This window comes from Microbaculum marinum (assembly GCF_037855135.1).
GTDB classification, from domain to species: domain Bacteria; phylum Pseudomonadota; class Alphaproteobacteria; order Rhizobiales; family Tepidamorphaceae; genus Microbaculum; species Microbaculum marinum.
Genome location: NZ_JAZHOF010000008.1, coordinates 57,672 through 286,776, shown reverse-complemented (window position 1 = coordinate 286,776; position 229,105 = coordinate 57,672). Strand labels below are relative to the sequence as shown.

Genomic DNA, 229,105 nt, shown 5'->3' with positions numbered 1-229,105 from the left:
GTGCGAACCGGCACGTGCCCCACAATCGCCGTCCCGCCCGTGCATTTGGCTGTAGGAATCCAATATGTCAAAACGGGGACGTCGGCCGTCGACAACCGTGGGACGTGCCAGAGTGCGCGAGCGGATCAAAACGACATCCGGACGCCGGCGATCCGGAAACAGACAAGCGGGTGGGTCATGACCGATATCAGGGAAAACCCCGAACAGGCCTTCGCGGTGCGCGATCCCGAAGCGTTCGCGCAGAACATGGCCCGCCTCGCCGAGGAGGGAGGCAAGGCCATGGCGGCCTTCCTGGGTCCGCGCGAGACGGGAGAGGCCAAGCTCATCTTCGCGGAGGAAATGACCCTTGCCGCAAAGACGCTGTCGCAGATCGCCGAGAAGTGGCTGTCGGATCCCCAGAGGGCCGTCGAGGCCCAGACCAGGCTGTGGACGGGATACCTCGACCTCTGGACCAGGGCGCTTCGTCGCCAGGCCGGCCAGGACGACGAGGAGCCGTCGCAACCGGCCGCCGCCGACAAGCGGTTCGCCGACCCATCGTGGCAGACGCATCCCATGTTCGGCTTCCTCAAGGACGCCTATCTCCTGACGGCGGACTGGGCGGAGTCGATCGTCGACCAGACGGAGGATATCGACGAACACACCCGCCACAAGGCGCAGTTCTATGTCAGGCAGATCGCGAACGCGATCTCGCCGTCGAATTTCGTGCTCACCAATCCCGAATTGCTGCAGGAGACGCTGGAGACCAACGGCGAGAACCTCGTCCGCGGAATGAAGATGCTCGCCGAGGACATCAGGCTCGGCAAGGGCGAACTGAAGATCCGCCAATCCGATCCCACCAAGTTCGAGGTCGGCAAGAACCTGGCCCTGTCACCGGGAAAGGTGATCTTCCAGAACGAGTTGATGCAGCTGATCCAGTACTCGCCGACGACGGAAACGGTGCTGAAGCGGCCGTTCCTGATGGTGCCGCCGTGGATCAACAAGTTCTACATCCTCGACCTGACGCCGGAGAAGTCCTTGTTCCGCTGGCTGATCGATCAGGGCCACACGGTCTTCTGCATCTCCTGGGTCAATCCGGACGGGCATCTGGCGCGCAAGTCCTTCGAGGAATACATGCGCGAGGGCATCCTCACCGCGGTGGACATCGTCGAAGAGATAACCGGCGAGGATCGGATCAATGCAGCCGGATACTGCGTCGGAGGCACCCTTCTGGCCGCCACGCTCGCCCACATGGCCGCCAGGGGCGACGAGCGGATCGCGAGCGTCACCTTGCTGACGGCGCAGGTCGACTTCACCCATGCCGGCGACCTGAAGGTCTTCGTCGACGAGGATCAGATACGCGCGGTGGAAGAGGACATGGCGCAGCGCGGCTACCTGGAGGGCCGGCGCATGGCGATGGCCTTCAACCTGCTCCGGTCGAACGACCTGATCTGGCCCTATATGGTGAACAACTACCTTCGGGGGCGCGCTCCGTTCCCCTTCGACCTGCTCTACTGGAACTCGGATTCGACGCACATGCCGGCGGCGAATCACAGCTTCTATCTTCGCAACTGCTACCTGGAGAACCGCCTCTCGAAGGGGGAAATGGAGATCGGCGGCGAACGGCTCGACCTCTCGAGGATCCGCATCCCCGTCTACAATCTCGCCACCCGGGAGGATCACATAGCCCCGGCAAAATCGGTATTCGTCGGCTCCCGCTTCTTCGGCGGACCGGTCCGCTTCGTGCTCGCCGGCTCCGGCCACATCGCCGGCGTGGTCAATCCCCCCGAGAAGCACAAGTACCAGTACTGGACCGGCCCAAAGCCTGCGGGCGAATACGAGAAGTGGCTTGCCAAGGCCAAGGAGAAGCCCGGTTCGTGGTGGCCCGACTGGCAGGCATGGGTAACGAAACAGAACAAGGAAACGGTGCCCGCCCGCAAGCCCGGGAGCCGAAAGTACAAGCCCATCGAGGACGCCCCCGGCAGCTACGTGCGCAAGCAGAGCTGAACGTCCATCGGCCAACGGATTTTGTGTGACGTCTCGATGACAGTGCGGTAGGTGTCGGCGCCACCTTCCCACAGTCCGCCCGACCCGTGACACTGTCCGTCGCCCTCCTCGTCCTGTTCTCGGCCGTCCTGCACGCCAGCTGGAACGCCATCGTCCGGATCAAGGGGGACCGCCTCGCGGTCGTCACGCTGCTGGCGACCTTCGGCGCGCTGTTCGCCCTGCCCGCCGTCGTCTTCCTGCCGCCGCCGCCCGTCGACGCCTGGCCGTGGCTGGCCGCGTCGATGCTCCTGCATGTCGGCTACAACGTCTTCCTGGCCAATGCGTACGCGCACGGCGAACTCGGCAAGGTCTATCCCCTGGCGCGCGGCGCAGCGCCGCTGATGACCCTGGCCGCAAGCCTCACGCTGCTCGACGAACCGCTCGGCACCACCACGATCCTCGGCATCGTCGTGCTAGGCGGCGGCATCATCGCGCTGACCTTCGATCGCGGTCTGAGGGTCCTGATCGAGGCCCCGAAAGGCGCGATCTACGCCCTGTCCACATCGCTCTTCATCGGCGGCTACACGATATCCGACGGCCTTGGCGCACGGACCTCCGGAGACGCGCTGGCCTACACGGCATGGCTGTTCGTCCTGGATGGCTTGCCGCTGCTCATCTATGCCGCAGTCCGGCGCGGCCGCGGCATCGGTGCGATGTTTTCGGAGAACTGGAAGGCGGGAATGACGGCCGGCGCCTTGTCGATCGGTGCCTACGCCATCGTGATCTGGGCGATGACTGTGGCGCCGATCGCCCTCGTCGCCGCTTTGCGGGAGACGAGCGTCGTCATGGCCGTGCTGATCGGCGTCGTCTTCCTCGGCGAACGGCTGACGACGGCCCGGACCGTGTCCGTGGCCGTCGTTATCGTCGGTCTTGTGATGCTCAGGCTATAGCGCCTCGGCGGCCGGCGTTCACGGGAACAGCGGCAACTGTTCCAGGCCGGTGGTCTCGGGCAGGCCCAGCATCAGGTTCATGTTCTGGATCGCCTGTCCGCTGGCACCCTTGACCAGGTTGTCGAGGACAGAGATCACGATGGTGCGGCCCTGCTGGCGGTCCGCGACGACGCCGATCAGGCAGTGGTTCGAACCGCGCACGTGCCGGGTCGCCGGGGTCTTGCCAAATGGCAGAACGTGGACGAACGGCTCGCCGGCGAACTGCTTCGACAGGTGGGCGTGGACCGCCTCGGCGTCCGCCTTGAGATAGGTGGTCGCCAGGATCCCCCGGTTCTGCGGCAGCAGATGCGGTGTGAAGGTCGCCACGACCGATCTGCCGGCCGCCTTGGACAGTTCCTGATCGATCTCGCCCATATGGCGGTGAGCGGCCACCGAATAGGCGTGGAACCCTTCCGACACCTCGGTGAACAGGTTGGCTTCCTTCGCCGAGCGGCCGGCCCCGGAAACCCCGGACTTGGCATCGATGACGACCCAGTCAGGGTCGGCGAGACCGGCCCTGAACACCGGTATCAGCGGGATCAGCGCGGTGGCGACGTAACACCCGGTGTTGGCGACGATCCGCGCATCCCTGATCCGGTCGCGGTAGAACTCGGGCAGGCCGTAGACGACCTCCTTCTGGAGCTCGATCTCGGAATGCTCGTGGCCGTACCACTTCGCGTAGGCCTCCGGATCCTCCAGCCGGAAGTCGGCCGACAGGTCGACGACCTTGAGCCGTTCGGGAAGTCCCGCGATGACCTTCTGCGTCGTCGCGTGCGGCAACGCGCAGAACACCGCGTCGACACCGGCCCAGTCGACCTCGTCGATCGACGTCAGCGCCGGCAGGTCGAGGATCGCCAGGTGCGGGAAGACGTCAGCCATCTCCTGGCCGGCCTTCCGGTCGGCGGTGATCGCGACGATCTCCATCGACGGATGGCGCGCCAGCAGGCGGACCAGTTCCGCTCCGGTGTATCCGCTTGCGCCCAATATCGCGACCCGTGTCGTGGTCATGACTGTCTCCGTCTCAAACCGTTTCAGACTATTCCGTGAAGCACATACGAGAAGGGCGCCCGGAGGGCGCCCTTTCGATAATCCTGCGCTGCCCTGCCCTGACGGTCAGCGCTTCGAGAACTGGAAGCTGCGGCGTGCCTTGCGCTTGCCGTACTTCTTGCGCTCGACGACGCGGGAGTCGCGGGTAAGGAAGCCGCCCTTCTTGAGGATCGGCCGCAGATCCGGCTCGAAGTTGGTCAGCGCCTTGGAGAGGCCGTGGCGAACCGCGCCGGCCTGGCCGGACAGGCCGCCACCAGTGACCGTGCACACCACGTCGTACTGGTTCTGCCGGTTGGCAGCCACCAGCGGCTGCTGCAGCACCATGCGCAGGACGGGCCGGGCGAAATAGGTCGCGAGTTCCTTGCCGTTCACCGTAATGGCGCCGTTTCCTGGCTTGACCCAGACGCGGGCGACCGCGTCCTTACGCTTGCCGGTGGCATAGGCGCGTCCCTGGGCGTCAAGCTTCTGCTCGTAAACCGGAGCCTCGTTGGCTTCGGCTCCCTGGCCGAGGGCGCTGCCGAGGTCCTCGAGCGACTGGATTTCGGTCTCGCTCATGCTCAAAAGATCCTGACGTTCTTGGGATTGAGGGCGGCCACGTCGAGCTTGACGGGCTGCTGGGCCTCATGGGGATGGTCCGGGCCGGCATAGACCCGAAGGTTCTTGAGCTGCTGGCGACCGAGCGGTCCGCGCGGCAGCATCCGCTCGACGGCCTTCTCGACCACCCGCTCGGGGTGCTTGCCGTCGAGAATCTGGCCAGCCTTGCGTTCCTTGATGCCGCCGGGATACCCGGTGTGCCAGTAATAGGTCTTGTTCTCGCGCTTGCGGCCGGTCAGCACCACCTTGTCCGCATTGACCACGACGACGTTGTCGCCGCAATCGACGTGCGGGGTGAAGATGGCCTTGTGCTTGCCGCGCAGCCGGGTGGCGATCAGCGTGGCTAGCCGGCCGACGACGAGGCCGTCACCGTCGATCACTATCCACTGCTTCTCAACCTCGGCCGGTTTCGCCGAATAGGTCTTCATGTATTCACCTGTCGGATGTCCGATCGCCGGTCAGTACCGGCGCATGCAAAGCGGCGCCCGGCTACGGTTGAACTGCCGGGTGCCTTGTCAGCGCGGGTATGTAGCCTCGCCGCCTCCACCAGTCAAGCAGTTTGTGCCGACACACGGCCAGAATTAGCACGTAAATCCAGCACCTTAGGAAAGCGGTATTATATTACCTCATTTCTCGGGCGGGATGGCGTAGGTGCACACGACATGCGCGACGATTTCGTCCGAACCTTCCGACGTCAGGCGGACCTCGCCGACGGCGAGCCGGCTCCCGAGCTTCATCACCTCGCAATCGGCCAGCATGTCCCTCGGCCCCGGCTTTCGAAGGAAATTGATCGACAGGTTCGTGGTCACGGCCAGCGCCACCGGCCCGAGGCCGGCGAGCAGCGCCACGTACATCGCATAGTCGGCGAGCGCCATCATGGACGGGCCGGAGATGGTCCCGCCCGGTCGAATGTGACGGTCATGGTACTGCATGCGCACGACGGCGCCGCGGGGGCGAACGCTTTCGATCGAGAACGTCTTGCCGCCGTGGTTCATCTGCGGAAATTCGGTATCGAGGAATTCCTGAACCTCCGTAACGTTCATTCGCAGTGGCGTTTCGCCGACGTCCGCCATAGGATTGCCCCGCTTTGCTGCCGATGTCGCGCCTGCTTTGACATGCCGGTCGCGGTCGTCGCAAGAGTTCCAAAGGTGCGGTGGCCCTCGGGATACGCCGTTTTGAGTCCGAGCCGGTACAGCCAAGGATATTGAAGAATGATCAGACTGTTCCGTTCCTTCACCCTCGCCGCCGCGCTGGCTCTCGCCTTCGCCGTGCCCGGCAACGAGAGAGCCGCCCTCGCCCAGGATCAGCAACTGCCCCCGCAGGTCCAGCTCACGCCGGAACTGGTCGAGGGGTTCATCGCGAGCTACCCGGAACTGGAGGCTCTCGGCGCCCGGCTCGAACAGAAGTACGGCAAGGTGAACGCCGACCCGGAAGACCCCTCGAGTTTCGTCACCGGCTTCTCCCAGTATGCGGACGCCCGTGGCCAGATGGAGGGGATCGTGCAGAGCCACGGAATTTCTTCGCTCGAGCAATGGGTCCAGGTCGCCTATTCGGTGATGCTGGCCTACTCGTTCTCGGAGCGTGGCGAGGGCGGCGGCAGCGTCGACAGCGAAATGGCCGAGGCGATCGCCCAGATCAAAGGCGACAAGAGCATTCCCGACAGCCAGAAAGAGCAGCTGATCACGATGCTGGAACAGCAGATGGCGCAGATCAGCCAGCTCCGGCCGCCGGCCGGCAATATCGAGATCGTCTCTCAGTATGCGGACCAGATCAGATCTATCGCCGACGCGGAATAGCGTACCGGAATGATGCCTGAAGCAACACGGAGCGACGACGCCCCGGCGACGTCGGACGGCCCACTGCTGACGGATCGGGACGGCGAGGTCGCGATCCTGACGCTGAACCGGGCCGCAGCCCGCAATTCTCTGTCGGAATCCCTCGTCGACGCACTTGCCGCTGCGTTCGAGACGATCACGCCGGACCGCACCGTCAAGGCTATCGTCCTCACCGGCGCGCCGCCGGCATTCTGTGCCGGTCACGATTTGCGCGAGATGACCGAGGCCCGCTCGGCGGGTGACCGCGGCCGAGCCTACTTCGAGCGCATCTTCGCCAAGTGCAGCACCGTCATGCAGGCAATCGTCGCCTGTCCGAAGCCCGTCATCGCATCCGTGGAAGGAATAGCTACCGCGGCCGGCTGCCAGCTGGTTGCGACATGCGACCTTGCAGTCGCCGGCGAAAGCGCGCGGTTCGCGACGCCGGGCGTGAATATCGGGCTGTTCTGTTCGACGCCGATGGTGGCGCTGACGCGCAACGTATCGCCGAAGCACGCCATGGAAATGCTGCTGACCGGTGACATGGTTTCGGCCGGTCGTGCCGAGCAGATCGGACTGATCAACAAGGTGGTTGCAACCGGCGACGCCATGGACAGCGCCATGGCCCTTGCCCGGCAGATTGCCGCCAAGTCCCCGCTGACGGTCAGGACCGGCAAGAAAACCTTCTACCGCCAGCGCGAAATGCCGCTGGCGGAGGCATATGCCTACACGGCCCGGATCATGACCGAGAACATGCTCGCCCGAGACGCCGAGGAAGGCATCGGCGCCTTCCTGGACAAGCGCACTCCGCAGTGGACGGGCGAGTGACGCCGGCGCGATGAATCACGACCGATACCCCGACGACTACATCCGCGACATTCTCGACGAGGTGAAGGTGATCGCCATGGTCGGGGCGAGCGCAAACAATATCCGGCCGAGCTATTTCGCCATGAAGTACCTCCTGGAAAAGGGCTATCGAGTGATTCCCGTGAATCCCGGCCAGGCCGGCCCGGAGATACTCGGCCAGCTCTGCTACGCGCGCCTGTCCGACATTCCCGAGCCGATCGACATGGTCGATATCTTCCGTGCGTCGGAGGCGGCGGACGCGGTGGTCGACGAGGCTCTGGCGCTCGATCCCGTGCCCAAGGTCATCTGGATGCAGCTCGGGGTGCGAAACGACACCGCGGCGGCAAGGGCCGAGGCCGCAGGCCTACGGGTCGTAATGAACCGCTGTCCGAAGATCGAGTACGGGCGCCTGTCCGGCGAGATCGGCTGGATGGGGGTGAATCGCGGCTCGATATCCAGCCGTCGAGCGACGCTTTCGTCGGGCCGAACGCAGCGTCTTTCGCTGTCGAAAACCAGAACCGTTCCGTCTTCGGAATAAATTGACGCCCTACAAGGCGGCGTACAGTATCACCCGCCGTTAAAGTCACGCATCCAATCGGGAGAAACACCAATGAGCGACGAGCGCGCACCCGGCTTCAATACGATGTCCATTCATGCCGGCGCACAGCCGGATCCCACGACCGGGGCACGGGCCACTCCCATCTACCAGACGACCTCTTTCGTCTTCGAGGACGTCGATCATGCCGCGTCGCTGTTCGGCCTGCAGGCTTTCGGCAATATCTATACCCGAATCGGCAATCCGACTTGCGCAGTGCTCGAGGAACGCGTGGCAGCGCTGGAGGGCGGCACCGCCGCGCTCGCGGTCGCTTCGGGGCATGCCGCGCAGGTGATCGCCATGCACACCCTGCTGGAGCCCGGCGACGAGTTCATCGCCGGCCGGCAGCTTTACGGCGGCTCGATCAACCAGTTCAACCATTCCTTCAAGAAGTTCGACTGGCACGTCGTGTGGGCCGACTCCACCGACGTGTCCAGTTTCGAGAAGGCAGTGACGCCGAAAACCAAGGCGATCTTCATAGAGTCCGTCGCCAACCCCGGCGGCGTGGTCGTCGACATCGAAGGCATCGCCCAGGTCGCCCGCCGCGCCGGCGTTCCGCTGATCGTCGACAACACGCTGGCCACGCCGTACCTGTGCCGTCCCTTCGAGCACGGGGCGGATATCGTCATCCACTCCGCGACCAAGTTCCTCGGCGGACACGGCAATTCGATCGGCGGCGTCATCGTCGACGGCGGCAGCTTCAACTGGATGCGCGAGGGACGCTATCCCACCCTCTCCGAGCCGAACGAGTCCTACCAGGGCATGATACTCGGCGAGACGTTCGGCAACTTCGCCTTCGCGATCGCCTGCCGGGTGCTCGGGCTGCGCGACCTCGGCCCCGCGCTCTCGCCCTTCAACGCGTTCCTGCTTGCCACCGGCATCGAGACACTGCCGCTTCGCATGCAGCGTCATTGCGAGAACGCACTGGCGGTGGCCGAATTCCTGTCCAGCCATCCCAAGGTGTCCTGGGTGTCGTATGCGGGGCTCCCCGGCGACCGGTATCACAAGCTGCAGCAGAAATACTGCCCGAAAGGCGCCGGAGCGGTGTTCACGTTCGGCGTCAAGGGCGGCTACGATGCGGGGATCAAGGTCGTGTCCAACGTCAAGATGTTCTCGCATCTCGCCAATATCGGCGACACCCGCAGCCTGATCATTCACCCTGCCTCGACGACGCATCGGCAGCTCTCCGACGCCCAGAAGACATCGGCGGGAGCCGGGCCTGACGTCGTCAGGCTGTCGATCGGCATAGAGGACAAGGAAGACATCATCGCCGATCTCGACCAGGCGCTGGCGTCGGCCTGATCGTTCGGCCACCGCGGGGCACCTACCCGGGGATATTCTCCAGCGGCCTTGCTTCGGCGAGGGCGCCCGGACGAGGTTCGGGCGCTCCCGTCGGATGATGCAGCGCATAGGCGTGGAGCACCGCCGTCGCCAGCACCACCATGGCGCCGGCCTGATGGGCGAGCGCCAGCCACAGGGGCATGCCGAGCACGAGCGTCGCGATGCCGAGCCCCGCCTGGCCCAGCGTAAGACCGGCAAGATACACAGCACGTGCCGCCGCCGGGCCTTGCCCACCGTTTCGACTGGCATCGACGGCATGCCAGATGGTGGCCAGCACCAGAACGTAGGCCACCATCCTGTGATCGAACTGCACGGTCGTGATGTTCTCGAACGCGTTCAGCCACCAGGGCGTCTGCATCAGCAGCCCTTCCGGGACGAACCTGCCATCCATCAGCGGCCACGTCTGGTAGGTGAGGCCGGCATCGAGGCCCGCGACCAGTCCGCCGAGCACGATCTGCAGGAATATGAGTGCGACGATTGCGACTGCGGTCGTCCGGAGCCGGCGGGGGCTCGCCGCCTCGGGCGAGCGATCGCGAATTCCTTCTGTGATCCAAAGGAGATAGGCGAAGATCGCCGAGGCGAGCACGAGGTGGGCGGCGAGCCGGTACTGGCTGACCGAGACCCGGTCGACGAGGCCGCTGGCCACCATGTACCAGCCGAGCGCGCCCTGCAGGCCGCCGAGCACGAAGGCGCCCCAAAGCCACGGCACCAGACGCCTTTCCACCCGCCGGGTCGCCAGGAACCACACGAACGGCACGAAGAACAGGACGCCGATGAAGCGGCCGAGGAAGCGATGCGCCCATTCCCACCAGTAGATCGACTTGAACTCGTCCAGGCTCATGCCCTTGTTGAGCTGCTGGTACTGCGGAATTTGCCGATATTTTTCAAAGGCTTCGACCCAGTCGGACTGGCTCAGCGGCGGGATCGCGCCGGTCACCGGCGCCCACTCGGTGATGGCCAGGCCGGATTCGGTCAAACGCGTTGCGCCGCCGACGATGACCATCGCGAAGACGCAGAGAGCGACGCTCCAGAGCCAGAACCTGACTATCGGGCGGGCCGCGATCTGGCGCGGCGTCGCCGGCGACGTTGTGTGGTCATCCGTTCGAACCGAACCCATGCGCCGTAGTGCCTCTTCTTCCGGTCTTGGTTTGAGCGTTCAGAGGTCCTAGTTAGTCTGCAGGAGATTCCGGGACAACCGGGGAGACGGGTGCCGGCGGCGTGACACGATGCCGCCAGGAGTGTGCCTTCCCGGTGCCGTCAGTGGATCAGGGCAGTGTCAGGAGCGTGCCAGAGCATGAGGCGATTCGTGGGACTGGGCGGACTGACCGTCTTCGTGTTGATCTATGTCGCAATCGCCATGGTCGTCGGCGCCAACCACATCCTGCAGTTGCCCGGCATCGTCCAGCTCGTCTACTTCGCGGTGGCGGGCTTCGCCTGGACGATACCGGCGATGTGGATCATCAAATGGATGCGGCGAGGGCCGCAAAGCGACACGGCGGCGTGACGCCGGTCAGGCCGCGTCGACCTTCCTGAACCCGTTCCACAGCGCGAACGGCGCGCCGGTGAGAAACAGATCGAGGTAGCGGAGCGACTGGTAGTCGCCGTTCAGCGATACGCGCGGCAGCGCCGTCAGGTATCCCGCGTGCTGCGGATAGAGGACCCCGGGCCGGGTGGTGACTGCTGTCGCGAATCCGAGCCGCGCGGCAATCGCGAACTCTCGCGCTCCCGCCGACTCCGGATCGCCGTAGGGATAGGCGAGATGGCGCGGGCGGACGCCCGTTTTCTCGCCGATGCGGCGGCGGCTCCCCGCGATCTCGTACTCGGCTTCGGCATCCGACAGCCTGGCGAGCGCCGGGTGGCTGATGGTATGGGCGCCGATCGTCACCAGTTCATCGCCGGCCAGCCACTCGATCTCCTCCCAGGTCAGCGACAGGTCGCGGACGATCGCGGGCATGTCGATGCCGGCATCCGCTGCGATGGTGCGCGCCATGGCGCGCTTCTCCGTCTCGCCGAGGCCGCGCAGCCGCCAGTAGACCTTCTCGTAGGCCCGGTACTTTTCCTCAACCGAGCCGCAGGCAAGCGTTTCGGAACCGTCGCCGGCCGGCACCTTGATCGATCCGGACGCGGCGATCGCCTGCTCCAGGGCGAGCCACCACGGCTCCGCGGTGCCGTCGGGCATGCAGGTGGCAACGTAGATCGCGAACGGCGCCTCCTGTCGTTTCAGCACCGGGAAGGCATGGTCGAGATTGTCGCGATAGCCGTCGTCGAAGGTCAGGCAGGCGAAGCGGCGCCCCTGCCCTCCGGACCGCAATCGTTCGCGCGCCTCGTCGAGGCTGACGATGTCCAACCCGGCGGAGCGAATGCGCTTCACCGTCGCCTCCAGGAATTCCGGCGTCACGGTCAGTATGCGGTTCGGCGCGAAGGCCGGCGGCTCGCCGGGCACGACGCTGTGCAGCGTGAAGATGACGCCGGCGCCACTGGTGAACGGCGCCAGCGCCCGATACGCGCCGGTATAGTACAGCGTGTCCAGGCCGGCCCTGAAAATCGACGTTCTTCGGCGGTTCATCTTCTTACGCGCCCAATCCGATTGTCTTATAATGACAAACGATGCCAACCAATCGCTAAACATTGCCTGATAGGCATCCGTCTTCCTATACGCGAACCGGGAACCTAGTCGCAAAACGATGGCTGGCTTAACGCGCACAAGCGGCGAAATCGGTTACGGCGCGATGCAAGCCGACCAGGCCCTGCCGGTATCCGATATCCAGGTCTACACGTCATACCAGGCGGCAGAAGAGCGGTGGCGCGCCTTCGAGCAGGGAGCCCTGGCGACCCCCTACCAGCGCTATGACTGGGTGGAGGCGTGGTACCGCCACGTCGGCGCAAACCGGGGGCTCGAGCCACTCGTCGTCGCCGCAGCCGCCGGAGGCGACGGCACGGTGGCGTTGTGGCCGCTGGTCGTGCGGAGCTTCGGCCCGATACGGGTCGCCAGCTGGCCGGGCGGCAAGTTCGCCAACTACAACCTGGGTCTTTACGATCGCAAGATGGCGCCGGCCCTGGACGAACCGGCACTCAACGCCATCCTCGACCGGCTCCGCGACGCCGGACGCGTCGACGCGCTGTCGCTGCGCAACCAGCCGGAGGTGTGGCAGGGCATCCGCAATCCGCTGCTCAACCTGCCCAACCAGCCCTCCCCCAGCTTCGGCTACTCACTGGCGCTTCGCCCGGACTTCAAGGCGCTCTACGCGGAATTGCGCAGTGGCTCGACGCGCAAGAAGCTTCGGCGCAGCGAAAACCGGATCGAGAGCGAGTACGGAAGCTGCACCCTCCGGCATGTCGAAACCCGCGAGGAGGTCGACCGGATCATCGATGCCTTCATCGAACAGAAGGCCGAACGTATGCGGGAGCGCTCGCTGCCCAACGTCTTCGCAGTCCCCGGTGTCATGGACCTGTTTCGCGAACTTGCGGTTCGCGGACTTGGCACTCGCGAACCGCTGCTCGATCTGTACTGGCTGGACGCTGGCGGCCAAGTCGCGGCCACCTGGGCCGGCACGGCCGCAGGCGGCCGCCTGTGCGGGATCTTCAATTCATTCGATATGGGCGATCTGGCCCAGCATCAGCCCGGGGAAGTGCTTTTGCGCGACCTCCTCGAAAGCTGCTGTGCTCGCGGACTGACCGACTTCGACCTCGGCGTCGGCGAAGCGTCCTACAAGGACTCCTGGTGCCCGCGCACGGACCGACTGTTCGACAGCTTCCTGCCGCTGTCGGCCGCCGGCCGCCTGCACTCGGCCGCGGCGATGTCCACCTACCGACTCAAGCGCGCCGCCAAGCAATCGAAGTTTCTCGGAGACATCGCAAACCGGCTCCGCCTCAACCGGATTTCCCTGGTCGACTGACCGGGAACGCCAGACCGACGGCTTTCGATCAGGCCGCCGTCAGGCGAGGCCCGTCCTGATCGCCATCGACATGCAGCAGCGCCACGTTGACCAGCCCGGCATCCAGCAGCCGGTCCTGCGCACGGCGTGCCGTCGAATCTCCCGAGGACCCTGTCAGCAGCAGCACCGCCTGATCGGCCCGCGGCGCGAGCAGCCGGGCCTCGCCGTGCCGGATTACAGCCGGCGCCAGCAGGATCACCACGTCGTACGTATGCTTCAGTGCCTCGAGCACCGTATCCATCCTGCCCGAGGCGAGCAGGATCAGCGGGTCGCCATCGACCTGCCCCGCCGAAATGACGTGGACGCGCGAGGACTTGTCCCGCTGGATCGCCTCTTCGAAGTCTGTCGCACCACTCAGCAGGTCGCCAAGGCCCGGCACGTCATCCGATTCATCGTCCGCCCGCTGCTCGGCAAATTCCGTGTCGACCACGACGACCCGCCGCCCCTGGGCCGCGATCGACCGCGCCAGACGCATCGCCGTGGCCTGCAGGCCGCCGATCCTGCGTACCGCCGTGAACAGCACCGTATGCCCGACCTCACCGGCGGAGCGGACGACAATCTCGTCGCGTATGTCCTCCAGACCCGACCCCAGCGCCTCCGGATCCGGTGCCAGGGCCGGCCGTGACCTGCTCTCGATGACCCGGTACTCGCCGGGCACGGCCGCAGGCACGTCAGCGTCGTCCGTCCTGATCGGGGTCGGCAGGGGACCTACGCCGGGATAGGCATTGGCGGAGCGCACCAGTTCCAGCGTAATCACGATGCCGCAGCTCAAAATGAGACTGCCGAGGAACGCCGCCAGCAGCGTCGCCAACGTCTTCGGGAAGTACGGGCTCGACGCGGGCGCCGCCCGCGAAATGATGCGCGCATCGGCGGGAAGCGCTTCGAGGTCTTCGCGCGCGGTCGCGTCCCGATACCGGGCGAGCAGGAGTTCCAGCAGGTCGCGTTGCGATTTGGCGTCACGTTCCAGGGCGCGCAGTTCCACCTCCGCCCGATTCGATTCGGCAACGCCGGTTTCCAGCGAATCCACGCTGGCGAGCAGATCCTGCTCGCGTTCGGCGGCGACGGCCGCATCGTTCTCGGCTGCGCGCGAGTACTTGGTCGCCTCTTCCCGGATCTGCTGGCGAAGATCGCCAAGCTGGGCGTTGAGCTCCTGCATGCGCGGATGGCGCGGCCCCAGCGTCATCGACAACTCGGCGATCTGCGCGCGCAGCGTCACCTGCTGGGCCACGAGGTTCTGGATCAGGGGGGAATTCAGAACCTCGGAGGATTCCACCGGCCGGCCCGAGTCGAGCATCTCGCGGATCAGCCGGGCCTTGGCCTGTGCCTCCGCCTTCTGCGCCCGCGCGAGGGCAAGCTGCGTCGTCAGCTCGGTCAACTGCTGCGTCGACAGCGATTGCGGTTCGGCGGTGCCGCGCAGCGTCGAAAACAGGCCGTTCTCCGTCCTGAACTCGTCGACCTTGCGCTCGGCCTCGTTCACCTTGTCCCGCAGCGAATCGACCTGCCGGCGCAGCCAGTCGCTCGCTTCCGTCGTAGCGTCCCGCTTGGCCGTCTTCTGCATCTCGATGTAGCCGTCGGCGATCGCGTTGGCGACGCGTGCGGCAAGCTCCGGATCCTCGGAGGAAAACTCGATCGCGATTACCCGGGAGGTGTCGACCTGATAGACCACGAGGCGCTCGTAGTACCGGTCGAGGACACGTTCGTCGTTCGTCATGCTGGAGGGATCGCGCGTCACTCCGAACACCGACAGGATCCGGGAGGTCAGCGACGGCCCGCCATCGGGATTGAATTCGGGCAGGCTGGCGAGATCGAGCTCGCGGATCACCAGGCGGCTCAGGTCGCCCGATAGAATGAGCTGCACCTGGCTCTTGATCGACTCCTGGTCGAGCAGAACCCTTTCCTCGGTGGTTGCCGACGGCCGCGTGTAGGCGGTTTCCTGGTTCTCCACCAAGATCTTCGAAGTAGAGCGATAGAGCGGCGTCACGCTGGACAGCCACAGGACCGCTGCCGCACTCGCAAGGATCACGGGCACGACGATCCATGCCCGCGCACGCCAGAGCGCCGCCATCATGCCGCCCACAGGCACGCCGGGAGCGGCGCCTGCCTCACCGGCAGGCTGCGTTCCAGCGTAAGTACTGTGCTCGGACATAAGAATCGAACCCCGGCGAAGTGCCTTCGAACTTCATCCTCATAGGGTAACTATTGTGTTAACCGCCTGTTTACCCCGCCGACGGCCGGCCGCGTCAAGTTAGGCTTTCTTAACCCCGATTGCTTACCAATCGGAAACCATAACAAACACCCGAACCTGCGGGGCAAATGTTGCGTGCGTTCCGACTGATCGCGATCATCGCTTTGTTGGTGCTTTCGGGCTGCGCCAGCCAACCGAAAGTCGACGAGCGTTTTGTGGAAGCGTTGAACGCGCCCTACCGGCTGGACGCGGGCGATCGCCTGCGGGTCGTGGTCTTCGAACAGCCGGATCTCACCAATACCTATATAGTCGACGCCGCCGGAAACCTCTCGATGCCGCTGATCGGCGACGTGCGGGCCCGCTACCTGACCACGCCCGAGCTCGAGCAGGCGATCACCGCGCAACTGCGAAACGGCTTTCTGCGCAATCCCTCGGTTTCCGTTCAGGTCGACACCTATCGGCCCTTCTTCATCCTTGGCGAAGTCAACCAGCCCGGACAGTATCCGTATGTCGCGGGCCTGACGGCCCAGACCGCGGTGGCGGTCGGAGGCGGGTTCACCGCACGCGCCACAAGGGACATGGTGCGGATCTCGCGCCAGTACAACGGCACGATCGTCGAGGCGCGGATTCCAATCGACCATCCCATCCGCCCCGGCGACACGATCTATGTGCTGGAACGGTGGTTCTGATTGCCTGCCATTGCGCCGGCGCCGCATAACCGGGACCAGATGACCGGCGGCCCGCTCAGAATCGTTCACTGCCTGCGCGCGCCCGTCGGCGGACTGTTCCGCCACGTCTGCGATCTCGCCCGTGCCCAGGCCGGCCGCGGCCACCTCGTCGGTATCATTGCCGATGCGACCACCGGCGGCTCCCGGGCTGAGCAGCGATTCGCGGAGCTGCGGGCGGTCTGCGAACTCGGCATCGAGCGGTTCGCGATGAGCCGCCTGCCCGGTCCCGGCGACCTGTCGGCTGCCGCGCGGGTGCGAACGGTGGCTGAGCGATGGCAGCCCGACGTACTGCATGGCCACGGCGCCAAGGGCGGCGTCTACGCCAGGATCGCGGGGACGCGCCTGAGACGCGGCCGCAAGCCGGTGCGGGCATATACGCCGCACGGAGGCAGCCTCCACTACAGCCCATCCTCTCCGGCCGGCTTCCTGTACCTCAGGGCCGAGCGATTCCTGTCGGCAAGGACCGACCTGTTCCTGTTCGAGAGCGAGTTCGGCCGACAGGCATTCGAAGCCAAGGTCGGACGGCCCGACGCGGTGGTCCGGGTCGTCCATAACGGCGTCGCGCCGGCGGAGTTCGAACCGATATCGCCTGCGCCAGGCGCGGCCGACTTCGTCTTCGTCGGCGAACTCAGAACGTTGAAAGGCGTCGACACGCTGCTCGAGGCGCTGAACCTCATGGAGGCGGGTGAGCACGGACCGACCGCAGTCGTCGTCGGGGCCGGGCCTGACGAAGAGCTGTTTCGCGACCGCGCCCGGAACCTCGGCCTGGAGAGAAGGGTCACCTTCCCCGGCCAGCTGCCGGCGCGGCAGGCCTTCGCTCTCGGCCGCTGCATCGTCGTCCCCTCCCGCGCGGAGTCCCTGCCCTACATCGTGCTGGAAGCGGCCGCGGCGCGGTTGCCGATCGTTGCGACCAATGTCGGCGGCATTCCGGAGATTTTCGGAGCCCAGTCGGAGCGGCTGGTGCCTCCGGGCGACGCCCCGGCGCTGGCAGCGGCGATGCGCCGCATCCTGTGCGACGGCGATGCCGCCTCCGCCGAGGCAAGCGACCTCGCAGCCGACATTGCCACCCGGTTTTCGCTGGACAGTATGGCGGAACGCATCCTCGATGCCTATTTTGCCTGCGCAGGGGCGAATTAAGTCTTCCGGGAGAATTTCCTTGATCGGAACGGCCCGGGAGCCGAAATGTCACCGGCGCGGTGGCCGGCCGCCGCGCCGGGGGCCGTTTCGTACCCAAGAGTAATCCTCGCATGGCATCACCTTCGAAAGATCTCCTGCCCGGTCGCGGCGACATCTATTCGGCACTCCAGGCAGGTCCCTCCGGCAGTGCGCGCCGTCCGGCGGAAAAGTCCCCGACCGTCCTCAGCGAGGCGGCGCTGAAGTTTGCCGAAGAGAGCGTCGACGTCGACACCGCCATCTCGACGGTCGTCATCTCCGGGTTCGCAAGGGTGATCGAGTTCCTGCTGATCGCGCTCAGCGGCCTGGCGATCCAGCTCGTCTACGTCTATCCGAACGAGGGATTCCCGGCGATCTATCCGATCGCGATCCTGTGCGGCGCGACCCTGTCGGTGATGGGCTTCCAGTCGATCGACATCTACAGTCCGCACGCCCTGCGCACGATCGTGCGGCAGAACAGCAAGCTGCTCGTCGCCTGGGTCGGCGTGTTCGCCCTGATGGCGCTGATCGCCTTCTTCCTGAAGATGGGCGATTCGTTCTCGCGGGTCTGGCTGGCGCTGTGGTTCTCGATCGGGCTGGCGATCCTGCTCGCCTTCCGGGTCGGCCTCGCGATGCTGGTGCGGCACTGGACGCGGACCGGCCGGCTGGAGCGCCGCGCCGTCGTCGTCGGCGGCGGCGAGCCGGCCGCACAGCTGATCCGCGCGCTCGAGGCCTCCAACGACACCGATATCCGCATCTGCGGCGTCTTCGACGACCGCAGCGACGACCGTTCGCCGGCGGTGATCGCCGGGTACCCGAAGCTCGGCAACATCGACCAGCTGGTCGAGTTCGCCCGACGCACGCGGATCGACCTCCTGATCGTGTCGCTGCCGATCAGCGCCGAACAGCGCGTGCTGAGCCTGATGGAAAAGCTCTGGGTGCTTCCGGTCGACATCCGGATGAGCGCCCACACCAACAAGCTCAGGTTCCGGCCCCGCTCCTACTCCTACATCGGCGACGTGCCCTTCATCGACGTCTTCGACCGGCCGATCACCGACTGGGACTACGTGGTGAAGTGGGTCTTCGACCGCTTCCTCGGCCTGCTGCTGCTGATCGCCGCGTTGCCGGTGATGGCGCTGGTGGCGATCGCCATCAAGCTCGACAGCCGCGGGCCGGTGCTGTTTCGCCAGAAGCGCTACGGCTTCAACAACGAGCTGATCGAGGTCTTCAAGTTCCGCTCCATGTATGTCGACCAGTGCGACGCCACGGCGGCCAAGCTGGTGACCCGGGGCGATCCCAGGGTGACGCGGGTCGGCCGGTTCATCCGCAAGACGAGCCTCGACGAGCTGCCGCAGCTGTTCAACGTCATGCGCGGGGAGCTGTCGCTGGTCGGGCCGCGGCCGCACGCGCTGCAGGCCAAGGCGGCCGACCAGCTCTACGATTCGGTTGTGGTGAGCTACTTCGCCCGCCACCGCGTCAAGCCGGGGATCACCGGCTGGGCCCAGATCAACGGCTGGCGCGGCGAGACCGACACGCCCGAGAAGATCCAGCGGCGCGTCGAGTGCGATCTCTACTACATCGAGAACTGGTCGGTGCTGTTCGACCTCTACATCCTCGCCATGACGCCGATCGCGCTCCTGAGGAAGAAGGAACACGCGTATTGACCGACGCCCCGGCGAGGATCTCGCCGGCGGACGACCGGCGGCGCGAGCACTGGACCCGGCTCGACCGCCGCCTGGTGCGGCCGGTCCTGTGGCTGACGATCGCGCTCAGCTTCCTGGTGATCGTCGAGCCGTCGCCCTACGAGTTCATGTTCCTGGTGCTGTGCTGGGCGGTGCTGGTGCGCGGCATCACCATCCCGCGCTTCATCGCACCGGTGGTGTTCCTGCTGCCGGTGATGTTCACGATCGGCGGGATCACCGCGGTGCTGCAGGTCGTCTACGAGTTCGATTCCGTCCGCTACGTGGCGATCTCGATGTACCTGACCATCACCACCGTGGTGTTCGCCGCGCTGGTGGCCGAGGACCCGGTCGGACGGCTGCGGATCATCCGCAGCGCCTACATCGTCGCCGCCGTGATCGCGGCGCTGGCGGCGATCGTCGGGTATTTCGGCCTCGTCCCGGGCGCAAAAGAGATGTTCACGCTGTACAACCGCGCCAGCGGCACCTTCAAGGATCCCAACGTCTACGGACCGTTCCTGGTGTTCCCGGCGCTGCTGCTGATCCAGGACCTGCTGACGCGGCAGGGCGGCCGGATCCTCACGCTGGCGATACCGCTCGGCATCATCGCCGTCGGCGTCCTCCTGAGCTTCTCGCGGGCGGCATGGGCGATCTTCATGGTGTCGACGCTGCTGATGGGGGCGATGATGTTCGCCTTCACCGCCAGTCCGAGGCTGCGGCTGCGCATGGGGATCGGCGCGATCGCCGGCGCGATGGCGCTCGGCGGGCTGATCGTCGGCCTGCTGGCGGTGCCTGAGGTGTCGGTCGTGTTCCAGGAACGCGCCGACCTCAGCCAGAGCTACGACGTCGGCACCACCGGCCGCTTCGCCATCCAGAAGCGGTCGATCTGGGACCTCATCGACCAGCCGCTGGGCATGGGCCCGCTGCAGTACTCGAAGGTCTACGGCCAGGACCCGCACAACGTCTTCATCAATTCGTTCGCGTCCTACGGCTGGATCGGCGGGTTCAGCTTCATCACCTTCGTGGTGCTGACCTGGATCGTCGGCATCAGGTACGCGCTGGTGCGAACGCCGTGGCAGAACTTCCATTTCGCCGCCCTGGCGACGTTCCTGCCGCTGTCGCTGGAAGGCTTCATCGTCGACATCGACCACTGGCGGCACTTCTACCTGATGGCCGGACTGCTGTGGGGGATGAGCGCCGCAGCGGCGGCATACCGGCCGCAACCGCCGGCGCGGCAGGACCGGGCCTACTTGCGCGCAGCTATGTAGGCGTAGCTGGTAAGGAAGCGCCAGTCCCGCGCGGCCGCCACGCGGTTGGCCAGGTTGTCGATCTGCCGCAGCACCGGGATGCGCTCGAAATAGTCGTGGTAGTAGAACGGCACCACGACCGCCTCGCTGAACCCGACCGACCTGAGCATCGGCACCAGCTTGCGCTCGCTTCCGTAGGTCCAGGAATAGTGCGCGGGGAACTTCGGGTCCTCGTCGTCGGTGCGGTGTTTGTAGAGCATCTTGACGATGCGCTGCGACACCGCTTCCGGGATGACGATGTTGGCGACATAGGGCAGCGCGTAGAGCGTCGGCACGAAGGCGATGGCGACGCCGCCCGGCGCCAGAACCTCGCAGAGGTTCCCCCAGGCCCGCCTGCCGTCGGCGACATGCTCGAACACCATCCGCGAAAACGCCAGATCGTACTGCCCCGCGTAGAGCCCGGCAGCGCCCAGGTCGCCGGCAACGTCGAAGCGGGCCCTGGAAAAGGCGGCCGGGGCGTGGCGCAGTTCTTCCTCGGAGATATCGTTGATCGTCAGTTCGATGCCGAGACCGGCGGCTTCGTCCGGGGTGAACAGCGGGTCGCGGCCGCCGCCGATCTCGATCAGGCGCCGCAGGCCGAACGTCCGCGACAGCGCCTCGATCGTCGGCTTGTAGTTGTCCCACGCCCATTGCGAGCGAAGATCGGGGGCGAGGCCGGCGAAGAACGCCTCGAGCGTCGGCTCTTCCGATCCTGCCGGAAGACTGGCCTGCTGCGGGCTCACCTGCTCGACCTGGGGCATTTCACCGGCTGCCTTCAAACATTCAGCGCACGACCACGACATGCCGATCCCGGCGCATACCGACCATCGCTGCACCATTCTGGCGGAATCGAAAAGCTGATGATCGGCCTGCCCTCGGCGAAGGTGATTGGTCGGAGCGGGGAGATTTGAACTCCCGACCCCTAGTCCCCCAGACTAGTGCGCTAACCGGGCTGCGCTACGCTCCGACGCCGTTAGGCTGACGTCCTTCTATCCGGTCCGGCCGATCCCCTCAAGCCCGGATGACGTTTCGACCGCATGACGGCAGCGCCGGCTTCTGGCACTGTGAGGCGACACGCGAAACCGGGAGAAGCGCATGGCAGAGCATCATCACGAGACCTACAGCGCCTGGGACGCGGCGATGGCGGACCTGAACGACGCCGCCGACAAGCTGCGGGCGGCCGTCAAGAAGGCCGACCAGCCGAACGCGGATCCGGCGATCGCCGACCTGGTCGACCAACTGTCCGAACGCAAGCGGCGCGCCATGGATACCTGGGTGGCCTACACCAACGCCTCGGGATTCGGCCGCATCTGACACCGAAGCGCCCGGAGATCGGGGGCCTGATACCGCAGACGCCTACTGACACGGCCGACATTTGCCGCCAGATCGGGTCAGATAGCCCGCAGCCGGGCCTCGGCTTCCACGAAGCCGAGGGACAGGCCTCCTGCGAGCGAAGCCGATACCGCACGTCCTTCGCAGACCTTCCGGATCCCGGCACACGACACTCGCCTTGACGTTCGAAAGTGCCGCAAGGTAAACTTAACAAGTCAACTTCTCCGCTGCACTGCGTATCGGAAGGTTGTCAGCCGGCTTCTTCATGCGGAAGTCGAGGGCCAGCGGGATGCCTGGAGGAAAGCATGCCAATATATCAATATAAAGTTAAACTCGAATCCGACAACATTGTTTCCGGTTCGAGCAGTGAGGCCACATATATACACGATAGTTCTGATGGACCAGACGACAATTTGACCATCTTCGGCGATATTGTTGGCGATAAATTGGAGTATATTGATGGTACTGGTTTATACGATGCATTCTATCTTGGCTATACACCAGATGGAGTGGTCGCTCTCACGACCGGCGGCAAGTACCTTTTCACGAACTCCTCTTACAGCGACGGAAGCGAAGTCACCTACACGGCCGAGCCGTTGGTCTGCTTCGCCGCCGGCACGCTGATCCGGACGCCGGGCGGGGACGTTCAGGTCGAGGCGCTGGCCGAGGGTGACGTCGTGGTCACCGCGACCGGCGAGAAACGCGCCATACGCTGGACCGGGGCGCGCAGCGTCGACTGCGGCGCCACCACCAATCCGCGCCAGGCCTGGCCGATAAGGGTCGCGGCCGACGCCTTCGGCCCAGGCCTGCCGGAGCGCGAGCTGTGGCTGTCGCCAGCGCACGCGGTGATGGTGACGGTCGGCGATCACGTGCTCGTCCCGATCGGATCGCTCGTCAACGGGGCGACGATCCAGCAGGTGCCCGTAGACACGATGGCCTATCACCACATCGAACTCGACAGCCACGACGTCGTCGTCGCCAACGGATTGCCCGCCGAAACCTATCTTGACTGCGGCAACCGGGCCTTCTTTGAAGGGGCCGACGTCGCGCCGGAAGCCGAGCGCGAGGAAATCGACCCTGCCGACCTGCCCTTCTGCCTGCCTTTCATTACCCATGGCAGGATCGTCGAGGCTGTGCGGGCACGGCTCGAGGCCCAGGCCCGCCGGCTGGGCTGGACGGCCGAGGACGCCGATGCCGATCTATCGGTCGAGACCGGCGGCGCAGTGCTGCGGCCGGAAGAACATGACGAAAAGCTGCGGGTGACGCTGCCCGTCGACGCCCGCGAGGCGTGGCTGGTGTCGTCCTCCTGGGTGCCGCAGCACCACCGCGCCAGCGCCGACAGGCGCAACATCGGCGTCGCCTTCCGGCACCTGACGCTGACCGACGTGACCGGCGAGGCCCGGCGCATCCGGGCGGACGATCCGCGCCTGAGCTTCGGATTCCATGCCCCGGAGGGCGCCCGCCGAGACTCAATCCGCTGGACCACCGGCCGGGCGCTGCTGCCGGGATCGCTGTGGGCCGACATGACCGGCGAGGTGACGCTGACGCTCGACGTCGATGCAGGCGAAACGCGCAGGTGGATCCCACCGCAGGGCGCGGCCGACGAGCGGCACGCCCGCAATTTGTCCCTGGTCGCCTGACGGCAGGGTCGCGGCGCGCAGACTCCTGCGTCCGATGGTTCGCGCAGCACGGCCCTGGTCAGACCCGGGACCGTCGGCGCCAGGGGTTCCTGCACCTCGACGCTACCGAACCGCCGCGTCCCGTCGTGCGATTCCTCCACCGTGGAGGTGCGGGCCGGCGCCACGATGGCGCGGCCGAGCACGTGCGCTGCGACGATCATCGCGCCTGCCGATCGCACCTCTACGGAACGTAGCAGCCGGCGCGGCACGGCCGCGGCGCGCACATGACGCACGGTGAGTTTTTGCTGGTCAAACCCGGTCCGTATGTTACGCTTTTTGCGGGAAATCGGATCGACAGGCACGCCGGACGCAGTTCGGTCTCGTTGATTGGGGGAACAGCATGGCCGAGAAGAATTTCACTTATATTCACGTCATCAATGGCGATAATACCGTAGTAAGCGTCTACACCAATCCGCCTAACGGTTTTATCGCTTTCGATATATATGACGGAGCGGAGGATGACCTGACCATATTTGGCGACATCAGCGATGATCACGTGGGCATCGCAAGTCAGGAGTATAACTACCTGGGCCATACGGGGGAAAATATCGTCATTCAGCATATCAACAATGGCAACAAATACTTTCTAAGCGATTCGTTTTATTCGAATGGGTCGGAGATCACCTACACCGCAGAACCCATGACCGTCTGCTTCGCCGCCGGCACGATGATCCGGACGCCGAACGGGGACGTGCCGGTCGAGACGCTGGCCGAGGGCGACACCGTGGTGACGGCCTCGGGCGAGGAACGAGCCATTCAGTGGACCGGCGCGCGCAGCGTCGACTGCCGCGCCACCACCAATCCGCGCCAGGCCTGGCCGGTACGGGTCGCATCCGACGCCTTCGGTCCCGGCCTGCCGGAGCGAGAGCTGTGGCTGTCGCCGGCGCACGCGGTCATGGTGACGGAAACGGATGCCGTGCTGGTCCCGATCGGATCGCTCGTCAACGGCGCGACGATCCAGCAGGTGCCGGTCGACACGATCGACTACCACCACATCGAACTCGAGGGCGGCCACGACGTCGTCGTCGCCAACGGATTGCCCGCGGAAACCTACCTCGACTGCGGCAACCGGGCCTTCTTCGATGGGGCCGACGTCGCGCCGGAATCCGAGCGCCGGGACGCGGAGCCGGCCGACCTGCCCTTCTGCCTGCCTTTCGTTACCCACGGCAGGATCGTCGAGGCTGTGCGAGCACGACTCGAGGCACGGGCCCGTCGGCTGGGCTGGGCACACGCAGACGTCGAAGCCGATCTATCGGTCGAGGCCGGCGGCGCGGTGCTGCGGCCGGAAGAGCAAGGCGGAAAGCTGCGCGTGACGCTTCCGGCAGGCGCCTGGGAGGCATGGCTCGTGTCCTCGTCCTGGGTGCCGCACCATCATCAGGCAAGCCCCGACCGGCGCAACCTGGGCGTGGCAGTCCGGCACCTGACGCTGACCGACGTGACCGGCGAGGCCCGGCGGATCCGGGCGGACGATCCGCGCCTGAGCTTCGGATTCCATGCCCCGGAAGGCGCCGGCCGCGACGCAGTCCGCTGGACCACCGGCCGGGCGCTGCTGCCGGGATCGCTGTGGGCCGGCATGACTGGCGAGGTGACGGTGACGCTTTCGGTGAGCGGGGGCGACCAGCGCCAGTGGATCGCACCGGCAGGCGCGGCCGGCGAGCGGGATGCCGGCGAGCGGGATGCCGGCGACCTGGCCCTGGTCGCCTGACCTGACGGTCACACCGCGTCGAGAATGCGCTTGCACTCGATGAGTTCGAACAGGGCCGCCTTGAGCTGCCGGACGTCTTCGGACGACATCGTCTGGCTGGCAACGGGGGCCTGACGGGCAGCGGGGGACTGGCCGGCAACCGGACCCTGACCTTGCGACGGGGGATGGGAAGCGTGCGGCGGCGTTTGAGCCGCCGGACGGCGCGGCGCCTCGGGAGCGCTTCGGACGACCGGCTCCGCCGGCTCATCGAAGCTCTCGGTGGGCCCGGCGGGGGAGGCATGCGGAGGCGGATCGGCGTGTCGCGACGGTTCGGCAGGAGCCGGACGCTGCTGCTCCGGCGCGGGCTCCGCCGACGCGGCTACGAATCGGACGCCCTGCTCCTTCAGGATCTTCTGAACACCCTTGATCGTGTAGCCTTCGCCATAAAGAAGATGGCGTATTCCCTTGAGAAGACTGACATCCTCGGGACGGTAGTAGCGTCGGCCGCCGCCGCGCTTGAGCGGCTTGATCTGCGCGAACCGGGTTTCCCAGAACCGCAACACGTGCTGCGGGAGGTCGAGTTCGTCGGCGACCTCGCTGATCGTCCGGAACGCTTCGGGTGATTTTTCAGTCATAGCGGAATCCGACGTCGATCAGGCGTTGCCGGTCCAGCGGGCGGATCAGTCGGTTTCGTCATCCACGCCATTGTTGATGCGCTGTTTCAGCACCGCGCTCGGCTTGAACACCAGGACCCTGCGCGGGGCGATCGGCACCTCCTCGCCGGTCTTCGGGTTGCGGCCGATGCGTTCCCCCTTCTCGCGGACCACGAACGATCCGAAGGAGGACAGTTTAACCGTCTCGCCCGACTCGAGGCAGTCGGCGATCTGGGAGAGCACCAGCTCGACCAGATCGGCGGACTCCGTCCGCGAAAGCCCCACCTTCTGGTAGACCGCCTCGCAGAGATCCGCCCGGGTGACCGTATTTTCCCCCATCCGTCCTCGCTCCATAACCGCCGCCGCGCCGGCTACGCCCCTGAGGCGAAAACGCTATTCGGTAGTGGGCCCGCGGTCAACCGACACGATGGGCCGCAGCCCAAAGATCGGCTACCAGCGCACGAGCGCGGCGCCCCAGGTCAGTCCACCGCCCATGGCCTCGAGCATCACCAGCTGGCCGGGCCGGATCCGTCCGTCCCGCCAGGCGACGTCGAGCGCAAGCGGGATCGACGCCGCCGACGTATTGCCGTGCTTATCGACGGTGACCACGACCTTCTCTTCGGGCCAGCCGAACTTGCGGGCGGTCGCATCGATGATGCGCTTGTTGGCCTGGTGCGGGACGAACCAGTCGATGTCCGCGGCCTCGACGCCGGCATCCTCCAGGGCGCCGTCGATGACGTCGGAGACCAGGCCCACGGCGTGGCGGAACACTTCCCTGCCCTGCATGCGCAGATGCCCGGCCGTTCCCGTCGTCGAGGGGCCGCCATCCACGTAGAGCTTGTCGAGATGCCTGCCGTCGGAGCGCAACCGGGCCGACAGGATGCCGCGGTCGGCCTTGTCGCCGGACTGCCCGACGGCCTCAAGCACGACCGCGCCGGCGCCGTCGCCGAACAGGACGCAGGTCGCCCGGTCGGTCCAGTCGAGGATCCGCGAGAAGGTCTCCGCACCGATCACCAGCGCCTTGCGCGCATGGCCGGCCCGCAGCATCGCGTCGGCGGTCGACAGGCCGTAGACGAAGCCGGAGCAGACCGCCTGGACGTCGAACGCCGCCCCGCCCTCGATGCCGAGCTGTTCCTGCACGGTGACGGCGGTGGCCGGGAAGGTGTGGTCCGGCGTTGCGGTCGCCAGCACGATCAGATCGATCTCGCCCGCCTCGACGCCGGCATTCTCGAGCGCGGCGCGCGCCGCACTGGTCGCCAGATCGGACGTGTACTCGCCGTCGGCGGCGATATGCCGTTCGCGGATGCCGCTGCGCTGGACGATCCATTCGTCGGAGGTATCGACCATTTCCGACAGTTCATCATTCGTCAGCACGCGCGCAGGCAAATAGGAGCCCGTGCCGCGCACGACGCTACGCACAACTTTCACGAGTTGACCACCTCGGTTGTTTCCTGGCCGGCGTCCGCCCCGTCCCTGTTGTAGTGACCGAGGCCTTCCGCGATCTTTTCCATGAGATTGTTGCGGGACAGGTGATAGCCCAGCGAGACGGCGGCCGCATAGCCCTCGGCATCGGTTCCGCCGTGGCTCTTGATGACCATTCCGCCCAGACCGAGGAAGACGCCGCCGTTGGACTTCCTCGGGTCCATCTTCTCGCGCAGCGTGTCGAAGGCCGCCTTGGCGAACAGGAAGCCGAGCCGACTGAGCAGGCTGCGCCGCATTCCCTCCCGCAGGTACTGGGCGATCTGCTTTGCGGTGCCTTCCGCCGTCTTCAGGGCGATGTTGCCCGTGAAGCCTTCGCAGACGACCACGTCCACCGTCCCCTTGCCGATGTCGTCGCCCTCGATGAAGCCGTAGTAGTCGATGGGAATGGAGCCGTCGCGCAGGATCTGGCCGGCGGCGCGGATGTATTCAAGCCCCTTGACCTCCTCGACGCCGATATTGAGGAGCCCGACGGTCGGCCGCTCTATTCCCAGCAGCGCCCGCGCCATGGCCTCGCCCATGACCGCAAAGCCGATCAGCTGTTCGGCGTCGGAGCCGATCGTGGCGCCGACGTCCAGCACGATGCCCTCGCCGCGCAGCGTCGGCCAGATTGCCGCCAGCGCCGGCCGCTCGACGCCCGGCATCATCCTGAGGCAGAGCTTCGACATCGCCATCAGGGCGCCGGTATTGCCCGCCGAAACGGTCAGGTCGGCACGGCCGGACTTCACCGCGTCGAGCGCCATCCACATGCTGGACCGGCGCCGGCCGTGGCGCAGCGCCTGGCTCGGCTTGTCGTCCATGCGCACGGCGACGTCGGTGTGCTGGACCTCGGAAACGGCGGCGAGTTCGGGGTGCTGTTCGAGCAGCGGCCGGATCAGCGCCTCGTCGCCGAAGAACAGATAGCTGCTGTCGGGATATCGCTCGCGCGCAATGGCGCATCCCGGGACCACGACCGAGGGGCCGAAGTCGCCGCCCATGGCGTCTATCGATATGCGTATTGGAGAGACCATCAGGCTGTGCGCGGCGAAGACCAGACTGCCGGCCACTGCCGGAGCGGCAGCCCTCGGCGCAGAAGGCCCCGGGACAATAGCGATCCTGCGGTACGAAACAACCGCTTTGTTGTCAGCGTCCTGGCTTTGTGAACAATCGGCAGCACCGGCATCACTCTCCCTCACGGGCCCCCTTCAGGGCCGACAGGGCCGCGAACGGCCCCTTCTCTTCTTCTTCGCCATCATCAAATTCGCCCGGGGCGAACTCAACCCCCGGCTTGCGGGGATAGGGATCGAGTCCGAGGGCCACATGCTCGGCGGCAAGCGCGCCGATATCGATCTGGTCGCCGACCAGTTCCTCGATGTCGCGTTCGGCTTCGACGGCGGCATCGGCCTGAGGGGCGCGGGCAGCGGCACCTTCGGCCGCGAAATAGACCTCGACGTCCTCGCTGACCGTGTTCTCGACCGGATCGAGCGTCACCACGCAGGTCTGCTCGACCCTCGCCTCGACGTGCCCCTGCACCTTCAGGCCACGGCTCCGCCACGGGGCGACGTGGAACGTCCCTTCCAGACTTTGCACGGCCGGGATATCGAACAGGCGGGCGAGGGTCTCTCGCTCCTGCGGATCGGCTTCGATCACCAACTCGAGGCCGTCAGCAGGCACGTTGTCCCGCCTGACGATCCGGCTCAGCGGATGCGCGGTCATCACCCTTCTCCAGTCGCGGTTTCCATACGCGACGGCACGGCCGGCCAGGTCAGGATCGCGGCCATCACGTCGCTCCCCGCAGTTGCCGCCAGCGCTTCGCCGCACAGCAGTACGTAGGATGCCATCGCGTCGATGTCAGCCTGATCGGCAACCCGCTCACCCGAACGGCCGGCGAACAGGTTGCGTTCCAATGCGGCCTGAAGGCCCTCGGCGCTGTTTGCGTCGATGGCGGAATCGTACACGCCGGCGCGTCCGTAGAACGCCTCGGCCATCCCCCTGACCCGCCGGGGCACGGACAGATCGCCGGTGCCCATTTCACGCAGGTTGCGGTCCATGTCGGCCATGAACGCGTCGAACAGGGCCTGTGCCAGCGCCCGGCCGCGGGCATCCTCGCCGCGCAGGCGGCGCATCACCAGAACGACATGCAGCACGATCATGTCGAAACGACCTTCGGGAGTATCCGGAACGCCCAGTTCGGCATAGAAGGCCGGCTGCCTAGCCTGCGCCACGATTTGCCCGTAGAGGACATTCGCGCGGTCGTCCGACTGGAAGCGTTTGAAAAATCTGCGTAGCATTTCAGGCTGTTTCCGGCGTCGCCGCCCAGGTACCAATGTTCTGCCGCTATGTTGCATTCCACGAAGCAGCCAGCTAGGTCAAACCCCCGCCGTTGGAATTTGTACGGACGCGGCCCTCGGAACAAGAAGACGATGCGACACACCCTCCCCATCCGACCCAAGACCACCAAGCGCTTCCCCGCCGGTTCCCGCGGGGCCCGCAGCGTCGCCATTGCGCTGGGGCTCGGTGTCGCCCTTGCCGCCGCCGGCTGCAGCAGCATCACGCAGGTCCAGCGCCACGGTTACATCGTGTCGCAGGACCAGCTCGACCAGGTTCCCGTCGGCTCGAGCAAGGAACAGGTCGACTATGTGCTCGGGACGCCGTCGACCACGGCGACCTTCGGCAACGAGGTCTACTACTACATCTCGCAGACGACCGAAACGACGGCCTTCCTGGCGCCGAAGGTGACCGACCAGCGCATCCTCGCCATCTATTTCGACGACGACAGGCGCGTGTCTCGACTGGCCGACTACGGGCTGCAGGACGGCAGGGTCTTCGACTACATCAGCCGCACGACGCCAACCACCGGTGCCGAAGTGACGCTGCTGCGCCAGATCTTCTCCTCCGCGGTCGGCGAGAACGTCTGATAGCCCGCGGGGCTTCCGGGTTGCCGGCCCGTGCCGCCTGAGGCGGCGCGGTCCCGCGCGGCCCGATCGATATCCGACGCCGGGAATGAAAAAGGCCCCGCGGAGTCGCCTCCGCGGGGCCTCGTGCGTGACGACGCGGTGCGTCAGTGCGCCAGGACGGCGAGCAGCAGCAGCGCGACGATGTTGGTGATCTTGATCATCGGATTGACGGCCGGACCGGCGGTGTCCTTGTAGGGATCGCCGACCGTGTCGCCGGTCACCGCGGCCTTGTGGGCCTCGGAGCCCTTGCCGCCGTGGTGGCCGTCCTCGATGTACTTCTTGGCGTTGTCCCAGGCACCGCCGCCCGCCGTCATCGAGATGGCGACGAACAGGCCGGTGACGATCACGCCGAGCAGCATCGCACCGAGCGCCGAGAAGGCCGCCGACCTGCCGCCGATCCAGTCGACGACGAAGTAGACCACGATCGGCGACAGCACCGGCAGCAGCGAGGGAACGATCATTTCCTTGATCGCCGCCTTGGTCAGAAGGTCGACCGCCGCCTTGTAGTCCGGCCGGTCCTTGCCTTCCATGATGCCCGGCTTCTCGCGGAACTGCCGGCGCACTTCCTCGACGATGGCGCCACCGGCGCGACCGACCGCCATCATGCCCATCGAGCCGAACAGGTACGGCAGCAGGCCGCCGAAGAACAGGCCGACGACCACGTACGGGTTGGACAGCGAGAAGTCGAGCGAGACCCCGTCGAAGTACGGGAACTCGGTCGGGTTGGCGATGAAGTAGTTCAGGTCCTCGGTGTAGGCCGCAAACAGCACCAGTGCGCCGAGGCCGGCCGAACCGATGGCATAGCCCTTGGTCACCGCCTTGGTGGTGTTGCCGACCGCGTCGAGCGCGTCGGTGGTCTTGCGGACGTCGGCGGGCAGGTCCGCCATCTCGGCGATGCCGCCGGCGTTGTCCGTGACCGGGCCGAAGGCATCGAGGGCGACGACCACGCCGGCCAGCGCCAGCATGGTGGTGACCGCGATCGCAATGCCGAACAGTCCGGCGAGCGAGTAGGTCACGATGATGCCGGCGATGATCACCAGCGCCGGCAGGGCGGTGGCTTCCATCGACACGGCCAGGCCCTGGATGACGTTGGTGCCGTGGCCGGTGACCGAGGCGTTGGCGATCGACTTCACCGGGCGGTAGTTGATGCCCGTGTAGTACTCGGTGATGAAGATGATCAGCGCGGTGACGACCAGGCCGGCGATGCCGCACAGGAACAGGTCCATTCCGGTGAACGACAGGCCGCGGCTGGTGGTCAGCACCGTGTCCATGCCGAAGAAGTACATGGTGATCGGGTAGAGCACGATGGCCGACAGGATGCCGGTGCCGATGAAGCCCTTGTAGAGGGCGCCCATGATCGACTGGTTGGAGCCGAGCCGCACGAAGAACGTGCCGATGATCGACGTCACCACGCAGGCCGCGCCGATCGCCAGCGGATAGAGCATGGCGGCGCCGAGGTAGTCCTGGGTGGCGAAGAAGATCGAGGCGAGCACCATGGTGGCGACGACCGTCACCGCGTAGGTCTCGAACAGGTCTGCGGCCATGCCCGCGCAGTCGCCGACATTGTCGCCGACGTTGTCGGCGATGGTTGCCGGGTTGCGCGGATCGTCTTCGGGGATGCCGGCCTCGACCTTGCCGACGAGATCGCCTCCGACGTCCGCACCCTTGGTGAAGATGCCGCCGCCGAGACGGGCGAAGATCGAGATCAGGGACGCCCCGAAGCCGAGCGCGACGAGCGCGTTGATGACCACGCGGTCCTCCGGCGCAAGGCCCATGAAGCTGGTCAGCACCAGGTAGTAGACAGCGACGCCGAGCAGCGCCAGGCCGGCCACCAGCAGCCCGGTGACGGCACCGGAGCGGAAGGCGATGGCGAGGCCGGCGGCGAGGCTCTGGCTGGAGGCCTGCGTCGTGCGCACATTGGCGCGCACGGAGACGAGCATGCCGATGAAGCCCGCCAGGCCGGAGAGAATCGCACCGATCGCGAAGCCGATCGCCACGGGGATCGACAGAAGCCAGGCGACGACGACGAAGATCACGATGCCGACGATGCCGATCGTCGTGTACTGGCGCGTGAGGTAGGCTTGAGCGCCCTCCTGGATCGCTCCGGCGATTTCCTGCATGCGCTGGTTGCCCGCATCCGCCGCCATGACCGACTGGATAGCCCAGACGCCATAGACAATGGACAGGGCCCCGCAGGCGATAATCACCCAAATAGCCATAGACATGGGGTTCAATCCTGTTTGTCTGATTTTCTACGATTTCGGACGGACGGGGATGACCGGCCCAACAGCTTACCCATTCCGGCTGGCGCCCCCGCCGCAGCTGACCGAAGGTCGGGCGGACCTTTGCCAGAAAAGCGGGCAATAAGCAACCAAGCCGAAGGGCGATGGCGAGTCCGCCGGGGCGGCCGGGTCAGGAGGCCGTTTCGCGCCCGCCGAACAGCCAGAGCCAGATCAACAGGGCAAAGCACATCACCACGACCGGAAATATGACGATGTTCACGGCTTCCCAGCCGAACGCGTTCAGCATCGCCCCCGACATCAGCGTGGCCAGTGCCTGAAAACCGAACACCAGGAAGTCGTTGAGGCCCTGCACGCGCGAACGCTCCTCGGGCCGATAGGTCTCCGTCAGCATCGTCGTGGCGCCGATGAATCCGAAGTTCCAGCCGATGCCGAGCAGAATCAGGGCGCCCCAGAAATGCGCCAGCGACAGGCCGGCTATCGCGACGACACCGCAACCGGCCAACAGCATGAGGCCGAGCGCGATGATCCGCTCGCAGCCAAACCGGGCGATGAGCGAGCCGGTGAAGAAACTCGGGGCGAACATCGCGATGACGTGCCACTGGATGCCGAGCGTGGCGTCGGTCTGACTGTGGTCGCAGGCGACCATGGCGAGCGGCGTGGCGGTCATCACCAGGCTCATCAGGCCATAGCTGGCGATGGCGCAGATCACCGCCACGACGAAGCGGGTCTGCGTCGCGATTTCCTTCAGCGGGCGCCCCCCGTGCCCCGCGCGGACCACCGCGGGCCTCGGAATCCGAAGGAAGGACAGGACGAAGATCAGCGCGGCCGCCAGCACGATCTGCGCGAGGAATGCCCCCGCGAAGGGAATCGGATCCAGCGAATCCTTGGTGAAGATGACGATCTGCGGGCCGATGACACCCGTGATCACGCCGCCGATCAGCACCCACGAAATCGCCTTGGGCCGGAAGTCGGCACTGGCCGTGTCGGCCGCGGCGAACCGGTATTGCTGGACGAAGGAATTGCCGAGCCCGGTGAAGGCCGTGCCGAGGCAGAGCAGCCAGAAGCTTCCGATAACGATCGCATAGGCCGCGAGCGCGCCGCCTATCATCGGAGCCAGTGCGCCGAGCTGGAAGCCGGCGCGCCGGCCGATCCGCTGCATGAGCAACGCCGCGGGAAACGACCCTGCCGCAACTCCCAGAACGAAGGTGGTGATCGGCAGGGTGGCCAGCAGCTTGTTGTCGCCGAGCAGATAGAACCCGGCAAGGCCGCCCATCGAGATGACGATCGGCGCCGACGACGCCCCGACGGCCTGGGCGGCCGCGAGCACGAGCGCGTTCCGGCGCGCTGCGCGATCGTCATAACCTTCGGCAATGGTCGCGCCGGTCATCGGTTCACACGACTCGGGTCCACGGATCGGGCGTGCACAACCGCATGCCAAAGGCGGATCGTCAACGGGCTATTCAGTCTGGCGAATATGTGCTCCGGACATGGCTGAACGACCGTTCGCCGAAATGGACGGGACGACCCCGGGCATCCAGGAAGGTTGCCTCGGAGCCGCCGTCCTCGATCACGCCGATCTCGGCAACGGGCGTCCCGGCCGAACCTGCGGAAACCCGGAAGTCGCGAGCCCTGTCCGGCGGAACCGTGCAGACGATCTCATAGTCGTCACCGCCGCACAGGCACAACATCGCCAGGCCCGGATCGGCGTCGACGGCCTGGCGGGCCGCCGGGGACAGCGGCACGTCTTCGACGGCGATGCGGGCAGACACGCCGGAGGCCGCACACAGCTTGTCGAGATCGCCCGCCAGCCCGTCGGACACGTCGAGCGCGGCCGTCGCGTACTGCGACAGCACGGGCGCCAGCTCAACGCGGGGGCGCGGAAGTCTGTACCTGTCGAGGAGATGCGCGCGCGCCTCGTCCGACAGCCCCCTCACCCGCTCGTCATCCCTCGCCGCAAGCAAACCAAGCGCGCCGTCGCCGATGGTTCCGGTGACGAAGACGCGGTCGCCGGGCCGGGCACGGCTGCGGCGCACCATCGTGCCGGTGGCGACGATGCCGAACGCGGTTATCGAGACGAGAAGACCGTTTGAGCGGATCGTGTCGCCGCCGTAGAGCGTGGCGCCGTATTCGGCCTGGTCGGCCGCCAGCCCGGCGGCGAAGCCGGCGATCCATTCTTCCGTCCAGTCCTCGCCAAGCCCGAGGAGCACCAGATATCCGACCGGACGGGCGCCCTTGGCGGCAAGGTCGGACAGATTGACCCGCAACGCCTTGCGCGCGATGGTTTCCGCAGCTTCGCCGGGCAGGAAATGAATTGCCTCGGCGATCCCGTCCTTGGTCAGAACCAGGTCGCTTCCCGCCGGCGGCGTGTAGGCTGCAGCGTCGTCGGTGAGCCGAAAGGCGCCCGGCGCCACAGCGAGCGGCCTGAAATAGGTCTCTATCAGGCCGTGCTCGTCGCGGATCGAGGCACCGTCCGCACTCATCCCTCTCGGCTTCCGGACAGTTCCGTCTGCCGCATCCTGCGCGCGAGGTTGTCGAGGATGGCGTTGGCGATCCCGGGCTCCTCGCCGTCCTCGAAGAAGGCCCGGGCGATGTCGACATACTCGGTGATCACCACTCTCGGCGGGACGTCGCGGCGCTCGATCATCTCGTAGACGCCTGCCCGCAGCAGCGCCCGCAAGGTGAGATCGATCCGCTTCAGCGGCCAGGTGCGCTCCAGCGTCTCGTCGATCTCGCGGTCGACGCGCGCCTGGATGGTCACGACGCCGGTCACGAGTTCGCGGAAGAAGCGGACGTCGGCGCCAATCAGCGTGTCGCCTTCCAGATCCTTGCCGAGGCGATGGCTCTCGAACTCGCCGAGCGTGGTGTCGAGGTCGCTGCCGGCCACGTCCATCTGGTACAGGGCCTGCACCGCGGCCAGACGCGCCGCGCCGCGCTTGTTGGCCTTCGCCGGCTTCCGGGCGCGATCGTCGGTCATCGTTTCTCGCCGCGCAGACTGCGCCTGACGCCGATCATGGCGAGGGCCGCACGCGCGGCGAAGCCACCCTTGTCGCGGCCGTCCCGGGAGGCGCGCACGTTGGCCTGCTGGGCGTTCTCGACGGTCAGGATGCCGTTGCCCAGCGCCAGTTCGTGCTCCACGGCGAGATCCATCACGGCGCGCGCGGATTCACCGGCGACGATATCGTAGTGGCTGGTTTCGCCGCGGATGACGCAGCCGAGCAGCACGTAGCCGTCGAACGCGGCCGGCGCGTAGCGATTGCCGGCGCCCACCGCCATCGCCAGGGCGGCCGGGATCTCCAGCACGCCAGGCACCCAGATGCGCTCGACATGGGCGTCCGCCTCCTCCAGCGCGGCCATCGCGCCGCTGCGCAGCGCCTCGGCAATGTCGGGATAGAAAACCGCCTCGATGATCAGGATGCGCGGGCCGTCGTGGGTCATGTGTGTTCCGTTTCCTTCAACCGGGCGACATAGCGCGCCATCAGGTCGACTTCGATATTGACCGGATCACCGGCCTGCCGGTCGCCCCAGGTGGTGACCTGCAGGGTATGGGGAATGAGCGTCACCCAGAAGCGGTTTTCCGCAACGCCGTTGACGGTCAGCGACGTTCCGTCGAGGCAGACGGAGCCCTTCTCGGCGATGAACCGATGAAGCGGCGCCGGCACGTCGAAGGTGAAGCGGACGGCCTCCCCCTCCTCGTCGCGCGCCACGATCGTTGCGACGCCGTCGATGTGGCCGGTGACGACGTGGCCGCCGAGTTCGTCGCCCTGCCTCAGCGACCGCTCCAGATTGATGCGCGTGCCCGGCTTCCAGGCGCCCGCGGTGGTGCGATCCAGCGTTTCGCCGGACACATCGACGGTGAAAACCGTCCGGTTGCCGTCGGTACGGATGGAGGTCGCGGTCAGACAGGGGCCGCAGCAGGCGATCGAGGCACCGAGCGCGATCGAGTCGGCGGGATAGGCACAGGCGATGGCGAAGCGGCTGACGCCGTCGCCGTCCTCGCGCGAGACCACCTCGCCAATATCGGTGACTATGCCGGTAAACATCAGAAACCCGATGCAGGCCTATCGCGTCCGCAAGTAGGTGGACATGGTGTCGCTTCCAGGTTCGGCGCCAAACACGGCACCGTCGACGCGCCTGTATGCCCCGCCCGAGACGACTGCGGCAAGTCCCGATCCCGCAGGGATGCCATGCGGCCCGATCTCCACGGCGCCGTTGAAGATCACCGCCTCGTCGACGAGGTCGTCCGCGACAAGGCTTGCCGCGACCTCCGCCCCGCCCTCGACGAGCACGCGGGTGATGCCCTGCCCCACCAGCGTCTCGAGCGCGGAGCGCATGCCGATGCGGCCGTCAGCGCCCGCCGGGACCGCCAGGATCGCGGCGCCCTTGTCGAGGAGTGGCTGGCGGCCTTGCGCGGTCGCCCCGCAAATCAGCCAGACCGGCGTCCGGTCGGTGCCCGCGAGCATGCGGGCCTGCGGCGGCATCCGCAGTCGCCCGTCGAGCACCACCCGGACCGGCGACCGGTCCGCCATTCCGGGCAGCCGGCAGGTCAGTTGAGGATCGTCCGCCAGCACCGTGCCGATCCCGACCAGGATCGCATCGTTCACGGCGCGCAGCATGTGAGCGGCGGCGCGGGCGCGGGGGCCGGTGATGGCGACGGGGGCGCCGCCTGGTCCGGCGATCATGCCGTCACGGCTGACGGCCAGCTTCAGCGTCACCCAGGGCCGGTTGTCGCGGACACGGGTCATGTGGCCCGCATTGACGGCGAAGGCGAGATCGGCGCAGCAGCCGACATCGACCTCGATGCCGGCCGAGCGCAGCCGCGCATGGCCGCGCCCGCCGACCAGCGGATTGGGATCCTCGAGCGCGGACACGACGCGGGCGACGCCGGCCGCCACCAGGGCGTCGGCGCAGGGCGGCGTCCTGCCGTGATGCGAGCAGGGCTCGAGCGACACGTAGCAGGTGGCGCCGCGCGCCCGCGCTGCGGCTTCGGCCAGCGCCATCGTCTCCGCGTGCGGGCGGCCGCCGACATCGGTCCAGCCGCGTCCGACGACCAGCGGACCGGCTCCGTCGTCGCGCACGATCAGGGCACCGACCGCCGGGTTCGGCCACGTGCGGCCAAGCTCCCTGGTGCCGAGCCGGATCGCCGCGGCCATGAACCGGGCATCGGTTTCGGCGGAAACCGGGCCGGACATCAGCCTCGCCGGCGCGGCTCAGGCCGCCGAATCGTCCTCGATGATCTCGTCATGGGCATGTCCGGACAGAGAATCAAGAAACTCCTCGAAGTCCTTGGCTTCCCTGAAGTTTCGATAGACCGAGGCGAAGCGGACATAGGCCACGTCGTCGAGCGTCCGCAGGCCCTCCATGACCAGCCGGCCGACGGTATCGGAGGGCACCTCGCTCTCGCCCATGCTCTCCAGCCGGCGCACGATGCCGCTGATCAGGCGCTCTATCCGGTCGGCCTCGACGGGGCGCTTGCGCAATGCGACCTGGATCGAGCGGGCAAGCTTGTCGCGGTCGAAGGGAACCCGCCTGCCGGACTTCTTGATGACCGTGAGTTCGCGCAGCTGGATCCTTTCGAAGGTGGTGAAGCGGCCGCCGCAATCGGGACAGACGCGCCGCCGCCGGATGGCGGCGCTGTCCTCGGTCGGCCGCGAGTCCTTCACCTGGGTCGCCAGGCTGCCGCAATAGGGACAGCGCATACCTTCTCTCCGGCCTCCGCCTCGTATCGGCTAGTTATCGTAGATCGGGAAGCGCCGGCACAGCTCCTGCGCCCGGGCCCGCACGGCGGCTTCCACCGCAGCGTTGCCGTCTTCGCTGTTGGCGGCGCGCAGCCCTTCCAGAACCTCGACGATCATTGCACCGATTTCCCGGAATTCGGAAACACCGAATCCGCGCGTGGTGCCGGCGGGACTGCCGAGACGGACGCCGGAGGTGATCATCGGCTTCTCCGGATCGAACGGGATGCCGTTCTTGTTGCAGGTGATGTGGGCGCGGCCGAGCGACTCTTCGGCGGCCTTGCCGGTCAGGTTCATCGGCCTGAGGTCGACCAGCATCAGATGCGTGTCGGTGCCGCCGGATACGATGTCGAGGCCGGCACCGTCGAGGTGTTCGGCGAGCGCCTTGGCGTTGTCTACGATCTGCCGGGCATAGAGCTTGAACTCCGGCCGCAGCGCCTCGCCGAAGGCGACCGCCTTGGCGGCGATCACATGCATCAGCGGGCCGCCCTGGAGTCCCGGAAACACGGCGGAATTCACCTTCTTGGCAATCTCCGGGTCATTGGTCAGCACCATGCCGCCGCGCGGGCCGCGCAGCGTCTTGTGGGTCGTCGTGGTGACGACATGGGCGTGCGGAAACGGGCTGGGATGGACGCCGGCCGCGACCAGGCCGGCGAAATGGGCCATGTCGACCATCAGGTGCGCGCCGACGGAGTCGGCGATCTCGCGGAACTTCGCGAAATCGAGGATGCGCGGATAGGCGGAGCCGCCGGCGATGATGATCTTCGGCCTGTGCTCCTCGGCGAGCCTCGCCACCTCGGCCATGTCGATCTGGTGGGTCTGCCTGTCGACCGAATAATGCTGTGCGTCGAACCACTTGCCGGACATGTTGACCGGCGAGCCGTGGGTCAGGTGGCCGCCCGCCGACAGGCTCAGTCCGAGGATGGTGTCGCCCGGCCTGGCGAGCGCCATGAAGACCGCCTGGTTGGCCTGCGAGCCGGAATGGGGCTGGACGTTGGCGAAGTCGCAGCCGAACAGGCGCTTGGCCCGATCGCGGGCGAGATCCTCGGCGACGTCGACGTACTGGCAGCCACCGTAGTAGCGCCGGCCGGGATAGCCTTCGGCGTACTTGTTGGTCAGAACCGAGCCCTGCGCCTCCAGAACGGCGCGCGAAACGATGTTCTCCGACGCGATCAGCTCGATCTCGTCACGCTGCCGACCGAGTTCGCCGCGAATCGCCTCGTTGAGCTCGGGATCCGTCTCGGCGACGCCGGCGCCGAAGAAGCCCCGGTCCGCGGTGTGATACTGCGACGGCATTGTCACCGACATGGCATGCTTTTCCCGGTTCTAGAGGATGGGCCCGTGCGGTGCCGACCGTGCCACGATCTTGTTCCGTGCCATTTTCCGGCGGCCCCGTTCGCGACAGCGCATAGCATAGCAGCCGGCCATGTCCAACCGGACCAGCGACATGAGCGTTGCCGCGGCGCGACCTCAAGAAAGCTCGCATCCAGGGAACCGGGTCCGCGACCGGAACAGCAGCCCGATGTCCGAGAACGGTGCCGACGGTGGTTTATCCCACTCGGTCGTTGCAGTAGCGTCTGCGCATGATCTCACTGGAACGCGCGCGGGACGAACTGGACAGGCATCTCGCCGACAGCGGCAAGGCGACGCATTGCCGGGTCGTTGCGCATGTCATGCGCGGTCTCGCGACAGTCCGGCGGCAGGACGCCGACTTGTGGGAGATCGTCGGAGTGTGCCACGACTTCGATGATGTCGTGACCAGGCGCAATCGCGAGCTCCACGGCATCAAGACCGCGGAGTGGCTGGAGAACGACCTCCCCCGAGAGGCGCTCGACGCGATAAGGGCCCACGACCATCGTACGGGCGTCCGGGCCGATACCGAGATCGCGGATGCACTGAAACTGGCAGACGGGCTGGCGATCGCAGACGCCGATGCAGGACGGGAGGCACTTGCCGGGGCCGGCACGGACGAGGAGTTGCAGTTGCTCTCGGCCAGGCTGTCGCGCAGACCCTACCTGCTGCCGATCCTGACGGAGCTATCGGGAAAAATGAACCTGGGCTGGGGAGAACTGGTGGGCCTGCTAGACGGAGCCCCCCGGCAGCACACAGGCTGAGCCACCGGTATCCGCAGGCAAGCCTGCGAGGTACGGGGATGCCCGTGCACCGCGGCGACGGCCTGCCGCCGCGGTGGGGACTGAAATCAGCTGTTGGTGGAGGCCAGCGGTGTCGCCAGGCCGTCACGATTGTAGATGTCCGGACGGAAGTGGACGATGCCGTCCGAGGTCGCCCAGGCCGTGATGTAGGTGAAGTAGATCGGCGTCGATTTCTTCAGGTTGACGTCGAGGCGCTCGCCGGAACGAACCACCGCGTCGATCTTGGCGCGCGACCAATCGCTGTTGGGCTCGAGCAGCCAGTCGACGAGCTGGCGGACGTTCTGGACGCGCACGCAGCCAGACGAGTGGAACCGCGCGTTCTGGCCGAACAGGGTCTGCTGCGGCGTGTCGTGCAGGTAGACGGCGTGCTCGTTGGGGAAGTTGATGCGGATCGAGCCAAGCGAGTTCAGGTCGCCCGGATCCTGCTTGAGCATGTACTCGACCGCCTCGTCGGAATTCCAGTCGACGGTGGCCGGGTCGATTTCCTCGCCCTTCCAGGTGAAGATCCGGATGTTGTAGCGCTCCAGATAGGTCGGATCCTCACGCATCTTCGGAATGATGTCCTTCTGGATGATGCTCTTGGGCACCGTCCAGTAGGGATTGAAGCTGACGTACTGGATCTTCTTGCTGAGCAGCGGCGACTGGCGATCCTCGCGGCCGACCACCGCGGTGTGCCGGGACGCCACCGCGCCGCTCTCGACCGCCTCGACCTCGGCGGCGGGAATGTTGACCATCACGTAGCGGTCGCCGAGATCACCCGACATGGAACGCACCCGCACCAGATTGGTGCGGAGCTGCTCGACGCGGACCTGGACCGGAACGTTCAGTTCGGCGAGCGTCTCGTTCTGTACCATGCCGTCCGGCACCAGGCCGTGACGGGCCTGGAATCGCCGCACCGCCGCTTCGACATAGGTATCGAAGGTGTTCGACACGCCGGCGCTGGCGTTCAGGTCGCCGGTCGCGATCAGCCGCTCGCGCAGCGGCGCGACGTTGGCGTGGGACAACCCGACGCGAAGCACCTGGCCGCCGGGAACCTGTACCCAGCCGCCGCGCGCGGCGATGCCCATGTAGACGTCGATGGCGCGCTGGATGTTGTCGGCCGTCTGCGCGCTCAGCGTCGGCTGCCGGGAGTCGAAGGTGAACGACAGGGTATCGGACGACGGGTCGAACCGGTCGCTCCAGGCCGCCCTGGTCCCCGAAAAATTCAGCAATGCCGCATCGTCGGACCGTCCGGCGACACGCTGCACGCCCGGCTGACCGGCACCCGAGGACGTCAGCGACGACCACCACGTCCCACTTGCTCCGTTTTCCGCATGGGCGGAAACCGAGCCTGCTGCCACCGCTCCGGCGAATGCCAGGAGCATCAATCTGTTCTTCGATATCATCGCCATCCGTACCCGCGCTCGCGAAATCCGCCGGGTCCATCGCTTGCCGCACTGAAGGCGCGCTGCCGCGCCAGACAAGACATTACGTTGTGGTCTGTACCATCTCGACAGTTAACGAACAACAACCCTTCATGGCGGCAACATGGCGGTCACGCAGGTTTGTTGACGTAAAACGGCGTCGACTGCCGGTCGGCACTCGAATAATACACCCGGCCGTCCGGTCGTCAGGGCGCGAGGCGTGTTCAAGACGGTTCGGCCAGCTCCGGCGCGATCCGCTCGTCATCGTCATGCTCATCGCGCTGGGACGCCCAGGCGAGCAGCGCGTCCAGCGCCGGACACAGGGCCTGCCCCCAGTCGGTCAGGCAGTATTCGACCTTCGGTGGCACCTGATGATGAATGATGCGCCGGACGATCCCGTCCTGCTCCATCTGGCGAAGCTGCTGGATCAGCATCTTCTGGGAGATCGCCGGGATTGCCCGCTCGAGCTCCGAGAAACGCAGGACCTGCCCGCCAAACAGGTGGAACAGGATCACCAGCTTCCACCGTCCCTCCAGCAGCTTGAGGGCGTTCTCGACACCTTCTGCTGCGGTCTGCCGCGTATAATCCTGAGACATACTTTTTCGTAAGTACCTTACTTTTTCGTGCGTTCTTGCGGTTTTGGCTGGTTAGGCCATTTTCTGCTGGCCGACAAGCTCAAAGCAGGGAGAACACGGATGTCCCTTTCACTGCCCACACCCATTGCCAGCTACTTCGCGGCTGACGGGACGGACGGCGCGACGGTCGCCGAATGCTTCGCCTCCGATGGCGTGGTGATCGACGAAAAGGAAACGTACCGGGGACGCGCGGCGATCGCCCGCTGGAAGACCCAGGCGTCGGCAAAGTACGACTACAAGAGCGAGCCCGTCGCCGTCGACGAGCGGGGCGAGACGGTCCTCGTCACGGCGCGCGTAACCGGAAACTTTCCGGGGAGTCCGGTCGACCTGCGCTATGCCTTCACCCTTGCCGGCACCGAAATCGCCCGGCTGGAGATCGTCCAGTGAGCTTCGACCTCGGCCTCCAGGACCGGCGGGCCCTGGTCACCGGCGGCACGAAGGGCCTGGGAGCGGCGGTCGTCGAGGCCCTGGCTGCCTCCGGCGCACGCGTGGCGGCAACCGCCAGAACGGTGAACGGGGATGCGAACGGGCGGGTCTATTACATCGCCGCCGACCTGATGACGCCGGACGGTTGCGCAAAGGTCGCAGGCGAAGTGCTGGAGAGGTTCGGTGGCATCGACATCCTCGTCAACGTCCTCGGCGGATCAAGCGCGCCGGCGGGCGGCTTCGCAGCATTGACCGATGACGAATGGCGGAAGGAATTCGACCAAAACCTCATGCCGGCCGTCCGGCTCGACCGGGCGCTCCTGCCCTCCATGATCGCGCAGGGATCGGGCGTCATCATCCACGTGACGTCGATCCAGCACGAACTGCCGCTGCCCGACTCGACCACCGCATACGCAGCGGCAAAGGCGGCGCTCTCGACCTACAGCAAGAGCCTGTCGAAGGAAGTGACGCCCAAGGGGATCAGGGTGGTCCGGGTGTCGCCGGGCTGGATCGAGACGGACGCCGCGGTGGCGCTCGCGGAGCGGCTCGCGAAGGAGGCGGGCACCGACTACGAGGGCGGCAGGAACATCATCATGAATTCGCTGGGCGGGATTCCGCTTGGCCGGCCGGCACGACCCGGCGAGGTCGCCGACCTGGTCGCCTTCCTGGCATCCCAGCGGGCGTCCGCCATCACCGGCACCGAACATGTGATAGACGGCGGCACCGTTCCGACCGCCTGATGCGGCCGGGGCGCGGCTGGACCGTTTCGCCGGCAGCTACTCCATCCGCCCGCGCCTCCGGGTGGTGCGTTCAGAGCCTGTAGAGGATCTGGTCGGTCCAGAAGCGCTCCAGCTTCTGCAGCGAGCGGTTCAGGCTGTCGAAATCGGTTTCGCCCAGCCCGCCGACCTTCTCGATCGACCGGAGGTGTCGTTCGTACAGATCCGAGATGATCCGGTGCACGGCGCGGCCCTTGTCGGTCAGGCTGATGCGGACCGAGCGGCGGTCGACGGTCGAGCGCTGGTGATGGACATAGCCGCCCTCGACCAGCTTCTTGAGGTTGTAGGAGACGTTGGAGCCGAGGTAATAGCCGCGGCTGCGCAACTCGCCCGCCGTCAGTTCCGAGCCGCCGATGTTGTAGAGAAGCATCGCCTGGATGCTGTTCACGTCGGTGCGGCCCTCCCGGTCGAACTCGTCCTTGACCACGTCGAGAAGGCGCCGGTGCAGACGCTCGACCAGCGTCAGAGCCTCAAGGTATTTCGGCTTGAGGGCTTCCTCGCCGACGTAGTTGCGGTCGGTGCTCCGGGCGATGTCCTGTGTGGCGACTGCTGCGTTCATCCTGACTGCCTCGTATTCGTCTGTGGTGTTCCCCACTTGGCGCACAGGCTAGTCGGAGCGACCTAAGAGCAACTTAAGAGTCAGTCTTAATTTTCCAGAAAAGCGAAGTTTCCGATTGGTTTACCCTGTCCCCCTCAAGAAACGGATGATCCCGGAGAAGTCGACCTCGCCATTCCCGGCGCCGTCGAACAGGGAATAGATCTGGGCAGCTTCCGCGCCGAGCGGCGTTGCGGCCCCGGATGCGTTGGCAGCGTCCTGCGCGAGCTTGAGGTCCTTCAGCATCATCGCGGCGGTGAAGCCGGCCTGATAGTCGCGGTTTGCCGGCGAGGTCGGCACCGGGCCGGGCACCGGGCAATAGGTGGTCAGCGACCAGCATTGGCCCGACGCCGTAGACGAGATGTCGAACAGCTTCTGGTGGTCGAGCCCGAGCTTTTCGGCGAGCACGAAAGCTTCCGACACCCCGATCATCGAGATGCCCAGGATCATGTTGTTGCAGATCTTGGCGGCCTGGCCGTTGCCGGGTCCGCCGGCGTGGACGATCGTCTTGCCCATGACGTCCAGATACGGCTTCGCCTCCTCGAAGGCGGCCTCGCTGCCGCCGACCATGAAGGTGAGCGTGCCGGCCTGGGCGCCGCCGACGCCGCCGGAGACAGGGGCGTCGACCATGGCCATGCCGGCCTCGTCGGCCGCAGCGGCGACCCTGCGGGCCGTGGCGACGTCGATGGTGGAGGAATCGATGAACAGGGTTCCGGTCGCGGCGGCGGCGATCAGGCCGCCCTCCCCCGTGTAGACCGCCTCGACATGTCGCCCGGCCGGCAGCATGGTGACGACGACGTCGGCCCCGGCGACGGTCTCGGCGGCGGACGCGCACACCGTGCCGCCCGCTTCCGTCAGCCTGGCCTTAGCGGCATCCGACAGGTCGAAGCCGCGCACCTCGTGACCCGCCTTGACGAGATTGGCGGCCATCGGCCCGCCCATATTGCCCAGTCCGACGAAACCGATCCGTGCCATCACATCCTCCCTCGAATGACGCGCCCGCCCAGAAATTGCTGCGGACGCTACTCCTCCGGCAGCCGCAGTATCTCGCCGGTATTCTCCGGCGTTCCCGTCCACCAGGCCAGTCCGACATAGACGAAGATCGTCACGAAGTGGAACAGCACCGTCAGCCAGGCGGAGCCGAACAGGTCGGAAAAGCCGAGGTGCATGACCAGTTCCGCCACCGCGCAGAACAGCCACGCGGCGACCCCCCAGGCCGCCCCGCACCACAGCCCGACCGAGGCGACGACCTGCAGCAGCGCGAAGTAGACGGTCGCGATCTGCATGTGCACGGGCATCGTTTCGAAGCCCGGGCCGAGGACGCCGATGATCCGCGACCAGTGCAGCAGGCCGGCGGCGAAGTAGAACACCGCCAGCGAGCGCAGGTACCAGAGCAGGATCGTCGGGGCGAGCGGGGCGCTCTTGGCGAACTGGAGGGGCATCTAGACGCGGCCCGTATCGTCGAGATCGAGTTCGCCGGGGCCGAGCGGGGCGAAGAACGCATCGACGTCGGCATCGGAGACCTCGTCGAGCCTGCCGGGGCGCCAGGCCGGCGCGTTGTCCTTGTCGACGATCACCGCACGGACGCCCTCGAAAAAGTCGTGCCCCCGCAGCACCCGGTCGACGATCCGGAACTCGATCCTCATGCACTCCTCGAAATCGGCCGCGGCGCCCTCGCGCATCTGCCGCAGCGCGATCTTCAGGCTCGTCGGCGACTTGCCACGGATGACCGAAGCCTGCCTGGCCGCCCATTCGGCGTGCGCGCCGGTCTCTGCGTCCAGCGCCGCCAGCACCTCTTCCACCGTGTTTGCGGCGAAACAGCGGTCGATCACCTCGCGCAGGCCCGGGACGGTCGCCCCGGCCGCCGGCTGCGAAAATGATTCAAGGGTTGAGTCCAAGTCACTGGTTTCGCACAGGGCTTCGGCGAGGGCGGCGAAGCGATCCGACGCAACCGCGTGGGTCGCGACACCGGTATCGACCGCATCCGCCTGGCCGAGCCGCGCGCCGGTCAGCGCCAGCCAGGTGCCGGTCCTGCCCGGCAGGCGCGGCAGCAAATACGTGCCGCCGACGTCGGGGAACAGGCCGATGCCGGTCTCCGGCATGGCGAACATGGTCCGGCCGCCGGCGACCCGGCGACTGCCGTGCACCGAGACGCCGACCCCGCCGCCCATGACGATGCCGTCGATCAGCGCCACGTACGGCTTGGGATAGCGCTTGATGAAGGTGTTGAGGCGGTATTCCTCGCGATAGAAGGTCAGGGCCATGGGATCGCCCGCCTTGCCCCAGTCGTAGAGCTGGCGGATGTCGCCGCCGGCGCAGAAGGCCTTCTCGCCTGCCCCGGCGATGACCACGTGGCCGACGTCCGGGTCGTCTGCCCATTCGATCAGTTTCGGGTGCAGCGCCCGCACCATGCCGAGCGTCAGGGCGTTCAGCGCCTTCGGCCGGTTCAGCGTGACGAAGCCGGCCCGGCCGCGCTTGTCGAACAGGATTTCGGGTGCGTCGGTCATGCTGCCGACGCCAAGCGAGAGACCGTCTTCTCATACGTCATCCCGGACGGCGCGCAGCGACGATGCGGGATCGCCGGAAACGCAGGCGCTGCGGTCCGTGGCGATCCCGGCTTGCGCTGCGCCTGGCCGGGATGACGTTGGATGGACTGGTCTGTCCTCGTCGCCCTCACCGCCCGAAGATCTCCCGGGCCACGATCAGGCGCATGATCTCGTTTGTGCCCTCCAGGATCTGGTGGACGCGCAGGTCGCGGACGATCTTCTCGATCCCGTATTCCGCCAGGTAGCCGTAGCCGCCGTGCAGCTGCAGGGCCTGGTTGGCGACCTCGAAGCCGATATCGGTACCGAACCGCTTGGCCATGGCGCAGAGCCTTGTGGCGTCGGGATCCTTTGCATCCAGCGCCGCGGCGGCGCGCCACAGGAAGGTGCGGGCGGCCTCGAGCTCGGTCGCCATGTCGGCGACGCGGAACTGCAGCGCCTGAAAGCGGCTGAGCGGCGCGCCGAACGCCTGCCGGTCCTGCATGTAGGCAACCGTCTGGTCGAGCGCGAACTGGGCGCCGCCGAGCGAGCAGGCGCAGATGTTGAGCCGGCCGCCGTCGAGGCCGGCCATGGCGATCCTGAAGCCGTCGCCCTCCTCGCCGAGGCGGTTGGCCACCGGCACGCGCGCGCCCTCGAAAATCACCGCGCGGGTCGGCTGGGCGTTCCAGCCCATCTTCACCTCGTTGGCGCCGAGCCTGAGGCCGGGCGTGTCGCCGGGCACGACCAGGGTGGAAATGCCCTTCGGCCCGTCGCCGCCGGTGCGCACCATGACCACGTAGACGTCGCCCGAGCCGGCGCCGGAGATGAACTGCTTCTGGCCGTCGAGGACATAGTCGTCGCCGTCGCGCACAGCCTTCGTCCGGAGCGCGGCGGCATCCGAGCCGGAGCCCGGCTCGGTCAGGCAGTAGCTGGCAAGCTGGTCCATCGCGCAGAGCCCGGGCAGATACCTGCCGCGCTGCTCGTCGTTGCCGAACGCGTCGATCATCCAGGCCGACATGTTGTGGATCGAGATGTAGGCGGAGATCGACGGGCAGCCGGTCGCCAGCGCCTCGAAGATCAGTGCGGCATCGAGACGCGTCAGACCGGAGCCGCCGACGTCCTCGCGCACATAGACGCCGCCCATGCCCAGCGCGGCGGCGGCGCGCAGCGTGTCGACGGGGAAGTGCTTCTCCCGGTCCCACTCGACGGCGTGGGGCGCCAGTTCCGCAGCGGCGAAATCCCGGGCCATCTGCCGGATAGCGCCCTGCTCTTCGCTCAAGGAGAAGTCCATCGCGGTTCCCCGATGCCCCCGGTGATGCGTCGCGGAACGTCGACACGGACGCCGCCCGGATCGAATAAACAGGCACCCCGGAGCCGTCAACTGCACGGGCATGTGCGCGGGTGTGCCATGCGGCAGGGCATTTTGAGCGACCGCCGCGCGCGTGCTAGCCTGAGGGGCCAGAACAGTCCCCGGACATGCCGCAATGGAGTGGTTTGACATGGCCAAGCGCGAAGAGCAGGCGAGCAGCATCGGAGCCGGTCCGCCGCAGGGCAGCCGCCCCGCCGCCGTGCACCGCGCGGTGCGCCCGCGGCGCAACCGGCGCGCCGACTGGGCCCGGCGGCTGGTGCGCGAGAACCTGCTTGGCGTCGACGACCTGATCTGGCCGCTTTTCGTCGTCAGCGGCACCGGAGTCCGCGAGCCGGTCGCATCGATGCCGGGCGTGGTGCGCCACTCGGTCGACGAGGCGGTGAAGGCGGTCCAGGAGGCAGCGTCGCTGGGCATCCCGGCGGTGGCGCTGTTTCCCTACACGGACCCCTCGCTGCGCGACGAGACCGGCTCGGAGGCGCTCAACGCCGACAACCTGGTGTGCAGGGCCTGCCGGGCGGTGAAGGACCGGGTGCCGGAGATCGGCATCGTCACCGACGTGGCGCTCGATCCCTATACCAGCCACGGCCATGACGGGCTGATGGAGAACGGCCGCATCCTCAACGACGAGACGGTGGAGGTGCTGGTCCGCCAGGCGCTGGTGCAGGCGAACGCCGGCTGCGACGTCATCGCACCCTCCGACATGATGGACGGCCGCGTCGGCGCGATCCGCGAGGCGCTCGAGGCCGAGGGCCTGATCGACACGCAGATCATGGCCTACACGGCGAAATACGCCTCCGGCTTCTACGGACCGTTCCGCGACGCGGTCGGCTCGTCGGCGACGCTGTCGGGCGACAAGCGCACCTACCAGATGGACTACGGCAATTCCGACGAGGCGATCCGCGAGGCCGAGGCCGACATCGCCGAGGGCGCCGACATGATCATGGTCAAGCCGGGCATGCCCTATCTCGACATCCTGCACCGCCTGAAGCAGACGTTCGGGATGCCGACCTACGCCTACCAGGTGTCGGGCGAGTACGCGATGCTGTGCGCAGCCTTCGAGCGCGGCTGGCTCGACCGGGAGCGGTGCGTGCCGGAGGCCCTCACCGCGTTCAAGCGCGCCGGGGCCGACGGGGTGCTCACGTATTTCGCCGTCGAGGTGGCGCGGGCGCTGAACGACGCCTGAGGCGGGCGGCGCCCGGCGCGCAGCCGGTGACCGGGCGCGCCGGCGTCCACCACGAAGCTTCTGCCTCCGGTGCCGCAGCCGCCGCGCTGGGCCCCGGATCGGGGTCCGGGGCGTAGGCTGCGGAGTTGGGGACAGGCGGTGCCAGTTCCTCTGCGTATATCCCGGGCTCGCCCCGGGATCCAGCGCAGTGGCCCGGCGCAGCCGCCGTCTCGGGCGCGCCGGCGTCCGGCGCGACGCTTCAGCCTCAGGTGCGTCTGCCGACGCTGCTGGGTCCCGGCTCGGGGGCCGGGACGTAAGTTGCGTTTGAGGCGCGGCATCTGCCAATGCCTCAGCCTATGCCCCGGGCTTGACCCGGGGCCCAGCGCAATGGCCCGACGGAGCGGAAGTCGGCGCTCCGCTACCGCGGCCTCTCCGCCCGCCGGTAGGCGCCGGGGCCGATGCCGTAGGCGGCCTTGTAGCGGCGGGTGAAGGAGGGAAGCGAGGCGTAGCCGCAGCGCAGGGCGATCTCGTCGATGGCGAGATCCGTCTCGCGCAGCAGGCGGCGCGCCTTGAGGAGCCGCCAGGTGGTCAGGTAGCCGAGCGGCGGCAGTCCGACGGTGCGCGTGAAGCGATCGGAGAAGCCGGCCCGCGACATGCCGGCGACGCGGGCGAGGTCCAGGATGGTCCACGGACGGGCCGGATCGGCGTGCATCGCGGAGAGCGCGCGCGACAGTTTCGGGTCGGCCAGGGCGGCCATGTAGCCGGCGCCCTCGCCCGGCGGCGGCACGCGGCGCAGCGTCTGGATGAGCAGGATCTCAAGCAACCGGCTCAGGGTGCCGTTCATGCCCTGGGCGGCGAGGCCGGATTCGAGCGCCAGCAGCCGCAGGCTCGCCAGGATCCATGGCTCGTGGCCGAGATCGCGGGTCCTCAGCACGATCGACGGCGGCAGGCCGGCCACGACCGGGTGGTCGACCGCCTCGTCGACGCCGCAGTACCCGCAGAGCAATTGCAGCCGTCCTTCGCCGCTGCCGTAGGTCAGCACGCCGTCTTCGCCCATCGCGCCGCCACCCAGTACATCCGGCAGCGGCACCGGCGCGCGATCCGGGCAGTCGGCGATCACATGGCCCGCGCCGTTCGGCACGATGACGAGATCGCCCTCCTCCATCTCCACCCAGTCGCCGCCGAGCCGAACGCCACCAACGCCGTTCAGGACGAAGTGGAAACGGATCAGCCGTCGCTCGGCGGGCACCAGGATGGAGAACCCGCCGGACAGGTCGGCGCGAAAGTACACGTCGCTGCGCAGACGCAGGGTCGCGAATACATCGCTCAGCTGATCCTGGTTCGCCATTCGACCGCTCCTGCTGGACGATCTGATAAATAATGAATACGAGACATCAAATACTTCGAACGTGAGTCCGGTCAATGTGCGCCTTTCCAACAGGAGGCGGACATGACCTACGACCTGCTGGTGGCCCTGGCGGGCTTCGCCTTCGTGATGTCGATCTCGCCGGGGCCATCGAACTTCATCCTGCTGGCGACAGGTGCAACGCACGGCTTCGCGCGCTCGCTGCCGATCGTGTTCGGCGTCAGCTTCGGATTCCTGTCGATGGTGCTGGCGGTCGGCCTCGGCATCGGGCCGGTACTGCAGGCGTGGCCGCTTGCCGGCATCGCGCTCAAGGTCGCCTGCGCCGTCTACGTGGTGCGGCTGGCGATCAGGATCGCGCGCAGCCGGCCGGCGGCAGCGCGGTCGGCGGCGGGGTCGCCGGAGCCGCCGATCTCGTTCACGCAGGCGGCGATGCTGCAACTGGTGAACCCCAAGGCATGGACCGTGGCGCTGATCGTCACGGTCTCCTACACGGTGCCGGACGACTACCTTGCGAGCCTGGCGGCGATGATCGCGGTGTTCGCGCTGGTCAACCTGCCGTCGATCAGCCTGTGGGCCGCCTTCGGCGTCGCGGTCGGCCGGCTGTTGCAGGATCCAGGCCGCCTACGGCTGTTCAACATCGCGATGGCGGTGCTGCTGGTGGCGTCGATGGCCCCCGTGCTGCTCGATATTTCGCCGCCTGCCTGACGTTCCGCCGGTTTTGCCGCTGGACGCCGCCGGGAACTGGCTCTACGACGGCTGCATGCATTCCGACCTGCCGATCACGCTCGCCGACGTCGAGGCGGCCGCCGAGACGATCCGCGGCCATGTCCTGCGTACGCCGCTGGTGGCGGCGCCGCGGCTGTCGGCAGTCGCCGGCTGCGAGGTCCACGTCAAGTTCGAGAACCTGCAGGTCACCAACGCCTTCAAGGAGCGTGGCGCGCTGAACCGGCTGGCGGCGCTCGACGACGACCAGCGGGCGCGGGGCGTGATCGCCCTGTCGGCGGGAAACCATGCCCAGGCGGTTGCCTGCCACGCGCGCAGGCTGGGGATACCGGCGACCATCGTGATGCCGCGCACGACGCCGTTCACCAAGGTCGCGAGCACCGAGGCGTTCGGCGCGACGGTGGTGCTGGAGGGCGAGACGGTCGCCGAATGCCGATCCGTCGTCGACGACCTGGCGCAGGCGCAGGGCCTCACCCTCGTCCACCCCTACGACCACCCTCTCGTGATGGCCGGCCAGGGGACGATCGCGCTGGAAATGCTTCGGGACGTCCCGGGACTGGACTGCCTGATCGTGCCGGTCGGGGGCGGCGGGCTGATCTCCGGCATCGCGGTCGCGGCACGCGCGCTGCGGCCGGACATCGAGGTCGTCGGGGTGCAGACGTCGCAGTATGCCTCGATGGCGGCGGCCCTGCGCGGCGAACCGGCCGAATGCGGCGGCGACACGCTGGCCGAAGGCATCGCGGTCAAGAACGTGTCGGAGTCGGCGGTCGGCGTCCTGACTGCGCTCGGCATCGACGTGATGGTCGTCGACGAGGCGGCGATCGAGCGGGCGATCTATGCCTATCTGGTCCGTCTGAAGACGCTCGCCGAGGGCGCGGGCGCGGCCGGGCTGGCGGCGCTGATGACCGATCCGGAGCGCTTTGCCGGCCGCAAGGTCGGGCTGGTGCTGACCGGCGGCAACATCGATCCGCGACTGCTGGCAGCCCTGACGGTGCGGGCGCTGGAGCGGGAGGACCGGGTCGTCACCTTCCGCGTCACGGTCCGGGACCGGCCGGGCGAACTGGGCCGGGTTGCCACGCTGATCGGGCACGAAGGCGCCAATATCCTCGAAGTCTCGCACCAGCGCCTGCTGCTGGACGTGCCTGCGATGCGGGCGACGACAGACGTCACAATCGAGACGCGCGACGCGCCCCATGCGGACCGCATACAGAGGGCGCTGGAAGCCGAGGGCATGATGGTGACCCGTCTCGACCCGTTGCAACGGCGGGACGAAGCGCGATAGGCAACAGGGCCATTGCCCTGGACGGATGTCGGGACGGACGTTCGGCGTTGGGGGGATGGCGGGCAATTTCCTTCCATTTCCGGCTTGGTTTATGGAATCGCCTGGGCTTGGATTGCGGCGCCGCCATCGTCAGTATGCGCGGCTCCGGGGACTGCGGGGAGCAGAGCGCGTATGGAAGATTTCCATATGTGGGCGACGTTTGCGATCATTGCGGTCGCGATCGTCGCCTACGTGACCGAAAAGACACCGATCGAGATTACCGGGGTCGGCGTCGTGGTCGCCTTCCTGCTGTTGTTCCAGCTCTTCCCGTATCCGAATCCGGACGGCAGCGGCCTGTTCGGCGCCGAGGAACTGCTGGCGGGTTTCGCCAACCCGGCGCTGTTCACCATCCTCGCCCTGCTGGTGATCGGACAGGGTCTGTTCCAGACCGGCGCGCTCGACGGGCTGGCCCAGCGAATCGGCCACTGGGGCGGCGGTCGCAACAACGCGACGCTGGCGGCGGTGCTGATCGTCACCGGCATCCTCAGCGCCTTCATGAACAACACGCCGGTGGTGGTGCTGATGCTGCCCGTGCTCGGCGCCGTCGCGATGCGGGCGCGCCAGTCGCCGAGCAAGGTGATGATCCCGCTCAGCTTCGTCTCGATCCTCGGCGGCATGACCACCCTGATCGGCTCGTCGACCAACCTTCTGGTTGCCGGACAGGCGAGCGACATGGGGCAGCCGGCCATAACCTTCTTCGACTTTACCGGGATCGGCGTCATCCTGGCGGTCATCGGGGGGATCTATGCGGTGTTCGTGCTGCCGCGCCTGCTGCCCGCCCGCGCGACCATGCTGCAGGAGGTCGGCGGCGGCCAGGGCAAGCAGTTCATCGCCCAGATCCCGATCGGCTACGACAATCCCCTCGTCGGCAGCAAGGCGGTGGCGGGGATGTTTCCGGCGCTGAAGGGCATGACCGTGGTGATGGTCCAGCGCGGCGACCATCCCTACCTGCCTCCCTTCGAGGACGTCGAGTTGCAGGCCGGCGACATCATCGTCGTGGCCGCGACCCGCTCGGTGCTGACCGATGCCCTGAAGGGAACCAAGGCCCTGTTCAGCGCCGACCCGGTCGGCAGCATCGACGAGGGCGAGGACGACGCGGCGCCGCCGGCAGACGGGCCGATCATGCTCGCGGAGGCAGTCGTGGCGCCCGGATCGCGACTGATCGGCCGGACGATCGAGATGTCGGCGCTGCGGTCGATGACGGGCTGCATCGTGCTGGGCATCCAGCGCCAGAGCCGGATGATCCGGATGCGGATGAGCGACATCCGCCTGGAGGCCGGCGACGTGCTGCTGGTCTCCGGATCGCGCTCGCAGGTCGAGGGCCTGCGCCTGTCGCGCGACGTGATCCTGCTCGAATGGTCGGCTGCCGAAGTGCCGCTGACGGAGCGGGCCGGACGGGCGCTGGCGATCTTCCTTGCCGTCGTCGCCGTGTCCGCGAGCGGGCTTCTGCCGATCGCCACCGCGGCGATCACGGGGGCGCTGGCGCTGGTGCCTGCGGGGTGCCTCAACATCCGCCAGGCCGCCCGCGCCTTCGACCGGCGGATCTACGTGCTGATCGGGTCTTCGCTCGCGATGGCGGCGCCACTGGAGGTGACCGGAGGCGCGCGGTTCATCGCCGAGGAGGTCGTCGCGCTGCTGAACGGGCAGTCGCCCGCGGTCATCATGTCGGCGCTGTTCCTGCTGATCGCGATCATGACAAACTTCCTGTCGAACAACGCGACGGCGGTGCTGTTCACGCCGATCGCCATATCCACCGCCATGCAGATCGGCGTCGACCCGTTCCCGTTCATCGTTACGGTCATCCTTGCGGCCAACTGCTCATTCGCGACGCCGATCGGGTACCAGACCAACCTGCTGGTGATGACGCCGGGCCACTACCGCTTCGCGGACTTCGTCAAGGTGGGCACGCCGCTGGTTCTTTTGATCTGGCTCGCTTACTCGATCATTGGACCGTGGTATTATGGTTTCTAGATAAGGACCCAGAGCAGGATTCAGGCGGGCGCCTTCACGGTATTCGAACCTTGAGCGAGATCGGACGCGACAATCCGCAATTCTATCTGACGGCACCGACCGCGTGCCCGTATCTGCCGGGCAAGTACGAGCGGAAGGTGTTCACACACCTGGTCGGCGAGAAGGCGGCGGCGCTCAACGACATCCTGACCCAAGGCGGCTTCCGGCGCAGCCAGAACATCGCCTACCGGCCGGCCTGCGAAGCCTGCAAGGCCTGCATTTCCGTGCGCGTCAGGGTGGACGAGTTCCGGCCGTCGCGTTCCTTCCGGCGGATCTACCGGCGCAATTCCGACCTGATCGGCGAGGAAGTGCTGCCGCAGCCCTCGGCCGACCAGTACGCGCTGTTCCGCGACTACCTCGACTCGCGCCACGCCGAGGGCGGCATGGCGGAGATGACGGTGCTCGACTACGCGATGATGGTGGAGGATACCCATGTCGAGACCCGCGTCATCGAATATCGCCGGCGCTCGATCGATTCGGCGCTGACCGGCCGCGGCAGGGGGCCGCTCGTCGCGGTGGCGCTGACCGACATCCTCTGCGACGGCCTCTCCATGGTCTACAGCTTCTTCGATCCGGAGGCCGCCGACCGCAGCCTCGGCACCTTCATGATCCTCGACCATATCGAACGGGCGCGGCGCCTGGGGCTGCCCTACGTGTATCTCGGCTACTGGGTCTCCGGCTCCTCGAAGATGGGATACAAGATCCGCTTCCAGCCGCAGGAGCACCTCACCGGCACCGGTTGGACCAGGGTGGACGAGAGCGAAACCTGACCTGGTCGGCACTTGTTCCGGGCCCATGTCGCGCGGATCGCCGCAGCCATCACGGCAGGCAAACCGGCGCCATCCGGCTACGTGGGATGCGCGGATTCCCGGGCGTACTGTCTTGGCGAGCAGCCTACAGTGCGCCTGAAGGCCGTGCTGAAGGCATGTTCTGACGTGTAGCCGATCGCCGCCGCGATATCGGAGATCGTGTCGCGGCTGTGTATCAGCCGCTCGCCGGCCAGCATCATCCGCCAGCGCGTGAGATACCCCATCGGCGTCTCGCCGACACGGTCGCGAAACCGCTGGGAGAAGGCGGAGCGCGACATGCCGGCCTCGCGGGCCAGGTCCGGAAGCGTCCAGGGGTAGGCCGGATCCCGGTGCATCGCGGCGATCGCCTCGCCGATCCGGGGTTCGGCCAATGCCACGAACCACCCGGCCGTCGCCTGCGGCGGACCGGACAGGTGGAGGCGCAGGGCCTGCACGAGCATCATGTGGGACAGGTGCTGGGCGACCAGGGCCGCGCCGGGCCGCGCTTCGCGCAGTTCCTCCATCATCAGTTCGATCGACCATCTCAGCCTCGCCTGGTCGCCGGAGGTCTCGACCTTGATGAGCGGAGGCAGGGTTCGCAGCAGGCTTTCGGCGTGGCGGCCATCCACCTCGAACCGGCTGCCGACCAGGAAGACATCGCCGCCGCCGTTGTAGGTGACGACCTCGCCGCTGCGGTTGGGATCGAGCACTTCGCTCGCCCGCTTCGGCTCGACGGTGAGATCGCTGGCGATCACCACCGAGCGTCCGCTGGGAAGCACGAAGCAGTCGCCCTCGTGAACGCGAACCGGCGCTTCCAGGTCCTCGAGCGACAGCCAGCAGCTGCCCTTGAGGACGGCGTAGCACTTGATGCGGCCGGCAAGGTCATCGAGCGTCAGGGCCCACCCGCCGCCTGCATCGAAGCCTGCGGTGATGTAGCTGCGCGGCTTGAGCAGCGCGAGCACCTCGGACAAAGGATCCATGGCGATTCCGGACGATTGCGAACAAATGACGGATCTTCACGCATAGATCATCCGCCGCTCGCGGTCTATCTCCCTTTGGCGAATTGGCCTCGATGGTGAGGCCGAGCGGATCGACGGAGTACACGCATGAAGGCCGCAGTCGTAACCTCATTCGGCGCCGCGCCGGAGTTCGGCACGTTTCCGGAGCCTGTCGCCGCAGACGGCGAGACGGTCGTGACCGTCGCAGCGGCTCCCCTGAGCCCCATCGTCAGGGCGCTGGCGGCAGGTACGCATTATGCCAGCGGCACCACGGCGGGCTTCGTGCCGGGCGTCGATGGCATCGGCACGGATCCCGACGGGCGACGGGTCTATTTCCTCTTCCCGAAGTCCCCGTTCGGCTCGATGGCGCAGAAATCGCTGGTCTCCAGCGGCATGCTGGTCCCCGTGCCGGAAGAACTCGCCGACGACCGCGCCGCCGCGATCGCCACCGCGGGACTGGCCTCCTGGGTCGCGCTCACACGGCGCGCCAGACTGGCAAGGGGGGAAACCGTCCTCGTGACGGGCGCCAACGGGGCGGCCGGGCGGATGGCGCTGCAAGTCGCCCGGCACCTGGGTGCCAGCAGGACCATCGCGGTGGCCAGGAACGACGCGAAGCTGGAGGAACTCGATGCGGACGTGAAGATCCCCCTGCACGACGATGCCGCGGGTGCCCTTCGGGCGGCCTTCGATGAGGGAGTCGACGTCGTGCTCGACTTCGTCTGGGGAGAGCCTGCAATCCGCGTCCTGCAGGCGGCGGCGGGCAACCGGGGCTCGGGAGCAGGAGAGCCGCGCCTGCGCTACGTGCAACTGGGAACCGCGGCAGGTGGCGAAATTCCGGTTCGCGGCGACCTGTTGCGCAGTTCGGGACTGGAACTGATGGGCAGCGGCATCGGCAGCGTCGCAATCAGCGACCTACTGGCGGGAGCCGGGGAGTTGCTCGCATCCGCTCCGGCGGCCGGGTTCACGCCGCCTTTCGAAGGCGTGCCGCTCGCCCGCATCTCTGAAGCCTGGAGCAGCGGGTCCGGCGTCAGGTACATCATACAGCCGAACGCGGCCTGAGCGCGCGGCAGACGGGCCGGATTGTCCCGCTCAGATCGCCTGGCGAACCGTGGTTTCCAGGCGCGAGGCCAGCGTCTCGATATCCGGCGACGCGACCTTTGGGACGATCCGGTAGGCGGCGTTGACGAAGCAGTAGAGGGCGAAGCCGAGCAGGCCGAGGCAGATCGCCGCGACCAGAATGCGGCCGTAGGGCTGCCCGGTCAGCCAGGAGAACGCCTCGCCGACGCCGCCGGCCTCGTCGGGGCTGGACCGCAGCGCCGCGTAGACCACCAGCAGGCCAATGATGCCCACGACCGCGCCCTTCGCGGTCAGGCCGGCCTTCAGCGCCCAGTTCCAGTGGGTCGTGAAATGATTGGCCTGGAGGCAGCCGCGATACTTCTCCGTCCAGCCGCGATACGCGTAATGGATCCCTGCCGCAATGATGACGAGGCCGGCGGCGCCGACGATGAGCCGGCCGCCGGGCAGCCCCAAGACGGCATTGATCGCGCCGGTCGTGCTGGAGCCGCCGCCGTCGCCCCTGGCAGTGAACAGGAGCAGGAAGGCCGTGAGCCCAAGGCCGAGGTTCAGCAGGCCTATGATGAACATGTTGACGCGGGCAACGACGCCCTTCGCGTCGGTTCCATGGTCGTCGAGGTCGAAGATCGAATCGCAGAACCGCCAGATGGCATAGGAGACGAGTCCAGCGAAGATGAGGAACAGGACGATCGAACCCCAGAGGCTCGATTCGAGCTGCTGGAGCGCCGACGACGTTCCTTTCGCCTGGCCGCCCTGCCAGATCGCGAAAAGCGAGAAGCCGGCGACGACGCAGTAGACGAGCCCGCGACCGGCGTAGCCGGCGCGCATGACCGGAACGGCCCAGGCCAGAGCCTGATTCTGCATGGTGGTACCCTCGGTTGCCCGAGGTTGAACCCGCAAGCGGCCGAATTGTTCCGGACGGTAGTGGTGGCGCCGAGGCTCGGCGAACCCTAGTCCAGCCCGTCCTTTCCGAACCGGTTGGTCTTCGGGAAGCCCTTCGGCGGCAGGCGGCCGGCCTGGGCGCGGGCGCCGCGCCATTCGTCGAGCTCCCTGACCGTCCAGGTGCGGCCGGAGGAATCGATCCAGCTCAGACCTTCGGCAAGCGTGAACACCTTCGCGTCGGCGAGGCCGCCGTCCTTATAGCGCTGCAGGCGGACGCCCTTTCCGCGAGTCATTTCCGGTATTTCCGTCAACGGGAAGACAAGCAGCTTCCGGTTCTCGCCGATCACCGCGACGGTGTCGCCGGCGGCAGGCACGCACAGGCTTGCCTCCTGCGGCGGACTGACGTTCAGGACCTGCCTGCCCTTGCGGGTGTTAGCGACGATGTCGGATTCCGGCACCACGAAGCCACGCCCCTCGGTGGTCGCCACCAGCAGCTTGCGGGAGGCATCGTGGACGAAGGCTGCGACGATGTCGTGCGTCTCGGCCATATCGACCATCAGCCGAACCGGCTCGCCATGACCGCGCCCGCCCGGCAGCTTGTCGGCGCCCAGCGTGAAGAACCGGCCGTCGGTCGCAAACAGCAGGATCCTGTCGGTGGTCTGGGCATGGATGGCGAACTTCAGCCGGTCGCCGCTCTTGAAGGTGAGCGCCGAGGTGTCCGCCTGGTGTCCCTTCAGCGCGCGGATCCAACCCTTTTCGGACAGGATGACGGTCACCGGCTCCTTCTCGATCAGGGCTTCCTTGAGCTCGTCCAGCGCATCGGCGCTGGGCAGGTCGGAGGCGTCGGCGATGTCGGTATGACGGCGGCCGAGCGGCGTGTCCGGGCCGAACTCCTTGCGGATCGCCCTGATCTCGGCCCCGACCTTTCCCCACTGGGCGGTCTCGTCGGCGACGAGCGCCTGCAACTCGGCCTGCTCCGCAGACAGCGTCTCGTGCTCGGTGCGGATCTCCATTTCCTCGAGCTTGCGCAGCGAGCGCAGGCGCATGTTGAGAATCGCCTCGGCCTGCACGTCGGTCAGCGAGAACGTGCGCATCAGTTCGGCCTTCGGCTCGTCCTCCTCGCGGATGATGCGGATCACCTCGTCGAGGTTCAGGTAGGCGACCAGATAACCGCCGAGCACCTCGAGGCGGTGGGCGATCTTCGCCAGCCGGTGGTTGGAGCGCCGCACCAGCACCTCGCGGCGATGGTCGAGCCACTCGCGCAGGACATCCGACAGGCCGAGCACGATCGGCACCCGGCCCCGGCTCAGCACGTTCATGTTGAGCGACACCCGGCTTTCCAGGTCGGTCAGCTTGAAGAGCGATTCCATCAGCAGCGCCGGATCGACGCTGCGGCTCTTCGGCTCGAGCACGATGCGGACGTCGTCGGCCGACTCGTCGCGGATGTCGGCGAGCAGCGGCAGGCGGCGCGCGGTCAGCAGTTCGGCGATCTTCTCGATCAGCTTGCCCTTCTGCACCTGGTAGGGAATCTCGGTGACGACGGCCACCCACGTCCCCCGGCCCTGGTCCTCGGTTTCCCAGCGGGCCCGCAGCCGGAACGAGCCGCGCCCGGTCCGGTAGCTCTCGACGATCGAGTCGTGCGGTTCGACCAGCACCCCACCGGTCGGGAAGTCCGGCCCCCTGACCATCTTCGCGAGGGTTTCGACCGACGCATTGGGATATTTGATGAGATGCAAGGCGGCATCGCACAGTTCGGCGGCGTTGTGTGGCGGGATGCTCGTCGCCATGCCGACGGCGATCCCCGACGAGCCGTTGGCGAGCAGGTTCGGGAAGGCGCCCGGCAGGACCACCGGCTCCTTCTCCTCGCCGTCATAGGTCTCGCGGAAGTCGACGGCATCCTCGTCGATGCCGTCGAGCAGCAGCTGCGCGACGCGGGTCAGACGGGCCTCGGTGTAGCGCATCGCCGCGGCGTTATCGCCGTCGATGTTGCCGAAGTTACCCTGCCCCTCGACGAGCGGATAGCGCACCGAGAAGTCCTGGGCGAGGCGTACCATGGCGTCGTAGATCGCCTGGTCGCCGTGCGGGTGGAACTTGCCCATCACGTCGCCGACGACGCGGGCGCATTTCTTGAACCCGGCATCGGGATCGAGCTTGAGGAGCCGCATCGCGTAGAGCAGCCGCCGATGCACCGGCTTCAGCCCGTCGCGCACGTCCGGCAGCGCGCGATGGGTGATCGTCGACAGCGCATAGGACAGGTAGCGCTCCTCGAGCGCCTGGCGCAGGTCGATCGGCTCGATGCCGCCTTCGGGCGGCGGCGGGGGCGTTTGTGCTGACATGGCCGAGGGGTACCAGAATCGCACGATTCCGGGAAGCCCAAACGCCGCGGCACGAGGGGTTTGGGGCTGAATCCCGCAGGCTTTCTCAAACCCGGAGCGGCCGATCACGTTCGGGCCCGGCGCTGAGTCAGCGTCGACCCCGATCAATCAGTCGGGATTTCCCCGTTCATGATCGCCCTGTTCCGCCCGCGCAGACGATGGAGAGGACTTGCCGCCACCCGAATGATCGGATGTGGTCAGTCGAAGTGCCGCGGCGTGCCGATCAGCGGCGTCTTTACCGGGGTCGCCGCGCCGACCACCACGATGATCGAATTGCCGCCCGGACTGACGGCCGGATCCACGATCTTCTTGAAGTTGGTCGTCACGAAGATGTTGCCCGAGCGATCAACCTTTCCCGCCGTGATTCTCTCGAACACGTCGCTGGTGTAGCCCGTCTCCGGCGAAATGGGGTCGCCGGTCGAAAGGACGCCTTTGGTTCTGCTTTGCGGGCACTTCTGCGCACTGGCACCGCAGAAGCGGGAGATCGGCGTGTCGGGAAGAACCTCGTTGCCGATATAGGGCGGATCGAACTCGGCGCCGAAATTGAAGACCCAGACGGTATCCGATCCGTCGACGATGATGCCCCACGGCAACGTAAGCCCGCCGCCGCGATAGACCGTTCCTTCGAACGTGTCCGGGTCGAACATCGCCACCGACGGATCGTCGCCGTCGGCTATGTTCTCGATCGGCGGCGGACAGGGGACATTGATCTTGTCGGAGTTGGCGACCCAGATGTTGCCCATGCTGTCTGCGGCATTGCCCATCGGGCGCTTGAGCAGCTTGTCACCAATGGTTGGGTTCTCGATCGTCCTGATCAGGGTGCCGTCGGTATCGATCACCGACAATGTTTCGGCGATGTTGCCGACCACCCAGGCCCTGTTGCGGTTGTCGAGGGCGAGACCGAAAGGCTTGACCAGTGCGGGGTCTTCCGTGCCGGGCGGAACCGCATCACCGGGATAGGGGAACACGTCGACACCACCCTTCAGCCGCGTGTTGATAGCGTTGGTGTGATCGCCGCCGACGATCAGCGTCGCCGAATCGTTCCGGCAATTTGCCATCCACACATTGCCGTCGGCATCCGTCGCCATCCCCTGCGGCCAGTAGACATAGCCGTTCCGGTAGCCCTTGTCCGGCGAGACCGCCTTGCCGGAGGGCTTGAACACGGAAAAGCTCTTGTGGTCTGCGGCCGTGCTCTTGTCTTCGGCACAGGCGACCGCCTCGAAGCCGAAATTGCTGACCCAGATCTTGTTGTCCGGCGCCATGAGGATGCCGTATCCCGCGCCGCTGAGGCCGCCGCCGAAGTAGATGTCCTCAAGCGTCGCGGACGGGCTGAACTTGAGCAGACGCTCACCCGCGCAGGCCGGTACAAGAGGCTTTTCCGGGATGAAGTTGTCGTTTACCCAAACGACCCCCTTCGGGCTGATGGCAATGTTGCCCGGACCGCTCATCGCGTTGCTGGCGTTCTGCTTCTCGTAGTTGCCGCCCGTGACCTTCAGGTAGAGCAGCCAGTTGGTCGGGCGCGTCGTCAGTGCCCCGGCATAGACGCTGCCCTTCTTCGAGAGGACGTAGAGCGGGTCCGCCGGGGAATTGGTCTCGTAGCCCGGATAGGACGGGTACCTGGCGATATTGGCGATCGCCTGTAGCACCGACACCGGTGCCGAACCTCCAGGGGGCGTCGTGGCATCGAACAGCTTTTTGCACCGCCTGTTCGACTGGACGCAGGCCCCAACTGCGTTCGCCATCGAGAGGAACGCCTTGTAGCTGTCCTTGTCCGGCCCGTTCGGGATTTCTGCAAGCATGGCGCCGATCGCGCCGGTTCTCGGGTTGGCCAGATTGCCGGCCATCATCGCGGCGTTGATGACGCCGTACTTGTTGCCGAGCACTTTCGGTCCTTCGGGGAGCCCGAAACTCGTCACGCCTTCGACAATGAACTGAGCCTCGGCTGTTCCCGCGGCGACCGTCGTCAGTTCGTTGAGCGTTGCCCGGCCGCCGCCCTTGCCTGCCGGCAGAACGGCCGCGAGCATGGCCGACTTCTTCCGGGCGAGGACGAAGAGAACCGGCGCATTCCTGTAGCGCGTTCCGGTCGGCAATTCGTAGGTCACGCGATACTTGCCGGACTTGTTGCTCTCGCCGCCACCCAGGAAGAGCCACTCGGGGCGCGTATCGTGCGGATAGGCGCCGAACACCGATACCGCGTAGCCAGCGAGCGGGCTCGCCCCGTCCGTTCCGCTCATGACGGTGCCGCGCAGCGTCCTGGCGAGTGCTGGCGCTGCGGAAGCGCCGGCGAAAGCCGCGGCAAGACAGACAACCGCCAGCGTCTTGCGGCCGGGAACAAGGCAACTCAAGCCACTGCTGGCAGTTCGGGACCGCATGGTCACCTCCTCCCCGGTTTCACATTCGATTGGCGCAAACACTTGGCGCAGCCGTCGAACCGGAGCCGAGGCCGCTTCCCTTCGCGTCCGTCCGCACAGCCCGGCTATGCCCCTCACCAAGCCGTTGGTTCGCTGAAGGTAGCACGACATGAAACAGTGGCGAACCGCGATCTTCCGGCGAGTCCGGGACCACGCAAACGGCATTTCAATTCAGGCCGCTATCTCCTGATGGCCGGCGGCAGGTAATTGGAAACGTCGCCCTGCGGGCCATAGAGCCGCAGCATGACGTTGAACTCGCCCTCCGAAACGGGCAGCCAGTTTGCCTTCGGCACGCCGGACGGCTTCGTCTGCGCGAGATAGAGCGTCAGCGAGCCGTTGGCGTTGTACTGCAGGCCCGGCGTATAGCTGGCCACCACGTACTTGTCGGCCGGGTTGTCGACCAGTTCGACGGAGTCGGGCGTATAGGCGGTCAGCGACCAGAACCGCGACACGTCCGGAAGCTTCTTCTTCGGGATCCGCAGGACGTAGCCCTTCTTCTTCGACCCGTCGAGCGCTCGGCCGCGGTTGTCGTAGAAGGCATGGTAGTAGGCGGCGGTCCCGATGCCGTTGCAGTACTGGCAGAACTCCGTAATGGCCGCCCGGTCGATCACCCGGGGACCCCAGTCGCCGATGTTGGTGAAGTGGGTCCAGTTGGTCGCGCCGCGGGTTTTCAGGTAGCGATTGACGATCGACTTGTGGGCCGCCCGCGTGCCGGCCTCGAATTCGAGACGCTCGGCGAGGTTCGGCGATCCCGTTCCAAACAGGGAATCGAACTTGTCCGACAGAGCCTGCTCGTGGGCCGAGTAGTCGTAGTCGGTCGCGTGAACGGCGTTCTGCATGAGCTTGAGAAACTCGACCGGCATGTACGCGACCATGAAGTCGGCGACCGTCTTGAAGGGGATCGCGAATGCGGCCTCCGGCAGGACCAGCGCGGGCTCCGGCGTCTCGCCGGCCATGAAGTCGCTGAGCGTCTGGGTGGTCAGCCGCTTGCGAAAGCGCTCGGCCTGCCGTGTCAGGTCCTGGCCGGTTTCGGAATACTTGTCCGCCCGGATGATCAGGAAAGAGGTGTCGAGAGGCATCTCGACGGTCTTCAGCCCGATCGGCACCGGCCCGTCGTAGCCCGGCCCGACGAAGACATAGGTGCCAGCCTCGGGTTCGATATCGATGTCGAGGATGGTCCCGAACGGGTCCAGCGAGAGGATCGAATACCTCGTCTTCGTCGGCGGCAGGGTCACAAGGACAGGCTGGTTCGCGAGATCCATGACGGAGCTCGCGTAGATGGTATCGACGTTGATCGCGACGACGATCTGGTAGAGCGGCGTGACCTTCTCGGGACCTGCGAAACGGTTGTCCGAGGAATAAAGCCACTGATAGTAGGTGAACCAGAGCGGATAGAAGTTTGCGACGTAGTCATAGGTCGTCGCGAATATCTCCGAGGCACCGGAGGGCGGCGCACCGTCTTGTGCGGAAGCCTTTCCGACGGGGCCGAACTGCACGCCGAAGACGGCGAGACCAGCCATCCCGGCGATCGCCAGCCGGCGAAGTCTTCCATGGGCAACTGAACAGGAATTCGTCATCGCAGGCCCCGGATGGTTATTCAGGAATTCCAAGTACAATCAACCAAATGCAAGTACCAGTCAATTGAATTGACTCCTTTCAAACTTGTGACAGGCAGATGAATATGTATTGCCAGCGAACTAAGGCAAATGTCACAAACCCGTAAGAGGTTTCAAGACCGGTACCATTCCAGTGAAACGGGATCCGTTACCAAGCACCTCCAGGCCAACATCCGTTCGCCGACTCGACCGGCCGGCAACTGGACTACCCCTTACCGGCGGTCTTCTTAGCCAACGCCAGATGCGTCCAAATCCTTGCGGACCCACCACGGCGCACCTGTCTGCGGCAAGTGCGTTGGCGTTCCCCCGGCGGCGGCTATAGTCCGGCCGATCCCGATTCGGGTGATGGGAATGGCGACCGGCGACGACCGAGATCACGTATCCAGCCGCCTCACGGCAATGCTGCACCGGCTCGACCTGGCGCGGCGTGAATTCGAGCGGCTGGCGGCCAACGGCGCGTACTGGCGGTATGCGGTCTACGTCAGCGCGATCGTTGCGCTCGCCGCACTTGGCGGCTACGCGGCGTCCGCCGTCCTGACAACGGCGTCGTCGAACTATCTCGGAGCGATCTACACCGGCATCCTGACCTGCCTGTCGATGCTCTTCGTGAAGCCGACGGCGGAGCGACATCCGTTCAAGGAAATTGCCGCGGCTGGCGGGGCGATCGCGATCGGGGCGGGGATCGGCGGGGCTATCGGCAATGAGCCGGTGCTTTCGGAGACCTTCATGGTCGTGGCAGCGTTTGCAGGCTTCTACGCGCGGCGCTGGCCGGAACCGATGCCGATGGCGGGCCTGGTGATGATGCTGTCGTTCATCATCAGCCAGATCCTCGCATCGGTGGCGGCGCCGGGCGTCATCCATGCCAGCATGCTGCCCTTGTTCGCCTGCGTCTCCATCGGCTTCTGGTTCCTGCCGAGAACGGCGTTCACGCGCGCATTCGAAAAGGCAGCAGGCAGGATACGGGCAGCGCTGGCCGGCGAACTCGCGGACCTGACGGAGAGCCCCGGCGCGGTGACCGCATCGGTCCGGCGGATCGACGACCTCCTCTACGTCGCCAACGCGGCCAGGGCGCAGGCCGACCTGTACAATCCGGCCGGGATCGACCGCCACATGAGGATCATCCATTGCGCCGCGACGTTGGCGCGGGTTTGGGAAAACGCCGCCGACAGCCTCTCCGCCGTCGCCGCGACCGAGTCGACGGCGCGAGCGCCCGCCGTCCGGGCGTGCAGCGGGGCCAAAGCCGCCGTCGCCGCCGCCCTCGCCCGCCCGGACGCCAATAACCGCGCCTCGGCGCGGGACGCCCTCGCGCGCATCGGCGACGCCGCCGATTGCGTCGTCCGCGATCTCGATCCCGCCGAGGCCCCGGACGACCTGTCGACGCGCCTGCCTTTCCAGTTGATCAACGCGCAGCTAGCGCTGACGCACCTTCTGGAGACGGCAGGACATCTCGATGCGGCGCTGGCCCGCGGGGAAGGAGCCGGCCGATGAGTTCGGCTGCAGGAAGCGCCTTCCGCATCCGGCCGAGCACGCGCCTTGCAATCCAGGCCGCGGTTTCGGCCCTGCTTGCCATCGCCATCGTGAACATCGTGGCTCTCGACCGCCCGTACTGGGTGATCCTGACGGCGGTCGTCGTGATGGTGGGGTCGACCGGAGAGACGCTCGCCAAGTCGGTCGACAGGACGGTCGGCACGCTGATCGGCCTTGTCGCGGGACTGGCCATCTACTGGCTCGCCGTGCTCGTCGCGTTCCCCACTGTGGCGCTGCTGATTCTCACGGTGCCGAGCGTGGTCTTCTTCAAGTTCGCCAACTACCGGCTGATGGTGATGGCGATCACCGCATCCGTCGTCCTTCTTCTGGAACTCTCCGACGCCCCGCAGACGCTGATCCTCGCCCGGTTGCTCGACACCGCCATCGGGGCGGCGCTGGCGGTCGCGACGAGCTTCCTGATCCTGCGGATCCCGACACGCCGTCCGGTGATGGAGACGATCGATACCTACACGAAGGCTCTGGCCGACATGGTGCATGATGCGCTCCAGGGCATCATCGAGTGTCGCTGGAGCCCGGCGATCGACGAAAAGGCCGCCACGTTGCGGCGATCTGACGAGGACTTCGACCGCCTGGCCGCGGCATTGCATGTGGAAAGCGCACTTGTCGGCGGCGGCGACGACGCGCGCACCGCTCTCGCCATCCTCCCCGTGCTGCGCGGCCACGTGGAGAACATCGTGGACGCCGCCGAAGCCGCGGCGCAAAGCGGCATCGGACGCGATACCGCCGGAGAGCTCAGGAAGATCGACGCGCTGATTGCCGCGAACCTGGACGCGGTCCGCGATGCGCTGCTGACCGGCAAGCCGCAGGACCTGCCGTTGCTCGAACCCTACTACCGGTCGATCGAAGCCGAGCTTCTGCCCAAGCTACGGGACCCCGACACGTGGCAGGACGTCGTCTCGCTGATGAACGTCCTGCTCGCGGTCAGGCGGCTGAACCGCGGCCTGCGGCACACCATGTCGCTTCTGGGAAAGTAGCGGGCCAATCGCACTGCAAAGGCCGACCGGCGCTATGCCATGCCGGCGCCGGACTCCAGAACCACGACCTTGGTGCCGATGGGGGTTCGGCGATACAGGTCCATGACGTCCTGGTTGACCATGCGAATGCACCCCGACGAGACACTCTTGCCGATCGTCCAGGGCTCGTAGGTGCCGTGGATGCGGTAGAGCGTGTCCTTGCCGTTCTGATAGAGGTACATCGCGCGGGCACCCAGCGGGTTCGTCGGGCCGCCTGCGACGCCACGGCCGCCCTGCAGGTCGGTGAGCTGCGCCTCGAGCTCCGGCTGGCGCGCGATCATCTCCTTCGGCGGATACCAGTCCGGCCACTCTCGCTTCGCCTCGATGGTGGCATCGCCCGACCAGCTGAAGCCGTCGCGCCCGACGCCGACGCCATAGCGCATCGCCATGCCGTTCTCGCGGACCGAATAGAGGTAATGCGCATACGGATCGATGACGATGGTCCCGGGAAGCTGCGAGGTCGGATAGGCAACCAGCTCGCGCCGGAAGGCCGGGTCGAGGTGATAGGGGTCGATCGCCGGCACCGGGAACGGCTCCGTGTTGATCGGCCCGTACATCATCGCGAAGTCCGGGCCGGCCACGTTCGGAGCGGCCTCCGCGACGGGTGTCGGAGCGGTGTTGGTCTGGCAGCCGGCGAGTGCGGCAGCGGCGGCGGCGGTGCCGCCGGCAACAAAAAAGCGACGCGTTAGTTCAGTCATCTGCGGTCATACTCCACAACGAATCGTTCACCATACTGACCGCGAATTCTTTCCGGGTCGTTTCCTGGCAATATCGGGCGATCGATTGACCTTTAAACGTGACCGGGTCGTGGTCGCGAAATGAAATTTGCGCGAGGTGCCTTTTCGGCAACAATCTCGCGCAATACGGCCCGTCGACCTCCGCACCGATCGGCTCGGTGCATGGGCAACGCCGGCCGCGCCGGCCGGTTCCCTCCGCTCGACAGCGCGCCCGCCGCCCAGCGAATCAGGATCTCAGCCGCCTGATCAGGCGGTCGCGCTCGGGCGGCAGATCGATCCGGCGGGCCCCGAAGACGTGGCGCTGCAGGAAGTGGCCGGTGAGCGCGAAGCCAGCCGCCACCTCCTCCGGTCCGGCCGGCGCGCCCTCGAGCCTGAGGAAGTCCGGCAACGCCAGCAGACGGTCGGCATAGGGGGTCCCGGCCTGACGACTGACGGCGCGGCCGGATCTTGGCGACACGAAGACGAGGTCCTGCCGCTCTCCCGTCGAGGCGCATTCGGTAAGGTCGAGGCCGAAACCGAGATCGGCGAGAAGCGCCAGTTCGAAGCGGACGATCGTCTGCGGCCCCTCCTGCGGATCGGCCAGCAGCGGCACCGCGTCGAGGAACCGCATGTAGAGTTCTGGATGGGGATCGCGTTCCGGCAGCAGGCGCAAATGGGCGGCCAGCGTCGCGTATCCATAGAGCGCAAGCTGGCTCTCCATGAGCGTTGCGGCGCGCGATACGGCCGGCTCGATCGCAAACGCACCCAGATGCTCGTCGAGGCGCGCGCGCCAGGTCGCCCGCACCGAATTGCCGGGTTGGAGAACGATTTGCATGCGCCGCGACCGTCCGCCGCGCACCAGCCCAAGGTGGCGGCCGTGGCCAGGCGTGAACAGCTCGACGATCGCGCTCGTCTCGCCGTGCCGGCGCACACCAAGGATGATGCCCTCGTCAGACCATTCCATCGACAAGCGTCCCGTTCGACGGGTCCAGTGAGGAGATGCAGGCTGTTACTCGCCCACGCCCAACTATATAATGTCCATTATATAGCCAGGAGCGCACTCGCATGCTTCGATTCAAGGTCACCACCGTCGGCGCGTCTTCGGGTTTCATCCTGACCAAGGAGGCGATGGCCCGCCTCCGGGTCAAGAAGGGCGATATCGTCTATCTTACTGAAGCCCCCGACGGCGGATATCGGATAACACCCTACGATCCCGACTTCGAGCGCCAGATGGAACGGGCCGAAGAGATCATGGGCGAGGACCGTGACATCCTTCGCGCCCTGGCGAAGTGACCGCCTGGAACTGGGTATCGCAGTCGGTGGTCTTCGCCGTTCACGACCGGCTGCTGGCTGAACACGGCGGCCCCGACGGGATCCGCGACCTCGGGATGATCGAGTCGGCCCTGGACCGTGCCAGGAATCTCGCCGCATATCGCCAGGCAGACGCAGCCGACCTGGCCGCCGCCTACGCGTTCGGTCTTGTACGCAATCATGGCTTCGCCGACGGCAACAAGCGGACGGCCTGGGTGGTTGCACGGCTGTTCCTGGCCGACAACGGATACAGGCTCAGGTTCGTGCCCGCCGATGCCGTCCACATAATGGAGGCGGCAGCCGCGGGAACAATTCGGGAAGCCGACCTGGCCGACTGGTTCCGAAAGCGTCTTCATACACGTCCCTGACCGGCATCGTGCCCGCCAGGTCAGTCAGTCGCCGGGGAAGTCCAGACCGAGCTCCCGGTAGCGCTCGGGATCGTCGGCCCAGCGCTCGCGGACTTTGACGAACAGGAACAGGTGGACCGGCTGGCCGAGGATGTCGGCGAGTTCCTCGCGGGCCGCGGCCCCGATCTCCCGGATCGTCCGGCCACCCTTGCCCAGCACGATGCCCTTCTGGCTGTCGCGGGCGACGTAGATCACCTGCTCGACCCTGACCGAGCCGTTCTTCTGCTCCGTCCAGCTCTCCGTCTCCACGTGCGATTCGTACGGCAGTTCCTGGTGCAGGCGCAGGTAGAGCTTCTCGCGGGTGATCTCGGCGGCGAGCTGGCGCATCGGAAAATCGGAAATCTGGTCTTCCGGATAGAGCCACGGCCCTTCCGGCATCGCCGCGGCGATCGCGTCGAAGAGATCGTCGACCCCGTCGCCGGTCAGCGCCGAGATCATGAAGGTCGCCGCGAAGGCGTGCGCCTCGTTGAACTGCGCCGAGATCTCGAGCAGCTTGTCGCGGCGCATCTCGTCGATCTTGTTCAGCGCAAGATACTTCGGGCGCGCGATATCGCCCAGCCGGGCGACGATGTCGCGTGCATCCTCGTCGAGCCCCTTGCGGGCGTCGGCGATCAGCACGACGAGATCGGCGTCTGCGGCACCCGACCACGCCGACCGCACCATCGCGGTGTCGAGCCGGCGGCGCGGCGAAAAGATGCCGGGCGTGTCGACGAACACGATCTGGGCGTTGCCGCGCAACGCTATGCCGCGCACAAGCGCCCGCGTCGTCTGCACCTTGTGGGTGACTATCGACACCTTGGCGCCGATCAGCCGGTTGAGCAGCGTCGACTTGCCGGCGTTAGGTGCACCGATCAGCGCGACGAAGCCGCAGCGGCTCGCACCGGCGGGCACCGCGTCGGAGTCGGATGGCTCAACCATGGCTTCGCGCCTCCCAGACGCCCTCGCGTATCAGCAGCGCCTCGGCGGCGGCCTGCTCCGTCGTCCGCTTGCTGGAACCGGTCGCGGTGGCCGGCTCGAGATCGCCGACGGTGACGGAGATGGTGAAGACCGGCTCGTGATCCGGACCGCTGCGGTCGAGCTGCCGGTAGACCGGCTGGCCCCCGCCCTTCTCGTGGGCCCATTCCTGCAGCGTCGTCTTGGCATCCTTCAGGCGCGGAGACGTCTCGTCGACCCGGTCCGCCCAGTGCCGGACAATGAACCCCCGCGCGGGGTCGAGACCGCCGTCCAGGTAGATCGCCCCGATTATCGCCTCGCAGACGTCGCCTAGGATCGCGTCCTTGCGGCGCCCGCCGGTCTGCGCTTCGCCGACGCCGAGGATGAGATGGTCGCCGAGCCCGATCTCGCGGGCGACGTCGGCGCAGGTCTCCATGCGCACCAGCGCGGCGAGCCGACGCGACAGCTCCCCCTCGTCTGCCTGCGGGAACGCCTCGTAGACGATGCCCGCGACGACGAGACCGAGCACGCTGTCACCGAGGAATTCCAGCCTCTGGTAGGTGAGACGTTCGCCGCCGGGAACGGCGCTGGCGTGGGTCAGCGCCTGCACGAGCAGGCTTTCGTCACCGAAGCTGTAACCGAGGATCTCCGCCAGGCCGGCCGCCAGCCCGGCGGGCGCCGGCCCCTGTGTCATCGCACGATGTCGAAGAAGCGGCCGAACCTGAGCTCGGTTGGCCACTTCCAGACTTCCCAGAGCGGCGTGTCGTCGTCGATCGAGAAGTAGATCAGATCGGCGCGGCCGACGAGATTCTCGAACGGCACGTAGCCGACGGCGCTGAGGAAGCGGCTGTCGGTGGAGTTGTCGCGGTTGTCGCCCATCATGAAGAAGTGGCCCTCGGGCACCTTGTAGACGGGCGTGTTGTCGCCGAAGCCGTTGTCGCCGAGCTCGAGGATATTGTAGGAGACCCCGTTCGGCAGCGTCTCTCGGAACTGATGGACACGGGTAGTCGAGCCGTTCGGCTCGGTCTCGACGAAGTCGTCGATGCGCTCGCGCTCAACTTCCTGCCCGTTGATGTACAACAGGCCGTCGCGCACCTGGATCTCGTCGCCCGGCAAGCCGATGACGCGCTTGATGTAGTCCGTCTTCTGGTCGCGCGGCAGTTTGAAGACGACGACATCGCCGCGATCCGGCTCGCTCGCCCAGATGCGGCCGGAGAACAGGTTCGGCCCGAACGGAAAGGAATACCGGGAATATCCGTAGCTGAACTTGGACACGAACAGATAGTCGCCGATCAGGAGCGTCGGCATCATCGAGCCGGAAGGAATGTTGAACGGCTGGAACAGGAAAGTCCGGACGATCAACGCCAAAATGAGGGCGTGGATGACGACGCGGACGGTTTCGCCGAACCCGCCCTGCTCCTTGGGCTTCTTTTCGCTCATGACACTCATCGATGAAATCTCCGGAAGGGGCGGCGCCGGAGTCCAGCACCGTATAGCGGGTTCGCCCGTTCGCCGCAATCAACGCGGGCCTGATGGCGAAAAGGCGGCAGCACGCCGCCGGGTCTCGTCGTCCTACGCCGGCCGACGGCAGGTCAAAGCGGCACGGCCGAAATGATCACCACCGCCTGCGCCTGCGGGAAGTCGTCGGTGATCGTCACGTCAATCCGCGCCCGGTATCCTTCCGGCGTCATTTCCTCGAGGATCTTCAGCGCGCCGCCGGTCAGCTCCATGGTGGGACGGCCGCTGGCCAGATTGACGACGCCGAGGTCGCGCCAGTAGACGCCGCGGCGAAAGCCCGTGCCGAGCGCCTTCGAGCAGGCTTCCTTGGCGGCGAAGCGCTTGGCGTAGGACGCCGCGCGCAACCGGCGACGGTCCGATTTCTGCCGCTCGACCGGCGTGAAGATGCGGTCGATGAACCGTTCGCCCCAGCGATCGAGCGACTTTTCGATACGGCGTATGTCGATGATGTCGTTGCCGATACCCAGTATCATGCCCGACCGCTCAGCCCTCGCTCGCCAGCCGGGAGCGACGAGCGGCATCCATTGCCGCGCGCATACGTCGAATCGCGGAGTCGAGGCCGCCGAAGATCGCCTCGCCGATCAGGAAATGGCCGATGTTGAGCTCATGGATTCCGGGAATCGCGGCGACGCCGCCGACCGTCTCGAAGGTGAGGCCGTGGCCGGCATGCGCCTCCAGACCGAGCGAGTTCGCATAAGCCGCCGCGTCACGAATCCGCCCGAGTTCGGCCTCGCGGCCAGGACCATCGCCGGCAAGAGCCAGTTCGCAATAGCGGCCCGTGTGGATCTCCACGACGGGGGCGCCGAGCGACACCGCCGCGTCCATCTGCCGCGCATCGGGTTCGATGAACAGCGATACCCGGATGCCGGCGTCGGCGAGCCTGGCGACGATCGGCTTGAGCTGGTTGTGGCTGCGTGCGGCATCCAGGCCGCCCTCGGTGGTGCGCTCCTCGCGCTTCTCGGGAACGATGCAGGCGGCGTGCGGACGGTGCCTGAGAGCGATCTCCAGCATTTCCTCCGTCGCCGCCATCTCCAGGTTCAGCGGCCGGTCAATCTCGACGCTGAGGCGGGCAATGTCATCGTCGGAAATGTGCCGGCGATCCTCGCGCAGATGGGCGGTGATGCCGTCGGCGCCCGCCTCCACAGCCATGTGCGCGGCGCGAACCGGATCGGGATGGCGACCGCCGCGGGCGTTGCGGATGGTGGCGACGTGGTCGATGTTCACGCCAAGCCGCAGATAACCTTCATTCCCACGAAACTCGTTCATCGTCCTACTCCCCGCCGACATGCTCAACCGGCGGCACGACGACTGCTGCTTTCCTGGCGGCGTGTTCCGCGAGCCGGCGCCGGCGCGCCTCCTGAAACGACCGGACCAGCGACCGGATCAGGAAATAGAATACGATCCAGGTAATCACGCCAAGGGGTACGGCTCCAACCAGCATCGGCTTCAGCACCGGCCAGACGACTTCCAGCGACTGGCTTCTCAGGTCGACCCCCAGGTGCGAGGCCGCCGGATGTTGTCCGGTATCGTTGAGGATCCACCGGCCGACCCGGTAGGACAACGTCCAGATGAAGGGAAAGGTCAGCGGATTGCCGAAGGCGGTACCGAACGCCGAGGCCAGAACGTTGCCGCCGAGCAGGAACGCGAAGACGCCGGCCATGATGAAATGGAAACCGACGAATGGCGTGAACGAGACCATGGCGCCGGCGGCGAAGCCCGCCGCGATGGCATGCGGCGTTGCCGAAAGTCGCAGGACGCGCTTGCCCACATAGCGCAGCGACCGGCCCCAGGATCGTCGCGGCCAGAGGGCGACGCGGATCCGTTCGCTCAGCGGTGGTTTGACTCTTCGATCGAAAAGCATCGAACCGGTTCTTCCGAAGGCTTGTCAGCCCTTCATAAACGACCAGACTGGCACAAGTCCCTACCCGTCCGGCAAATCATCTGAGAAACCGGCTGCCCGGCTTCGTTATCGGAATCGCGGCAAGTTCCGCAGGGACGTCAGCATCGAGATAGGACGGCACCTCGATCGTTGCCAGAGACACCAGCGGCACGCCGACATCGGCGGTGCCGCCGGAGCGGTCGACGAGGCACGCCGCAGCCGTACAGTTGCCGCCGGCAGCGCCGATCGCGGCGATGCATTCGCGAGAGGAGAGCCCCGTCGTCACGACGTCCTCCATCATCAGGCAGCGCGCGCCCGGCTCGATCCCGAAGCCGCGCCGCAGCGCAAAGCTGCCCTCGACACGCTCCATGAAAATGGCGGGAACTCCCAGCTGGCGGCCGACCTCGTAGCCGACGATCACCCCGCCCATCGCTGGCGACACCACGAGGTCGAACCCCTCTGGGAACCTTTCGCGAAGCCGGTCGGCCAGCGCGGCGCACAGCCGCTCGCCGCGCCGGGCATCCATGGTCACGCGCGCGCATTGCAGATAGGCGGGGCTGTGGCGCCCGGACGAGAGCACGAAATGACCTTCCAGCAATGCCCCCGCGGCGCGAAATTCGTCCAGTACGGCGTTCTCGTCCATCGGTCCCCCTATCCGTTCACCCGCGTCACGGTATTGACTACCTTGATGCTCTTCAGAAGCGAAATGATCGTGTTGAGGTGCTTGAGGTCCCAAACCTCGACCTCGATCGTCATCTCGTGGAAGTCCGGCGACCGGCTGATCATCCTGATGTTGTCGATGTTGGCGCTGTTTTCGCCGATCACCTGCGCGATCTGGGCCAGCGTGCCCGGCTCGTTCATGGCGCGCACGAGGATCTGCGCGGGGAAGCGCTCGGGATTCTCCTCGTCGATGTCCCAGCGCACGTCGAGCCAGCGCTCGGGGTAGTCGTCGAAGGTCTTCAGTTCCGGCGACTGGATGGGATAGATCGTGATTCCCTCCCCCGGCGTCAGGATGCCGACGATCCGATCGCCCGGCACGGCGCCGCCGTGCTCGGCGAACTTGACCGGCAGGTCGCCCCGTATGCCGCGGATGGGAATGGCGCCCGCCCTGTCGCCGGTGGCTCCGTCCGGGGCCCGGAACTTGAGGCCCATCGCCCGCTTGATGCCGAACCAGCCGTCTTCCTTGCGGATCGGAGACGAGCGATGCTGCCGCTCTTCCTTGTAGTCCGGATAGAGCGCCTTGACGACGTCCCTGGAGGGAAGCTCGCCGCGCCCGACGGCAGCGAGCGCATCCTCGACGTTGTGCTGGGCAAGGCGCGGCAGCACCGCCATCAGCCGCTCGTCCGAATAGGTCTTGCCCGCCCGCTCGAAGGCACGGGCGACGATCTGTCGGCCAAGCCCCGCATACTGCTGACGCGACGCCGAGCGGGTGGCGCGGCGAATGGCCGAGCGGGCCTTGCCGGTCACGGCGATCGTCTCCCAGGCGGGAGATGGCGTCTGGGCCAGCGAGGCGATGATTTCCACTTCGTCGCCGTTGTGCAGTTCGCTGATCAGCGGCTCGAGTCGGCCGTTGATCTTGCAGCCGATCGCAGTGTTGCCGATGTCGGTGTGCACGGCATACGCGAAATCGATGGCGTTGGCGCCGCGCGGCAGTGCAATCAGGCGGCCTTTCGGCGTGAAGCAGAAGACCTGGTCCTGGAACAGTTCCAGCTTGGTGTGCTCGAGGAATTCCTCGGGCGTATTGCCCTCCGACACCATCTCGACGAGGCGCCGCAGCCATTGATACGCGCCGCTCTCGATGCCGTGGCGACCGTCTCCGTTGACCGGCTTGACCGACACGCCGTCCTTGTAGAGGGCGTGGGCGGCGATGCCGTACTCGGCGATCTCGTGCATCTCGCGGGTGCGGATCTGCAATTCGACGCGGCGGTGCCTGGGGCCGATCACCGTGGTGTGGATCGAGCGGTAGTCGTTCTGCTTCGGGGTGGAAATGTAGTCCTTGTACCGGCCGGGCACGGTGCGCCAGGTCGTATGGACGATGCCGAGGGTGCGGTAGCACTCGTCGACGGTGCCGACGATGACCCGGAAACCGATGATGTCCGAGAGCTGCTCGAAGGAGACCGACTTGCGCTCCATCTTGCGCCAGATCGAATAGGCCCGCTTCTGCCGGCCGATGACCGTCGCCTCGATGCCGCTTTCGGCGAGCTTCCTGGTGAGCGCGGTCTCGATTTCATCGATCGCCTCACGGTTCGCCTCGTGCATCATCGCAAGGCGGGAGGCGATCATGTCATAGGCGCGACGGTTGAGCTGTCGGAAGGCGAGTTCCTCGAGCTCGTCACGCATCCACTGGATGCCCATGCGGCCGGCGAGCGGCGCATAGATGTCCATGGTCTCCTCGGCGACCCGGTTGCGCTTGGCTTCCGGGACGAACTCGAGGGTCCGCATGTTGTGCAGCCGGTCGGCGAGCTTGACCAGCAGCACGCGCACGTCGCGGGAGATCGCGAGCATGAACTTGCGCAGGTTCTCCGCCTGCTCGGCGCGTTTGGAGACCAGATCCAGCTTCTTGATCTTGGTCAGGCCGTCGACGAGCGCGCCGATTTCCTCCCCGAACAGCGAATCGATGTCGCCGCGGGTGGCGTCGGTGTCCTCGATGGTGTCGTGCAGAAGCGCTGCGGCGATGGTCGCGTCGTCGAGCTTCAGGTCGGTCAGGATCGCCGCGACTTCGAGAGGGTGGGAGAAGTAGGGATCGCCCGAGGCCCGCTTCTGCGAACCGTGCGCCCGCATGGCATAGACATAGGCGCGATTGAGCAGCGCCTCGTCGGCGTCAGGGTCGTAGCTCGTTACGCGCTCGACCAGCTCGTATTGACGCATCATGGCGGCCTACCATGCCGCCTCCGGGATCAGTTCCCGGTCTACAGTGCAGCGACGCCGTCCGCGAGCCGAAGGACGGCCCGCCGGATGCCGTTCGAATGAATCAGATGCTGCCGCCGCGGTCACTCACGGTCGTCCGGCGGCGTCAGCCCCTCCAGACCCTTCAGAAGCTCTTCTTCCGACATGCGGTCGAACTGGATGCTATCGTCCTCGCCACCTTCGGCGGTCTCGGTGGCGGCGACCGCGACCATCGGGACAGTGTCGGGTTCAGGTTCGTCGACCTCGACGAACTTCTGCAGCGAATGGATGAGCTCTTCGTTGAGATCTTCGGCCGAAACCGTCTGGTCGGCGATCTCGCGCAGGGCGACGACGGGATTCTTGTCGTTGTCGCGGTCGACCGTTATGGATGCTCCATTCGAAATCATTCGGGAGCGGTGGCTGGCGAGCAGCACCAGCTCAAAACGGTTTTCAACCTTGTCTATGCAATCTTCGACCGTCACGCGGGCCATGACAGGGAACTCCGGGCCATGAAAAGGAGATTTATGCCGGCATATACGCGCTCGCCCGGCACTTGACAAGGCGGGCACCGTTCCAAATTTCCCTTGAACAGGGCCGAAGACGTCGCGACGCCGGCATGTAGAAACGACATGGCGAATTCCCTCGCGGCGACTTGCGCAATATTGATCGCAGCTATAGAGGTTAGTGATCGCCGTGGGGGCGGCGGACTCATGCTCACCTGGCACAATTACGCCACAAGCAGGTCCGATTGTGTGAACGGCATCCAGTCGTCTGCGCACAGTCAGCAATTTACGCCGTGTAAGGTCGAAAGGGCTTGCAATGAAATTCTACGCACATGAACGCATCGCATTATTTATAGACGGTGCCAACCTATACGCTACCTCACGTGCGCTTGGCTTCGACATAGACTACAAGCGTCTGCTTGGGCTTTTCGAACAGAAGGGCCATTTGGTTCGGGCGTATTACTATACGGCGATGGCGGAAGACCAGGAGTACTCCTCGATTCGACCGCTGATCGATTGGCTTGACTACAACGGGTTTACGGTCGTCACCAAACCGATGAAGGAATTCTATGACGCCTCCGGCCGTCGAAAGGTCAAGGGCAACATGGACATCGAGTTGGCCGTCGACGCGATGGACCTCGTCGAACGCCTGGATCATGCGGTGCTGTTCTCCGGCGACGGCGACTTCCGCTCGCTCGTCGAGGCCTTGCAGCGCAAGGGCAAGCGCGTCACCGTCATATCGACCATCTCCTCGCAGCCGCCGATGATCGCCGACGAGTTGCGCAGGCAGGCCGACGTTTTCGTCGACCTGGCCGACCTGGCCGGCCTGATCGGACGCGATCCGGGCCAGCGGGCCGAGCGGCAGGCGCGCCGCGAACAGGCCGCCGTCGAGCGCGAGCAGCGTGAGAGCTCCGAGGAGTTCGACGAGGAATACGACGAAGACTACGCCGAGCCGTGAGTCGCCGAACGTCGAAGAGCGTGACCAGGGACCAGTGAGCGAGCCTCCGCTCGACTGCCGGATCTGTGACCGGTTGGCGGCGTTTCGCGACGCCAACCGGATCGCCTATCCCGAATTCTACAACAACCCGGTGCCAAGCTTCGGTCCAGCCGACGCCTCGCTCCTCGTGGTCGGCCTGGCGCCCGGCCTGAAGGGTGCGAACAAGACCGGCCGGCCCTTCACCGGCGACTACGCCGGCGATCTGCTCTACGAGACGCTGGGCACCTACGGCTTCGCGCGCGGTACATACGCCGCCGATCCGGACGACGGTCTCCAGCTCGTCGATTGCCGGATAACCAATGCCGTGCGCTGCGTGCCTCCCGAGAACAAGCCGATCGGCACGGAAATCCGGAACTGCCGGCCGTTCCTGGCGACCACCATCGAGCAGGCCGGCGGGCTCAAGGCGATCGTGGCACTTGGCCGCATCGCCCACGACTCGGTGCTCACCGCGCTGGACGCACGCCGGGCCTCCTATCCGTTCGGACACGGTGCCAGGCACGATTTCGGGTCGTTTTCGCTCTTCGACAGCTACCACTGCTCCCGGTACAACACGAACACGCGGCGCCTGACGCCGGAAATGTTCCAGGCGGTGTTCGCCGAGGTCAGGCGCGAGGTAGACGCACGCGTGTGACGCTCCCCCTCCCTCCGTGGTCGGAACAGGCCTTGCCGATTTTGTGAGCCCCCAAACGATTTTGCGGGGAACGGATCGGGGCCGACAACCGTTCTTGCCCACAGATCCCCGAACGGAGGAATACTCTCATGAAGAAGTATGTAATCGGCGTTGCCGCCGCAGGTGTCCTGTTTGCCGGAAGCGCATTCGCGCAGTCTCTCACGGCAGAACAGGAAATGGCCATGCAGGGGCATCTGACCCCGGCGACGGTCGCCGGCAGCGAGGTCATTCCGGCTGCCGACACGGCCGACTGGTCCGAGGGCAGCACCCTGCCCGGAACCTACCAGATCACCGCGCTGGAGGTCGACGGGATGGACGGCTACGGCTACGTCCGTGACGAAACCAACCTGTACGTCGTCGACTCCAATCGCGCCATCGTCAAGGTGATGCCGATGACCGAGGCATCGGCCGCGAGCGGCGAGGCCATTCCGCCGGCCGGCGACAGCGACCGCGAGGATGTGGCGCAGCCGACCAACCAGTAAGGTCTGATGCCATAGACAGTTGGAGCCCGGGCTGTGCCCGGGCTCCATTTTTTTTATGCGATGCCCCGGCTCTCAGCCGCGATCACGCAGGATCCTTGATTTCTCGCGCTGCCAGTCGCGCTTCTTTTCAGTTTGCCGCTTGTCGTGAAGCTTCTTGCCGCGCGCAAGGGCGATCATCACCTTCGCGATGCCGCGCGCGTTGAAGTAGACCCGCAGCGGAACGATGGTCATCCCCTCTTTCTGCACCGCGCCGACCAGCCTGTTGATCTCGCGGCGGTGCATCAGCAGCTTGCGAGGGCGTCGCGGCTCGTGGTTGAAGCGGTTTGCAGGGGCGTAATCCGGGATGTGCATGTTGAACAGCCAGATGTCGCCGCCCATCTCGCCGGCATGCGATTCGGCGAGGCTCGACCTCCCCTGCCGCAGCGACTTGACTTCGGTGCCGGTCAGCACGATGCCGGCCTCGACCTCGTCGAGGAGTTCGTAGTCGAATCTGGCCCGGCGGTTTTCGGCAACGACCTTGCCCGCCGGCGCCTTCTGCGCCGTCGCCATCCTGTGCTCCCGTCGGCCGTCAGGCGTTCAGCAGGCCGGCGTGGACCATCGCGTCGCGCACCTCCGCCTTCGTTCCCTCGGACACCTCGATGATCGGCAGGCGGACGAGCGGCTTGCAACGGTCGAGCAGCGACACGGCATACTTCACCGGCGCCGGGCTGGTCTCGATGAACAGTGCCCGGTGCAGCGGCATCAGCCGATCCTGGTAATCGAGGGCGGACGCGTAATCTCCCTCGCTGCAGGCACGCTGGAAATCCGCGCAGAGTCGCGGCGCGACGTTGGAGGTCACGGAAATGCAGCCGACACCGCCATGCGCATTGAAGCCGAGCGCGGTCGGATCCTCGCCGGACAGCTGGACGAAATCCTTGCCGCAGGCAGCGCGCTGCAGGCTGACGCGGGCCAGATTCGCGGTGGCATCCTTGACGCCGACGATGTTGTCGCAGTCCTCGAAGAGGCGCGCCATCGTCTCGACGCTCATGTCGACGACGCTGCGGCCGGGAATGTTGTAGATGAGGATCGGAATCCCGATGGCGTCGTTGATCGCCTTGAAGTGCCTGTAGAGCCCCTCCTGCGTGGGCTTGTTATAGTAGGGCATGACGATCAGAACGCCGTCCGCCCCCGCCTCCTCGGCATGCGTCGAGAACTCGATGGCCTCGGCAGTGTTGTTTGAGCCGGCCCCGGCGATCACCGGCACCCGGCCGTTGGTGGCCTCGACGCACAGTTCGACGACACGCTTGTGCTCCTCGTGCGACAGCGTCGGGGACTCGCCGGTGGTGCCGACCGGGACGAGGCCGTCGGAGCCTTCGGTGATCTGCCAGTCGACGAAGTCCTGGAACGCTTTCTCGTCCACCGCCCCGTTCGAGAACGGCGTGATCAGCGCGGTGATCGATCCCTTGAACATGCGTTCCTCCGTATCGGCCTGTGGCGGCCATGCTGCCCGGCTTCCCAACGGGTCGGGAATGGGGCGATTTCGGCCGGGAGCATAGAGTCAAGACGTCGCACCGGCAAGGAGTTGGAACGCCGGGCTGAACGCCTATGTCAGGTTGACATGATCTCGCCAAAAGTCGTCCGCATAATAGAAAATTCAGCTTTTTATGTCGAAAGTGCCAGGTTATGCACCGTAAGCGAATTACGACATTGACCGTTGCGTTCGCGCTCCCGGCCATTGCGCTGCCGGCGACCGCCCTCTGGGCCGCGACGTCCGTGCCTCTGCCGAGGGAACGGCCGGTCGACGTTGCCTCCGGTATCGCGCAGACAGCCACGGACGAGGTCGTGGTCGGCACCGTCGCCGACGGCGATACCGAGCAGGTGCTGTCAGCCTCCGATTTTCCGCTTCCCAGGCCGCGGCCCGACGATGCCGGTCCCGCCGCGCACGAACTGTTCGAGACCGCCGGATTCGACGCCCCCGTCGTGGATGCCCATACCGCCGCGGTTACGAACCAGGCGATCAATTTCATCAGCGCCAAGCGCTACGACGACGCGCTCGCCCTGCAGAAGACGCTGAGCGACCCCGCGGCCCGGAAGCTGATCGAGTTCTACTACGTCCGGGACTATTCCCTGTCGGCGCCGTATTCGCGCATGCAGGCCTTCCTGAAGGAAAATCCGGACTGGCCCAACCAGGACCTGATCCGCAGGCGATTCGAGGTGGCCCTGCTGGCCCAGCGCGCCAGCGCCGAAACGGTTATCGAGGCGTTCGCCGACGAACCGCCGATCACAAGCCCCGGCGTGATCGTCTATGCAAGCGCACTCAAGGCGACGGGCGCAGAGGAGCGCTCGGGCGAGTTGATCCGCGCACTGTGGCGCACCCAGTCGCTCACGACGGGCGAAGAGAGCCTCGTGCTCAGCCGCTTCGCCGATGCGCTCGAGCGCGAAGATCACAAGAAACGCATGGACATGCTGCTTTACAACGGCGAGTCCTCAGCCGCGCTGCGTGTCGCCGCCAAGCTCGGCGGCAACGAGAAGAAGCTGGCCGAGGCCCGGATCGCCGTCAGCAGGCGCTCGTCTTCAGCCGGATCCGCGCTGGACAACCTGCCGCAGGAGGTCAGGTCCGATCCCGGATACCTGCTATCGCGCATACAATGGAACCGGCGGGCCGACCGCGACGATTTCGCGGCCAAGCTGCTGCTCGAGGCGAGTTTCGAGCCCGACCAATTGGTCGATCCCGACGAATGGGCGCTGGAGCGGCGCATCGTCGCGCGGGAACTCGTCGAGACCGGGAACCCGGACGTCGTCAAGACGGCCTACGAACTGGTCAGCAAGCATGCCGCCGAGTCTGCAATCGATCGGCTCGAGAACGAGTGGCACGCCGGCTGGATCGCCCTCCGCTTCCTCAAGGACCCCGAAGCCGCGTCAAAGCACTTCGCCGAGATCCTCAATGTCGCGACCACCCCGATCAGCACGTCGCGCGCACATTACTGGCTCGGCCGCGCTGCGGAGGAAGCCGGCGATATCCCCACCGCCTTGAAGTACTACACCCAGGCCGGCGAGCAGCCGACCACCTACTACGGCCAGCTTGCGCTCAACCGGATCGGCAAGACTTCCGTGCCGCGTCCCGACAAGCCGCTGATCGCCGACACGGCGCGCCGCATCATCGGCGAGCGCGACAGCATCCGCGCCATGCGCCTGCTGGTGCAGATCGGTCGCGAGGACGAGGCTGCCCGGTTCATGATAACCATGGCAGAAGAGACCGACGACCCGCTCACTCTCGTCGGCATTTGCGAGACGGCCCAGCAACTGGGCATGACGTGGGGCACCGTATGGATGGGCAAGCGCGGCACACGCGCCGGCGCACCAACGGAGGCCTACGCGTTCTCAACCGACGGGATGCCAGATTTCCCGAAGATCGGCCCGGGCATCGATCCGGCCGTGGTCTACGCGATCGCACGCCAGGAAAGCGTCTTCAATCCGTCCGCCCTCAGCCCCGCCGGCGCACGCGGCCTGATGCAGATGATGCCGGCGACCGCGAAAGCGACCGCACAGGCATATGGCCAAACCTACAATCTCGATCGCCTGACCTCCGACCCCACCTACAATGCAACGCTCGGGGCGGCGCATCTCGGCGAACTGGCCGAGCGCTTCGACAACGCCTATGCGCTCGTCTTCGCCGCCTACAATGCCGGTCCCGGCCGCGTCTATGAATGGATCGAGAGGTTCGGCGATCCGCGCAAGGGCGAAATCGACCCGGTCGACTGGGTCGAGCTGATTCCCTACAACGAGACCCGGAACTATGTTCAGCGCGTGATGGAAGGCCTGCAGGTATACCGTGCGCGACTGGGTGAAGAGAATCAGCCGCTCCTCATCGCAGAAGACCTGCGGCTGCCTCTCGACACGGGCCAGTCGGTGATCGCCGCGGCGACTTCCGCCGGAGACGCTGGCAACAACGGCGTTCCCGGAGTATTCAGCGGTTTCGGCGACGGCCCGGTCAATACCGGCGCCCCGCCGTCTACGGCCCTGGGTTTCGGCAGCGGCCTTTAGCTTCCAACCCGATTTTGCGGAAACAGGCTTCATGACGGACGCCGCTCCGGCCGGCATACGACAGGACGAAGCCGGCGCGCCGGCGGAATGGCGGGACGTCCTCGTCACCGCACAGGACGGCCTGCGCATCCATGTGCGCGACTATCCCGGCGAGTCCCGCCACCTGCCGGTCGTCTGCCTCCCCGGATTGACGCGGAACGGCCGCGACTTTCACGAACTTGCCCGCTTCCTTTCGACCCACAAGGATCGTCCCCGCAGGGTACTTGCCGTCGATTTTCGCGGTCGCGGCGGGTCCGGATACGACCCGAACTGGAAGAACTACACCCCCTCGACGGAACTGGCGGACGTCCTCGACGTCTTGACCGCCTGCCGTGTCGATGCGGCATGCTTCGTGGGGACATCCCGCGGCGGGCTCGTGACGATGCTGATGGCGGCAGCACGACCGAGCGCCCTGCGCGCGGCGATACTCAACGATATCGGACCGGAGATCGAAGGCCGCGGCCTGCTGCGCATCAAGAACCTGCTGTCGGCGACCAGGGATCCCGGCTCGTGGGAACAGGCGACTGACACGCTGCGGCGGGCTTACGAGCAGCAGTTCCCCGCGGTCGACGACGCCGGATGGGCGTCCTATACCCGCAAGACATTCGCCGATCGCGACGGCAGACCGGTCCGCGACTTCGATCCCAAGTTGATGAAAACGCTGGAGAATGTCGACTTCAACCAGCCCCTGCAGACCATCTGGCCGCAATTCGACGGCCTCGCGAAAGTTCCGCTGATGGTGGTGCGGGGAGAGCACTCGGACATACTGTCGGAAAAGACGCTCGCCGGCATGACGGCCCGGCGGACGAATACCGAAGTCGTCATCGCCGAAGGCTCGGGCCACGCGCCGATGCTGACGGAACCGGACATACTCGGCCGGATTGCAGCGTTCATCGCGGCCGCCGAGGACCGGTGACGCGGATTTGCGGCTGAGCCGGCGGCGCCGGAGATCAGTCGCGCAGCACGAATTCGATGCGCCGGTTGCGCGCCTTGCCCGCCAGGCTGGCGTTCGATCGAAGCGGCCTGCTCTCTCCGTAGCCAAGCGCCGTGAACCGCCGTTCGGGAATTCCGTCGGCAACCAGCAGGTCGACGACGGTGCGAGCTCGATCGAGACTCAGGCGATAGTTCGATTCGTCGGTGCCGTCGGAGTCGGTATGGCCGGCCACCGCGATCATCGCGCCCGGACACCGAGCCGCCGTGTAGGCAACCCGGTCGACAAGAACCTTGCTGTCCCCGGTCACGTCCGCCCTCCCGGCTTCGAATTCGATGGGATGGGCTTCGATCAAGGCGGCCAGCGCCCGCTCGCAGTCGGGCGCTGCGATGGGGGGCCCATCGGGTCCCGCCACGACATCGGAAGCCTCGACCACGTAGCCTGGCGGCCAGCCGGACGCGGTGGCGGCGACGAGCGCCTGCTTCGCCTTTTCGTGGTAGGCCGCGCCCGAAAACTGCAGATGCTGTCCTGCCAGCACGAAGTCACCTGCGGCGACCAGGTCCATCAACGTCGTCGCGCGTACAGCCGCGGCGGCGAAATCGGGAGGCGCGCCTTCAACCTCGGTCAGCACGATCGTCTTGGGCAGGTCGGGTGCGGCGGAAGAAGCAGCGTCGACAATCGCGTTGCGGGTTGCCTGATCGGGGACCGACCCGGCGATCTCCAAGGCATCTCCGGTCCGGCGGATTTCCAGCCGATATACGTCCTTACCCTGCGATGCGGCGCCGGTTTCCTCCGCCCCGACAGGCGCGGCCGCGGCCACACTGCAGATCGCGAGCGCCGCGAGTAATGAAAAGCCGATTCTCATGTGACCGTCCCGGGAAAGAGATGCTCTGCAAAACCTACAGGATTCGCGATCTGGCGCAGAGTGCCACCCGGTATAGAAGATCGCCGGGCGATAGGGCCGGGACAAAAAAAGCCCCGGCAGCTTTCGCTGCCGGGGCCGGGTAGGCCGGACGGCCGGCCCGGAGGCCGGTCGTCCATGATCCCAATCAGAAGGACCGAGTGACCTGGAAGGCGGCCGAGAAGGCGCCGTCGCTGTCGTTGGCGAGCGGGTTGAAGAAGTACGGGGTGAAGGTACCGCCGAACGTGCCCGAGCCATTGAGGTCGATGTTGCCGTACACCAGGTCGACCTGGAAGGTCGTCCGCGGGACCGGGGTCCACGCGAAGTCCAGGTAGACGTCCCAGGTGTCGACTTCCTGATCCGTGGCGAAACCGGCCAGCGGAGCGAAGAAGTTGAGCTGGGTCGTCGGCACGGAAACCTGCCCGTAACCACCGCCGATGGTCGTGTTGAACGTCGGCGTCCAGTTGTGGGTGAAGTTCGCCATAACCGACCAGGTGGTCACGGTGTCGGTGATGCAGCCGCCGAGCGCCGGAACAACCCAGTTGCAGAGGCCCCAAACGACGTTGGCGCCACCGGCCCAGCTATCCTGGTAGTACTGGTGAGCACCGTCCGTGTAGATCGCCTTGAAGGAGAAGAAGTCGCCTTCGCCGATCGACGGGGTGTTGATGACCAAGCCGAACAGGGCGGCCCAGCCGATCTCCGAGTCCGTCTGGTTGCCGGCGAGCGGGGCCGGAGCCAGACCGTTGCCTGCAACTTCACGGAACTCGTTGTTGTGGATCGCACCCGACAGCTGGGCATTACCCCAGTCGCCGTCGACGCGGATGTTGGCGACAACGTCCGGCATCGAGTTGCGGTCGTTGACCACGAAGTTCGGCGCGGGCGGCGTGGCATAGATGCCGGTCGCCAGGATCGCACCCGGGTTGTTGTACTCCTGGTCTTCGATAGCGACCGAGAGCGAGAACCCGTTGCCGAACGACTGGGTGTAGCGGATCTGGTTGCGGCGCATGAAGTTGTCGCCGACCAGAACGTACGGATCAGTCGTCGAAGCCGACGAGTCGAGATGCAGGAACGTCGACCACGTCTTACCGAACGTCCAGTTACCGAACTGAACGAAGGCGTGACGAAGGGACGCCGGACCACCGGTACGCGTGTCGTTGTCCGTCGCCTGAATTTCGATGAACGCACGGACGGTGCCGTACTCAGTCGAAGTGCGGGCGTCGAAGTTCACACGGCCCTGGCCGTACATCTCAAGGGTGTCATTGAGAGTGTGACCGTCCGGAATGATGAAATCCGGGCGATAGAACTCGTCAACGAAAGCCCAGTTATCCTGACCGCCGACCACAACCAGTCGTGCGAAGCCACCGACCTTGAAGCAGATGTCGGTTCCCGGCAGCTCGATGAAACCGGTGATGTCACACCGATACACCGGCTCCCGGGGAGCCTTAACATCCATCATCATGTCGGCGGCCTGGGCCCCGGTGGCCGCTACGAGAAACGCAGCCGAGCCGAGGAAGATGCTTCTCATCTTGTTCATCCTGACCTCCAATTTCCAATCTAGGGACCAGGTTTCGTTCCTCTGGGCGCGAGCCACTGGAATTCCCCTAATTCCCCGCGAGACACTTGCGGACCCGAGGCGACCCCGAACGCAAGCTGCGCGACTCCCCGGATCCCCGGCGTCGCACCGTCAAATTACCGAAGGCCGATTTGCGATCAACAAGCAAAGTCCCGGTTTGGCCCGCTGCAGCGCCTTTTCCAGGCGGTGTTGCACAAACACCACGTTGTGGCCGTTTGGCCGCAAGATCCGGCGGAAACCCAGGCGGGAACTGGGTTTTTTGCTGCGCCAGACCACTCCCGAATGCCCGGATCGGCCATTCGCAGGTAAGGTCTCGTTAACACTCCGCCGGCCGCCGCGGCTCCAGCCGCTCGCCTCGGGCCGCCGAATCCCGCTGCGCGAATCGAGGATCTGGACAGCCCGATAGGCGACCGGAGAATCGCCGCGACACCTCCGGCATCGCGCACGAAAAAGCCCCGGCGAACGACTCGCCGGGGCACATGCAAGGAAGGAGCTGCAGGAGTTCAGAATGTCCGGGTGATGTCGATGCCGAAACCGAACGCACCCTCGTCGTCTTTCGCGAACGGGTTGGCGAAGAAGGGATCGAACACCCCGAGGAACGTCCCTGCCCCGTTGAAGTCGACGTGACCGTAATGGAGGTCGAACAGGAAGGTCAGGTTGTTGACCGGCGTCCAGGACACGTTGCCGAAGAATTCATACGTGTCCATCTCGAAGTTCGAGGCTCCACTGAACGTGAAGAGGTCGAGCCGCGTCAGCGGCGCGTCCACGTTCTGATAGCCCGCGCCGAAGGTCGAGGCGATGGTCGGCGACCAGTTGTGGGTATAGGACGCCAGCACAGACCATGTGGTCACGGTATCGACGATGCAGCCGCCGAGCGCCGGCACCAGCCAGTTGCACAGCCCCCATACCGGGTTCGCCGAGCCCAGGAAGTTGTCCTGATTGTACTGGGTCGCGCCATCCGTATACATCGCCTTGAAGGTGAAGTAGTCGCCCTCGCCCGTCATCGGCGTATCGATGTACGTGCCGAACAGCACCGCCCAGCCGAACTCGTCGTCGGTCTGGTTACCCGGCAGCGGTGCCGGAGCCATGCCTGCGCCGTTGACCTCGCGGAACTCGTTCTGGTGCACCGCGCCCGAGAGCTGGGCATTGCCCCAGTCACCCTCGAACCTGATCGCCGCCACCACGTCCGGCATCGAGCTGCGGTCGTTGACCACGAAGTTCGCGCCGGGAGGCGTGAAATAGACGCCCTGGGCGTTCATGGCGTACGGATAGTCGTATTCCTGATCTTCCAGGGCGACCATCAGCGTGAAGCCGCTTCCGAACGACTGCGTGTAACGTATCTGGTTGCGACGGATGTAGTTGTCGCCGGTGACCGTCACGAAGTCGGAGTAGACCGGGCTCGAATCGAGGTGCAGGAAAGTCGACCACGTCTTGCCGAACGTCCAGTTGCCGAACTGCACGAAGGCATGACGCAGGTCGGCGGAGCCGCCGGTGCGCGTGTCGTTGTCATATGCCTGCAATTCGACAAACGCGCGGACTGTGCCGTACTCCGTGGACGTGCGCGCATCGAAGTTGATACGACCGTAGCCGTACATGCCGAAGGTGTCGTTCAGGGTATGGCCGTCGGGAACGATGCCGTAGGCAGCGCCGACCGCCGGATCCCACTGGTCCTCGTAGGCATACAAGGTCAGGGCCGCAAAGCCGCCGACCTTGAAGCAGATGTCGGTGCCCGGCAGTTCGATAAAGCCGGTAATGTCACACCTGTACACAGGCTCGCGGGGAGCCTTCACGTCCATCATCATGTCGGCGGCATTCGCGCCGGTGCTCGCAGCCACGACCGCAGCCGAACCGAGCAAGAGGGCCCTCAAAGTCTTCATCTGTTTCTCCGGACGGCACGAAAAGGACGTGGCTGCGAACGCATGGTTCGTTAGCTGTTCCGTTTACCCCAGATACTCGCGAATCCGTGCCGTGACCCGCGAGACTCGTCCAACAGAACGCCGTTAGACTTTGTGGCCAGTATTTTTGCTGCGCAATCGATTTGGTCGAGCGGATGGCCAGGAAATGGCGAATCTCGAGCATATGTGGCACGGAATCCACATATTGGAATCGCTCCACAGATTCTGAGCGCGGAGTTCGGCCTCTTTTCTAGCCATCTGATCTATTTTGGAGCAATTCCGGCGCCATCCGATCACTCGAACTCTTCTTTACCGGGTGCCTTCAGTGCTTCGATCATGTGGTCCAGGAGGTCATAAAGTTCCTGCATCCGTTCCGGCCCGATATCCCTTGCGATCGACGCGTACACCGCTTCGGTCTGCGGGCCGAAGGAGTCGACGAAGGCGCTGCCGTGATCGGTCAGGGTCACGATGATGCGACGCTTGTCGGCCTCGTTCGTCCGCCGCGTGATGTAGCCGGCCTCCTCCATCTTCGGCAGGATCCGCGACAGGCTGGCGGGATGGATCACGCAGGTTTCGGCGAGATCGAGTATTTCCGCCGATCCCCTGTCCGCGAGCGCGCGCATGATGCGCCACTGCTGGTCGGTCACCGACTTCGCATGCATCAGCGGCCGGAAGCGCTGCATCATCACTTCGCGGGCGCGCAACATCTTGATGGGCAACGCCCTGTCGAACGGCCTGATTTTCGCCGCGTGTTCCGACGCATCGATCGTTCCGGTCTCGCCCCTGGCGGCGACATCGCTGTTGGTCGACGGCATTCTTCCACCCCTCGTGCATATTTTTTTCGAGTTTAGACATACGGTCGCCCGTGGCAACGCGGCCGTGCGTATAACTTTAGGGTAGTTCTTTCGCCGAGGGGAAAATAACCGGCTAATTTATGGAAGCATCAATAAAAATTGAAAAAGCAAACTTGCAGAGTCGAGTTTGCAGATCCAAAGCGGCCATCCGCAGCTGCGGAATGCGGGTCTCTTTTCCTGCGATCATCTCGGAACGATTGAGTCAGCCGATGCAATTGCGCGGCCCGGTTCATCGGGCGACGATTGGCTGTGCCTCCAGCACCGGCTCCAGCACTTCGGTCCCGTCGAAGAACGAGCCTTCCTCGAACCAGCTCTTCGGCGCCGGATGGCCCCACAGGGTCTGGCGCTGAGGATCCCGGAGCGTCCAGCGAATGGGTTCGTGGTCGGGATCTGCCGTCAGATAATCACTGGTGAACAACTCGAGCCGGTGGCCGTCCGGGTCACGCAGGTACAGAAAGAACGCGTTGGAGATCCCGTGGCGCCCCGGGCCGCGTTCCATGCTCTTCAGGTAGCCGCTCGTCGCCAGCACGTCGCAGATGTGCAGGATGTCCATCGGCGTTGCGGTCCACATGCCGATATGATGCAGGCGCGGACCCCGGCCGTTGGTGAAGGCAAGATCGTGGACATTGCCCTTGCGATGCATCCAGATCGCCCAGAGTTTCGGATCCGGGTCCTCCGTTTCCGTGTACTCGGTCACCCGGAACCCGATGTCGCGATAGAAATCGTGGCTGGCCTGGACGTCGGGCGTGAAGCAGTTGACGTGGTCGATGCGCTGGATCCGTGCGCCGCGATAGGCAGAATACTTCTGCAGCATCGACGGCACGCTCTCCATCCTGAAGTAGAACTCGATCGGCATGCCCACGGGATCGATGGCCCGCAACGTGCGGCCCTGGTGGTCCCGCTCGACGAACTCGGCCCGCAGACCCTGGCTGTCGAACCAGAAGGCGGCCCGGTCCAGGTCGTCTTCGCTCGCCACCTTGAAGCCCGCCGCACGAACGCCCGGCGCCTCGGCACGCCTCAGAATGAGGCTGTGGTGGTTGCGCTCCTCGATCGCGCGCAGATAGACCTTGTCGGCAGCCTCGTCCGTCACGATCAGGCCGAGGCAATCGACATAGAACGCCCTGGATGCCTCCAGGTCCGTAACGGTAAAATCGACATGGCTGACGCGCACGACATTGAACGGCGGGCTCAGAACGGGCCTGGTGACGGGCATCTGACGTAATCCTCCCGATGAGACGCGCCTACTCACGAAGGCTGCGCGTCTGGTTCCGCCGCGACAAGTTCGGCTTCCGCGGAGACCGCGGGTCGCGTTCGTATTCGGCGGCCGGCCTGACCCGGTAGCCCGCACATGACCCGACAGGCACAGGCGCCGCATTGACATGGCACAGGGCGGCTGCGCCACGGCAGAGTTGAGCGGCCTCAGCCCTCACCCCGATATTCCGCATTGCGGCGCTCGCGGATCGTGTTGCGGCGGAATGTCATCGACCGGTCGATCTCGTGCACCTCGACGGTCAGCGACACCGGCGTCGAGGAAATCAGGCCGGCCAGCGCCGCCTCTGCGGTCGCCAGCAGCGACCTGCCGAGAGTCTCGCGCGCCGCGGCGGGACGGCCTTCGCCGATCCGGGCCGTGATCTGCACGAAGCCATTGTCCGGATTTCCGTCGGCGATCCGGTAGACGTCACGACGCACGGCGCGGCTTCGGATCCCGTCTATGTCGAACAGTCCGCTCGCCAGGGCGGTATCGTGCAGTGCCTCGATCAGCGCCTGGATTTCGAGATCGGACTCGAGATTGGCGCTGTACTCGACAATCACGTGCGGCATGCCTCGCCGTCCTCCCCTTGCGGGCTCTGTCAAGCCCACGGCTTATTAGTTAATCTGCCAAACGGTATATTTCGGAGCCCGGGAGGTGGTCAATCGGCGGCATCTGCGCCATCTTGTGACTTCCGACTGATATCAACTCAACATCCGCAGGCCGTACGGCTTCCTTTCCGGACACTCGCGACGGGACCGATCGAACCTGCGTCCGAAACTGCCGACAACCGATCGAGGCTGCCCCCATTATGAGCCGTTCCCCCGAATTCGCCATTGGTCAATCCGTCCGCCGCTCCGAGGACCCCAAGCTGGTCACCGGCAAGGGGCGCTACACGGACGATATATCGCTGCCCGGCCAGGCATACGGCTACGTGCTCCGCTCGCCATTCGCGCACGGCACTATCGGCGCCATCGACATCTCGGCCGCCAGGCAGATGCCCGGCGTTCTGGCAATCTACACGGGGGCGGACCTGGAGGCCGCGGGCTACGGGAGCCTGCCGGCCAACATCCAGATGACCGGACGCGATGGCACTCCGATGGCCAAGCCGCCGCGCCCCTTGCTGGCCGTTGGCAAGGTGACCTTCGTGGGCGACCCGGTCGCATTCGTTGTGGCCGAATCCGCCTCCCAGGCCCGCGACGCGGCCGAAGCGATCGAACTCGACATCGACCCCCTGCCCGCGGTGACCTCCGCCGAGGAGGCGCTGAAACCAGGCGCGCCGCAGATCCACGAAGAGGCGCCGGGCAACCTCGCGATCGACTTCCACTCCGGCGACAGCGAAGCCGTCGACAGGGCCATCGCCGCGGCAGACCACGTGACGCGCCTTTCGCTGTCGAGCGACCGGCTTGTCGTCGCTGCCATGGAGCCGCGTGCGGCGCTTGCCCGCTTCGAACCCGAGACCGGGCGCTACGAGGTGCATGTCCCCAGCCAAGGGGTCTTCGCCATGCACAACTTCCTGGCCGCCGTCCTCGACGTGGAACCGAAGATGGTGCATCTGCTGACCGACAATGTCGGCGGGTCATTCGGCATGAAGTCGATGCTCTATCCCGAGACCGTCCTGGTCTGCCACGCCGCCAAGGATCTCGGACGACCGGTCAAATGGACGTCCGACCGCTCCGGCGCCTTCGTCTCCGACAGCCACGGCCGCGACATCCAGGTGACCGGCACGCTCGCGCTCGACAAGCTCGGCAACTTCCTGGCCCTGCGTCTCGAAGGTTTCGGCAACATCGGCGCGCATCTCGGCCATGTCGCGCCGATCTACTTCACTGCCAACATCGCCAAGAACGTCGTCAGCGTCTACCGCACGCCGCTGATCGAGGTGGGCATCAAGTGCGCCTTCACCAATACCACCTTCACCGGCCCATACCGGGGCGCCGGGCGGCCGGACGCCAACTACCTGATGGAGCGACTGATCGACACCGCAGCCGAGGAGATGGGCCTCGACCGGGTGAAGATCCGCAAGCGCAACCAGATCAAGCCAAGCCAGATTCCCTACAGGGCGCCCTCGGATCTCACCTATGACAGCGGCGATTTTCCGGGCGTCCTCAACGACGCGGTGGAGCTTTCCGACTGGCACGGCTTCAAGACGCGCCGCCGCGAGGCGAAGAAGCGCGGCAAGCTGCTTGGCCGCGGCATCGGTTCGTATCTCGAGGTGACGGCACCGCCCAACAAGGAGATGGGCGGCATCCGCTTCGAGGAGGACGGCACGGTGTCGATCATCACCGGCACCCTCGACTACGGCCAGGGCCATGCCGCCCCATTCGCGCAGGTCCTGTCCGAGAAGCTGGGCGTGCCGTTCGACCGCATCCGCCTGCGCCAGGGCGATTCCGACGAGGTCGTGTTCGGCGCCGGGACCGGCGGCTCGCGCTCTGCGATGATGAGCGGCGCGGCGATTGCCGAGGCCAGCGAAAAGGTGGTCGAGAAGGGCAAGCAACTCGCCGGCGTGGCGCTGGAGGTCGCGGTCGGGGACATCGAGTTCGAGGACGGACGCTTCTCTGTCGCCGGCACCGACCTGTCGATCGACATCATGGAGCTTGCCGACAAGGTGCGGCAGGGCCTCGCTCTGCCCGATGGGACTCCCGACGGGCTCGACGTCACTCATCTTACCGACGTTATCCCGTCGTCGTTTCCCAACGGCAGCCATGTCGCGGAGGTGGAGATAGACCCGGAGACCGGCGTGGTGGAAGTGGTGCGCTACACGATGGTCAACGACTTCGGCACCATCCTCAATCCGATGCTGGTGGAGGGACAGCTGCACGGCGGTGTGATGCAGGGCATCGGCCAGGCGCTGATGGAGACGACCCTCTACGACGAGGAGGGCCAGCTTCTGACCGGTTCGTTCACCGACTACGCCATGCCGCGGGCCGACAACGCGCCGGACTTCGTGTTCGCCAGCCATCCGGTGCCGGCGACGACCAACCCGCTCGGCGTGAAGGGCTGCGGCGAGGCCGGCTGCGCCGGCTCGCTGTCGGCGATCATGAATGCGGTGGTGGATGCGCTCCGGCCTTACGGCGTGACCCACATGGAGATGCCGGTGACCCCGGAGAAGGTTTGGCGGGCGATCAACGGCAACTGAATTCTCCAAAAGGGAACGCGGCGGCCCCCCAGCGACCCGCCGCGTTCCGGTCCGCGACCTCCAGAGGCCGCGAACCTCCCCCAACACCGGTAGCCGCTACCGTATCGCCTCGAGCGGCTGGTCCTTGGTCGATGCCACCAGTCCGTAGAACACCTCGTTGATCTCGTCCCACTTGCCGAGCTTCTTCATGTTGTCCATCCAGCGCTTGACGTTCGGAAACTTCGAGAAATCCGAATGGACGACCTCGCCGAGCGTGATCAGGCCAATGCCGAAATAGTCGGCGATCGTCACATCGTCGCCGGTCAGATACTGCCTGTCCGGACCGATCCAGTAGTCGTTGAGGACCTTCAGCCAGTTCTCCGAGTTGGCCTTGCCCCACTTGATCGTCTCGGCGTGGGCCTCGTCGGTCGGCCGCTTGTGGTGCGGGAAAACCTGCGGATAGATGAAGCCGTAGGCGTAGTCGCGATAGAAGTTCGAATTGAACCAGTCCATGATCTCGTTGACCTTCGCCCGCTTCTTCAGGTCCTTCGGGTATTCGGGCAGGTCGTACTTCTCGGCGAGGTATTTCAGGATCGACGAGGACTCGGTCAGCTTGAAGTCCCCGTCCTCCAGAACAGGCACCAGCTTGTTCGGATTGAACGAGGCGAACGGCTCCTGGTGATGGGCGCCTGTGAACAGGTCCACCACCTCCTCGTCGACTTCGAGCCCCTTCTCGGCGATGTACAGGCGAACGGGCCGGCTCGTCATCGAAACCGGATGCATGTAGAGCTTCATATCGGATCTCCAGGGATGGTCGGCGTTCAGTAGGGATTCTTCGGCGAGCGGTCGGCCGACAGACTGTCGCGCGAACGCTCGGTCAGGGCCTCGATCGCGTCGGCCAGATGAACCTTCTCGATATTGTAGTCACCGCGTCCGGTGCGGATCTTATGCGCTTCCAGCAGCACGTCGGCATGGGTGAACCCCGCCGGCGGCTCGAAGCGATAGGAGGCGAGTTCGATCGTCAGGCCGAGCGGATCGTTGAAGTAGATCGAATCCATGAAGCCGCGGTCCTTGACGCCGGAATGCCGGATGCCGCGCTGGTCCAGTCGGTCGATGGCCTGATCGAAGGTCGCCTTCGACACGGCGAAGGCGATGTGGTGGACGGCGCCCGGCTCCGTCGAGGTACGCCGCGGATCCGGTACGCGGTCCTCCTTCGTGAAGATCGTGATCAGCCGGCCGTCGCCGGGATCGAAGTAGAGATGGCTCTCGTCGGAGACGTCGAGGTTCGGCTGCTCGAAGATGAAGGGCATGCCGAGCACGCCTTCCCAGAAGTCGATCGACGTCTGGCGGTTGGCGCCTACCAGCGTGATGTGGTGGACGCCCTGCGATTGCAGCTTGCGGATCTGGGTGTTGTCCATGGTACTGCCTCCGATGTTCAGGATCGTTCGACCAGCTTCGACTTGTATTCGGACCTCGGCAGCGAGCCCCACTCCACCAGGTCGATATCCGTGGTGACCACCAGCGTGTCGCGAATGCGCTTGCGGATGCGCTCTGCCAGTTCCGGCGTCCCCTCGTGGCCTTCGGCAAGCTCGACGGCGACCGGCAGCGGCGGCTCCTGCTTGACCCCCGGCGCCTTCGGCCGGATGGCGATCACGCCGCTCACCGCCGGGGCGAAGGCGTTGACGACCTCGCGCACCGCGGTCGGAAAGACGTTCATGCCGCGCACGATCAGCATGTCGTCGGTGCGGCCGATGCAGCGCACGCGCGGCGCGGTACGGCCGCACGAGCAGGTGCCGGTGCGCAGCCTGACGTGGTCGCGCGAGCGGAACCGCAGCAGCGGCGCGGCGCGGTGCCTCAGGTGGGTGTAGACGAGTTCGCCCTCGGCGCCGTCCTCCACCGGCAGCGACGCGCCGCTGTCGGGATCGATGAGCTCGAAATGCACGAACTCCTGCCCGCAGAAGTGCATGCCGTCCCGGGCCTCGCACTCGCCCCACAGCGAGACCGAGATGTCGCCGATACCCATCGCCTCGACGACGACGGCGCCCCAGGCCTCCTCGAGGCGGGCGCGCATGGCCGGCTCGCCGCCACCCGGTTCGCCCGCGACCATGATCCGCTCGACGCTCGACCCGGCGGTATCGATGCCTCGGTCGCGCGCCCATTCGGCGAGGTGCAGGGCATATGACGGGGTCAGCACGAGCATCTGGGGCTTCAGCAGTTGCACTGCCGTCATCAGCCGCTCGGTGTTGCCGGTGCCGACCGGTATGTGGCAGACGCCGAGGCGGTTGAAGGCGTCGAGCGCCGCGCCGGCGACGAACGGGCCGGCGTTGTAGGTCGAGACGACGCGACGGCCCTTCTCCATGCCGGTCGCCGCATAGGTGCGCGACGAGGTCCGAACCCAGTTGTCGAGATCGCCGGCGGTGAGCGGAATGTAGCTCGGCAGGCCGGTCGTCCCGCTGGTCGAGAAGATCCTCACGACCTCCTCGATGGGAGCGGCCAGATGGGTTCCTATCGGGTCGGCCTCGCTTCGGGTCGCACGCAACTCGTCCTTCTCCGTGAACGGCAGTTCGGCGATATCCTCCAGTCCGCCGACATCGGCCGCCGCGGCGAAACCCGCCTCGGTGAGCTTCCTGCGATAGAACCGCGAATGCTCGAACAGGTAGCCGACCTGTTCGCGATAGCGTTGCCCGTCGCGGCGCAGGCGGTCCTCCCAGGCGAGCGTTTCGAGTTCCGGCTCCTGGATCATCGGGTGCCCTCCTCCCCCTGGCGGACATAGGCGATTGCGTCCTCGCCGTGAGAGGCCATCAGAAAGCCGATCTGGCCATCGCTCTCCTCGGCGAGATGGGCGAGCAGGCCGCCGGTTCGCGCCAGGATCGCAATCGCCTTGATCACCGACGCGGGGAAGTCGAGTTCCAGCAGGACCGCGGCGATCGGCATCTGGACGTTCATCGTCAGCGGCTTGCCCCAGACCCGCTCGACGGCGGCCGGGAAACGCCTCGCCATGTCGATATAGGGGCCCTCGATGCCGCGCTCGGCCGTCATCTCGAAGATGCGCACGGTGCGCGGATCGACCGGCTTGTGGACCGGATGGCCGAAGCCGGGAAAGGCGCGCCGGCTCTCGCGATACTCGCGCGCAATCGATTCGGCGACCGCATCGGCATCCTCTCCCGCGTCGACTCGACGACGCGCCTCGACCAGCAACTTGCCGCAGAGCTCCGAGGTTCCCAGCAGCACCGAGCCGCATCCGAGAATTCCCGCCGCGACTGCGGCCTGCAGAGCCGCCGGATCGGCGTCATAGGTCATCCGCGCCGCCTGTGCCGTCGGTGTCAGGCCGTGTTCGGCGATCGCAACCAGCAGGGTGTCGAGGAAGTAGCTCTGGTCCGGCGTCGGCATTCGACCGGTAACCAGGAGGAAGAAGTAGTCGGTGAACCCGACGTGACCCATCAGGTCGTTGCACAGATCGCGTCCGCGCACCTCGATCCGATCGGGCCAGGAGGTACAGATCGATGTCTGCGCTGCGCCGTGCTTGCCTATTGCCATCCCTGACCGTCCGTTGCGCCGAATCCGCCGCTGCACTTGCCGCCGTGCGGTGGAATCGCACCTCCCGCGACCGCCAATCGATGCGGCGGCCGATTATTGCCTGTTAACATTGTAGGACAATATTGACTAGACACCGGATGTCAACTACCCCTGACAAGCAGGTTTATCCAAGCCCCTCGAATGCGATGAGCGCCACCGGCACTGCCCCCGAGACAGCACCCCGAACGTCAAGCCGGGGCTCGACCGTGGAGCGGGTGGTCGAGCACCTGCGATCCGGCATCCTGACCACCCGTTACGCGCCCGGACAGCGGCTCATAGAAGCGGACCTGACGCGCGACCTCGGCGTCAGCCGGGGACCGCTGCGCGAGGCCTTCCGCAGGCTGACAGCGGAAGGACTGATCGAGACGGTTCCGAACCGGGGGGCGCTGGTTCGCCGCCTGACCCTGACGGAAACGATAGAGCTCTTCCAGATCCGCACCGAACTGGAGGCCCTGGCCGCGCGGCTGTCGGCGAGCAATGTCTCCGAACCCGATATCCGCGCCGCGTTCGAGGGTGCCATCGCGCCGATCTGGTCGGAAGCCCCGCGCCTGTCGGCGATGGCCTATCTGGAGGAGAACAAGCAGTTCCACGACGCCATCGTCGGCGCCAGCGGCAATTGCCAGCTCGTGACGCTGCACAGCCAGTTGCAGCTGCCCCTCATCATGTTCCAGGTCAGCGGCGGCCTGACGGCGGAGATACTCTGCCACTCGGTCGCCGAGCACCGCGAGATCGCCCAGGCGATCCTGGACGGCGACGCTCCGGCGGCGGAAGCCGCACTGAGGGGCCACCTGGAACGCGCTGCCGACCTCACCGCCCACATGCCGCCCTCGACCTTTCGGGCGGAAACGTAGCGCTACTGCGGCGACACGGCGAGATTGACGCCGAAGGCGATCAGCACGCCTCCGCCGATCCGCTGCGCCAGACGTTCGACCCGGCGGGAACCGGAAAGACTGCTGGCGACGCGATCCGACAGGACGATGCAGATCGCATCGGTCGCGGAGAACATGACATTCACCGCGGCGCCCAGAATCAGGACCTGCGCCCAAACCGGCAGGCTTGCGGCGGGGTCCGTGAACTGCGGCAGGAAGGCCAGATAGAACAGCGCCGTCTTCGGATTGAGGATCTCGACGACGAGGCTGTCGCGCAGGGCCTTGCGTCCCGATACCGGACCGGTGGACACAGCCTGCCGCGCGCCGCCTCCCAGGCCGATGACATACCTGATGCCGAGCCAGACCAGATAGGCGGCACCGGCAAGCTTGACGACGGTGAAGAGGAGGGGAACCGTCTTCAGCACCAGCGCAAGCCCGAACGCGGCCGCCGCGATGTGGAACACGCCGCCGAGGTGGAACCCCAGCGCCGCCAGCCAGCCGGCGCGGCTGCCGCGCACGATCGTTTGCGTCGCGGCGAAGAACATTCCCGGGCCCGGCACGCAGGCGAAGACGGCCGTGGCGGCGAAGAAGGGGAGCAGCAGGTCGAGACCGGGCATCGCGGATCATCCTCTCGGGTCGGCGGATGATCGTATGGCGGGCTCCGGGGCCCGAAAGCCGGATCTGGGGCGTCAAATCATCGCCCTCGGCCGCGGGACCTGCCGGGAGCAGCGGCGCCAGGGTTCACCCTCTGCGCACGGTCTCCACGTGGCCGGAAAACTCCGATGTCGCCATCAGTGCCTTGCAGCGTTCGAAACGGTTGATCGAATAGGCCCAGAAATCCTCCGCCGGGTTCCGGTTGGCGTGCTGGATCAGGCCCCAGAGCGTCCACAGGAGATCGCACATCGCCTTGTAGATGACCATCCGGCCGGCATCGACAGGAGACGCGGGCCCGCCGAAATAGGACTCCATCAGGCGCCGGTCCATCTCCGCGTCGAATCCGCCCTCGACGGAAAGATCACCGAGATCCCACATCGGGTCGTTCACACCGGAATATTCCCAGTCGACGATCCACATCCTGTCGCCCGCGTCGAGAAAGTTCTCGCAGAGCGGGTCGCAATGGCAGGGCGCCAGAGGAAGCGGGTGGGCGGCCAGCGCCGTCCGTACCGTCTCCGCCTCCGCCACCACGTCGTGATAGCCGTCCGGCACCTCGGCGCCGAGCGTCTTCAGATGGCCGAGATACTCGTCGATCATCGCGAAGAGTTCGAAGCGGAAGGAAAACGTACCGGCACCGTCATGCAGCATGCGGAACGCCCTGCCCGCCCGCTCGACGGCGCCCGGCGTCGACGCGAACAGGGCCGGAGACATCGTCTGCGCCCCGTCGAGGAAGCGCGTGACCATCACGCCGTCGGGTCCGAAATGCACGACCTCGGGGGAGACGCCGGCGTCTGCAGCGGCGCGGGCGTTGGTCTGCTCGACTGCGCGGTCGATATAGGCCGACGTGCCCTCGCCCGGCAGACGCAGGCAATAGCTGTCGCGGGACAGGTCGAGGCGGAACACCAGATTGGTCATTCCGCCGAGACGGGAGATCGACGCGCCGGCGAGGTCCCGGTCCGCGAAGGCGGAGATACCGGCGAGCGCGGCTCTGGCCTTGTCGATGTCGGCTCCGGTCATCGTCACATTTCCCCGTTTTGTCACACTAAAACGTCATCCCGGAAGCCGCTCCGGCTTCTATCCGGGATCGCCACGAGCCGCAGTGCCAGCGGACGCGGCAATCCCGGCCTTTCGCTTCGCTGCAGCCGGGATGACGTGACACGAGAAGACCGCCGGCCGCACCACTGTCTCATCCCCTCAGCCGTTCGCCTTTCGGATCGTAGAGCGCGCGCGAGCCCCGTTGTGCAACATAGGCCTTCCCATAGGCCTCGATCACGAAGTCCCGGGCCTTTGAAAGTGCTGCAGGCACATAGGCGAAGGCGATCGTCCGTCCCACCGTGTAGCCGAAGCCGGCGCTCGTCGTCGTGCCGACCACCCTGCCCTCGTGCAGGACCGCCTCGCCGCCGATCAGCGGCGCGTAGCCGTCGACAGACAGGGTCACAAGTCGCCGGGCCGGGCCATCGGCCCTGATCCTGCCCAGGGCGTCGCGGCCGATGAAGTCGCCCTTGTCAAGCGCGACGCAGAAGCCGAGCCCGGCCTCGTAGGGATCGGTGTCGGGTGTTACCTCGGCCGACCAGTAGACGAAGCCCTTCTCGAGCCGCAGGGATTCGATCGCCCGATAGCCGATGTCGGCGATGCCGTGCGCCTCGCCGGCCTCGCGGAGTGTGCGATAAACGTGAACCGCCTGTTCCGCGGGAACGTGCAATTCCCAGCCCAGTTCGCCGACATAGCCGACGCGGGCGGCGCGGACGCGCGCGAGCCCGATCTCGATGTCGCGCACGGCGAGATACGGAAATGCCTCGTTCGAGACATCGTCGTAGGTCACCGACTGCAGGACCTCGCGCGCCTTCGGTCCGACCAGGTTTATGACGGCGAAGGCCGAGGTCACGTCGCGAAGCTGCACCGATCCGTCATCCGGGAGATGCCGCGCGATCCAGCCGGCGTCGCGGACGCCGAACTGGCTACCCGTCACGACGTAGTACCGGTCGGCGTCGAGCCGCATGATCGTGAGGTCCGCCTCGATCCCGCCCCTCCCGTTGCAAAGCTGCGTGTATATGCAACTTCCATCCGGCTTCGCCAGGTCGTTCGCCGCCAACCCCTGCAGCGCCTCGAAGGCGCCCGGGCCGGTCACCTCGAACTTGGAGAACGACGTCTGGTCGATCAGCGCGACTGCCTCGCGCACCCTGACGTGCTCGCGGCCGACGGCCGAGAACCAGCCGGGCTTCTGCTCGAAGCTCGGCGTCTCGCTGGCCTCCACCTCGCCGGTGTCGAACCACAGCGGCCGCTCCCAGCCGGCCTTGGAGCCGTAGACGGCCCCGTTCTTCTTCAGGATATCGTAGAGGGGGCTGAGCCGCCCGCCGCGAGCCGACTGCAGTTCGTCGCCCGGCCAGTGAATCGAATAGTAGTGGCCGTAGGATTCGCTCGATCGTTCCGCCAGATAGGTTCTGTTGGCCTGATGCGAGGAGAAACGGCGCACGTCGAAGGGCCACAGGTCCATGCCGGGATCGCCGTGCAGGATCCAGTTCGCCATCGCCTCGCCGGCGCCGCCGGACGCGGCGATGCCGGCAGTGAAGCCGCAGGCGACGTAGAAATTGTCGAGTTCGGGCGCCAGCCCCATCACCGGCTCGCCGTCCGCGGAGACCGGGATCGGGCCGTTGATGACGGTCTGGATGCCGACCTCGTTGAGGATAGGCAGACGTTCCGCGGCCGGCAGCATGAACCGTTCCAGCCGGTCGTAGTTTTCCGAAAACAGCTCGCGGCCGAACTCGAACGGCACGCCCTCGGGCCAGCAGGCTGGCGCCCCCTGCTCCCAGCCGCCGATGGCGAACGAGCCGACGTCCGGCTTCAGGTAGAAGATCCGGTCCGGATCGCGGAAGGTCGGTGTCGCGGCGGTGACGTCGATCTTCTTCTCGGTCACCACGTACTGGTGCTCGACCGCGCCGGCGGCGAGCGCGACGCCCGCCATCTCCCCGACCCGCTTCGCCCAGATGCCGGACGCGTTGACGATGGTCTCGCAGGCGATCGTGCCGTGGTTCGTCTCGACGCCGGTGATCCGCCGTCCGGCCCTTTCGAAGCCGGTCACTGTCACCCCCTCGCGGATCGTCACGCCGCCGGCGCGGGCGACCTTCGCGTAGGCCTGGGTGAGCGCGTAGGGGTCGATGTAGCCGTCGCTCGGGATCCAGGCCGCGCCGACCACGCCGTCGAGGGTCATCCACGGAAAGCGATCCTGTGCCTCCTTAGGTGAGATCTCGTGGGCCTCGAAGCCGAAGCCCTTGGCCTGGGTCAGCGACCGCCGGATCTCGGCCAGGCGCTCGCCGCTCGCCGCGATCCTGAGCGACCCGGCCTTCTTCCAGTCGATCGCCTGCCCGGATTCGGCCTCCAGGCGGTCGTAGACCGCGACGGAATTCTGCATCAGCCGGGTCAGGTTCTTCTTGGAACGGAGCTGGCCGACGAGACCGGCGGCGTGCCAGGTCGAGCCGTGCGTCAGCTGCGCCTTCTCGAGCAGCAGCACGTCCCGCGCGCCGGCGCGGGCGAGATGGTAGGCGATCGAGCAGCCGACCGCACCGCCGCCGATGATGACGATCTTGGCCTGGGACGGCAGGTCAGTCATGAGTGTCTTGTCCGGCTCGCCAACGTTGCATTGACGTCATCCCGGCCGAAGCCCGCCACGCGGGCGCAGAGCCGGGATCGCCCCAGGTCGCAGCGCTGCGGTTCCTGGTGATCCCGGATCGGCCTTGGGCCGTCCGGGATGACGTCTGATCTGGACAAAAAGGCCCCGTCACGGCTTCACCCGGCTCATCGAGGGATCGTAAAGCGGCTCCATGAAGACCTCGGCTGGGACGCGATCGGTGGCGACCTCCAGCTCGTAGCTGCCGCCGACGACGTAGTCCCTGTCGACCCCGTCGCCGTTGCGGACGTAGCCGTAGCCGATCGACCTGCCGACGGTGTAGCCGTAGCCGCCGCTGGTCAGCCAGCCGACGCGCTTGCCGTCCCGGTAGATGGTCTCGCGGCCGAGCAGCACGATGTCGGGATCGACCGTGAAACCCGCCAGCAGCTTCTTCATCGGCCGCTGCGCCTGCACCTGGAGCGCCTCGCGGCCGATAAAATCCTGATTGGACTTCAGCTTTACCGCCCAGCCGAGGCCCGCTTCCAGCGGCGTGTGGTCGGGTCCGATGTCGGAGCCCCAGGCGCGGTAGCCCTTCTCGAGCCGCAGCGACTCGATCGCCCGGTAGCCGGCCGGCCGCACGCCGAGGTCGGCGCCCTTCTCCATCAGCGCCTCGTAGACGTTGACCACGTATTCGGTCGGCACGTGCAGCTCCCAGCCGAGTTCGCCGACATAGGTGACCCTGAGCGCCATCAGCGGCGCGCCGGCCAGGCCGATCTCCCGCACCGTGCCGAACGGGAAGCCGTCGTTGGACAGGTCCGCCCGCGTCAGGCGCGACAGAAGCTCGCGGCTGTTCGGCCCCATCACCGACAGCACGCCATAGGCCGAGGTGACGTCGACCACCTGAACGTTCAGGCCCCCGGGGATGTTGCGGCGGATCCAGTCCAGGTCGTGGGTGGCGAAGCCGGTGCCGGTGACGACGTAGTAGCGGTCCTCCGCAAGCCTGGCGACCGTCAGGTCGCACTCGATGCCGCCGCGCGCGTTGAGCATCTGCGTGTAGGTCAGCCGGCCCGGCGCGCGGGCGACGTTGCCCGCGCAGATCCAGGTCAGCGCCGCTTCAGCGTCCGGACCGACGACGAGGAACTTGGCGAAGGACGACTGGTCGAACACCGTCACCGCCTCGCGCGTCGCCGCATGCTCGCGGCCGACCGCCTCGAACCAGTTCTGCCGGCCGAAACCGTAGATATCTTTCGCCTCCTCTCCGGCGGCGAGATCGGCGAACCAGTTCGGCCGCTCCCAGCCGAGCTTCTCGCCGAAGCAGGCGCCGGCGGACTTCAGCCGGTCGTAGAGCGCAGAGCGGCGGCACGGGCGGCCGCTGTCATGCTCCTCGCCGGGCCAGGCGATCGTGTAGTGCTTGCCGTAGAGCTCGAGCGTGCGGGTGCGGATCCAGTCGGTGTCGAAATGCGGCCGCCCGAAGCGGCGGATGTCGACCGGCCACAGGTCGAACGGCGGCTCGCCGGCGACGACCCATTCCGCCAGCGCCATGCCGGCGCCGCCACCTGCGGCGATCCCGAAGGCGTTGAAGCCCGCGCCGATGTAGAAGCCGCGCTGCTCCGGAGCCTCGCCGAGGATGAAGTTGCCGTCCGGCGTGAAGCTCTCCGGGCCATTCAGCAGTTCCTTGATGCCGGCTTCCGCCAGCGCCGGGACGCGGCCGAGGGCCAGCTCCATCATGTCGGAGAAATGGTCCCAGTCCGAGTTCAGCAGCGTGAACTCGAAGCCGTCCGGAATGCCGTCGACCGCCCAGGGAATCGGGTTCGGCTCGTAGCCGCCCATGACGAGGCCGCCGACCTCCTCCTTGTAGTAGGTGAGCCGGTCGGGATCGCGCAGCGTCGGCAGGTTCGAGGATACGCCGTCGATCTTCTCGGTGATCAGGTACTGATGCTGGACGGAGACGAGCGGGACGTTGACGCCGGCGAGCCTGCCGACCTCGCGCGCCCATTGGCCTGCGCAGTTGACGACGATCTCGCAGGCGATCGTGCCGTGCGGCGTCTCGACCCCCTTGATGCGGCCGCCCTCGACGAGGATCCGCGTCACCGGCGTCTCCTCGAAGAACCGGACCCCCGACATCCGCGCGCCCTTCGCCAGCGCCTGGGTGATGTCGGAGGGGCTCGCCTGCCCGTCGGTCGGCAGGAAGGCCGCGCCGACGACGTCGTCGACGTCCATCAGCGGCCACAGGTCCCGGGCCTCCTGCGGGCTCAGCAGGTGCATTTCCAGCCCGAAGGAATGCGCCGTGGTCGCCTGCCGGCGCACCTCCGTCCAGCGGTCCTCGTTGCAGGCGAGCCTCAGGCCGCCGTTCATCTTCCAGCCGGTGGCAAGCCCGGTTTCCTCCTCCAGCCGGTCGTAGAGGGCGACCGAATTGCCGAGAAGCTGGGTGATGTTGGCGCTGGTCCTGAGCTGGCCGACCAGGCCCGCGGCGTGCCAGGTGGAGCCCGACGTCAGCTTCGCGCGCTCCAGCACGACGGTATCGGTCCAGCCGAGCTTGCCGAGGTGATAGGCGGTGGAGCAGCCGACGATGCCGCCCCCGATGACGACGGCCCGTGCTTCTTTCGGCAGGTCAGGCATTTAGGCGTTTCCTCGGTCGTAGCGTTTCGATCGGCGCGAGGGCCGTGCTATCTGTCTCAGGGCTTTGCTCGACGGGATCAGCGCGGCACTGGCGGCGAATACGCGCCCCACCGCCGTCATCCCGGCCGAGCGGAGCGAGTGCCGGGATCGGAGAGCCGGGGCGCCTCCTGTGGCTCGCAGATGCCGGCTCGGCCTTGCGGCCGTCCGGGATGACGATCGAGAGGGCGTGCCGTGCCGCTCTGGGTTCCGGCTCAGGTCCGGGACATGCCGCCGGTGGGAGTGGCACGGCCGTCACCCCAATCGCAGGCATACGCCCTGGCCCCCGAGCCGGGGCCCAGAGCGGCGATTGCGAGATGGCTTCAAGCTGTCCGCCCATCCCGCCTCACATCTCGTAGAAGGCCGCCAGCGCGGCTTCCAGGCGCTGCGTGTTCTCCGCCGTGTAGGCGGCGTAGTCGAAATCGAGGTCGGAGTGGATTTCCGAGACCATGCTCCACATCGTCTCGCGCATCAGCGAGGCGCATTTCATGGCGGCATAGCGGCGACGCAGCTCGTCGGTGACGGTGCGGTCGAAATAGGCCTCCAGCAGCCACTCCTCCTGTGCCGGCGACAGGCCGTTGTTGGAGGCGAGGCCGCCGAGATCGAACAGCGGCGAATTGAACCCGGCATAGTCCCAGTCGATCAGCCAGATCCTGTCGCCGTCGTCGATGAAGTTGGCCGGCAGCAGGTCGTTGTGGCCGAACACCATGTCGACCTGGCCGACGGCTTCTTCCAGCATCCCGGCGGTGTCGAGCAGGCCGGGCAGCTTGTCGGCATGGGCGCTGTTTGCGTCGCGCAGCGTGCCGGCATAGTCGCGCAGGACATGGAAGACCCAGAACACCAGCACCGGCCCGCGAAGATGGTTGGGAACGTCGCGGTGGCACTTCAGGACGACCGGCAGGATGCGCTCCAGATTGACCTGATCGCGCACGTCCTCCTCGCCGAAGGTCTTGCCGTCGACATAGCGAATGACGAGTGCGCCCGGCTCGCTGTGCAGGACTTCCGGAGAGATCCCGGCCCGGGCGGCGGCGCGGGAGGCGGCGAGCTCGTTGAAGCGCATCACCTGGTGCACCGGGATGTCGTCGCCGATGCGTACCACGAACTTCTCGCCGCGATCCTCGACGACGAAGTTGACGTTGGTGATCCCGCCGCCGAGCGGTAGCGGATCGACCGGACCGGACCAGAACGACAGCGCGGCGGCGCGGGTGCGGGCGTCAGTCATGCCACGAGCCCCAGCCTGCGACGGGTGCGCTGCGCGCCGGCCGAGACCAGCCGGTCGGCAATGATGGCGATGAAGGCGACGGCGAGGCCCGCCACGATGCCCCGTCCCGTGTCGGCCTTGGTCAGCGCGATATAGACCTCCTGGCCGAGATCCCGGGTGCCGACCAGGGCGGTGATCACCACCATCGAGATCGCCAGCATGATGGTCTGGTTGATGCCGAGCAGGATTTCCGGGAAGGCCAGCGGCAGCTTGATCTTGGCCAGAAGCTGGCGGGGCGTGCAGCCCGACACGACGCCGGCCTCGACGAGCTGCGGGTCGATCTGGCGGATTCCGTGTGCCGTGTAGCGGATCGCCGGCGCCAGCGCGTAGAGGATGACGGCGATCATCGCCGAGAAGTCGCCGACCCGGAACAGCATCACCACCGGGATCAGGTAGACGAAGCTCGGCAGGGTCTGGAGGGTGTCGACGAAGCCGCCGAGCAACCGCCCGGCGCGCTCGCTCTCGGCCGCGACGATGCCGAGCGGGATGCCGATGATCGAGGCAATGACGACCGAGATGCCGCACAGGTAGACTGTGATCATCGCCTTTTCCCAGAGGCCTGTGACGACGATGAACATCGCCAGCGCGATGCCGAGCAGCGCCAGCCTGCGGCCGCCGAGCTGCCAGCCGGCGACGCCGATCACCGCGACCGTCCATATCCATGGCAGTTCGGTGAGGAACCGCTTCACGGGGACGAGGAAATTCACCAGCATGAAGGTCTTCACCGCCTCGAGCTGGTCGTAGAAGTTGACGTTGATGTACTTGACGAGATCTTCCCAGAAGCCGCCGGTCGAGACCTCCATGGCCTCGGGATAGGTCTGTGCCGGTGGAAACACGATTCCCACCAGCGCCGTGCCGAGGATCACGACCAGCACCGTGGTCGTCCACGGGTGCCGCCGGACGAGGCCCCCGGGCAGGTCGAGATGGGCGGGCGGCGGGCGGTTGGCGAAGGCCTGGCTCAGCCGGTCGAGCGCGATCGCCAGGACGACGATCGCGACTCCGGCCTCGATGCCGCCACCGATGTCGAGGCGCCGCAGCGAGGTCAGCACGTCGTAGCCGAGACCGCCGGCCCCGATCATCGAGGCGATGATCACCATGTTCAGCGACAGCATGATCACCTGGTTGACGCCGACCATCAGGCCGTCCCGGGCGGCGGGCACCATCACCTTCCAGGTCATCTGGCGCGGCGTGCAGCCGGCCATCCGTCCGAAGTCGCGAATCTCGTCGGGAACCCCGCGCAGCGCCAGCATGGTGATCCGCACCATCGGCGGCATCGCGTAGACGATCGTGGCGATCATCGCGGCCACCGGCCCGAAGCCGAACAGGAACAGGATCGGCACCAGGTAGGCGAACACTGGCACCGTCTGCATGATGTCGAGGATTGGCGACAGGACCTGCTCTGCGGCCCTCCACCGATAGCCGGCGATGCCGAGCAGCAGCCCCCCGGCAATGCCGAACGGCACCGCGATGACGATCGAGGACAGCGTCACCATGGCGCTGTTCCACTGGCCGAACACCGCAAGATAGAGGAAGCAGGCGCCGACGAAGGCGGCGAGCTTCCAGCCGCGGGCGTAGAAGCCCATCGCGACGACGACGGCGATCACCGCGATCCAGCTCAGCGGCGGCAGCACCTGCACCGCGGCGGACCCCTGCCCTTTCAGAAAACCGGTCGACAGCAGGCTTGTTGCGATCGTCAGCGGGATCTCCAGCAGCCACGAGACGAAGCGGGTGAGCTGCAGGAAGGTGAACAGGCCGAAGGTGGCGTCCTCGACCAGCCAGTCCATGAACGCCGATATCCACGCCGCCAGCGGCACCTGCCAGGCGCGCGGCCACTCGTAGGCCCAGTCCGCCCCCAGCCACTCGATCACGTCCTCCCCGTAGGTCGAGACGATGAGCGAGGCGATTAGCACCGCGATCCAGAACAGCGCCGTGGGGCCGATCCAGGCGGCCCGCGCCGGAACCCAAGGCAGAGCGGACGAGCGCGCGGTCACGGTCTATTCCCCGCGATCCCCGGGCGGGGGCTCGGGTGCCCGGGCCGTCCATGGTTCGAGACGCGGCTATCGCCGCTCCTCACCATGAGGAGTTGGTTTGTTCGAGCGGAAACGTCAGGCCCGCAGCGGCGTGGTCCCAGACACTCATCTATCCCCTCATCCTGAGGAGGCCGCGCAGCGGCCGTCTCGAAGGATGCAGGCCCCGGCAACGCGTGTGCCGCACTCATCCGGCCGATCCCTCCGAATGGGCGAAGGTGCGGCCGACGAGCACGTCGATCACGGACTTCTTGTCGATCAGTCCGGACCTCTTTCCCTCCCTGTCGGTCACGGCAAATGGACGGTCGGCGCTCTCCACCCGGTCGGCGATGTCGGCGATCAGGGCGGCGGCGCTGACCTCGCCGGCGACGTCGGCGCCATTCGTCCACGGCGTCATCACCGAGCCGGCGGTCACCACCTTGGCGCGGGGGATGTGGCGGGTAAATTCGGCGACGTAGTCGGTCGCCGGCGCCAGCACCAGCTGCTCCGGGGTGCCGGTCTGGATGATCGCGCCGTCCTTCATGATGGCGATGCGGTCGGCGAGCCGGATCGCCTCGTCGAAGTCGTGGGTGATGAAGACGATGGTCTTCCTGAGCACGTTCTGCAGGCGCATGAACTCGTCCTGCATCTCGCGCCGGATCAGCGGATCGAGCGCGGAGAACGGCTCATCGAGGAACCACAGCTCCGGCTCCACGGCGAGCGAGCGGGCGATGCCGACGCGTTGCTGCTGGCCGCCGGACAGTTCCCGGGGATAGTAGTTTTCCCGCCCCTCCAGCCCGACCAGTTCGATGACCCGCCGCGCGCTCGCTTCGCGAGTCTTGCGGTCGATGCCCTGCACCTCCAGCGGAAAGGCGACGTTGCCGAGCACGGTGAGGTGCGGCAGCAGCGCGAAGTGCTGGAACACCATGCCCATGCGATGCCGGCGGATCTCGATCATCTCCCTGTCGCTGGCGCGCAGCAGGTCGCGGCCCTCGAACAGGATCTCGCCCGCGGTCGGCTCAATCAGCCGCGACAGGCAGCGCACCAGGGTCGACTTGCCGGATCCCGACAGCCCCATGATGATGAAGATCTCGCCCTGCCGCACATCGAGATCGGCGCCGCGTACGGCGCCGATCAGGCCGGCGCCGCGCACCTCCTCGAGGCTCGGCGCCGGGTGGCGTCCCAGAAAGCCGTCCGCCCCCTGGCCGAACAGCTTCCAGACCCCGCGGCAGGACAGCTTTACATCCGTATCCGACATACCCGTTCCCCTCCGGACAGCGGCCATTTCGTTGCGTCCGGACGAAGGTTCCTGAGTGATGCACCTTGGATCAATCCGGTACCGAATCCCGCTCCACGCACCGGCGAGGAAAAGTCCGACGGACCGCGGAAATGGCACCCGGCGACGACCGGCGGCCGCGCGCCCTAGCGAACCAGCGCGCGCGACGTTTCCGGGAGGCGGATCAGTTGGCGATCCACTTGTTCCAGCGGTCTTCGTTCTCGCTCATCCAGTTGGCGACCACCTCCTCTATCGTCTTGCCGTCGAGATCGACCTCGCCGACCATCTTGTTCATCTCGTCGCTGGAGATGTTGAAGGCCTTGATCGCCTCGTAGGCCCCGGGCCACTTGTCCTTGACGCCGACCCAGCCGGCCTTCCAGATCGGCCCGCTCGGCTTGCCGCAGTCATAGGCCATGTCCGGATTGCCGCCCCAGGCGGCATCCTCGTAGCACTCGGCGGTGTATTCCGGGAATTCGACCCATTCCCCCTCGTACTTGGCCGGTGCCCAGTGCGGCGAGTAGACCCACAGCATGATCGGACCCTGGCGCTGGTAGGCGGATTCGAGTTCGGCGAACAGCGCCGCGTCGGTGCCGGCATGGACGACCTCGAACGGCAGATCCAGGGCCTCGACCCGCTCGTCGTCGAAGCCGCCCCAGGTCACCGGTCCGCCGAGGTAGCGTCCCTTCGGCGCCGTCTCGGCGACCGAAAACGCCTCCGCGCAGGCCTCGTCCTTTAGGGCTTCCCAGTTCGGCAGGCCCGGGCACTTCTCCTTCATGTAGAGCGGATACCACCACTCTTCCTTCGCCAGCATGCCCGTCTCGCCGAGGTTCTCGACCTTGCCGCTGGCGACGGCCTCGTCGAGGGCCTCCTGGCCGGTGGTCGCCCAGATCTCCATGGCGACGTCGAGATCGCCGGTCTTCAACCCGGCAAACTGGGCGAGATAATCCGCCTGCACGTAGTCGACGTTGTAGCCGGCCTTCTTCAGCACCTCGCCCATCAGCTGCGTGGTGATGAGCTGGCCCGTCCAGTCGTGCAGGGTCAGCTTGATCGGATCGCTGGACTCCACGTCGGCGAGCGCGGGCAGCGCGCTGGCCGAGGCGAAAAGCGCGGCCGCCCCAACGGCCGCTACGGCGATGCGTGGCAGTGTCATGTTCGCTCACCTCCGTCTTTGTTGTGTAGAGCTTGGGTTGTGTAGAGCTTGGGTTGTGTAGAGCTTGGAACCTGTTCCCCTGGCGCCGCCCGCACGGATAATCACGCGCTTGGCCCCAAAGGATGATCCGGCGACAGAAGCCGCGGCGTCAACAGGAAAATCACAATTTATGTGGAATTCCCGTTGGAATTTGCCCTATTTGTTTGGGATCATGTGGTGATGCCCAATTCGCGCGCATGCCACACAGGCGGGCATCCGTTCGACAGATGGAGACCAGGTCCGGTGTACCGCACCCAGAGGCAAAGCGAGATCATGCGGCTGGTCCGGCTGCGCGGCGCCTGCTCGATCGGCGAACTCGCCGATCGCCTGAGCGTGTCGGACGAGACGATCCGCCGGACGGTCAAGCCGCTGGTCTCGGAAGGCGTGCTCGCCAAGGTGCACGGCGGGATAAGGCTGCCGGACAGCCATTCCGAGCCGCCGTTCCAGAAGCGCATGCTGGACAACGCGAACGCCAAGCAGCGGATCGCCGAGCGGGTCGCGGCGATGATCTCCAACGGCGACACGCTGATGCTGGACTGCGGCTCGACGACCGCATTCGTCGCCCGTGCCCTCAGTCAGCATTCCGGCCTGACCGTCGTCACCAATTCCGCCGAGATCGCCCGCACGCTCGCGCCGAACAACTCCAACCGGGTGTTCATGGCCGGCGGCGAGCTGCGTTCGGATGACACCGCCGCGCTGGGCCCGGAGGCGCTGGCCTTCGCCAGCCAATTCCGGGTGCGGCACGCCATCCTGTCGATCGGTGCGATGGGTCTCGACGGGTCGCTGATGGTCTACCATCTGGCGGAGGCGGAGTTCTCCCGAGCCGTGATCAATCAGGCCGAACAGGTCATCGTCGCCGCCGATGCCTCGAAGTTCGGGCGGCCGAGCCTGGTGCGCATCTGCGGGCCGGAGCGCATCGACACGCTGGTCACCGACCGCGAGCCGCCCGGCGAGCTCGCTGCGACCTTGCGCGACGCCGGCGCGAAGATCGAGCTGGCGGCCTGAGCGGTCTCAGCAGCTCACCTCCTTCTGCTCGGATTTCGGATCCGCCTTGTCTACGCCCAACAGCGTGCCGAGCGCATTGAACGGCAGTGCCAGAGCTTCCGCTGCTGCACGGCCGACCATGCCGCCCTTCACCTCGACCTTTGGATCGGAAAGCTTGCCCTCGATCGAGAAGGGAGAGACGATCGGGATCAGGTTTGGATGCAGGGCCCTGGGCGTCGCCTGGATGTCGATCGTGTCGGCCTTGAAATCGATGCGGCCGGATGCGGTGACGATGACGTCGTCGGTCTCGACGACGGCAGAATTGACCACTGCGACACCCGGAGAAAAGGCAAGCCGCGCGTCGAAGCACTCGATCCGCGAGACGCCGGTCTTGGCGGATTCGGCCGTCAGCCACGAAGGCAGCACCAGACCCGAGAAATCGAGCATCCGGTTGCCGATCGAACCGCGCCGGATATGCAGGTTGAGGTCACCGTTGGCGGCCCGTACCGCTTCGTGAACGGTGTCGCCTGAGGATGCGATCTTGAATGACGCCGCCAGGCTGCCGCTCAACGGCAGGTCGACGTCCAGGTCCTTCAGCACCTCGCCGATCGGCCAGTTGCTCATGCGGCCGTCGACCTCGAAGGGCCGGCCTGCCTCGCGAACGTGCATCCTGCCGTCGAAGTCGAACAGGCCGCTGCGATACTTCAGCTTGACTCCCTGCGCGGTTGCCAGCCCGTCGTCGAACCCGAATCTGCCGGATACGCCGCTGGCGCTGTCGCCGCCGCTGTCGACGCGGCCGGCGTTCACCTCGACGTCGATGCGCGGATTGAGGAGCGCCTTGCCGGTCCCGGTCACCTCTGCGGTGCGACCGTCACGGTCGGCACGCGCAGCCACCGCCTGCGCCCTGAGCCGGCCGAGGTCGGTGCCGACTTCGACCAGACGGGAGAGGTCGGCCATGATCAGGTCGGGGGAGGATACCGTACCGGTGATGACCGGGCGCGCGCCTTCGGTCTTCAGGACGAGATCCTCCGTCAGCACCGTGCTCCCGAAGCTGAGTTGACCGTTGAAGGAGCCGCTGTCGGATGCCACGGCCAGGGCGCCCTTGAAGGCGATGGCGCCGATCGGCACCTCTCGCACCGACAGTGCGGACGCGAGTTGCGCGTAGTCCGGCACGTTCAGGTTCACGTTGAACGCCGCATTGTGGACGGACTGGCTCTGGTCCGCCTTCAGGGCGACATCGGCCGAGACGAGTTGCGAACCGGTGATGCTGGCGTTGAACGTGTCGATGCCGGCCTCGCCGCCTGCGTCGGAGACGGCAAATTCACCGGCCAGCCGGCCAAGCGATTCCGCGTCCGTCTGGAGATCGAGGAGCGCGGCGACAGGAACCGAGACGTTCCCCTTCAGCTCGAATTCGGCGAACCGCAGCAGATCGCCGATCTGTCCGCTGAGGTCCAGCGTGCGGTCCTCCGGCGGGCCGGCCAGGACGTTCAGGCCGACGACGGCGATCCGGCCATTGTCTTCGCGGCGGACGTCGGCAGCCGAGATCGGGCCGAACTGGGGTATGGCGCTGGAGAACAGGTTCGTGGTGATCCACCCGTCGGTCATCGCAAGCGCCCCCAGGTCGCCGGCCAGCCGGGCGGTGATCTGGTAGATGGCGAAGGACAAGAGACCCTCGTCCTCGCTGATTTCCGCGCCCCCGGGCGGCCAGTTGGCCGCGGCGGTGATGTCGAAGCCCTTGCGATTGGCGAGGTCGTCGACCCTGCCGGTCACGCGCACGTCGAGCCCGGAGTCTACCCGGACTTCCGCGACGATGTTCTCGAGCGCGGGAAGGCCGCTGTCGCCGGCGACGTCGGCGCTCAGCGTCCCGGTTCCCTCGAAGGTCCGCTGCAGTTCGAACAGTTCGAGCACGTCGCCGACCGAGGAGACTTCCGTGCGCATGGCCATGCTCTTGACGGTCGGTTCGGGAGTCTCCGGCGCGAAACCGGTGAGCCTGACGACCGCGCCGGGCGTCGTCACGGTCATGGCGAAGCGGTCCGGCCCCTCGCCGTCCGCCGGAACGAAGTCGTTGTCGATGGTGATCGTCTTTCCGTTGATCGTGCCGCTGGACGTCAGGGTCGCCGCGTCGTTCGCCGGATTGCGGGTATTGCTGAGCTCGTCCAGGACGACGTCGAACAGCCAGCCGCTGGTCTGGTTGCTGTAGACGTAGTGCACGTCGGTCACCTGCACGTCCGCCTCCCGGGAGAGGTATACGATCCAGGGAACGACGCCGATCATGCGGGCCTCCACCGGCATGTGGACGCCGCCCTCCACGTCCACCCTGAACAGCGTGCTGTTCTCCGCGAGATGGACGCCGTCCAGGGTGAGTTCCTCGAGATCGACGCGACCTGCCAACAGTGCCGACGTGAGCAGTCCAACGGACCCGTGATCCAGCCGGTCGACCTCCTGTCCGTCGGCCTGGTCGCCGGCGTCGTCCGAACGCAGGACGCGGATGTCCGACCCCGTCGCCCGGAACACCCGGCCCAGCTCGAACGTGACCGGTCCGTCGATCACCACGGTCTGGCCGAACGCGGATGACAGGACGCGCTCCATCAGGGCGGCCCGCATCGGCGAGAAGATGCCCGCTTTCGGAAACAGCACCACCAGCGCGGCCGCAGCAACCACGACGACGACCAGGACGCCGAGGAGCCCCGCCAGAAGGCGCGCCCAAACCGGGCGCTTGCGTGTCATGGTTTCGGATGCCGCCATCTCTGTTCGTTCCGCCGCTAATTTGCAGGATCGTGACACGGTAGCAGCAAACCGCGTCCATGGCATTGATCACCCAAAGTCATTCGTGTACAAACATATGTGTACGAATGATCTCCTGGAGCATTCCATGGCCGCCATCGACACGCAGCGCGTCCTCGACGTCCGTCACTGGACCGATAGGCTGTTCAGCTTCCGCACAACGCGGGACCAGGGGTTCCGGTTCGAAAACGGCCAGTTCGTGATGATCGGGCTGCCGGTCGACGGCAAGCCGCTGATGCGTGCCTACTCGATGGCCAGCGCCAACTACGAGGACTCGCTCGAGTTCTTCTCCATCAAGGTGCCGGACGGCCCGCTGACCTCCCGCCTTGCTCATATTCGGGAAGGCGACGAGATCATGATCGGCCGCAAGCCGACCGGAACCCTCGTCCAGGACAGCCTGACCGACGGCAGGCGGCTCTACCTGGTGTCGACCGGCACAGGCCTCGCCCCCTTCGCCTCGATCGTCAAGGATCCGGTCATCTACGAGCGCTTCGAGACGATCGTGCTGGTGCACGGCTGCCGCTTCGTCGACGAGTTGGCCTATGGCGAGAAGATCGTGGCCGACCTCATGCAGGACGAGTATCTCGGCGAGATCGCCCGCCTCAAGATGCGGTACTATCCGACAGTCACGCGCGAGCCCTTCGTCAACCGGGGCCGCGTCACCGAGCTGCTCCGGAGCGGCGAGATCGGCACCGAGCTCGGCCAGCCGCCGTTGTGCCCCGACACCGACCGGGTGATGATCTGCGGCAGCCCGGCCATGCTCGCCGACATGGTCGGCCTGATGGAGGAACTGGACTTCGAGGAGGGCTCGCTGGCGCGTCCCGGCCAGTACGTCATCGAGAAGGCGTTCGTGGAGCGCTGAATTGATGCCGGCAACGGGAAGCATCGCTAGCGAGCCGGAGCAGGACCGGACCTGATCGACTGACACATAGCCGCTGAGCGTTTCGAGGAGGAGAGAGCGCTTTGGGTGACAGGGTAGCCGACATCTCGGTCGACGCGTCGAATCCGGTGACGCCGGCAACGCGCGTGCGCCGCGTCAGCGGCATCGATGTCGGCGGCACCTTCACCGACCTCCTGATCCACGAGAGCGACCCCCTGGGCGCTCCGGAGGGCACCGTCCGCCTCGCCAAGGTGCTCACCACCCTGCCCAACCAGGCCGAAGGGGTGCTCGCGGCGATAGACCAGGCGGGCGTCGCTCCGTCTGACATCCATCTCCTCATCCACGGCACCACCGCGACGACCAACGCGCTCCTGGAGCGCAAGGTGGCGCGGGTCGGCCTGATCACCACCATGGGGTTCCGCGACACGCTGGAACTCGGCCGGCGCACCCGCCCCAATCCCTATGGCATGACGGGCTTCTTCCAGCCCCTGATCCCGCGCGACCTGAGGATCGAGGTGATCGAACGGATGAACGTCGACGGCGAGGTGGTGCGTCCGATCGACGAGGACGGCGTCGCCGCGGCGGCGCGGGCGCTGCTCGATGCCGGCTGCGAGAGCGTCGTCATCCATTTCCTGCATTCCTACGCCAACCCCGCCCACGAACTGCGCGCAGGCGAGATCGTCCGCGAAATCTGGCCGAACGATTACGTGACGCTCGGCCACGAACTGCTGTCGGAGTACCGGGAATACGAGCGCGGCACGACGGCCTCGGTGAACGCCGCCGTGCAGCCGATCCTCGACCGCTACGTGCGCCGCCTGCAGGGCCAGCTCGAAGCCCGCGGCTTTGCCCGCGACCTCCTGGTGATGAACGGCAACGGGGGCACGGTCACCTCGCGGCTCGTAGCCCGCGACGCCGCCAAGACGGTGATGTCGGGTCCGGCGTCCGGCGTCATCGCGGCGGCGGCGACCCTGCACCAGTCGGGCCTCGCCAACGCGATCACCTACGACATGGGCGGCACGTCGACCGATGTGGCGCTGATCTTCGGCGGGGTGCCCGAGGTCTCCTCGGAACTGACCATCGACTATGGCCTGCCGATCCACGTGCCGATGGTTGATGTGCGCACCGTCGGCGCCGGCGGCGGGTCGATCGCCTCGCTGGACGCGGCGGGCGTATTGACGGTTGGACCGGAATCTGCCGGATCGTCGCCCGGGCCGGTCTGCTACGGTCGCGGCGGCACCGAGCCGACCATCACCGACGCCAATCTCGTGCTCGGCCGGCTCGACCCGGCAGGTCTGACCGCCGTCGACGGCCATGTCGACGTGGACCATGTCCGCTCGATCGTCGCCCGGACGTTGGCGGAACCGCTGGGCTTCTCCGTCGAGGACGCCGCTGCCGCGGTGCTGAAGCTCGGCAACATGCACATGGCCGGCGCGATCCGCATGGTGTCGCTGTCGCGCGGTTACGATCCCCGGGACTTCGTCCTGTTCGCCTTCGGCGGAGCCGGCCCGCTGCACGCGGTGGCGATCGCCCGGGAGCTCGGCGTTCCCGAAGTGCTCATTCCCGCGCGGCCGGGGCTGACCAATGCGCTCGGATGCCTTGTCGCCGATCTCCGGCAGGACCTCGTCAACACCATCAACGAGCCCGTCGCCACCCTCGACATGGGCGTCGTGAAGGCGACCCTGGAGGCCCAGAAGGCGCAGGGCGAGGCGATCAATGCCGCCGGGCAGGACGAGATCGTCGGCACCACCGTCCTGCACGGGGCCGACATGCAGTTCCGGGGACAGACCCACCTGATCCGCATCCAGATCCCCTCCCCGGACGTGACCCGCGAGGAGTTGCAGACGCTGTTCGAGGATGCCTACTTCGCCCGCTTCCAGGTCAGCCTGCCGGAGATCCGCGCGGTGCTGGTCAATCTCGTGACATCGGTGATCGGACGCCGGCCCGGGTTCCCGCTTGCTTCGCTGGCGGGCGGCGGCGAAGGACCGGCAAGGGTCGGCGAGCGGGATCTCTACGCCGACGGCCGGTGGCATTCGGCGCACGTCTACCTGCGCGACCGGTTGCGGCCCGGCGACGAGATATCGGGACCCGCCGTCGTCCAGCAGGTCGACGCCACGACCATCATCGAGCCGGACGCGGTGGCGCGCGTCGACGGGATCGGCAACCTCCGTATCGCCGTGGGAGGGGCTGCATGACGAGCGTCGATCCCCTCACCATTGCCGTGATCCAGGCCGGCCTGCAGCAGGTCTGCAACGAGATGGATCTGGCGTTCTCGCGATCCGCCTTCTCGCCGGTGATCGCCGAGGCGGACGACCGCTCCTCCGGCATCTACGACCGCGATACCGGCGCCCTGATCAGCCAGGGCGAACTCGGCCTGCCCGTCTTCGTCGGCACCATGCAGTACTCGACCGCCGAACTGATCCGGCTGATCGGAGAGGGCAAGGCCGGCGCCCCGGAACCCGACGACATCTACATCGTCAACGACCCCTATCTCGGCGGCACCCACCTGATGGACGTGCGCTTCGCCAAGCCGTTCTACGTCGACGGCGAACTGTACTGCTGGCTGCAGAACACCGGCCACTGGCCGGACGTCGGCGGCATGGTGCCCGGCGGCTTCTCCGCCCATGCCACCGAGGTCGAGCAGGAGGGTCTCCGCCTGCCGCCGGTCAAGCTGTTCAAGCGTGGCAGGATGGACCCGGAGATCTACGCCATCCTGTGCTCCAACATGCGGGTCGCCGACCAGCGCATCGGCGACATCCGCGCCCAGGCGGCCGCACTCAATGTCGGCGAGCGGCGGCTGCGCGAGATCATCGATCGCTACGGCATCGAAACGGTCACGGCGACGATAGGCGAGATCCGGCGGCGGGCCGCGACGCTGATGCGCAGCCACATCGCAGACATCCCGGACGGCGTCTACAAGTCCGAGGCGTTCGTCGATTCCGACGGGGTCGTCAACGAGCCCCTCAGGATCGCGCTGACCGTCACAAAGACCGGTGAAACGCTGCATTTCGACTTTTCCGACAGCTCGCCGCCATGCCGCGGCCCGATGAACTCGGTCGTCGCCACCACCTATTCCTCGGTGTACCTGGCGGTCCGGCACATCTTCCCGGACACGCCGCTCAATTCCGGCGCCTTCGAGCCTCTGAAGATCGACCGCCCGGAGGGCACCTTCCTCGACGCCCGCTATCCGCGTCCGGTCTCCGGCTGCGCCGCCGAAGTCTCCCAGCGCATCGCCGAAGCCGTGTTCCTCGCCCTCGTCCAGGCGATCCCCGACAAGGTCACCGCCGCGCCTGCGGGCTCGTCGGGCAACTTCGCGCTCGGCGGCTTCGATCCCGTGAAGGGCGCCGGCTACGTCATGTACCAGATCTCCGGCGGCGGCTACGGCGGCAATGCCGACACCGACGGCCTGACCAACGGCTGCTCGACCATCGGCATTTCCCGGACGCCGCCCGTCGAGGTGATGGAGCAGTACTTTCCGGTGCTGTTCCACCGCTTCGCGCTGCGCGAGGGCTCCGGCGGCGCCGGGCTGCATCGCGGCGGCTTCGGCGTCCACTACGAGGTCGAGGTGCTGCGCGGCGACGCGAAGGCGTCCTTCGTCATGGACCACGGCCGCTTCGGCCCGCCCGGCGTGCTCGGCGGGCTGGATGGCGGCCCGAACGTCGTCAAAGTCCATCGTGGCGGCGGCACGATGATCCCGGAGCATCTGTCGAAGGACCAGGGCATCCCGATGCAGGCCGGCGACCGGGTCGAGGTGATGACGCCGGGCGGCGGCGGCTATGGCGACCCGTATCAGCGGGACGCCGCTGCGGTGCTGCGCGACTGGCGGATGGGCTACTATACGACAGACCAGATCCGCGACCTGTTCGGCGTTGCGATCGGCGACGACGGCACGGTCGACATGCCCGAGACGTCGCGCCTGCGCGGCGACGCCCGGCTGACCGCGTGAGGATGCCGATGGCCATGGACACCCACACAACGACGAGCCGACCCATCTCCCCCCACCTCTCCCACAGGGAGAGGTCGGCACCGCAGGTGCCGGGTGAGGGGTTACGGCGCGAGCCGCATCCTTCCGCGCCCCCTCACCCGACGCTGCGCGTCGACCTCTCCCCGCCGGGGAGAGGTGGTCTCAGGCACTGCGAAATGCCGGCAACCGTCTGCGCGACGATAAGCCTATCCTCCTCTCCCCGACGGGGAGAGGTGGCGGCTGGCGCTTGAGCTAGGAGACAGGCGATGGCGTCCTACTGCCGGCCGACGACACTCGACGAAGCGCTGGCGATCCGTGCGGAACGTCCGGTCACGGTGCTGGCCGGCGGTACCGATGTCTATCCCGCGCGGGCGAACCGCGTCGGCTGGGGCGACATGCGTCGTGACGAAATTCTCGATGTATCGGCGATCGGCGAGTTGCGCGGCATGACGCAAACAGCCGATCGGCTGCGCCTCGGCGCCCTGACCACCTGGACGGATCTGCGCCGCGCCGCCCTGCTCCCGGCGTTCGCCGGATACCAGCTCGCCGCCAGGGATGTCGGCGGGGCCCAGGTGCAGAACCGCGGCACCCTCGTCGGCAATATCTGCACCGCTTCCCCGGCCGGCGACGGCATACCTTGCCTGCTCAGCCTCGACGCCGAGATCGAGCTTGCCTCGACGCGCGGCCGCAGGACGCTGCCTGTCGGGGAGTTCCTGACCGGCTACCGCAAAACGGCGTGCGCGGCAGACGAGATCGTCACCGCGATCCTGATCCCGGAGCCCAAGGCGGGCGCGGCCGGCGGCTTCCTGAAGCTCGGCGCCCGGCGATACCTCGTCATCTCGATCGCCATGGCGGCCGCCGTCGTCGCGACCGATGAAACGGGGACGATCACCCATGCGGCGATTGCCGTCGGCGCCTGTTCGGAAGTCGCCAGGCGCCTGACGGATCTCGAAGCCGACCTGGTCGGCCAGCCCCTTGCCGCGGCGTCCGACCTGATGACGCCTGCGCATTTTTCTGCGCTGAAGCCGATCGGCGACATCCGCGCCAGCGGCCAGTACCGCGACAGCGCCGCGCGCGACCTCGTGGCCGACCTGCTCGCCGGGCTGGCAGGCGCTGGCGACAGGAGGGCTGCGTGATGCTGCTACGCAGGCATCGGCAAATCGCCGCGACCGCCCGACTGGGCCCCGGATCAGGTCCTGGGCATAGCCTGCGGTGTGGAGCCAAGATCGTGCGAAACAACCTTCCGCCCGGCACTGCTTACGCCCCGGGCTCGACCCGGGACCCAGGGCCCACGGCACCGCGGACACGATCTGAAATAGACGGGAGGGCGGCGTGATGCTCGACAAGGCGCCCCTGCAGACGTCGACCGTCCGCCTCACCGTCAACGGCGAGACCGTCACCGTCGCCGCCGATCCGTTCGCGAGCCTCGCCAGCACGCTGCGCGATAAGCTCGGGCTGACCGGCACCAAGATCGGCTGCGACGCCGGCGACTGCGGCGCCTGCACCGTCCGGCTCGACGGCGAGCAGGTCTGCGCCTGCCTCGTCTCCACCGGCCAGGCCGAGGGCGGGCAGATCGAGACCGTCGAGGGGCCGGGCCCGGACGGTCTCACCGAGACACTGCGCAAGGCATTCCTCGCCCACGGCGCGGCGCAGTGCGGGATCTGCACGCCCGGCATGCTGATGGCGGCGACCGACCATCTCGCCCGCCATCCGCGCACCAGCCGCGCCGAGGTCGAGAACGCGCTCGGCGGCGTGCTGTGCCGCTGCACCGGCTACCTGAAGATCGTCGACGCGATCATGGCGGTGGCCGACGGCCAGGTCATCGAGACGCCCCGGGCAGACGGCGGCAACGCCGTCGGCGCGCGCATCGCCCGCGTCGACGGCTGGCCCAAGGTCGCCGGCACCGACCTGTTCGGCGCCGACGACGCCCCTGTCGATGCGCTGTGGCTGCGCGTCGTCCGCTCGCCCCATGCCCGCGCCGCCTTCACCCTCGGCGATCTCGATACCGTCGTTGCCGCGACGCCGGGCCTGGAGGCGATCCTGACGCACGAGGACGTGCCGGGCGAGAACCGGTTCGGCATCTTCCCCAACACCCGCGACCAGCCGGTGTTCGCCGAAGGCCATGTCCGGTTCCGCGGCGAGGCGGTGATCGGGCTGGTCGGCACCAGGGAGGCCGTCGCCGCGCTGAGCGACGCCGACCTGCCGATCGAATGGCAGGTGCTTCCGCCGGTCACCGGCGTCGAGGCGGCCCTGGCGCAGGGCGCTCATGCGGTCCATTCCGACAAGCCCGACAACGTGCTGGCCGGCGGACTGCTGGTCTGCGGAGACGTTGAGGCTGTCCGCGGCGGCGCGGCGGCGGTCGCCGAGGGCCGCTTCGAGACCAGCTACGTCGCCCACGCCTACATCGAGCCGGAGGCCGGATACGCGGAGCCGGTCGGCGACCGGATGGAGGTCACCTGCTGCACGCAGGCGCCCTACATGGACCTCGGCGAGACCGCCCGCGTCCTCGGCGTCGACGAATCCAGGGTCCGCATCCGGCCGACTGCCTGCGGCGGCGGCTTCGGCGGCAAGCTCGACGTCTCGGTGCAACCGCTGCTCGCCGTCGCGGCGCGCAAGACCGGCAGGCCGGTCCGCATGGTCTACACCCGCACCGAGTCCATGGCCTCCTCGCCGAAGCGCCATCCCGGCAAGCTGTGGGCGCGGTCCTCCGCCGACAGCGAGGGCCGGCTGATCTCCTACGAGCTCGAAGGCGACTTCAACACCGGCGCCTATGCCTCCTGGGGTCCGACGGTCGCCGGCCGCGTTCCCGTGCACGGGTCCGGCCCCTACCGGGTGCCGAACGTCCGCAACCGGGCGCGCGCCATCTACACCAACGAGACCCCGGCGGGCGCCTTCCGCGGCTTCGGCATCCCGCAGGCAGCAATCGCCCACGAGACCCTGCTCGACGACCTCGCCGGGATGCTCGGCATCGACCGCTGGCAGATCCGCCGCACCAATGCCATCGCCGCCGGCGACACCACGCCGTCCGGCCAGTTGCTGGAGGCCTCCGCCGGCCTGCCGCAGTGCCTCGACGCGCTGAAGGGCGACTGGGACGCGGCGAACGAGCGGGTCGCAAGGTTCAACGCGGCGTCGGACGGCCGCCGGCGGCGCGGCGTCGGCATCGGCTGCATGTGGTACGGCTGCGGCAACACCTCGGTCGCCAACCCCTCGACCATGCGGATCACGCTGTCGAAGGACGGCCGCCTGACCTTCTTCAACGGCGCGGTCGACATCGGCCAGGGTTCGTCCACCGTGCTTTTGCAGATGGCGGCCGACGCGCTCGGCATCGCCACCGACCGCTTCGACATGGTGGTCGGCGACACCGACCTGACCGCCGACGCCGGCAAGACCTCGGCATCGCGCCAGACCTACGTGTCGGGCAACGCCTCGCGGCTCGCCGGCGAGGACCTCCGGGCAAAGATCCTCAAGCTCGCCAATGCCGGCCCCGACGCCCGGCTGTCGATCGACGGCGGCACCCTCACCATCGCCGACGGCCAGGCCTCGCGCAGCATCGACCTGTCGACGCTCGCGGCAGACGCGGAGGGCTACGTCCTCCAAGGCACCGGCACCTGGGACCCGCCGACCACCATGCTCGACGAGAACGGCCAGGGCATTCCCTACGGCACCTACGGCTTCGCCGCGCAGATGGCCGAGGTCGAGGTCGACATGCGGCTCGGGACGCTGAAGGTGATCGAGATCGTCGCCGCCCACGACGTCGGCCGCGCGGTCAACCCGACGCTTACCGAGGGCCAGATCCACGGCGGCATCGCCCAGGGCCTGGGGCTGGCGCTGATGGAGGAATTCGTGCCGGGCCGCACCGAGAACCTGCACGACTACCTGATCCCGACCTTCGGCGACATGCCCCCGATCCGCACCTACCTGATCGAGGATCCCGAACCGACCGGCCCGTTCGGCGCCAAGGGCGTCGGCGAGCCGGCGCTGGTCGCCACGCCGCCGGCGATCCTCGGCGCGATCCGGCACGCGACCGGCGTCACTGTCCGCAAGGTCCCCGTCCTGCCGCACCGGCTCTGGCAGTCGCTGCAGGACAGCCCGCAGCCGAAGGAGGCTGCCGAATGACCACGATCGAAAACAAGCCGCCCGCGACCGCAAGCGACCGTCTGTCCGCCGCCGCCCGCTCGAAGCAGTTCGGCGCCGCCGAGGACGGCGGCATCATCCGCTGCGACGCCTGTCCGGTCCTGTGCCGCATCAAGCCGGGCCGCGCCGGCGCCTGCGACCGCTACGCCAACGAGGACGGGCACCTGGTCCGCGTCGATCCCGTGCTGCTTCTGGAGAAGACCGTGGAGAGCGGCGGCGACGTCGTCGCCTTCGCGGAGAAGGAGTGGAACGGCGAACTTCTCGATCCCGCCCGCACCTTCGTCACGGGTGTCGGGTCCGGCACCACCTATCCCGACTACAAGCCCGCCCCCTTCATCGTCGCCGCAGAGCACCGCGGCGTGGATACGGTCACCGTGGTGACCGAGGGCATCTTCAGCTACTGCGGCGTCAAGGTGAAGATCGACACCGACCGGCATCTCGGCCCCGAGACCGCGCCGGTCCGCGTCAACGGCGAGCAGGTCGGCCACGTCACCACCGCCGAATACGGCTCGCAGATGCTGTCGATCGGCGGCGTGCGGCACCTGACCGGCGGCTCCAAGAAGGAAGGCAACGTCACCTGCCGGTCGATGCTCGCCCTGTGCGCCGGCGAGCCGGTGACGATGACCATCGAGGGCGGCCACGAGGTCGTCGTCCAGGCCGGCCACGCCCCGATCGTCGACGGCCATCCCGAAGAGCGCATGCGGGTCGGCTGCGGCTCCGCGACGGTCGGCATCTTCGCCAGGCAGTGGCTCGGCCACGCCGACGAGGTGATCGTCGTCGACGACCACATCACCGGCGTGCTGACCGAGCACCAGGCCGGCAAGGTACTGGAGATGCCCGCTGCCGGCATCCGGGTGCGCGGCCGCCGGTCGACGCCTGGGCGCTACTTCCAGGTCGCCGAGCCCGGCCTCGGCTGGGGCGGCACCGACATCACCGATCCGCTCGATATCATCTCGAAAATCGACCCGGAGACGGCCTGGCCCGGTCTGCGCCTGCTGATGACCTCGACCACCGGGGAGGACGCGCTCTACTGCATTCTGGACGAAAACCTGATCCCGGTTCCGACCGAGATGCCGGCCGAGATCCGCACCGTCGTCGACCGGATCGGCGAGAACTGCGAGCCGTCGCTGTGCTCGGTGCTGTTCATGGCCGGCGCCGGCGGGTCGCTGCGGGCCGGCGTGACGGAGAACCCGGTGCTGCTGACCCGCTCGGTCGCGAAGGGCGAGACGCGCGTTACCATGGGCGGCGCACCGGTCTACCTGTGGCCGGGAGGCGGCATCACGGTCATGGCCGACGTCACCCGCATGCCGAAGGGCGCCTTCGGATACGTGCCGACACCTGCGATCGTGGCGCCGATGGAGTTCACCCTGCCCGCCGACCTGTACGACCGCCTCGGCGGCCACAGCGGCGATGCAGTGACGATCGAGGACATTCTCGCCGCGGTCGCACCTGATGCACGGATCGAGGCGTGGCCTGGCGCGAATCCGTGGCCGTTCGACTCCGACGAGGACAAGCGCTGATGGCGCCGACGCCCAAACCCGTCGCGAATGCGCGACCGGCCGAGGATCCGGCAGGCGATCCGTCCGGGTACCGGCTGGAGGACCAGATCGGATTCGTCCTGCGCCAGGCGCACCAGCGCGCCACTGGCATCTTCAACTCGGTGATGTCGGGCTACAAGGTCACCCCGACCCAGTTCGCCGCGCTCGCCAAGCTCGACGACCTCGGCCGCGTCTCCCAGAACGAACTCGGCCGCCTCACCGGCATGGACCCGGCGACGATCTGGGGCGTCGTCAGCCGCCTGGTGAAGCAGGGCCACGTGGTCCAGTCGCCCGATCCCGACGACGCCCGGCTGGTGATGCTGGAGCTGACCGCGTCCGGCAGAACCGCTACGGCCGGCATGAAGGCGATCGGTGCGGAGGTCTCGAAGGAGACGCTGGCGGGCTTCACGGACGCCGAGACCGAACAGCTCATATCGCTCCTCAACAGGCTGGGGCGGTAGGATGACCGAGCTGGTGCTCTCCCGCAAACGTGTTCCCCTCTTCCGCTCATTCCCGCGAAAGCGGGAATCCAGCGCAAGGATCCCGGCGCAGCCGCCGCTCTGGCCCCCCGCTTTCGCGGGGGTGAGCGGAGAGTAGGATGGGCGCGCCAACCAACTCGCCGGCAACGGGTGGCGGGGGATTCCTGGAATCTCCCCGGATCCATCCCCTCTCCGGCGGCAGGCTTCGGCTCATCCACGGACCGATCGATGTCGTGCTGAAGGCCTGGGGCGATGCAGCCGCCGTGGCGGAAGCCCATCGCGCCGTGGCACTCCGCTTCGGGACGATCCTTCCGGAACTCTGCGGCGAACTCGACCGGCTGCGGGCGCCGATCGGCGGCGGCGCGGCACCCGAGACCCCGGTCGGGCGGCGGATGCACGCGGCCTGCCTGCCCTTTGCCGGCACCTTCGTCACGCCGATGGCCGCGGTCGCCGGGTCGGTCGCCGACGAACTGCTTGCCGCCATGCTGGATGCCTCCGGCCTCGACAAGGCCTTCGTCAACGACGGCGGCGACATTGCGGTGCATTGCGCGCCCGGCCACACGCTCGATATCGGCGTCGCCGGCGACTTCGGGGGCGGCACGATGCCGGGCCTCAACGGGCTGCTCCGCATCGACGCGCAGGCGGGCATCGGCGGCGTTGCGACGTCGGGCGCGCGCGGGCGTTCGTTCTCGCTTGGCATAGCCGATTCCGTCACCGTGCTCGCCGGGACCGCCGCTGCCGCCGACGTCGCGGCGACCTTGATCGCCAATGCCGTCGACACCGACCATCCGGCCATCGTCCGGCAGCGGGCCCGCGACATCGCCCCCGACAGCGACCTCGGCGACAGGCTCGCCACGGTGGCGGTCGGCGACCTGCCGCCGGCGTCCGCCGACGCCGCCCTGGAGGCCGGGCGCGCCTATGCGGGCCGGCTCGCCGGCAGGGGCCTTATCGTCGACGCCGCCCTGATGCTGCAGGGCCGGTCGGTCGTCCTTGATACACAGAAGAGCAAGCTGCCGAAGGGGAGAGCCGCATGAGCGTGAACGTCCGCAAGATCGTCGTCGCCGTCGAGGACATCTGGCACGACGGCGGGCCGCCGCTCTCCGAACCGGTCCGCAAGGGCTACGTCGCCTGCGTCATCGCCAATCCCTTCGCCGGGCGCTACGAGCCGGACATCCAGGGGTTCATGGACGACCTCAAGCCGATGGGGCTCGAGTGCTCGAAGCGCCTCGTCGCGGCGCTCGGCGGCGATGTCGGACGCATAGAGGCCTACGGCAAGGGGTCGCTGGTCGGCGTCAACGGCGAGATCGAGCACGGGGCGCTCTGGCACGTCCCGGGCGGCTACGCGATGCGCGAACTGCTGGGCCAGGCGCTGGCGATCGTGCCGTCGTCGGCCAAGCTCGGGGCGATGGGCACCGCCATCGACATCCCGATCCACCACAAGGACGCCTGCTACGTGCGCAGCCACTTCGACGCCATCACCGCCTTCGTCGCCGACGCACCGCGCCCGGACGAACTGATGTTCGTGCTGGCGATGACGACCGGCGGCCGTCCGCACGCGCGCGTCGGCGGGCTGGAGGCGTCGGCAATATCCAGGTGGGACGGTCAGAGGTGAGGCCCCGCTGACACGCAACGATCGACGCCGGTGGAGGAGCCGGCCTGTCTGCCGGAGACAACCAGGAGGAGACAAGGAGCAACTTCCGAAGATCGAAGAAATCTGTTCGTATACCAACAGTTCCGCACGGGGGCGGGACATGCCGGACGAAGAAGGCCGGCAGTCCGGAATCACAGCGACCCCGCAACAGAGGGAATGGCAACATGAATGATACCAAGAGGTCCAGGGCCCGTAGGAACGGGAGCGGCCTGATCACACGGCGCACGGCGCTGCAGGGGATGGGTGCGGCGGGGCTCCTGGCCGCGTCGCCGGGCATGGTCCGATACGCCCAGGCGCAGACATCCGAGCCGCTGAAGATCGGCTTCCAGGTCCATCGGACCGGCATCGGCGCGGCCTACGGCCGCTGGTACGAGCGCGTCACCAACGCCGCCGTCGCCCAGATCAACGCCAATGGCGGCATCGCCGGCCGGCAGGTCCAGATCATCGCCGAGGACGACGGCACCGATCCCAAGCGTGGCGCCGAGGTGGTGGAGAAGTTCGCCACCCAGCACAATGTCGACCTCGCCTTCGGCACGCTGTTCTCGCACGTCGTGATGGGCTCGGCGCCGCGGGCCGGCGAACTGAAGCTGCCCTACTACGTCGTGTCCGAGGGCTATCACGTCTCCTCGGGCGCGCTGAATCGCTACACCTTCCAGCCGGGCATCACCGACGTGCGCTCGCAGGTCTCGTCGATGGCGCCCTGGGTCGCCGGCAATCTCGGCAAGAAGGTCACCATGATCTTCCCGGACTACGCCTTCGGCCACGACCACCGCGACTACTTCTCCGCGGCGATGAAGGCGCAGGGCGGCGAGATCGTCGAGCTGATCCCGATCCCGCCGACGGAAACCTCCTACACCAAATACTTCCCGAAGATCCCGTCCTCGACCGAGGTGCTCTACCACGTCATGGTGGGTCCGGGCGTGCTGACCTTCGTCAAGGAACTCGGCGAGTTCTACGGCGGCAACCGGCCGGAGATCTTCGGCTTCATCGACTCGCTCGAAGCCGTGCCGCTCGACAGCCCGGGCCTCGAGTTCCTCGAGGGCACCTACTTCTGGGAGGGCTATCCGCGCTACGTCCAGGAGGACCAGACGCCCTACGACAAGTTCTACCGCGAGCAGGTCGGGGTGAACGACGAAGGGGCCAGCACCAGCGATCCCAAGGACATCTCGACCTATTCGCACATGTTCGGCTGCTGGGAGACCCTCTACATCATCAAGCAGGCGATCGAGGCGTCTGGCTACAAGGGCAAGGACGACACCGCCGCGCTGATCGAGGCGACCGAGGCGATCACCGACATCCCCTGGGACAACGAGCACCCGCAGGGCGACAAGGTGTTCAACGGCAAGATGCACCAGGTGTTCGGCCACCAGAACATCTCGCAGGTCACCGACACCAGGCTCGTCCGCGTGCACCGCACCTCGATCGAGGACGGCATGTACGAGAACGACACCGACTACACGAAGATGTCGCTGTAGGTCGGGTTCGAATGGTCGGGGAGGTCCCGAGGTTCACGGGCCTCCCCATGCGGTGGATGTCACAGTCTCCGGCCATCCTTCGAGACGCGGCGTTGCCGCTCCTCAGGTTGAGGGCGGAGTTTGTTGCCGCCTTCGCAACACGAAAGACCTCATGGTGAGGAGGGCTCGCCAGAGCCCGTCTCGAACCATGTGCGACTGGCCCTAGTCCCGCCCCCAACCGTCAAGACGAGCGAACCCAACGTGGATTTCGGACCCTATCTCTTCCTCGCCACGCTCGAAGGCACCGTCAACGCGGCAGTGCTGGCGCTGACCGCGCTCGGTCTGTCGCTGGTGTTCGGCGTGATGCGTGTCGTCAACGTCGCGCATGGCGAGTTCTTCATGCTCGGCGCGGTGCTCGCCTGGTGGTTCGCGAGCCTCGTCGCCGGCAGTCCGGCGCTCGGCTTCCTGATCGCGCTCGTCCTCAGCCCGATCGTCGTGGGTGCCGTCGCCATCGTCTGCGAGCGGCTGGTGCTGAAGCGCATCAACTACGACCCCGAGGCCACCATCGTCGCCACGATCGGCATCCTCTACATCATCCAGCAACTGGCCCTGACCTTCTACGGCTCCGACGCGCGGCCGGTGGAGCCGCCGGTCCATTTCCGGGTGCTGTTCCCGTGGTTCGGCTACTCCGGATACAAGCTGGTGGTGGTCGGTGCCTCGGTGGCGCTGCTGCTGCTGACCTGGTTCGTGCTGACGCGCACCAGGCTCGGGCTGGTCATGCGGGCAACCCAGTACGACCGCGAGACCGCGCAGGCCTTCGCCATTCCCGTCGACAAGGTCTATGCGATCGTCTTCGCCATCGGCGCGATGCTGGCGGCGACGGCGGCGGTGCTGATCGTGCCGATCCAGCAGGCCCACTACCTGATGGGCGGCGATCCGCTGCTGCTCTCGTTCATCGTCGTGATCATCGGCGGCCTCGGCTCGATCGTCGGAACCGTGGTGGCCGCCGTCATCATCGGGCTGAGCGACGGCATCATCTCGGTGTTCTTCTCGCCGACGCTCGCCAAGATCCTGGCGACGCTGCTGGTCGCCCTCGTCCTCATCGTGCGCCCGCAGGGCCTGTTCGGAAAGGTGCCGCGATGAGCCTTGGCGAAACCGCCGCGGCGATGCCGGCGCGGCGCGGCATCCTCGACCGGGTCGTGCTTCTCCACCTCGCCGTGCTGGCGGCGCTGTTCGCCGCCCAGTTCGTCATCGGCGACTACCAGCACCTGAGCGTCGCCCGGATCATGGTGCTGGCCACCTACGCCGTCGGCTACAACATCCTGTTCGGCTACACCGGGCTGCTCAGCCTCGGCCATGCGATGTTCTTCTCTGCCGGCCTCTACGGTGCCGGCCTGACGGCGTCCCTGCTGGCCTTTGGCGCACCGGAGGCATTCCTTGCGGGCATCGTCGCGGGCCTCGTGCTGTCGGCTGTCATGGGGCTGATCATCCTGAGGACGAGCGGCGTCTCCTTCATGATCGTCACCATGATGTTCGCCCAGGCCGGCTACCTGATCATCCTGTATTTCGGCGAGTTCACCCGCGGCGACGAGGGCATCGTGCTCACCGGCGACATCCGCACCGCCCACCTGTTCGGGTTCGCCCTCGACCTGACCAGCGCTACGGTCCGCTACAACGTCGCGCTGGTGCTGCTCGCGGTCTGCGTCCTCCTGTGTCTTGCCCTCGTCCGCTCGCCGATCGGCCGCATCCTGGTGGCGATCCGCGAGAACGAGGAACGCGCCCGGATGCTCGGCTACGACACATTCCGCAACAAGCTGCTGGCCCTGGTGATTTCCGGGACCATCTCCGCGGCGGCGGGTGCGGCCTACGGCCTGCTGTTCGCCTATGTCGGCGCCACCTTCGCCTCGATCCAGTACTCGATCCTGCCGCTGCTGTGGGTGCTGCTCGGCGGCGTCGGCACCGTGCTCGGCCCGATCGTCGGCACGCTCCTGATGTTCTACCTGGTCGACTTCACCAGCGGCTACACGTCGGCCTACATGCTGGTCGTCGGCGTCGCCCTGGTGGCGCTGGTCATCTGGTTCCCGAAGGGCCTGCTCGGCACCTTGCGCGAAAAGGTCCTGCCATGGCTGCCGTGACGCTTCTGTCCACCGACGGGCTGTGCCGCCATTTCGGCGGCCTGCGCGCCGTCGACGGCGTCGACTTTTCGCTGAACCGGGGCGAGGTCCGCGCGATCATCGGGCCGAACGGCGCCGGCAAGACCACCTTCGTCAGCCTGATCTGCGGCCGCATCCTGCCGTCGTCCGGCAGCATCACCTTCGAGGGTCGAAACATCTCCGCCCTGCCCGCCCACAGGAGGGTCGAGCTGGGCATCGCCTACACGTTCCAGATCACCTCGATCTTCGGCAACCTCAGCGTCTTCGACAACGTCGCACTCGCCGTCCAGAACAGCATGCACCGGGCAGGCGGCTCCTTCTTCTGGCTCGACGAAGCGCAGATGCGGCGGCGCATCTTCGAGGCGCTCGACCATGTCGGTCTCGACGACCGCCACGACGTCAAGGCCTCGGCCCTCTCATACGGTCACCAGCGCCTCCTGGAAGTCGCGATGGGGCTTGCCCTGTCGCCGAAGCTGCTGATCCTCGACGAGCCGACGCAGGGGCTGTCCGACGCCGAGATCGCAGGCTTCTGCAAGCTCGTGCGCAGCATCGCCGAGGACGCCACCGTCCTCCTCATCGAGCACAACATGGACGTCGTCATGGAGGTTGCCGGGCGGATCACGGTGATGAACAACGGCACCATCCTGTCGGAGGGCACGCCGGCCGAGATCCGCGACGACGAAGCCGTCCAGCACGCCTACCTGGGGACCTGAGGATGCTGGAGGTCAGAGGCATCGATGCCTTCTACGGCGAGGTTCAGGTCCTCCGCGACCTGTCGCTGTCGGTGAACGCCGGCGAGGTCCTGTGCATGCTCGGGCGCAACGGCGCCGGCAAGACCACCACGCTGAAGGCGATCATGGGCCTCGTCAGGCCCCGCTCCGGCGCCGTCGTGCTGGACGGCACCGACCTGTCGCGGCTGCCGGCCCACGAGGTCCCGCGCCACGGCGTCGCCTACGTGCCGCAGGGCCGACGGCTGTTCGCCGAACTCACCGTCGCCGAGAACCTCGAGATCGGCCTGATGGCGCGGCACAAGGACCGCGACACGCTCGACCGCACCCTCGCGCTGTTCCCGGTCCTGAAGGAGCGGATGAAGCAGCGTTCCGGCACGCTGAGCGGCGGCGAGCAGCAGATGCTGGCGATGGCCCGGGCGCTCTGCCTGGAACCGAAGGTGCTGCTGCTCGACGAGCCGACCGAGGGTCTGATGCCCTCGATGATCGCGACGATCCGGGACTCCGTCTCGCAGTTGCGCGATCAGGGTGTCGCCGTCATCCTGGTCGAGCAGCGCGTCGATGCCGTCCTCCCGGTGGCGGACCGGGTCGCGTTCGTCGAGAACGGCCGGGTGCGCGATACAGTCGACGTGGAGACCCTGCGCGGCGACCTCTCGCTGGTCCACAAATACGTCGGCGTCGGGCATTGAATGCACCGGGCTGGAAAGCCCGTAGCCTGGATGAAGCGAAGCGCAATCCGGGACCGCCTGCAACCATTGCGCTGCGCTCTGTACGGGCTGCGGCAGGAGATCCTCGTCAGGCCGCGATCGCCCCGGACCTGGTGAGAACGACCCCCGCCTCGCGCATCTGCTGTTCGGCCGCCGCAAGCGATCCGTTGAGGTCGATCGCGCGGCTGGCATCGACGACCACCGAGACCTCGAAGCCGAGCCGGGCCGCGTCGAGCGCGGAATAGGCGACGCAGAAATCCGTGGCGAGGCCGGTCAGCACCAGCTTGCTCAGGCCGCGTTCGCGCAGGTAGCCGGCAAGGCCCGTCGGCGTCGTGCGGTCGTTCTCGAAGAAGGCCGAATAGCTGTCGATGCCCGGCCGGAAGCCCTTGCGGATGATGAGCTGCGCCTTGTCCCAGGCGAGATCCGGGTGGAAATCGGCGCCGCTCGTGCCCTGGATGCAATGATCCGGCCACAAGGTCTGCTCGCCATAGTGCATCTGCACCGATCCGAACGGCTCCCTGTCCTCGTGGCGGGAGGCGAAACTCGAGTGACCCTCGGGATGCCAGTCCTGGGTCAGGATCACGTGCTCGAACTGCGTGATGAGCTCGTTTATCAACGGGACGACCTCGTGCCCGTCCCCCACCGCCAGTGCGCCGCCGGGGCAGAAGTCGTTCTGCACGTCGATCACGATGAGGGCGGTGTTGTCGTCGATCGAGGCCATCGAACTGCTCCATGGGATACGGACGCGGAAACGATAGGCAGGTCGCCCGGTCAGATCAATGCGTGCGTCCGCGCCGGACGCGTTGCAGCCGTTCGTTCCCGGATGATAGCTTCGCCCGGTACTTCCAGCGGCGGGGGCACGGCGGAGTTGGGCGGCTGCATCTGATGAGTTTTCGGGGGCTCGGCGCCGCGGCAGCCGGCGCTGTCGTGGTTGCCTTGATGCTGTGTCCTGACGGGCCCGCCCTGGCGCACACCAGCCAGCGCGCCTTCGTCCTGCTGCTCCCCACCGGCTACTACATGACGGCCGGCGCGCTGGCGGTCGGCGCGACCTTCCTGCTGCTCGCCTTCATGCCCAAGGGCATCTCGGACAGGATTGCCAAGGCCCGCCTCCGGCTGTTCTCGGTCGCGCCGCCGACGCCTGTACCCACCAGCCTGCTCGCCTTCCTGTTCCTGGCGTTCCTCGTTGCCGTCGGCATCTGGGGCAACCGGGATCCCCTCGAGAACCCCCTGCCACTGACGATCTGGACGCTCTGGTGGATCGTCTTCACCATCCTGACCGCGGTCTTCGGCAATCTGTGGGTCTATCTCAATCCCTGGAGCGGACCCGCCCGGCTCTTGCTTGCCGCCCTGGGTAGGTCTTCCGCCGCCCCGCCCCTGACCTATCCCAAGCGGCTCGGCTTCGCCCCGGCGATCCTGCTGTTCCTCGCCTTCGCTCTGTTCGAGCAGGTCGACATCGCCCCGGCGGATCCCGAACGGCTGGCGATTGCGGTCGCCGCGTACTGGCTCGTGAACTTCGGTGCCGTGCTGTTGTTTGGAGAAAAAGCCTGGTTCCGGTACGGCGAGCCGTTCGGCATCTTCTTCCGGTTCGTCTCCCGTCTGTCGCCGCTGGTCTGGGAACCGGATGCCGGGCAGACCGGCAGACGGCGCCTGTCGCTGGCGATGCCGGGCGCTGCCCTGCTCGACCGCCCGCCGCTGCCGCTGTCGGGCACCGTGTTCGTGCTGCTGACGCTGACGCTGGAAACCTTCGACGGGCTCTCCGACACGTTCTGGTGGATGGGCGTCAACGACATCAACCCGCTCGAATTTCCGGGCCGCTCCGCCGTGGTGTGGATCAACACCGTCGGCCTGCTGGCGTCCTGGGCCGTTCTGACGGCCGCGTATGTCGCCACGGTCGGCCTTGGCTGGCTGATCGCCGGGCGGCCTGGATCGCTGGCGGCGCTGCTCGGTTCCCTCGTCTTCTCGATCATGCCGATTGCGCTGGCGTTCCACTTCTCGCACTACCTGACCGTCGTCCTGGTCGATCTGCAATACGCCTACGCCGCCGCATCCGATCCGCTGGGTACGGGCGCCAACCTGCTCGGCCTGCAGGACTTCCGCGTCACCACGTCCTTCCTCAACACCCACGAGGGAACGAAGGCGATCTGGAACGCGCAAACCGCCGGTATCGTCGTCGGTCACATCCTCGGCATCCTTCTGGCACACGAGATCGCCTGCCGACTGATCGGCGACTACCGCGCCGCCGTCGTCAGCCAGGCGCCGCTGGCGCTCGTCATGGTGGCCTACACCCTGTTCGGCCTGTGGCTCCTGTCGACGCCGGTGGCAGGCTGACGGCCGCGGTCCGGCGACCGAAGGCCTGCCGGGGGCCTGCCGGGGGCCTATTCGTGCTGGAAGCCGTAGATCTCGTTGATCTCGACGTTCTGGCGCAGGATGTCCGGCGGCCATTTCGACTTGATGTAGGACAGCACCGCATAGATCTGGTCGTCGCTCAGGATCTCCCCGAACTTGGGCATCGCGTCGCTGTCGAGGGTGCGGCAGGCGATCGTCGACAGGCCCGACTTGGTCAGTTCGAACAGCGCGTCGTCGGGATGCTGCCAGGTGTGCCCCGTACCGTCGTGGGGCGGCGCAAGGGGATTCTGTTCGGTGTTTTGCGTCTGCCAGCCCGGCTGCCCCTCGCCGCCCGCCCCGTGGCAGGCCGCACACTGGCTGGCGTAGATCTCGCCCCCGAGCGCGACCATTGCCCGGTCGGTCGGGTCGATGACGATCCCCGCCCCCTTCCGGTCCGGCATGAACAGGTAGATCGCGCCTGCGCCGACCACGAGAACCAGCAGGGCGGCGACGATCCGCTGCGTCATTTGCGGACGATGACGAAGCCGCGCGACTTGCCCGAAGAGGAATCCGGGGTGTTCATCGCCGCATGCAGCTGCGTGGCGGTCGCCCAGCTCGGCAGATACTTGTAGCGCGCGACGTCGAGGACCAGGAAGCGGTCCGCCTCCTCGTTATAGGCCGCGACGGGAGATATATGGCCGCCGCCGTCGAGGCCGGCCTGGCCGAAAACCGCGCGGGCGAAATTGACGATCAGGACCGCGTCCGGATCGGCGATCGTCTCGCGCGCGGCCTTGCGGAAGGCGTCGACGTCGACGTCGGAGGCGAACGTCTTCTCCGCCTTGGCGCCGCTCAGGTTCAGGAGCGTCTCGAGCTGTTCCAGCGTGATGCCGCCGGCATCCACCCCGGAGACCGGCTTGACCTTCTCCAGCACCTCCTGCGTGAAGACGTTCTCCTGGTCCCAGTAGTTGTAGGGATACCATTTCGGCGCCAGCGGCCGCTCGATGCCGAGAGTGTTCAGCGCCATCACCGAAGAGGCGATGCCGCAGAACGTTGCCTGATACTCCGAGACGAAGTGCGACATCAGCGGCAGGAAGTCCTGCTTCTCGGCCGTTTCGAGCCAGCTGTCGCTCTCCGGCGTGAGGAAATAAACGGGAGCCTCTGGCTTGGTGGCCTCGTCGGCGAACACCGGACCGCCAAAGCCGACGGCCAGCAATGCCGATATGGCGATCAGTGTGTTGGTTGTCCGCATCATCTTCCTCCTCCGTCCATGTTGCCCGACGCATCGGCCCGCTACGGTTGCCGGGCGACCTTAGCCCCATTAGAGTTCATTCGCATTGCTTCGCCAAAGTGGCGCGGCCGTTTTTTTTTTGCACAACGTGAGCGGATATGGGCCGGCACTACGCTTCGAAGATCCGATTTTCCCTCTCGATTGCAGCGATCGCTCTGGCGATTCCGTCCGTTGCCACGGCTGACGACGCGGGACAGACGGCCGGCGCTGCGGCGGGCTTCGAAAAGGCGGCGATCTGCGCGTCCTGCCACGGTCCCTTCGGCATTTCGCCGGTACCGACCTACCCGAACATCGCCGGACAGAATCCGCTCTATATCGAATATGCGCTGCGCCGCTACCGGTCCGGCGAGCGGGGCGGCGACCAGGCCGGGATGATGTACACCGTCACGCAGGCGCTGAGCGACAACGACATCGCCGATCTCGCCGTCTACTACGCGGGATTGCCGGCGACGCGCTGACGACCGGGCAGCTTCCCCGCCTTCCCGCTCATTCCAGTTCGAGCTGTTTCGGCTGCGCCTTCGTCATGATCCACGAGAAGTCGTACGGCGAACTGGAATGGCAGCCGATGCAGCTTCCGGTCCCGAACACCATGCGGTCACTGGTGGATACCGACCGCGGCTGCTGGTCGGCAGGCAGGTTGCCGACCTGCGAGAAGGTCTCCATCACCGAGTTCGCCAGGTAGTTCATCAGCGGCACGCCGCCGGACACGTCGACCACCGACGCCGGGAACTCCGAGCCGCTCTGGGCCGGAACCTCCGGCTTGGTCGGCCACTGGACGCCGATCATCTCGTAGTACTGCAGCGGCGAGCCTGCGTCGGCGAGCGCCTTGCGCACCCGCGCGTTCATCTCCGCGAGCGCCTTCGGGATCGGCACCAGGCGCGTCACCTGGGTGCGGCGTAGGCCGTTCTCGTCTGGCGCGACGGGAACGTTGACCGGGCACCATTCGCACATCGGGTCGTTGAAGCTGGGGTGCAGCATCCGCTTCGTCCCGTCAGCGGTGGTGATCTCGTGGAACCAGTCGGCCTCGACATTGTCGATGTGCTCGAAGGTCGACCAGATCCATTGCGGCGAGGTCTCCGTCTTCTGGGCGATGTGGAAACCGACCAGACCCAGCGTCACCGCCACCCATTTGGGCGTATCGCCGCCGCTGACGACATAGCCGGGCTGCGTCAGGTATCGGGAGAAATCGTCCTTCGAGGGATCGAGCACCCGCCACGCCACCTTCAGTTCGATGGCGCCGTACCGGTTGCCCTGGAAGCTGCCGGCCGGGAAGCTGAGCTTGCCGTTCGCGGCGATGTAGTTGGCGAGCCCTCCCGCCTCGTAGAGCTTGTTGTCGACGATGAAGTCGTACTCGACCTTGTTGACGAGGCTCTCGTAGTAGGCCGGCTTGCCGTACTGGTCGAACACGGAAAACGAGAACGCCTGGTCGCTCTCCGTGACGACGTTCAGCTTCTGGATCGCGCTGAGATTGTGCAGCACGCGCGCGTCGGAGTCGCCGAGATCGGGATAGCCGACGGGGCCGGAGTCGCCCGGCAGCGGATCCTGCACTTTGTCGACCATCGGCACGTGGCGCTTGTCGGCGCCCCAGGGGTCGGGCTCGGCGCCGCCGGGCTTGAAGATCTGGTAGGTCTCCGTCCATTCCGACCAGGCCGGATCGCCCTCGTCGCCGACCGCCTGGCGCGGCGAACCGTTCTCGTCCACCGGCCAGTTCAGTGCGATGAAGGCCGCCCACTGCTGCTGCTCGAACAGCCGGTGCGCCATCAGCAGCTTGCCGTCCTCCAGCAACCCGTCGCGGATCGACGGATCGACGTCGGCCGGTACCTCCGGCGACATCTTCACCGGCGCGTTCGGGTCGAACCGGATGTCGGCGGCCGGCGAAGGCCCGGCCGCCGCGGCGGTCAGAGCGGCGACGGCCGCGATGCCCGCAGCGAGACGCAGCGCCGGCCGCCTTGGGTTATGCCTGGCGGCGGTCATGGCGTGCCGAGGTCCTGCATGATCTTCTCGGAAGCCCGAAGCGCGTTCGCGGCAACCGTCAGGGTCGGCGCGTTGACCGGACAGGTGATATGCGTGCTGGTTCCCAGGATGAACAGGTTCGAGTGGTCGTGCGACCGCAGGTCGGTGTCGACGACCGACGTCTTCGGGTCCTTGCCCATCCGCGTCGTTCCGCCGATGATCGCGCTCGACAGGTACGGCTGGTCCGTCTTGATGTCCTTCACACCCAGTTCCCTCAGCACCTTCTTGGATGCGTCGGCGGCATAGGCGAGGCCCTTCTTGGTGTAGTCGTCGACCTTGAAGTACACCTTCGGCCGGGGGATGCCGGCGCTGTCGAGCAGGCTGTCGTCGAGTTCGATGCGGTTGTCGCGATCGCCGAGCGTCTCCGCCGACGAGTTCAGGCGCAGATGGCGCGAAATCTGCTCGCGCAGCGCCGAGATCATCTTGTGGCCCCGATAGCCCTGCCTGGCCAGTTCGCCGGCCAGTTTCACCGCGTCCTGGTTGCCGGACCAGCCGTCGTTCATGAAGGAGGTGCCGACGGCGGCGCGCTCGCGCCGGAATTCGCCGTCGCGGAACTCGATGATGCCGGAGGTCTGCTGCGGACCGCGATAGGGATAGACCGGGTTCTCGGTCAGCCCGTAGACGTCCTGGTTCCATTGGCTCAGCAGGTACCGTCCGACGATGCCGCTCGAATTGGCGACGCCGTTCGGCATCGTCTCGCTGCGGGAATTGAGCAGCAGCCTCGGGTTCTCGATCGCATGGCAGGCGATGACATAGATCCTGCCGGTGGCCACGGACTCGCTTCCATCGGGATGGCGGACGCGGATTCCCGTGACCTTTCTGTCCGGGTCGACGAGGATCTTGGTGGCAAGCGCCTTGGTGACGATCCGCGCCCCGAGCGCCTCGGCCTTCAGCGTGTGGACCGACCCGTCGTACTTGGCCTGGATCGGACAGATCGGCACGCAGGTGTTGTTGCCGCAGCACGGCGGCCGGCCGTCGAACGGCACCGAGTTGCGGGCGTGCGAGAACTGCGCCATGTGCAGGCCGACCTTGCGCAGCCCCGCCTCGACCTGCTGGTCCATGTAGCTCGACGGGATCGGCGGCTGCGGATAGGGCTCCAGCCGCGGCGACCCCCAGTCGTAGTCCGGGTCGCCGGCCACGCCCCACATGTTCTCGGCTTCCTGGTAATGGGAGACGAGGTCGTCATAGGTGATCGGCCAGTCCTCGGTCACGCCGTAGCGCGTGCGCATCTCGAAGTCGGCCGGGCGGAGGCGGTCGGCGAAGCCGGTCCAGTGCCAGGTCGTCCCGCCGAGGATGCGCGTGTATGAGCCAACGAACTGATCGGGTCCGCCCTGGACGTAGAAGTCGTCTTCCTTGCCGTCGACCGGATGCGGCGCATAGGGAACCGAGGGATAGGGAGCGTTGGGCCCCTTCTCCGGATTCTTCACGAAGTTCGACACCGCCTCGTTGCGGCTCAGATGCGGACCGGCCTCGAGCACGAGCGTCTTGACCCCGGCGCCCGCCAGCTTGAACGCGGCATGGCCGCCGGCGATGCCCGAGCCGACGATCACCACGTCGGCGGCGAGGTCTGCCTCTCCCGTCACCGTTTCCTCCTCCCAGTGCGGCCGTCAGCCGATTGCCGGCGGTTTGTTCCACCACCCCATGTCCGGCCCGCACACGCTCGGCGGCTTCGTGAAGCGCAGGACGCGCCATGCGAGCGCCGTGTGATATCCGGCCGTATTGCCCGGGGTCATTTCGCCGGTAAAGACGATCTCGACGAACCGGCGGGCGGCCGCCTCGACCTCGCTGTCCTCGAACGGCTCGACGATGTCGGCCGCGTCGCGTTTCAGGATCGCGGCATGAAGCCGATTGACCACGTCCAGGCCGACTTCGTGCTCGAGTGCTTCGACGGCGAGCGACAGGACGGTGGGATCGGGCAGTTGCGTGCCGGTGATGATCTGCGTGGCCAGTGTCCAGTTGCCTCCCGCAGCGGCGGCTTCCGACAGCGAAATCGCCGATCCGGGAACAGCCAGCAACGCGGCCAGTCCGGCGACGACAGTTCGGCGGTCGGGGTGGCCCGACTGTCTTTCGCCCTTGTCAGACAAGGCGTATCCTCATTCACCGGCTGCGTGAACCGAAGCGGGCCGATGGCCCGTCCCCCGATCATACACCCGCACCGGTCGCCGACAACCCGTACCGCCACGCCGGTCATCGGCGGCAGGTCACGGCGTTGCGCGGCGATCCGGCATACCGTAACCGGTAGACGAACAAATGGGAGGAGAACCATGCGATTCGCTTGTATTGGAGGAAGGGCGCTTTTCTTCGGATTGGCGACCCTGGCGCTTGCCGGCATCGACGCTCAGCCGGCCCGCGCCGACAATCAGACCCCGACCGTCTCTGAGGTCTCGACCGACGCGGCCGGCCTGCCCTATTCGATTGAACTGCGGGCGGTCGATTCGTCCCAGGTACTGCCCACACTGCAGAGCTTCGCCTTCGGCCAGACCCACGGTCTGTGGGTCATCCTCGGCGGCCGCACGAACGGCCTGCACGGCTTTTCCAACAGCGGGCTGAAGAACTTTCCGCCGCGCCGCCAGAACCGGCGCATCTGGGTCATCGATCCGGTCTCCGGGGAGCGCTGGTCGCGCAAGCTGTCGGACTCCTCGCTCACCCAGGACCAGATCGACGCCCTGTCGTCGACCGCCACCGAGAAGATGCAGATCGGCGACACGCTCTACGTCATCGGCGGCTACGGCTATTCGCAGACGCAGGAGAACTTCGTCACCTTCGACACGCTGACCGCCCTGGATTTGCTGCAGACCGTGGCATGGGTGCGCCGCGAGCCCGTCTTCGGCATCGAGGTAAAGGATCTCGCCGACATCATCCGTCAGACGTCGCGCGGCGTGTTGAAGGTGACCGGCGGCCAGGTCACCCAGATCGGCAGCCGCACCGTGCTTGCCTTCGGGCAGCTGTTCGACGGCGGCTATGGCGATCCCGACGCCAATCAGGTCTACACGACCCAGCTCCGCAGCTTCAAGCTGAGGGACAATGGCCGCAAGGTGGCGATCCGGAAGGTCCGCCGCGATCCAAAGAAGCCCAACCCGACCGACTACCGCCGCCGCGACTACACGCTCGTGCCGTTCCTGCAGATGAAGCGCGGCAAGACGATCGAGAAGGCCGCCGCCCTCGCCGGCGTGTTCACGCTGACCGACGGCATCTTCACCGTTCCTGTCGAGTTCGGCGAGGAGGCCAGCCCGCAGATGGCGAACCCCGACGCCAGCCGGACCTTCAAGCAGGCCATGAACGGCTACGACTGCGCCTATCTTGCGATCTGGGACCGCAGGACCAAATCCAGCCACTCGGTGCTGTTCGGCGGTATCAGCTACGTCTACTACGACAGCGAGACCGGCGAGTTCGTGGAAGACACGAACTTCCCGTTCATCAACGACATCACCTCGGTCGTCCGCGATCGCAAGGGCAGGTACGAGCAGGTGCTGGTCGGCGAGTTCCCGACGATCATGAGCACCGACGGCAAGGAACTGCTGTTCGGAGCGGAAGCCGAGATGTTCATCGATCCGGCCACGCCGACCACGTCGAACGGCATGGTCGATCTCGCCGCCCTTCGCCGGATGCACGGCAACGAGCCCGTCGTGGTCGGCCGCATCTTCGGCGGGATCGCCGCCGACGCGCCGAATTTCGGCAACTCGGTCGCGTCGAACATCATCTTCGAGGTGGTCCTCACCCCGCAATGAGCGAAAGACGGATCGTTGATCTCTTTCGTGCCGATTGAACGGATCGTGGCCGGCGCTCCGGTGCCGGCCACTCTCCCGTCGTGACGGCGATGGGGTCGGCGTCGATTTCCGGGCCCGCCCCGCCTTCGCCGGCCACTTGGCTGCTGGTCTTCGCCGGCCCGGCCCTGCGCTCCAGCCTGCTCGGAGGGCTGCTCGTCGCCGAAGCGGCCATCGGCGAGGAACTCGGCCTGAGCTCGATCGGGCTGTCGATCCTGTTCGAGTGCGTCGTCTTCGGCAACCTGCTCGCCGTGATCATCCTGCCGAGCCTGATCTCGGGCTGGGGCATACGGACGTCGAGCCTGCTGACCATCTTCCTGACGCTCGCCTACCTCGCCGCCGGCGTGGTCTTCGCCTCCTGGCTGCCGCCGGGACTTCCGACCACCGTCGTCATGTATGCGTCCGCGGCGGTACTGGGCTTCCTCGTCGCCGTTCCCTCGCCGATCACGCAGACGCTGTTGAACGACGCGACCCCGGCCGACTCCCACGCCCGGCGGTCGCTGCAGTCGGCATGGTCGGCCGGCCTCCCGGTCGGTTTCGTCGTCGCATCGCTGATCGGCGGCATCCTGCTTCAGTATCTGGACTGGTGGTCGGCGCTTCTGGTGCCGCTGCTGTTTGCGATCCTGTGCGCCCTGTCGCTGCTCGACCGCAGGGTCTTCGCGTGTGAAGTGCAGTCCAGGCCGGACCCGGCGCCGCCGTTCAGCGAAATCGCGGTCGTCGTGCTGGCCCTGGTCGTGTTCGAGATCTGGACCGCCTGGGGAAGCCTCCGCTCCTGGTTCGATATCGAGGTCGTGGTCGCCTTCGTGGCGACGATCGCCGCGACCGCTTTCGCCGTGAAGCGTTTGCGCAGCGCCGACATGCCGATCATCTCGGTGGAGCCCTACGCCGTCACCGGTTTCGCTGCCGCCGCTGTCCTGCTGTTCCTCTACCAGATTCCGACGACCGCCGAATACGAGGTCCTGCTCCTGACCGAGCTGGACAAGGTCTCCTCCGAGATGATCGGCAACCGGACCGCGATCGGCAATGTCGGCCAGGTGGTCGGCACCGCCCTGGCGGCGGGGCTGATGTACCGGCGCCTGTATGGCCTCGCCCTGGCCGCCGGCTTCGGCCTGACCATCGTGGCGCTCGGCAGCTACGTCGCCTATCCGTGGCTCTACGGGGACGGCTACATCATCGCCACCCGGACGATAGCGGGCTTCGGCAGCGGCCTGATCACCCCGGTCCTGTTCGTCCTCGCGCTGTTCCGGATGCCGGTTCCGCTGCAGCTTGCCGCCGGCACGTGGCTGGTGCTGGCCACCATCGGCGGAACCGAAATCGGGCTGAACGTCTTCGATTTCGTCATGGAGGTCGCCGACCATGTTTCGGGGTCGAATCTTACGGGCTATCTGACCGTGGAATGCACCCAGCTGGCCTTTGGCGTGGGCACCGCCGCGCTCGCCGCCCTGCTGGTCTTGCGCCGGAAACTCGACATCAGGACCGCAGCCGTTGCGGCGGCACCACCGCAGGGGCGCGACTGACCGGATAGTAACTACCGGCCCGCCCCAAAGCCCTCGGGCCGCCGTCTTCCCCCTTTCCCGATCCTCGAGCTCCAGGTCGCCAGCGTCCGTCCCCGGAGGGCCGCCTGCCGGTGATGCACCCCGCCCGGAAACCCCCGCATGCGATTTTACCTTTCGAAAAAGATAAACAAAAGCTAAGGTACCGAAAACCGAAGCTATGCGGAGGCATGAGGCGTGGACGGCAGCACCGGCGAGACTCCGGCCCGGAACGATCTCGATCCGTCCTTCGACATCGTCGGCAGGGGCATGGCCCAGTGGCGCCACGAGCGCCCCGACATCGACTGCTCCGGCAAGGCCATCGTCGGCCGGATCCTCCGCCTGCAGGATGTCATCCTTCGCGGGGTCAACAGCGCGCTCGAGCGCCACGGCCTGCGCTATCCCTCCTACGCCGTGCTCGCCACGCTTCGCGCCAGCGGCGCGCCCTACCGGATGTCGCCGTCGCGGCTGAAGGAGACGCTGCTGCTGACGTCGGGCGGCACCTCCAACCTGCTGTCGCGCCTCGAATCGATCGGCTGGATCAGACGGCTTGCCGATCCGCGCGACGGCCGTGGCGTCATTGTCGAGCTGACGGACTCGGGCCGCGAACTGGCCGACCGCGCCATGCGGGACCATGCCGCCATGGAGCGCGCTCTTGTGGCGATGTTCACCGAGGAGGAACAGACGCAGCTCGCCGCGATGCTGAGCCGCATGCTGGTGCTCAACGGCGCGCCGACGGCCGCGCTGCAGCCGCCCGCCGCGGCCGACGCTCCGCGGATCGAGGAAGTTTCCGTGCGCGGGGCCTGAACGTCTCGCGGCCGGGCAGAAGTCTCAACAAAGAGGGAGAGCAAAATGAAACGACACCAACATCTGAAGGCAGCCGTCGCTGCCACGGCCATCTGCGCGATCGCCGGATTTGCCGCACCCGCCCAGGCGGAAGGTGAACTCGTCATCGCCACCTTCGGCGGGTCGTTCGGCGACGACACCAAGGCGTGTCACGTCGAGGCCTTCGAGGAGGCGACCGGCGCCGAGGCGATCCTGACCTTCGGGAGTTCGGTCGACATCGCGGCGAAGATCCGGGCAACCGCCGGCGACCCCGAGATCGACGTCGCCTACATGGACATCTCGATCGCCAAGCAGATCAAGGGCGAAGGGCTGCTGGAGGAAGTGGATTTTTCCACCCTCTCCAACTATCCCGACGTGGCCAGCCAGGCATTCGACGCCGACAGCCAGTTCGTCAACTTCATGACCGCGGCGACGGTCATAGGCTACAACCCGGACATGGTCGACACGCCACCGACGTCCTGGAACGACCTGTTCGATCCCAAATATGCCGGCAAGATCGCGCTCGGCGACATCACCGGCACCTCCGGCATGCATTTCCTGATCGCCGTCAACAAGATGAAGGGCGGTGACTTCGAGACCCAGGATGCAGGCTTCGAGGCGATCGAGGGACTCATGCCCGACGTCGTCATGCTCTACACCCAGGCCGACCAGCTCGTGCAGCTCTTCGAGCGCGGCGAGATCGCGATGGCGCCGTGGTATCCCGACCGCATCGGCTCGGCCGCCGACAAGGGCGTCCCGGTCGCGGTCGCCTATCCGAAGGAAGGCGCGGTCGGCATCCAGCCGACGGTAGCCGTCCCGAAGGGTGCGAAGAACAAGGACCTGGCGATGAAGTTCATCGACGTCCTGTTGTCGCCGGAAGGCCAGAAGTGCTTCGCGGAGAAGAAGTACGCCGGCCCGGTGAACACCAAGGTCGAGCTCAGCGACAAGGTCAAGGCGATCGTCCCGTTCGGCGAGAGCTACGACAATCTCTGGTATCCGGACACCGACGAGATCGCAAAACTGCGTCCGGGCTGGACCGAGCGGTGGCAGAAGGAAGTCGCCAACTGAGGCGGCAGCATCCGGGATGGCGGCCACGCGCCGCCATCCCCTCATGGACAGTCTCATGGCAACACTGCAGATCAGCGGCCTGACCAAGCATTTCGGTTCGGTCCTAGCCGTCGATTCCTTCGCGCTCGACGTGGAGCACGGTGCCTTCGTATCGTTGCTCGGCCCGTCGGGATGCGGCAAGAGCACGATCCTGCGCATGGTCGCGGGCCTTCTCGAGCCGGACGCGGGCACCATCCGCGTCGCCGGCAAGGACGTCACCTGGCTGCCGCCCAACAAGCGCAACATCGGCCTGGTGTTCCAGTCCTACGCGCTGTTCCCCCACATGAGCGTTTTCGAGAACGTCGCGTTCGGCCTCAGGCGTCGCAAGGTCGACGAGGGTGCGATCGGCAAGCGCGTAGGCGAGGCGCTGGAGATGGTGCGGCTCGGCGGCCTCGAGCGCCGCCTGCCGAAGGAGCTGTCGGGCGGCCAGCAGCAGCGCGTGGCGCTCGCCCGCGCCATCGCCCCGCAGCCGGCCCTGCTGCTGCTCGACGAACCGCTGAGCAACCTCGACGCCAAACTGCGCGACGTGATGCGCTTCGAGCTTCGCCGATTGCAGCAGGAACTGTCGATCACCACCGTCTTCGTCACGCATGACCAGGAAGAGGCGCTGACGATGTCCGACCGCATCTGCGTTCTGTCGCAGGGCACGCTGCATCAGGTCGGCAGTCCGCGCGAGATCTACGACAATCCGGCGACGCCCTTCGTCGCGGAATTCTTCGGCCGGTCGAACGGGTTCGAGGGCACCGTCGCCACCGCCGGCGACGTCGCCACCGTGGCGCTGTCTGAGTCCGTCGCACTCCGGACCACCCATCTTCCCGCCGGCGCCAGGCCCGGCGATCCGGTTCACGTCACGATCCGTCAGGAGAGCGTGAACGTCGCCGCGGCCAACGCCACGGACGACGGCATCATCGGAACGCTGGAGCTCGTATCGTTTGCGGGTTCCACCGCCCAGTTCGTGGTCCGGCTTGCCGGCGGTATCGAGCTGAACGCGGAAACGCGCGTCGGGCGTGGCGGCGACCTGCCGCAGGCCGGCAGCACCGTATCGGTCGACGTCGCGCCCGCCGACGTCATCGTGATGGCGCGCACATGAGCGACGTCGCCGCCATGCGCGGGCCGATACGCTGGCTCGACCGGTCGGGACTGGGCCTGCTGTCGCCCGCCTTGCTGGTGCTGCTGGCCGTCTTCGTCGCGCCGCTCCTGTTCCTGGTGCCCACCAGCCTGCACCCCTACGTCCCGGGCCAGGGCATCGGCCCCGAATGGACGCTGAAGAACTACACCGACATCCTCGGCGACGCCTTCTACCTGCAGATCATCGGCCGGACGCTGGCACTGGGGCTGATCGTCGTCGCCGCGACCCTGGTGATCGGCTATCCCCTCGCCTACTTCCTGGCCCGCACCCGCTCGCCGCTCCGGCCCTGGCTGATCATCCTCGTCGTCTTCCCGCTGCTGCTCAATCTCGTCGTCCGCTCGTTCGGCTGGATCGTGCTCCTGGCGAACCGCGGCCTGATCAACGACTGGCTGATCTCGGCCGGCATGATCGACAAGCCGATCAAGCTCCTGTTCAACTTCACCGGCCTGCTGATCGGGCTCAGCCACATCTTCCTGCCGTTCATGGTGCTGGTCCTGATCGGCACCATCCAGAACATCCCGCGCGACGTCGAGAACGCCGCCCTGACGCTCGGCGCGACGCGGCGCGAGGTGTTCACCAAGGTGACGCTGCCGCTCAGCCTGCCCGGCGTCCTGTCGGGCAGCATCCTGGTCTTCGTGCTGACGATCAGCGCGCTGGTGACGCCACGCCTGCTCGGCGGCCCGACATACCAGGTCATGTCGACGCTGATCTTCGACGAGTTCCTGAAGATCCTGAACTGGCCGCGCGGCGCCGCGATGGCGTTCATCCTGACGGCAATCGTGTTGTTGCTCGTCTGGGCCTCCGGCAAGCTCACCGCATACCTGGCGACGAGCCGATGACCATGCGCCCGCCGCTCCGCTATCGCATCTCGCGCGCCCTGTCGGGAACGGCGCTGCCGCTCTACGCGGCGCTGGCGCTGCTGTTCCTGCAGCTCCCGGTGATCATCGTGGTATTGGCCTCGGTGACCACGACATCCTACCTGACGGTTCCCCCGGTCGGCTTCACGCTGGACTGGTACTGGGACGTGCTGGGCGACGATTCCTACATCGAGGCGATCGGGTTCAGCCTGATGCTCGCCTGTGTGGCGACCGTCGTGTCGCTGGCGCTCGGCACGGCGGCGGCCTACGCGCTGGTGCGCCGCAAGGTGCCTGGGTCGGAAGCGATCGCGGCGGCGCTGATGGCGCCGCTCGTGTTCCCCGCCGTCGTCGTGGCGGTGGCGCTGCTGCAGTACTACACGCTGGTCGGCGTGCGCGGCACCTTCGGGGCGCTCGCGGTGGCGCACGTGCTGATCACCCTGCCCTACGTGATGCGCAGCGTCCTCGCCAGCCTAGAAGGCTCGGATCCATCGCTGGAGGAAGCCGCCCGCACGCTTGGCGCGGATGCCTGGACCGCCTTCTTCAAGACGACGCTGCCGCTGATCCGTCCCGGCCTCGTCGCCGGCGCGATCTTCTCTTTCATCGTGTCCTTCGACAATGTACCGGTATCGATCTTCCTGGTCAGCGTGCGCCGCACGACACTGCCCGTAAAGATCTTCACCGCCGTCGAGCACGGCATCGATCCGGGCATCGCCGCCATCTCGACGATGCTGATCATCGCCACCGGCCTGTCGCTCGTGCTTGCCGAGCGCTGGGTCGGCTTCCACCGCTTCGCCTGACGATACCGGAGTTCCCTGTCCATGCCCCTCGCGCCGAACGGCTTTCCCGCGATGCTGACCTTCGATCTCGACGCCGAGACGATGTGGACGGCGCGCGATCCGAAGAACGCCGAACGGCCGGTCGTCCTCTCCCAGGGCGCCTACGGCTGGAAGGTCGGCACCCCGCGGATCCTCGACCTGCTCGACCGCTACGGCATCAGGTCGACCTTCTTCGTGCCCGGCCTCGTCATCGAGCAGCGCTGGGCGCTGTGCGAGGAGATCCTCAAGCGCGGCCACGAGATCGGCCATCACAGCTGGTCGCACAAGTGGATCGTCAACCTCTCGCCCGAGGAGGAGCGCGAGGAGATGGAGAAGGGCATCGAGATCATCGAGAGGCTGACGGGAAAGAAGCCCGCCGGCTGGCGCTCGCCTGCCGCCGAGTTCAGCCCGATCACCATGCCGTTGCTGCTCGAGAAGGGCTTCCGCTACTCGTCGAACTATTTCGACGACGATACGCCCTATCTCCACCGCGTCGACGGCACGGTCACCGGCCTCGTCGAGTTCCCCTTCGCCTGGGTGCTCGACGACGCGCCGTTCTTCCAGTACTCGATCACCCTGCCCGGCCGCACCATGCAGGCGCCCTCCGCCGTGACAGAGGCCTGGTGCGCGGAGTTCGACACGCTGTACCGCGAGGACCGCGCCTTCATGCTCGCGATGCACCCGCAGATCATCGGTCGCGGCTCCCGGCTCGTCGCGCTCGAAGGCCTGATCGAGCACATGCTGGCCCACGACAAGGTCTGGTTCGCCCGCTGCGACGAGGTGGCGGAGGCGATCCGGCCCGAGCTGGAGCGGCGCGCGGAGGCCGCTTCGTCATGAGGCTCGAGGGACGCCGGATTTTGGTTTCGGGCGCGGCCTCCGGCATCGGCCGCGCGACGGCTGAGATGTTCCACCGCGAGGGCGCCGCCGTCGCCCTCCTCGACCGCGACGGCGACCGGCTCGCCGACGTCCACGCGGCCATCGAAACGAATGGTAGGCCACCCGTGACGGTCCTGACCGTCGACGTCACCGACGACGACGGCGTCCGCGCTGCGATCGACGACGCTGCGGATACCCTCGGCGGCCTCGACGGGCTGGTCGGCTGCACCGGCATCGACCTGCTGAAGCCGTTCGAGGAAATGGCCGTCGCCGACTGGTGCGCGATCCTCGACACCAACCTGACCGGCGCCTTCTCGGTGACCTCGGCCGCCGTGCCGCATATCCGCGCCGCCGGCGGCGGCACCATCGTCCACGTCGCCTCCGGCGCCGCGCTGCGGCCGCTCGAAGCCCGCACCGCCTACTGCGCCTCGAAGGCGGGGCTGGTGATGTTCGCCAAGTCGCTCGCCGTCGACCTCGCCCGCCACGAGATCCGCGTCAACGCCATCTGCCCCGGCATCATCGAGTCGCCGCTGTTCCGCCAGAGCCTCGAGGGCGTCGACGATCCCGACGCCGAAATGGCCGGGATCCTCGACCGCTACCTGATCAAGCGGATCGGCAAGCCCGAGGACATCGCCTACGCGGCCTTGTACCTGTCATCGCCAGAGTCCGCCCACGTCACCGGCACGGCGCTGTCGGTCGACGGCGGCCGCACCTTCCATTGAGGCCGGCGCGATGACCGCGTTCGACGTCCACGGAGTTGCCCTCGTCACCGGCGCCGCCAACGGCATCGGCCGCGCCAGCGCCCTCGCCCTCGCCCGCGCCGGCGCCGACGTCGCCCTGCTCGATCTGGAAGGCGCACCACTGTCGACCCTCGCAGCGGAGATCCGCGCGATGGGCCGCCGCGCCGTCGACCTCGCCGTCGACTGCACCGACGCGGCCCTCGTCGAAGAGGCGGTGAGGACCGCGGAGGCCGACCTCGGCCCGGTCGACGTCCTGTTCAACAATGTCGGCCAGAGCGCGCGCGAGCGGGCGAGCCCGTTCATCGAGTCCGAGGAAGACACCTGGCGCTTCGTCATCGAGGTCTCGCTGCTCACCACGATGCGGGTGAGCCGCCTGATCGCGCCCGGCATGGTGGCGCGCGGCCGCGGACGCATCGTCAACATGTCGACGGAGTCCGCCTTCTACGGCGACACCGGCCTCGCCGACTATGCGGCCGCCAAGATGGGCGTGATCGGCTTCACCCGGTCGCTCGCCCGCGAGCTCGCGCCGGCCGGCATCGGCGTCAACGCCGTCGCGCCCGGCGCGATCCGCACGCGCGCCCACGACCGGCTGCCGGCCGAGGTGATCGATAGGATCCGCAAGACCGTGCCGCTCGGCTACGTGGCGGAGCCGGAGGACGTCGCCAACGTCGTCGTGTTCCTGGCGAGCCCGGCGAGCCGCTACGTCACCGGCCAGACGCTGCTGATCGACGGCGGCAGATGGATGATCTGAGGAAGATATGACCGACGACGAATACGTTACGCTGACCGCCGCCGAAATCGCCGGAGAGGTCGCCGCCGGACGGGTCTCCGCCCGCGCGGTGACGGACCTCGCCCTCACGCGCATCGAGGCGACCGAGCCCGAAGCCAACGCCTTCATCCTTGTCGACGCGGACGGCGCCCGCGCCGCCGCCGGCGAGGTCGACCGCCGCCTCGCCGCGGGCGAGCCCGTCGGTCCGCTTGCCGGCGTGCCGGTCTCGGTGAAGGACCTCACCCATGTGGCCGGCATGCCGACCTCGTTCGGCTCGAAGGCATATGCCGGCACCCCGGCGCCGGCCGACGCCATTCCGGTCGCGCGGCTGCGCGCGGCTGACGCCGTCATCGTCGGCAAGACGACAACGCCGGAATTCGGCCACAAGGCGATCACCCAGAGCCCGCTGTTCGGCAGGACGCTCAACCCCTTCAACCGCGACTACACCAGCGGCGGCTCCTCCGGCGGTGCCGGCGTCTCGGTCGCCGCCCGCCAGGTGCCGATCGCGCTCGGCACCGACGGCGGCGGCTCGGTGCGCATTCCCGCCAGCGTCTGCGGCATCTACGGCCTGAAGGCGACGCTCGGCCGCATTCCCCATTCGCAGGCGCCGGACCTGTTCGCCAACAACTCCTACATCGGCCCGATGACGCGGACGCTCGACGACCTGCGGCTGATGTACTCGGTGATGGCCGGCGAAACGCCGCACGACCCCTGGTCCAAGGCGCTGGGCACTGCTCCCGCCCATGACGATTTCGTTCGCGTCGGCTTCGCCCTGAAGGTCGGAAATCCCGCTGTCGAACCCGATGTCGCCGCCTCCGTCGAGGCGGCGGCCCGTGCGCTCGTCGATCTCGGCGCCGACGTGCGGCCGATCGACGTCGACTTCGCCGGCTACGAGCCGCAGTTGCGCACCATCCTCGAGACGATGCTCGCATCCCGGACGGCCGACAGGGTCAGGTCAACGCCCGAGTTGTTCGACCCGACCTTCGTTAAGACCGTCGAGAACGGGCTCGCCCGCAGCGGCGCCGAGGTCCAGACCGCGGCGACGGTCCGCTCCGATCTGTACCGTCTTGTCGAGCGGCACCTCGGCGAGGTCGACTACATCGTGACGCCGACACTTGCGGCGGCCTCCGTTCCCGCCGACACCGACACGCATGCCGACATCGTCATCGACGGGGTCGATTGCGGGCGGATCCGCGCCGGCTGGTATCCCTATACGTTTCCATTCAACCTGACGGGCCACCCGGCACTGACCATGCCGTGCGGCTGGACCGGCGACGGGCTGCCGATCGGCCTGCAGATCGTCGGGCGCTGGTACGACGAGGACGGCATCCTCGATCTCGCCGGAAAGCTCGCCGCCGTGCTCGGATTCGAACTGAAGATGCCGTCGTTCTAGGGAGTGCAACGATGCGGATCGGGATCATCGGCACCGGCGCGATGGGATCTGTCTATGCCGGGCTGCTGGCGGACGCCGGCCACGACGTCTGGGCGGTCGATCTCTGGGAAGACCACATCGCGGCGATCCGGCGCGCGGGCCTGCGGGTCAGCGGCGCCAGCGGCGACCGTATCGCCCGCCTCAACGCCACCACCGACGCGGCCGAGGCTGGTCCCGTCGACATGGTCGTCATCGCCACCAAGGCAGACGGCGTCGAGGCGGCGGCGCGAAGCGCCCTGCCGATATTGACGCCCGATACCGTCGTCGTGACGATCCAGAACGGCCTCGGGTCGGCCGACCGCGTCGCCGCGATCGTCGGCGCGGACCGGCTGATCGTCGGGGTCGTCGGCGGCTTCGGCGCCTCCCTGCCCGGGCCGGGACACGTCCACCACAACGGTTGGGAGTTCCTGTATCTCGGAGCCTCCGGGGAGGCTGCGGCGGACAAGGTCGCGCCGACCGCCGAGCTGTGGCGCTCCGGCGGCTTCTCGGTAAAGGAGCACGCCGACATCGCCTCGATGGTCTGGGAAAAGTTCATCTGCAACGTCACCTTCTCCGGCACCTGCACGCTGACCGGCATGACCATCGGCGAGGTAATGGCCAACGAGGGCGCGTGGTCCGTCGCCACCGCCTGCGCGGCGGAGGCCCTTGCGGTGGCGCGGGCCAGGAACATCACGCTGCCGATCACCGACGTCGAACCCTTCGTGCGCGCCTTCGGCAGCCGCATCCCGAACGCCCGCCCGTCGATGCTGCTGGACCATCTCGCGGGACGCCGCTCCGAGATCGACGTGATCAACGGCGCGGTGCCGCGGGTCGCTGCCGAATCGGGTCTGGCGGCGCCCGTCAATGCCACCGTCAGCGCTCTCGTCAGGGCGCGCGAGTCCGCATTCGACTGAGGCGGGCTGTCTTCGGGTGGAATCGCTCCCCTATCGTCGTCTCCGGCGACCGCCCGACTGGGCCCCGGAGCAGTCCGGGGCGTAAGCCCGACGGGTGGCAGGGGCGGTGCGACAACCTCAGGCCTGTGTCCCGGACTTGCTCCGGGATCCAGAGCCGCAGGCAGGGCCGTGGCGATCGCTGCGTCGATCTGAAACCAGCCCGCCCTGATCCGCGCTAGTCGCCGAACCCTTCGACCACCGTCGCGACCACGGCGAGGCAGTCGCCGGGCTTGATCAGTCCGGGAAAGTGCCGCGCCGCCAGGATGCCGCTGTTGCGCGCCTCGATCGTGACTGGCCCGCCGCCCGCCCGCTCGACCGGCCAGATCAGCGCCAGCGGGTCCCCCCGTTCGACGGTCTCGCCGAGGTCTACGAGGAATTCCGCAAGGCCGCTCCTTTCGCAGAAATGGAAGCAGTCGCCCACCGTCGTGTCGATGTCGATGCTCGGCGCGATCTCGGGGTCGCCGGACAGAAGGCCCGCGTGCTTCAGTAGATTTCGCACACCCCGCCGGGCGATGCGGGCGCTGCGCGCCGTAGCCGATCCGCCGCCGCCAAGCTCGGTGGTCACGAAGGTCTTCCCAGCCTCCTCCACGACGGTATCGTACATCCCGACCGCATCGATCTCGCGCAGCGCCATCGAGTACGGCGCGTTGAAGGCCCGCATCGCGGCGACGCAGGCCTCCTGCTGGACCGCCGATTCCAGCAGGTGCGCGGCCGCCATCGGGACGAAGTCGAGCGTCTTGCCGCCGGAATGGAAGTCCAGCACGATATCGGCCAGCGGCACCAGGTGGCGCAGGAAGTAGTCGGCGATCTTCTCCGTCGGCGATCCGTCCGGACGGCCCGGAAAGCAGCGGTTGAGGTTGACGCCGTCGAGCGGCGAGATGCGCCGCCCCGCATGAAAGGCGGGGGTGTTCATGAACGGCACGATGATGACGCGCCCTCTGATGTCCTCCGGCTTCAGTTCGTGGGCCAGCGCCTGCAGCGCGATCGGGCCCTCGTACTCGTCGCCGTGATTGGCACCCGTCAGCAGCGCGGTCGGGCCGTCGCCGTTGCGGATGACGACGATCGGGATCATCACCGCGCCCCAGGCGGACTCGTCGCGACTGGTGGGCAGGCGGAGGAAGCCGGAATGCGCGCCGTCCTGTTCGAACGGAACCGTCGAGACGATCGGGTTGGGCGACTGGACCTGGCTCATCAGTCCTTCACGAACAGCTTGCGCGGCACCTTGGCCAGGCACTCGGGCGCTCCCTCGCCGATGACGATGCTCTCGGTGATCTCGAAGCCCCAGTCCTGCATCCACAGGCCGGTCATGAAGTGCAGCGTCATGCCCGGCTCGAGCACGGTCAGGTCCCCGGGCCTCAGGCTCATCGTGCGCTCGCCCCAGTCGGGCGGATAGGACAGGCCGATCGGATAGCCGGTGCGGTTGTCCTTGACGATGCCGTGCCGGGCGAGCACGGCATAGAAGGCGTTGGCCACGTCCTCGCACAGGTTGCCCGCCCGCGCCGCCTCCAGCCCGGCCTCCATCCCCTCCAGCACCGCCTTTTCGGCGTCCAGGAAGGTCTGGCTCGGTTTGCCGAGATAGATCGTCCGCGACAGCGGGCAGTGGTAGCGGTGGAAGGCGCCGGCGATCTCGAAGAACGTCCCCTCGCCCGCCTGCATCGGCTTGTCGTCCCAGGTCAGGTGCGGCGCGGCCGCGTCGCTGCCCGAGGGCAGCAGCGGGACGATCGCGGGATAGTCGCCTCCCGCGCCGATCTCCGGATCGTACCGCAGCGCCGCGTCGTAGATTTCGGCGACGAGGCTGCTCTTGGGCAGGCCGGGCTCGATCTTCTCGAAGATGCGCGCGTGCATCCGCTCGACGAACCGCGCGGCCGTGCGCATGTAGGAGAGTTCCTGCTCCGACTTGACCGCGCGCTGCCAGTTGACGAGCCCGGTCGTGTCGGCAAACCGCGCGTTCGGCAGCGTCCGCTGCAGCGTCGCGAATGCCGCGGCCGTGAACCAGTAGTTGTCCATCTCGACGCCGATTACGCCCTTGTCCAGGCCGCGGTCCGCGAGTTGCGCGGCGAGATACTCCATCGGGTGGCGCACCGCCGACTGAACGTAGTGGTCCGGGTAGCCGATGATGTTGGAGGGGTCCATGAAGACGGTGCGCAATGCGCCCTGCGCATCTTGTCCGCGGCCGAACCAGATCGGTTCGCCGTCCTGCGCCAGCACGACGCACTGGTGGACGTAGAACGACCAGCCGTCGTAGCCGGTCAGCCAGGCCATGTTGGAGGGATCGGTGACGATGATCAGGTCGACGCCGGCCGCCTCCATCGCCGCCCGGGCCTTGGCGATGCGGGCGGCGTATTCGGGCCGGGTGAAATGAAGCGTCGGTGCCACCATCGATACGGTCTCGCGGTTGATTGGCCGTTGTTGTTCGTCAGCTGTTGAAGTCGGTGCCGGCGCCGCTCGCATCGGCGCGCTGGCGTGCCAGCGTGGCGATGGCGGTGTCCTGGACACCGGTGCCGGTCAGGTCGGCGATCGTGATCTGCTCCGGCGCCGTCCGGCCGGGCGCCTGCCCTTCCAGGATCGTGCCGAGTTCCGCGAAACCTGCATCGGCGGCCACGACTCCGGCCTCGATGGCGCTGCGCAGTTCGCCGAGCCCCCGCGTCTGGCTGAGCCGGTCCGGCACGTAGAGGTCGGCCCGCTGCAGGCAGGCCGGCTCCAGCTCGTTCTTGTTGTGCTGGTCGGAGCCCATCGCCGTGACGTGCTGGCCGGGACGCAGCCAGTCCGCCTTCAGGACCGGCGTCTCGGAGGGCGTGGTGGTGACGACGATGTCTGCCTCGCCTACCGCCCTGGCCGGATCGGGCTCGGCAGTCACCGGAATGCCCAGCGGCCCGATCAGCTTGGCGGCCAGTTCCTCGGCCTTGCTGATGTCGCGCCCCCAGATCACCGCCCGCTCCAGGTCGCGCACCAGCGTCAGCGCCTTGAGCTGCAGCCGCGCCTGCATGCCGGTGCCGATGATCGCGGCCGTCCGCGCATCGGGCCTCGACAGCAGCCGGGCGGCCACCGCGCCGGCGGCGGCGGTGCGCACGTCGGTCAGGTAGCCGTTGTCGAGCAGCAGCGCCTCGACCTGGCCGGTCCTCGCCGAAAACAGCACCATCAGCCCGGAGGTCGACGGCAGCCCGATCTTCGGGTTGTCGAAGAAGCCGGGGGAAACCTTGAGGGCGAAGCTATCGATACCGGGCACGTAGGCGGTCTTGACGTCGACCTCGCCGTTGTGGTCGGCGATCGCCATCGACAGGATCGGCGGCATCACCACGCCGCCGCGCGCCAGCGCCCGGAATCCGTTTTCCACGCACTCCACGGCGTCGATGTCGAGCGGCACGGCGGCGCGCAGTTCGGCTTCGGTCAGGATGCGGATCGTCGGCATCAGGCAGCCTCCTCTGCGAGGTCCACCACCTCCCCGGAAACGATGCGGTGATGCAGGCTCATGTCGATGTTGCCGCCGCTGAGCAGCAGCATGGTCGGCCCGCGCGGGACGACCTTGCCGGCCAGCAGCGCGGCGACGCCGACGCCGCCGGCGCCCTCGACGATCTGGCGCTCCTGCCAGTAGCAGTGATGGATTCCCGCCGCGATCTCCGGCTCCGACAGCATCACGACCTCGTCGACCAGGTCGCGCACCATCGCGAAGGTGTGGCGGTTCTTCAGGCCGATGCCGCCGCCCAGGCTGTCGGCGAGCGTCGGCAGTTCCTCCACCTCGACCGGGCGGCCCGCCGCAAGGCTCGCCTGCATCGCCGCGCCGCGCTCCATCGAGACGCCGATGACGCGCACCTCCGGCTTGCGCCCCTTCACCGCCGCCGCAACGCCGGCGATCAGTCCGCCGCCGGACAGCTGGATCAGCACGGTCTCGACCTCCGGCATGTCCTCGAGGATCTCGATGCCCAGCGTGCCCTGCCCGGCGATGATCCGCCGGTCGTCGAACGGCGGCACCATCGTCATCCCCTCGCCGACCAGCCGGTCGACCTCGCGCTGCGCCTCGTCCTGGCTGCGGCCTGTGATCAGCACCTCGGCGCCCTCGCCGCGGATCGCGTCGACCTTGTTGCGCGGCACCAGTTCCGACATCGCGACGACGCAGCGCACGCCGGCCGACGTCGCCGCGCGGGCCAGCCCGCGGCCGTGGTTGCCGGTCGACACCCCGACCACGCCCGCCGCCCGCTCCGCGTCGTTCAGCGACCGCACCGCGTTCGTCGCGCCGCGGAACTTGAAGCTGCCGCTGTGCTGGAGGTGTTCGAGCTTGAGCCGCACCGGCACGCCGGCCAACTCGCTCAGGCTCGTCGACGTCTCGACCGGCGTGTGCCGGACCGCGCCGGCGATCGTCTCGCGGGCCGCCTCGATCTCGGCGAGGCTGACGAAGGCGTCGCCGCTCATGCCGCGCGATCCCTCGGCGGTGCGACCCGGAACAGCCGGCCCGGCGCGTCCGGACGGGGCGTCAGGCCGGCGAGTTGCGCCATGCGCCAGAAGCTCGCCTGGTTGGAGGACACCACCGGCTTGCCGATGCGCTGCTCGACCTCGTCGATGCAGCCGACCGCCGGCAGCGCCGTGCACGACAGGAACACGCCCTCGGCCTCCGGCACGTCGGCGGCCGCGACCGCATCCAGGATCGTCGTGCGGGAGACGCGGGCCATGTCCCGGTCGTCCGACATTCCCAGGCACTGCGCGCTGACGATGTCGAGCCCGCGCCGCGCGAAATAGGCCGCCATCGGCTCGGTCGTCTCCGGCAGGTACGGCGTCACCAGCGCGATCCGTCGCACCCCCAGCGCTGCGAACGCGGCGATCGCGGCATCCGGCGGCGTCACTACGGGCACGCCCGGCCGCGCCGCCTCGATCGCGCCGGCGACCGCCGCGTCGCCGATCTCCACCGAGGCCGACGTGCAGCTGTAGCAGATCGCCGCCAGCGCGATGCCGGGCACCAGCAGGTCGGCGGCAGCCGTCAGCGCCGGCGCGGTGCGCGCCAGGTTCTCGGGCGTCGTCGGGTTCTCGTAGGGAATGCGGGCGACGTGCAGCGCGGCGCGGTCCGGCGGCAGGATGCGCCAGGCGTCGCGCTCCGAGGTCAGGTCGGTGGCGAGCGCGATCAGGCCGAACCGGATGACCTCGGGGTCGTCGAGGACCGGCTCGACCGGCGAGCGCGTGACGGTGGGCGCGGCGGACATCCGGTCACACGACCAGCACGGGGCACTTCGCCGTGCCCGTCACCTTGTGCGAGACGCTGCCGAGTAGGTAGTTCTCGATCGATCCCATGCCGCGGCTGCCGATGACGATCAGGTCGACGTCGTGCTCGGCGGCGAAGGCGACGATGTTGCGCGCCACGGGCCCGTTCTTGACGAAGGCCCGCACGTCCGCCGAGCCAAGCTCCAGCGCCCGCGCCTTGGCGGTCTCCGCCACCTCCCTGGCGGCGCCGCGCATGATGTCGTCCATGTTGCCCGGGTCCTGCGGCCGCACCATCGAGAACGAGGCCTCCAGCATCGAGTGGTGCCGGTAGATCGTCAGGATCGTCAGCTTGCCGCCGGTCAGCGTCTGCAGTTCCACGGCCTTTTCCAAGGCCGAGATGGCGTTCTCCGAGCCGTCGACCGGAACCAGGATGTGCTTGAACATGAGCTTCCCTATTTCGCGAAGGCGAGGTCGCGCAGGAACAGCGCGATTTGCGGGAAAAAGATCAGCGCCACGGATACGCCGAGCAGGATGATGATGAAGGGCGGCGTGCCCTTGACCACCTCGATGTAGGGCCGCTTGAACACCGCGATCGCCGTGAAGATGTCGCACCCGAACGGCGGCGTCGCCGATCCGATGGCGACCTGCAGGGTGATCACGATGCCGACCAGCACCGGATCCAGCCCGACCGCCTCGACGACCGGCGCGAAGATCGGCACGAACACCAGGATCACCACGATCGGGTCGACGAACATGCAGCCGATGAAGAAGGCGATCGAGATGACGAACAGGACCCCGATCGGTCCCATCTCGTCGATGCCGATGCCGCCCAGGATCGCCTGCGGGATCTGCGCGAACGAGATGATCCACGAGAACGCCGCGCCGGCGGCCACCAGGATGAACACCACGGCGGTGATCAGCCCGGTCGACTTGGCCGTCTGGTAGACGTCGCCGATGCTCATCGACCGGAACACGACGACTTCCAGGATCAGCGCGTAGAAGACGCACGCCGCCGCGGCCTCGGTCGGCGAGAAGATGCCGCCGTAGATGCCGCCGATGATGATCACCGGGAAGCCGAGCGGCCACAGCGCGCGCTGCACCGCGACCGCGCGCGCCCGCCAGTTCGCGCGCTCCTCGGTCGGCACGTCGTTGCGGTAGGCGTAGATGACGCTGTAGACGGAGAACAGCACCAGGATCAGCAGCCCCGGCCCGATGCCGGCGATGAACAGTTCCGAGATCGAGGTGTTCGAGACGACGCCGTAGATGATCATGCCGATCGACGGCGGGATCAGGAAGGCGATGTCGGAAGAGTTGACGATCAGCGCCAGCACGAAGCTGTCGTTGTAGCCGGCCTTCAGCATCCGCGGCCGCAGCGGCCCGCCGACGGCGACCACCGTCGCCTGTGTCGAGCCGGACACCGCGCCGAACATGGTGCACGCCGCGGCCGTCGAGACCGCCAGGCCCCCCTTCACGTGGCCGACGAACTTCATGACCATGTCGATCAGCCGGTCGGCCGAATGGCCGCGCGTCATGATGTCGGCGGCGAAGATGAACATCGGAACGGCGATCAGCGAGGCCGGCCGGATGCCCGCCATGAACTGCTGGACCATCGTCTCCATCTGGCTGAAGCCGTTCAGCATCGTATAGAAGCCGACGAAGGCGCCCGCGATGAGCGGAATCATCATCGGGAAGCCGAGCAGCAGCAGCACGATCATTATCGAGAATATCGTCAGTGCCATCGCCGCGCCCTCACACTTCCTGCTCGTCGGTGTCGTAGCCTTCGAGAACGTTGGTGGAGAGGTAGATGTCCTTCTCCTGCAGGTTCTTGATGGCGGTGAGGAGGTACTGCATGCCGGTCATGAAGAAGCCGACGGGCACCCAGACCAGCGTCCACCAGACCGGTATCTGCAGCGCCGGCAGCACGCGCCCACGCCCCGCCTGGGTCAGGATGTAGCCGTAGGAATACCAGCACAGGCCGAACATGAAGGTCGCCGTCACCAGCGCGATGACGATCATCATCGGCTTCCTGATGCCCGGCGGCATCGCGTCGTAGATGGCCGACATGCGGATGTGGCGCCCCTGCCGCGCGGCATAGCTGATGCCGGCGAAGGTGATCAGGATGATCAGGATGCGGTTGAGTTCTTCGGAGAAGAAGATGCTCGACTGGAAGACGAAGCGCCCGAGCACGTTGGCGATCGTGTTGGCCGCCATCAGCAGCACGCCGATCGCCAGCATGACGGATTCTATGCGGCTGATGGCGCTGTCGATGGTGCCCAGGAATCCCGGCAGCGAGGAAGCGTGTTCCGAGCTTTGCGGCTTGTCGGTCACCGTTCGGTCCCCCCGAGTGCGCGCGCCCCAGACACCGGACGGGACCCCTCGCCCCGTCCGGTATGGATCGTCGGCCGACCTTACTGCGCGGCGGCCTGCAGGTCTGCCTTCATCTGGTCGAGGATCTTCTTGCCGCTGTCACCGGTCATCTCGATGAACTTCTTCTCGACCTCGGCGGCAGCGTCCTTGAAGCACTTGCGCTGCTCCTCGCTGAGCACCGTCACGGTCATCTCGGGCTTGGCCTCCTTGATCTTCTCGAGCTCGGAATCCGCAAGCCCCTTCTGATATTCGACGATGTAGTCGAACGCGGCTTCGGAGGCTGCCTGGATGGCTTTCTGGTCCTCCTCGCTCAACCCGTCATAGAAGTCCTTGTTGGCCATCACCGCGGTCGTGAAATTGTTGTGGCCGGTATAGGTGATGTAGTCCGTCACTTCGTAGATCTTGGTCGAGTAGAGGAAGAACGTCGGGTTCTCCTGGCCCTGGATGATGTTGGTCTGCAGCCCGCCGTAGACCTCGCCCCACGGCAGCGGGGTCGGCGTCGCGCCGAAGGCCTGGTAGGATTCGACCAGCAGCGGATTGGTCATCACCCTGAACTTCACCTCGTTGAGGTCGGCGCAGCTGTTGACCGGCTCCTTCGTGGTCATCGCCACTTCGCCTTCCGGGAACATCGTCAGGAGTTCGAGGCCCTGGTCCGCGTAGAGCTGCTGGAAGTCCTCGTTGATGGCCTTGCTGTTCTTGAAGAAGCGGCCGAGCTGTTCCTGGTCTGTCGGCAGCAGGTACGGCACGAAGAACACCTGCGCTTCCGGGATCAGCGAGCCGGTGAAGCCCGGCGACTGGTCCACGAACTGCAGGATGCCGGCCTGCGCCTGCTCCATGATGTCGGCAGATTCGCCCAGTGTCCCGTACGGGAAGAGCTGGATGGTGTGGTCGGTGTTGGCCTCGACCTCCTCCTTGAACTTCTGTGCGAACTTGCCCTGCACTTCGTCCATCGCCTCTTCGAAGGCGTAGCGCCAGGTGTCGGCCATGGCTGCGGTCGAGGTGACCGTGATGGCGGCGGCGGCAACGCCGGCCAGAACCCGCGTGTACTTCATTGTGTGGCTCCTTCCTGTCTCGGTGTCTCCGGACGCACGGCCGGGCGGCACATGCGGTGTCCGGACGGCGGCGGCCCCGCCCTTGTTCTCGCGCTGCGAGGCATGCGGCCCTCCCCCCTCGGACGGGCCGCAGTGCAATCCCCAGCACCGCCAAGCGTTGGCGAAAGAATAATCCATGTCAATTTGTTTATTGAACCATGACAATCAGGGAAATCTCCGGCGGCGAACCGCTGGACGCCGATTAGATGGCCAGCAGCGCGGGCTCCGGCGTGCTGCGGACCAGTCGCGCGATAACCGCCAGCCCCTGCTCCAGGTCCTGTTCCGTGCCCGCGCCCAGGCATATCCGTATCGCCGGCTCGTAGCTCTCGGAAATGGCGAAGTTCGAGCCGGCCGCGACCGCGACCCCGTCGTTGCGGGCATGGGTGACGAAGGCGTCCTCCCGCCACGGTTCGGGCAGCGGCAGCCAGACGTGCAGGCCGTACGCGGTGGCGTTGTAGCGCAGCCCGCCCAGCATTTGCGCGGCAATCCGGTTCCTGCGCTCCAGTTGCTCGCGTTGCCACGACAGCAGTTCCTCGGCCGTCCCGTTCTCCAGCCAGCGGCTGGCGATTTCGGCGATCAGCGGCGTCGCCATCCAGTTCGTCACGAGATGCCGCGTGCGCGCCGCCGACACCATCATCTCCGGCGAGACCAGCCAGGCGATGCGCAGGCCCGGCAGCAGGCACTTCGTCAGGCCGGTGAAATAGAACGTCCTCTCCGGTGCGATGGCTGCGAACGGTGGCGGACGGTCCGGCTGTATCGGGCCCCAGGCGTCGTTCTCGACGATCCACACGCGGTGGCGCCGGGCAATGTCGGCCAGCGCCTGCCGGCGTTCTGTGCTCATCATCGCGGCGGTCGGGCTGAGCCCGCTGGGCAGCACGAACAGCACTTTCACGGTTTCAGAGCGGCAGGCGCTTTCGAACGCCTCCGGAATGATGCCTTCGGCGTCGATTGCGAGGCCTGAGAGGCGCATGCCGAGCGCATTCGCCAGGGACTTGAGCGTATGGTGCCCCGTCGCCTCGCTGACGATGAGATCGCCCGGCAGCGCCGCCGTCATCAGCGCGATCGTCATGGCCGCCGTATTGCCGTTGGTCGGCAGTATGCAGTTGCGGTCGACGTCCACCCCACACGTGGACAGCCATCCGCGCGCCAGTTCGCAGTGGCCTTCCAGTGTCGCGCGCGGCCGGAACGACAGGATCGCCGGCTCGGGCAGATCGGTGGACAGGTCCACCAGCGCCGCCGACATCCGTTCGCTGTGGATGGCGCCCGTGACCGGCACCATCAGCGAACAGTCGATCACCTCTTCGCCCCCGGCCAGCCGGTGCCAGGGCACCCGCCCGTCTGGCCGTCCCGCCTTGACGAAACTGCCGCGGCCGACCTCGCCCGAGATCACTCCGAGCCGCGACAGGTCCTCGTAGGCGCGGCTGACGGTCTGGACGCTAAGGCCGAGCTGGTAGGCGAGCGCCCGATGGGTCGGCAGCCGCGCGCCGGGGCGGATTTCCCCCGCCTCGATCGCGGCGACGATGCATTGCGCCAGCGACCGGTACGCCGGGCGTTTCAGCATGTCCTTCTTTGGCGGCCAGATTGACATGATACTTGTGTGCATTGAAACGGAGCAATTGACAAGCGTACACGCTTGACGGAACGTCCGTCGATGCCCGCCGCACTCGACGATCGCGACATTCGAATCCTGCAGATCCTCAGCGAGGAGGGTCGCATCTCGAAGAGCGACCTGGCCCGGAGGGTCAACCTGTCGGCGACGCCCTGCTGGGAGCGGTTGAAGCGGCTGGAGGACCAGGGCCTGATCCGCGGCTATCGCGCGGAAGTCGCCCTCGAGCGGATCGGGCCGCATGTGACGATCTTCGTCGTCGCCGAACTCGAATCCCACCGCACCGACGACTTCCGCAGGTTCGAGGCCGCGATCGCCCGGCGCTCGGAGATCGTCTCGTGCTGGGCGATCGGCGGAGGCTTCGACTACCTGATGCAGGTGGTCGCCACCGACATCAACTCCTACCAGCGGCTGGTCGACGCCCTACTCGCCGAACGCATCGGCATGAAGCGCTACTTCACCTACATCGTCACCAAGAACGTCAAGGCGGCGCCCCCGCCGTTCGAGCTGCTGCTCGGCACGCAGGACGACTGACTGTCGTCGGGCCCAAGTTCAGGGGATCCCTCTGCGCAGCCGGCCGGCTTTGGAGAATTCCTCTGGCGCGGCCCCGCTAGACTGCGGCCCCAGCAGATCCCTCGAGTCACGGACCTCGACTATGGCCAAATCGACAATCGCCTTCGCGACGGCGCCGGATGGCGGCCCCAAGGGAGTGACCCTCACCGACCGCGCCCTGTTCAAGAGCTTTGCCTACATCGGCAACCGGTGGGTCGCCGCCGACGACGGCGGCGTCATCGCCGTCACCGATCCCGCCGACGGTGCTCTGATCGGCGAGGTGCCGCGGCTGACGTCCCGCGAAAGCGCCCGCGCCGTCGATGCCGCCCAGGCCGCCTTCCCCGGCTGGGCAGGCGATCTGCCGCAGAACCGCTCGCGGATGTTGCGGCGCTGGTACGAACTGATGGTCGCGGCGCGCGAGGATCTCGCCCGCATCATGACCGCCGAGCAGGGCAAGCCTATTTCGGAATCGCGCGGCGAGATCGACTATGCCGCCTCCTTCATCGAATTCTATGCCGAGGAGGCCAGGCGCCCGAACGTGGAAGGGGTGACCTCGCATCTGCCCGACGCCGAGGTCGAGCTCTGGCGCGAGCCGGTCGGCGTCGCAGCCCTGATCACGCCCTGGAACTTCCCCTCCGCGATGATCACCCGCAAGGCTGCCGCGGCGCTCGCCGCCGGCTGCACGGTCGTCATCCACCCCTCCGCCGAGACGCCCTTCTCGGCGCTGGCGCTCGCCGAACTCTCCGATCGGGCGGGATTTCCCGCCGGCGTCGTCAACGTGGTGACCGGCAATGCCCCCGACGTCGTCGAGCCGTGGCTGGAGGACACCCGCGTGCGCGCCCTGTCCTTCACGGGATCGACCGAGGTCGGCAAGCTCCTGTACGGGCGCTCGGCTGCGACCGTGAAGCGCCTGGTGCTGGAGCTTGGCGGCCACGCGCCGTTCATCGTCTTCGCCGACGCCGATCTCGACCTCGCCGTCGAGGAGGCGATCAAGGCGAAGTTCGCGACCACCGGCCAGGACTGCCTCGGCGTCAACCGGTTCCTGGTCGAGCGGCCGGTCTACGATGCATTCTGCAGGCGCTTCGCCGAGGCGACCGCGACCCTCAGCCTCGGCCCCGGCATGGAAGACCCCGACCTCGGCCCGCTGATGAACGAGCGCGCCGTTGCCAAGCAGCGGGAACACGTATCCGACGCGCTGCAGCGCGGTGCCCGGTGCCTCACCGGCGGCAACACCTCGCCGCTCGGGCCGCTGTTCTACGAGGCGACCGTGCTCGCCGACGTCAGCCGCGACGCCCTGATCTTCAAGGAGGAGACCTTCGGCCCGGTCGCGGCGATCGCCCCGTTCGAGACGGAGGACGAGGCGATGACCGTCGCCAACGCCACCGAGTACGGCCTCGTCGCCTATCTGCACACCCAGGACCCGCGCCGCATCTACCGGATGAGCCGCGCCCTCCAGTTCGGCATGGTCGCGGTGAACCGCACCAAGGTCACCGGCGCGCCGATCCCGTTCGGCGGCATGAAGCAGTCGGGCCTTGGCCGCGAGGGCGCCCGCCACGGCCTGGAGGCCTTCACCGACATCAAGTACGTCTGCCGCGACTGGGCGTGAGAGCGCGCTTCGCACCGGCATCATGAGAAAGGACACCGCCTTGCTGACCAACGACATGCTGGCCCTCTGGGACCGCGAGAACTTCTTCCACCCCTCCACGCATCTGGCGAAGCACGCGCGCGGCGAGACGGCCACCCGGGTCATCACCGGCGGCAAGGGAGTCTGGATCGAGGACCGCGACGGCCGGAAGCTGCTCGACGCCTTCGCCGGCCTCTACTGCGTCAACGTCGGCTACGGCCGCACCGAGATCACCGACGCCATCGCCGAGCAGGCGAAGCAGTTGGCCTACTACCACGCCTATGTCGGCCACGGCACGGAAGCCTCGATCACGCTGTCGAAGATGATCCTCGACCGGGCGCCCGCCGGCATGTCCAAGGTCTATTTCGGGCTCGGCGGCTCGGACGCCAACGAGACCAACGTCAAGCTCGTCTGGTACTACAACAACATCCTCGGCCGGCCTCAGAAGAAAAAGATCATCTCGCGCTGGCGCGGCTATCACGGCTCCGGCCTGATGACCGGCTCGCTGACGGGCCTCGGCCTGTTCCACAAGAAGTTCGACCTGCCGCTGACCCAGGTGCTCCACACCGAGGCGCCCTACTACTACCGCCGCGCCGACCTCTCGATGAGCGAGGCCGATTTCGTCGCCCACTGCGCCGCCGAACTGGAGTCGCTGATCGCGCGCGAGGGCGCCGACACGATCGCCGCCTTCATCGGCGAGCCGGCGCTGGGCACCGGCGGCCTGGTGCCGCCGCCGGCCGGCTACTGGGAGGCGATCCAGGCGGTGCTGGAGAAGCACGACATCCTGCTGATCGCCGACGAGGTGGTCACCGGCTTCGGCCGGCTCGGCACCATGTTCGGCTCCGACCACTACGGCATGCGCCCCGACATCATCACCATCGCCAAGGGCCTCACATCGGCCTACGCGCCGCTGTCGGGCTCCATCGTCTCCGACAGGATGTGGCAGGTGCTGATGCAGGGCACCGACGAGAACGGCCCGATCGGCCACGGCTGGACCTACTCCGCCCATCCGATCGGCGCGGCCGCCGGCGTCGCCAACCTGAACCTGATCGACTCGCTCGGCCTCGTGAACAATGCCGGCGACACCGGCGCCTATTTCCTGGCCGCGCTGCGCGACCGGCTCGGCGCCCACGCCAACGTCGGCGACATCCGCGGCGAGGGCCTGCTGGTCGCCGTGGAGTTCGTGCAGGACCGCGACACCCGCACCTACTTCGACCCCGCCGACACGATCGGGGCGAAGGTCGCGGGCGCGTTGCTGGCCGAAGGCGTTATCGGCCGCGCCATGCCGGAGGGCGACATCCTCGGCTTCGCGCCGCCGCTTTGCCTGACCCGGGCCGAGGCCGACGAGATCGTCGGCCGCCTGGACAAGGCAGTCGCCACGGTCTTCGGCTAGCACCCGACAGCCGCCGGCGGCGGGGCCCGCTCAGGGCACCTCGTCGCCGGTGCGCAGGAAGCCGCCCTCGATGCTGGCTTCCATCCGCACCATGTAGGCGCGCGCCGCCTCCATGTGCTCGGCCATGATCCGCCGCGCCGCCGCGGCGTCCCCGGCCCTGAGCGCCCGCACCAGCCGCAACTGGTAGTGCAGCCCCGCATCGCGCAGGTCGGGGTGCGGCGCGTCGTAGATGCGCCGGCACACCACCAGTTCGCGCAGCAGCGTCTGCAGGAAGCTGCAGTAGAGCCCGAGCACCGGGTTCGGGCAGAGTTCCGCCAGCACGCTGTGGAAGTCGAGCTCCGCCATCCGCTGCACGTATTCCTGCTCCGCCGTTTCCGGCTCGGCGTCGTAGAGGCGCATGGTGCGTTCCAGCCGGGCGAAGTCGGCTTCGGTGAGGTGGCCGGCGACCGAGGCGGCCAGTTCCGGCTCCAGTTCGAGCCGCACCGCATAGATGTCGGCGATCGTCGGCGTGCGGAACAGGAAGTAGTTGGACAGCAGCGCCATCGCCCGCTGCGGCCCGATCTCGCTCAGGAAGATCCCGCCGCCAGGTCCCGTCCGTGTGCGGATCAGCCCCTGCGACCTGAGCGCGCTCAGCGCCTCCCGGATCGAGCCCTTCGAGGCCCGGAACAGGTCCATCAGCTCGCGCTCGGCCGGCAGCCGGTCGCCCGGCCGGAAGCGGCGCTCGATGATCATGTCCTTGATCCGCTCGCTGATCGTCTCGCGGCGGCGGCGGCGCGTCGCCGGCACGACCGGCAGGTCGGGATCGGGTCCGTCGGTCATGCGGGCACCGGCCGGCCGGTGCGGATCGGATGCCAGCAGGCGGCCATCTGGAATTCGTCGGACGGCGCGTCGACGGCCTCGAGCGGCGGCCGCTCCCGCCGGCACGTGTCGTCTGCCATCGGGCAGCGCGAGGCGAAGGCGCAGCCGGGCGGCGGGTTCAGCGGATCGGGCAGTTCGGCCGGCTTCTCCTCCGCCTCGATCCGGCGCACCCCCGGCGTCGGCGCCGAGCGCATCAGCAGCGCGGTGTAGTGGTGGCGCGGATGCGCGTAGAGGTCGCGCGCCGACCCGACCTCGACGATCCGCCCGAAATACATCACCGCCACCCTGTCGCAGACGCTCTCGATCACGCTCAGATCGTGGCTGATGAAGATGTATGTCAGGTTGAAGTCCCGTTTCAGCCCGTCGAGCAGGTTCAATACCTGCGCCTGCACCGAGACGTCCAGCGCCGAGACCGGCTCGTCGAGCACGATCACCCGCGCGTCGGCGGCCAGCGCCCGGGCGATGCCGATGCGCTGCGCCTGGCCGCCGGAAAACTCGTGCGGATACCGGTCGAGGAACTCCTCGCGCAGGCTCACCGCTTCCATCAGCTCCGCCAGCCGCGCCTGCCGCGCCCTCGCATCCAGTCCCAGCAGCCGGCGCATCGGCGCCTCCAGCGTCTGGCGGATCGTCTTGCGCGGATTGAGCGAGGCGACGGGATCCTGGAAGACGTACTGGATGTGCCTGGCCAGCGCCCGCGTGTCGCGCCCCGCCAGTTCGTTCGCGTCGCGCCCCGCGATGCGGATCGTGCCGGCCGTCGGCCGGTCGAGCCCGACCAGCATCCGGGCGAGCGTCGACTTTCCGCAGCCGCTCTCCCCGACGATGCCCAGCGTCTCGCCTTCCTGCACCGTCAGGTCGGCGCTCTGGACGGCGTGGACGGCCGGATGCCGACCTCCGAACAACGTCCGCCCGCCCCCGAACGTCCGGGTCAGTCCGTCCGCCTCGATGGCCACGCTCATGCCGCCCTCCCAAGCTCGAACGGCTTGATGCAGCGCGCCGCCCGCCCGGCCCCCACGTCGGCCAGCGCGATCTCGCCCGTGCGGCAGCGCGGCTCGGCGATCGGACAGCGGTCGGCGAAGGCGCAGCCCTCCGGCAGGCGGTCGACCGCCGGCGGCAGCCCCTCGATCGCGTCGAGCCGCCGCTCCGGCTGGCCGAGCACCGGCACGCAGTCGATCAGCTTGCGCGTGTAGGGATGGGCCGGCGCGGCGAGCACCTCCTGCGTCGGCCCGATTTCGACGATCCTGCCGGCATACATCACCGCCACCCGGTCGCAGAGCTCGGAGACGACCCCGAAATCGTGGGTGATGAACAGCACCGCCGAGCCCTGCTCCTCCGACAGGCCGCGCATCAGCTTGAGCACCTGCGCCTGCACGGTGACGTCGAGCGCCGTGGTCGGCTCGTCGGCGATGATCAGCTCCGGATCGTTGGCGAGTGCCATGGCGATGCAGACGCGCTGGCGCATGCCGCCGGACAGTTCGTGCGGATAGGCGTTCAGCCGCGCCCTGGCCGAGGGGATCTGGACGCGCTCCAGCAGTTCGACCGCCTTGGTCTCGGCGGCCCGGCGCGACAGCGGCTGGTGCGCCTGCAGCGCCTCCGTGATCTGGCGGCCGACCGTGAACAGCGGGTGCAGCGTCGTCAGCGGATCCTGGAACACGTAGGCGACGTGACCGCCGCGCAGCCGCCGCAGGTCCTCGCCGGACGCGGCGAGCTGATCGGCGCCGTCGATCGTCACCCGCCCGCCGGTGATCGTTCCCGGCGGGGTCGGCACCAGCCGCAGCAGCGACAATGCGGTCACCGACTTGCCAGACCCGGATTCGCCGACCAGCCCGACCCGCTCGCCCGGCGCCAGGCTGAGGTCGACGCCGCCGACCGCCTTGTAGATGCGCGAGCCGGTCTGGAACTGCGTCCGCAGTCCCTCGACCGCCAGCACCGTGTCGCCCTCAGGCGCCGGTGGAACCGTCTCGCGCCTCACCGCCGTGGCCGCGCCGGGCGCGGCCAGCGCGCCGGATTTCAGCCGCGGATCGAGCACGTCGCGAATGCCGTCGCCGACGAGGTTGATGCTCATCACCAGCACGAAGATCATCACCCCGGGAATCACCGACACGAACGGCGCGGTGAACAGGAGCTTCCGCCCCTCGCCGAGCATCGAGCCGAGATCGGCCTGCGGCGGCTGCGCGCCGAGCCCGAGGAACGACAGGCCCGCCGTCTCCAGGATCATCCAGCCGACCGTCGTCGACATCGTGACGACGATCGTCGGCAGCACGTTCGGCAGCACCTCGCTGAACAGGATCGCCGGATGCGACGCCCCCGACAGCCGCGCCGCGTCGACGAACTCGCGCCGCGACAGCCCGAGCGTCATGCCGCGGATGTTGCGGGCGAAGAACGGGATGTTGACCACCGCGATCGCGTAGAGCGCGTTCAGCAGTCCCGGCCCCAGCACCGCGACGATGCCGAGCGCCAGCAGGATGTAGGGAAACGCCATGACGAGGTCGATGCCGCGCATCAGCACGCTGTCGGTGCGTCCGCCCGCGTAGCCGGCCGTCAGCCCGATCAGCGAGCCCGCGACCGCGGCGATCACCGTCGCCGACAGGCCGACGACCAGCGATACCCGCGTCCCCCAAAGAAGCCGCGACAGCAGGTCCCGGCCGAGGTGGTCGGTGCCGAGCAGGTGCCCGTCGGCGCCCGGCCGCAGCAGCCGCTGCGCCGGATCGGTGATGTCGGGATCGGGCAGCGGCAGCACCGGCGTCAGCAGCGCCAGCAGCACGATGACGGTGAGGATCACGAGCCCTGCCGCCGACAGCCGGTTGGCGATCAGCAGCCGGAACGGCGACGGCCGCCCGCCGCGGTCGGCGGCCTTCCTGCCGGGGAGCGGAACGGCGACCATCAGCGCAGCCTCGGATCGACGATCGTCTGGGCGACGTCGGCGAGCAGGTTGAAGAACACGTAGCTCGCCGCCACCACCAGCACGCCGCCCTGCACCAGCAGCAGGTCGCGCGTCGAGATCGCGTTGACCAGCATCCGGCCGATGCCCGGCCACTGGAACACGGTCTCGATATAGACCGCGCCGCCGAGCACGAAGCCGGCCTGGATGCCGATGACGGGAATGACGGAGACCAGCGCCGCCTTGAAGGCGTGCCGGTAGATCACCCGCCGCTCCGACACGCCCTTGGCGCGCGCCGTGCGGATGTAGTCCTGGCGCAGCACCTCCAGCATGGCGGCGCGGGTGAGCCGGGCGATCACCGCCGTCGCCACCACCGCAAGCGTCACCGCAGGCATCGCCAGATGCTTCAGCAGGTCGAGCGGCCCGCCGCCGCCGTAGATCGCGAACATGCCCGATGCCGGCAGCCACTTCAGTTCCACGGCGAACAGCATGATCAGCAGCAGGCCGAGCCAGAACGACGGCGTCGAGATGCCGATCAGCACCAGGAAGGTGACGATCCGGTCGGTCCAGCCGAACTGCCGCACGGCGGCGGCGATGCCGGCGATCAGTCCGAACACCGAGCACAGGATCAGCGCCGCGCCCGCCAGCACCAGCGTCGCGCCGAACCGCTCGAACACCTCGTCGGCGACCGGCCGGTTCAGCGCGAAGCTCCGCCCCATGTCGCCCTGCAGCAGGTTGCCGAGCCAGATGAAGTACTGCTCGACCAGCGGCCGGTCGAGCCCGAGCTGGCTGTTCAGCCGGGCGACGTTCTCCGGCGTCGCATAGCTGCCCAGGATCGCGATCGCCGGATCGCCCGGGATCAGCGCCATCATGGCGAACACGACGACCGAGAGCCCGAGCAGGATCGGGATCGTCGCGATCAGCCGCTTCCCGACATACGCCCACATCGCCACATGCTCCCGCGCTCAGGACTGACGTTCATCCCGCACCTCCCGGCGCCCCGGCTCTCCCGCAGACCGCGCACCTGCGGTGCGCGCCCCCTCCCCGACCCTCCCCCACAAGGGGGGAGGGAGAAGAGCGCTGTGCCGCAAAGCCCCCGGCCCACGTGCGCTGTGAAGTGCGCCCACACCGAGTCCCGCACGAGGCGGCAGGAACAGCGAACCGTGCCGCATAGACTCCCCTCCCCCTCGTGGGGAGGGGTCGGGGGTGGGGCGCGCAGCGAGCCTTGGCGAGCGGAGCGTGCGGCGGTCGCGATCGATGTCGGGCGGCCTGCTCCTGGCGTTGGATCCCGTCGGCGAGTGCCGGCTGCTCTTCGCCGAGATGCGCCACGTGGGCGCTGTAGTACCGCCGACTGCCGCGCTCGAAGAGCAGCTCCGCGGAATCGGACCGACGGCTGAACCCGCTGCTGCCGCCCACCGCGCGCCTCCGGCGCGCGCCCCCTCCCCGACCCTCCCCCACCGCGACATCGGATGTTTCCGATGTCGCTTCCAGAAGCGACGAAGTCGGGAACACCCGACTTCGTTGGGGGGAGGGAGAAGAGCGCTGTGCCGCAAAGACCCCCTGCCCACGTGCGCTGTGAAGTGCGCCCACACCGAGTCCCGCACGAGGCGGCAGGAACAGCGAACCATGCCGCAACGCCCCCCTCCCCCTCGTGGGGAGGGGTCGGGGGTGGGGCGCGCAGCGAGCGTTGGCGAGCGGAGCGAACGGCGGTTGCAGCCAAGCCCGGGGCTGCCGCATACCGACTCACATGCGGCGATCTCCCGACAGCCCGTCGGGCCGGCGCGGCGGCTGCGGCATGGCTCGGGCGGCACGTCAGCCCTCTCCTCACCCCTTCGTCACGTCGTGCAGCAGCAGGAAGAACGATGGCTGCAGCTCGAAGCCCTCGACGCCGGCGCCGGTCACCGCGTTCTGCTTCCAGTTGGCGATGAAGGCCCAGGGCGCGTCGTCGTGGACGATCTCCTGCATCTGCTTGTAGAGCCCGGCGCGCTTGCCCTGGTCGGTCTCGCGGCGCGCCTTCTCCAGCAGCCTGTCGACCTCCGGGTTGGAGTAGTAGCCGGAGTTGAAGCCGCCATTGTCGGGGAACGCGTCGGTGCGCAGCGCCAGATAGGGCAGCGTATCGGGATCGTTGGTCATCCAGGCCATCTCGGCCATGTCCGCCTTGCCCTCGAGGCCGGGATTCACCTTGCCCAGGAAGGTGTTCCACTCGTAGGTCTCGATCGCCGCGTCGAGCCCGACCTCGGCGAGGTCGGCCTGGATCGCCGAGCCCATGGCGACCGGGTCGAGCATGCCCGAGCCGCCCTCGGTGACGTAGAAGGTGAGCTTGGCGCCCTCGGCGCCGGCCTCCTTCAGCAGCGCCCTGGCCTTCTCGGGATCGTGCGGATAGGGCTCGAGCGCCTCGTTGTAGGCCCAGGAGAAGGCCGGCGGCGTCGGCCCGGCGGCGACCTCCGCGGTGCCCTGCAGGACGTTGTCGACCAGCGCCGTCTTGTCGATTGCGTAGTTGACCGCCTGGCGCACCCGCTTGTCGGCCATCGGGCCTTCCTTGGCGTTCAGGATCAGGAACCACAGGTGCGGGCCGGCCTGCTCGTAGACCTTGTAGGCGGCATCGTCGGCGAAGGTCGCGACGTTGTCCGGCGGCACCTCGACCATCACGTCGACGCCGCCCGACAGCATCTCGGCGACGCGGGTGTTGGCGTCGGTGATCGGCCGGAAGATGACGGCCTGCAGGCCCGGCGCGCCGTCCCAGTAGTCGGGATTGGCCTCGACCACGACCTTGGAGTTCGACTCCCACTCGGCGAACCTGAACGGCCCGGTGCCCGACGGATTGCGGCCGTAGTCCTTGCCGTACTGCTTCACCGCGTCGGGCGAGACGATCAGGCCGGTCGGATAGGCGAGATTCGACAGGAACGGCGCGTAGGGCTCCTTCAGGGTGAAGACGACCGTCTTGTCGTCCGGCGCCTCGACCGACTCAACCGCCGAGAAGAAGAAGCTCAGCGGGAACGGCCCGGTGTCGTGGAAGGGGTGGTCCTCGTCCAGCATCCGCTCGAAGTTGAACTTCACCGCCTCGGCGTTCAGTGGGGCGCCGTCGTGGAAGCTGACCCCGTCGCGCAGCGTGAACGTGTAGGTCTTGCCGTCCTCGCTGATCTCCCAGTCGCTCGCCAGCGCCGGCTCGACCTCCAGCGTGCCCGACTTGTAGCGCACCAGCCCGTCATAGAGGTTCATCAGGATGCGGAAGTCGTTGACCGCCGTCACCGCGTGCGGGTCGAGCGACTTCGGCTCGGCGATCTGGGCGACGACCAGGACGCCGGGCGGCGTCTGGGCGAGCGCCGGAGCGCCCAGGGCGGCAAGCGCGAGCGCCGCGGCGGCGGCGAGGCGGCGGACGTGTGAGAGCATGTTCGAACCTCCTGTCGGTGCGGGGTCCCGTTGATCGGGCATTGGACTTGGCCCCATTATTCATGATAAATCTTCGACAGTCAAAAATTGATCATGATTATATTTGCGGCAGCGCCGGCTGCCGCCCATGGAAGGTCTTGATGTTTGAAATTGCAGGCAAAAGCCGGGAGGCCGGGCTGAGGATCGACCTCGCCCGGTTGCGCAGTGACGTCGAAGCGGTCAACGCGATCGGCCGGATCGACGGCGTGCCGGGCATCAACCGGGTCAGCTTCTCCGACGCCGACATGGCCGGCCGCCGCTGGCTGATGGACCGCCTCGCCGAGGCCGGCCTAGACGCCCGGATCGACGCCATCGGCAACGTCTTCGGCCGCTGGGAGGCCGGCTCCGGCCCGGCGGTGCTGGCCGGCTCCCACCTCGACACGGTGCCGCAGGGCGGCCCCTTCGACGGCACGCTCGGCGTCTGCGCGGCGCTGGAGGCCGTGCGGGCGATGAAGGCCGCCGGCATCGCGCCGGCCAGGCCCGTCGAGATCGTCTGCACCGCCGACGAGGAGGGCCGCTTCGGCGGCATGCTCGGCAGCCAGGCGATCTGCGGCGAGGTCGGCCCCGACTGGATCGCCCGCGCCGTCGACGATTCAGGCCAGCGGCTTGCCGACGCGCTGCGCGCCCAGGGCCTCGATCCGGCCGCGTCCGTCGCCCGCGACCCGGCCGGCATCGCCGTGTTCCTGGAACTGCATGTCGAGCAGGGCCCGGTGCTCGAGCGCGCCGGCGTGTCGATCGGCATCGCCGATGCGGTCTCCGGCGTCTTCAACTGGACCGTCACGCTGGCCGGCGCGGCCAACCATTCCGGCACCACGCCGATGCCGGGCCGCCGCGACGCCTTCCGCGGCCTCGCCGATTTCGGCGCGCGGATCCCGGCGATCCTCGAGGCCGCCGGCGGCGCCGACAGCCGCCTGACCGTCGGCAAGGTGGCGCTGTCGCCCAACTTCCCCCATTCGGTCGCCGGCGAGGCCACGTTCTCGGTGATCGGCCGCGACGTCGAGGAGGCGGTGATGCGCAGCCTCGCCGAGGCCTGCCGCGACGAGCTCGGCGCGGCGGCGGCGCGGCACGGCCTCGGCCTTGACATCGCCGAACAGGGCTGGCTGCCGCCGACCCGCCTCGACGGCGCGGTGGCGCGCCGCCTGATGGACATCTGCGCGACCTGCGGGATGGACGCCATGACCATGTCGTCGGGCGCCGGCCACGACGCCCAGACCTTCGCCCGCCATTGCCCGGCCGGCCTGATCTTCGTGCCGTCCGTCGGCGGCGTCAGCCATTCGCCGGCGGAATGGACCGAGTGGCCCGACATCGAGCGCGGCGCCACCCTCCTCGCCCGCGCCGTCGCCGCCTTCGCCACGGACCCCGCCTGACGCGGTCGGTGTCGGAACGATCGCAGGATGGCGCCACCTCGGCCTGGCCGGATCAGGTCCGGGGCTCAGGCCTGTGGTGGAGTGGAATCAATGCTTCAACCAGCAGCTCACGCCCCGCGCGGCGGCCTCTGGTGTGGTGAAAGTCCTCCCACATGCACTGACTACGTCCCGGAGCTGATCCGGGATCCAGCCCAGAGGCTGCGGCGTTCTCCGCCCCCGCCATCGCCTCGGGCAATCGCCGCTGCTGGGCCCCGGATCAGGTCCGGGGCATGTCCTGCGGCGTATGGCGAAACCCACCACCAGAGCACTGACTACGTCCCGGACTTGATCCGGGACCCAGGGGCCGCGCGGCAGGGCGCTCGACACTCCCGCCGGGAGGACCGGCGCACGATCCGGCGCAGCCGCCGCCTAGCCCTTCGCCACCCGCAGCCCGGCGCCGCCCTGGGCGTCGGTGGCAAACCCCGCCTTGCCGGCATAGCCGCCGACGATCGCGGCGCGCTCGGCGGCGCTCATCACCGTCTCGATGTCGTCGAAGCCGGCGGGCGCCCGCTTCTCGGCCTCGTCGATGACCCGCTCCGGCCCGCCCTTGCGGTTGAGCCGGACCACCTCGGCCGTCTTCGGCAGGCGCTCCGCCTCGTACATCGCCAGCCCCTGCATCGGGTGCTCGGCGGCGGCCAGGCAGTCGGCGAGCGCCCGGGCGTCGAGGATCGCCTGCGAGGCGCCGTTCGAGCCGACCGGATACATCGGATGGGCGGCGTCGCCCAGCAGGCTCACCCGGCCGTGCGTCCAGCGCGGCAGCGGATCGCGGTCGCACATCGGGTACTCGAAGATCTGCCGGGTCGCCTCGACAAGCCCGGTCACGTCGAAATCCGGGATCCGGAAGCGCCGGGCATAGGGGATCACGGTGGCGCGCTGGGCCGGTCGCGACCAGCTCTCCTTCGGCGGCGGCAAGGCCTCGCCGTCGGCCGTCTTGATGTTGACCACCCAGTTCATCAGCTGCCGGCCGTTCTCCGGGTGGGCGATCGGATAGAGCACGAACTTGGCGCCCATGCCGCCGCCGATCGCCATCGTCCGACCGTCGCGCCACGGCGTCCAGTCGGTGGCGCCGCGCCACATCATCACGCCGTTCCAGTGCGGCGCGCCCTCGCCGGGATAGAAGAACCTGCGCCCCACCGAGTGGATGCCGTCCGCGCAGATCAGCACGTCGCCGCGCACCGTCGTGCCGGCCCCGCCCCGCACCGAGTCGGTGAAATGCGCCGTCACCCCGCCCTCGTCCTGCAGGAAGCCGGCAAGGCTGAGGCCGGTCTTCACCGCGTCCTGCCCCAGATGGCTCACCACCGCGTCGTGGATCACCTTCTGCAGGCGGCCGCGATGGATCGAGAACTGCGGCACCGGATGGCCGGCGTCGGTGCCGCGCGGCTCGCTCCACACCTCCTGGCCGTAGCGGTTGTAGTAGTAGAGCTCGCGGGTGCGGACGCCGACGAGGTCGAGGGCGGGCAGCAGGCCGAGGTCGGCCAGTTCCGCGATCGCGTGCGGCAGCGTGTTGATCCCGACGCCGACCTCGCGCACCTCGGGCGACTGCTCGTAGACCTCCGCCCCGATGCCCCGCCTGTGCAGCATCAGCGCGGCGGTCAGGCCGCCGATACCGGCTCCAACGACGATCACCTTCATGTCCGGCCTCCCGTCAACACGTGTCGCGGCTGCGCCCCGACCCGCCTGTCCTTCCCCGCGATCCCTACTTGGCGTCCGGCGGCGGCAGGAAATCCACCTCGTGCTGGGCCGACAGCGCCACCACCTCGGCGGGATCGGCGCCCGGCCCCAGATTGTGGATCCCCCAGAACAGATCGTAAAGGCGCTGCGTCGGCGCCACCCAGAACACGCACTTCACGTTGGCATCGCTGTGGTTGAACAGCCCGTGCGGAATGCCGCGCGGCAGGCGGATCGTGTCGCCCGCCTCCGCGAACGACTCCTTGCCGTCGAGCACGAGGTCGAGGCGCCCCTCCAGCATGTAGATGAACTCTTCCTGGGTCGGATGGATGTGCGGCGGCACGAAGGTCCCTGGCGGCAGCGTCGCGTGCCAGGAAAACGAGCTCTCGCAGAGCTGTTTGGGGACATAGACCTGCCCGAGGATGTTCCAGGTGATCCCCTCGATCCCGTCGCCGGCCTTGGTAACCCCTGCGGTCATTGGCTTCATCGGTTTCTCCTTTTCCGGTTGATCGTCATTTCGCTCAGCCGCGGAAATACGCGGCAACGCCGCGACACGCTGCACCTCCCACGACCCGTTCGCCCGAGCGGCCGCCCCGCACGCCCACCTCTCCCCGGCGGGGAGAGAGCCTGCCCCGGACCGGATCCGGGGTCGTGAGCGGAGCGAGCGGGTGAGGGGGCGCCGAGGGATGCGGCTCACGCCGTAGCCCCTCACCCGGCACCTTCGGTGCCGACCTCTCCCCATGGGAGAGGTGGCGGGCAAACCACAAGCTGAACAAAGGCTGCCTCGCCGGCTTGCCCGCCCCGCTGATCCCCGCGCAGGCGGGGATCCAGCGCAACGACCCGGCGCAGCCGCCGCTCCGGGATTCCCGCATCCGCGGGAATGAGCGGATTCTGGGGCTGGCCCGGCCATGTGAAGCGGCGCTGCAGCACGCTGCCCCTGCCTTGCCGATTCGCCGAAGTGCTTGTCCCGGGCTCCCACCTCTCCCCGGCGGGGAGAGAGCCCGCCCCGGACCGGATCCGGGGTCGACGCGGAGCGTCGGGTGAGGGGGCGCCGAGGCATGCGGCTCACGCCGTAACCCCTCACCCGGCACCTTCGGTGCCGACCTCTCCCCATGGGAGAGGTGGCGGGCAAACCACAAGCTGAACAAAGGCTGCCTCGCCGGCTTGCCCTCTCCGCTCATCCCCGCGGAAGCGGGGATCCAGCGCAACGACCTGGCGCAGCCGCCGCTTTTCCAGTCCAGCCGTCCGCCCCAACCCTCCGCCCGCTCAGACATGCAGGTACCTGTCCTTGATGTCCGGGGTCGCCTCGAGCTCGCCCGTCGTGCCGGTCCAGACCACGCGGCCCTTCTCGATCACCACGTGGCGGTCGGCGAAACGGGCGAGCGCGTCGACGTTCTTGTCGACCACCAGGATCGCCTCGCCCTCCTCCTTGATGGTGCGCAGGCAGGACCAGATCTCCTCGCGGATCAGCGGCGCCAGGCCCTCCGTCGCCTCGTCCAGCACCACCAGGCGCGGGTTGGTCATCAGCGCCCGGCCGATCGCCAGCATCTGCTGCTCGCCGCCGGACAGCTGGTTGCCCATGTTGCGGCGGCGCTCCTGCAGGCGCGGGAACATCCGGTAGATCGTCTGCAGGCTCCAGCGGTCGCGGCCCTTCGCGGTACGGTGGGTGGCGACGAGGTTCTCCTCGACGCTCAGGTTCGGGAAGATCTGCCGGCCCTCGGGCACCAGGCCGAGCCCGCGCCGGGCGATGACGTGCGGGTCGCGGCCGGTGACGTCCTCGCCGTCGATCGAGACGCGGCCGCCGCGCGGCTTCAGCAGGCCGAAGATCGAGTTCAGCGTCGTCGTCTTGCCCATGCCGTTGCGGCCGAGCAGCGTCACCGCCTCGCCGGCCGAGACGCTGAGATCGATGCCGAACAGGATGCGGGAATCGCCGTAGGCGGCCTCCAGGCCCTCGACCGTCAGCATCAGGCGGCCTCCTCGCCGAGATAGGCGGTCCGCACGTCCGGATCGTTGCGAATCGCTCCCGGCGTGCCGGTGGCGATCAGCCGTCCGTAGACGAGCACGCTGACCCGGTCGGCCAGCGAGAACACCGCCTCCATGTCGTGCTCGATCAGGACGATCGTGTGCGAGGACTTGAGCGTCCGCATCAGGTCGACCAGGACGCCCGATTCCTCGCGCCCGGTGCCGGCCAGCGGCTCGTCGAGCAGCAGCACCCTGGCCGCGGTCGCCAGCGCGATGGCGATTTCGAGCTGCCGCTTCTCGCCGTGCGACAGGCTTCCCGCCCGGCGGTCGGCCCGGTCCTCGAGCCCCACCTGCGCCAGCGCCGCCATCGCCTCGGTGTTGAGGGCGCGCTCCGCCGCCGCCGGCCGGAAGAAGCGGAAGCTCGACCCCGACCGCGCCTGCACCGCCATCGCGGCGTTCTCCAGCACGGTGAAGCCGTCGAGGATCGAGGTTATCTGGAACGAGCGGGCAAGCCCCAGCCGCACCCGCTCGACCATGTTCAGCCCGGTGATGTCGCGCCCACGGAAGGTCACCTTGCCCCGGTCGCTGCGCAGCATGCCGGAGATCTGGTGGATCAGCGTCGTCTTGCCGGCGCCGTTCGGGCCGATGATGGCGTGCAGTTCGCCCGGCGCGACATCCAGCGTGACGTCGTCCGTCACGGTGAGCGCGCCGAACGACTTGCGCAGGCCGGCGATGGCGAGGATCGGGTCGCTCGCGTGGGCCCCCGTCATGACCGGGTGCTCCGGGATATCATGACCGGGCGCCTCCGAGATATTTCGAGACGAATCCGGTGATGCCGCCGCGCGTGAACAGCACGATCAGGACGAGGATGATGCCGAGGCCGAGCTTCCAGTGCTGGGAGATGTAGGCGAGCCATTCCTCCATGAGCAGGAAGGCGAGCGTGCCCGGCAAGGCGCCGACCAGCGAGCCCATTCCGCCGAGCACGACCATCACGATCAGCTCGCCGGAGCGCTGCCAGCTCATGTAGGCCGGCGACACGAACTCGGTCTGATTGGCCAGGAAGACGCCGGCTATGCCGGCGATGGCGCCGGCGATCACATAGGCGGTCAGCTGGAAGCGGAACGGCGGAAAGCCGATTGCCTGCATGCGCAGCGAATTGTCCCGGGTGCCGCGCAGGACCCGGCCGAAGCGTGCGCCGATGATCGCGGTCAGCGCCGCATAGACGGCGATCACCACCGCGAGCACGACGTAGTAGAAGACCACGTTGTTCTCCAGCACGTCGGAGCCCAGCACACCGGAGCGGTCGGCGAGCGTGATGCCGTCGTCGCCGCCATATGCCGACAGCGACGTCATGAAGAAATACGCCATCTGCCCGAACGCCAGGGTGATCATGATGAAGTAGACGCCGCGGGTCCGCAGCGAGATCGCGCCCGTCACCAGCGCGAAGAGCCCGCACACGACGATGGCGATCGCCGCCTGGACGAAGATGTCGTTGATCCCGTGGGCGGCCGGAATGGCGACCGAATAGGCCCCCAGTCCCATGAACGCGGCGTGGCCGAAGGAGACCATCGCCCCGTAGCCCAGGATGAAGTCGAGCGACAGCACCGCGATCGCGAAGATCATCACGCGGGTCAGCGTGACGACGAGGAACGGATCGTCCAGCGCGTCGGCGAGCAGCGGCACCAGCGCCAGCGCCACGAAGATGAGCAGCGCCGCGAGGTTCGCCCCGCTGCGCAGGATCAGCGCCCGGCCGCCGGGAGCGACGTGTGCGCCGGGCGCCGCGGCGATGTCGTCGGCCCCCGCGCCCATCAGTTCGATCCCTTGGCGGGGAACAGGCCCGAGGGCCGGAAGAACAGCACCGCCGCCATCAGGATGTAGATCAGCATCGGTGCCAGCGTCCGGCCGGTCTGCGAGGCGGCGGACGGGTCCATCAGGCTGCGCAGCAGGATCGGGCCGAAGGTGCGCCCCAGCGTCTCGACGAGTCCGACCAGGATCGCGGCCACGAAGGCCCCCCGGATCGAGCCGACGCCGCCGATGACGATCACCACGAAGGTAAGGATGAGCACGGAATCGCCCATTCCCGGCTCGACCGACAGGATCGGTGCGACCAGCGCTCCGGCAAGTCCGGCGAGCATCGCGCCCAGCCCGAACACGACCATGAACAGCCGGCGGATGTCGACGCCGAGCGCCGACACCATCGGCCGGTTCACCGCGCCCGCCCGCAGCAGCATGCCGACGCGGGTGTGGTTGACGAGCACGTAGAGCCCTATCGCGCTGGCGAGGCCCGCGCCGATGATCACGAACCGGAACAGCGGATAGCGCAACGGCCCGATCAGCGGGATCGAGCCCGACAGGATCTCCGGGATCGGCACGCTCATCGGCGCCGCGCCCCAGATGATCTTGACGCTCTCGTTGAGGATCAGGATCAGGCCGAAGGTCGCCAGCACCTGGTCGAGGTGGTCGCGCTCGTACAGTCGTCGGAAGATCAGGATCTCCAGGACGATCCCGAACACCAGCGTCACCGGCAGCGCGATCGCCACGCCGAGGAAGAAGTTGCCGGTCTGGGCGGTGAAGGTCGCGGCGAGGTAGGCGCCGACCATGTACAGCACGCCATGGGCCAGGTTGATCAGGTCCATGATGCCGAAGATCAGCGTCAGCCCGGCGGCGACGAGAAACAGCAGGATGCCGAACTGGATCCCGTTGAGCGTCTGCAGGAGGAACAGGTTGAACATGCGTGCCTTGGACCTCTGGCGGGGAACAGGCGGCACGCCCCGGCTTGCCGGGGACGCACCGCCTGCCACGGACGGAGGTTACACGGATCGGCGGTGCCGGTCGCGCTGTTGCCGGTCGCCTGTCGGTTTCGCGGCCGGCCGGCCCGGCACTACATCTTGCATTCGCTGACGTAGGTGTCGGCGTAGTCGTCGAAGATCTTCTCGACGATCTCCGTCTGGTACTTGCCGTCGTCGCGCTTGGCCACCTGGACCAGGTAGAAGTCCTGGACCGGATAGTGGTTGGGGCCGAACGAGAAGTCGCCGCGGATCGACTGGAAGTCCGCCTTCTCCATCTCGGCGATCACCGCGTCCCGATCGCTGACGTCGCCGTTCAGCTTCTTGACCACCGCATCGATCAGCATCGCTGCGTCATAGGCCTGCGCGGCGTAGGTGCCCGGCACCCGTCCGGTCTTCGCCTCGAAGGCCTTGACGAACTCGGCATTGCCGGGCGCGTCGAGGTTCGGGGCCCAGTTGGCGCCGCCGAAGAAGCCGACGGCGGCGTCCTGCTGCGCCGGCAGCGTCGTCTCGTCGACGGTGAAGGCCGACAGGAACGGAATGCCTTCCAGCCCGGCCTGGCGGTACTGCTTGACCAGGTTGACGCCCATGCCCCCCGGCATGAAGGCGTAGACGGCGTCGGGCTGCTCGGCCGCGATCTGGGCCAGTTCGGCGGAGAAGTCCATGTTGCCGAGCGGGGTATAGGCCTCGTTGACGACCTCGCCCTTGAAGGAGTGCTTGACCCCGGCGATCGCGTCCTTGCCGGCCTGGTAGTTCGGCGCCATCAGGAACATGCGCTTGTAGCCCTTGTCCTGGGCGTACTTGCCGAGCACCTCGTGCACCTGGTCGTTCTGGTAGGAGGTGACGAAGAAGTTCTTGTTGCACTCGGCGCCGGCGAAGTTGGAGGTGCCGGCGTTCGGGCTGATCAGGATCGCGCCGCCCTCGGTCACGGGCTTCATGATCGCCTGCAGGATGTTGGAGAAGATCGGGCCGACCACGAAGTCGACGCCGTCGCGCTCGACCAGTTCCTTGGCCTTGTTGACCGCGACGTCGGGCTTCTGCTCGTCATCGGCGACGATGATCTCCGTCTCGACGCCGCCGAGCTTGCCGCCGAGCTGCTCGACCGCGAGCTGGAATCCGTCGCGGCCGTGCTCGCCGAGCACCGCGGCCGGGCCGCTCAGGGTGAACATCAGGCCGACCTTCAGCTTGTCGTCGGAGGTCTGGGAAAATGCCGCGGTCGTCACCGCGGTGGTCATCAGTGCGGCGAGTGCCGCCTTGCCTATGAACTTCATCTTGCATCTCCACTCTGGCAGGGAATTATCGATCTTGATTGGCCGATGGTCTCCTGAACAGGACAATCGACAGTCGGGCGCGGTACCGGTCCGGTGCCGGCCCCCCTCGGCAAGAAGCTTTACACTTAAAATATACCCGGTCAACGGCCCGCCGCTGCGGTGGCCGCCTGGCACCGGCTCGGCAGTCCGGCGGCACGCGTACGGCACGCTGAAGGCATACGGACGACACTGCGACGGCATGCTGACGGCACGCGCCACGCCGCCGGCGACGTCACAGCAGGCCCTGCCTCAGATAGGCGCCGTTGCCGTAGAGCAGCGGGTCGTGGTCGGCCCGCGTCCGCACCGCGAAGACCGCGCCGATCAGCACGTCATGGGTCCCCACGGGCACGCTCTGCCGGACCGTGCAGAAGACATTGGACTGCGCCCCGACGAGAAACGGAAGCCCCTCGCCGCCGCATTCCCACTCGCCCGAACTGAAGCGAAAAGCCCGGAATTCCGGCTTTGTGAAGCTCGGCATCAGCTCGTGATGGTCGAGATGCATCACGTTCACGCAGAAACGGCCGGTTTCGATCAGGGCCGGATGGACCGAGGATCCCCGGTTGATGCAGACGAGACAGGCCGGCGGGTCCAGGCTCACCGAGGAGAACGCCGTCGCCGCCATCCCCCGCCATCCGCCATCGGCGTCCCGCGCCGTCACCAGCATCACCGTACCGGTGACGGTCCGCATCGCATCGCGGAATAACGAAGCGATTTCCGCTACTTCCGCCCCCTCGGCATGCGCCGATGTCGCCGTCATGACGCCCCTCTCGCTGCTGGTCCGGCAGTCGATCGTACCGGCGGGAGGGAACGGAACAACGTCCGGCAAGGCGCGCTGCGCAACGAATGCGAATTGTCCGAAAATCGCGCGCGGTCTCAGATCTTCCAGGCGAGCTCGCGCCATTCCTCATTCAGCGCCTTGCGGATGAAATCGCGGTCGCGCTGCGGCCGGCTCGACTCGAAACTGATGGCGATCGCCAGCTTTTCGTCGCGGTGGCGGCTGAGGAGAGGCCGAGCATAGCAGCTCAGGTGACAGTCGATCTCGCCGTCTTCCTCGTGGATGCCGCTGCGGGCGGCCGCCTCCAGTGCGGCGCTCAACTGGCTCCAGGTCCGCGTCGTCTTCTCCGTCAGCGCAGGGAACGGCTCGGCGGGCAGCAATCCCGGTCGGAACACCACCGGCACGCTCGCCAGCAGTGCCCGGCCGGCCGCACTGGCCCAGAGCGGATAGGTCGGCCCCACCTCGACGTCGATCATCGCCCGGCGCGTGCCCGCAAGCCGCGCCAGGGTCACGGCTTCGGTCCCCACCAGTTGCAGCAGGTAGACCGTCTCCCCGCAGTTGTCCGCAACGCGGGCCATGGTGGGCCCTGCGAGTTGCAGCAGCCGGTCGACCCAGGCGGCGGCGAGCCGTTGCGAGCGGACTCCCAACGTATAGGCGCGGTTGGGCAAACGGCTTGCATAGCCATGGGACACCATCGTCGACAGCATCCGGGAGACCGTCGCCGGATCGACGCCCAGTTCCTGCGCAACGTCGCAGACGCGGACGCCCGTGGGCGCCGCCTGCTGGAGGATCTCCAGGAGTTCGAGGGCGCGGCCGACCGACCGGACTTCCGAGCGATCTGCGACCTGTCGATCCCCCATGACGGGCTGTCCTACGCGATGGCCAACTCGGGTTTCGCGAATTTCGGGATCACTTCTTCGCCGAACAGCTGGATCGTCTCCAGCATCCGGGCATGTTCGGTGATGCCCCCGTACATAATGAAGATCAGGTACTCGACGTTCAACTCTTCCTTGAGGCGCTGGATCTGCTCGCCGACGTCGTCGGGGGTACCGACGAGCTGGAAGCCGCTCTCGACCATCTGCTCGAACGTCTTCGGGACCGGCCCTTCCTGACCCTTCATGCGCAGAGCCTCGAAGAAGCCGAACTCGCCGAGCCAGTGCGTCCAGAAGGCGGACCCCTGGCGCGCGGTCTCCATGGCGTCCTCGCGGGTGCGCGCGACGGCGACGTTGCGGCACAGCGCGACGCCGCCCTTCTTGGAGTATTCGCCGAACCCGAGCTTGCGGCCGTGCTGGCCGGCAAGGTCGACGTAGCCCTGGAAGACCCCCTTCACGATGTCGAGGTTGGCGGCGAGCGTGACGGCCGTGCTGCCGATCTTCGCCGACCAGGCGAGCGTCTCCGGGCTCTGGGTCAGCGTGGTGAAGAGCGGCGGGTGCGGAAGCTGCTTCGGCTTCGGCACGGTCGCGACCTGCATCAGGTTGCCATCGCTGACGCCGGCGTTGAGCCGCGTCGAGATCGGATGGTTCCATTGCAGGCCCTTCGGCGGCACCGAAATGAATTCTCCCTCGAAGTCCCACAGATCCTCGGTCCAGGACCGGCGCATCACCTCGAACCACTCCTCGACGATGCGCCGGTTGGTGGCCTCGACTGTTTCGGAGCCGGTACCGGCTGCATTCGCCTTGTAGTGCTGGCCCATCACGCCGACCGAGCGGGGCTGGTAGCCGCGGCTCAGCCCGACGTCGAGGCGGCCGCCGGTCAGGTGATCCGCCATGGCGATGTCCTCGGCGAGCCTCAGCGGGTTCCAGTTCGGCAGCACCAGGCCCATCTGGCCCTGCCGCAGCCGCTTCGTGTGCTGCGCCAGATATACGTTCAGCATCAAGGGATTGGGTGTGACGTGATAGCCCTCGATCTCGAAGTGATGCTCGGCGAACATCATCGAGGTCCAGCCGGACTCGTCAGCGCAGATCGCCTGCTCCCGGAGCTCGTTGATTGTCGTGTCGTATCGGTCCCTGTCGAGACCGTAGAGTCCTTTGCCGAGGTCGGATTCCGAGGCGACGGCGACCGGATAGAACATGCTGAACTGCATTGCGAAGCTCCCCACTGCGCCGGAACCGCCGGCCGCTGGGGAAAGTATTCGGCAAGGGCTTCACGCCCCAAACCGCGAAATTGCGCAGGGCGCAACCAGGGTCAATAAAGTGGCAGAAGTCCGCGGACGGCCGGAGATCGCGGCTCACCCCTCACCGGCCGCGTCCCGATAGTCGCGCGGCGACAGCAGATAGCGTTCCTTAAAGCGCCGGCTGAAATGCGAGAGGTCGTTGAATCCGAGACGGAAGGCGATGTCGGAGACCGACGCGCCGCGCCATTCCGGCGCGCGCAGCGCCGCGGCGGCACGCTTCAGCCGCTCCTCGATGATCCACCGGCGGCAGGTGGTACCGGATCCGGCGAAGAGGGCGTGAACGGTCCGTTCGGAAATGCCGATCGCGTCGGCGGCCGACCGCGGAGTGAGTTCGGGATCCGCCAGGTTCTCGTGGAGATGCGCCCTGAGGCGATCGCGCAGCCTTTCGTCCCTGACGGGGCCGTCATGCCGTTCCCGGCTGGCGCCGAGCAGATCCAGAAACGTCCGGCCGAGCGCCCGTTCCTCGTCGTCTCGCAGGTCGATCTCCGGCGAGGCCATCTCCGAAATCAGCTGCGTCAGCAGGCGCGTGGTCGGCCGGCCGCGTGCCAGGCGCACTGCCCCGTTCGGAGACAGCCAGCTGCAGGCCGCCTCGAGCGTGCGGCGCGGCAGGACGGTCACGATGCGATGCACCTCCTGCTCGAAATCGAGGCGCATCGTCCGGTCGGCGTTGACCACGCCGATGTCGCCAGGCCCCAGGGTGAACTCAGTCTCGCCCTGCCTGACATGGCAGAGACCCGACATCTGCAGGCTGATGAGATAACTGTCATCCGGCTTGAACCTCACCAGCCGTCGGGACCGCTCGATGCGATGGGGCTCGGAGCGGAAGTGAACGAAATTGCCGAGCGCCAGACGGTTGCAGCTCAGGTCCGCGCTGAAGTCGCCATCGTCGACGGAGGATGCCTCGACGTTGAGGACGGCTTCGCAGATCACGTCGTTCCAGTATCCGAACCTGTCGGAGCCGCGAACGACGCTGGTCGACCAGACATCCCTTTGCATCTGCGGGCCTCCCTCAAAGGCGTCCGCAACGGTGTGATTGCAGGCGCAGCCAAGTCAGCATGCAGGCCGAGACAAGCAAAATCAATCGCGTCACCCTAGCCTGCGCGAATGGAAACCCGGTTCACCGACGAACAGCGCACGGACCCGATCGTGGCCGGAGCGGAGCCTATCCTGAAGACCTGCGTGCACTACGGGTTCTGCACGGCAACCTGCCCGACCTACGTCCTGACGCGGGACGAGAACGACGGACCGCGTGGCCGCATCGACCTGATCCGGGACATGCTGGAAAAGGGCGGCAGCCCCGATCCGAAGACCGTCCATTACCTCGACAGGTGCCTGTCCTGCCTCGGCTGCATGACCACCTGCGCGGTCAGCATCGACTATGTCCACCTGATCGACCTGGCGCGCAGCTACATCGAAAGGAACTACCGGCGTCCGCTGGCCGAGCGGCTGGCGCGTACCCTGATCGCCTCGACCATCCCCTATCCGGGCCGGATGCGAACGAGCCTGGCACTTGCGCGTATCGTGAAGCCGCTGCGTGGTGCAATGCCGCCGACGCTGCGGTCGATGCTCGACATGGCGCCCGGCGAAGAACTGGCGGCACCCGACCCCCATATCGCACGCACCTATCCGGCCGAGGGTGACACGCGCAAACGCGTCGCGCTGCTTGCCGGATGCGCGCAGCAGGTCCTGGATCGCGCCATAAACGATGCGACCATCCGGCTTCTCACGCGGATGGGATGCGAGGTGGTTGTCCTGGCGGACGCCGGCTGCTGCGGCGCCCTGACCCTGCACATGGGCAAGACCGACCACGGCAAGCGACAAGCCGAGCGGAACCTGAAGGCGCTCGCTCGGGAGAACGAAACGAACGGCATCGATGCCTTCATCATCAACGCGTCCGGCTGCGGAACGGTGGTGAAGGACTACGGCCACCTGTTCGCCGGCGATGCGGACCTGACCGACGCCGCCACCTGGCTGTCCGGCATCACACGTGACGTCAGCGAGTTCGTGGCCGAGATCGGCCTGCCGGAGCCGGCTGAGAGACGCGGATATCGCGTCGCCTATCACGACGCCTGTTCGCTCAGGCACGGGCAGAAGGTGACGCGGCCGCCGCGCCAGCTCCTGAAACAGGCCGGCTACGTCGTCGCCGACGTCCCCGAAGGCCATATCTGCTGCGGATCGGCCGGAGTCTACAACATCCTGCAGCCCGAAATCGCCGGAGAGCTCGGTCGGCGCAAGGCCGATCACGCCGCCTCCACCGATCCGGACATCCTCTGCATGGGAAATATCGGCTGCCTCACCCAGTTGCGGCGCTACACCGCCATTCCGACGGTGCACACCGTCGAACTGCTCGACTGGGCGACGGGAGGACCGATGCCGCCCCGCCTCGTCGGGCATGCCCTGCGGGATCCCATTCCCCAAATCGAAGACGACACGCCCCCCCGCCCCGGCCCCGACGGGGCCTCCGCGTCCTTCTGGTAATCCGAATGGAGCTTCGACGATGACCGACACGACCAGGATCAACGGCTTTTTCTCGGAGATGGAAGCCGAACTCGGCCCGGACGCAATCAACCGATCGGCCGAAACAGCGGTTCGCTACGGCGAGAACACGATGCCGGGCGGCAGCCGGGCCGTCGACGGTGTGCTCTACCCCGCCTCGACCGCTGAGGTGCAGGCAATGGTCAGGGCCGCCAACGAGTACGGCATCGCCATCTATCCCAACAGCACCGGCAACAACATCGGCCTCGGCAGCCGCTCGCCGGTGCTGAACGGCCAGGTGGTCATGGATCTCGGCCGCAGGATGAACCGCATTCTCGAGGTCAACGAGAAGATGGGCTTTGCGGTCGTCGAGCCGGGCGTCAGCTACCAGGCGATGTACGACGAACTGGTGCGTCAGGGGAACCGGCTGATGCTCGACGTGACGTCAGGTCCGCCGCAAGGCGGCATGCTCGGCAACGCCCTGGACAAAGGCGCAGGCTACGGACCGTTCTTCGACCATTTCGGCTTCGCCTGCGGTCTGGAAGTCGTGCTCGGCAACGGCGAGATCCTGCGCACCGGCGACGGGTCTCTCGACTCCGAGACGCTGGTGAACTGGCACACCTCGAAATACAGCCTCGGGCCGATCCTCGACGGGCTGTTCGCCCAGTCGAACTACGGGATCGTCACGAAGATGGGGATCTGGCTGCTGCCGCGGCCGCCGGCAGTGCGGTCGTTCCATTTCACCTTCCCCGACGACGGCGACCTCGCCGAGATCGTCGAGCTCTGCCGCCCTCTCAAGATGTCGAACTTCGTGCCGACGCTGTTCCGCGTCAGCAACGACCTGTATCTCTGCGGCTCCGAAGGCGAGAGCCCGGAATACGCCGCCTCGCAAGGCCGGAAGACGATTTCCGACGAGGGCCGCAAGGCGCTGCGCGAAAGGCACGGGCTCGGCGCATGGAACGTCTCCGGCGCTTTCTACGGACCGAGCCACGAAGCGATGGAAGCACAGATCAATCGGGTGCGCGATCACTTCGGCCAGTCCGGCAAGGCGACCTACATTCCCCACGAGGACGCAGGCTCAATCCCGCCGCTGCAGGTCGCGATCAACGCGTTCTCCGGCATTCCGAGCCTGGGGGAACTGGGCCTGCTGAAGTGGCGGCCGGGCGGCGGCAACCTGTGGTTCCTGCCGGGAACGCCCATGGACGGCGACATCGCCAACGAGTTCCAGACGCTCGCCCGCGGCATCTACGAGGATCACGGCATGGACTACATGGTGATGAACGTCTGCGGGCCGCGCTTTGCCCGCGGCCTGCACGTGATGACCTTCAACCGGGAGGATGCCGACGAGAACGCGCGGGCCGATGCCTGCTACCGGAAGCTCTCGGAGGCGGTCGCCGCGCGGGGCGTCTTCGTCGGCCGCGCGCCGATCGACTATCACGAGTTCCACATGGCGCAGACGATGCCGGCGTTCAGGAACGCCTGCAACGCCATCAAGACGGCGCTCGACCCCAACAATGTCGTCGCACCCGGCCGCTACGGGATCGGCTGATCGCTACTGCCGGTAAGCGGGTTCTTCGGCGTCGAGTATCCGCTTCAGGCTGTCCAGATGCAGGCGGGCCGACTCGGAGTCCTCGCCGCGCATCTGCTGCGCGGTTGCTTCGGCGATATCCTTCGAAACCGGGATGATCGGCCGGCCGGTCGACAGCGCCAGGCACTGCACCTCGCAGGCCCGCTCGAGGTAATACAGGTCGTCCCAGGCCTCGGCGGCGCTGCCGCCGAGCACCATCACGCCATGATGCTTCATGAAGACGATGTCGGCATCTCCGACCGAAGCGGCAATCCGGTCGCCTTCACGTTCGTCCAGCGCAAGCCCGTTGTAATCGTGGTCGACGACGGTGCGGCCGTAGAACTTCAGCGCGGTCTGCCCGGCGAAAACCAGCGGCTCGCCTTCGACCATCGTCAGGGCGGTGGCGTAGGGCATGTGCGTGTGGAAGGCGGCGCGAGCCCGCGGCACGTTCTTGTGCACCCGCCCGTGGATGTAGAACGCCGTGGCCTCCGGCGCTCCCTCGCCCGAGACGACGTTCCCCTCGAAATCGCAGATCAGCAGGCGCGACGCGGTGATTTCCGCGAAGGCGTACCCGTAGGGGTTGACGATGAACAGGTCGTCGTAGCCCGGCACCATCAGCGAGAAGTGGTTGCAGATGCCCTCGTGCATGCCGAGCCGCGCCGCAAACCGGAAGCAGGCGGCGAGATCCACCTTGGCCTGCCAGACCTCCTCGCCGTCGAGGGCGGGCTGATTTGCCGACGAGGTGGAGGAGGATGCCGTCTTGTTCGCGTCGAGTGCATGCGCCATGGAGGTTTCCTTGCCGTTTGCCAGGGGTCAGGCTACCGGACCGAGCGTCGCCGCCGGTTCGCCGTCCGAGGTAAGATAGGAGAGGATCATGTCGACGATGTGCGCCTTGCGGCGCTCGATACTGGCCGGATTCCTGAGGTCCCGGTCGAAGATCATCGACAGCGTGTAACGGTTGGAGAGGTAGAAGTAGCCGAGGGCGGAGATGGAGATGTAGAGCTCGACCGGATCGATGCCCTTCCGGAAGACCCCCTGCTTCTCGCCTTCCGCCAGGATGGCGCGGATCGACACGGACAGGCGGTCGTACAGCGATCGGATGATCGGCGACTTGGCGATGTGCTTGCCGCGGTGCAGGTTCTCCGTGTTCAGCATCGTGATGACGTCGGGCTCGTCGATGAACACCTGGAAAGTGTCCTCGCAAAGGCGCTTCATCGCATCGACCGGGTCGAGGCCCGCGATCGGGATGTCGCCCTGCCGCCGGCGCAGCGTCTCGTAGGTCCGCTCCAGGACCCGGATGTACAGTTCTTCCTTGCTGCGGAAGTGGTGGTACAGCAGGTTCTTGCTGACCTTGGCGCGGGCGATGATCGCGTCGACCCGCGCCCCGTCGTAGCCCTTGCGGGCGAACTCGGCCTGGGCGGCCGTCAGGATCCGGTCCTGGGTCTGGATCGCGTCGCGGATCCTCGGCTTTCCCTTGTCCTTCGTCTTTCCTTCCGTGACGCTGGACACTCGCCTTCTCCCCTAGCGCGCCCGCCGCGACCGCGATCGGTTCGCCTCCGTCGCGCCGGCCCGACTGCGCCTTGCCACGAACGGTGCGCAGCGGTCTACGGCGACTTGTACCGTCTCGTCGCCGTCGCGCAACCACCAGTCGAGCCTGGAAAACAGCTCGAGCTCGAACGGCCCCTCGTAGCCGATCTCGTCGAGGATGCCGCGATAGTAGGCGATGTCTATGACACCGTCGCCCACCATCCCGCGGTCCTGGTAGACATCGCGGGTCGGCACCAGCCAGTCGCACAGGTGGAAGGTGAGAATGCGCTCCGGTCCGGCCTTTCGGAGCCCCGCGGCGAAGTCCGGGTCCCACCAGCAATGATAAAGGTCGGCGACGATGCCCGATCCCTCCCCGAGCCGGTCCGACAGGGACAGGCACTGGGCGAAGGTGTTCAGGCAGGACCGGTCGCCCGCGTACATCGGGTGCAGCGGCTCCAGGCCGAGCGCCACGCCCGACGCGCGCGCATGGGGCAACAGTGCCGCGAGCGCATCCTCGGCGCGGGCGCGGGCGACGCGAAGGTCCTTCTCGCCCGGCGCAAGGCTTCCCGGAACCATCACCAGGCAGCCGGCGCCGATCTCGGCTGCCATGTCGATGCGGCGGCGATTCTCGTCGAGCGCAGCCTTCAGGCCGGCATCGTCCGTCACGTTCACCCAGGCGCCCGTGCACAGGCAGGGTACGAACAGGCCGGCATCGCGGATGAGCCGCGCGGCCTCCCTGACGCCGATCGCATCCACGTAGTCGACCCAGGCGCCGATCCCGCCGACGCCGCGGCGGGCGTAACCATCGACCGCCTCGGGCAGGGTCCACGACCTGGTCGTGATCTGGTTGATCGCGAAGCGGGACAGACCCGGCATCGGGCTACGATCTCCGGGAGGCGCGCAGGGCGCTCGTGGCGTCGCCGTCGACCGCTCCCCCGTCGATGACGACGCCGAAGCCATCGCGGGCGAAAGTCGGGCTGATCTTGCCGTCCGCGACGTCCTCGAGCACGGCAGCCGGAGACCGCTCGAATGGATCGCCGTAGCCGCCGCCACCGGCCTGCTCGTGGCGCAGGACGGCGCCGCGATGGACGGTGCGCGTCACCTTGCTGTCGAGCAGGTCGTAGTTGGCGCCCTCATGGCCCGTTTCGGAGAACAGGTTGCGCGACGGCGCCGCCGGCGCACCGCCGAACAGGCCGTAGGGACGCGTCTGGTAGCGGTCGGTGCGAAGCTGCATCACCGCTTCCTCGGCGAGCAGCCGGTAGGTCCGCACCACCCCGAGGCCGCCGCGCTGGCGGCCGGCGCCGCAGGAATCCGGGCGCAGCGAGTATTCCTCGATGCGGATCGGATAGGTCGCTTCCATGATCTCGACCGGCATGTTCGACATGTTCTGGCAGGGATTGGTGACGGCATCGATGCCATCCTTCGTGGCACGCGCGCCCAGCGCGCCGTTGATCATGTCGACGACGATGAAGGGCTCACGGGTCTGCTTGTCGTAGCCGCCGAGACAGACGACCGAGTTGCCCCCCTCGCCGGCCGCAGCGACACGGTCGGGAACGACGCCGGCGAGCGCGCCGATCACCGTGTCGGCAACCCGGTAGCCCGTGAGCGCGCGGGCGGCGACGGGCGCGGGAAACTCCGGATTGAGCAGGGTCCCCTTCGGCGCCGTCACGTCGATGCAGCGGTAGACGCCGGCATTGTTGGGGACGTCGGCATCGAGCACGCACCGCACGCCCAGATAGGTCGCGGACTTGACGAACGAGAGCGTCGAGTTGATCGCCCCCTTCACCTGCGGCGCCGATCCGGTGAAATCCACGGTGAGCTGGCTGCCGGCCACCGTTACCGTCACCTTGATCGGAATGGGCGTCTCGTCGAAGCCGTCGCCGTCGATGAAGTCGGTGAATGTGTAGTCGCCGTCCGGCCAAGTCTCGATGGTCTTTCGCGTCAGGCGCTCGCCGTAGTCGAGGAATTCAGCGAGGAAGGCCTCCAGCAGATCCGCGCCGTACTTGTCGACGAGACGCAGCAGTTCGCGCTCGCCGAGCGCGCAGGTGGCCAGTTGCGCCTCCAGGTCGCCGATGACGAGGTCGGGCAGCCGCACGTTCTTGGCGATCATGTCGAACAGGATCTTGCTCGGCACGCCCCTGTCGTAGAGCTTGAGCGGCGGGATCCGCAAGCCTTCCTGGAATATCTCGGTCGAATCCGAGGCGTTCGAACCCGGCACCCGTCCGCCGACATCGCAGTGATGGCAGATCACCACCGCGAAGCCGACATGCCGGTCGCCGGCGAAGATCGGCTTGAACATGAAGATGTCCGGCAGGTGCATGCCGCCGTCGTAGGGGTCGTTGAAGATGATCACGTCGCCGGGATGCAGGTCGTCGCCGTAGTGGCGCAGCAACGCCTCCATGGCGTCCGGCACGGCCCCGAGATGCAGCGCCACCGTCTTCGCCTGCGCGAGGATGCGGCCCTTCGCGTCGCACATGGTGGTCGAGTAGTCGAGGACGTCCCGCACGATTGGCGAGCGTGCCGTGCGCATGACCGTGTAGGCCATGTCGTCGACGATCGATTCGAGCGCGCTCTTGAGAACGGCGAAGGTGACGGGATCGATGGTGCGGTCCATGGACATTCGCCTCACGCGTCGGGCATTTCGATGTGGATGTTCAGGTAGGGATCGCGCTCCGCCCGAGCGCCAGGCGGGACGACGACGGTGCTGTCGGTTCCCTCCAGAATCGCCGGACCGACGATCGACGCGGGCGCCGCCATGCGGTCGTAGACGGGCGTTTCGATCCAGCCGTTGTCCTCGCCGAAATAGACGCGTCGCCGCTGTGGTTCCGCGACATCGCGCACCGGCAAAGGCACGCGGAAATCCAACTTGCCGGCCCTGTGGCCGCGTCCGGTAACCCGCAAGCTGACGGTCTCGATGCGGTCGGAGGACGAATAGCTGTAGATTGCCTGATAGGCCTGCAGAAAGGTCTCCCGAATGGCGGTCGGATCGGCGGGCAGTCCTATCGGAACGGAAAGCGACATCTCCTGCCCCCTGAACCGCAGGTCCATTTCAGGGGTCAGCTCGACGCCGTCGCCATCGATACCCTCATCCATCACGGCCTCCCGGGCCTCCGTCTCGAGCGAGGCGACGGTTGCCGCGACCGCCTCGGCGTCGATCTCGTCCAGCATTCCGGCGAACGGCGCGATGAAGTAGCGTTCGACATCGCCGGCCAGCATGCCCATCGCCGTGAAGACGCCCGGAGAAGCAGGAACGAGTATGCGCCTCATCGACAGCAGCCCTGCGATATCGGCAGCGTGAACGGGTCCGGAGCCGCCGATCGCCACCAGCGTGAAGTCGCGCGGATCAACACCGCGTTCGACCGTCACTGCGCGGATCGCGCGAGCCATGTTGGCGTTGACCACCTCGCGCACGCCGTGCGCGGCCTGCTGCACGGAAATCCCGAACGGCGAAGCCAGGTCCCGTTCGACGACTGCGGCGGCCTTGTCGATGTCGAGCGATCGCGAACCGCCCGCCAGGGACGCCGGAAGGTAGCCGAGCAGCAGGTTGGCGTCCGTCACGGTCGGCCGGTCGCCACCGGTGCCGTAGCAGACCGGGCCGGGAACCGCGCCGGCCGAAACCGGACCGACCTTCATCAAGCCGCCGTCATCGACATGGGCAATGGAGCCCGCGCCACTGCCGACTTCGGCAACGTCGACACTCGGCACGCTCATCATGTAACCGCCGGCCTTGATGAAGCGGCTCGGCGTGCTGATCCCGGCGCGGAACTCGTACTCGCTGACCCGGCTGAGCTCGCCGCCGCGCACGAGCGATGCCGACGCGGTGGTGCCGCCCATGTCGAATACCACGAGGTCCGGCACGTCGAGTGCTTCGCCAAGCCGACCGCCGCCAACCGCGCCGGCGGCCCTGCCCGAGGATATGAAGAAAACGGGCTTCTCCCGTGCGGTCTGCGAAGAGGCGAGAGCGCCATTGGAGTTGCAGACCATCAGCGGGGCATCGACCCCGGCGTCGCGCAGCCCGGTTTCGAGTCGGGTGAGATAACTTTCCAGCACGGGGCGCACATAGGCGTTCACGACCGTCGTGCTGGTGCGCTCGTACTCCTTGGCCTCCGGCAGCACTGACACCGAGGTCGTCACCTTCAACCCCGGGAACGCTTCGGCCAGAATCCGCTCGGCCGCCAGTTCGTGGACGGGGTTGCGGTAGCTGTTCAGGAAGCAGATCGCGATTGAGGTGAGACCGGCGTCGACGAGTTCGCGCGCCACGTCGACCAGTTCCGAGGCATCCAGCGGGATGAGCACCGAACCGTCGGCGGCAATCCTTTCGCTGACCTCGCGGCGATGGCGCCGCCGCACCAGCGGCTCCGGCTTCTCCCATTGCAGGTCGAACATCCCCGGGGTCCGCAGGCGCCCGATTTCCAGAACGTCGCGAAACCCTCGGGTCGTGATCAGACCCGTCGGTGCGCCGATCTTCTGAAGCAGCGCATTGGAGCCGACGGTGGTGCCGTGCACGACCTCGACCACGACGGACGGGCTGAGACCAGCGTCGGCTATGATGTGGCTGACGCCGTCGAGAACCGCCTGCTCGGGTGCCTCCGGCGTAGAGGCGACCTTGCGATGAAACAATCCGTTCGAGCCGTCGGTGAGCACCAGATCCGTAAAGGTGCCTCCGATATCGACCCCTATGCGGGCACGCACATCCCTGTTCGAACGCATATCGCTCCTCGCTCTATTGGACCAATTGGTTAGTTTGAAATACGAAACCGGTCAAGCGCGTGACATGGAAATAATGCTGGCAATCATTGATCGATTTTTGTGCTTGCAGATGAAATTGTACCGATTAGTCTAATAGCTTCCAGAAGAGGGAGATATCATGACCCACATTTCGCATTGGAAGCGATTGGCGACCCGGCTCGCCCCGGCCGCCATCGCGCTCAGCGTCGCAATCGGTACCACGACCGCGCAGGCGCAGGATCCTCTCACGGTGCGCCTGGACTTCTCGCCCTGGGGGGTCCACGCGGGAATGCACCTGGCCCAGGACCGCGGCTGGTTCGAAGAAGCCGGCCTCAACGTCGAGATCCAGGACGGGCGCGGTTCCGGCAACACGCTGCAGCTCGTCAACGCAGGCCAGGTCGACGTCGGCCAGATTCAGCTGGGCCTGCTCGGTGCGGCCCGCGAAGAAGGCGCCACCATCAAGTCCTTCGCCGGCTTCCAGAGAAAGACGGACCTGTGCATCCTCGTCGACAAGGACTCCGATGCCACGGAAATTGCCGACCTGAAGGGCAAGAAGCTGGTCGTCTTCGCGGCGAGCCCCTGGGCCGCCTACATCGACGATTTCCTTGCCGCGGGCGGCCTGACCCGGGACGACACAGAGATCCTGTTCGTCGATCCCGCAGCCCTTTGGGGCACCTATACCGCGGGCCGTGCCGACGGCCTGATGTCGACGATCGGGTCGGCAATTCCGGTCGCCGAGAATTCACGGCCCTCGAAGTGCCTGATGCTGGATCTGGCCGGTCTCCATTTCCCCAGCTACGGGCTGATCGCGACGGAAGAGACGATCCAGAACCGCGGCGACGAACTGAAGACGCTCGTCGAGGTCGAGCAGCGCGCCTGGGAAGAGATCAAGAAGGATCCCGACCTCGGAGTGAAGGCGATCATGGCCCAGCGGCCCGACGCCAAGCTCGACCCCAAAGTCCTGCGCGAACAGATCCAGATTACGGTGGACTACTTCGATACGCCGGCGACCGAAGGCAAGCCGATCGGCTGGCAGGCCAAGGAAGACTGGGAGGCCGCCCTCCAGGGAATGGAAAAGACGGGACTGGTCAAACCGGGCTGGAACGCCGAGGACTACTATACCAACGACCTGGTTCAGTAGTTAGGCAGCATCTAGGTACGGGAGACTGCCCGTGGCAGACACCGCGTCCTCCTACGTGCAGATCGACGGCGTGGGGAAGGTCTACCCTTCCCCACGCGGCGATGTCGTCGCCCTGCAGGACATCAATCTCGACATCGCCTCCGGCGAGTTCGTGAGCATCGTCGGCCCGAGCGGTTGCGGCAAGAGCACCCTGCTCAAGTGCCTGGCCGGCCTAGAGCCCATCAGCAGCGGTTCGGCAGTGGTGGCCGGAAAGCATCTTGCCGGGCCTCCCGACTCGCTTGGCATGGTGTTCCAGCGCGACGTGCTGCTGGACTGGCGCACCATCCTCGACAACGTGCTACTGCAGGCGGAATTCCTGAGACTGCGCCGCAGCGACCTCAAGGGGCGGGCCGCCCAGCTGCTCCAGCGGTTCGGGCTCGGCGGCTACGAGGAGCGCTATCCGTGGGAGCTGTCTGGCGGCATGCGCCAGCGGGCGTCGATCTGCCGGGCGCTGCTCTGCGATCCCGAACTCCTGCTCATGGACGAGCCGTTCGGCGCGCTCGACGCCATGACGCGGGACGATCTCAACCTCGAGCTCACCCGCATCTGGCAGGGCAGCGCCAAGACGGTCCTGTTCATCACCCATTCGATCACCGAAGCGGTCTACCTGTCCGACCGGGTCGTGATGATGTCGCGCGGGCCGGGCCGGATCGTCGACGTGATCGACATCGACCTGCCACGCCCCCGGCCACTCGCCATCCGCGAATCGGCGGAGTTCGGCGCCTACACGCAACGCATCCGTCATCACTTCGCAGAGCTCGGGATCCTGAAGGAATGAACGGCCTTAAGAGACTCCTGTATGGAGAGAGCCGCACGCGCGACGTGCTGCTCGTCCTGATTTCCGTCGTCATCCTGTGGGAAGCCGCCGTCGCGATCTTCAAGCCGCCGGTCATCTTCCTGCCGCCGCCCTCGGCGATCTGGACCGAGTTCGCCTCGACGCCGGGCATCTTTATCCGCCACATGGGCTATACGCTCGGCACGACGGCGCTGGCCTTCTTCCTGTCGGTCGTGCTCGGCGTCATCCTTGCCGTCGGCATCGTCCAGTCGAAGTTCCTGGAGCGGACCGTCTACACGCTCCTCGTCGCACTGAACTCGGTCCCTAAGGTGGCGCTGGCGCCGCTGTTCGTGATCTGGCTGGGGGTTGGCATGGAGCCGAAGATCGCGGTAGCGATCATGCTGGCGATCTTTCCGATCGTCATCGACACGGTCCTCGGCCTCCGCTCGGTAGACCCCGACATGATCAATCTCGCGCGGGCGGGGCGGGCTTCCCGGTTGCAGATGCTGTTGAAGATACAGTTTCCGAACGCCCTGCCGAGCCTGTTCGCCGGCATGAAGGTCGCCGTCTCGTTCGCGCTGGTGGGCGCCATCGTCGGCGAGTTCGTGGCCGGCGGCAACGGGCTGGGCTTCCTGGTCCTGGTGGCGCAGGGGCAGTTCGACACGACGCGGGTATTCGTGTCGCTGGTGCTGCTCGGCCTGATGGGGACGGTGCTGTTCTACGCCGTTGACTTCGCCGAACGGCTGATGCTGCCCTGGCACGTCTCCCAGCGCGGCGGCGGCTCCCCGGTGGAAGCGGGCGGATGAGGAGCCAGGCATGACGGTCGTCGTCAACGAATCACGCAAGAAACGCGCCCGGATCGCGACCGCGACGCATGTCGCGGGGTGCCGGATGGACCTGAAGGTCCGCGACTTCGCCGCGATGGCGGCGGACGAACCGGAGATCGCAGGCGGCACCAACGAGGGCCCCTCCCCGCTCGAATACGTGACGGCGGGCCTTGCCGCCTGCCAGCTGGTGACGGTGACGAAGATCGCCGACGCCATGGGCTTTGCCTATGCCGATCTCGCTGTCGACGCCGAGGCCGACGTGGTGTTCAGGGCGGCGCGAGGGGCGATGAGCCCGATTCCCCGCTTCAGCGAAGCGCGTCTTCTGGTGCGCATGCGCAGCCCCGAAACTGCTGAGCGGATCGCGGATCTGGAGGCGCTGGTCGAGGAACGATGCCCGGTCAGCAACCTGTTCCTCGACGCCGGATTACCGCCGAAAGTGGACTGGTCGATAGAGCCCATAGCCTGACCGGAACGTCGTGAAGATCAGACCGGAACTCCTCGGCGTCCTCGCACTGATCACGACGGCTGTCCTGTGGGGCAGCAACCACGTTGCCGCGCGCGCCTCCAACGGGGCAATACCGCTGTCGGCGTTCGTGTTCTGGCGCTGGACGCTGGCGGTGCTGCCGATGACCGTGCTCGCGTGGCCGTCGATACGCCGCCACCGGGTGCTGATCCGCGAAAACCTGGCCGATCTTTGCTTCATCGGCACGATCGGGGTCGGGATTTTCTCGGTGCTGCTGATCGGCGGGGCATACTACAGCCTGGCGATCGAAGTGAGCATGATCAACGCGACGACGCCGGCCTGGGTCGCCGCGATCGGACTGATCAAGGGCGACGGCCGGCTGAGCCCGGTGCAGTGGCTCGGGCTCGCGCTCGCCTTCCTCGGAACCCTGCTGATCATCACCCAGGGCCATCTCGGGATGGTGTTTTCGATGGAAGCGCGGCCCGGCAACATCATGGCGCTGGTCGGCGCGATCGTGTTCGGCTGGTTCAGCACGCGGCTGAAGCGTTATTCCGGGCGGCTGCCGGCCTTCACCCTGACCACCGTCACCGCGGCCTTCGGCACGGCCATCGTCGCCCTGCCCTACTACCTCGTCTCGGTCCTCGTCCTGGGAAGCGGGGCGATCGCCACCTCGGCGGACCAGACGTGGTTCGCGATCCTGGTGATCCTCTACGTCGCCATCGGTCCGACGATGATCGGCAATGCCTGCTACGTCTACGGCCTGTCTGTGATCGGCCCGCAGCGCGCCGCCGCCTTCCTCTATCTCTCGCCGGTCGCGTCCTCGGTGCTTGCCGTGCTGCTGCTCGGCGAAAGCCTGCACATGTACCACTTCGCGGGATACGCGCTGATCGTCGCCGGCCTGCTGCTCGTCAACAAGCCGTCCCGCTCGACGACCCCGCAAAGCCTGATCCGTCAGTGACGGTCTAGAACTCGACCGGCCGTTTCGCCCGAAATGCCGCAAGTCCCGTGGCGAGGTCGGATCCCTCGACGTGCTCGGCAAACCGCTCCAGTTCCGCGCGGATGCGGTCCTGCCGGTCCGCCGTTCGCGCGATCGGCCCAGTCAGCGCCTTGGTGTGACGGATCGCTTCCGGGCTGCGCCGGCTGATCTCGCGCGCCATCTCGAGCGCCCGCTCCATCAGCCGGTCGGCGGGGACCGTCTCGTTGACGAGGCCCCATTGCACGAGCGTCCCGGCGTCGAGAAGCTCCGCGGTGTAGAACAGCTGGCTGGCCCTCGCCGGCGACAGCTTCTCCCTCAGCCGCACCGTGGCGCCGCCGGCGGGCACGACGCCGTAGCGGGTATGGCCGTCGCCGATCTTCGCCCCTTCCGCCGCGATCAGGATGTCGCAGCACAGCAGCAGTTCCAGCCCGCCTGCGACGGCGAAGCCGTTGACGACGCCGATCACCGGCACCGGCAGGTCCTCGATCATCTGCAGGACGTCCTGGTTGTAGCGCAGCAGGTCGATCAGCGACTGCTTGTCGGCCTTCAGCGCCGTCTCGAACTCGATCAGGTCGCCGCCGGCCGAAAATGCCCGTCCCGAACCGGTGATCAGCACGACCCGGACATCATGGCGTCCGGCGAGCTCTGCGAGGTGGCGTTCCAGGCCCGTCGCCACCTCGTTCGAGATCGAGTTCAGCGCCTCGGGGCGATTGAGCGTCAGCGTCGCGATGCCCTCTTCGACCGTCAGCAGGACCGGCTCGTCGCCGCTCCGCACGACGTAGGTCTGCGGCAGGGGCCGGAGGGCTGCTTCAAGCTCCGCTCGCTTATCGGGCCCGGCCCCGCGCACGACGACATCGACCACCGTATTGCGCTGCGGATCGAGCGCGATGTCGGTCTCGGCGGTAGCCGCAGGACCGCAGATCGCCGCTGTTTCCAGCCGGACCTTTTCGAGGATCGCCAGGTCACGCAACTCGGGCTTGAAGATCTTGCCGACCGCCGTGACCGGCAGGGCGTCGATGACCCTGACGACTCGGGGCCGCGCCGGCCTCTCGTGGACGTGGATCTCCAGGTGCTCGCGCAGCGCTTCGACGTCGATCGTTGCCCCGGGCGCGGCGACGACGAACAGGGCCGGCACCTCCCCGGCATACTGGTCGGGCATCCCGACGGCGGCGCTGATGTGGACGCCCTCGAACTGGTTGGCAACGTCCTCGATCGCGGCGGGATCGATGTTGTGGCCGCTGCGGACGATCAGGTCCTTCTCGCGTCCCGTCAGCGTCAGCCGTTCGTCCTCGCTGAGGAAGCCGACGTCTCCGGTGGTGAGCCAGCCGTCGGCGTCGAGCGTGCCCACGTTGTGGGCGGGATCGACGTAGCCGGGGAAGACCTGCGGCCCCCGCACCTGAACGAGGCCGCTCTCGCCCGGCCCGCAGGGGCGCGGATCGGACGGATCGAGCCGGACGATGCGGGTCTCGGAGAACGGAGCCCGGAAGCCGACGCTTCCCGCCACCGGTTCGCCGCGGCCGGGATTGAAGGCGATCGCCGCGGCGGTCTCGGTCATGCCGTAGGTCTCGAACAGGCGGAGCCCGGTGACCGAGGTGAACCGGGCGCCGACGGCCTTCGGCAGGACGGCGCCGCCGGTGCCTGCCATCCGGACGGTGGAGACGTCGTTGCCCGGCTTCCACGAATTCGTCATGGCGGCGATCGACGTCGGCACGCCGCTGACGACGGTGGCACCGAACGCCTCGACGATATCCCAGTAGCGGGCGATCACCGCCGGCGGACGCAGGGCGTAAGGTCCGGGGATGACGATGTGGCCGCCGGCTGCGATCACCGACAGGCCGACCGTGATCGTGCCGCCGACATGGAAGAAGGGAAAGCCGTTGATGACGACGTCGTTCTCGTCGTAGCCGAACACCTGGGCGAAGCCGAAGGCGGCATGGATCTGGTTGCCGTGGGTCAGCCGCACGAGCTTCGGGCGGCCGGTCGTGCCGCCGGTATGGAACAGCGCGCAGATCGCGTCGCGGTCGTTGTCCGGCTCGAAATCGAGCGCTTCGCCGCTGCGGCTGCCGATCACCTCGCCGAGCCCCAGGTGTCCGGCAGCACCCTCCGTTTCATCGCCGATGACGACGACGTGGCGCAGGGTTGGCACGTGATCGAGAACGCCCTGCGCCTTGGTCCAGCACGTTTCGTCGAGGCTGCGCGACGGAATGACGAGAATGGTCGCCTGTTCGGCATTCAGGAGGTCGAAGATCGCCTCGCGCGTCAGCAGATAGTTCAGCGAACTCGCGACGCCGGCGACCTGGGCCCCGAGCAGCAGCGTCGGCAGGTCCGGCAGGGTCGGCGCCAGGAAGGCCGCGACGCCTTCGCCGGGCGACAGCCCGAGCGCGCGGAACATGTTGGCCGCGCGCGTGACCTCCCGCAGCAGTTCCGCATGGCTCCAGGACACGGCGATGTCGGCGGGATCCTCCGACCGCAGCACGGTCACCGCCTTGTTGCCGCCGACGTGGTGCGCGGTCGCGCGGAACAGGTCGTGGAGGTTCCTGGCGGTCACGAGTTCGTCGTAGGGCCGGCTCTCGATTTCGACGATGTCGTCGATCGTGCGGACCTCGCGGACGGGCCGGGTCGTCTTCAATTCGCCGTCCATCAGTGCACCGCGGCGTACATGATGGTCTCCTCGTCGGCCTTGTGGCCCGCGAATTCCTCGACGATGCGGCCCTGACGGCAGACGAGGATGCGGTCCGACAGCTGCAGGATTTCCGGAAGGTAGGACGAGATCACCATCACCGCGATCCCCTCGTCCGCCAGCCGCTCGATGAGGTGGTGGATCTCGGCGATCGCCCCGACGTCGACGCCCCGCGTCGGCTCGTCGAAGATGATCAGCCTGGGTTTCTGGACGAGCGCCTTGGCAACGACGACCTTCTGCTGGTTGCCGCCCGACAGCTCGATCACCCGTGCGTCGCTGTTGATCGCCCGCACGTTCAGCGCACGGGTCCATTCGTCGGCGATCGCCTTCATCTCGCCCATGCTGACGGTCCAGGCTTTCGTCCGCCCCCCGGCCAGCGCGCCGAGGTAGATGTTCTCGGCGATCGACATCGTCTCGAAGAAGCCCTCGATCTTGCGGTCCTCGGTGACGTAGATGATGCCGTCGCGAACTGCCGGACGCGGCACACGGTAGCGTACCGGACGGCCATCGAGGCGCACCTGGCCGCCATGGAAGAAGTCGCGCTTCAGGACCCCGGCGACGACCTTGGCGGCTTCCGTCCGACCGGACCCGATGAGCCCGAACACACCGGTTATCTGGCCGGAGAACACGGAAAAGGACGTGTTGCGGACGATATTCTGCATCGACAGGTTCTGCACGCTGAGCACCTTGTCGCCGGCGGGCCGGACCCTTCTGTCCTTCCGCGCGCCGTAAAGCTCGTCCGACAGGGCACGGCCGACCATCGCCCGGATGATCTTGTCGCGATCGAACGCCGACGTCAGGTCGGTGATGACGTGCTCGCCGTCCCGCATGACGGTAATGCGATCGGAGATCTGCAGGGCCTCTTCCAGCGCATGCGAGATGAAGATGATCGAGACGCCGCGCTTCCGAAGCCGGTCGACAAGGGAGAAGAACTGGTACTTCTCCTCCGGCGTCAGCGTCGACGTCGGCTCGTCGAAGATGATCACCTGGGCGTTGTGATGAACCGCCCGGGCGATCTCCACCATCTGCTTCTGGCCGGCGCCAAGGCTCGACACGAGCGCCGTCGGGTCGACGTGGAAGTTCAGCGATTGCAGGAACTGCTGGCCGGCGATGTAGATGCCGCGCAGGCGGTGGAAATGCTTGTCGTCGGTGAGATAGAGATTCTGCGCAACGGTCAGCGACGGCACCAGGCTGGTTTCCTGATAGACCATCGCGATGCCCCGTCGAAGCGCCTCGGAGGGTGTGCGCAACTCGGTCTGGCGACCATCCACGTAGATTTCGCCGGCGGTCGGCTCGACCACGCCGGCCAGCATCTTGGTCAGCGTCGACTTGCCGGCGCCGTTCTCGCCGAGCAGCGCATGCACCTCGCCGCGTTCGAGTGTGAAGGTGACGTCCTTCACCGCCGGCACGCCGCGGTACTCCTTGGTGCCGTTCCTGAGTTCCAGCACCGGCGTCATGTCTCGTCTCCCAGGTCTTCGAGAGCAATGGAGACGACGACCCCGTCGCCGCGCGCCGCGGCATATATGCGCCCCCGGTGCTCGGCCACAGCGGTTACGCCGTGGGTCGCGCCGTCGGCGCGACTCTGCAGGCTGAGGCGGGGCTGAAACGCGCTGTCGAGCTGAATGCAGAGACCCGCGGACATCGTCGGCGCCCAGGGTTTCAGCAGGCCGAGATGCTTGACGCCGCCGCCCTGCAGGGGCTCGTAGAAGCTGCGCCCCGCGCGCAAGGTCGGCGCGATCCAGTAGGATCGCGGCACCGTCCCGATCATGCGCCGTCGGTAGACCGATTCGCGCAGCACGAACTCGACAAGCTGGGTGCGCGGGGCGAAGGCCGCGAGCCAGTATCCCTCCCAGGCAGGCGCGATCCGTCCGGGATAGGCCGGAAGATCGGCGTAGAGCACCTGAGGCCGGCCGGTTCCGGATGCGTCGATCTTCACCAGACGATGCCGCCACGCCTCCGACACAACGATCGACGTGCCGTCGGCCGCAATTCCGGACGGCCAGGCGAGATCCCCGGCGACGCGCGCGCTCTCGCCGCCGGCAAGGTCGATGCGCCAGACGCTGCCCGACGCACCGCGTTGCAGGAGGTCGAGTTGCCAGGCGTCAGGCGGGTTGGTGGCCGAACCGTTGGCGATGTAGAGGTCGGCGCCGGACGCGGCCATCGCCGTGATGCAGCGGACGTCCGTCGAGGCGCGATAGCGGCGTCCGTCGAAGCTGCCGCCCTTCACCAGGATATCGCCGGTGGCAAGCGCCAGCGCCAGACCGCCATCGGGCAGCGCGACGAGACAGGCGACCTCGGCCTCGTGCTCGCTCAAGATCCGCCATGTCTCGCCGTCCAGCAAATGGACGGCGCTGCCTGCGGAGGCGAGGAGATCGCCGTTGACGGATACGAGGCAATCGACGCCCTCAAGAGTGACCCGCCACGTCGCCTCGTCGAGCCTGCGGTTGGGCCGGAGGGTCCCGTCGAGCGGCGGCACGGTGACAGCGGCTTCGCCGTGCCCCAGCAGGTTGTCCCAGGCGCGCACCAGTCCGGAAATCATGTCCGCCCCCAGTAGGATTTCGGCCCTGTCCAGGACGGATCTGCATCGTTCAGCTTCAGACGGCCGATCCGGTTGTTGGTGATGCCGCCGATATAGAGGTAGCCCTTGTGCTCGCGCATAGAGGTGATCATCGGATGGTTCTCGCCGCCGAGATCCCAGAGCGTCTCGATGATCCGGCCGCTCTCGTCGAAGCGCACGATGCAGCCGGTATTGATGTTGGCGTACAGCCACTCGTCGGGGGCGATCCGGCGCGCCATGCGCTTGCGGAAGCCGGGCATCCCGAGTGCGAGATCGAGCGAGGGCGTGCGCATGCCGACGATCGCGAGCCAGTAGGTTCCGTCGGAGGCACGGTTGATGTTGTCCGGGTAACCGGGCAGGTCCGGAATCACCGGTTCGACCGTGCCCTTCTTCGGTCCGTCGTAATAGTAGCGGCTGACACGGCAGGCCCAGGTCTCGGCGAACATGAACGACTGGCCGTCATGGGCCATGCAGATGCCGTTCGGAAAGACGAGGTTCCTGAGGACAGTGCGCGTGGTGCCGGCTGCGGGGTCGAAACAGATGATGCGGCCGTTGCCGCGCGATTCGAGGCAGTCGACCGGCCACTCGTGCATCTCGTAGCGAACCGTCGCTTCGCTGAAGAAGATGCGCCCGTCCGCGGTGATGTCGAGATCGTCGGCGAGCTTCAGCCGCGAATCGTCGACGACGGAGAACCACGAGCGGTTGGTCTCGTCGGTGAGCTTCTCGATGCTGCGGTCCTGCGCAACGCGGTAAAGACCCATGCCGCCGATGCAGCACAGCAGCGACCCGTCGCGCGCGATCGCCATGCCGAGCGGACGGCCGCCGACATGCGCATAGACTTCGTGCTCGGTGTAGTCGGGCGCCAGGAAGCGGACGATGTCGCCGGTCCGGTTGCCGGCGTAGAGGTTGTCGTCCGCGTCCAGGATCACGTCCTCGGGGCCGTCGATGTCGCCGAGGCCGATCAGTTCGACGGACCTGAGCCTGTCGTTCACGGCATAGGGGGAATCGCCGTCGGTCGGCGGCGCGGCCGGCAGCGCGGCGTAGGTCGGCGACACGTAGACCTTCGACAGCACCTTGTGGCGGTTCTTCAGCCAGCGCACGTCGATGGCGACCGCCGCCAGCAGCACCAGGCCGAGCAGCAGCGAGTTGGCGCCGCTGGGGACGCCGAGGCGGACCAGACTGTTGACCATCAGCAGCACGGTGACCGAGCCGATGATCGCCTTGGCCGCCGATCCCCGGCCGCCGCCGAGGCTGTTGCCGCCGACGACGGCGGCGGTCAGGGCGGCGATTTCCAGGCCGAGGCCGGTGTCGGCCCCCGCCCCGCCGAGGCGCGAGGCAAACAGCAGTCCGGCAAGCGCCGCGAGCGTGCCGGAGACCACGTAGGTCGCGCAGATCACCCGGCGCACCGGGATACCGACATTGTGGGCCGAGCGGCGCGAGCCGCCGACCGCCAGTACGTGCCAGCCGAGGCGGGTGCGCGACAGCACGAGGTGCAGCGTCACCGCGACGACGATGGCGACCACGACGCTGAACGGGATGCCGAGGATCGAGCCCTCGCCGAGGAAGTACCAGGCGTCGGAATCGACGAAGGCGCCGGCGATCTTCACCGAATACTTCAGGAGCAGCATGTCGACCACGGCGCGCACGATGATCAGCGTGACGAGCGTGGTCAGGAAGGCGCGCAGGCGCAGGTAGCCGACCAGCAGGCCATTGACCAACCCGACGGCGGCGCCCGCAGCAAGCGTCGCGACGATCACGGCGGGCAGCGGCCAGCCCGCCACGTTCAGGAGCGCCAGCGCGACGATGTTGCCGAGCGCGAAGGTGGAGCCGACGCTGAGGTCGATGCCGCCGGCCACCATGACGATCGTCAGCCCGAGCACGAGCAGACTGAACTCGCCCCACTGGCGCAGCAGGATGGCGACATTGGAGGCGCTGTAGAAGTCCGGAATGACCGACCCGAACGCGACGACGACGGCCGCCAGGAACAAGAGCGGGATGGCGTTGTCGATCCAGTTCTTGGTGAGGATCTCGCCGAGCAGATGATCTGGAACCGCCCGGTAGCGCCAGCGGACGATCGTGTCGGATACGGACATGGGAGTGGCTTCTTGCGTGCGTGGACAAAGGCGCGGGGGCAGGATGCCGCCCGCGCCGATGCGATCTCCGTCAGCCGTTCGGCAGGGTCCAGCAGGAGCCCGGCTTCATGTTGTCCTTTGTCAGGAAGTCGAGCTGGGTGAAGAGCGTCGTCTTCATCGACCCGGGCTCAGGCTTGAGCTGCAGCATCTGCTTGATCATGTCGGAGATGTCGCGGGCCTGACCGGGCACGAAGTAGACGGCGACCTCCGAAAACGTCCCGTTCTCCAGGCCGTCACAGGCCGACTGGTTTCCGCCGCCCTGGGTGAGCAGGTAGACGTCCTTGCCGGATTCCTTGATGGCCGCGGCGGTGCCCATGTCCATGACGTCCCAGAACCCGACGATTCCGCAGAGGTCGGGATGCTGCTGCAGCACGGTGGCCGTGATGTTCCTGGCCTTGGTGGCGTCCCAGTCGGCGGCCTGGTTCGACACGAGCTGCATGTCGGGATGGTCCTTCAGGACGTTCTCGATGCCCTGCATCTGGTATGCACTGGCCGCCGCAGTCAGCACGCCCTGGTTGATCGCGATCTTGCCGTTGCCGCCGTTCTTGGGCGAGCACTTGTCTACAAGCTTGTTAGCGATCTGCTCGCCGAGGCCGACATAGTCGACGCCGATGAAGGCATCGGTCGGATAGCTCGACTTCATGTTCACCTGGACGACGTAGATGCCGGCTTCCTCGGCCTTCTTGAGCAGGCGCGCGTAGGACTGGACGTCGGGATTGTGGACGACGATGACGTCCGGCTTCTCGGCGATCAGCGAGGTGATCGCCTGGGCGCCGGCGTCGGTGCTCCAGTTCGGATCCCGGACATCGATCTTCACGCCGAGCGGTTCCAGCGCGCTGCGGATCCCGGCCGCCCAGCCTTCCGTCAGATCGAAGCCCATGGCGACGGGCACGTAGGCGACCGTCTTGTCCTTGAAGGCTTCGTAGTAGGCGGTGCGCGTCGGGTCGTCGATGCCCTGCGCGAAGGCGGAGCCGGCGGCCAGCGCAAGGGCCGATGCAAATAGCGTCGTCTTCATGAGCTTCATGGTTGTCCTCCCGTTGGACTAGATGTCCCCCTGTTGAGCGGTCTGCTCGTCCCGGGGGTTGAGGATCGTGTCGATCACGATCGCGGTGAGAAGGATGACGCCCTTGATGACGTTCTGGACGGTGTACTGGATGTCCATGATCGTCATGCCGTTGAGCAGGACGCCGATCAGCAGAGTGCCGACGATGACGTTGCGGATGCCGCCGCGGCCGCCAGACAGGCCGATGCCGCCGAGCACCACGACGAGGATCACGTCGTAGACGTAGGTGGAGTTGGCCACGCGGGTGTTCATGCTGGCGACGGAGGCCGCCGTGACCAGGCCGGCGATGAAGCCGATCATCGCCGACAGGATGTATTGCAGGACGATGATCGGGCGCGCCGGAACGCCGGTAATGCGCGCCGCAAGCAGATTGTCGCCGACCGCCCTGAGGTAGCGTCCGGACTTCGTGTACCGCAGGAACAGGTAGGCGACGATGCACACCGCCGCGAACAGGAAGATCGGCACCGGAATGTCGAACAGGGTGCCCTGCCCCAGCCAAGTCAGCCGTTGGGCGGCCTCGGGCATGTAGAGGACATCGAGGCTGAACAGGAAATAGCGGCCGAACCCGTAGACCGCCGTGCCCATGGCGAGCGTCGCGAATATGGCGGGGATCTCGACGTAGGCGATCAGGAACCCGTTGATCGTCCCCACCGCGAGGCAGAACAGCAGGCCCAGGCAGACCGCCTGCGGCAGAGGCATCCCGGAGGTCACGAGCTGCAGCGTCCAGGCAACCGAGATCGCCATCACCGCCACCAGCGACAGGTCGATGCCGCGGCCGATCACGACCAGTCCCATCGCCACGCCGAGGATACCCAGGATCGACACGCTGCGCACCAGATTGAGCAGGTTGCTCGCGGTCAGGAATCCGGGAAGCGTCAGGGCAAACCCGACGCACAGCAGGACTGCCAGACCGAATACGATCTGCTCCTGGCTGACGCGTCCGAAGATCTGCATGTCCGCCCTCCCCACCGGCGCAACAATCCGGCCTTGAATCGAAGACCGGCAGCAGAGCCTATTGGCGGTCGGGGGGCCCTTCTTCTCTGACAATGCAGCGGTTTTGCTTGAGAGTGCATTGGCGCGCTGCTTGCCGCCGAGGGGTTCCATGGGGTACTAAGGAAGAGGATCAGACCTGAAGAAAAACCGGCAGGCGACCGACCGTCGCACCCGCCAAGCCGGCCAGGAAAGGTGATCCGGGGAGGTATCTATGGACGTCGTATTCTCGACGGATAGGATCGCGCGCGAGAAGCGCTACGATGCCTGGCGCGACGCGATCTGCGACTTCTACGTCAATGTCGATGTCAATGCGACGCGCCCCGACGACTACCGCGGCTTCATCCGCGAGGGCCGCTTCGGCGAGGTCGTCATGACCGACATTCTCCTCTCCGAACAGCGCATCAAACGCAACGCACAGCACATCTCGCGCCTCGACAAGGACTGCTACTACCTGCAGCTCATCCACCGCGGCAACGTCAACGTCGTACAGCAGGGGGCAACGCACGTGTCGAATGCCGCGCGCGGCGCGCTGTTCTGCGCGACAGAACCGTATGAATTGCAGTGCGTCGGCGAAGTGCGCTCGTTCTACCTGGAAATCCCGCACGACGCCTTCGCCCAGCGGTTTCCGCGCGAGCAGATCCCCGTGGCGGCGACGATCAACAGCACCCAGGGTCTCGGCCGGATCGCCACGGAGTTCTGCGCGATGCTTGCCACCGAAGGCGCCAAGCTCGGAGAAACCGACCGGGCGCATCTCGGAGGCCAGCTCATGGACATGCTCGCCTACACGCTGCAATCGAGCGGCGGCGAGGCCGCGATGGCCGAGGGAACGATCCAGCAGGCGCGGCTGAGGTCGGTCCAGCAATGGATCGAGCTGCATATCGGGGAACCTGACCTGTCGCTGGACAGGATCGCCGCGGAGAACGGCATTTCGCTCCGCTACCTGCACCTGCTGTTCCGCCAGTGCGAGATGTCCGCCTCGGAATGGATCTGGAACCGCCGCCTGCAGCTCTGCTACGACGAGATCGCCCGCGGCGGCGCCCGGTCGATCACCTCCATCGCCTTCGACCACGGCTTCAACAGCTCGGCGCATTTCAGCACGATGTTCCGCCGCAAGTACGGCATGTCGCCCCGCGAGGTGGCGCGGTCGCGGTAACGTTCTCAGTCCATCCGTGCCGTCGGTTGCGCGACGTCGGCCAAGGCCTGCCTCAGCGTCTCGACCGATGTCATCGCCTCGTTCTGGGCCAGCGTGACGAACCCGATCTGGATAGGCGGAAAGCGGAGATCAGGAAGATCCAGCACGCAAACCACCTCCTTCAAAACGTGGGAATCGAGAGCATTGCGCGGAATGCAGATCAAGAAGTGCTCGTGCCGGGCAAGCATGATCAGCGCATTCGGGTCAGCGGCTATCTCCACCGTCGGCACCGGGCTGGCGAGGCCGTGATTGCGGAACGCCGCGTCGAAAACGGTACGATTGTTGGAGCCGTCGGGCGGCAGCGCCCATGACCAGTCCAGCAACTCGGCGGCCGAAAGGTCCGTCCGGCCCGCGAGCGGATGCGTGATGGAACAAGCCAGGACCAGATCGGTCTCCGTCAAAGGATCATGGCGCAAGACATTCGCCATTCTCTGCGGTAGCCGGTCCCAGTCGACCCGGCCGATATAGCAGTCGAGATTGCCGTCCCAAAGCTCGTCCAGCATGTCGTTCACCATGCCGGCGCGGATCTTGAAGCGGAAACGTGCACTGCATGCCTCGAGCCGGCCGATCGCCGCCGGCAGGAGTTGAAACATCACCGCCGGATTGGTGCCGATGCGCACGACCGGCGGATGGTCGGCGTGCAGTTCGCCGGCAAGGTGGTCGAACGCAGCGAGGCCGGAACGGGCGCGTTGAAGTGCTATCTCCCCGGCGGTGGTCAAAGAGACGCCGCGGGCCGAACGCTCCACCAGCGTGACGCCGAAGGCGTGTTCCAGATCCTTCACCATCTGTGAAATTGCCGGCTGCGTGAGCTTGAACACCCCCGCAACGGCCCGCAACGAGCGATGCTCATCGATCAGGGCCAACAGCCGCAGGTGGCGCAACCGCAGTCGGTCGAGGTGCAGGGGAGAGTGGGTCATAACCAGAACTTATCATGTTGAAGAAACTTCCGACTACTTTTAATACCCCCGGCGGGTCTAGGCTCCTCCTCAAGCGAGATCGCCACCGGTTCCGGCGCGGCCACGGCTCTCCGCGACGCGCGGTCCGCCGCGCTCGCCGGTAGGTTGGGGAGAGAGTCCGGGCAGCGCCGGAATCGCAGTCAGAAGAACAACAGGCCGTACCGTACGGCCAACGGGAGGATGGACATGAGGCGCGCAAACGTCGTGTCCGGCGTCGTCCTGGCGCTGTTCGGTCTATTGATGCTGCTGGTCGTCATTCCTGCGCAGATCGAGCAGGGACCGGAGGGCGTCGTCTCGCCTCGTCTCGTGCCGAACATGATGATGTTCCTGGTGACCGTGCTGTCGGTCGTCCTGGTACTCACAAACTATCGCCCCCCGCAGGACCAGGAGCCGGAGGAGCCGATTCCGGTCTCGCTGCCGGAGCTCGCCGCGCTGGTGAAAATCGCCGCGGTGTTCGCCGTGTCGGTCGGCCTCTACCTCCTGGTGTCGCCGCTTGCCGCCGGCGCCGCCCTGGTGGTGGGAAGTCTCGTCGTGCTCGGCGAGAGACGTCCCGTGGTCATCGTAATGATGCCGGCGGCGCTGCTCATCGGCCTGTGGCTGCTGTTCTACAAGGTGCTCGGCACCGCGATCGTATGAGCGCCCCATGGAAAACCTGATCATCGGTTTCCAGGATGTGCTCAACCCGGCGACGCTGTTCTGGGTGGCGGTCGGGGTGACGCTCGGTTATGTGCTCGGGGCCCTGCCGGGCCTGGGCAAGGCGACCGGCGTCGCGGTGGCGATCCCCCTGACCTTCTACCTGGAGCCGGTTGCCGCGCTCGGATTGCTGATCGGCATCGCCAAGGGCAGCGCCGCCGGCAGTGCAGTGTCCGCGATCCTCCTCAACACGCCGGGCGAGCCGTCATCGGCACCGACCGCGCTCGACGGGTATCCGCTGGCGCGACAGGGCAAGGCGCAGAAGGCGCTGAAGATGGGCCTCTACGCCTCCGTCCTCGGGGATTTCGTGTCGACTCTGATCCTCATCGGGCTGGCGGCACCGCTCGCCAGCTACGCCCTGCTGATCGGCCCCGTCGAACTGTGCGCGATCCTGCTCTTCTCGCTCACCTTCGTCGGCGGATTGTCCGGCGGTTCGCTGACCAAGGGGCTGATCGCGGCGGCGTTCGGCGTGTTCTTCGCCACCATCGGGCTGGAGCCGGAAACGTTCATCTCCCGCATGACCTTCGGCCGCCTCGAACTCGAGGACGGTCTCGCGCTGGTGCCGCTGGCGATCGGCATGCTGGCCGTGGCGGAAATGGTCCTGCAGGCCGGCAACATGAGGACCCTGGACCACGAGTCCGCCCGGATCGTGCAGGGCGCCTCACGCGACGATCGCGTCGTCACGGCGGCGGAGTGGCGGCGCTGCCTGCCGGTGATCGCACGCGGCACGCTGATCGGCTCCGTCGTCGGCATACTGCCGGGGCTCGGTGCCAGCGTCGGCTCGTTCCTGTCCTATGGCGCCACCCAGCGCGCCTCGAAGACGCCGGAGAAGTACGGGACCGGCATGATCGAGGGCGTCGCCGCCGCCGAGAGCGCCGACAACGCGGTGGTGCCCTCGAGCCTCGTGCCGCTCTTCGCGCTCGGCATTCCCGGCAGCGTCATCGCCGCGATCCTGATCGCCGCCTTCATCCTGCATGGTCTGACGCCCGGACCGCTGATGTTCAAGCAGCAGCCACGGCTGGTCGCCGACGTCTACGCCTCGATGATCTGCGCGAGCCTGATCATGCTGGTCATCGGCTACTTCGGACAGCGCCTCTTCGCAATGGTGATCAGGGTGCCCCTGCGGCTGATCATTCCCGGGGTCCTGCTGCTGTGCAGCGTCGGCGCCTACATGGAGACGAGCAGCGTCTTCTCGATCTACGTGATGCTGTTCTTCGCGCTGATCGGGTTCTTCGCCCGCAAGCTCGATTTCTCCTTCGTGACGTTCCTGATCGGATTCGTGATCGGTCCGAGCCTGGAGCTGACCTTCCGGCAGTCCATCCAGATCCTCGACCACAAGGCCGCAAACCTCGCCGGCCATCCGATCGCGCTGCTGTTCATCGCGCTGACGCTGGCCACCGTCTGGTGGACCGCGCGCGGCAACGCCCGGGCGGCAGCCGCCCGGCGGCGCAGCGACCTCGTCCTGCCCGGATCCGCTTCGCGCGGTCCGGCCTCGACCGAAACCACTGGCAACCATAAGGGAGGATAGACGATGACACATCCGACACGACGCGGCCTGCTCGGTGCCGCAGCTGCCCTGGCGCTGGGACTCGCCGGATCGGCGACCGGCGCGCTGGCTCAGGAGGCCTACCCCGACAAGCCGATCACCATGCTGGTCGGCTACGGTGCGGGCGGCCAGACCGACCTGATCGCGCGCGCGGCGGCGAACGTGATGTCGAAGGAGCTCGGCCAGCCGATCAACGTCGTCAATAAGCCGGGCGCCGGAGGGGCGGTCGCGGCGAAGGAACTGCAGGCCGCCGCACCCGACGGCTACACCGTGATGTTCCACTCCAACTCGGTCATCAACTCGGCACCGTTCATCATGGAGCGGGTCGAGTTCACACATGAAGATTTCGATTATGCCGGCATGCTGACCTTCTTCCAGGTGGGCCTGGTAACGCAGAAGGATGCGCCTTACGACAATCTCCAGGAGTTCATCGCCTGGGCGAAGGAAAACCCGGGCTTCAGCTACGGTTCGCTGAGCCCGGAGGCGCGCATGTACATGGAGGCCATCGCCAAGAAGGAAGGGATCGACGCCAACATCGTCCCGCTGAAGAGCGGCGGCGACATGATCAACGGCATCCTCGGCCGCCAGTTCGTGCTGGCGTTCTCCGGCGGCATCCACAACAAGTATCCCGATGAGATGAAGATGATCTCGGCGCTGACTACCATCCGCCACCCCTCCGATCCGGACGTGCTGACGATCGAGGAGGACGGCTTTCCTCTCGGCATGGACACGCGCACCACGTTGATCCTGCCCAAGGGCACGCCGCGGCCGATCCTCGAAAAGCTCTCTGCCGCCATGCAGGCGGCCGAGACCGACGAGGACTTCAACAAGGTGGTCGCCGCAGCGGGCATCCCGATCATGTACATGGACCTCGACGAGGCCGCCGAGGAGATGGAATCGAGCTACGCGAAGAACAAGTCCGTGATTGAAAGCGTCGGCGTCGTGGCGAAGTGACTCCACACTGAGACTGCGGGCCGGCTTCGGCCCGCGGCCAACTCCCGATCGATTCCCGCCACGCCGGAACGGATTTTCCGGACATGAACCCTCATGTCGACGTCGCCACGGGCACTATATATGCCGCGGCCGGCCCGCGGTCCGGCGCAGACAAATTTCGGGGGTGCAGGTGTCCAGTTCCAGCGGGGGCTTCCGTCTCGATCGTCCGGTAGACGTCGGTTACGACCATATTCTCGGACCCGGCTCCGCCCAGATCACGCTGGTGGAATACGGCAGCTACGACTGCCCGTACTGCCGTGCCGCAAATGCGCAGATCGCCCGGACCCGCGACGAACTGGGCGACCGTGTCCGCTACGTGTTTCGCCACCGGCCCATCACCGGCAGCGACATCGCCGTCCGCGCGGCGGAGCTGGCCGAGTCGGCGCCGGACGAGGAGACGTTCTGGTCCGCCCACATCAAGCTGATGACGCGGTCCCAGACCCTGACCGACGACGACCTCGCCGCCGTCGCGGCGGACCTGAAGATCGCCAGCCTGGAGGAGGACGACGCAAGCCAGATCGCGCAGCGCGCCAGGGACCGCGTCGAGGCCGACCGCCGCAGCGCCAAGGCCAGCGGCGTCATGTTCACGCCGACGTTCTTCATCAACGGCCGGCGCTATGACGGCGCCTGGGACGAGGCCTCGCTCTCGGATGCGATGCTCGGACGCCTCGGTCACCGCGTCGGGGCGGCCGCACTGGATTTCGTCAGCTGGGGACCGTCGGCCGGCGTCCTGCTGCTGGTGGCAACGGTGCTCGCCGTGGCCCTGATGAATTCGCCTCTCGGCCCCGGCTTCGAGCACTTCTGGGAACAGGATTTCGGCATCTCGCTCGGGGCGGCCGAGTTCAAGACGTCTGTCAGGCACTGGGTGAACGACGGGCTGCTGACCGTCTTCTTCCTGGTCGTCGGTCTCGAGATTAAGCGCGAGTTCACCGTGGGTCGCCTCGCCAACCCTCGGGCGGCGGCGCTGCCGATTGCCGCCGCGCTGGGGGGCATGCTCGTGCCGGCGCTGATCTACCTGGCCGTCATACGCAGCGGTCCGCTGATCAACGGCTGGGGCGTCCCAATGGCGACCGACACCGCCTTCGCGGTCGCGCTGATCTTCATGATGGGCCAACGCGTTCCGATCGCCCTGCGCGTCTTCCTGACGGCGGCCGCGATCGTCGACGATATCGGCGCGATCGTGGTGGTCGCGCTGTTCTACACGAGTTCGATCGACGTGATCTTCCTGCTGGCCAGCGCCGGTGCCGCCCTCGCGCTCGCCTTCCTCAACCGGGCGCGCGTCTTCCAGGTCGCACCCTATGCCGTCCTCGGCGTGATCCTGTGGGCGTGCATCTACGCGAGCGGCCTGCACGCCACGCTGGCGGGCGTCGTTCTCGCCTTCTTCATCCCGACGCGCCCGCCGCCCGATCTGGAGGCGCTCGCGGCACAGGCGAACACGATCATTTCAGCGGAGGCGCGGCGGGGCAGCGAGGTGCTGCGCCACGGACCTTCCCTGCCCTCACTGAAGTCGCTCGAAGCCATCAAGGATCGGCTGGAATCGCCCGCCGACCGGCTGCTTCGCAAGGCCGGCGCGAGATCGAGCTACCTTGTCCTGCCGATCTTCGCGCTCGCCAATGCGGGCGTCGAATTTCCCGCCGACGTCACGACGGCGCTCGATCCGCTGATGCTTGCGATCGTTCTCGGCCTCGCGGTCAGAAAGCCGCTCGGGATCGTCGGTGCGTCCGCACTCGCCGTACGGCTGGGGATTGCCAACAAGCCCGACGAGTACAGCTGGCGCCACCTCGCCGGCGCCGGGGCGCTGGCCGGCATCGGCTTCACGATGTCGCTGTTCATCGCCGGGGAGGCCTTCACCGATCCGATGGACTTCACCGTCGCCAAGATCGCCGTGTTCCTGGCGTCGGTACTCGCCGCCGGGGCGGGCGTCGCGATCCTGTGGAACGCCCCGACGGCGTCCGCGCCGGAGGGACGGTCGTCAGTCGAGGGAACCGCCGTCGGGACCGCCTGAACGATCGAACAGCGTCCACTGCGTCGGCCTGAAGGACACCAGTCCGTCCTCAGGCACGGCCGCGTCGATCGGCACGTCGATCTCGGCGCGATGGCGTCCCATCCCCACCTCCAGGTCGAGGCGGCGGACGCCGCCGATCCGCCGGCTCGCCCGTACCATTCCGGAGATCGCCCCCTCCCCGCGCATGTCGATGACGGCGTGGTGGGGGCGCAGGCCCAGCGAATAGGGTCCGTCCGGGTGATCGGTCGGTGCGATCCCGACGAGACGCCCCTCCATGTGGATCCGGCCGCGGTCGATCTCCACCGGCAGCATGCTGGACTCGCCGATGAAGCTGAAGACGAACGGGGTGGCCGGGCGGTCGTAGATGTCGTCGGCGCTGCCGACCTGCTCGATGCGGCCCTGGCTCATGACCACGACGCGGTCGGCGAGTTCCATCGCCTCGTCCTGGTCGTGGGTCACGAACACGGTGGTGTGCCCGGTCCTGTCGTGCAGGTCGCGCAGCCAGCGACGCAGGTCCTTGCGGACCTTGGCGTCCAGCGCGCCGAACGGTTCGTCGAGCAGCAGGATGCGCGGCTCGATCGCCAGGGCGCGCGCCAGCGCCACCCGCTGCCTCTGCCCGCCGGAGAGCTGGGCGGGATAGCGGTGCTCGAGGCCCGCGAGCTGGACCAGGTCGAGAAGCTGCAGCACGCGCGCCCGGATCGCGTCGGAACGGGGCCGCCGGCTGCGGGGCCGCACCTTCAGCCCGAACGCGACATTGTCGAATACGCTCATGTGCCGGAACAGCGCGTAGTGCTGGAATACGAAGCCGACATTGCGCTCCTGCACGGTGCGGGTCGCGGCATCGTCGTTGCCGAATAGCACCCGTCCCGCCGTCGGGAACTCGAGGCCGGCGAGTATCCTGAGCAGCGTCGTCTTGCCGGATCCCGACGGACCGAGCAGCGCGATCAGCTCGCCTGCGGCGATCTCGAGCGAGACACCGTGCAGCGCCGCCGTGGCGCCGAAGTCCTTGGCAACGCCGTCGACGACGACCCCGGCCGCCGGCCGCGTTGCGCGGTGTGCGGCAGCGTTCGCGGCGGTTGCCGATCCGGCGACGTCGATACCGGCATACTGGTAGGCGTAGGTGCTCATCGGACCCCCTTCAGTGTCGGCTGCGGCCGGCGAGCTGGCCGCCGTACCGCAGTTCCAGCAGTGTCTTGACGGCCAGCGTCAGGAGAGCGAGCAGGGCGAGCAGCGAGGCGACGGCGAAGGCGGCCGCGAAGCTGTACTCGTTGTAGAGAATCTCCACGTGCAGCGGCATGGTGTTGGTTAGGCCCCGGATATGGCCGGAGACCACCGACACCGCACCGAACTCGCCCATCGCCCGGGCATTGCACAGCAGCACGCCATAGAGCAGCGCCCATTTGATGTTGGGCAGCGTGACGAACAGGAACGTCCTGAAGCCGCTCGCCCCCAGCGACAGCGCCGCCTCCTCGTCCTGGCTGCCCTGGTCCTGCATCAGCGGAACCAGCTCCCGCGCCACGAACGGCAGCGTCACGAAGACCGTGGCCAGCACGATTCCGGGCACCGCGAAGACGATCTCGATGCCGTGCGCCTGGAGCCAGGGCCCGAGCAGCCCCTGCCCCCCGAACAGCAGCACGAAGGCGAGACCGGTGATCACCGGCGATATCGAGAACGGCAGGTCGATCAGCGTGATCAGCAGGCTCTTGCCGCGGAAGGCGAACTTGGCGATCGCCCACGCTGCCGCAACGCCGAACATGAGGTTGGCGGGAACCGCGATCGCCGCGACGAGCAGCGTCAGCCGGATCGCCGCCAGCGCATCCGGATCGACGAGCGCGGAGAAGTAGGCGGCGACGCCGCCGCGGAGCGCCTCGAAGAACACCGCGACCAGCGGCAACAGCAGGAACAGGCCGAGGAAGCCGACGGCGACGGCGGTCAGCAGGATGCGGACCAGCGGACTTTCCGTGGTGGCCGCCGGCGGCGCGGCGGCAAGCGCGATATCAGACATGGCCGAGCCTCTTGCGACTCCAGGCCTGGATCAGGTTGATGGCCAGCAGCAGGCAGAACGAGATGACCAGCATCACCGCCCCCACCGCGGTCGCGCCGGCGTAGTCGAACTCCTCGAGCCGGATCACGACGAGCAGCGGCGCGATCTCGGACACGTAGGGAATGTTCCCGGCGATGAAGATCACCGACCCGTACTCCCCGACCGCGCGCGCCAGCGCCAGGGCGAATCCGGTCAGAAGCGCCGGTACCACGGTCGGCAGGACCACCTTCCAGAGCGTCTGGAGACGGGAGGCGCCGAGCGTGGCGGACGCCTCCTCCAGCTCGGCATCGATTTCCTCGAGGACCGGCTGCAGCGTGCGCACGACGAACGGCAGGCCGACGAAGACCAGCGCCACGACGATCCCGACAGGCGTGTAGGCGACCTTCAGGCCGAGCGGCGCCAGGTATTGCCCGAGCCAGCCGTTCGGCGCGTAGAGCGCGGTGAGCGCGATCCCGGCCACCGCCGTCGGCAGCGCGAATGGCAGGTCGACCGCCGCATCCAGCAGGCGCCGGCCGGCAAACCGGTACCGTACCAGCACCCAGGCGACGATCAGGCCGAAGAACGCGTTGATGGTTGCGGCGGCGAGCGACGTGCCGAAGCTCAGCTTCACCGCCGCCACAGTCCGCTCGTCCGTCGCGATCCGCCAGATCTCGGCCCAGCCGAGGCTCGCCGCCTTCAGTCCCAGCGCGGCGAGCGGCAAGAATACGATGATGCCGAGATAGCTCAGAGTGAACCCGAGCGTGAGACCGAACCCCGGAAGCACGCTCGGCTGCTTGAGCACCAGACGGGTCGCCGTCATGGTCCCGCTCCCCGCCGCGCTCAGTTGGACGGCCGATAGATCTGGTCGAAGACGCCGCCGTCGCCGAAGAAGCGCGGCTGCGCCTCCTGCCAGCCGCCGAAGTCGTCGACGGTGACGAGTTTCAGGTCGGGGAAGCGGTCGAGGTTGGCCTGGTTCTCCACGGAAGCCGGGTTGGCCGGCCTGTAGTAGTGGGCGGCGGCGAGCTGCTGGCCGACGGGCGAATAGAGGTAGTCGAGATAGGCCTCGGCAACGGCGCGCGTGCCCTTCCGATCGACGTTTGCGTCGATCAGCGCGACGGGCGGTTCGGCCCTGATGGAGATGGACGGGACGACGATCTCGAACTGGTCGGGACCGAGTTCGTCGAGCGCCAAGAACGCCTCGTTCTCCCAGGCGAGCAACACGTCGCCGATGCCGCGCTGGACGAAGGTGGTGGTCGAGCCGCGGGCGCCCGTGTCGAGCACCGGCACATGCTTGTAGAGGTCGGCGACGTAGTCCCGCGTGCTGGTCTCGTCGCCGCCGAATTCCTGCTCTGCCCAGGCCCATGCGGCAAGGAAGATCCAGCGCGCGCCGCCCGAGGTCTTCGGATTGGGGGTGATCACCGCGACGTCGTCGCGGACGAGGTCGCCCCAGTCGCTCACCGCCTTCGGGTTCCCCTTGCGGACGAGGAAGACGATGGTCGAGGTGTAGGGAGCCGAGTTGTTCGGCAGCCGCCCGCGCCAGTCTGCCGGCAGTTTCCCGGAGAGTTCGGCGATGGCGTCGATGTCCGCCTCGAGCGCCAGCGTCACCACGTCGGCGGGAAGGCCGTCGACCACGGCCCGGGCCTGCTTGCCCGATCCCCCGTGCGACATCTGGACGGTCACGTCCTCGCCTCTGGTCGCCTTCCAGTGCTCGGCGAAGGCTTCGTTGTAGGTCCTGTAGAACTCGCGGGTCGGATCGTAGCTGACGTTCAGGAGCGTCGTCTGGGCGAACGCGACGACCGAGAGGATGACGGTGAAGGCCGCGGTGAACCCCAGGATCGCGGCGGTGTTTCGGAGTTGGCGTGACATCAAGTCCAGCATGCGGTGCATGACCGATACCCCTTCGTGTTCCATCTAACTCCTTAATCTCGACTTATTAGATAGAGATTGTCAATTATGAAAATCCGGGACGCGGCGGATCGCTTTTGCCCCGGCGGCCGGGGACAGGAGAATGTGGTTCCAAGGGAGCAAAAGGTCGGAGGCAGCGCCGGAGGCGGACGGCTCAACCTGTCTCGGGGTCAGACGACCTCGGCGACCTCGTCCGAGGGCGTGGCGCGGTCAAGGTCCGGCGCCCGGGAGGCAATCGCGTCCTCCAGGGTCGTGCTGTCCAGCACCCTGCGGGTTTCCTCCGCGACCCTGGCGAAGACCTGCCGGATCTCGCAGTCGGCCTCCTCGCCGCAATCCGCGCAGCGCCGGTAGGCGATCTTCGACAGGCAGGGCAGCGGCGCGATCGGCCCGTCGATGATCCGCAGCACCTGGCCGAAGGTGACCTCACCGGGATCCTTCAGCAGCTGGTAGCCGCCGAACTTGCCGCGCCTGCTCAGCACGATGCCCTGATGCTTCAGGTCGAGCAGGATCTGTTCGAGGAATTTCTTCGGGATCGCCTGGCCCTCGGCGATGTCGGACGTCAGCAGCGGCTTGTCGCGCGGCGCCCGCGCCAACGCAATCAGCGCCCGCAGTGCATACTTTGCCTTCTGGGAAATCATGGCGACCCGAATCGCGACAGCTAAAACCCTATCGACTTGATCGGGTTATATACGTCCGCACCTCGTCCATGTGAAGTTCGGGGACGCTGCCCCGTCGGGTCCGCTATCTCGATTCGGCTGCCTTCAGCGACGCGACATCCGTGTCCGGCAAATAGTCCAGCGTATGGGCGCCGAGTGCCGGGGTCTCCATCTGATCGGTTCCGCCGGCCTGCTCCCATCGGAACGCAGGCCCCAGGGCCAACGGCGATCCGTCAATGCCGATCCCCGGCGTGTGCGGGTACACCGTTCGCAGATATTCGTTGAGATCGCGGACCCGCGCAGAGGGCACCCCGGCCGCATTGAGCGACGTTTCCAGCACATCGGCCTCTGCGGCCGCGAACGCGGCACTCAGGGCAGCACGAAGGTCGTCGGTCGCCACGTCGGCCAGAAAGGCTTCCGCTCGCAGTCCACCCGGGATGTATGGGGGCGCGGCGAGTTCCGGCCGGCCTAGCAACCGGCACAGCGTTTCGAACTGCCCCATGGTGTTGGCGGCAACAGAGATATGCCCGTCGGAGGTCGCGAAAGTCTCCGCGCCCGGGCTTCCGACGAAGCCGCGGTTGCCGATCCGTTTCGGTGCAGTGCCGGAGGCTAGCGTGGTCGCGACTGTGCCGGACATCAGCGACAGGGCCGAATCGACCATCGACACGTCGAGGGTGGCCGGTTCGGCGTCGCCGCGCAGGCGCCGTATCAGGGCCGCGAGGATCGCCTCGGCGGCGCTCATGCCGGTCGCAATGTCTATGACCGGGAACCCCACCTTGACGGGCGGGCTGCCCTCGCCGCTGCCCTGCAGCGCCATCATTCCGGTCGCAGCCTGTATCACGTGATCATAGGCACCGCGGGCACTGTTGGGGCCGCTCTGGCCCCAGCCGGAGATCGAGCAGTAGACGATGTCGGGCCGCACCGCGCGCAGGTCCTCCGGTGCAAGGCCGAGTCGCCTGGCCACACCCGGCCGGAAGTTCTCGACAAAGACGTCCGCACTGCCGGCAAGCCGCAGCACCGCGTCGCGGCCCCGTGGCGTTGCGAGATCCACCACCACCGACTTCTTCCCGGCATTCAACGCCCTGAATGCCGGGGGAAGGCCATTCCATTCGGGCTGGACCTCGAGCGCGCGCATCGGATCGCCGCTGCCCGGCCGCTCGATCTTGATCACCTCGGCGCCAAGGCAGCGCAGATGATGCGTGGCGAAGGGCCCGGCGAGCACATGAGTGAGGTCGATAACCCGAAAGCCTTCGAGCGGTTGCATCGCATTCCCCTCAGTCGTTGATGCAATCGGTGGACACTGGTGCAACGGTCACTGGCGAGGTGGTCCCGTCCGTTCACTCGACATGCATGCGGTAGACGCGGCGCGTAGTCCCGGCCAGCAGCGCGTCGCGGGCGCCGGCGTCGTAGTCCATCGCCATCAGCTTGTAGGCGTTCCAGACTCCGTCGTAGCCGATGGCGACGCTGTCGACTGGAAAGTTGGTCTCGAACATGCACCGCTCCGCGCCGAAGCATCGAATGGCATGGTGGAAATAGGCGCCGCGCTCGTCGACGAAGTCCTGCGCGGACGGAGGGCGGTCGCGCCTGTGCGCATCATAGCCCGTCACGATCGAGGCGATGCCGCCGAGCTTCATGACGACGTTCGGCAGGTCGGCCATCTGCTCGACTCCCCTCGCCCACTCCACGAAGACCGGGTCCCGGCTCGCCGGACCGGGCGTGTAGCCGATCGGAGTCCCCAGATGGTTGACGATCATAGTGGTGCCCGGCGCCGATTTCGCCAGGGCGACGAACTGTTCCGCCTGGAAGTGGAACTGGAACGCGTCAAAGGTCATGCCGCGCTCCCCCAGGCGGGCGACACCGCGGCGGAACGCGGGTTCGGCGTAGAGGCCGGGCGGGGCCGCACCGGCGAGCAGCCGCGCGGAGGGGTCCTCGAGGCGGGCGCCGCTCTGGCGGATGCCGCGGAACAGGCCGCCGCCACGCGCCTCGTGGGCGTCGAGCACCGTGTCCAGATCGCGATCGCGCAGGTCGGCGAAACCGACGATGGCGCCGATCCGGGTCGGGCCCCCGGAAGCGGCCATCGCCTCGGCCAGGCCGGCCGCGTACTCGGTCTCGCCCACCGGCCTCAGACTGGCCGGGCCGTCGGTGTAGTAGCTCGATCCGCAGTCGATGTAGACGCACTCGGTGACCGTGTGGCCGCGCCCGGCGTCGCGGAGATACTCGTCGACCAGGTACCGGCTCGTGCGAAGCGGGTTTGCGGCATCCTGTGGGTCCGGGAAATCGCGTTCGTCCCACAGATGCAGGTGGGCGTCGACCACCTCCAGGTCGGGCGCGACGATGGCCTCCTGGCGGCGCTTCCACCAATCCGCTCGCGCGCCCATCGCGCGCACCCAGGTCCGCCGCTCCTGCGGAGTCATCCCGACTCCCTCCTGCCGGTGTTTCGTCTCCCGCCTCGGGACCCGGCAGCACATCTTCCAGGCGCCGCTCCACACCCCGTGGCGCGCCCAGCTTAGGATCGTCGGGAGTGTTATCGGTAGTTAAATTTCGTAAGGTCTATATTGTGGATTCCTTATATCAGCATGGATCCGGACATGGACCTGAGACAGATCCATTACTTCGTCGCCGCCTGCGAGGAGGGCTCACTGAGCGCGGCCGCCGTCAGGCTGAACTGCACCGCCTCCGGCGTCAGCCAGCAGATGACCGCGCTGGAAGCAAGACTCGGCGCGAGCCTGTTCAAGCGCACCCGGCGCGGCGTCACGCCGACGCCTGTCGGGCGGCGGTTCTACGACCGCTGCCTCGTCGTGCTGAAGGCTGTTTCCGAAGCCGAGATCGAACTCGAGGACTTCGCCGCCGGCCTGTCCGGCTCGGTATCGGCGGGGTTCGCCCCCGGTCTCGCCAAGTCGATCCTGCCGCAGGCGCTTGCCCGGTTCACGAGGGAGTTCCCGCGTGTAGACGTGGAAATCGCCAGCGGACCGGCAGACTCGCTGGTGTCCGGGACGGCAAGCGCGGCGCTGAATTTCTATGTAGGGCAGTACCGCGAGGCGCAGATCGGCCTGTCGGCCATCCCGATCGGCCAGTTTCCGGTGGCGCTGATCTCCGGCTCGCGCCGCGGCTTCGTTCCGATGAAGCCGATCCGGCTCGACAAGGTCGCGCCTCTGAAGCTGTCGGTTCCCTCCGCCACACACAGCCTGCGTCCGAAGATCGAGGCCGCCATCCGCAATGGCGAGATCGCGGTCGACAGAACGATATCCATTGCCAGCCTGTCTGCGGGTCTCGAATTCCTCAGCCAGACCGACTGGTCGTCCATTCTGCCCTACTGGATCGGGCTGAAGGAACTGTCCAACGAACGGTTGACCGTGAATCCGATCGCGGACTCGACGCTGCGCGTGGAGGTGGCGCTGATTCATCCGACCCGCCAGCCGCTGTCGCGGCCGGCCCAGGTGCTCTACGACTACTTCGAACAGGAGCTCCGCCGTTCGGAAGCGGAATGGGCCCGCGTCATGGACGACTGCGTTAAGTCCTGATTACGGATCGCTTTAGAAGAAATTAGTACTCCTCATTACTGCCCGACACTAGAGTCGGTGCGGGAAAGCGGGGCCCTCCACGGTTCCCGCTCAGCGCATGGCGCGCCACAAGAATGCAGCGCCTGCATAGAAGCGCTTTCAAAGCGGAGACCATCCGTAGCCGGATGTCTCAATCTGGGGAGGTTGAAATGAGATCCGAGAAATTGCTCGCTGCCGCGCTGGCGCTCGGCACGGTTGTCGCGCTTGCCGGCCCGGCGCCGACGATGGCGGCCGAGGAAATCGAACTGAAGATGCAGTTCGCCTCGCCGGACGGCACGCCGTGGAACGACATGGACCGCCGCTTCGCCGCGCAACTGGAGGACATTACCGGTGGGCGCGCCAAGGTGGTGTTCTTTCCCCCGAATTCGGTGACGCCGTTCAAGGACTGGCTGCAGGCGACCGGCTCGGGCCTGCTCGACATCGGCTTCGTTTGGCATCCGATCCTCCCGGGCAAGTTCCTGCCGATGGAACTGTTCGCGCTGCCCGGCCTCGCCAAGAACCAGACCATCGACAGCATCGTCTACTGGCGTCTGAGGGACGAGTATCCCGAACTGGGCGAGCTCTTCACCGAAGAGGACAACGTCGTCGAGCTTGCCACCTTCGTCGCCATGGGCTCCCATCTTCATACGCGCGAGCCGGTTCGCACACTGGATGACTTCAAGGGCAAGGTCTTCGCCGCGCAGGACTCCGCGGGCGTGAAGGTCCTGGAGACACTCGGCGCGAGCGCCAGCGTGATGGTCGGACCGGATGCCTATCTGGGCCTGCAGCGGGGGGCGATCGACGGCGTGCTCTCCGCCTGGGGCTGGGTCAACAACTTCAAGCTCAACGAGGTGACGGACTATCATACCATCCTCAACCTCAATCCCGGCTCCTACAGCACCGTCATGAACAAGGACGCCTATGACAAGCTGTCGGAGGCGGAGAAGAAGCACCTCGCCGACCTCCGTCCGGTCTACTTCTTCTACAACACCACGGATGGTGCTGCCGCAGCCATGTCGACCATCCCGCCCGAGAACATCTTCACGCTGTCCGACGAAGACCGCGAGCAGTTGATCGAAAGCATGCGGCCCCTCTGGAACGAGTGGGTCGAGAAAGCGGACGCTGCAGGCCTGCCCGGTCAGGAGATTCTCGACGAAGCGGTCCGTCTGGAGAACCTTTACGATCAGAACTAGCTGAATCGCATTCGTTCATGGCGCTGGCGGGAAACCGCCGGCGCTTCTCTCTGCAATGTCGGCGGACAGGAGGAGCGACGAGTGAGGCCGGTGACTGCAGCAGCGACCATGGGCGCAACACTTCCAGCGTTTCTCGATACGTCCGCGAAGGCCCTTCTCCGGGCGCTTTACTGGCCCTCCCGCGCCTGCGTGTTCGTCGGCGCCCTGGCACTCGTCGCGACGATGGGGATAACGGTCGCCGACGTGGTGCTCCGCAACATGTTCGCGATCGTCGTGCCGGGCGGCATGGAGCTGACAGGCCTGCTGACGATTATCGTCACGCTTTCGGCCCTCGCCACCGTCGAGGTCGAGGGCAACCACATTCGTGTCGACCTGGTCCTGCGGGCCCTTCCCGAGTTCATCCGCCAGCCGATGATCGCCGGTGGCCTGATGCTGGCGCTGGTCACGATGATCGTAACGGCAGTCCAGATCTTCGGGCAGGTCCTGTACCTCCGCCAGAACGCGATCGTCACCGGCCTGCTGGGACTGCCCGAGTGGCCTTTCGTCCTGGCCGCCACCTTCTTCGTTGCCCTGTTCGCCCTCGCGCTGTTTGCCAACCTTCTGGGCGCCCTCGGCGCGGTGGCCGCATCCCGCGATCTGCGGTCGGCCATGGTTGCGGGTATCTGGGCCGTCGTGGTCGCCGGAATACTTTACGTGTCGCTTTATCCCGACGCTCTCCCGTTCTCGATCTCCCGCGAGGCGCGCGGCATCGTATCGATCGGTCTCTGCTTCCTTTTCATATTCCTCGGCGTCCATGTTGCTGCGGCAATGGCGGTTACCGCGCTCGTCGGCATCAGCCTTCTGATCAGTCCGACCGCCAGCCTCACGAGCCTCGGCACCACCACGATCGACGTCGTCAGCGACCAGATCTGGAGCGTCGTGCCGCTGTTCATCTGGATGGGGCTGATCGTCGTGGCGACGGGCTTCGCGGCGGGGCTCTACCGAGCTGCCTACCAGTGGATCGGGCACCTGCCCGGCGGCCTCGCCTCGGCCAGCACGGTGGCCTGCGCGGGACTTTCGTCCATGGTCGGGGATACGCTGTCGGGCGTCTACAGCATGGGCTCGATCGCGTTGCCGCAGATGCGCACCTACGGCTACGACATGAAACTCGCCACCGCGTCCATTGCCTGCGCGGCCACGATCGGCGTGATGATCCCGCCGAGCATAGCCTTCATCGTCTACGGCATGATCACCGAGGTCTCGATCGGCAAGTTGTTCATGGCGGGCATCCTGCCCGGAATCCTCTTCACCGTGATCCTGATTTCTCTGATCACCATACGGGCCATGATCCATCCGGAGCTGGCGCCGCGCGGCGAGAGGAGCAGCTGGCACGACCGCTTGTCGGCCAGCATTGCCATCTGGCCCGTCGTGCTCCTGATGATGCTTGTGCTGGGCGGCATCTATTCCGGCGCCGTCACCCCCAACGAGGCCGCAGGCCTCGGCGCATTCGGCGCTCTGCTCGTCGCCACCGTCACAGGCCGCCTGAGATTCACGTCGTTCACGGAGTCGATCGGCCAGGCGCTGCGACTGTCGGCGGGCATCATCGTCATCTTCATGTTCGCCACCGCCTTCAGCCGATTCATCGCGATCAGCGGGTTGACCCAGCAGCTCGCCAACTTCGTGATCGGGCTCGACCTGGGGAAGTACGAACTGATCGGCGCGATCCTGCTTTTCTATGTGTTCATCGGCATGTTCATGAATGCCCTGCCGGCGCTCGTGCTGACGGTTCCCCTGTTCTTTCCGATCGCGATGAACGCAGGCTTCGATCCGATCTGGTTCGGCGTGATCGTGGTGATCATGGTGGAACTCGGCGTGGTCACGCCGCCAATCGGCGTCAACGTCTTCGCGATCGCGTCGATGGCCAAGGACGTCTCGATGTACGAGATCTTCCGCGGCGTCTTTCCGTTCTGGATCGCATTCGTCATCCTGATAGGACTGATCGTCCTGTTCCCGCAGATAAGCCTGTTTCTGCCATCCCTGATGTAGCTGACAGCAACACGGCGCAGCCTGCTCCCTGCAACCCGTCCCCGGCGCCGCGCGTCAATGGATGGCGGCGTGCAGGATCTTCTCCGAGGTCGCATCCTCCCGCGAGAACTCGGCGACGATGGTTCCGCCGCGGGCGACGAGGATCCGGTCGGATACATCGAGGATTTCCGGCAGATAGGAAGAGATGACGATCACTCCGGCACCACCGTCGGCGATGTCGCGGATCAGCTTGCGGATCTCTGCAATCGCACCGACGTCGACGCCGCGCGTCGGCTCGTCGAAGATGATCAGCCGGGGCTCCTGGACCAGCGATTTTGCGATGACCACCTTCTGCTGGTTGCCGCCAGACAGCCGCAGCACCTTCTGGTCCTCGCCGATCATGCGCACCGACAGCGTCTCGAACCACTGCTTCGCCAGCGCCTTCATGGTGTGAGTCTTGAGCAGCCAGTTGCGCCTGGGATGCTTGGCGATCCACCCGAGCGAGATGT

General features: G+C 67.0%; 204 protein-coding genes and 1 tRNA gene (1 of these 205 running past the window's edge). 84 read left to right on the top strand and 121 right to left on the bottom strand.

The annotated features are described in order from the left end of the window. Window positions 1–177: 177 nt before the first annotated feature. Window positions 178–1,983, top strand: a complete 1,806-nt coding sequence (locus tag V3328_RS19785; RefSeq protein ID WP_340331441.1) for a PHA/PHB synthase family protein — start codon at window positions 178–180, stop codon at window positions 1,981–1,983. 86 nt (window positions 1,984–2,069) lie between these two features. After that, window positions 2,070–2,912: an EamA family transporter gene (locus V3328_RS19780; RefSeq protein ID WP_340331440.1), complete on the top strand. Its 843-nt coding sequence runs from the start codon at window positions 2,070–2,072 to the stop codon at window positions 2,910–2,912. An 18-nt stretch (window positions 2,913–2,930) separates the two neighbouring features. Here the strand turns inward: V3328_RS19780 and argC are convergent, their stop codons facing one another. The 4 genes from argC to V3328_RS19760 form a co-directional block, all read right to left on the bottom strand. Then, complete coding sequence (argC, locus tag V3328_RS19775) at window positions 2,931–3,959, bottom strand: N-acetyl-gamma-glutamyl-phosphate reductase (protein WP_340331439.1); 1,029 nt, start codon at window positions 3,957–3,959, stop codon at window positions 2,931–2,933. A gap of 105 nt (window positions 3,960–4,064) precedes the next feature. Continuing rightward, entirely contained in the window at window positions 4,065–4,553 is a 489-nt protein-coding gene (rpsI, locus tag V3328_RS19770) for a 30S ribosomal protein S9 (RefSeq protein WP_340331438.1), read from the bottom strand. A 2-nt stretch (window positions 4,554–4,555) separates the two neighbouring features. Beyond that, complete coding sequence (gene rplM / locus V3328_RS19765) at window positions 4,556–5,020, bottom strand: 50S ribosomal protein L13 (protein ID WP_340331437.1); 465 nt, start codon at window positions 5,018–5,020, stop codon at window positions 4,556–4,558. A gap of 198 nt (window positions 5,021–5,218) precedes the next feature. Continuing rightward, window positions 5,219–5,635, bottom strand: a complete 417-nt coding sequence (locus V3328_RS19760) for a PaaI family thioesterase (RefSeq protein ID WP_340331436.1) — start codon at window positions 5,633–5,635, stop codon at window positions 5,219–5,221. Between the two features lie 168 nt (window positions 5,636–5,803). Between V3328_RS19760 and V3328_RS19755 the strand changes: the two genes are divergently transcribed. From V3328_RS19755 to V3328_RS19740, 4 genes are all read left to right on the top strand, one after another. Next, complete coding sequence (locus V3328_RS19755) at window positions 5,804–6,388, top strand: hypothetical protein (protein ID WP_340331435.1); 585 nt, start codon at window positions 5,804–5,806, stop codon at window positions 6,386–6,388. A gap of 9 nt (window positions 6,389–6,397) precedes the next feature. Continuing rightward, window positions 6,398–7,231: an enoyl-CoA hydratase gene (locus tag V3328_RS19750; protein ID WP_340331434.1), complete on the top strand. Its 834-nt coding sequence runs from the start codon at window positions 6,398–6,400 to the stop codon at window positions 7,229–7,231. A 10-nt stretch (window positions 7,232–7,241) separates the two neighbouring features. Then, window positions 7,242–7,787, top strand: coding sequence for a CoA-binding protein (locus tag V3328_RS19745; protein WP_340331433.1), 546 nt, complete (start codon window positions 7,242–7,244; stop codon window positions 7,785–7,787). 72 nt (window positions 7,788–7,859) lie between these two features. Further along, window positions 7,860–9,146, top strand: a complete 1,287-nt coding sequence (locus tag V3328_RS19740) for an O-acetylhomoserine aminocarboxypropyltransferase (protein WP_340331432.1) — start codon at window positions 7,860–7,862, stop codon at window positions 9,144–9,146. Window positions 9,147–9,168: 22 nt separating this feature from the next. On the opposite strand, the gene V3328_RS19735 is transcribed toward V3328_RS19740, so the two are convergent. Next, a complete protein-coding gene (locus V3328_RS19735; RefSeq protein ID WP_340331431.1) occupies window positions 9,169–10,302 on the bottom strand; it encodes a COX15/CtaA family protein in 1,134 nt (377 codons plus the stop codon). A gap of 177 nt (window positions 10,303–10,479) precedes the next feature. Here V3328_RS19735 and V3328_RS19730 point away from each other — a divergent pair, with 177 nt between their 5' ends. After that, entirely contained in the window at window positions 10,480–10,689 is a 210-nt protein-coding gene (locus tag V3328_RS19730) for a DUF2842 domain-containing protein (RefSeq protein WP_340331430.1), read from the top strand. 6 nt (window positions 10,690–10,695) lie between these two features. Here the strand turns inward: V3328_RS19730 and V3328_RS19725 are convergent, their stop codons facing one another. Beyond that, the gene (locus V3328_RS19725; protein ID WP_340331429.1) at window positions 10,696–11,751 is read right to left on the bottom strand and encodes a polysaccharide deacetylase family protein; all 1,056 of its coding nucleotides are present in this window, start codon (window positions 11,749–11,751) and stop codon (window positions 10,696–10,698) included. Window positions 11,752–11,914: 163 nt separating this feature from the next. On the opposite strand from V3328_RS19725, the gene V3328_RS19720 reads away from it, so the two are divergent. Further along, a complete protein-coding gene (locus V3328_RS19720) occupies window positions 11,915–13,081 on the top strand; it encodes a GNAT family N-acetyltransferase (RefSeq protein ID WP_340331428.1) in 1,167 nt (388 codons plus the stop codon). A gap of 28 nt (window positions 13,082–13,109) precedes the next feature. On the opposite strand, the gene V3328_RS19715 is transcribed toward V3328_RS19720, so the two are convergent. Next, window positions 13,110–15,266, bottom strand: coding sequence for a GumC family protein (locus V3328_RS19715; protein WP_340331427.1), 2,157 nt, complete (start codon window positions 15,264–15,266; stop codon window positions 13,110–13,112). 167 nt (window positions 15,267–15,433) lie between these two features. Between V3328_RS19715 and V3328_RS19710 the strand changes: the two genes are divergently transcribed. The 4 genes from V3328_RS19710 to V3328_RS19695 all read left to right on the top strand — a co-directional run bounded on the left by V3328_RS19710 (window position 15,434) and on the right by V3328_RS19695 (window position 20,132). After that, window positions 15,434–15,994, top strand: a complete 561-nt coding sequence (locus V3328_RS19710; RefSeq protein ID WP_340331426.1) for a polysaccharide biosynthesis/export family protein — start codon at window positions 15,434–15,436, stop codon at window positions 15,992–15,994. 39 nt (window positions 15,995–16,033) lie between these two features. Next, window positions 16,034–17,170, top strand: a complete 1,137-nt coding sequence (locus V3328_RS19705; protein WP_340331425.1) for a glycosyltransferase — start codon at window positions 16,034–16,036, stop codon at window positions 17,168–17,170. A 110-nt stretch (window positions 17,171–17,280) separates the two neighbouring features. Next, window positions 17,281–18,849 carry an undecaprenyl-phosphate glucose phosphotransferase gene (locus tag V3328_RS19700; RefSeq protein ID WP_340331424.1) on the top strand — a complete coding sequence of 523 codons (1,569 nt, stop codon included), beginning with the start codon at window positions 17,281–17,283 and terminating at the stop codon, window positions 18,847–18,849. After that, the gene (locus tag V3328_RS19695) at window positions 18,846–20,132 is read left to right on the top strand and encodes an O-antigen ligase family protein (RefSeq protein ID WP_340331423.1); all 1,287 of its coding nucleotides are present in this window, start codon (window positions 18,846–18,848) and stop codon (window positions 20,130–20,132) included. Before V3328_RS19700 ends, V3328_RS19695 begins: the two co-directional genes overlap by 4 nt. On the opposite strand, the gene V3328_RS19690 is transcribed toward V3328_RS19695, so the two are convergent. Together V3328_RS19690 and V3328_RS19685 are read right to left on the bottom strand one after the other, a co-directional pair. After that, window positions 20,111–20,911: a class I SAM-dependent methyltransferase gene (locus V3328_RS19690; RefSeq protein WP_340331422.1), complete on the bottom strand. Its 801-nt coding sequence runs from the start codon at window positions 20,909–20,911 to the stop codon at window positions 20,111–20,113. The two genes, V3328_RS19695 and V3328_RS19690, sit on opposite strands and share 22 nt — an antisense overlap. A gap of 128 nt (window positions 20,912–21,039) precedes the next feature. Next, a tRNA-Pro gene (locus V3328_RS19685) sits at window positions 21,040–21,117 on the bottom strand. Window positions 21,118–21,245: 128 nt separating this feature from the next. On the opposite strand from V3328_RS19685, the gene V3328_RS19680 reads away from it, so the two are divergent. From V3328_RS19680 to V3328_RS19670, 3 genes are all read left to right on the top strand, one after another. Beyond that, window positions 21,246–21,464, top strand: a complete 219-nt coding sequence (locus V3328_RS19680; protein WP_340331421.1) for a hypothetical protein — start codon at window positions 21,246–21,248, stop codon at window positions 21,462–21,464. A 323-nt stretch (window positions 21,465–21,787) separates the two neighbouring features. After that, the gene (locus V3328_RS19675) at window positions 21,788–23,122 is read left to right on the top strand and encodes a Hint domain-containing protein (protein ID WP_340331420.1); all 1,335 of its coding nucleotides are present in this window, start codon (window positions 21,788–21,790) and stop codon (window positions 23,120–23,122) included. 379 nt (window positions 23,123–23,501) lie between these two features. Beyond that, complete coding sequence (locus V3328_RS19670; protein ID WP_340331419.1) at window positions 23,502–24,866, top strand: Hint domain-containing protein; 1,365 nt, start codon at window positions 23,502–23,504, stop codon at window positions 24,864–24,866. Window positions 24,867–24,874: 8 nt separating this feature from the next. On the opposite strand, the gene V3328_RS19665 is transcribed toward V3328_RS19670, so the two are convergent. The 6 genes from V3328_RS19665 to V3328_RS19640 form a co-directional block, all read right to left on the bottom strand. Next, the gene (locus V3328_RS19665; protein WP_340331418.1) at window positions 24,875–25,480 is read right to left on the bottom strand and encodes a MerR family transcriptional regulator; all 606 of its coding nucleotides are present in this window, start codon (window positions 25,478–25,480) and stop codon (window positions 24,875–24,877) included. 45 nt (window positions 25,481–25,525) lie between these two features. Then, window positions 25,526–25,837: an integration host factor subunit alpha gene (locus V3328_RS19660; protein WP_340331417.1), complete on the bottom strand. Its 312-nt coding sequence runs from the start codon at window positions 25,835–25,837 to the stop codon at window positions 25,526–25,528. A gap of 111 nt (window positions 25,838–25,948) precedes the next feature. Then, entirely contained in the window at window positions 25,949–26,926 is a 978-nt protein-coding gene (locus V3328_RS19655) for a beta-ketoacyl-ACP synthase III (protein ID WP_340331416.1), read from the bottom strand. After that, window positions 26,923–27,987: a phosphate acyltransferase PlsX gene (gene plsX, locus V3328_RS19650; RefSeq protein ID WP_340331498.1), complete on the bottom strand. Its 1,065-nt coding sequence runs from the start codon at window positions 27,985–27,987 to the stop codon at window positions 26,923–26,925. Before plsX ends, V3328_RS19655 begins: the two co-directional genes overlap by 4 nt. A 151-nt stretch (window positions 27,988–28,138) precedes the next feature. Beyond that, the gene (locus V3328_RS19645; RefSeq protein ID WP_340331415.1) at window positions 28,139–28,672 is read right to left on the bottom strand and encodes a YceD family protein; all 534 of its coding nucleotides are present in this window, start codon (window positions 28,670–28,672) and stop codon (window positions 28,139–28,141) included. Further along, window positions 28,672–29,247 carry a ubiquinol-cytochrome C chaperone family protein gene (locus V3328_RS19640; RefSeq protein ID WP_340331414.1) on the bottom strand — a complete coding sequence of 192 codons (576 nt, stop codon included), beginning with the start codon at window positions 29,245–29,247 and terminating at the stop codon, window positions 28,672–28,674. Before V3328_RS19640 ends, V3328_RS19645 begins: the two co-directional genes overlap by 1 nt. A 132-nt stretch (window positions 29,248–29,379) precedes the next feature. Between V3328_RS19640 and V3328_RS19635 the strand changes: the two genes are divergently transcribed. Beyond that, complete coding sequence (locus tag V3328_RS19635) at window positions 29,380–29,874, top strand: outer membrane protein assembly factor BamE (RefSeq protein ID WP_340331413.1); 495 nt, start codon at window positions 29,380–29,382, stop codon at window positions 29,872–29,874. A gap of 143 nt (window positions 29,875–30,017) precedes the next feature. Here V3328_RS19635 and V3328_RS19630 read toward each other — a convergent pair whose 3' ends face one another. The 9 genes from V3328_RS19630 to glyA form a co-directional block, all read right to left on the bottom strand. Beyond that, window positions 30,018–32,138 (bottom strand): sodium-translocating pyrophosphatase, encoded by a 2,121-nt coding sequence (locus V3328_RS19630; protein WP_340331412.1) that lies wholly within the window; start codon window positions 32,136–32,138, stop codon window positions 30,018–30,020. Between the two features lie 187 nt (window positions 32,139–32,325). Beyond that, window positions 32,326–33,543, bottom strand: coding sequence for an MFS transporter (locus V3328_RS19625; protein WP_340331411.1), 1,218 nt, complete (start codon window positions 33,541–33,543; stop codon window positions 32,326–32,328). A gap of 73 nt (window positions 33,544–33,616) precedes the next feature. Next, entirely contained in the window at window positions 33,617–34,636 is a 1,020-nt protein-coding gene (thiL, locus tag V3328_RS19620; RefSeq protein ID WP_340331410.1) for a thiamine-phosphate kinase, read from the bottom strand. After that, a complete protein-coding gene (nusB, locus tag V3328_RS19615) occupies window positions 34,633–35,130 on the bottom strand; it encodes a transcription antitermination factor NusB (protein WP_340331409.1) in 498 nt (165 codons plus the stop codon). The genes thiL and nusB overlap by 4 nt, the downstream gene beginning before the upstream one ends. Further along, window positions 35,127–35,591 (bottom strand): 6,7-dimethyl-8-ribityllumazine synthase, encoded by a 465-nt coding sequence (ribH, locus tag V3328_RS19610; RefSeq protein ID WP_340331408.1) that lies wholly within the window; start codon window positions 35,589–35,591, stop codon window positions 35,127–35,129. The genes nusB and ribH overlap by 4 nt, the downstream gene beginning before the upstream one ends. Beyond that, window positions 35,588–36,196: a riboflavin synthase gene (locus tag V3328_RS19605; RefSeq protein ID WP_340331407.1), complete on the bottom strand. Its 609-nt coding sequence runs from the start codon at window positions 36,194–36,196 to the stop codon at window positions 35,588–35,590. Before V3328_RS19605 ends, ribH begins: the two co-directional genes overlap by 4 nt. Before the next feature lie 18 nt (window positions 36,197–36,214). Further along, window positions 36,215–37,345 (bottom strand): bifunctional diaminohydroxyphosphoribosylaminopyrimidine deaminase/5-amino-6-(5-phosphoribosylamino)uracil reductase RibD, encoded by a 1,131-nt coding sequence (ribD, locus tag V3328_RS19600; RefSeq protein WP_340331406.1) that lies wholly within the window; start codon window positions 37,343–37,345, stop codon window positions 36,215–36,217. Window positions 37,346–37,363: 18 nt separating this feature from the next. Continuing rightward, on the bottom strand, window positions 37,364–37,852 hold the full coding sequence (gene nrdR / locus V3328_RS19595; RefSeq protein WP_340331405.1) for a transcriptional regulator NrdR: 489 nt from the start codon (window positions 37,850–37,852) through the stop codon (window positions 37,364–37,366). A gap of 30 nt (window positions 37,853–37,882) precedes the next feature. Continuing rightward, window positions 37,883–39,184 carry a serine hydroxymethyltransferase gene (gene glyA, locus V3328_RS19590; RefSeq protein ID WP_340331497.1) on the bottom strand — a complete coding sequence of 434 codons (1,302 nt, stop codon included), beginning with the start codon at window positions 39,182–39,184 and terminating at the stop codon, window positions 37,883–37,885. Window positions 39,185–39,471: 287 nt separating this feature from the next. Between glyA and V3328_RS19585 the strand changes: the two genes are divergently transcribed. Then, entirely contained in the window at window positions 39,472–40,002 is a 531-nt protein-coding gene (locus V3328_RS19585; RefSeq protein ID WP_340331404.1) for a hypothetical protein, read from the top strand. Between the two features lie 86 nt (window positions 40,003–40,088). Here the strand turns inward: V3328_RS19585 and V3328_RS19580 are convergent, their stop codons facing one another. Both V3328_RS19580 and V3328_RS19575 read right to left on the bottom strand, forming a co-directional pair. Next, window positions 40,089–41,405: a L,D-transpeptidase family protein gene (locus tag V3328_RS19580; protein WP_340331403.1), complete on the bottom strand. Its 1,317-nt coding sequence runs from the start codon at window positions 41,403–41,405 to the stop codon at window positions 40,089–40,091. Window positions 41,406–41,668: 263 nt separating this feature from the next. Next, window positions 41,669–42,040: a winged helix-turn-helix transcriptional regulator gene (locus tag V3328_RS19575; protein ID WP_340331402.1), complete on the bottom strand. Its 372-nt coding sequence runs from the start codon at window positions 42,038–42,040 to the stop codon at window positions 41,669–41,671. Window positions 42,041–42,139: 99 nt separating this feature from the next. Between V3328_RS19575 and V3328_RS19570 the strand changes: the two genes are divergently transcribed. After that, window positions 42,140–42,466: a nuclear transport factor 2 family protein gene (locus V3328_RS19570; protein WP_340331401.1), complete on the top strand. Its 327-nt coding sequence runs from the start codon at window positions 42,140–42,142 to the stop codon at window positions 42,464–42,466. Continuing rightward, entirely contained in the window at window positions 42,463–43,245 is a 783-nt protein-coding gene (locus tag V3328_RS19565; protein WP_340331400.1) for an SDR family oxidoreductase, read from the top strand. Before V3328_RS19570 ends, V3328_RS19565 begins: the two co-directional genes overlap by 4 nt. A 70-nt stretch (window positions 43,246–43,315) precedes the next feature. Here the strand turns inward: V3328_RS19565 and ldtR are convergent, their stop codons facing one another. From ldtR to V3328_RS19540, 5 genes are all read right to left on the bottom strand, one after another. Then, on the bottom strand, window positions 43,316–43,840 hold the full coding sequence (gene ldtR / locus V3328_RS19560) for a transcriptional regulator LdtR (RefSeq protein WP_340331399.1): 525 nt from the start codon (window positions 43,838–43,840) through the stop codon (window positions 43,316–43,318). A 120-nt stretch (window positions 43,841–43,960) separates the two neighbouring features. Continuing rightward, window positions 43,961–44,851, bottom strand: a complete 891-nt coding sequence (gene mmsB, locus V3328_RS19555; protein ID WP_340331398.1) for a 3-hydroxyisobutyrate dehydrogenase — start codon at window positions 44,849–44,851, stop codon at window positions 43,961–43,963. A gap of 47 nt (window positions 44,852–44,898) precedes the next feature. Next, window positions 44,899–45,318 carry a DUF6163 family protein gene (locus tag V3328_RS19550; protein ID WP_340331397.1) on the bottom strand — a complete coding sequence of 140 codons (420 nt, stop codon included), beginning with the start codon at window positions 45,316–45,318 and terminating at the stop codon, window positions 44,899–44,901. Then, window positions 45,319–46,383 carry an enoyl-CoA hydratase/isomerase family protein gene (locus V3328_RS19545; protein WP_340331396.1) on the bottom strand — a complete coding sequence of 355 codons (1,065 nt, stop codon included), beginning with the start codon at window positions 46,381–46,383 and terminating at the stop codon, window positions 45,319–45,321. It lies immediately after the preceding gene. Between the two features lie 166 nt (window positions 46,384–46,549). Beyond that, window positions 46,550–47,689: an isobutyryl-CoA dehydrogenase gene (locus tag V3328_RS19540; RefSeq protein WP_340331395.1), complete on the bottom strand. Its 1,140-nt coding sequence runs from the start codon at window positions 47,687–47,689 to the stop codon at window positions 46,550–46,552. A gap of 208 nt (window positions 47,690–47,897) precedes the next feature. Between V3328_RS19540 and hemB the strand changes: the two genes are divergently transcribed. Further along, window positions 47,898–48,950, top strand: a complete 1,053-nt coding sequence (gene hemB, locus V3328_RS19535) for a porphobilinogen synthase (RefSeq protein WP_340331394.1) — start codon at window positions 47,898–47,900, stop codon at window positions 48,948–48,950. A gap of 397 nt (window positions 48,951–49,347) precedes the next feature. Here the strand turns inward: hemB and V3328_RS19530 are convergent, their stop codons facing one another. Beyond that, window positions 49,348–50,277: an AraC family transcriptional regulator gene (locus V3328_RS19530; protein ID WP_340331393.1), complete on the bottom strand. Its 930-nt coding sequence runs from the start codon at window positions 50,275–50,277 to the stop codon at window positions 49,348–49,350. Window positions 50,278–50,379: 102 nt separating this feature from the next. On the opposite strand from V3328_RS19530, the gene V3328_RS19525 reads away from it, so the two are divergent. The 4 genes from V3328_RS19525 (at window position 50,380) to V3328_RS19510 (ending at window position 55,119) form a co-directional block, all read left to right on the top strand. Then, window positions 50,380–51,000, top strand: coding sequence for a LysE family translocator (locus tag V3328_RS19525; RefSeq protein ID WP_340331392.1), 621 nt, complete (start codon window positions 50,380–50,382; stop codon window positions 50,998–51,000). Between the two features lie 55 nt (window positions 51,001–51,055). Further along, the gene (locus V3328_RS19520) at window positions 51,056–52,300 is read left to right on the top strand and encodes a threonine ammonia-lyase (RefSeq protein WP_340331391.1); all 1,245 of its coding nucleotides are present in this window, start codon (window positions 51,056–51,058) and stop codon (window positions 52,298–52,300) included. Between the two features lie 171 nt (window positions 52,301–52,471). After that, complete coding sequence (locus V3328_RS19515) at window positions 52,472–54,310, top strand: sodium:proton antiporter (protein ID WP_340331390.1); 1,839 nt, start codon at window positions 52,472–52,474, stop codon at window positions 54,308–54,310. Between the two features lie 50 nt (window positions 54,311–54,360). Then, window positions 54,361–55,119, top strand: a complete 759-nt coding sequence (locus V3328_RS19510; RefSeq protein ID WP_340331389.1) for an arginyltransferase — start codon at window positions 54,361–54,363, stop codon at window positions 55,117–55,119. Between the two features lie 77 nt (window positions 55,120–55,196). Here V3328_RS19510 and V3328_RS19505 read toward each other — a convergent pair whose 3' ends face one another. Next, the gene (locus tag V3328_RS19505) at window positions 55,197–56,117 is read right to left on the bottom strand and encodes an AraC family transcriptional regulator (RefSeq protein ID WP_340331388.1); all 921 of its coding nucleotides are present in this window, start codon (window positions 56,115–56,117) and stop codon (window positions 55,197–55,199) included. 126 nt (window positions 56,118–56,243) lie between these two features. Between V3328_RS19505 and V3328_RS19500 the strand changes: the two genes are divergently transcribed. Continuing rightward, on the top strand, window positions 56,244–57,194 hold the full coding sequence (locus V3328_RS19500; RefSeq protein ID WP_340331387.1) for a quinone oxidoreductase family protein: 951 nt from the start codon (window positions 56,244–56,246) through the stop codon (window positions 57,192–57,194). A gap of 30 nt (window positions 57,195–57,224) precedes the next feature. On the opposite strand, the gene V3328_RS19495 is transcribed toward V3328_RS19500, so the two are convergent. The 4 genes from V3328_RS19495 to V3328_RS19480 form a co-directional block, all read right to left on the bottom strand. Next, a complete protein-coding gene (locus V3328_RS19495) occupies window positions 57,225–58,073 on the bottom strand; it encodes a DUF1206 domain-containing protein (RefSeq protein ID WP_340331386.1) in 849 nt (282 codons plus the stop codon). 86 nt (window positions 58,074–58,159) lie between these two features. Continuing rightward, a complete protein-coding gene (gene parC / locus V3328_RS19490) occupies window positions 58,160–60,427 on the bottom strand; it encodes a DNA topoisomerase IV subunit A (RefSeq protein WP_340331385.1) in 2,268 nt (755 codons plus the stop codon). Between the two features lie 236 nt (window positions 60,428–60,663). Continuing rightward, window positions 60,664–62,838 (bottom strand): Vgb family protein, encoded by a 2,175-nt coding sequence (locus V3328_RS19485; protein WP_340331384.1) that lies wholly within the window; start codon window positions 62,836–62,838, stop codon window positions 60,664–60,666. Window positions 62,839–63,056: 218 nt separating this feature from the next. After that, window positions 63,057–64,397 (bottom strand): DUF1214 domain-containing protein, encoded by a 1,341-nt coding sequence (locus V3328_RS19480; RefSeq protein WP_340331383.1) that lies wholly within the window; start codon window positions 64,395–64,397, stop codon window positions 63,057–63,059. Between the two features lie 447 nt (window positions 64,398–64,844). Between V3328_RS19480 and V3328_RS19475 the strand changes: the two genes are divergently transcribed. Together V3328_RS19475 and V3328_RS19470 are read left to right on the top strand one after the other, a co-directional pair. Beyond that, window positions 64,845–65,981: a hypothetical protein gene (locus V3328_RS19475; protein WP_340331382.1), complete on the top strand. Its 1,137-nt coding sequence runs from the start codon at window positions 64,845–64,847 to the stop codon at window positions 65,979–65,981. Continuing rightward, window positions 65,978–67,015 carry an FUSC family protein gene (locus V3328_RS19470; protein ID WP_340331381.1) on the top strand — a complete coding sequence of 346 codons (1,038 nt, stop codon included), beginning with the start codon at window positions 65,978–65,980 and terminating at the stop codon, window positions 67,013–67,015. Before V3328_RS19475 ends, V3328_RS19470 begins: the two co-directional genes overlap by 4 nt. Before the next feature lie 32 nt (window positions 67,016–67,047). Here the strand turns inward: V3328_RS19470 and V3328_RS19465 are convergent, their stop codons facing one another. Beyond that, the gene (locus V3328_RS19465) at window positions 67,048–67,752 is read right to left on the bottom strand and encodes a L,D-transpeptidase (protein WP_340331380.1); all 705 of its coding nucleotides are present in this window, start codon (window positions 67,750–67,752) and stop codon (window positions 67,048–67,050) included. 265 nt (window positions 67,753–68,017) lie between these two features. Continuing rightward, a complete protein-coding gene (gene recO / locus V3328_RS19460; RefSeq protein ID WP_340331379.1) occupies window positions 68,018–68,734 on the bottom strand; it encodes a DNA repair protein RecO in 717 nt (238 codons plus the stop codon). 101 nt (window positions 68,735–68,835) lie between these two features. Between recO and V3328_RS19455 the strand changes: the two genes are divergently transcribed. Next, window positions 68,836–69,063, top strand: a complete 228-nt coding sequence (locus tag V3328_RS19455; protein WP_340331378.1) for an AbrB/MazE/SpoVT family DNA-binding domain-containing protein — start codon at window positions 68,836–68,838, stop codon at window positions 69,061–69,063. Beyond that, a complete protein-coding gene (locus V3328_RS19450) occupies window positions 69,060–69,449 on the top strand; it encodes a type II toxin-antitoxin system death-on-curing family toxin (RefSeq protein ID WP_340331377.1) in 390 nt (129 codons plus the stop codon). The genes V3328_RS19455 and V3328_RS19450 overlap by 4 nt, the downstream gene beginning before the upstream one ends. A 24-nt stretch (window positions 69,450–69,473) precedes the next feature. On the opposite strand, the gene era is transcribed toward V3328_RS19450, so the two are convergent. The 9 genes from era to rpoZ form a co-directional block, all read right to left on the bottom strand. Next, window positions 69,474–70,406, bottom strand: a complete 933-nt coding sequence (era, locus tag V3328_RS19445; protein WP_340331376.1) for a GTPase Era — start codon at window positions 70,404–70,406, stop codon at window positions 69,474–69,476. Next, a complete protein-coding gene (gene rnc, locus V3328_RS19440) occupies window positions 70,399–71,115 on the bottom strand; it encodes a ribonuclease III (protein WP_340331375.1) in 717 nt (238 codons plus the stop codon). The genes era and rnc overlap by 8 nt, the downstream gene beginning before the upstream one ends. After that, window positions 71,112–71,870: a signal peptidase I gene (gene lepB, locus V3328_RS19435; protein ID WP_340331374.1), complete on the bottom strand. Its 759-nt coding sequence runs from the start codon at window positions 71,868–71,870 to the stop codon at window positions 71,112–71,114. The genes rnc and lepB overlap by 4 nt, the downstream gene beginning before the upstream one ends. A gap of 143 nt (window positions 71,871–72,013) precedes the next feature. Beyond that, entirely contained in the window at window positions 72,014–72,412 is a 399-nt protein-coding gene (gene acpS, locus V3328_RS19430; protein WP_340331373.1) for a holo-ACP synthase, read from the bottom strand. A 10-nt stretch (window positions 72,413–72,422) separates the two neighbouring features. Then, on the bottom strand, window positions 72,423–73,205 hold the full coding sequence (locus V3328_RS19425; protein WP_340331372.1) for a pyridoxine 5'-phosphate synthase: 783 nt from the start codon (window positions 73,203–73,205) through the stop codon (window positions 72,423–72,425). A gap of 4 nt (window positions 73,206–73,209) precedes the next feature. Beyond that, window positions 73,210–73,800 (bottom strand): DUF2062 domain-containing protein, encoded by a 591-nt coding sequence (locus tag V3328_RS19420; RefSeq protein WP_340331371.1) that lies wholly within the window; start codon window positions 73,798–73,800, stop codon window positions 73,210–73,212. A gap of 76 nt (window positions 73,801–73,876) precedes the next feature. After that, window positions 73,877–74,461, bottom strand: a complete 585-nt coding sequence (pyrE, locus tag V3328_RS19415; protein WP_340331370.1) for an orotate phosphoribosyltransferase — start codon at window positions 74,459–74,461, stop codon at window positions 73,877–73,879. Window positions 74,462–74,469: 8 nt separating this feature from the next. Further along, window positions 74,470–76,689 carry a RelA/SpoT family protein gene (locus V3328_RS19410; RefSeq protein WP_340331369.1) on the bottom strand — a complete coding sequence of 740 codons (2,220 nt, stop codon included), beginning with the start codon at window positions 76,687–76,689 and terminating at the stop codon, window positions 74,470–74,472. 119 nt (window positions 76,690–76,808) lie between these two features. Next, the gene (rpoZ, locus tag V3328_RS19405; protein ID WP_340331368.1) at window positions 76,809–77,195 is read right to left on the bottom strand and encodes a DNA-directed RNA polymerase subunit omega; all 387 of its coding nucleotides are present in this window, start codon (window positions 77,193–77,195) and stop codon (window positions 76,809–76,811) included. 328 nt (window positions 77,196–77,523) lie between these two features. Here rpoZ and V3328_RS19400 point away from each other — a divergent pair, with 328 nt between their 5' ends. The 3 genes from V3328_RS19400 to V3328_RS19390 all read left to right on the top strand — a co-directional run bounded on the left by V3328_RS19400 (window position 77,524) and on the right by V3328_RS19390 (window position 79,356). After that, a complete protein-coding gene (locus V3328_RS19400; protein WP_340331367.1) occupies window positions 77,524–78,165 on the top strand; it encodes a LabA-like NYN domain-containing protein in 642 nt (213 codons plus the stop codon). A gap of 34 nt (window positions 78,166–78,199) precedes the next feature. Continuing rightward, window positions 78,200–78,835: a uracil-DNA glycosylase gene (locus tag V3328_RS19395; RefSeq protein WP_340331366.1), complete on the top strand. Its 636-nt coding sequence runs from the start codon at window positions 78,200–78,202 to the stop codon at window positions 78,833–78,835. 128 nt (window positions 78,836–78,963) lie between these two features. Beyond that, window positions 78,964–79,356 carry a hypothetical protein gene (locus V3328_RS19390; RefSeq protein ID WP_340331365.1) on the top strand — a complete coding sequence of 131 codons (393 nt, stop codon included), beginning with the start codon at window positions 78,964–78,966 and terminating at the stop codon, window positions 79,354–79,356. A 72-nt stretch (window positions 79,357–79,428) separates the two neighbouring features. Here V3328_RS19390 and smpB read toward each other — a convergent pair whose 3' ends face one another. Both smpB and dapA read right to left on the bottom strand, forming a co-directional pair. Then, the gene (gene smpB / locus V3328_RS19385) at window positions 79,429–79,905 is read right to left on the bottom strand and encodes an SsrA-binding protein SmpB (RefSeq protein ID WP_340331364.1); all 477 of its coding nucleotides are present in this window, start codon (window positions 79,903–79,905) and stop codon (window positions 79,429–79,431) included. A 19-nt stretch (window positions 79,906–79,924) separates the two neighbouring features. After that, the gene (dapA, locus tag V3328_RS19380) at window positions 79,925–80,806 is read right to left on the bottom strand and encodes a 4-hydroxy-tetrahydrodipicolinate synthase (protein WP_340331363.1); all 882 of its coding nucleotides are present in this window, start codon (window positions 80,804–80,806) and stop codon (window positions 79,925–79,927) included. A gap of 236 nt (window positions 80,807–81,042) precedes the next feature. Between dapA and V3328_RS19375 the strand changes: the two genes are divergently transcribed. Then, entirely contained in the window at window positions 81,043–83,379 is a 2,337-nt protein-coding gene (locus V3328_RS19375) for a lytic transglycosylase domain-containing protein (protein WP_340331362.1), read from the top strand. Window positions 83,380–83,410: 31 nt separating this feature from the next. Further along, entirely contained in the window at window positions 83,411–84,334 is a 924-nt protein-coding gene (locus V3328_RS19370) for an alpha/beta fold hydrolase (RefSeq protein WP_340331361.1), read from the top strand. A 34-nt stretch (window positions 84,335–84,368) separates the two neighbouring features. Here V3328_RS19370 and V3328_RS19365 read toward each other — a convergent pair whose 3' ends face one another. From V3328_RS19365 to V3328_RS19340, 6 genes are all read right to left on the bottom strand, one after another. Continuing rightward, a complete protein-coding gene (locus tag V3328_RS19365; protein WP_340331360.1) occupies window positions 84,369–85,214 on the bottom strand; it encodes an OmpA family protein in 846 nt (281 codons plus the stop codon). A 184-nt stretch (window positions 85,215–85,398) separates the two neighbouring features. Continuing rightward, window positions 85,399–86,784, bottom strand: a complete 1,386-nt coding sequence (locus V3328_RS19360) for a porin (protein WP_340331359.1) — start codon at window positions 86,782–86,784, stop codon at window positions 85,399–85,401. 542 nt (window positions 86,785–87,326) lie between these two features. Next, complete coding sequence (locus tag V3328_RS19355) at window positions 87,327–88,700, bottom strand: DcaP family trimeric outer membrane transporter (RefSeq protein WP_340331358.1); 1,374 nt, start codon at window positions 88,698–88,700, stop codon at window positions 87,327–87,329. 311 nt (window positions 88,701–89,011) lie between these two features. Next, entirely contained in the window at window positions 89,012–89,533 is a 522-nt protein-coding gene (gene hpaR / locus V3328_RS19350; protein ID WP_340331357.1) for a homoprotocatechuate degradation operon regulator HpaR, read from the bottom strand. A 268-nt stretch (window positions 89,534–89,801) separates the two neighbouring features. Continuing rightward, on the bottom strand, window positions 89,802–90,785 hold the full coding sequence (gene hpaD, locus V3328_RS19345) for a 3,4-dihydroxyphenylacetate 2,3-dioxygenase (protein ID WP_340331356.1): 984 nt from the start codon (window positions 90,783–90,785) through the stop codon (window positions 89,802–89,804). A 206-nt stretch (window positions 90,786–90,991) separates the two neighbouring features. Beyond that, window positions 90,992–91,393, bottom strand: a complete 402-nt coding sequence (locus tag V3328_RS19340; RefSeq protein WP_340331355.1) for a 5-carboxymethyl-2-hydroxymuconate Delta-isomerase — start codon at window positions 91,391–91,393, stop codon at window positions 90,992–90,994. 239 nt (window positions 91,394–91,632) lie between these two features. On the opposite strand from V3328_RS19340, the gene V3328_RS19335 reads away from it, so the two are divergent. Continuing rightward, the gene (locus V3328_RS19335) at window positions 91,633–93,957 is read left to right on the top strand and encodes a xanthine dehydrogenase family protein molybdopterin-binding subunit (RefSeq protein WP_340331354.1); all 2,325 of its coding nucleotides are present in this window, start codon (window positions 91,633–91,635) and stop codon (window positions 93,955–93,957) included. A 96-nt stretch (window positions 93,958–94,053) separates the two neighbouring features. On the opposite strand, the gene V3328_RS19330 is transcribed toward V3328_RS19335, so the two are convergent. Genes V3328_RS19330 through V3328_RS19315 form a run of 4 tightly spaced genes read right to left on the bottom strand, consistent with a single transcriptional unit; the run spans window position 94,054 to window position 97,473 of the window. Beyond that, window positions 94,054–94,731 carry a glutathione S-transferase family protein gene (locus V3328_RS19330; protein ID WP_340331353.1) on the bottom strand — a complete coding sequence of 226 codons (678 nt, stop codon included), beginning with the start codon at window positions 94,729–94,731 and terminating at the stop codon, window positions 94,054–94,056. A gap of 26 nt (window positions 94,732–94,757) precedes the next feature. Then, window positions 94,758–95,339, bottom strand: a complete 582-nt coding sequence (locus V3328_RS19325; RefSeq protein ID WP_340331496.1) for a VOC family protein — start codon at window positions 95,337–95,339, stop codon at window positions 94,758–94,760. Between the two features lie 32 nt (window positions 95,340–95,371). Continuing rightward, entirely contained in the window at window positions 95,372–96,679 is a 1,308-nt protein-coding gene (locus V3328_RS19320; protein WP_340331352.1) for a phenylacetate--CoA ligase family protein, read from the bottom strand. Continuing rightward, a complete protein-coding gene (locus V3328_RS19315; protein WP_340331351.1) occupies window positions 96,676–97,473 on the bottom strand; it encodes a citryl-CoA lyase in 798 nt (265 codons plus the stop codon). The genes V3328_RS19320 and V3328_RS19315 overlap by 4 nt, the downstream gene beginning before the upstream one ends. 137 nt (window positions 97,474–97,610) lie before the next feature. On the opposite strand from V3328_RS19315, the gene V3328_RS19310 reads away from it, so the two are divergent. Further along, window positions 97,611–98,363 carry a GntR family transcriptional regulator gene (locus V3328_RS19310; RefSeq protein ID WP_340331350.1) on the top strand — a complete coding sequence of 251 codons (753 nt, stop codon included), beginning with the start codon at window positions 97,611–97,613 and terminating at the stop codon, window positions 98,361–98,363. A gap of 2 nt (window positions 98,364–98,365) precedes the next feature. On the opposite strand, the gene V3328_RS19305 is transcribed toward V3328_RS19310, so the two are convergent. From V3328_RS19305 to V3328_RS19270, 8 genes are all read right to left on the bottom strand, one after another. Further along, the gene (locus V3328_RS19305; RefSeq protein WP_340331349.1) at window positions 98,366–98,998 is read right to left on the bottom strand and encodes a LysE family translocator; all 633 of its coding nucleotides are present in this window, start codon (window positions 98,996–98,998) and stop codon (window positions 98,366–98,368) included. Window positions 98,999–99,122: 124 nt separating this feature from the next. Beyond that, a complete protein-coding gene (locus V3328_RS19300) occupies window positions 99,123–100,052 on the bottom strand; it encodes a phosphotransferase (protein ID WP_378758902.1) in 930 nt (309 codons plus the stop codon). Window positions 100,053–100,221: 169 nt separating this feature from the next. Further along, entirely contained in the window at window positions 100,222–102,642 is a 2,421-nt protein-coding gene (locus V3328_RS19295) for a GcvT family protein (RefSeq protein WP_340331347.1), read from the bottom strand. A 168-nt stretch (window positions 102,643–102,810) separates the two neighbouring features. Then, window positions 102,811–105,258, bottom strand: a complete 2,448-nt coding sequence (locus V3328_RS19290) for a GcvT family protein (protein ID WP_340331346.1) — start codon at window positions 105,256–105,258, stop codon at window positions 102,811–102,813. A gap of 382 nt (window positions 105,259–105,640) precedes the next feature. Continuing rightward, window positions 105,641–106,516 carry a phosphotransferase gene (locus V3328_RS19285; RefSeq protein ID WP_340331345.1) on the bottom strand — a complete coding sequence of 292 codons (876 nt, stop codon included), beginning with the start codon at window positions 106,514–106,516 and terminating at the stop codon, window positions 105,641–105,643. Then, a complete protein-coding gene (locus V3328_RS19280) occupies window positions 106,513–108,525 on the bottom strand; it encodes an ABC transporter permease (RefSeq protein ID WP_422732926.1) in 2,013 nt (670 codons plus the stop codon). The genes V3328_RS19285 and V3328_RS19280 overlap by 4 nt, the downstream gene beginning before the upstream one ends. A gap of 244 nt (window positions 108,526–108,769) precedes the next feature. Then, window positions 108,770–109,819 (bottom strand): quaternary amine ABC transporter ATP-binding protein, encoded by a 1,050-nt coding sequence (locus V3328_RS19275; protein ID WP_340331343.1) that lies wholly within the window; start codon window positions 109,817–109,819, stop codon window positions 108,770–108,772. A gap of 202 nt (window positions 109,820–110,021) precedes the next feature. Next, window positions 110,022–110,987 (bottom strand): ABC transporter substrate-binding protein, encoded by a 966-nt coding sequence (locus V3328_RS19270; RefSeq protein ID WP_340331342.1) that lies wholly within the window; start codon window positions 110,985–110,987, stop codon window positions 110,022–110,024. 282 nt (window positions 110,988–111,269) lie between these two features. On the opposite strand from V3328_RS19270, the gene V3328_RS19265 reads away from it, so the two are divergent. Further along, complete coding sequence (locus V3328_RS19265; RefSeq protein WP_340331341.1) at window positions 111,270–112,031, top strand: DeoR/GlpR family DNA-binding transcription regulator; 762 nt, start codon at window positions 111,270–111,272, stop codon at window positions 112,029–112,031. 6 nt (window positions 112,032–112,037) lie between these two features. Here V3328_RS19265 and V3328_RS19260 read toward each other — a convergent pair whose 3' ends face one another. Beyond that, window positions 112,038–114,755: an AsmA family protein gene (locus V3328_RS19260; protein ID WP_340331340.1), complete on the bottom strand. Its 2,718-nt coding sequence runs from the start codon at window positions 114,753–114,755 to the stop codon at window positions 112,038–112,040. 127 nt (window positions 114,756–114,882) lie between these two features. Between V3328_RS19260 and V3328_RS19255 the strand changes: the two genes are divergently transcribed. From V3328_RS19255 to V3328_RS19190, 14 genes are all read left to right on the top strand, one after another. After that, a complete protein-coding gene (locus V3328_RS19255) occupies window positions 114,883–115,656 on the top strand; it encodes a ferredoxin--NADP reductase (RefSeq protein WP_340331339.1) in 774 nt (257 codons plus the stop codon). Between the two features lie 164 nt (window positions 115,657–115,820). Then, the gene (locus V3328_RS19250; protein WP_340331495.1) at window positions 115,821–117,866 is read left to right on the top strand and encodes a hydantoinase/oxoprolinase family protein; all 2,046 of its coding nucleotides are present in this window, start codon (window positions 115,821–115,823) and stop codon (window positions 117,864–117,866) included. Then, window positions 117,863–119,617, top strand: a complete 1,755-nt coding sequence (locus V3328_RS19245) for a hydantoinase B/oxoprolinase family protein (protein ID WP_340331338.1) — start codon at window positions 117,863–117,865, stop codon at window positions 119,615–119,617. The genes V3328_RS19250 and V3328_RS19245 overlap by 4 nt, the downstream gene beginning before the upstream one ends. A 284-nt stretch (window positions 119,618–119,901) precedes the next feature. Further along, a complete protein-coding gene (locus tag V3328_RS19240; protein ID WP_340331337.1) occupies window positions 119,902–120,771 on the top strand; it encodes an FAD binding domain-containing protein in 870 nt (289 codons plus the stop codon). 199 nt (window positions 120,772–120,970) lie between these two features. Next, a complete protein-coding gene (locus V3328_RS19235; RefSeq protein WP_340331494.1) occupies window positions 120,971–123,751 on the top strand; it encodes a molybdopterin-dependent oxidoreductase in 2,781 nt (926 codons plus the stop codon). After that, complete coding sequence (locus tag V3328_RS19230; protein ID WP_340331336.1) at window positions 123,748–125,289, top strand: 6-hydroxynicotinate reductase; 1,542 nt, start codon at window positions 123,748–123,750, stop codon at window positions 125,287–125,289. The genes V3328_RS19235 and V3328_RS19230 overlap by 4 nt, the downstream gene beginning before the upstream one ends. Then, window positions 125,289–125,768 carry a MarR family winged helix-turn-helix transcriptional regulator gene (locus tag V3328_RS19225; protein WP_340331335.1) on the top strand — a complete coding sequence of 160 codons (480 nt, stop codon included), beginning with the start codon at window positions 125,289–125,291 and terminating at the stop codon, window positions 125,766–125,768. The genes V3328_RS19230 and V3328_RS19225 overlap by 1 nt, the downstream gene beginning before the upstream one ends. Before the next feature lie 137 nt (window positions 125,769–125,905). Next, window positions 125,906–126,820, top strand: coding sequence for a UPF0280 family protein (locus V3328_RS19220; protein ID WP_340331334.1), 915 nt, complete (start codon window positions 125,906–125,908; stop codon window positions 126,818–126,820). Continuing rightward, entirely contained in the window at window positions 126,817–127,398 is a 582-nt protein-coding gene (locus tag V3328_RS19215) for an amino acid synthesis family protein (RefSeq protein ID WP_340331333.1), read from the top strand. The genes V3328_RS19220 and V3328_RS19215 overlap by 4 nt, the downstream gene beginning before the upstream one ends. A 203-nt stretch (window positions 127,399–127,601) precedes the next feature. After that, window positions 127,602–128,912 carry an ABC transporter substrate-binding protein gene (locus V3328_RS19210; protein WP_340331332.1) on the top strand — a complete coding sequence of 437 codons (1,311 nt, stop codon included), beginning with the start codon at window positions 127,602–127,604 and terminating at the stop codon, window positions 128,910–128,912. Window positions 128,913–129,152: 240 nt separating this feature from the next. Further along, complete coding sequence (locus V3328_RS19205; RefSeq protein ID WP_340331331.1) at window positions 129,153–130,034, top strand: branched-chain amino acid ABC transporter permease; 882 nt, start codon at window positions 129,153–129,155, stop codon at window positions 130,032–130,034. 23 nt (window positions 130,035–130,057) lie between these two features. Then, a complete protein-coding gene (locus V3328_RS19200) occupies window positions 130,058–131,026 on the top strand; it encodes a branched-chain amino acid ABC transporter permease (RefSeq protein ID WP_340331493.1) in 969 nt (322 codons plus the stop codon). Beyond that, window positions 131,014–131,757, top strand: a complete 744-nt coding sequence (locus V3328_RS19195) for an ABC transporter ATP-binding protein (RefSeq protein ID WP_340331330.1) — start codon at window positions 131,014–131,016, stop codon at window positions 131,755–131,757. The genes V3328_RS19200 and V3328_RS19195 overlap by 13 nt, the downstream gene beginning before the upstream one ends. A gap of 2 nt (window positions 131,758–131,759) precedes the next feature. Then, window positions 131,760–132,461: an ABC transporter ATP-binding protein gene (locus V3328_RS19190; RefSeq protein ID WP_340331329.1), complete on the top strand. Its 702-nt coding sequence runs from the start codon at window positions 131,760–131,762 to the stop codon at window positions 132,459–132,461. Between the two features lie 106 nt (window positions 132,462–132,567). On the opposite strand, the gene pncA is transcribed toward V3328_RS19190, so the two are convergent. Beyond that, the gene (gene pncA, locus V3328_RS19185; protein ID WP_340331328.1) at window positions 132,568–133,200 is read right to left on the bottom strand and encodes a bifunctional nicotinamidase/pyrazinamidase; all 633 of its coding nucleotides are present in this window, start codon (window positions 133,198–133,200) and stop codon (window positions 132,568–132,570) included. 164 nt (window positions 133,201–133,364) lie between these two features. On the opposite strand from pncA, the gene V3328_RS19180 reads away from it, so the two are divergent. Further along, a complete protein-coding gene (locus V3328_RS19180) occupies window positions 133,365–134,807 on the top strand; it encodes a hypothetical protein (RefSeq protein WP_340331327.1) in 1,443 nt (480 codons plus the stop codon). A gap of 47 nt (window positions 134,808–134,854) precedes the next feature. Here V3328_RS19180 and V3328_RS19175 read toward each other — a convergent pair whose 3' ends face one another. Further along, a complete protein-coding gene (locus V3328_RS19175; RefSeq protein ID WP_340331326.1) occupies window positions 134,855–135,331 on the bottom strand; it encodes a c-type cytochrome in 477 nt (158 codons plus the stop codon). Next, on the bottom strand, window positions 135,328–136,056 hold the full coding sequence (locus V3328_RS19170) for a phytochelatin synthase family protein (protein WP_340331325.1): 729 nt from the start codon (window positions 136,054–136,056) through the stop codon (window positions 135,328–135,330). Before V3328_RS19170 ends, V3328_RS19175 begins: the two co-directional genes overlap by 4 nt. Window positions 136,057–136,190: 134 nt before the next feature. Between V3328_RS19170 and V3328_RS19165 the strand changes: the two genes are divergently transcribed. After that, window positions 136,191–136,550, top strand: a complete 360-nt coding sequence (locus tag V3328_RS19165; RefSeq protein WP_340331324.1) for a c-type cytochrome — start codon at window positions 136,191–136,193, stop codon at window positions 136,548–136,550. A gap of 28 nt (window positions 136,551–136,578) precedes the next feature. Here the strand turns inward: V3328_RS19165 and V3328_RS19160 are convergent, their stop codons facing one another. Genes V3328_RS19160 through V3328_RS19150 form a run of 3 tightly spaced genes read right to left on the bottom strand, consistent with a single transcriptional unit; the run spans window position 136,579 to window position 140,189 of the window. After that, window positions 136,579–138,066, bottom strand: coding sequence for a hypothetical protein (locus tag V3328_RS19160; protein ID WP_340331323.1), 1,488 nt, complete (start codon window positions 138,064–138,066; stop codon window positions 136,579–136,581). Beyond that, the gene (locus tag V3328_RS19155; protein WP_340331322.1) at window positions 138,063–139,688 is read right to left on the bottom strand and encodes a GMC family oxidoreductase; all 1,626 of its coding nucleotides are present in this window, start codon (window positions 139,686–139,688) and stop codon (window positions 138,063–138,065) included. Before V3328_RS19155 ends, V3328_RS19160 begins: the two co-directional genes overlap by 4 nt. Before the next feature lie 24 nt (window positions 139,689–139,712). Next, complete coding sequence (locus V3328_RS19150; protein ID WP_340331321.1) at window positions 139,713–140,189, bottom strand: hypothetical protein; 477 nt, start codon at window positions 140,187–140,189, stop codon at window positions 139,713–139,715. A 180-nt stretch (window positions 140,190–140,369) separates the two neighbouring features. On the opposite strand from V3328_RS19150, the gene V3328_RS19145 reads away from it, so the two are divergent. The 12 genes from V3328_RS19145 to V3328_RS19090 all read left to right on the top strand — a co-directional run bounded on the left by V3328_RS19145 (window position 140,370) and on the right by V3328_RS19090 (window position 152,844). After that, window positions 140,370–141,833, top strand: a complete 1,464-nt coding sequence (locus V3328_RS19145; RefSeq protein ID WP_340331320.1) for a hypothetical protein — start codon at window positions 140,370–140,372, stop codon at window positions 141,831–141,833. 89 nt (window positions 141,834–141,922) lie between these two features. After that, a complete protein-coding gene (locus tag V3328_RS19140) occupies window positions 141,923–143,386 on the top strand; it encodes an MFS transporter (RefSeq protein WP_340331319.1) in 1,464 nt (487 codons plus the stop codon). Between the two features lie 213 nt (window positions 143,387–143,599). Beyond that, window positions 143,600–144,208, top strand: a complete 609-nt coding sequence (locus V3328_RS19135; RefSeq protein ID WP_340331318.1) for a MarR family winged helix-turn-helix transcriptional regulator — start codon at window positions 143,600–143,602, stop codon at window positions 144,206–144,208. Between the two features lie 45 nt (window positions 144,209–144,253). Then, complete coding sequence (locus V3328_RS19130) at window positions 144,254–145,294, top strand: ABC transporter substrate-binding protein (RefSeq protein WP_340331317.1); 1,041 nt, start codon at window positions 144,254–144,256, stop codon at window positions 145,292–145,294. Between the two features lie 55 nt (window positions 145,295–145,349). Further along, entirely contained in the window at window positions 145,350–146,423 is a 1,074-nt protein-coding gene (locus tag V3328_RS19125) for an ABC transporter ATP-binding protein (RefSeq protein ID WP_340331316.1), read from the top strand. Next, window positions 146,420–147,301, top strand: coding sequence for an ABC transporter permease (locus tag V3328_RS19120; protein ID WP_340331315.1), 882 nt, complete (start codon window positions 146,420–146,422; stop codon window positions 147,299–147,301). Before V3328_RS19125 ends, V3328_RS19120 begins: the two co-directional genes overlap by 4 nt. Beyond that, window positions 147,298–148,116 (top strand): ABC transporter permease, encoded by an 819-nt coding sequence (locus V3328_RS19115; protein WP_340331314.1) that lies wholly within the window; start codon window positions 147,298–147,300, stop codon window positions 148,114–148,116. Before V3328_RS19120 ends, V3328_RS19115 begins: the two co-directional genes overlap by 4 nt. Before the next feature lie 21 nt (window positions 148,117–148,137). Next, window positions 148,138–148,971 (top strand): polysaccharide deacetylase family protein, encoded by an 834-nt coding sequence (locus V3328_RS19110; RefSeq protein ID WP_340331313.1) that lies wholly within the window; start codon window positions 148,138–148,140, stop codon window positions 148,969–148,971. Next, window positions 148,968–149,732, top strand: a complete 765-nt coding sequence (locus V3328_RS19105; protein ID WP_340331312.1) for an SDR family NAD(P)-dependent oxidoreductase — start codon at window positions 148,968–148,970, stop codon at window positions 149,730–149,732. Before V3328_RS19110 ends, V3328_RS19105 begins: the two co-directional genes overlap by 4 nt. A gap of 10 nt (window positions 149,733–149,742) precedes the next feature. Beyond that, window positions 149,743–150,501, top strand: coding sequence for an SDR family NAD(P)-dependent oxidoreductase (locus V3328_RS19100; RefSeq protein WP_340331311.1), 759 nt, complete (start codon window positions 149,743–149,745; stop codon window positions 150,499–150,501). 7 nt (window positions 150,502–150,508) lie between these two features. Next, window positions 150,509–151,912, top strand: a complete 1,404-nt coding sequence (locus tag V3328_RS19095) for an amidase (RefSeq protein ID WP_340331310.1) — start codon at window positions 150,509–150,511, stop codon at window positions 151,910–151,912. A gap of 11 nt (window positions 151,913–151,923) precedes the next feature. Beyond that, on the top strand, window positions 151,924–152,844 hold the full coding sequence (locus V3328_RS19090; RefSeq protein WP_340331309.1) for a ketopantoate reductase family protein: 921 nt from the start codon (window positions 151,924–151,926) through the stop codon (window positions 152,842–152,844). Window positions 152,845–153,058: 214 nt separating this feature from the next. Here V3328_RS19090 and doeB read toward each other — a convergent pair whose 3' ends face one another. The 10 genes from doeB to ehuR all read right to left on the bottom strand — a co-directional run bounded on the left by doeB (window position 153,059) and on the right by ehuR (window position 163,116). Beyond that, a complete protein-coding gene (doeB, locus tag V3328_RS19085; RefSeq protein ID WP_340331308.1) occupies window positions 153,059–154,075 on the bottom strand; it encodes a N(2)-acetyl-L-2,4-diaminobutanoate deacetylase DoeB in 1,017 nt (338 codons plus the stop codon). After that, window positions 154,075–155,262 (bottom strand): ectoine hydrolase DoeA, encoded by a 1,188-nt coding sequence (doeA, locus tag V3328_RS19080; RefSeq protein WP_340331306.1) that lies wholly within the window; start codon window positions 155,260–155,262, stop codon window positions 154,075–154,077. The genes doeB and doeA overlap by 1 nt, the downstream gene beginning before the upstream one ends. Window positions 155,263–155,299: 37 nt before the next feature. Then, complete coding sequence (eutC, locus tag V3328_RS19075) at window positions 155,300–156,292, bottom strand: ectoine utilization protein EutC (protein ID WP_340331305.1); 993 nt, start codon at window positions 156,290–156,292, stop codon at window positions 155,300–155,302. Beyond that, window positions 156,292–157,290: a hydroxyectoine utilization dehydratase EutB gene (eutB, locus tag V3328_RS19070; protein WP_340331304.1), complete on the bottom strand. Its 999-nt coding sequence runs from the start codon at window positions 157,288–157,290 to the stop codon at window positions 156,292–156,294. Before eutB ends, eutC begins: the two co-directional genes overlap by 1 nt. Further along, window positions 157,287–158,072, bottom strand: coding sequence for an aspartate racemase/maleate isomerase family protein (locus tag V3328_RS19065; RefSeq protein WP_340331303.1), 786 nt, complete (start codon window positions 158,070–158,072; stop codon window positions 157,287–157,289). The genes eutB and V3328_RS19065 overlap by 4 nt, the downstream gene beginning before the upstream one ends. A gap of 4 nt (window positions 158,073–158,076) precedes the next feature. Continuing rightward, complete coding sequence (locus V3328_RS19060; protein ID WP_340331302.1) at window positions 158,077–158,514, bottom strand: universal stress protein; 438 nt, start codon at window positions 158,512–158,514, stop codon at window positions 158,077–158,079. An 8-nt stretch (window positions 158,515–158,522) separates the two neighbouring features. Next, window positions 158,523–159,809, bottom strand: coding sequence for a TRAP transporter large permease (locus V3328_RS19055; protein ID WP_340331301.1), 1,287 nt, complete (start codon window positions 159,807–159,809; stop codon window positions 158,523–158,525). A 10-nt stretch (window positions 159,810–159,819) separates the two neighbouring features. Then, window positions 159,820–160,398 (bottom strand): TRAP transporter small permease, encoded by a 579-nt coding sequence (locus V3328_RS19050; protein WP_340331300.1) that lies wholly within the window; start codon window positions 160,396–160,398, stop codon window positions 159,820–159,822. Between the two features lie 80 nt (window positions 160,399–160,478). After that, entirely contained in the window at window positions 160,479–161,489 is a 1,011-nt protein-coding gene (locus V3328_RS19045) for a TRAP transporter substrate-binding protein (protein ID WP_340331299.1), read from the bottom strand. 241 nt (window positions 161,490–161,730) lie between these two features. Continuing rightward, window positions 161,731–163,116, bottom strand: coding sequence for a MocR-like ectoine utilization transcription factor EhuR (gene ehuR / locus V3328_RS19040; protein WP_340331298.1), 1,386 nt, complete (start codon window positions 163,114–163,116; stop codon window positions 161,731–161,733). A gap of 63 nt (window positions 163,117–163,179) precedes the next feature. Between ehuR and V3328_RS19035 the strand changes: the two genes are divergently transcribed. From V3328_RS19035 to V3328_RS19025, 3 genes are all read left to right on the top strand, one after another. Then, a complete protein-coding gene (locus tag V3328_RS19035) occupies window positions 163,180–163,668 on the top strand; it encodes an Lrp/AsnC family transcriptional regulator (protein WP_340331297.1) in 489 nt (162 codons plus the stop codon). Window positions 163,669–163,789: 121 nt separating this feature from the next. Further along, window positions 163,790–165,292 carry an NAD-dependent succinate-semialdehyde dehydrogenase gene (locus tag V3328_RS19030; protein WP_340331296.1) on the top strand — a complete coding sequence of 501 codons (1,503 nt, stop codon included), beginning with the start codon at window positions 163,790–163,792 and terminating at the stop codon, window positions 165,290–165,292. 22 nt (window positions 165,293–165,314) lie between these two features. Next, window positions 165,315–166,703: an aspartate aminotransferase family protein gene (locus V3328_RS19025; RefSeq protein WP_340331295.1), complete on the top strand. Its 1,389-nt coding sequence runs from the start codon at window positions 165,315–165,317 to the stop codon at window positions 166,701–166,703. Window positions 166,704–166,733: 30 nt separating this feature from the next. Here V3328_RS19025 and V3328_RS19020 read toward each other — a convergent pair whose 3' ends face one another. The 5 genes from V3328_RS19020 to V3328_RS19000 form a co-directional block, all read right to left on the bottom strand. Then, a complete protein-coding gene (locus V3328_RS19020; protein WP_340331294.1) occupies window positions 166,734–167,522 on the bottom strand; it encodes a FadR/GntR family transcriptional regulator in 789 nt (262 codons plus the stop codon). After that, a complete protein-coding gene (locus V3328_RS19015) occupies window positions 167,519–168,517 on the bottom strand; it encodes an ABC transporter ATP-binding protein (RefSeq protein WP_340331293.1) in 999 nt (332 codons plus the stop codon). The genes V3328_RS19020 and V3328_RS19015 overlap by 4 nt, the downstream gene beginning before the upstream one ends. Further along, on the bottom strand, window positions 168,514–170,442 hold the full coding sequence (locus V3328_RS19010) for a dipeptide/oligopeptide/nickel ABC transporter permease/ATP-binding protein (protein ID WP_340331292.1): 1,929 nt from the start codon (window positions 170,440–170,442) through the stop codon (window positions 168,514–168,516). Before V3328_RS19010 ends, V3328_RS19015 begins: the two co-directional genes overlap by 4 nt. After that, the gene (locus V3328_RS19005; RefSeq protein ID WP_340331291.1) at window positions 170,442–171,386 is read right to left on the bottom strand and encodes an ABC transporter permease; all 945 of its coding nucleotides are present in this window, start codon (window positions 171,384–171,386) and stop codon (window positions 170,442–170,444) included. The genes V3328_RS19010 and V3328_RS19005 overlap by 1 nt, the downstream gene beginning before the upstream one ends. Before the next feature lie 877 nt (window positions 171,387–172,263). After that, window positions 172,264–173,829, bottom strand: coding sequence for an ABC transporter substrate-binding protein (locus V3328_RS19000; RefSeq protein ID WP_340331290.1), 1,566 nt, complete (start codon window positions 173,827–173,829; stop codon window positions 172,264–172,266). Between the two features lie 140 nt (window positions 173,830–173,969). Between V3328_RS19000 and V3328_RS18995 the strand changes: the two genes are divergently transcribed. Then, window positions 173,970–175,235 carry a Zn-dependent hydrolase gene (locus V3328_RS18995; RefSeq protein ID WP_340331289.1) on the top strand — a complete coding sequence of 422 codons (1,266 nt, stop codon included), beginning with the start codon at window positions 173,970–173,972 and terminating at the stop codon, window positions 175,233–175,235. Window positions 175,236–175,643: 408 nt separating this feature from the next. On the opposite strand, the gene V3328_RS18990 is transcribed toward V3328_RS18995, so the two are convergent. The 11 genes from V3328_RS18990 to V3328_RS18940 form a co-directional block, all read right to left on the bottom strand. Next, window positions 175,644–176,906 carry a flavin-dependent oxidoreductase gene (locus V3328_RS18990; protein ID WP_340331288.1) on the bottom strand — a complete coding sequence of 421 codons (1,263 nt, stop codon included), beginning with the start codon at window positions 176,904–176,906 and terminating at the stop codon, window positions 175,644–175,646. Window positions 176,907–176,970: 64 nt separating this feature from the next. Next, window positions 176,971–177,429: a cupin domain-containing protein gene (locus tag V3328_RS18985; RefSeq protein WP_340331287.1), complete on the bottom strand. Its 459-nt coding sequence runs from the start codon at window positions 177,427–177,429 to the stop codon at window positions 176,971–176,973. A gap of 779 nt (window positions 177,430–178,208) precedes the next feature. Further along, window positions 178,209–178,907, bottom strand: coding sequence for an ABC transporter ATP-binding protein (locus tag V3328_RS18980; protein ID WP_340331286.1), 699 nt, complete (start codon window positions 178,905–178,907; stop codon window positions 178,209–178,211). Beyond that, complete coding sequence (locus tag V3328_RS18975; protein WP_340331285.1) at window positions 178,907–179,674, bottom strand: ABC transporter ATP-binding protein; 768 nt, start codon at window positions 179,672–179,674, stop codon at window positions 178,907–178,909. The genes V3328_RS18980 and V3328_RS18975 overlap by 1 nt, the downstream gene beginning before the upstream one ends. Before the next feature lie 19 nt (window positions 179,675–179,693). Next, window positions 179,694–180,713, bottom strand: a complete 1,020-nt coding sequence (locus V3328_RS18970; protein WP_340331284.1) for a branched-chain amino acid ABC transporter permease — start codon at window positions 180,711–180,713, stop codon at window positions 179,694–179,696. Beyond that, entirely contained in the window at window positions 180,713–181,636 is a 924-nt protein-coding gene (locus V3328_RS18965) for a branched-chain amino acid ABC transporter permease (RefSeq protein ID WP_340331283.1), read from the bottom strand. The genes V3328_RS18970 and V3328_RS18965 overlap by 1 nt, the downstream gene beginning before the upstream one ends. Before the next feature lie 149 nt (window positions 181,637–181,785). Further along, entirely contained in the window at window positions 181,786–182,961 is a 1,176-nt protein-coding gene (locus tag V3328_RS18960; RefSeq protein WP_378758901.1) for an ABC transporter substrate-binding protein, read from the bottom strand. Window positions 182,962–183,232: 271 nt separating this feature from the next. Continuing rightward, the gene (locus V3328_RS18955; protein WP_340331281.1) at window positions 183,233–183,757 is read right to left on the bottom strand and encodes a flavin reductase family protein; all 525 of its coding nucleotides are present in this window, start codon (window positions 183,755–183,757) and stop codon (window positions 183,233–183,235) included. Between the two features lie 116 nt (window positions 183,758–183,873). Beyond that, complete coding sequence (locus V3328_RS18950; RefSeq protein WP_340331280.1) at window positions 183,874–184,635, bottom strand: IclR family transcriptional regulator; 762 nt, start codon at window positions 184,633–184,635, stop codon at window positions 183,874–183,876. 11 nt (window positions 184,636–184,646) lie between these two features. Beyond that, a complete protein-coding gene (locus V3328_RS18945; RefSeq protein WP_340331279.1) occupies window positions 184,647–185,858 on the bottom strand; it encodes an LLM class flavin-dependent oxidoreductase in 1,212 nt (403 codons plus the stop codon). 144 nt (window positions 185,859–186,002) lie between these two features. After that, window positions 186,003–186,944 carry a helix-turn-helix domain-containing protein gene (locus V3328_RS18940; protein WP_340331278.1) on the bottom strand — a complete coding sequence of 314 codons (942 nt, stop codon included), beginning with the start codon at window positions 186,942–186,944 and terminating at the stop codon, window positions 186,003–186,005. 108 nt (window positions 186,945–187,052) lie between these two features. On the opposite strand from V3328_RS18940, the gene glcF reads away from it, so the two are divergent. Both glcF and V3328_RS18930 read left to right on the top strand, forming a co-directional pair. Beyond that, window positions 187,053–188,426: a glycolate oxidase subunit GlcF gene (glcF, locus tag V3328_RS18935; protein ID WP_340331277.1), complete on the top strand. Its 1,374-nt coding sequence runs from the start codon at window positions 187,053–187,055 to the stop codon at window positions 188,424–188,426. A 19-nt stretch (window positions 188,427–188,445) separates the two neighbouring features. Beyond that, window positions 188,446–189,972 carry an FAD-binding oxidoreductase gene (locus V3328_RS18930; protein WP_340331276.1) on the top strand — a complete coding sequence of 509 codons (1,527 nt, stop codon included), beginning with the start codon at window positions 188,446–188,448 and terminating at the stop codon, window positions 189,970–189,972. 3 nt (window positions 189,973–189,975) lie between these two features. Here V3328_RS18930 and V3328_RS18925 read toward each other — a convergent pair whose 3' ends face one another. From V3328_RS18925 to V3328_RS18905, 5 genes are read right to left on the bottom strand one after another with little or no spacing between them, the layout of a single operon-like run. Then, entirely contained in the window at window positions 189,976–190,776 is an 801-nt protein-coding gene (locus V3328_RS18925) for an aldolase (protein WP_340331275.1), read from the bottom strand. 27 nt (window positions 190,777–190,803) lie between these two features. Next, the gene (locus tag V3328_RS18920; protein WP_340331274.1) at window positions 190,804–191,499 is read right to left on the bottom strand and encodes a TetR/AcrR family transcriptional regulator; all 696 of its coding nucleotides are present in this window, start codon (window positions 191,497–191,499) and stop codon (window positions 190,804–190,806) included. A gap of 12 nt (window positions 191,500–191,511) precedes the next feature. Next, complete coding sequence (locus tag V3328_RS18915) at window positions 191,512–192,393, bottom strand: sugar phosphate isomerase/epimerase family protein (protein ID WP_340331273.1); 882 nt, start codon at window positions 192,391–192,393, stop codon at window positions 191,512–191,514. Between the two features lie 4 nt (window positions 192,394–192,397). After that, window positions 192,398–194,131, bottom strand: coding sequence for a hydantoinase B/oxoprolinase family protein (locus V3328_RS18910; protein WP_340331272.1), 1,734 nt, complete (start codon window positions 194,129–194,131; stop codon window positions 192,398–192,400). Between the two features lie 11 nt (window positions 194,132–194,142). Further along, window positions 194,143–196,227: a hydantoinase/oxoprolinase family protein gene (locus V3328_RS18905; RefSeq protein ID WP_340331271.1), complete on the bottom strand. Its 2,085-nt coding sequence runs from the start codon at window positions 196,225–196,227 to the stop codon at window positions 194,143–194,145. A 157-nt stretch (window positions 196,228–196,384) separates the two neighbouring features. On the opposite strand from V3328_RS18905, the gene V3328_RS18900 reads away from it, so the two are divergent. Genes V3328_RS18900 through V3328_RS18880 form a run of 5 tightly spaced genes read left to right on the top strand, consistent with a single transcriptional unit; the run spans window position 196,385 to window position 200,448 of the window. Beyond that, window positions 196,385–197,386: an ABC transporter substrate-binding protein gene (locus tag V3328_RS18900; protein WP_340331270.1), complete on the top strand. Its 1,002-nt coding sequence runs from the start codon at window positions 196,385–196,387 to the stop codon at window positions 197,384–197,386. 31 nt (window positions 197,387–197,417) lie between these two features. Then, window positions 197,418–198,203: an ABC transporter ATP-binding protein gene (locus tag V3328_RS18895; protein ID WP_340331269.1), complete on the top strand. Its 786-nt coding sequence runs from the start codon at window positions 197,418–197,420 to the stop codon at window positions 198,201–198,203. Then, entirely contained in the window at window positions 198,200–199,006 is an 807-nt protein-coding gene (locus tag V3328_RS18890; RefSeq protein ID WP_340331268.1) for an ABC transporter permease, read from the top strand. Before V3328_RS18895 ends, V3328_RS18890 begins: the two co-directional genes overlap by 4 nt. 10 nt (window positions 199,007–199,016) lie before the next feature. After that, window positions 199,017–199,493 carry an OsmC family protein gene (locus V3328_RS18885; protein WP_340331267.1) on the top strand — a complete coding sequence of 159 codons (477 nt, stop codon included), beginning with the start codon at window positions 199,017–199,019 and terminating at the stop codon, window positions 199,491–199,493. Window positions 199,494–199,503: 10 nt separating this feature from the next. Next, a complete protein-coding gene (locus tag V3328_RS18880; RefSeq protein ID WP_340331266.1) occupies window positions 199,504–200,448 on the top strand; it encodes a DMT family transporter in 945 nt (314 codons plus the stop codon). 4 nt (window positions 200,449–200,452) lie between these two features. Here the strand turns inward: V3328_RS18880 and V3328_RS18875 are convergent, their stop codons facing one another. The 6 genes from V3328_RS18875 to V3328_RS18850 all read right to left on the bottom strand — a co-directional run bounded on the left by V3328_RS18875 (window position 200,453) and on the right by V3328_RS18850 (window position 209,852). After that, window positions 200,453–203,107, bottom strand: a complete 2,655-nt coding sequence (locus V3328_RS18875; RefSeq protein ID WP_340331265.1) for an AMP-binding protein — start codon at window positions 203,105–203,107, stop codon at window positions 200,453–200,455. Next, entirely contained in the window at window positions 203,107–204,603 is a 1,497-nt protein-coding gene (locus tag V3328_RS18870; RefSeq protein WP_340331264.1) for a sugar ABC transporter ATP-binding protein, read from the bottom strand. The genes V3328_RS18875 and V3328_RS18870 overlap by 1 nt, the downstream gene beginning before the upstream one ends. Beyond that, the gene (locus V3328_RS18865; RefSeq protein WP_340331263.1) at window positions 204,600–205,685 is read right to left on the bottom strand and encodes an SMP-30/gluconolactonase/LRE family protein; all 1,086 of its coding nucleotides are present in this window, start codon (window positions 205,683–205,685) and stop codon (window positions 204,600–204,602) included. The genes V3328_RS18870 and V3328_RS18865 overlap by 4 nt, the downstream gene beginning before the upstream one ends. Then, window positions 205,682–207,796 (bottom strand): ABC transporter permease, encoded by a 2,115-nt coding sequence (locus V3328_RS18860; protein WP_340331262.1) that lies wholly within the window; start codon window positions 207,794–207,796, stop codon window positions 205,682–205,684. The genes V3328_RS18865 and V3328_RS18860 overlap by 4 nt, the downstream gene beginning before the upstream one ends. 70 nt (window positions 207,797–207,866) lie before the next feature. Next, window positions 207,867–208,859, bottom strand: coding sequence for a sugar ABC transporter substrate-binding protein (locus V3328_RS18855; protein ID WP_340331261.1), 993 nt, complete (start codon window positions 208,857–208,859; stop codon window positions 207,867–207,869). A gap of 18 nt (window positions 208,860–208,877) precedes the next feature. Continuing rightward, complete coding sequence (locus V3328_RS18850) at window positions 208,878–209,852, bottom strand: ABC transporter permease (protein ID WP_340331260.1); 975 nt, start codon at window positions 209,850–209,852, stop codon at window positions 208,878–208,880. Between the two features lie 250 nt (window positions 209,853–210,102). On the opposite strand from V3328_RS18850, the gene V3328_RS18845 reads away from it, so the two are divergent. After that, on the top strand, window positions 210,103–211,044 hold the full coding sequence (locus tag V3328_RS18845; protein ID WP_340331259.1) for an AraC-like ligand-binding domain-containing protein: 942 nt from the start codon (window positions 210,103–210,105) through the stop codon (window positions 211,042–211,044). A 5-nt stretch (window positions 211,045–211,049) separates the two neighbouring features. Here the strand turns inward: V3328_RS18845 and V3328_RS18840 are convergent, their stop codons facing one another. Further along, window positions 211,050–212,000: a LysR family transcriptional regulator gene (locus V3328_RS18840; protein WP_340331258.1), complete on the bottom strand. Its 951-nt coding sequence runs from the start codon at window positions 211,998–212,000 to the stop codon at window positions 211,050–211,052. A gap of 225 nt (window positions 212,001–212,225) precedes the next feature. Between V3328_RS18840 and V3328_RS18835 the strand changes: the two genes are divergently transcribed. From V3328_RS18835 to nhaA, 4 genes are all read left to right on the top strand, one after another. After that, the gene (locus tag V3328_RS18835) at window positions 212,226–212,675 is read left to right on the top strand and encodes a tripartite tricarboxylate transporter TctB family protein (protein ID WP_340331257.1); all 450 of its coding nucleotides are present in this window, start codon (window positions 212,226–212,228) and stop codon (window positions 212,673–212,675) included. A gap of 7 nt (window positions 212,676–212,682) precedes the next feature. Next, window positions 212,683–214,260 (top strand): tripartite tricarboxylate transporter permease, encoded by a 1,578-nt coding sequence (locus tag V3328_RS18830; RefSeq protein WP_340331256.1) that lies wholly within the window; start codon window positions 212,683–212,685, stop codon window positions 214,258–214,260. A 3-nt stretch (window positions 214,261–214,263) separates the two neighbouring features. Continuing rightward, window positions 214,264–215,232, top strand: a complete 969-nt coding sequence (locus tag V3328_RS18825; protein ID WP_340331255.1) for a tripartite tricarboxylate transporter substrate binding protein — start codon at window positions 214,264–214,266, stop codon at window positions 215,230–215,232. Window positions 215,233–215,401: 169 nt separating this feature from the next. Beyond that, on the top strand, window positions 215,402–217,276 hold the full coding sequence (gene nhaA, locus V3328_RS18820; protein ID WP_340331254.1) for a Na+/H+ antiporter NhaA: 1,875 nt from the start codon (window positions 215,402–215,404) through the stop codon (window positions 217,274–217,276). On the opposite strand, the gene V3328_RS18815 is transcribed toward nhaA, so the two are convergent. The 7 genes from V3328_RS18815 to V3328_RS18785 all read right to left on the bottom strand — a co-directional run bounded on the left by V3328_RS18815 (window position 217,244) and on the right by V3328_RS18785 (window position 224,274). Beyond that, entirely contained in the window at window positions 217,244–218,404 is a 1,161-nt protein-coding gene (locus V3328_RS18815) for a sulfate/molybdate ABC transporter ATP-binding protein (protein WP_340331253.1), read from the bottom strand. The genes nhaA and V3328_RS18815 overlap by 33 nt on opposite strands. A gap of 10 nt (window positions 218,405–218,414) precedes the next feature. Next, window positions 218,415–219,281: a sulfate ABC transporter permease subunit CysW gene (gene cysW, locus V3328_RS18810; protein ID WP_340331252.1), complete on the bottom strand. Its 867-nt coding sequence runs from the start codon at window positions 219,279–219,281 to the stop codon at window positions 218,415–218,417. Then, window positions 219,274–220,119 carry a sulfate ABC transporter permease subunit CysT gene (cysT, locus tag V3328_RS18805; RefSeq protein WP_340331251.1) on the bottom strand — a complete coding sequence of 282 codons (846 nt, stop codon included), beginning with the start codon at window positions 220,117–220,119 and terminating at the stop codon, window positions 219,274–219,276. Before cysT ends, cysW begins: the two co-directional genes overlap by 8 nt. A gap of 20 nt (window positions 220,120–220,139) precedes the next feature. Then, on the bottom strand, window positions 220,140–221,210 hold the full coding sequence (locus tag V3328_RS18800; protein WP_340331250.1) for a sulfate ABC transporter substrate-binding protein: 1,071 nt from the start codon (window positions 221,208–221,210) through the stop codon (window positions 220,140–220,142). 164 nt (window positions 221,211–221,374) lie between these two features. Then, window positions 221,375–221,842, bottom strand: coding sequence for an RrF2 family transcriptional regulator (locus V3328_RS18795; protein ID WP_340331249.1), 468 nt, complete (start codon window positions 221,840–221,842; stop codon window positions 221,375–221,377). A 103-nt stretch (window positions 221,843–221,945) separates the two neighbouring features. Continuing rightward, window positions 221,946–223,124: a CaiB/BaiF CoA transferase family protein gene (locus V3328_RS18790; RefSeq protein ID WP_340331248.1), complete on the bottom strand. Its 1,179-nt coding sequence runs from the start codon at window positions 223,122–223,124 to the stop codon at window positions 221,946–221,948. A gap of 73 nt (window positions 223,125–223,197) precedes the next feature. Then, window positions 223,198–224,274, bottom strand: coding sequence for an amidohydrolase family protein (locus V3328_RS18785; RefSeq protein ID WP_340331247.1), 1,077 nt, complete (start codon window positions 224,272–224,274; stop codon window positions 223,198–223,200). Between the two features lie 174 nt (window positions 224,275–224,448). Between V3328_RS18785 and V3328_RS18780 the strand changes: the two genes are divergently transcribed. From V3328_RS18780 to V3328_RS18770, 3 genes are all read left to right on the top strand, one after another. Then, on the top strand, window positions 224,449–225,381 hold the full coding sequence (locus tag V3328_RS18780) for a LysR family transcriptional regulator (protein WP_340331246.1): 933 nt from the start codon (window positions 224,449–224,451) through the stop codon (window positions 225,379–225,381). Between the two features lie 188 nt (window positions 225,382–225,569). Further along, on the top strand, window positions 225,570–226,592 hold the full coding sequence (locus V3328_RS18775) for a TRAP transporter substrate-binding protein (protein ID WP_340331245.1): 1,023 nt from the start codon (window positions 225,570–225,572) through the stop codon (window positions 226,590–226,592). Between the two features lie 90 nt (window positions 226,593–226,682). Then, window positions 226,683–228,617, top strand: a complete 1,935-nt coding sequence (locus tag V3328_RS18770; protein WP_340331244.1) for a TRAP transporter large permease — start codon at window positions 226,683–226,685, stop codon at window positions 228,615–228,617. Between the two features lie 54 nt (window positions 228,618–228,671). On the opposite strand, the gene V3328_RS18765 is transcribed toward V3328_RS18770, so the two are convergent. Beyond that, a protein-coding gene (locus tag V3328_RS18765; RefSeq protein WP_340331243.1) for a sugar ABC transporter ATP-binding protein crosses the window boundary here: on the bottom strand, window positions 228,672–229,105 show its end. It continues 1,066 nt past the right edge of the window; 434 of the gene's 1,500 nt are visible here — the last part of the coding sequence; its start codon lies off the right edge, out of view — the gene reads right to left on this strand; it ends in the stop codon at window positions 228,672–228,674.

Excerpts from the sequence above, each read along its gene's own strand:
- V3328_RS19675 (WP_340331420.1), top strand. The coding sequence starts at position 21,788 with ATGCCAATATATCAATATAAAGTTAAACTCGAATCCGACAACATTGTT.
- V3328_RS19260 (WP_340331340.1), bottom strand. The coding sequence starts at position 114,755 with ATGGCGGCATCCGAAACCATGACACGCAAGCGCCCGGTTTGGGCGCGC.
- V3328_RS19130 (WP_340331317.1), top strand. The coding sequence starts at position 144,254 with ATGAAACGACACCAACATCTGAAGGCAGCCGTCGCTGCCACGGCCATC.
- ldtR (WP_340331399.1), bottom strand. The coding sequence starts at position 43,840 with ATGAACGCAGCAGTCGCCACACAGGACATCGCCCGGAGCACCGACCGC.
- V3328_RS19410 (WP_340331369.1), bottom strand. The coding sequence starts at position 76,689 with ATGATGCGTCAATACGAGCTGGTCGAGCGCGTAACGAGCTACGACCCT.
- V3328_RS18990 (WP_340331288.1), bottom strand. The coding sequence starts at position 176,906 with ATGAAGGTGATCGTCGTTGGAGCCGGTATCGGCGGCCTGACCGCCGCG.
- V3328_RS19125 (WP_340331316.1), top strand. The coding sequence starts at position 145,350 with ATGGCAACACTGCAGATCAGCGGCCTGACCAAGCATTTCGGTTCGGTC.
- plsX (WP_340331498.1), bottom strand. The coding sequence starts at position 27,987 with ATGGTCTCTCCAATACGCATATCGATAGACGCCATGGGCGGCGACTTC.
- V3328_RS19635 (WP_340331413.1), top strand. The coding sequence starts at position 29,380 with ATGCGACACACCCTCCCCATCCGACCCAAGACCACCAAGCGCTTCCCC.
- V3328_RS19570 (WP_340331401.1), top strand. The coding sequence starts at position 42,140 with ATGTCCCTTTCACTGCCCACACCCATTGCCAGCTACTTCGCGGCTGAC.
- V3328_RS19305 (WP_340331349.1), bottom strand. The coding sequence starts at position 98,998 with ATGCCCGGTCTCGACCTGCTGCTCCCCTTCTTCGCCGCCACGGCCGTC.
- V3328_RS19725 (WP_340331429.1), bottom strand. The coding sequence starts at position 11,751 with ATGAACCGCCGAAGAACGTCGATTTTCAGGGCCGGCCTGGACACGCTG.
- V3328_RS19530 (WP_340331393.1), bottom strand. The coding sequence starts at position 50,277 with ATGGCGAACCAGGATCAGCTGAGCGATGTATTCGCGACCCTGCGTCTG.
- V3328_RS19455 (WP_340331378.1), top strand. The coding sequence starts at position 68,836 with ATGCTTCGATTCAAGGTCACCACCGTCGGCGCGTCTTCGGGTTTCATC.
- eutC (WP_340331305.1), bottom strand. The coding sequence starts at position 156,292 with ATGCCGACGATCCGCATCCTGACCGAAGCCGAACTGCGCGCCGCCGTG.
- V3328_RS19700 (WP_340331424.1), top strand. The coding sequence starts at position 17,281 with ATGGCATCACCTTCGAAAGATCTCCTGCCCGGTCGCGGCGACATCTAT.
- V3328_RS19660 (WP_340331417.1), bottom strand. The coding sequence starts at position 25,837 with ATGGGGGAAAATACGGTCACCCGGGCGGATCTCTGCGAGGCGGTCTAC.
- nrdR (WP_340331405.1), bottom strand. The coding sequence starts at position 37,852 with ATGCGCTGTCCCTATTGCGGCAGCCTGGCGACCCAGGTGAAGGACTCG.
- V3328_RS19710 (WP_340331426.1), top strand. The coding sequence starts at position 15,434 with ATGTTGCGTGCGTTCCGACTGATCGCGATCATCGCTTTGTTGGTGCTT.
- V3328_RS18775 (WP_340331245.1), top strand. The coding sequence starts at position 225,570 with ATGAGATCCGAGAAATTGCTCGCTGCCGCGCTGGCGCTCGGCACGGTT.
- pncA (WP_340331328.1), bottom strand. The coding sequence starts at position 133,200 with ATGGCCTCGATCGACGACAACACCGCCCTCATCGTGATCGACGTGCAG.
- V3328_RS18915 (WP_340331273.1), bottom strand. The coding sequence starts at position 192,393 with ATGCCGGGTCTGTCCCGCTTCGCGATCAACCAGATCACGACCAGGTCG.
- V3328_RS19145 (WP_340331320.1), top strand. The coding sequence starts at position 140,370 with ATGCGATTCGCTTGTATTGGAGGAAGGGCGCTTTTCTTCGGATTGGCG.
- glcF (WP_340331277.1), top strand. The coding sequence starts at position 187,053 with ATGGAAACCCGGTTCACCGACGAACAGCGCACGGACCCGATCGTGGCC.
- V3328_RS18845 (WP_340331259.1), top strand. The coding sequence starts at position 210,103 with ATGGACGTCGTATTCTCGACGGATAGGATCGCGCGCGAGAAGCGCTAC.
- era (WP_340331376.1), bottom strand. The coding sequence starts at position 70,406 with ATGGTTGAGCCATCCGACTCCGACGCGGTGCCCGCCGGTGCGAGCCGC.
- V3328_RS19120 (WP_340331315.1), top strand. The coding sequence starts at position 146,420 with ATGAGCGACGTCGCCGCCATGCGCGGGCCGATACGCTGGCTCGACCGG.
- V3328_RS19285 (WP_340331345.1), bottom strand. The coding sequence starts at position 106,516 with ATGACTGACGCCCGCACCCGCGCCGCCGCGCTGTCGTTCTGGTCCGGT.
- V3328_RS18785 (WP_340331247.1), bottom strand. The coding sequence starts at position 224,274 with ATGACTCCGCAGGAGCGGCGGACCTGGGTGCGCGCGATGGGCGCGCGA.
- V3328_RS19140 (WP_340331319.1), top strand. The coding sequence starts at position 141,923 with ATGGGGTCGGCGTCGATTTCCGGGCCCGCCCCGCCTTCGCCGGCCACT.
- rplM (WP_340331437.1), bottom strand. The coding sequence starts at position 5,020 with ATGAAGACCTATTCGGCGAAACCGGCCGAGGTTGAGAAGCAGTGGATA.
- V3328_RS19625 (WP_340331411.1), bottom strand. The coding sequence starts at position 33,543 with ATGACCGGCGCGACCATTGCCGAAGGTTATGACGATCGCGCAGCGCGC.
- V3328_RS19760 (WP_340331436.1), bottom strand. The coding sequence starts at position 5,635 with ATGAACGTTACGGAGGTTCAGGAATTCCTCGATACCGAATTTCCGCAG.
- V3328_RS19000 (WP_340331290.1), bottom strand. The coding sequence starts at position 173,829 with ATGCTCTCACACGTCCGCCGCCTCGCCGCCGCCGCGGCGCTCGCGCTT.
- V3328_RS19365 (WP_340331360.1), bottom strand. The coding sequence starts at position 85,214 with ATGAGAATCGGCTTTTCATTACTCGCGGCGCTCGCGATCTGCAGTGTG.
- V3328_RS19225 (WP_340331335.1), top strand. The coding sequence starts at position 125,289 with ATGGCGCCGACGCCCAAACCCGTCGCGAATGCGCGACCGGCCGAGGAT.
- hpaD (WP_340331356.1), bottom strand. The coding sequence starts at position 90,785 with ATGCCCGTCACCAGGCCCGTTCTGAGCCCGCCGTTCAATGTCGTGCGC.
- V3328_RS19025 (WP_340331295.1), top strand. The coding sequence starts at position 165,315 with ATGAGAAAGGACACCGCCTTGCTGACCAACGACATGCTGGCCCTCTGG.
- dapA (WP_340331363.1), bottom strand. The coding sequence starts at position 80,806 with ATGTTCAAGGGATCGATCACCGCGCTGATCACGCCGTTCTCGAACGGG.
- V3328_RS19525 (WP_340331392.1), top strand. The coding sequence starts at position 50,380 with ATGACCTACGACCTGCTGGTGGCCCTGGCGGGCTTCGCCTTCGTGATG.
- V3328_RS19480 (WP_340331383.1), bottom strand. The coding sequence starts at position 64,397 with ATGGCTGGTCTCGCCGTCTTCGGCGTGCAGTTCGGCCCCGTCGGAAAG.
- V3328_RS19665 (WP_340331418.1), bottom strand. The coding sequence starts at position 25,480 with ATGACTGAAAAATCACCCGAAGCGTTCCGGACGATCAGCGAGGTCGCC.
- V3328_RS19740 (WP_340331432.1), top strand. The coding sequence starts at position 7,860 with ATGAGCGACGAGCGCGCACCCGGCTTCAATACGATGTCCATTCATGCC.
- V3328_RS19275 (WP_340331343.1), bottom strand. The coding sequence starts at position 109,819 with ATGTCGGATACGGATGTAAAGCTGTCCTGCCGCGGGGTCTGGAAGCTG.
- V3328_RS19420 (WP_340331371.1), bottom strand. The coding sequence starts at position 73,800 with ATGCTTTTCGATCGAAGAGTCAAACCACCGCTGAGCGAACGGATCCGC.
- V3328_RS19475 (WP_340331382.1), top strand. The coding sequence starts at position 64,845 with ATGGCGACCGGCGACGACCGAGATCACGTATCCAGCCGCCTCACGGCA.
- V3328_RS19335 (WP_340331354.1), top strand. The coding sequence starts at position 91,633 with ATGAGCCGTTCCCCCGAATTCGCCATTGGTCAATCCGTCCGCCGCTCC.
- V3328_RS19485 (WP_340331384.1), bottom strand. The coding sequence starts at position 62,838 with ATGCGGTCCCGAACTGCCAGCAGTGGCTTGAGTTGCCTTGTTCCCGGC.
- doeB (WP_340331308.1), bottom strand. The coding sequence starts at position 154,075 with ATGAGCCAGGTCCAGTCGCCCAACCCGATCGTCTCGACGGTTCCGTTC.
- smpB (WP_340331364.1), bottom strand. The coding sequence starts at position 79,905 with ATGGCGACGGCGCAGAAGGCGCCGGCGGGCAAGGTCGTTGCCGAAAAC.
- V3328_RS19065 (WP_340331303.1), bottom strand. The coding sequence starts at position 158,072 with ATGTCCGCCGCGCCCACCGTCACGCGCTCGCCGGTCGAGCCGGTCCTC.
- V3328_RS18945 (WP_340331279.1), bottom strand. The coding sequence starts at position 185,858 with ATGCAGTTCAGCATGTTCTATCCGGTCGCCGTCGCCTCGGAATCCGAC.
- V3328_RS19690 (WP_340331422.1), bottom strand. The coding sequence starts at position 20,911 with ATGCCCCAGGTCGAGCAGGTGAGCCCGCAGCAGGCCAGTCTTCCGGCA.
- V3328_RS19745 (WP_340331433.1), top strand. The coding sequence starts at position 7,242 with ATGAATCACGACCGATACCCCGACGACTACATCCGCGACATTCTCGAC.
- V3328_RS19515 (WP_340331390.1), top strand. The coding sequence starts at position 52,472 with ATGGAAGATTTCCATATGTGGGCGACGTTTGCGATCATTGCGGTCGCG.
- V3328_RS19300 (WP_378758902.1), bottom strand. The coding sequence starts at position 100,052 with ATGACCGGAGCCGACATCGACAAGGCCAGAGCCGCGCTCGCCGGTATC.
- V3328_RS18970 (WP_340331284.1), bottom strand. The coding sequence starts at position 180,713 with ATGGGCGCGGGGGCCGACGACATCGCCGCGGCGCCCGGCGCACACGTC.
- V3328_RS18930 (WP_340331276.1), top strand. The coding sequence starts at position 188,446 with ATGACCGACACGACCAGGATCAACGGCTTTTTCTCGGAGATGGAAGCC.
- V3328_RS19290 (WP_340331346.1), bottom strand. The coding sequence starts at position 105,258 with ATGCCTGACCTGCCGAAAGAAGCACGGGCCGTCGTCATCGGGGGCGGC.
- V3328_RS19320 (WP_340331352.1), bottom strand. The coding sequence starts at position 96,679 with ATGATCCAGGAGCCGGAACTCGAAACGCTCGCCTGGGAGGACCGCCTG.
- rpsI (WP_340331438.1), bottom strand. The coding sequence starts at position 4,553 with ATGAGCGAGACCGAAATCCAGTCGCTCGAGGACCTCGGCAGCGCCCTC.
- V3328_RS19055 (WP_340331301.1), bottom strand. The coding sequence starts at position 159,809 with ATGGCACTGACGATATTCTCGATAATGATCGTGCTGCTGCTGCTCGGC.
- nusB (WP_340331409.1), bottom strand. The coding sequence starts at position 35,130 with ATGACCGACGATCGCGCCCGGAAGCCGGCGAAGGCCAACAAGCGCGGC.
- V3328_RS19585 (WP_340331404.1), top strand. The coding sequence starts at position 39,472 with ATGATCTCACTGGAACGCGCGCGGGACGAACTGGACAGGCATCTCGCC.
- V3328_RS18850 (WP_340331260.1), bottom strand. The coding sequence starts at position 209,852 with ATGCAGATCTTCGGACGCGTCAGCCAGGAGCAGATCGTATTCGGTCTG.
- V3328_RS19645 (WP_340331415.1), bottom strand. The coding sequence starts at position 28,672 with ATGACCGCGCATCCGCTGAGCCGGATCGTCAGGCGGGACAACGTGCCT.
- V3328_RS18905 (WP_340331271.1), bottom strand. The coding sequence starts at position 196,227 with ATGCGTTCGAACAGGGATGTGCGTGCCCGCATAGGGGTCGATATCGGA.
- V3328_RS18950 (WP_340331280.1), bottom strand. The coding sequence starts at position 184,635 with ATGGGGGATCGACAGGTCGCAGATCGCTCGGAAGTCCGGTCGGTCGGC.
- mmsB (WP_340331398.1), bottom strand. The coding sequence starts at position 44,851 with ATGGCACGGATCGGTTTCGTCGGACTGGGCAATATGGGCGGGCCGATG.
- V3328_RS19295 (WP_340331347.1), bottom strand. The coding sequence starts at position 102,642 with ATGACTGACCTGCCGTCCCAGGCCAAGATCGTCATCATCGGCGGCGGT.
- V3328_RS19520 (WP_340331391.1), top strand. The coding sequence starts at position 51,056 with ATGCATTCCGACCTGCCGATCACGCTCGCCGACGTCGAGGCGGCCGCC.
- V3328_RS18790 (WP_340331248.1), bottom strand. The coding sequence starts at position 223,124 with ATGCAACCGCTCGAAGGCTTTCGGGTTATCGACCTCACTCATGTGCTC.
- V3328_RS19330 (WP_340331353.1), bottom strand. The coding sequence starts at position 94,731 with ATGAAGCTCTACATGCATCCGGTTTCGATGACGAGCCGGCCCGTTCGC.
- ribH (WP_340331408.1), bottom strand. The coding sequence starts at position 35,591 with ATGACCCACGACGGCCCGCGCATCCTGATCATCGAGGCGGTTTTCTAT.
- V3328_RS19550 (WP_340331397.1), bottom strand. The coding sequence starts at position 45,318 with ATGCCCCTCCAGTTCGCCAAGAGCGCCCCGCTCGCCCCGACGATCCTG.
- V3328_RS19355 (WP_340331358.1), bottom strand. The coding sequence starts at position 88,700 with ATGAAGACTTTGAGGGCCCTCTTGCTCGGTTCGGCTGCGGTCGTGGCT.
- cysW (WP_340331252.1), bottom strand. The coding sequence starts at position 219,281 with ATGTCTGATATCGCGCTTGCCGCCGCGCCGCCGGCGGCCACCACGGAA.
- V3328_RS19360 (WP_340331359.1), bottom strand. The coding sequence starts at position 86,784 with ATGAACAAGATGAGAAGCATCTTCCTCGGCTCGGCTGCGTTTCTCGTA.
- V3328_RS18995 (WP_340331289.1), top strand. The coding sequence starts at position 173,970 with ATGTTTGAAATTGCAGGCAAAAGCCGGGAGGCCGGGCTGAGGATCGAC.
- lepB (WP_340331374.1), bottom strand. The coding sequence starts at position 71,870 with ATGAGTGTCATGAGCGAAAAGAAGCCCAAGGAGCAGGGCGGGTTCGGC.
- V3328_RS19195 (WP_340331330.1), top strand. The coding sequence starts at position 131,014 with ATGGCTGCCGTGACGCTTCTGTCCACCGACGGGCTGTGCCGCCATTTC.
- V3328_RS19170 (WP_340331325.1), bottom strand. The coding sequence starts at position 136,056 with ATGATGCGGACAACCAACACACTGATCGCCATATCGGCATTGCTGGCC.
- V3328_RS19580 (WP_340331403.1), bottom strand. The coding sequence starts at position 41,405 with ATGCTCCTGGCATTCGCCGGAGCGGTGGCAGCAGGCTCGGTTTCCGCC.
- V3328_RS19060 (WP_340331302.1), bottom strand. The coding sequence starts at position 158,514 with ATGTTCAAGCACATCCTGGTTCCGGTCGACGGCTCGGAGAACGCCATC.
- V3328_RS19245 (WP_340331338.1), top strand. The coding sequence starts at position 117,863 with ATGACGAGCGTCGATCCCCTCACCATTGCCGTGATCCAGGCCGGCCTG.
- V3328_RS19470 (WP_340331381.1), top strand. The coding sequence starts at position 65,978 with ATGAGTTCGGCTGCAGGAAGCGCCTTCCGCATCCGGCCGAGCACGCGC.
- V3328_RS18975 (WP_340331285.1), bottom strand. The coding sequence starts at position 179,674 with ATGACGGGGGCCCACGCGAGCGACCCGATCCTCGCCATCGCCGGCCTG.
- V3328_RS19310 (WP_340331350.1), top strand. The coding sequence starts at position 97,611 with ATGTCAACTACCCCTGACAAGCAGGTTTATCCAAGCCCCTCGAATGCG.
- V3328_RS18940 (WP_340331278.1), bottom strand. The coding sequence starts at position 186,944 with ATGCAAAGGGATGTCTGGTCGACCAGCGTCGTTCGCGGCTCCGACAGG.
- V3328_RS19095 (WP_340331310.1), top strand. The coding sequence starts at position 150,509 with ATGACCGACGACGAATACGTTACGCTGACCGCCGCCGAAATCGCCGGA.
- V3328_RS19630 (WP_340331412.1), bottom strand. The coding sequence starts at position 32,138 with ATGTCTATGGCTATTTGGGTGATTATCGCCTGCGGGGCCCTGTCCATT.
- V3328_RS19190 (WP_340331329.1), top strand. The coding sequence starts at position 131,760 with ATGCTGGAGGTCAGAGGCATCGATGCCTTCTACGGCGAGGTTCAGGTC.
- V3328_RS19715 (WP_340331427.1), bottom strand. The coding sequence starts at position 15,266 with ATGTCCGAGCACAGTACTTACGCTGGAACGCAGCCTGCCGGTGAGGCA.
- V3328_RS18965 (WP_340331283.1), bottom strand. The coding sequence starts at position 181,636 with ATGTTCAACCTGTTCCTCCTGCAGACGCTCAACGGGATCCAGTTCGGC.
- V3328_RS19110 (WP_340331313.1), top strand. The coding sequence starts at position 148,138 with ATGCCCCTCGCGCCGAACGGCTTTCCCGCGATGCTGACCTTCGATCTC.
- V3328_RS19505 (WP_340331388.1), bottom strand. The coding sequence starts at position 56,117 with ATGGATCCTTTGTCCGAGGTGCTCGCGCTGCTCAAGCCGCGCAGCTAC.
- V3328_RS18870 (WP_340331264.1), bottom strand. The coding sequence starts at position 204,603 with ATGACGCCGGTGCTGGAACTCAGGAACGGCACCAAGGAGTACCGCGGC.
- V3328_RS18815 (WP_340331253.1), bottom strand. The coding sequence starts at position 218,404 with ATGAGCACCTACGCCTACCAGTATGCCGGTATCGACGTCGCCGGATCG.
- recO (WP_340331379.1), bottom strand. The coding sequence starts at position 68,734 with ATGGAATGGTCTGACGAGGGCATCATCCTTGGTGTGCGCCGGCACGGC.
- thiL (WP_340331410.1), bottom strand. The coding sequence starts at position 34,636 with ATGAGTGCGGACGGTGCCTCGATCCGCGACGAGCACGGCCTGATAGAG.
- V3328_RS19755 (WP_340331435.1), top strand. The coding sequence starts at position 5,804 with ATGATCAGACTGTTCCGTTCCTTCACCCTCGCCGCCGCGCTGGCTCTC.
- V3328_RS19100 (WP_340331311.1), top strand. The coding sequence starts at position 149,743 with ATGACCGCGTTCGACGTCCACGGAGTTGCCCTCGTCACCGGCGCCGCC.
- V3328_RS19605 (WP_340331407.1), bottom strand. The coding sequence starts at position 36,196 with ATGTTTACCGGCATAGTCACCGATATTGGCGAGGTGGTCTCGCGCGAG.
- glyA (WP_340331497.1), bottom strand. The coding sequence starts at position 39,184 with ATGCCGTCGCAGTATCACACCGCGGACCGGGGCTTCTTCGGCGCCGGC.
- V3328_RS18955 (WP_340331281.1), bottom strand. The coding sequence starts at position 183,757 with ATGACGGCGACATCGGCGCATGCCGAGGGGGCGGAAGTAGCGGAAATC.
- V3328_RS19220 (WP_340331334.1), top strand. The coding sequence starts at position 125,906 with ATGGGCGCGCCAACCAACTCGCCGGCAACGGGTGGCGGGGGATTCCTG.
- hpaR (WP_340331357.1), bottom strand. The coding sequence starts at position 89,533 with ATGCCGTCGACCAACAGCGATGTCGCCGCCAGGGGCGAGACCGGAACG.
- parC (WP_340331385.1), bottom strand. The coding sequence starts at position 60,427 with ATGTCAGCACAAACGCCCCCGCCGCCGCCCGAAGGCGGCATCGAGCCG.
- V3328_RS18825 (WP_340331255.1), top strand. The coding sequence starts at position 214,264 with ATGACACATCCGACACGACGCGGCCTGCTCGGTGCCGCAGCTGCCCTG.
- V3328_RS19390 (WP_340331365.1), top strand. The coding sequence starts at position 78,964 with ATGAAGAAGTATGTAATCGGCGTTGCCGCCGCAGGTGTCCTGTTTGCC.
- V3328_RS18890 (WP_340331268.1), top strand. The coding sequence starts at position 198,200 with ATGAACGGCCTTAAGAGACTCCTGTATGGAGAGAGCCGCACGCGCGAC.
- V3328_RS19010 (WP_340331292.1), bottom strand. The coding sequence starts at position 170,442 with ATGGTCGCCGTTCCGCTCCCCGGCAGGAAGGCCGCCGACCGCGGCGGG.
- V3328_RS19720 (WP_340331428.1), top strand. The coding sequence starts at position 11,915 with ATGCAAGCCGACCAGGCCCTGCCGGTATCCGATATCCAGGTCTACACG.
- rnc (WP_340331375.1), bottom strand. The coding sequence starts at position 71,115 with ATGACACAGGGGCCGGCGCCCGCCGGGCTGGCGGCCGGCCTGGCGGAG.
- V3328_RS18885 (WP_340331267.1), top strand. The coding sequence starts at position 199,017 with ATGACGGTCGTCGTCAACGAATCACGCAAGAAACGCGCCCGGATCGCG.
- V3328_RS19240 (WP_340331337.1), top strand. The coding sequence starts at position 119,902 with ATGGCGTCCTACTGCCGGCCGACGACACTCGACGAAGCGCTGGCGATC.
- V3328_RS18875 (WP_340331265.1), bottom strand. The coding sequence starts at position 203,107 with ATGGACGGCGAATTGAAGACGACCCGGCCCGTCCGCGAGGTCCGCACG.
- V3328_RS19005 (WP_340331291.1), bottom strand. The coding sequence starts at position 171,386 with ATGTGGGCGTATGTCGGGAAGCGGCTGATCGCGACGATCCCGATCCTG.
- V3328_RS19680 (WP_340331421.1), top strand. The coding sequence starts at position 21,246 with ATGGCAGAGCATCATCACGAGACCTACAGCGCCTGGGACGCGGCGATG.
- V3328_RS19640 (WP_340331414.1), bottom strand. The coding sequence starts at position 29,247 with ATGCTACGCAGATTTTTCAAACGCTTCCAGTCGGACGACCGCGCGAAT.
- V3328_RS19495 (WP_340331386.1), bottom strand. The coding sequence starts at position 58,073 with ATGCAGAATCAGGCTCTGGCCTGGGCCGTTCCGGTCATGCGCGCCGGC.
- ribD (WP_340331406.1), bottom strand. The coding sequence starts at position 37,345 with ATGTCCGGCCCGGTTTCCGCCGAAACCGATGCCCGGTTCATGGCCGCG.
- V3328_RS18840 (WP_340331258.1), bottom strand. The coding sequence starts at position 212,000 with ATGACCCACTCTCCCCTGCACCTCGACCGACTGCGGTTGCGCCACCTG.
- V3328_RS19215 (WP_340331333.1), top strand. The coding sequence starts at position 126,817 with ATGAGCGTGAACGTCCGCAAGATCGTCGTCGCCGTCGAGGACATCTGG.
- V3328_RS19500 (WP_340331387.1), top strand. The coding sequence starts at position 56,244 with ATGAAGGCCGCAGTCGTAACCTCATTCGGCGCCGCGCCGGAGTTCGGC.
- V3328_RS18860 (WP_340331262.1), bottom strand. The coding sequence starts at position 207,796 with ATGTCCGTATCCGACACGATCGTCCGCTGGCGCTACCGGGCGGTTCCA.
- V3328_RS19785 (WP_340331441.1), top strand. The coding sequence starts at position 178 with ATGACCGATATCAGGGAAAACCCCGAACAGGCCTTCGCGGTGCGCGAT.
- V3328_RS19400 (WP_340331367.1), top strand. The coding sequence starts at position 77,524 with ATGAAATTCTACGCACATGAACGCATCGCATTATTTATAGACGGTGCC.
- V3328_RS19015 (WP_340331293.1), bottom strand. The coding sequence starts at position 168,517 with ATGAGCGTGGCCATCGAGGCGGACGGACTGACCCGGACGTTCGGGGGC.
- V3328_RS19090 (WP_340331309.1), top strand. The coding sequence starts at position 151,924 with ATGCGGATCGGGATCATCGGCACCGGCGCGATGGGATCTGTCTATGCC.
- V3328_RS19160 (WP_340331323.1), bottom strand. The coding sequence starts at position 138,066 with ATGACCGCCGCCAGGCATAACCCAAGGCGGCCGGCGCTGCGTCTCGCT.
- V3328_RS19730 (WP_340331430.1), top strand. The coding sequence starts at position 10,480 with ATGAGGCGATTCGTGGGACTGGGCGGACTGACCGTCTTCGTGTTGATC.
- cysT (WP_340331251.1), bottom strand. The coding sequence starts at position 220,119 with ATGACGGCGACCCGTCTGGTGCTCAAGCAGCCGAGCGTGCTTCCGGGG.
- V3328_RS19230 (WP_340331336.1), top strand. The coding sequence starts at position 123,748 with ATGACCACGATCGAAAACAAGCCGCCCGCGACCGCAAGCGACCGTCTG.
- V3328_RS19235 (WP_340331494.1), top strand. The coding sequence starts at position 120,971 with ATGCTCGACAAGGCGCCCCTGCAGACGTCGACCGTCCGCCTCACCGTC.
- V3328_RS19270 (WP_340331342.1), bottom strand. The coding sequence starts at position 110,987 with ATGACACTGCCACGCATCGCCGTAGCGGCCGTTGGGGCGGCCGCGCTT.
- V3328_RS19175 (WP_340331326.1), bottom strand. The coding sequence starts at position 135,331 with ATGACGCAGCGGATCGTCGCCGCCCTGCTGGTTCTCGTGGTCGGCGCA.
- V3328_RS19370 (WP_340331361.1), top strand. The coding sequence starts at position 83,411 with ATGACGGACGCCGCTCCGGCCGGCATACGACAGGACGAAGCCGGCGCG.
- V3328_RS18865 (WP_340331263.1), bottom strand. The coding sequence starts at position 205,685 with ATGATTTCCGGACTGGTGCGCGCCTGGGACAACCTGCTGGGGCACGGC.
- V3328_RS19735 (WP_340331431.1), bottom strand. The coding sequence starts at position 10,302 with ATGGGTTCGGTTCGAACGGATGACCACACAACGTCGCCGGCGACGCCG.
- V3328_RS19105 (WP_340331312.1), top strand. The coding sequence starts at position 148,968 with ATGAGGCTCGAGGGACGCCGGATTTTGGTTTCGGGCGCGGCCTCCGGC.
- V3328_RS18830 (WP_340331256.1), top strand. The coding sequence starts at position 212,683 with ATGGAAAACCTGATCATCGGTTTCCAGGATGTGCTCAACCCGGCGACG.
- V3328_RS19045 (WP_340331299.1), bottom strand. The coding sequence starts at position 161,489 with ATGAAGTACACGCGGGTTCTGGCCGGCGTTGCCGCCGCCGCCATCACG.
- ehuR (WP_340331298.1), bottom strand. The coding sequence starts at position 163,116 with ATGTCAATCTGGCCGCCAAAGAAGGACATGCTGAAACGCCCGGCGTAC.
- argC (WP_340331439.1), bottom strand. The coding sequence starts at position 3,959 with ATGACCACGACACGGGTCGCGATATTGGGCGCAAGCGGATACACCGGA.
- eutB (WP_340331304.1), bottom strand. The coding sequence starts at position 157,290 with ATGAGCGGCGACGCCTTCGTCAGCCTCGCCGAGATCGAGGCGGCCCGC.
- V3328_RS18910 (WP_340331272.1), bottom strand. The coding sequence starts at position 194,131 with ATGGACCGCACCATCGATCCCGTCACCTTCGCCGTTCTCAAGAGCGCG.
- doeA (WP_340331306.1), bottom strand. The coding sequence starts at position 155,262 with ATGGTGGCACCGACGCTTCATTTCACCCGGCCCGAATACGCCGCCCGC.
- V3328_RS19425 (WP_340331372.1), bottom strand. The coding sequence starts at position 73,205 with ATGAACGAGTTTCGTGGGAATGAAGGTTATCTGCGGCTTGGCGTGAAC.
- V3328_RS19020 (WP_340331294.1), bottom strand. The coding sequence starts at position 167,522 with ATGACCGACGGACCCGATCCCGACCTGCCGGTCGTGCCGGCGACGCGC.
- V3328_RS18800 (WP_340331250.1), bottom strand. The coding sequence starts at position 221,210 with ATGGAACACGAAGGGGTATCGGTCATGCACCGCATGCTGGACTTGATG.
- V3328_RS19750 (WP_340331434.1), top strand. The coding sequence starts at position 6,398 with ATGATGCCTGAAGCAACACGGAGCGACGACGCCCCGGCGACGTCGGAC.
- V3328_RS18925 (WP_340331275.1), bottom strand. The coding sequence starts at position 190,776 with ATGGCGCATGCACTCGACGCGAACAAGACGGCATCCTCCTCCACCTCG.
- V3328_RS19705 (WP_340331425.1), top strand. The coding sequence starts at position 16,034 with ATGACCGGCGGCCCGCTCAGAATCGTTCACTGCCTGCGCGCGCCCGTC.
- V3328_RS18780 (WP_340331246.1), top strand. The coding sequence starts at position 224,449 with ATGGACCTGAGACAGATCCATTACTTCGTCGCCGCCTGCGAGGAGGGC.
- acpS (WP_340331373.1), bottom strand. The coding sequence starts at position 72,412 with ATGATACTGGGTATCGGCAACGACATCATCGACATACGCCGTATCGAA.
- V3328_RS19200 (WP_340331493.1), top strand. The coding sequence starts at position 130,058 with ATGCCGGCGCGGCGCGGCATCCTCGACCGGGTCGTGCTTCTCCACCTC.
- V3328_RS18985 (WP_340331287.1), bottom strand. The coding sequence starts at position 177,429 with ATGAAGCCAATGACCGCAGGGGTTACCAAGGCCGGCGACGGGATCGAG.
- V3328_RS19545 (WP_340331396.1), bottom strand. The coding sequence starts at position 46,383 with ATGACCGACGCACCCGAAATCCTGTTCGACAAGCGCGGCCGGGCCGGC.
- V3328_RS19210 (WP_340331332.1), top strand. The coding sequence starts at position 127,602 with ATGAATGATACCAAGAGGTCCAGGGCCCGTAGGAACGGGAGCGGCCTG.
- hemB (WP_340331394.1), top strand. The coding sequence starts at position 47,898 with ATGGCCAAGCGCGAAGAGCAGGCGAGCAGCATCGGAGCCGGTCCGCCG.
- V3328_RS19035 (WP_340331297.1), top strand. The coding sequence starts at position 163,180 with ATGCCCGCCGCACTCGACGATCGCGACATTCGAATCCTGCAGATCCTC.
- V3328_RS19315 (WP_340331351.1), bottom strand. The coding sequence starts at position 97,473 with ATGGCAATAGGCAAGCACGGCGCAGCGCAGACATCGATCTGTACCTCC.
- rpoZ (WP_340331368.1), bottom strand. The coding sequence starts at position 77,195 with ATGGCCCGCGTGACGGTCGAAGATTGCATAGACAAGGTTGAAAACCGT.
- V3328_RS18980 (WP_340331286.1), bottom strand. The coding sequence starts at position 178,907 with ATGCTGACGGTCGAGGGCCTGGAGGCCGCCTACGGCGATTCCCGCATC.
- V3328_RS19255 (WP_340331339.1), top strand. The coding sequence starts at position 114,883 with ATGGCCGCCATCGACACGCAGCGCGTCCTCGACGTCCGTCACTGGACC.
- V3328_RS19180 (WP_340331327.1), top strand. The coding sequence starts at position 133,365 with ATGAGTTTTCGGGGGCTCGGCGCCGCGGCAGCCGGCGCTGTCGTGGTT.
- V3328_RS19115 (WP_340331314.1), top strand. The coding sequence starts at position 147,298 with ATGACCATGCGCCCGCCGCTCCGCTATCGCATCTCGCGCGCCCTGTCG.
- pyrE (WP_340331370.1), bottom strand. The coding sequence starts at position 74,461 with ATGGACGAGAACGCCGTACTGGACGAATTTCGCGCCGCGGGGGCATTG.
- V3328_RS19575 (WP_340331402.1), bottom strand. The coding sequence starts at position 42,040 with ATGTCTCAGGATTATACGCGGCAGACCGCAGCAGAAGGTGTCGAGAAC.
- V3328_RS19670 (WP_340331419.1), top strand. The coding sequence starts at position 23,502 with ATGGCCGAGAAGAATTTCACTTATATTCACGTCATCAATGGCGATAAT.
- V3328_RS18795 (WP_340331249.1), bottom strand. The coding sequence starts at position 221,842 with ATGATTTCCCAGAAGGCAAAGTATGCACTGCGGGCGCTGATTGCGTTG.
- V3328_RS19030 (WP_340331296.1), top strand. The coding sequence starts at position 163,790 with ATGGCCAAATCGACAATCGCCTTCGCGACGGCGCCGGATGGCGGCCCC.
- V3328_RS18835 (WP_340331257.1), top strand. The coding sequence starts at position 212,226 with ATGAGGCGCGCAAACGTCGTGTCCGGCGTCGTCCTGGCGCTGTTCGGT.
- V3328_RS19465 (WP_340331380.1), bottom strand. The coding sequence starts at position 67,752 with ATGACTGAACTAACGCGTCGCTTTTTTGTTGCCGGCGGCACCGCCGCC.
- V3328_RS19340 (WP_340331355.1), bottom strand. The coding sequence starts at position 91,393 with ATGCCGCACGTGATTGTCGAGTACAGCGCCAATCTCGAGTCCGATCTC.
- V3328_RS19165 (WP_340331324.1), top strand. The coding sequence starts at position 136,191 with ATGGGCCGGCACTACGCTTCGAAGATCCGATTTTCCCTCTCGATTGCA.
- V3328_RS19540 (WP_340331395.1), bottom strand. The coding sequence starts at position 47,689 with ATGGACTTCTCCTTGAGCGAAGAGCAGGGCGCTATCCGGCAGATGGCC.
- V3328_RS18960 (WP_378758901.1), bottom strand. The coding sequence starts at position 182,961 with ATGAAGTTCATAGGCAAGGCGGCACTCGCCGCACTGATGACCACCGCG.
- V3328_RS18900 (WP_340331270.1), top strand. The coding sequence starts at position 196,385 with ATGACCCACATTTCGCATTGGAAGCGATTGGCGACCCGGCTCGCCCCG.
- V3328_RS18855 (WP_340331261.1), bottom strand. The coding sequence starts at position 208,859 with ATGAAGCTCATGAAGACGACGCTATTTGCATCGGCCCTTGCGCTGGCC.